The sequence below is a fragment of the Helicobacter cinaedi CCUG 18818 = ATCC BAA-847 genome, assembly GCF_000155475.1.
Lineage (GTDB): Bacteria > Campylobacterota > Campylobacteria > Campylobacterales > Helicobacteraceae > Helicobacter_C > Helicobacter_C cinaedi.
On record NZ_DS990392.1, the window covers coordinates 422,724 to 623,006 of the forward strand.

At 39.2% G+C, this 200,283-nt stretch carries 192 protein-coding genes, 4 tRNA genes, 1 other RNA gene and 2 pseudogenes (1 of these 199 cut by a window edge); 74 read left to right on the forward strand and 125 right to left on the reverse strand.

Going from position 1 to position 200,283, the window contains the following annotated elements:
* The 4 genes from HCCG_RS06485 to HCCG_RS06500 form a co-directional block, all read right to left on the reverse strand.
* Window positions 1-1,106: the 5' portion of a bifunctional ADP-dependent NAD(P)H-hydrate dehydratase/NAD(P)H-hydrate epimerase gene (locus HCCG_RS06485; protein WP_002956667.1), read on the reverse strand. 343 nt of this gene lie to the left of the window's left edge; 1,106 of the gene's 1,449 nt are visible here — the first part of the coding sequence; the start codon lies at window positions 1,104-1,106; its stop codon lies beyond the left edge, outside the window.
* 6 nt (window positions 1,107-1,112) lie between these two features.
* Window positions 1,113-2,537: an acetyl-CoA carboxylase subunit A gene (locus HCCG_RS06490; protein ID WP_002956668.1), complete on the reverse strand. Its 1,425-nt coding sequence runs from the start codon at window positions 2,535-2,537 to the stop codon at window positions 1,113-1,115.
* Window positions 2,538-2,567: 30 nt separating this feature from the next.
* Window positions 2,568-3,089: an inorganic diphosphatase gene (gene ppa / locus HCCG_RS06495; RefSeq protein WP_002956669.1), complete on the reverse strand. Its 522-nt coding sequence runs from the start codon at window positions 3,087-3,089 to the stop codon at window positions 2,568-2,570.
* A 70-nt stretch (window positions 3,090-3,159) separates the two neighbouring features.
* On the reverse strand, window positions 3,160-5,286 hold the full coding sequence (locus HCCG_RS06500) for a TonB-dependent receptor plug domain-containing protein (protein WP_002956670.1): 2,127 nt from the start codon (window positions 5,284-5,286) through the stop codon (window positions 3,160-3,162).
* 137 nt (window positions 5,287-5,423) lie between these two features.
* Between HCCG_RS06500 and HCCG_RS06505 the strand changes: the two genes are divergently transcribed.
* Window positions 5,424-5,615 (forward strand): hypothetical protein, encoded by a 192-nt coding sequence (locus HCCG_RS06505; RefSeq protein WP_014666727.1) that lies wholly within the window; start codon window positions 5,424-5,426, stop codon window positions 5,613-5,615.
* A 39-nt stretch (window positions 5,616-5,654) separates the two neighbouring features.
* On the opposite strand, the gene ssrA is transcribed toward HCCG_RS06505, so the two are convergent.
* From ssrA to HCCG_RS06570, 14 genes are all read right to left on the reverse strand, one after another.
* Window positions 5,655-6,020, reverse strand: a transfer-messenger RNA (tmRNA) gene (gene ssrA, locus HCCG_RS11695).
* Window positions 6,021-6,054: 34 nt separating this feature from the next.
* On the reverse strand, window positions 6,055-6,612 hold the full coding sequence (locus HCCG_RS06510; RefSeq protein WP_002956672.1) for a phosphatase PAP2 family protein: 558 nt from the start codon (window positions 6,610-6,612) through the stop codon (window positions 6,055-6,057).
* A complete protein-coding gene (locus HCCG_RS06515; protein ID WP_014666726.1) occupies window positions 6,609-7,790 on the reverse strand; it encodes a tyrosine-type recombinase/integrase in 1,182 nt (393 codons plus the stop codon). Before HCCG_RS06515 ends, HCCG_RS06510 begins: the two co-directional genes overlap by 4 nt.
* A gap of 287 nt (window positions 7,791-8,077) precedes the next feature.
* Window positions 8,078-8,353, reverse strand: a complete 276-nt coding sequence (locus HCCG_RS06520; RefSeq protein ID WP_002956674.1) for a hypothetical protein — start codon at window positions 8,351-8,353, stop codon at window positions 8,078-8,080.
* A gap of 62 nt (window positions 8,354-8,415) precedes the next feature.
* Complete coding sequence (locus HCCG_RS06525; protein WP_002956675.1) at window positions 8,416-8,850, reverse strand: hypothetical protein; 435 nt, start codon at window positions 8,848-8,850, stop codon at window positions 8,416-8,418.
* A gap of 321 nt (window positions 8,851-9,171) precedes the next feature.
* Window positions 9,172-9,393: a hypothetical protein gene (locus HCCG_RS06530; protein ID WP_002956677.1), complete on the reverse strand. Its 222-nt coding sequence runs from the start codon at window positions 9,391-9,393 to the stop codon at window positions 9,172-9,174.
* Window positions 9,390-11,204 carry a hypothetical protein gene (locus tag HCCG_RS06535; protein ID WP_002956678.1) on the reverse strand — a complete coding sequence of 605 codons (1,815 nt, stop codon included), beginning with the start codon at window positions 11,202-11,204 and terminating at the stop codon, window positions 9,390-9,392. Before HCCG_RS06535 ends, HCCG_RS06530 begins: the two co-directional genes overlap by 4 nt.
* A 1-nt stretch (window position 11,205) precedes the next feature.
* A complete protein-coding gene (locus HCCG_RS06540) occupies window positions 11,206-11,835 on the reverse strand; it encodes a hypothetical protein (protein WP_230197914.1) in 630 nt (209 codons plus the stop codon).
* A complete protein-coding gene (locus tag HCCG_RS06545; protein WP_002956680.1) occupies window positions 11,754-12,260 on the reverse strand; it encodes a hypothetical protein in 507 nt (168 codons plus the stop codon). The genes HCCG_RS06540 and HCCG_RS06545 overlap by 82 nt, the downstream gene beginning before the upstream one ends.
* Window positions 12,261-12,268: 8 nt before the next feature.
* Entirely contained in the window at window positions 12,269-13,252 is a 984-nt protein-coding gene (locus HCCG_RS06550; RefSeq protein WP_002956681.1) for a hypothetical protein, read from the reverse strand.
* A gap of 11 nt (window positions 13,253-13,263) precedes the next feature.
* A complete protein-coding gene (locus tag HCCG_RS06555; protein WP_015453481.1) occupies window positions 13,264-13,692 on the reverse strand; it encodes a hypothetical protein in 429 nt (142 codons plus the stop codon).
* Between the two features lie 333 nt (window positions 13,693-14,025).
* Window positions 14,026-14,319, reverse strand: a complete 294-nt coding sequence (locus HCCG_RS06560; protein WP_002956683.1) for a type II toxin-antitoxin system RelE/ParE family toxin — start codon at window positions 14,317-14,319, stop codon at window positions 14,026-14,028.
* Window positions 14,309-14,554, reverse strand: a complete 246-nt coding sequence (locus HCCG_RS06565; RefSeq protein ID WP_002956684.1) for a hypothetical protein — start codon at window positions 14,552-14,554, stop codon at window positions 14,309-14,311. Before HCCG_RS06565 ends, HCCG_RS06560 begins: the two co-directional genes overlap by 11 nt.
* A gap of 10 nt (window positions 14,555-14,564) precedes the next feature.
* Window positions 14,565-15,602, reverse strand: a complete 1,038-nt coding sequence (locus tag HCCG_RS06570) for a replication initiation protein (protein WP_002956685.1) — start codon at window positions 15,600-15,602, stop codon at window positions 14,565-14,567.
* Between the two features lie 213 nt (window positions 15,603-15,815).
* Here HCCG_RS06570 and HCCG_RS06575 point away from each other — a divergent pair, with 213 nt between their 5' ends.
* On the forward strand, window positions 15,816-16,397 hold the full coding sequence (locus HCCG_RS06575; RefSeq protein ID WP_002956686.1) for a DJ-1 family glyoxalase III: 582 nt from the start codon (window positions 15,816-15,818) through the stop codon (window positions 16,395-16,397).
* Window positions 16,398-16,420: 23 nt separating this feature from the next.
* Here the strand turns inward: HCCG_RS06575 and HCCG_RS06580 are convergent, their stop codons facing one another.
* Complete coding sequence (locus HCCG_RS06580; protein WP_015453482.1) at window positions 16,421-17,665, reverse strand: agmatine deiminase family protein; 1,245 nt, start codon at window positions 17,663-17,665, stop codon at window positions 16,421-16,423.
* A 65-nt stretch (window positions 17,666-17,730) separates the two neighbouring features.
* Between HCCG_RS06580 and tsaD the strand changes: the two genes are divergently transcribed.
* The gene (gene tsaD, locus HCCG_RS06585; protein ID WP_002956688.1) at window positions 17,731-18,873 is read left to right on the forward strand and encodes a tRNA (adenosine(37)-N6)-threonylcarbamoyltransferase complex transferase subunit TsaD; all 1,143 of its coding nucleotides are present in this window, start codon (window positions 17,731-17,733) and stop codon (window positions 18,871-18,873) included.
* Window positions 18,874-18,934: 61 nt separating this feature from the next.
* On the opposite strand, the gene nadA is transcribed toward tsaD, so the two are convergent.
* The 11 genes from nadA to HCCG_RS06635 all read right to left on the reverse strand — a co-directional run bounded on the left by nadA (window position 18,935) and on the right by HCCG_RS06635 (window position 28,403).
* The gene (gene nadA, locus HCCG_RS06590) at window positions 18,935-19,945 is read right to left on the reverse strand and encodes a quinolinate synthase NadA (protein WP_002956689.1); all 1,011 of its coding nucleotides are present in this window, start codon (window positions 19,943-19,945) and stop codon (window positions 18,935-18,937) included.
* A 29-nt stretch (window positions 19,946-19,974) separates the two neighbouring features.
* A complete protein-coding gene (locus HCCG_RS06595; RefSeq protein WP_002956690.1) occupies window positions 19,975-20,760 on the reverse strand; it encodes a phosphatidylserine decarboxylase in 786 nt (261 codons plus the stop codon).
* Between the two features lie 2 nt (window positions 20,761-20,762).
* Window positions 20,763-21,311: a queuosine precursor transporter gene (locus tag HCCG_RS06600; protein ID WP_002956691.1), complete on the reverse strand. Its 549-nt coding sequence runs from the start codon at window positions 21,309-21,311 to the stop codon at window positions 20,763-20,765.
* 27 nt (window positions 21,312-21,338) lie between these two features.
* The gene (locus HCCG_RS06605) at window positions 21,339-23,171 is read right to left on the reverse strand and encodes a hypothetical protein (RefSeq protein WP_015453484.1); all 1,833 of its coding nucleotides are present in this window, start codon (window positions 23,169-23,171) and stop codon (window positions 21,339-21,341) included.
* A gap of 9 nt (window positions 23,172-23,180) precedes the next feature.
* The gene (locus tag HCCG_RS06610) at window positions 23,181-23,624 is read right to left on the reverse strand and encodes an OmpA family protein (protein ID WP_230197915.1); all 444 of its coding nucleotides are present in this window, start codon (window positions 23,622-23,624) and stop codon (window positions 23,181-23,183) included.
* A 32-nt stretch (window positions 23,625-23,656) separates the two neighbouring features.
* A complete protein-coding gene (locus HCCG_RS11970; RefSeq protein WP_154645875.1) occupies window positions 23,657-23,809 on the reverse strand; it encodes a hypothetical protein in 153 nt (50 codons plus the stop codon).
* 101 nt (window positions 23,810-23,910) lie between these two features.
* Window positions 23,911-24,702, reverse strand: coding sequence for a non-canonical purine NTP pyrophosphatase (locus tag HCCG_RS06615; RefSeq protein ID WP_002956694.1), 792 nt, complete (start codon window positions 24,700-24,702; stop codon window positions 23,911-23,913).
* Between the two features lie 27 nt (window positions 24,703-24,729).
* Complete coding sequence (locus tag HCCG_RS06620) at window positions 24,730-25,788, reverse strand: thiamine-phosphate kinase (RefSeq protein WP_015453485.1); 1,059 nt, start codon at window positions 25,786-25,788, stop codon at window positions 24,730-24,732.
* 14 nt (window positions 25,789-25,802) lie between these two features.
* Window positions 25,803-26,636: a carboxylating nicotinate-nucleotide diphosphorylase gene (gene nadC / locus HCCG_RS06625; RefSeq protein WP_002956696.1), complete on the reverse strand. Its 834-nt coding sequence runs from the start codon at window positions 26,634-26,636 to the stop codon at window positions 25,803-25,805.
* Between the two features lie 84 nt (window positions 26,637-26,720).
* Window positions 26,721-27,359: a superoxide dismutase gene (locus HCCG_RS06630; protein ID WP_002956697.1), complete on the reverse strand. Its 639-nt coding sequence runs from the start codon at window positions 27,357-27,359 to the stop codon at window positions 26,721-26,723.
* A 108-nt stretch (window positions 27,360-27,467) separates the two neighbouring features.
* On the reverse strand, window positions 27,468-28,403 hold the full coding sequence (locus HCCG_RS06635; protein ID WP_002956698.1) for a radical SAM protein: 936 nt from the start codon (window positions 28,401-28,403) through the stop codon (window positions 27,468-27,470).
* 159 nt (window positions 28,404-28,562) lie between these two features.
* Between HCCG_RS06635 and HCCG_RS06640 the strand changes: the two genes are divergently transcribed.
* The 6 genes from HCCG_RS06640 to thiE are packed head-to-tail and all read left to right on the forward strand — an operon-like array spanning window position 28,563 to window position 34,499.
* Complete coding sequence (locus tag HCCG_RS06640) at window positions 28,563-29,747, forward strand: murein transglycosylase domain-containing protein (RefSeq protein WP_034548233.1); 1,185 nt, start codon at window positions 28,563-28,565, stop codon at window positions 29,745-29,747.
* 42 nt (window positions 29,748-29,789) lie between these two features.
* The gene (locus HCCG_RS06645) at window positions 29,790-30,518 is read left to right on the forward strand and encodes an arginyltransferase (protein ID WP_002956702.1); all 729 of its coding nucleotides are present in this window, start codon (window positions 29,790-29,792) and stop codon (window positions 30,516-30,518) included.
* A 12-nt stretch (window positions 30,519-30,530) separates the two neighbouring features.
* The gene (locus HCCG_RS06650) at window positions 30,531-33,329 is read left to right on the forward strand and encodes a type ISP restriction/modification enzyme (RefSeq protein WP_002956703.1); all 2,799 of its coding nucleotides are present in this window, start codon (window positions 30,531-30,533) and stop codon (window positions 33,327-33,329) included.
* A 10-nt stretch (window positions 33,330-33,339) separates the two neighbouring features.
* Window positions 33,340-33,483 carry a hypothetical protein gene (locus HCCG_RS06655; protein WP_015453487.1) on the forward strand — a complete coding sequence of 48 codons (144 nt, stop codon included), beginning with the start codon at window positions 33,340-33,342 and terminating at the stop codon, window positions 33,481-33,483.
* 1 nt (window position 33,484) lies between these two features.
* The gene (locus HCCG_RS06660) at window positions 33,485-33,787 is read left to right on the forward strand and encodes a type ISP restriction/modification enzyme (protein ID WP_014667553.1); all 303 of its coding nucleotides are present in this window, start codon (window positions 33,485-33,487) and stop codon (window positions 33,785-33,787) included.
* Window positions 33,788-33,803: 16 nt separating this feature from the next.
* Window positions 33,804-34,499 carry a thiamine phosphate synthase gene (gene thiE / locus HCCG_RS06665; RefSeq protein ID WP_002956704.1) on the forward strand — a complete coding sequence of 232 codons (696 nt, stop codon included), beginning with the start codon at window positions 33,804-33,806 and terminating at the stop codon, window positions 34,497-34,499.
* Between the two features lie 390 nt (window positions 34,500-34,889).
* Here the strand turns inward: thiE and HCCG_RS06670 are convergent, their stop codons facing one another.
* Together HCCG_RS06670 and purL are read right to left on the reverse strand one after the other, a co-directional pair.
* Window positions 34,890-35,417, reverse strand: coding sequence for a hypothetical protein (locus HCCG_RS06670; RefSeq protein WP_002956705.1), 528 nt, complete (start codon window positions 35,415-35,417; stop codon window positions 34,890-34,892).
* A gap of 15 nt (window positions 35,418-35,432) precedes the next feature.
* Complete coding sequence (purL, locus tag HCCG_RS06675) at window positions 35,433-37,670, reverse strand: phosphoribosylformylglycinamidine synthase subunit PurL (RefSeq protein ID WP_002956706.1); 2,238 nt, start codon at window positions 37,668-37,670, stop codon at window positions 35,433-35,435.
* A 209-nt stretch (window positions 37,671-37,879) separates the two neighbouring features.
* Here purL and ppsA point away from each other — a divergent pair, with 209 nt between their 5' ends.
* Window positions 37,880-40,309, forward strand: coding sequence for a pyruvate, water dikinase (gene ppsA / locus HCCG_RS06680; RefSeq protein ID WP_002956707.1), 2,430 nt, complete (start codon window positions 37,880-37,882; stop codon window positions 40,307-40,309).
* A 240-nt stretch (window positions 40,310-40,549) separates the two neighbouring features.
* Here the strand turns inward: ppsA and HCCG_RS06685 are convergent, their stop codons facing one another.
* From HCCG_RS06685 to HCCG_RS06700, 4 genes are all read right to left on the reverse strand, one after another.
* Window positions 40,550-40,735: a hypothetical protein gene (locus tag HCCG_RS06685; RefSeq protein WP_002956708.1), complete on the reverse strand. Its 186-nt coding sequence runs from the start codon at window positions 40,733-40,735 to the stop codon at window positions 40,550-40,552.
* A gap of 134 nt (window positions 40,736-40,869) precedes the next feature.
* Complete coding sequence (locus tag HCCG_RS06690) at window positions 40,870-41,598, reverse strand: NlpC/P60 family protein (RefSeq protein WP_002956709.1); 729 nt, start codon at window positions 41,596-41,598, stop codon at window positions 40,870-40,872.
* Between the two features lie 15 nt (window positions 41,599-41,613).
* Entirely contained in the window at window positions 41,614-42,345 is a 732-nt protein-coding gene (locus HCCG_RS06695; RefSeq protein ID WP_002956710.1) for a hypothetical protein, read from the reverse strand.
* The gene (locus HCCG_RS06700; protein WP_002956711.1) at window positions 42,346-43,764 is read right to left on the reverse strand and encodes a PhoH family protein; all 1,419 of its coding nucleotides are present in this window, start codon (window positions 43,762-43,764) and stop codon (window positions 42,346-42,348) included. It abuts the gene before it with no gap.
* 80 nt (window positions 43,765-43,844) lie between these two features.
* Here HCCG_RS06700 and tpx point away from each other — a divergent pair, with 80 nt between their 5' ends.
* Together tpx and HCCG_RS06710 are read left to right on the forward strand one after the other, a co-directional pair.
* A complete protein-coding gene (tpx, locus tag HCCG_RS06705) occupies window positions 43,845-44,342 on the forward strand; it encodes a thiol peroxidase (RefSeq protein ID WP_002956712.1) in 498 nt (165 codons plus the stop codon).
* Between the two features lie 3 nt (window positions 44,343-44,345).
* On the forward strand, window positions 44,346-44,765 hold the full coding sequence (locus HCCG_RS06710) for a hypothetical protein (RefSeq protein WP_014666711.1): 420 nt from the start codon (window positions 44,346-44,348) through the stop codon (window positions 44,763-44,765).
* A 78-nt stretch (window positions 44,766-44,843) separates the two neighbouring features.
* Here the strand turns inward: HCCG_RS06710 and HCCG_RS06715 are convergent, their stop codons facing one another.
* The 3 genes from HCCG_RS06715 to HCCG_RS06725 are packed head-to-tail and all read right to left on the reverse strand — an operon-like array spanning window position 44,844 to window position 47,099.
* Complete coding sequence (locus HCCG_RS06715) at window positions 44,844-46,211, reverse strand: UDP-N-acetylmuramoyl-L-alanyl-D-glutamate--2,6-diaminopimelate ligase (protein WP_015453492.1); 1,368 nt, start codon at window positions 46,209-46,211, stop codon at window positions 44,844-44,846.
* Entirely contained in the window at window positions 46,183-46,815 is a 633-nt protein-coding gene (locus tag HCCG_RS06720; protein ID WP_002956715.1) for a hypothetical protein, read from the reverse strand. The genes HCCG_RS06715 and HCCG_RS06720 overlap by 29 nt, the downstream gene beginning before the upstream one ends.
* Window positions 46,816-46,838: 23 nt before the next feature.
* On the reverse strand, window positions 46,839-47,099 hold the full coding sequence (locus HCCG_RS06725) for a NifU family protein (RefSeq protein WP_002956716.1): 261 nt from the start codon (window positions 47,097-47,099) through the stop codon (window positions 46,839-46,841).
* Between the two features lie 229 nt (window positions 47,100-47,328).
* Between HCCG_RS06725 and HCCG_RS06730 the strand changes: the two genes are divergently transcribed.
* The 5 genes from HCCG_RS06730 to HCCG_RS06750 all read left to right on the forward strand — a co-directional run bounded on the left by HCCG_RS06730 (window position 47,329) and on the right by HCCG_RS06750 (window position 53,266).
* Window positions 47,329-48,336 carry a DctP family TRAP transporter solute-binding subunit gene (locus tag HCCG_RS06730; RefSeq protein WP_015453494.1) on the forward strand — a complete coding sequence of 336 codons (1,008 nt, stop codon included), beginning with the start codon at window positions 47,329-47,331 and terminating at the stop codon, window positions 48,334-48,336.
* Window positions 48,337-48,356: 20 nt separating this feature from the next.
* The gene (locus tag HCCG_RS06735; protein ID WP_002956718.1) at window positions 48,357-48,974 is read left to right on the forward strand and encodes a TRAP transporter small permease; all 618 of its coding nucleotides are present in this window, start codon (window positions 48,357-48,359) and stop codon (window positions 48,972-48,974) included.
* A 20-nt stretch (window positions 48,975-48,994) separates the two neighbouring features.
* The gene (locus HCCG_RS06740) at window positions 48,995-50,269 is read left to right on the forward strand and encodes a TRAP transporter large permease (RefSeq protein WP_002956719.1); all 1,275 of its coding nucleotides are present in this window, start codon (window positions 48,995-48,997) and stop codon (window positions 50,267-50,269) included.
* Window positions 50,270-50,283: 14 nt separating this feature from the next.
* Window positions 50,284-51,873, forward strand: a complete 1,590-nt coding sequence (locus HCCG_RS06745; protein WP_002956720.1) for an inorganic phosphate transporter — start codon at window positions 50,284-50,286, stop codon at window positions 51,871-51,873.
* Window positions 51,874-51,943: 70 nt separating this feature from the next.
* Entirely contained in the window at window positions 51,944-53,266 is a 1,323-nt protein-coding gene (locus HCCG_RS06750; protein WP_002956721.1) for a hemolysin family protein, read from the forward strand.
* 131 nt (window positions 53,267-53,397) lie between these two features.
* On the opposite strand, the gene hemE is transcribed toward HCCG_RS06750, so the two are convergent.
* From hemE to HCCG_RS06770, 4 genes are all read right to left on the reverse strand, one after another.
* The gene (hemE, locus tag HCCG_RS06755) at window positions 53,398-54,417 is read right to left on the reverse strand and encodes a uroporphyrinogen decarboxylase (RefSeq protein WP_002956722.1); all 1,020 of its coding nucleotides are present in this window, start codon (window positions 54,415-54,417) and stop codon (window positions 53,398-53,400) included.
* A 91-nt stretch (window positions 54,418-54,508) separates the two neighbouring features.
* On the reverse strand, window positions 54,509-55,537 hold the full coding sequence (locus HCCG_RS06760) for an aspartate-semialdehyde dehydrogenase (protein ID WP_002956723.1): 1,029 nt from the start codon (window positions 55,535-55,537) through the stop codon (window positions 54,509-54,511).
* Window positions 55,538-55,614: 77 nt separating this feature from the next.
* Window positions 55,615-56,574, reverse strand: a complete 960-nt coding sequence (locus HCCG_RS06765) for a class I SAM-dependent methyltransferase (protein ID WP_034548237.1) — start codon at window positions 56,572-56,574, stop codon at window positions 55,615-55,617.
* A gap of 68 nt (window positions 56,575-56,642) precedes the next feature.
* Window positions 56,643-58,106, reverse strand: a complete 1,464-nt coding sequence (locus HCCG_RS06770) for a Na+/H+ antiporter family protein (RefSeq protein ID WP_002956725.1) — start codon at window positions 58,104-58,106, stop codon at window positions 56,643-56,645.
* A 192-nt stretch (window positions 58,107-58,298) separates the two neighbouring features.
* Here HCCG_RS06770 and HCCG_RS06775 point away from each other — a divergent pair.
* A tRNA-Val gene (locus HCCG_RS06775) sits at window positions 58,299-58,374 on the forward strand.
* Between the two features lie 28 nt (window positions 58,375-58,402).
* Here the strand turns inward: HCCG_RS06775 and HCCG_RS06780 are convergent.
* The 5 genes from HCCG_RS06780 to glmM all read right to left on the reverse strand — a co-directional run bounded on the left by HCCG_RS06780 (window position 58,403) and on the right by glmM (window position 66,015).
* Complete coding sequence (locus tag HCCG_RS06780; RefSeq protein ID WP_002956726.1) at window positions 58,403-60,952, reverse strand: type ISP restriction/modification enzyme; 2,550 nt, start codon at window positions 60,950-60,952, stop codon at window positions 58,403-58,405.
* Between the two features lie 68 nt (window positions 60,953-61,020).
* On the reverse strand, window positions 61,021-63,174 hold the full coding sequence (locus tag HCCG_RS06785; protein WP_326544424.1) for a helicase-related protein: 2,154 nt from the start codon (window positions 63,172-63,174) through the stop codon (window positions 61,021-61,023).
* Window positions 63,140-64,099: a restriction endonuclease gene (locus HCCG_RS06790; RefSeq protein ID WP_015453498.1), complete on the reverse strand. Its 960-nt coding sequence runs from the start codon at window positions 64,097-64,099 to the stop codon at window positions 63,140-63,142. Before HCCG_RS06790 ends, HCCG_RS06785 begins: the two co-directional genes overlap by 35 nt.
* Before the next feature lie 67 nt (window positions 64,100-64,166).
* The gene (lspA, locus tag HCCG_RS06795; RefSeq protein WP_014666701.1) at window positions 64,167-64,658 is read right to left on the reverse strand and encodes a signal peptidase II; all 492 of its coding nucleotides are present in this window, start codon (window positions 64,656-64,658) and stop codon (window positions 64,167-64,169) included.
* A 22-nt stretch (window positions 64,659-64,680) separates the two neighbouring features.
* Window positions 64,681-66,015, reverse strand: a complete 1,335-nt coding sequence (gene glmM / locus HCCG_RS06800; protein ID WP_034548359.1) for a phosphoglucosamine mutase — start codon at window positions 66,013-66,015, stop codon at window positions 64,681-64,683.
* Window positions 66,016-66,129: 114 nt separating this feature from the next.
* Here glmM and rpsT point away from each other — a divergent pair, with 114 nt between their 5' ends.
* The 3 genes from rpsT to HCCG_RS06815 are packed head-to-tail and all read left to right on the forward strand — an operon-like array spanning window position 66,130 to window position 68,503.
* Entirely contained in the window at window positions 66,130-66,402 is a 273-nt protein-coding gene (gene rpsT, locus HCCG_RS06805) for a 30S ribosomal protein S20 (RefSeq protein ID WP_002956730.1), read from the forward strand.
* Window positions 66,403-66,431: 29 nt separating this feature from the next.
* Window positions 66,432-67,496, forward strand: a complete 1,065-nt coding sequence (gene prfA / locus HCCG_RS06810) for a peptide chain release factor 1 (RefSeq protein WP_002956731.1) — start codon at window positions 66,432-66,434, stop codon at window positions 67,494-67,496.
* Between the two features lie 2 nt (window positions 67,497-67,498).
* The gene (locus HCCG_RS06815) at window positions 67,499-68,503 is read left to right on the forward strand and encodes a glycosyltransferase family 10 domain-containing protein (RefSeq protein ID WP_002956732.1); all 1,005 of its coding nucleotides are present in this window, start codon (window positions 67,499-67,501) and stop codon (window positions 68,501-68,503) included.
* Window positions 68,504-68,586: 83 nt separating this feature from the next.
* Here the strand turns inward: HCCG_RS06815 and HCCG_RS06820 are convergent, their stop codons facing one another.
* The 5 genes from HCCG_RS06820 to HCCG_RS06840 form a co-directional block, all read right to left on the reverse strand.
* On the reverse strand, window positions 68,587-69,351 hold the full coding sequence (locus HCCG_RS06820; RefSeq protein WP_002956733.1) for a methyltransferase family protein: 765 nt from the start codon (window positions 69,349-69,351) through the stop codon (window positions 68,587-68,589).
* A 20-nt stretch (window positions 69,352-69,371) separates the two neighbouring features.
* Window positions 69,372-71,750 carry a ribonucleoside-diphosphate reductase subunit alpha gene (locus HCCG_RS06825; RefSeq protein WP_002956734.1) on the reverse strand — a complete coding sequence of 793 codons (2,379 nt, stop codon included), beginning with the start codon at window positions 71,748-71,750 and terminating at the stop codon, window positions 69,372-69,374.
* A gap of 12 nt (window positions 71,751-71,762) precedes the next feature.
* Window positions 71,763-72,389, reverse strand: coding sequence for an NAD(P)H-dependent oxidoreductase (locus tag HCCG_RS06830; protein ID WP_014666699.1), 627 nt, complete (start codon window positions 72,387-72,389; stop codon window positions 71,763-71,765).
* A gap of 39 nt (window positions 72,390-72,428) precedes the next feature.
* Window positions 72,429-74,231 (reverse strand): translational GTPase TypA, encoded by a 1,803-nt coding sequence (typA, locus tag HCCG_RS06835; RefSeq protein WP_002956736.1) that lies wholly within the window; start codon window positions 74,229-74,231, stop codon window positions 72,429-72,431.
* A gap of 78 nt (window positions 74,232-74,309) precedes the next feature.
* The gene (locus tag HCCG_RS06840) at window positions 74,310-75,758 is read right to left on the reverse strand and encodes an aminotransferase class V-fold PLP-dependent enzyme (protein WP_002956737.1); all 1,449 of its coding nucleotides are present in this window, start codon (window positions 75,756-75,758) and stop codon (window positions 74,310-74,312) included.
* A 436-nt stretch (window positions 75,759-76,194) separates the two neighbouring features.
* Here HCCG_RS06840 and acnB point away from each other — a divergent pair, with 436 nt between their 5' ends.
* The 4 genes and pseudogenes from acnB to HCCG_RS06860 all read left to right on the forward strand — a co-directional run bounded on the left by acnB (window position 76,195) and on the right by HCCG_RS06860 (window position 81,484).
* Complete coding sequence (gene acnB, locus HCCG_RS06845; RefSeq protein WP_002956738.1) at window positions 76,195-78,774, forward strand: bifunctional aconitate hydratase 2/2-methylisocitrate dehydratase; 2,580 nt, start codon at window positions 76,195-76,197, stop codon at window positions 78,772-78,774.
* Between the two features lie 179 nt (window positions 78,775-78,953).
* Window positions 78,954-79,571 (forward strand): sulfurtransferase-like selenium metabolism protein YedF, encoded by a 618-nt coding sequence (gene yedF, locus HCCG_RS06850; protein ID WP_002956739.1) that lies wholly within the window; start codon window positions 78,954-78,956, stop codon window positions 79,569-79,571.
* A 76-nt stretch (window positions 79,572-79,647) separates the two neighbouring features.
* Window positions 79,648-80,679: pseudogene (gene selD, locus HCCG_RS06855) on the forward strand (selenide, water dikinase SelD); the annotation flags it as partial.
* A gap of 112 nt (window positions 80,680-80,791) precedes the next feature.
* Window positions 80,792-81,484 (forward strand): hypothetical protein, encoded by a 693-nt coding sequence (locus tag HCCG_RS06860; RefSeq protein WP_002956741.1) that lies wholly within the window; start codon window positions 80,792-80,794, stop codon window positions 81,482-81,484.
* 64 nt (window positions 81,485-81,548) lie between these two features.
* Here the strand turns inward: HCCG_RS06860 and xseA are convergent, their stop codons facing one another.
* Complete coding sequence (gene xseA, locus HCCG_RS06865) at window positions 81,549-82,802, reverse strand: exodeoxyribonuclease VII large subunit (protein WP_002956742.1); 1,254 nt, start codon at window positions 82,800-82,802, stop codon at window positions 81,549-81,551.
* A gap of 152 nt (window positions 82,803-82,954) precedes the next feature.
* Here xseA and HCCG_RS06870 point away from each other — a divergent pair, with 152 nt between their 5' ends.
* A complete protein-coding gene (locus HCCG_RS06870) occupies window positions 82,955-83,800 on the forward strand; it encodes a biotin synthase (RefSeq protein WP_002956743.1) in 846 nt (281 codons plus the stop codon).
* 10 nt (window positions 83,801-83,810) lie between these two features.
* Window positions 83,811-84,695, forward strand: a complete 885-nt coding sequence (locus HCCG_RS06875) for a YihY family inner membrane protein (RefSeq protein WP_002956744.1) — start codon at window positions 83,811-83,813, stop codon at window positions 84,693-84,695.
* 32 nt (window positions 84,696-84,727) lie between these two features.
* On the opposite strand, the gene hemC is transcribed toward HCCG_RS06875, so the two are convergent.
* From hemC to HCCG_RS06940, 13 genes are all read right to left on the reverse strand, one after another.
* The gene (gene hemC, locus HCCG_RS06880) at window positions 84,728-85,699 is read right to left on the reverse strand and encodes a hydroxymethylbilane synthase (protein WP_002956745.1); all 972 of its coding nucleotides are present in this window, start codon (window positions 85,697-85,699) and stop codon (window positions 84,728-84,730) included.
* A 10-nt stretch (window positions 85,700-85,709) separates the two neighbouring features.
* Window positions 85,710-87,491, reverse strand: a complete 1,782-nt coding sequence (locus HCCG_RS06885; RefSeq protein ID WP_002956746.1) for a proline--tRNA ligase — start codon at window positions 87,489-87,491, stop codon at window positions 85,710-85,712.
* Window positions 87,488-88,834 carry a glutamyl-tRNA reductase gene (gene hemA, locus HCCG_RS06890; RefSeq protein WP_015453504.1) on the reverse strand — a complete coding sequence of 449 codons (1,347 nt, stop codon included), beginning with the start codon at window positions 88,832-88,834 and terminating at the stop codon, window positions 87,488-87,490. Before hemA ends, HCCG_RS06885 begins: the two co-directional genes overlap by 4 nt.
* Window positions 88,835-88,850: 16 nt before the next feature.
* Window positions 88,851-89,762 (reverse strand): polyprenyl synthetase family protein, encoded by a 912-nt coding sequence (locus tag HCCG_RS06895; RefSeq protein WP_014666691.1) that lies wholly within the window; start codon window positions 89,760-89,762, stop codon window positions 88,851-88,853.
* Window positions 89,762-90,187: a hypothetical protein gene (locus HCCG_RS06900; protein WP_002956749.1), complete on the reverse strand. Its 426-nt coding sequence runs from the start codon at window positions 90,185-90,187 to the stop codon at window positions 89,762-89,764. Before HCCG_RS06900 ends, HCCG_RS06895 begins: the two co-directional genes overlap by 1 nt.
* Window positions 90,180-90,446 carry a DUF2018 family protein gene (locus HCCG_RS06905; RefSeq protein ID WP_002956750.1) on the reverse strand — a complete coding sequence of 89 codons (267 nt, stop codon included), beginning with the start codon at window positions 90,444-90,446 and terminating at the stop codon, window positions 90,180-90,182. Before HCCG_RS06905 ends, HCCG_RS06900 begins: the two co-directional genes overlap by 8 nt.
* 7 nt (window positions 90,447-90,453) lie before the next feature.
* A complete protein-coding gene (gene hisD / locus HCCG_RS06910) occupies window positions 90,454-91,755 on the reverse strand; it encodes a histidinol dehydrogenase (RefSeq protein WP_002956751.1) in 1,302 nt (433 codons plus the stop codon).
* Between the two features lie 236 nt (window positions 91,756-91,991).
* Window positions 91,992-93,479 carry a malate dehydrogenase (quinone) gene (gene mqo, locus HCCG_RS06915; RefSeq protein ID WP_002956752.1) on the reverse strand — a complete coding sequence of 496 codons (1,488 nt, stop codon included), beginning with the start codon at window positions 93,477-93,479 and terminating at the stop codon, window positions 91,992-91,994.
* A 282-nt stretch (window positions 93,480-93,761) separates the two neighbouring features.
* Window positions 93,762-94,523: a bifunctional demethylmenaquinone methyltransferase/2-methoxy-6-polyprenyl-1,4-benzoquinol methylase UbiE gene (gene ubiE, locus HCCG_RS06920; RefSeq protein WP_002956753.1), complete on the reverse strand. Its 762-nt coding sequence runs from the start codon at window positions 94,521-94,523 to the stop codon at window positions 93,762-93,764.
* The gene (gene argH / locus HCCG_RS06925) at window positions 94,516-95,916 is read right to left on the reverse strand and encodes an argininosuccinate lyase (protein ID WP_002956754.1); all 1,401 of its coding nucleotides are present in this window, start codon (window positions 95,914-95,916) and stop codon (window positions 94,516-94,518) included. The genes ubiE and argH overlap by 8 nt, the downstream gene beginning before the upstream one ends.
* Window positions 95,917-95,925: 9 nt before the next feature.
* A complete protein-coding gene (gene hemJ, locus HCCG_RS06930) occupies window positions 95,926-96,366 on the reverse strand; it encodes a protoporphyrinogen oxidase HemJ (RefSeq protein WP_002956755.1) in 441 nt (146 codons plus the stop codon).
* A 126-nt stretch (window positions 96,367-96,492) separates the two neighbouring features.
* Entirely contained in the window at window positions 96,493-97,080 is a 588-nt protein-coding gene (locus HCCG_RS06935; protein WP_002956756.1) for a YigZ family protein, read from the reverse strand.
* A 50-nt stretch (window positions 97,081-97,130) separates the two neighbouring features.
* On the reverse strand, window positions 97,131-97,580 hold the full coding sequence (locus HCCG_RS06940) for an META domain-containing protein (RefSeq protein ID WP_015453508.1): 450 nt from the start codon (window positions 97,578-97,580) through the stop codon (window positions 97,131-97,133).
* Between the two features lie 110 nt (window positions 97,581-97,690).
* Here HCCG_RS06940 and HCCG_RS06945 point away from each other — a divergent pair, with 110 nt between their 5' ends.
* Window positions 97,691-98,479, forward strand: coding sequence for a histidinol-phosphatase (locus tag HCCG_RS06945; protein ID WP_002956758.1), 789 nt, complete (start codon window positions 97,691-97,693; stop codon window positions 98,477-98,479).
* Between the two features lie 169 nt (window positions 98,480-98,648).
* On the opposite strand, the gene topA is transcribed toward HCCG_RS06945, so the two are convergent.
* A complete protein-coding gene (gene topA, locus HCCG_RS06950) occupies window positions 98,649-100,889 on the reverse strand; it encodes a type I DNA topoisomerase (RefSeq protein WP_002956759.1) in 2,241 nt (746 codons plus the stop codon).
* A 157-nt stretch (window positions 100,890-101,046) separates the two neighbouring features.
* On the opposite strand from topA, the gene HCCG_RS06955 reads away from it, so the two are divergent.
* Both HCCG_RS06955 and HCCG_RS06960 read left to right on the forward strand, forming a co-directional pair.
* Entirely contained in the window at window positions 101,047-102,591 is a 1,545-nt protein-coding gene (locus HCCG_RS06955) for a flagellin B (protein ID WP_002956760.1), read from the forward strand.
* 42 nt (window positions 102,592-102,633) lie between these two features.
* On the forward strand, window positions 102,634-104,535 hold the full coding sequence (locus tag HCCG_RS06960) for a motility associated factor glycosyltransferase family protein (protein WP_002956761.1): 1,902 nt from the start codon (window positions 102,634-102,636) through the stop codon (window positions 104,533-104,535).
* 443 nt (window positions 104,536-104,978) lie between these two features.
* On the opposite strand, the gene HCCG_RS06965 is transcribed toward HCCG_RS06960, so the two are convergent.
* Genes HCCG_RS06965 through mqnP form a run of 8 tightly spaced genes read right to left on the reverse strand, consistent with a single transcriptional unit; the run spans window position 104,979 to window position 113,049 of the window.
* Window positions 104,979-105,800 carry a tRNA (5-methylaminomethyl-2-thiouridine)(34)-methyltransferase MnmD gene (locus tag HCCG_RS06965; protein WP_002956763.1) on the reverse strand — a complete coding sequence of 274 codons (822 nt, stop codon included), beginning with the start codon at window positions 105,798-105,800 and terminating at the stop codon, window positions 104,979-104,981.
* Window positions 105,801-105,837: 37 nt separating this feature from the next.
* Complete coding sequence (locus HCCG_RS06970) at window positions 105,838-107,901, reverse strand: LTA synthase family protein (protein ID WP_230197916.1); 2,064 nt, start codon at window positions 107,899-107,901, stop codon at window positions 105,838-105,840.
* The gene (locus HCCG_RS06975) at window positions 107,882-108,541 is read right to left on the reverse strand and encodes a hypothetical protein (protein WP_002956765.1); all 660 of its coding nucleotides are present in this window, start codon (window positions 108,539-108,541) and stop codon (window positions 107,882-107,884) included. The genes HCCG_RS06970 and HCCG_RS06975 overlap by 20 nt, the downstream gene beginning before the upstream one ends.
* Window positions 108,538-109,815, reverse strand: a complete 1,278-nt coding sequence (locus tag HCCG_RS06980) for a sialidase family protein (protein WP_015453510.1) — start codon at window positions 109,813-109,815, stop codon at window positions 108,538-108,540. Before HCCG_RS06980 ends, HCCG_RS06975 begins: the two co-directional genes overlap by 4 nt.
* A gap of 27 nt (window positions 109,816-109,842) precedes the next feature.
* Window positions 109,843-111,030, reverse strand: coding sequence for a pyridoxal phosphate-dependent aminotransferase (locus HCCG_RS06985; RefSeq protein WP_002956767.1), 1,188 nt, complete (start codon window positions 111,028-111,030; stop codon window positions 109,843-109,845).
* A 23-nt stretch (window positions 111,031-111,053) separates the two neighbouring features.
* Window positions 111,054-111,581, reverse strand: coding sequence for a hypothetical protein (locus tag HCCG_RS06990; protein WP_014666680.1), 528 nt, complete (start codon window positions 111,579-111,581; stop codon window positions 111,054-111,056).
* The gene (locus HCCG_RS06995) at window positions 111,581-112,195 is read right to left on the reverse strand and encodes a hypothetical protein (protein WP_230197917.1); all 615 of its coding nucleotides are present in this window, start codon (window positions 112,193-112,195) and stop codon (window positions 111,581-111,583) included. The genes HCCG_RS06990 and HCCG_RS06995 overlap by 1 nt, the downstream gene beginning before the upstream one ends.
* Entirely contained in the window at window positions 112,165-113,049 is an 885-nt protein-coding gene (mqnP, locus tag HCCG_RS07000) for a menaquinone biosynthesis prenyltransferase MqnP (RefSeq protein WP_002956770.1), read from the reverse strand. The genes HCCG_RS06995 and mqnP overlap by 31 nt, the downstream gene beginning before the upstream one ends.
* Before the next feature lie 260 nt (window positions 113,050-113,309).
* On the opposite strand from mqnP, the gene HCCG_RS07005 reads away from it, so the two are divergent.
* Genes HCCG_RS07005 through HCCG_RS07040 form a run of 8 tightly spaced genes read left to right on the forward strand, consistent with a single transcriptional unit; the run spans window position 113,310 to window position 121,167 of the window.
* Window positions 113,310-113,993, forward strand: coding sequence for a CvpA family protein (locus tag HCCG_RS07005; RefSeq protein ID WP_002956771.1), 684 nt, complete (start codon window positions 113,310-113,312; stop codon window positions 113,991-113,993).
* Window positions 113,994-115,574 (forward strand): lysine--tRNA ligase, encoded by a 1,581-nt coding sequence (gene lysS / locus HCCG_RS07010; protein WP_002956772.1) that lies wholly within the window; start codon window positions 113,994-113,996, stop codon window positions 115,572-115,574. It abuts the gene before it with no gap.
* Window positions 115,574-116,824: a serine hydroxymethyltransferase gene (locus HCCG_RS07015; RefSeq protein ID WP_002956774.1), complete on the forward strand. Its 1,251-nt coding sequence runs from the start codon at window positions 115,574-115,576 to the stop codon at window positions 116,822-116,824. Before lysS ends, HCCG_RS07015 begins: the two co-directional genes overlap by 1 nt.
* A gap of 10 nt (window positions 116,825-116,834) precedes the next feature.
* The gene (locus tag HCCG_RS07020; RefSeq protein WP_014666675.1) at window positions 116,835-117,380 is read left to right on the forward strand and encodes a DUF1882 domain-containing protein; all 546 of its coding nucleotides are present in this window, start codon (window positions 116,835-116,837) and stop codon (window positions 117,378-117,380) included.
* A gap of 29 nt (window positions 117,381-117,409) precedes the next feature.
* Entirely contained in the window at window positions 117,410-118,360 is a 951-nt protein-coding gene (locus HCCG_RS07025; protein WP_034548247.1) for an SPOR domain-containing protein, read from the forward strand.
* 22 nt (window positions 118,361-118,382) lie between these two features.
* Window positions 118,383-119,339 (forward strand): Gfo/Idh/MocA family oxidoreductase, encoded by a 957-nt coding sequence (locus HCCG_RS07030; protein ID WP_002956778.1) that lies wholly within the window; start codon window positions 118,383-118,385, stop codon window positions 119,337-119,339.
* Complete coding sequence (locus tag HCCG_RS07035; RefSeq protein ID WP_002956780.1) at window positions 119,340-119,909, forward strand: acyltransferase; 570 nt, start codon at window positions 119,340-119,342, stop codon at window positions 119,907-119,909.
* 1 nt (window position 119,910) lies between these two features.
* A complete protein-coding gene (locus HCCG_RS07040; protein ID WP_002956782.1) occupies window positions 119,911-121,167 on the forward strand; it encodes a nucleotide sugar dehydrogenase in 1,257 nt (418 codons plus the stop codon).
* Here the strand turns inward: HCCG_RS07040 and HCCG_RS07045 are convergent.
* The 9 genes from HCCG_RS07045 to folE form a co-directional block, all read right to left on the reverse strand.
* Window positions 121,142-122,470, reverse strand: coding sequence for a ComEC/Rec2 family competence protein (locus HCCG_RS07045; protein ID WP_002956783.1), 1,329 nt, complete (start codon window positions 122,468-122,470; stop codon window positions 121,142-121,144). The two genes, HCCG_RS07040 and HCCG_RS07045, sit on opposite strands and share 26 nt — an antisense overlap.
* Window positions 122,471-122,473: 3 nt before the next feature.
* Window positions 122,474-123,955: a replicative DNA helicase gene (locus HCCG_RS07050; protein WP_002956784.1), complete on the reverse strand. Its 1,482-nt coding sequence runs from the start codon at window positions 123,953-123,955 to the stop codon at window positions 122,474-122,476.
* Between the two features lie 66 nt (window positions 123,956-124,021).
* On the reverse strand, window positions 124,022-125,236 hold the full coding sequence (locus tag HCCG_RS07055) for a sensor histidine kinase (RefSeq protein WP_002956785.1): 1,215 nt from the start codon (window positions 125,234-125,236) through the stop codon (window positions 124,022-124,024).
* 5 nt (window positions 125,237-125,241) lie between these two features.
* Entirely contained in the window at window positions 125,242-125,928 is a 687-nt protein-coding gene (locus HCCG_RS07060) for a response regulator transcription factor (protein WP_002956786.1), read from the reverse strand.
* Between the two features lie 22 nt (window positions 125,929-125,950).
* Window positions 125,951-126,151, reverse strand: a complete 201-nt coding sequence (locus tag HCCG_RS11980; protein WP_133246276.1) for a hypothetical protein — start codon at window positions 126,149-126,151, stop codon at window positions 125,951-125,953.
* 95 nt (window positions 126,152-126,246) lie between these two features.
* Entirely contained in the window at window positions 126,247-126,663 is a 417-nt protein-coding gene (locus HCCG_RS07065) for a DUF1104 domain-containing protein (protein WP_002956787.1), read from the reverse strand.
* Between the two features lie 65 nt (window positions 126,664-126,728).
* Window positions 126,729-127,511: a TSUP family transporter gene (locus tag HCCG_RS07070; protein WP_034548254.1), complete on the reverse strand. Its 783-nt coding sequence runs from the start codon at window positions 127,509-127,511 to the stop codon at window positions 126,729-126,731.
* Between the two features lie 182 nt (window positions 127,512-127,693).
* A complete protein-coding gene (locus HCCG_RS07075; RefSeq protein WP_002956789.1) occupies window positions 127,694-128,863 on the reverse strand; it encodes a porin family protein in 1,170 nt (389 codons plus the stop codon).
* Window positions 128,864-129,027: 164 nt separating this feature from the next.
* A complete protein-coding gene (folE, locus tag HCCG_RS07080) occupies window positions 129,028-129,606 on the reverse strand; it encodes a GTP cyclohydrolase I FolE (protein WP_015453517.1) in 579 nt (192 codons plus the stop codon).
* 236 nt (window positions 129,607-129,842) lie between these two features.
* Here folE and HCCG_RS12195 point away from each other — a divergent pair, with 236 nt between their 5' ends.
* On the forward strand, window positions 129,843-130,028 hold the full coding sequence (locus HCCG_RS12195) for a hypothetical protein (protein WP_165815911.1): 186 nt from the start codon (window positions 129,843-129,845) through the stop codon (window positions 130,026-130,028).
* 152 nt (window positions 130,029-130,180) lie between these two features.
* Here the strand turns inward: HCCG_RS12195 and htpX are convergent, their stop codons facing one another.
* Window positions 130,181-131,110 carry a zinc metalloprotease HtpX gene (htpX, locus tag HCCG_RS07085; protein ID WP_002956792.1) on the reverse strand — a complete coding sequence of 310 codons (930 nt, stop codon included), beginning with the start codon at window positions 131,108-131,110 and terminating at the stop codon, window positions 130,181-130,183.
* 108 nt (window positions 131,111-131,218) lie between these two features.
* Here htpX and ciaB point away from each other — a divergent pair, with 108 nt between their 5' ends.
* Both ciaB and HCCG_RS07095 read left to right on the forward strand, forming a co-directional pair.
* The gene (gene ciaB, locus HCCG_RS07090; protein ID WP_002956793.1) at window positions 131,219-133,276 is read left to right on the forward strand and encodes an invasion protein CiaB; all 2,058 of its coding nucleotides are present in this window, start codon (window positions 131,219-131,221) and stop codon (window positions 133,274-133,276) included.
* Window positions 133,277-133,818: 542 nt separating this feature from the next.
* Window positions 133,819-134,094: pseudogene (locus tag HCCG_RS07095) on the forward strand (tryptophan synthase subunit beta); the annotation flags it as partial.
* Window positions 134,095-134,179: 85 nt separating this feature from the next.
* On the opposite strand, the gene HCCG_RS07100 reads toward HCCG_RS07095, so the two are convergent.
* The 8 genes from HCCG_RS07100 to HCCG_RS07135 form a co-directional block, all read right to left on the reverse strand.
* The gene (locus tag HCCG_RS07100; RefSeq protein WP_015453518.1) at window positions 134,180-135,916 is read right to left on the reverse strand and encodes an alkaline phosphatase family protein; all 1,737 of its coding nucleotides are present in this window, start codon (window positions 135,914-135,916) and stop codon (window positions 134,180-134,182) included.
* 284 nt (window positions 135,917-136,200) lie between these two features.
* Complete coding sequence (locus HCCG_RS07105) at window positions 136,201-137,457, reverse strand: Opr family porin (RefSeq protein ID WP_014666662.1); 1,257 nt, start codon at window positions 137,455-137,457, stop codon at window positions 136,201-136,203.
* A gap of 7 nt (window positions 137,458-137,464) precedes the next feature.
* Window positions 137,465-138,292, reverse strand: a complete 828-nt coding sequence (gene panC, locus HCCG_RS07110) for a pantoate--beta-alanine ligase (RefSeq protein WP_002956797.1) — start codon at window positions 138,290-138,292, stop codon at window positions 137,465-137,467.
* Window positions 138,279-138,986, reverse strand: a complete 708-nt coding sequence (gene pyrF, locus HCCG_RS07115; RefSeq protein ID WP_002956798.1) for an orotidine-5'-phosphate decarboxylase — start codon at window positions 138,984-138,986, stop codon at window positions 138,279-138,281. The genes panC and pyrF overlap by 14 nt, the downstream gene beginning before the upstream one ends.
* Entirely contained in the window at window positions 138,983-139,480 is a 498-nt protein-coding gene (nusB, locus tag HCCG_RS07120; RefSeq protein ID WP_002956799.1) for a transcription antitermination factor NusB, read from the reverse strand. The genes pyrF and nusB overlap by 4 nt, the downstream gene beginning before the upstream one ends.
* 5 nt (window positions 139,481-139,485) lie before the next feature.
* Window positions 139,486-139,956, reverse strand: coding sequence for a 6,7-dimethyl-8-ribityllumazine synthase (ribH, locus tag HCCG_RS07125; protein ID WP_002956800.1), 471 nt, complete (start codon window positions 139,954-139,956; stop codon window positions 139,486-139,488).
* Window positions 139,953-140,771 (reverse strand): 3-deoxy-8-phosphooctulonate synthase, encoded by an 819-nt coding sequence (gene kdsA / locus HCCG_RS07130; RefSeq protein ID WP_014666659.1) that lies wholly within the window; start codon window positions 140,769-140,771, stop codon window positions 139,953-139,955. The genes ribH and kdsA overlap by 4 nt, the downstream gene beginning before the upstream one ends.
* On the reverse strand, window positions 140,771-141,427 hold the full coding sequence (locus HCCG_RS07135) for a carbonic anhydrase (RefSeq protein WP_002956802.1): 657 nt from the start codon (window positions 141,425-141,427) through the stop codon (window positions 140,771-140,773). The genes kdsA and HCCG_RS07135 overlap by 1 nt, the downstream gene beginning before the upstream one ends.
* A gap of 148 nt (window positions 141,428-141,575) precedes the next feature.
* On the opposite strand from HCCG_RS07135, the gene HCCG_RS07140 reads away from it, so the two are divergent.
* The 9 genes from HCCG_RS07140 to HCCG_RS07180 all read left to right on the forward strand — a co-directional run bounded on the left by HCCG_RS07140 (window position 141,576) and on the right by HCCG_RS07180 (window position 147,967).
* Window positions 141,576-142,262 (forward strand): DedA family protein, encoded by a 687-nt coding sequence (locus tag HCCG_RS07140; protein ID WP_015453520.1) that lies wholly within the window; start codon window positions 141,576-141,578, stop codon window positions 142,260-142,262.
* 70 nt (window positions 142,263-142,332) lie between these two features.
* Entirely contained in the window at window positions 142,333-142,920 is a 588-nt protein-coding gene (gene ribA, locus HCCG_RS07145; RefSeq protein ID WP_014666656.1) for a GTP cyclohydrolase II, read from the forward strand.
* Between the two features lie 12 nt (window positions 142,921-142,932).
* Window positions 142,933-144,186 carry a molybdopterin molybdotransferase MoeA gene (locus HCCG_RS07150; protein ID WP_002956805.1) on the forward strand — a complete coding sequence of 418 codons (1,254 nt, stop codon included), beginning with the start codon at window positions 142,933-142,935 and terminating at the stop codon, window positions 144,184-144,186.
* A 37-nt stretch (window positions 144,187-144,223) separates the two neighbouring features.
* Window positions 144,224-144,448, forward strand: a complete 225-nt coding sequence (locus HCCG_RS07155; protein WP_002956806.1) for a MoaD/ThiS family protein — start codon at window positions 144,224-144,226, stop codon at window positions 144,446-144,448.
* Window positions 144,448-145,056, forward strand: coding sequence for a molybdopterin synthase catalytic subunit (locus tag HCCG_RS13050; RefSeq protein WP_014667548.1), 609 nt, complete (start codon window positions 144,448-144,450; stop codon window positions 145,054-145,056). Before HCCG_RS07155 ends, HCCG_RS13050 begins: the two co-directional genes overlap by 1 nt.
* Complete coding sequence (gene mobB / locus HCCG_RS07165) at window positions 145,047-145,598, forward strand: molybdopterin-guanine dinucleotide biosynthesis protein B (RefSeq protein WP_002956808.1); 552 nt, start codon at window positions 145,047-145,049, stop codon at window positions 145,596-145,598. Before HCCG_RS13050 ends, mobB begins: the two co-directional genes overlap by 10 nt.
* Window positions 145,586-146,116 (forward strand): molybdopterin adenylyltransferase, encoded by a 531-nt coding sequence (gene mog, locus HCCG_RS07170; protein ID WP_014666653.1) that lies wholly within the window; start codon window positions 145,586-145,588, stop codon window positions 146,114-146,116. Before mobB ends, mog begins: the two co-directional genes overlap by 13 nt.
* Before the next feature lie 21 nt (window positions 146,117-146,137).
* On the forward strand, window positions 146,138-146,614 hold the full coding sequence (gene moaC / locus HCCG_RS07175; RefSeq protein WP_002956810.1) for a cyclic pyranopterin monophosphate synthase MoaC: 477 nt from the start codon (window positions 146,138-146,140) through the stop codon (window positions 146,612-146,614).
* Between the two features lie 9 nt (window positions 146,615-146,623).
* A complete protein-coding gene (locus HCCG_RS07180; RefSeq protein WP_002956812.1) occupies window positions 146,624-147,967 on the forward strand; it encodes a DNA recombination protein RmuC in 1,344 nt (447 codons plus the stop codon).
* A gap of 14 nt (window positions 147,968-147,981) precedes the next feature.
* On the opposite strand, the gene nadB is transcribed toward HCCG_RS07180, so the two are convergent.
* Both nadB and HCCG_RS07190 read right to left on the reverse strand, forming a co-directional pair.
* Window positions 147,982-149,427, reverse strand: a complete 1,446-nt coding sequence (gene nadB / locus HCCG_RS07185) for an L-aspartate oxidase (RefSeq protein WP_002956814.1) — start codon at window positions 149,425-149,427, stop codon at window positions 147,982-147,984.
* On the reverse strand, window positions 149,428-149,676 hold the full coding sequence (locus HCCG_RS07190; RefSeq protein WP_002956815.1) for a hypothetical protein: 249 nt from the start codon (window positions 149,674-149,676) through the stop codon (window positions 149,428-149,430). It abuts the gene before it with no gap.
* Here HCCG_RS07190 and HCCG_RS07195 point away from each other — a divergent pair.
* The 10 genes from HCCG_RS07195 (at window position 149,668) to HCCG_RS07235 (ending at window position 159,532) form a co-directional block, all read left to right on the forward strand.
* Window positions 149,668-150,126, forward strand: a complete 459-nt coding sequence (locus HCCG_RS07195) for a hypothetical protein (RefSeq protein WP_002956816.1) — start codon at window positions 149,668-149,670, stop codon at window positions 150,124-150,126. The genes HCCG_RS07190 and HCCG_RS07195 overlap by 9 nt on opposite strands.
* 28 nt (window positions 150,127-150,154) lie before the next feature.
* Window positions 150,155-151,996, forward strand: coding sequence for an excinuclease ABC subunit UvrC (gene uvrC, locus HCCG_RS07200; protein WP_172618405.1), 1,842 nt, complete (start codon window positions 150,155-150,157; stop codon window positions 151,994-151,996).
* The gene (locus tag HCCG_RS07205; RefSeq protein WP_014666647.1) at window positions 151,993-153,474 is read left to right on the forward strand and encodes a hypothetical protein; all 1,482 of its coding nucleotides are present in this window, start codon (window positions 151,993-151,995) and stop codon (window positions 153,472-153,474) included. The genes uvrC and HCCG_RS07205 overlap by 4 nt, the downstream gene beginning before the upstream one ends.
* Before the next feature lie 9 nt (window positions 153,475-153,483).
* Window positions 153,484-154,986, forward strand: coding sequence for a sensor histidine kinase (locus tag HCCG_RS07210; protein WP_002956819.1), 1,503 nt, complete (start codon window positions 153,484-153,486; stop codon window positions 154,984-154,986).
* Between the two features lie 2 nt (window positions 154,987-154,988).
* Complete coding sequence (locus HCCG_RS07215) at window positions 154,989-155,678, forward strand: response regulator (RefSeq protein WP_002956820.1); 690 nt, start codon at window positions 154,989-154,991, stop codon at window positions 155,676-155,678.
* A gap of 116 nt (window positions 155,679-155,794) precedes the next feature.
* On the forward strand, window positions 155,795-157,081 hold the full coding sequence (rho, locus tag HCCG_RS07220) for a transcription termination factor Rho (protein ID WP_002956821.1): 1,287 nt from the start codon (window positions 155,795-155,797) through the stop codon (window positions 157,079-157,081).
* Between the two features lie 14 nt (window positions 157,082-157,095).
* Window positions 157,096-157,836 (forward strand): glutamate racemase, encoded by a 741-nt coding sequence (gene murI / locus HCCG_RS07225; protein WP_002956822.1) that lies wholly within the window; start codon window positions 157,096-157,098, stop codon window positions 157,834-157,836.
* A 31-nt stretch (window positions 157,837-157,867) separates the two neighbouring features.
* On the forward strand, window positions 157,868-158,500 hold the full coding sequence (locus HCCG_RS07230) for a radical SAM protein (RefSeq protein WP_002956823.1): 633 nt from the start codon (window positions 157,868-157,870) through the stop codon (window positions 158,498-158,500).
* Window positions 158,415-158,801, forward strand: a complete 387-nt coding sequence (locus HCCG_RS12585; RefSeq protein WP_230197918.1) for an SPASM domain-containing protein — start codon at window positions 158,415-158,417, stop codon at window positions 158,799-158,801. Before HCCG_RS07230 ends, HCCG_RS12585 begins: the two co-directional genes overlap by 86 nt.
* A complete protein-coding gene (locus HCCG_RS07235) occupies window positions 158,798-159,532 on the forward strand; it encodes an SGNH/GDSL hydrolase family protein (RefSeq protein ID WP_002956825.1) in 735 nt (244 codons plus the stop codon). Before HCCG_RS12585 ends, HCCG_RS07235 begins: the two co-directional genes overlap by 4 nt.
* On the opposite strand, the gene HCCG_RS07240 is transcribed toward HCCG_RS07235, so the two are convergent.
* The 4 genes from HCCG_RS07240 to pheS form a co-directional block, all read right to left on the reverse strand.
* A complete protein-coding gene (locus tag HCCG_RS07240; RefSeq protein WP_230197919.1) occupies window positions 159,499-161,814 on the reverse strand; it encodes a PD-(D/E)XK nuclease family protein in 2,316 nt (771 codons plus the stop codon). The two genes, HCCG_RS07235 and HCCG_RS07240, sit on opposite strands and share 34 nt — an antisense overlap.
* A 33-nt stretch (window positions 161,815-161,847) precedes the next feature.
* A complete protein-coding gene (gene tkt / locus HCCG_RS07245; RefSeq protein WP_002956827.1) occupies window positions 161,848-163,803 on the reverse strand; it encodes a transketolase in 1,956 nt (651 codons plus the stop codon).
* Between the two features lie 75 nt (window positions 163,804-163,878).
* Window positions 163,879-166,266: a phenylalanine--tRNA ligase subunit beta gene (gene pheT, locus HCCG_RS07250; RefSeq protein ID WP_002956828.1), complete on the reverse strand. Its 2,388-nt coding sequence runs from the start codon at window positions 166,264-166,266 to the stop codon at window positions 163,879-163,881.
* Window positions 166,266-167,255 carry a phenylalanine--tRNA ligase subunit alpha gene (pheS, locus tag HCCG_RS07255; protein WP_002956829.1) on the reverse strand — a complete coding sequence of 330 codons (990 nt, stop codon included), beginning with the start codon at window positions 167,253-167,255 and terminating at the stop codon, window positions 166,266-166,268. The genes pheT and pheS overlap by 1 nt, the downstream gene beginning before the upstream one ends.
* A gap of 198 nt (window positions 167,256-167,453) precedes the next feature.
* Here pheS and HCCG_RS07260 point away from each other — a divergent pair, with 198 nt between their 5' ends.
* From HCCG_RS07260 to HCCG_RS07315, 12 genes are all read left to right on the forward strand, one after another.
* Window positions 167,454-167,795, forward strand: coding sequence for a histidine triad nucleotide-binding protein (locus HCCG_RS07260; RefSeq protein WP_002956830.1), 342 nt, complete (start codon window positions 167,454-167,456; stop codon window positions 167,793-167,795).
* 21 nt (window positions 167,796-167,816) lie between these two features.
* The gene (locus HCCG_RS07265) at window positions 167,817-168,470 is read left to right on the forward strand and encodes a class I SAM-dependent methyltransferase (RefSeq protein WP_014666639.1); all 654 of its coding nucleotides are present in this window, start codon (window positions 167,817-167,819) and stop codon (window positions 168,468-168,470) included.
* Window positions 168,460-169,815: an MATE family efflux transporter gene (locus HCCG_RS07270; protein ID WP_002956832.1), complete on the forward strand. Its 1,356-nt coding sequence runs from the start codon at window positions 168,460-168,462 to the stop codon at window positions 169,813-169,815. The genes HCCG_RS07265 and HCCG_RS07270 overlap by 11 nt, the downstream gene beginning before the upstream one ends.
* A 166-nt stretch (window positions 169,816-169,981) precedes the next feature.
* The gene (locus HCCG_RS07275; RefSeq protein ID WP_002956833.1) at window positions 169,982-170,773 is read left to right on the forward strand and encodes an oxidoreductase; all 792 of its coding nucleotides are present in this window, start codon (window positions 169,982-169,984) and stop codon (window positions 170,771-170,773) included.
* Window positions 170,773-171,660: a motility associated factor glycosyltransferase family protein gene (locus tag HCCG_RS07280; RefSeq protein WP_015453527.1), complete on the forward strand. Its 888-nt coding sequence runs from the start codon at window positions 170,773-170,775 to the stop codon at window positions 171,658-171,660. Before HCCG_RS07275 ends, HCCG_RS07280 begins: the two co-directional genes overlap by 1 nt.
* Window positions 171,661-171,722: 62 nt before the next feature.
* Entirely contained in the window at window positions 171,723-172,595 is an 873-nt protein-coding gene (locus tag HCCG_RS07285; protein ID WP_034548265.1) for a hypothetical protein, read from the forward strand.
* 69 nt (window positions 172,596-172,664) lie between these two features.
* Complete coding sequence (locus tag HCCG_RS07290) at window positions 172,665-173,381, forward strand: FkbM family methyltransferase (RefSeq protein ID WP_002956836.1); 717 nt, start codon at window positions 172,665-172,667, stop codon at window positions 173,379-173,381.
* Window positions 173,382-174,821: a capsular polysaccharide export protein, LipB/KpsS family gene (locus HCCG_RS07295; protein WP_002956837.1), complete on the forward strand. Its 1,440-nt coding sequence runs from the start codon at window positions 173,382-173,384 to the stop codon at window positions 174,819-174,821.
* Window positions 174,822-175,607 carry a glucose-1-phosphate cytidylyltransferase gene (rfbF, locus tag HCCG_RS07300; protein ID WP_002956838.1) on the forward strand — a complete coding sequence of 262 codons (786 nt, stop codon included), beginning with the start codon at window positions 174,822-174,824 and terminating at the stop codon, window positions 175,605-175,607. It begins immediately after the preceding gene.
* Entirely contained in the window at window positions 175,607-176,626 is a 1,020-nt protein-coding gene (locus HCCG_RS07305; RefSeq protein ID WP_002956839.1) for a radical SAM/SPASM domain-containing protein, read from the forward strand. The genes rfbF and HCCG_RS07305 overlap by 1 nt, the downstream gene beginning before the upstream one ends.
* Window positions 176,619-177,587 carry a hypothetical protein gene (locus HCCG_RS07310; protein ID WP_002956840.1) on the forward strand — a complete coding sequence of 323 codons (969 nt, stop codon included), beginning with the start codon at window positions 176,619-176,621 and terminating at the stop codon, window positions 177,585-177,587. Before HCCG_RS07305 ends, HCCG_RS07310 begins: the two co-directional genes overlap by 8 nt.
* Before the next feature lies 1 nt (window position 177,588).
* Window positions 177,589-178,866, forward strand: a complete 1,278-nt coding sequence (locus tag HCCG_RS07315) for a glycosyltransferase family 61 protein (RefSeq protein WP_002956841.1) — start codon at window positions 177,589-177,591, stop codon at window positions 178,864-178,866.
* A gap of 28 nt (window positions 178,867-178,894) precedes the next feature.
* Here the strand turns inward: HCCG_RS07315 and HCCG_RS07320 are convergent.
* From HCCG_RS07320 to flgB, 10 genes are all read right to left on the reverse strand, one after another.
* Window positions 178,895-178,971 (reverse strand) — tRNA-Arg (locus HCCG_RS07320).
* Window positions 178,972-178,987: 16 nt separating this feature from the next.
* Window positions 178,988-179,064, reverse strand: a tRNA-His gene (locus HCCG_RS07325).
* A gap of 24 nt (window positions 179,065-179,088) precedes the next feature.
* Window positions 179,089-179,166: transfer RNA gene (locus HCCG_RS07330), tRNA-Pro, on the reverse strand.
* 107 nt (window positions 179,167-179,273) lie between these two features.
* Window positions 179,274-181,556: a ferrous iron transport protein B gene (gene feoB, locus HCCG_RS07335; RefSeq protein ID WP_002956842.1), complete on the reverse strand. Its 2,283-nt coding sequence runs from the start codon at window positions 181,554-181,556 to the stop codon at window positions 179,274-179,276.
* Between the two features lie 123 nt (window positions 181,557-181,679).
* On the reverse strand, window positions 181,680-181,910 hold the full coding sequence (locus HCCG_RS07340; protein WP_002956843.1) for a YraN family protein: 231 nt from the start codon (window positions 181,908-181,910) through the stop codon (window positions 181,680-181,682).
* A gap of 31 nt (window positions 181,911-181,941) precedes the next feature.
* Entirely contained in the window at window positions 181,942-182,637 is a 696-nt protein-coding gene (locus HCCG_RS07345; protein ID WP_015453530.1) for a thioredoxin fold domain-containing protein, read from the reverse strand.
* Window positions 182,638-182,698: 61 nt separating this feature from the next.
* On the reverse strand, window positions 182,699-184,480 hold the full coding sequence (locus HCCG_RS07350; protein ID WP_002956845.1) for a peptidoglycan D,D-transpeptidase FtsI family protein: 1,782 nt from the start codon (window positions 184,478-184,480) through the stop codon (window positions 182,699-182,701).
* Between the two features lie 8 nt (window positions 184,481-184,488).
* On the reverse strand, window positions 184,489-184,794 hold the full coding sequence (fliE, locus tag HCCG_RS07355; protein WP_002956847.1) for a flagellar hook-basal body complex protein FliE: 306 nt from the start codon (window positions 184,792-184,794) through the stop codon (window positions 184,489-184,491).
* A 9-nt stretch (window positions 184,795-184,803) separates the two neighbouring features.
* The gene (gene flgC / locus HCCG_RS07360) at window positions 184,804-185,295 is read right to left on the reverse strand and encodes a flagellar basal body rod protein FlgC (protein WP_002956848.1); all 492 of its coding nucleotides are present in this window, start codon (window positions 185,293-185,295) and stop codon (window positions 184,804-184,806) included.
* Window positions 185,296-185,313: 18 nt separating this feature from the next.
* Window positions 185,314-185,748, reverse strand: coding sequence for a flagellar basal body rod protein FlgB (gene flgB, locus HCCG_RS07365; protein ID WP_002956849.1), 435 nt, complete (start codon window positions 185,746-185,748; stop codon window positions 185,314-185,316).
* Between the two features lie 199 nt (window positions 185,749-185,947).
* Between flgB and metK the strand changes: the two genes are divergently transcribed.
* Entirely contained in the window at window positions 185,948-187,108 is a 1,161-nt protein-coding gene (gene metK / locus HCCG_RS07370; protein WP_002956850.1) for a methionine adenosyltransferase, read from the forward strand.
* A gap of 335 nt (window positions 187,109-187,443) precedes the next feature.
* Here the strand turns inward: metK and HCCG_RS07375 are convergent, their stop codons facing one another.
* The 15 genes from HCCG_RS07375 to truB all read right to left on the reverse strand — a co-directional run bounded on the left by HCCG_RS07375 (window position 187,444) and on the right by truB (window position 199,458).
* A complete protein-coding gene (locus HCCG_RS07375) occupies window positions 187,444-188,334 on the reverse strand; it encodes a pyridoxal-phosphate dependent enzyme (RefSeq protein WP_015453531.1) in 891 nt (296 codons plus the stop codon).
* 9 nt (window positions 188,335-188,343) lie between these two features.
* Window positions 188,344-189,741 (reverse strand): tRNA uridine-5-carboxymethylaminomethyl(34) synthesis GTPase MnmE, encoded by a 1,398-nt coding sequence (gene mnmE / locus HCCG_RS07380; protein ID WP_002956853.1) that lies wholly within the window; start codon window positions 189,739-189,741, stop codon window positions 188,344-188,346.
* Window positions 189,704-190,618, reverse strand: coding sequence for a Jag N-terminal domain-containing protein (locus HCCG_RS07385; RefSeq protein WP_002956854.1), 915 nt, complete (start codon window positions 190,616-190,618; stop codon window positions 189,704-189,706). The genes mnmE and HCCG_RS07385 overlap by 38 nt, the downstream gene beginning before the upstream one ends.
* A complete protein-coding gene (gene yidC / locus HCCG_RS07390) occupies window positions 190,615-192,414 on the reverse strand; it encodes a membrane protein insertase YidC (protein ID WP_002956855.1) in 1,800 nt (599 codons plus the stop codon). The genes HCCG_RS07385 and yidC overlap by 4 nt, the downstream gene beginning before the upstream one ends.
* 13 nt (window positions 192,415-192,427) lie before the next feature.
* The gene (yidD, locus tag HCCG_RS11705) at window positions 192,428-192,826 is read right to left on the reverse strand and encodes a membrane protein insertion efficiency factor YidD (protein WP_070097405.1); all 399 of its coding nucleotides are present in this window, start codon (window positions 192,824-192,826) and stop codon (window positions 192,428-192,430) included.
* Window positions 192,827-193,270, reverse strand: a complete 444-nt coding sequence (gene rnpA / locus HCCG_RS07400; protein WP_002956857.1) for a ribonuclease P protein component — start codon at window positions 193,268-193,270, stop codon at window positions 192,827-192,829. It abuts the gene before it with no gap.
* Window positions 193,271-193,279: 9 nt separating this feature from the next.
* Window positions 193,280-193,414 carry a 50S ribosomal protein L34 gene (gene rpmH / locus HCCG_RS11710; protein ID WP_002956858.1) on the reverse strand — a complete coding sequence of 45 codons (135 nt, stop codon included), beginning with the start codon at window positions 193,412-193,414 and terminating at the stop codon, window positions 193,280-193,282.
* A 62-nt stretch (window positions 193,415-193,476) separates the two neighbouring features.
* Entirely contained in the window at window positions 193,477-194,193 is a 717-nt protein-coding gene (locus HCCG_RS07405) for an OmpA/MotB family protein (RefSeq protein ID WP_002956859.1), read from the reverse strand.
* A gap of 35 nt (window positions 194,194-194,228) precedes the next feature.
* Entirely contained in the window at window positions 194,229-196,163 is a 1,935-nt protein-coding gene (locus HCCG_RS07410; protein WP_002956860.1) for a hypothetical protein, read from the reverse strand.
* A gap of 15 nt (window positions 196,164-196,178) precedes the next feature.
* On the reverse strand, window positions 196,179-196,559 hold the full coding sequence (locus HCCG_RS07415; protein WP_002956861.1) for an ExbD/TolR family protein: 381 nt from the start codon (window positions 196,557-196,559) through the stop codon (window positions 196,179-196,181).
* 54 nt (window positions 196,560-196,613) lie between these two features.
* On the reverse strand, window positions 196,614-197,078 hold the full coding sequence (exbB, locus tag HCCG_RS07420; RefSeq protein WP_002956862.1) for a TonB-system energizer ExbB: 465 nt from the start codon (window positions 197,076-197,078) through the stop codon (window positions 196,614-196,616).
* A 41-nt stretch (window positions 197,079-197,119) separates the two neighbouring features.
* A complete protein-coding gene (gene smpB / locus HCCG_RS07425) occupies window positions 197,120-197,587 on the reverse strand; it encodes an SsrA-binding protein SmpB (protein ID WP_002956863.1) in 468 nt (155 codons plus the stop codon).
* The gene (locus HCCG_RS07430; protein ID WP_002956864.1) at window positions 197,587-198,378 is read right to left on the reverse strand and encodes a 4-(cytidine 5'-diphospho)-2-C-methyl-D-erythritol kinase; all 792 of its coding nucleotides are present in this window, start codon (window positions 198,376-198,378) and stop codon (window positions 197,587-197,589) included. The genes smpB and HCCG_RS07430 overlap by 1 nt, the downstream gene beginning before the upstream one ends.
* Window positions 198,379-198,388: 10 nt before the next feature.
* Window positions 198,389-198,634: a carbon storage regulator gene (locus HCCG_RS07435; protein ID WP_002956865.1), complete on the reverse strand. Its 246-nt coding sequence runs from the start codon at window positions 198,632-198,634 to the stop codon at window positions 198,389-198,391.
* Window positions 198,628-199,458, reverse strand: a complete 831-nt coding sequence (truB, locus tag HCCG_RS07440; RefSeq protein WP_002956866.1) for a tRNA pseudouridine(55) synthase TruB — start codon at window positions 199,456-199,458, stop codon at window positions 198,628-198,630. The genes HCCG_RS07435 and truB overlap by 7 nt, the downstream gene beginning before the upstream one ends.
* A 135-nt stretch (window positions 199,459-199,593) precedes the next feature.
* On the opposite strand from truB, the gene HCCG_RS07445 reads away from it, so the two are divergent.
* Window positions 199,594-200,103 (forward strand): PAS domain-containing protein, encoded by a 510-nt coding sequence (locus tag HCCG_RS07445; RefSeq protein WP_002956867.1) that lies wholly within the window; start codon window positions 199,594-199,596, stop codon window positions 200,101-200,103.
* Window positions 200,104-200,283: the final 180 nt, after the last annotated feature.

Sequence of the window (200,283 nt, forward strand, 5' to 3'; positions counted from 1 at the left end):
CCACAATGTTGTAAAAGGGCGTTAAACTCCTTTGGGTGGGGCGTTAGAACAATCTCGCGTGAAAAGTCTAAGGTCTGCTGACTTAGCGTTGTGTCTAAAAAATCTTTAATCTTTGGTGTATGAAACACATCAGCATCAAGCACACAGGGCAAAGTAAAGGCATTAGAAGTAGAATCTATAAGGGATTCTAAAACGAGTTTAGAGTTTTCCACGCCAAGCCCCATACCCAAGGCTAATGCCGTAGCATTTTGTGGCACATCGGGGCTTTGCATTAAAGTAAAGGGTATAGAATCGGTGTGTGGATTCTGCTTTTCTACTACACTCACTAGCCCAACCCCAAAATGCAGGGCAGCTTGTGCACTTAATATACAAGCACCAAGCTTTTCTCCAGCAAAAACGCCCAAATGTCCAAAATCGCCTTTATGTGTATTTTGAATCTTTCTATGTGGGAGTTTTAAATCGCTTGATTCTAGCATTTTGATATTTGAGCTGATTTGATAGAGATTTTGACTTATGCCAAGATTCCCAATGTGAATCTGCCCCACAAAATCTTTTGCTACATCACTAAGACAAGCAAGGTTTATCACTCCCATACAAAGTGTGTGATGTGCCTTAAAGGCTATGTTATGGGAAGCAAGGGTGCTAGATTCACTTAAACCACTTGGCACATCACAGGCTACGCATAAACAAGCATTTTTTTGAGCCACTTGTAAAATCTCTATAATCTCGCGTGTCAGTTCCCCCTTAAGCCCACTGCCTACGATACAATCCACCACTACATCGCAAGGCAGAATCTTTTTAATAAATTTTACTTCACACAACTTTGCGCGCTCATAGTTTTTCACACATAGCGGTGATTTTGGCTCTTTGACTTGATAGATTCTAATGCTGTATTCCCCGCTTAGACGCCTAGCTAATGCATAGCCATCGCCGCCATTATCACCCCCACCGCAAAGGATCGTAATCACACTGCCTTTATGTGTGATTTTAGCAATGAGTGATTCTAAGGCACTAGCGGCATTTTCCATAAGAAGTTCAGGTGTGAGAGAAAACTTCTCACAAGCCCTTTTATCTAAAAGTGAAGTGTTTTGATAGACATTTTTCATATTCTTTTAAGCCCCATATCTCGCGCTTAACGCTGCTGCGATGACGCTTACCACATCATCTTCTGGCTTAGATTCAGGCTTTGGCATAAGCTCTGCAATTTTGCTTTCAATATAGGAAGTATCAAAATGCCCCCGCCTAAAGTCCTTGTCATTACAAATATTCATCAAAAATGGAATGGTTGTTTTCACGCCCTTAATGGTAAATTCACTTAACGCCCTAGAGAGCTTATTCACCGCTAGGTTATAGCTTGAAGCCTTCACAATAAGCTTTGCTATCATAGAATCATAAAAAGGTGGAATCACATAGTCTTTGTAAATACAGCTATCCACACGCACAAAAGGTCCTAGGGCAGGGTAGTAGGTGGTAATCTTGCCCGGATTTGGCACAAAGTCATTTGCCACATCTTCGGCGTTGATTCTAGCCTCTATCGCAAAGCCTTGGGCGCGTATGTCGTGCTGGGTTAAGTCCAAAATCTCGCCTTGTGCTATGCGAATCTGCCGTCCTATCAAGTCATAGCCTGTAATCTCTTCTGTAACGCCGTGCTCTACTTGTATGCGTGTATTCATCTCCATAAAGTAAAAGGTGTTGTTTTCATCAAGCAAAAACTCAACCGTTCCGGCATTTGTGTATTGTGCGGCTTTGGCTGCGGCTTTGGCAGTAGCTCCCATTCTCCTGCGTAAGTCATCGCTAATGAGCGGGCTAGGTGCGATTTCTATAAGCTTTTGATGTCGGCGTTGGATAGAGCAATCCCGTTCTAAGAGATGAATGACATTCCCATAATTATCCGCTAGAATCTGAAATTCAATATGGCGGGGATTGACAATATATTTTTCCATAAATACATCATCATTTTTGAAAAATGCCATTGCCTCACGCTTACACGCATTAAAAGATTCTATCAAACCCTCTTGCCTTTCAACAACGCGTATGCCACGCCCACCACCACCGCTACTAGCCTTTAAAATCACAGGATAGCCGATTTTTTGTGCGATTTTAGCAATCTCTTGTGTTGAGTGTTTATTAAGCGGTTCAGTTCCGGGCACAATGGGGATTCCATTCTTTTGCATAATTTCACGCGCCGCATTCTTATCGCCCATTTTAGCAATCGTTTTAGAATCTGGACCTATCCAAGTAATCCCCGCTTCTTGCACCTTTTTAGCAAAATGTGCATTCTCACTTAAGAAACCATAGCCGGGGTGAATGGCATCAACCTCGGCTTTTAGTGCCACCTCAACAATTAAGTCCGCATCTAAGTATCCACGCAAAGGATCATCGCTTATTTCATAAGATTCATCTGCCATTTTCACATGGAGGCAGTCTCTATCCGCCCTTGCATATATCGCCACACTTTTAATGTGTAAATCCCTGCACGCACGGATAATACGCACGGCTATTTCGCCACGATTGGCAATGAGAATCTTTTGAAACATATAAAATCCTTTTAATTTTGGCGTATGGATTTAGCCCTTGTAGGCTTTGATTGACTTATCTAGTATGGCTTGAGCGACAGCTTTATCTTGGTATTCTTTAACTTTTACCCATTTGTTTGGTTCTAAAGTCTTATAAGTTTCAAAAAAGTTTTTGATTCTATCAAGTGTGATTTGGGGTAAATCATCTAAACACTGAATCTTATCAAAGCTTGGATCAATCTTTGAAACAGGCACAGCGATAAGTTTTTCGTCCATTCCGCTTTCATCTTCCATAACAAGCACACCTATAAGCCTTGAAGCAATCATACTTCCAGCTTGAAGCGGATAGGGATTTAGCACAAGCACATCAACAGGATCGCCATCATCTGCTAGAGTATTTGGGACAAAGCCATAATTTGCTGGATAAAACATCGCACTATACATCACTCTATCCACGACAACTAAGCCGCTATCTTTATCCACTTCGTATTTGATATTTGAACCATAGGGGATTTCAATGATGACATTGACTTTATCTGGGTTTTCGCCTACTGATACTTTTGAGAGATTCATTTAAACTCCTTGTTTGTAATCTAAAGTAGGCGATTATACCAAAAGAATGTATTTTTAGATTCTATTTTTCCTAAAAGGAGAGTGCGACTTGTAGTTTTGTATTAAAGCCGGGTTCATAAAGGGGGGTTCCACTTCCTTTGGCATATAGCTCTTTAGCTGGACTCATTTGGTTTGTGTAGGTTTGGTTGGTAATATTTAAAAACGCCAAACGCACACTTAAATACTTGCTCACATCATAGCTTACATAAATATTATGTGTGTTATAGCCCTTTTTATCCACAGAATCAATGTCGTTATAGTAGAGATTGTAGCCTTGATATTTAAGCCCCTCAACAAATCGTGTTAAATATAGAATTTGAAACTGCGGCAATGAGCTAAAAGGTCTTAATCCCACACTTGCATAGTAGCTTCTCCCACTCACAGCGGCAAATTCAAAAGTATCGGTAATGAGCTTATTATTATACTTTGGCATACTTTGAGCTAAGCCGATATGAAAATCTATAAATGAAAAATCAAGCCCAGCACTCGCCTCATAGCCTAGAATCTCAATATGCCCATCAGTATTTGCTCTATACACATCTTCGTGTGCGTGTGTGCCTCCACCACCTGTTCCGTGGTCGTGTTCCGCTCCGCTATTTGTATAGCTATTTATAAAGTTTTTCAAATATTGATAATACACACTTGCATGCAAACTCAACACACTATTGTCATAGTCCGTATTTAATTCCGTATTATACATACCCTCTGCTTTGAGCCTTGGGCGGACAAGGGAGTGGGGATTAGCAAGGAGTGAGACATCAAGGGGCATCGCACCGCGTGTGTTGTAATTATGTGTGAGCTTAAAGCTTAAATCATTTGTAGCGGCATAAAAAAGCGAGATATAAGGGCTAAAGCCTTGAGTATTGTGGGTTTGTGAGATTTTATCTTGGTAATTATACACATCATAGCGAGAGCCAAGATCAAAACTTAGAGAATCTAGCATATTAAAATTAAAGCCTATAAATCCCCCATATACCGCCCCCATTTCTTTCCCACGATTGCCGTGTTCCAAAGCGTGTCCTTCTAAATTATGTGCTTGAGAGGCGATAAGCTGATAGTTTAGCCCATATTTAAAGCTATGTTCCCCAAAGCTATGTCTTAGCACTAAATCGCTCCCAAGATTCTGTAAGCTTAAATCCATTTCACTCTCTTCTTCACTTTGTGCTGTGGCGGCAGCCTTTGATGAAAGTTTAAGGGATTTGTGCGAGTAGTAGTTATTCCATTCTAGTTTGAAACTATCCCCCAAAGCATAGGCATACTGAAGACTTGCACTATGCGAAAGCAAGGCGTTATCAAACAACGCAGGATTCTGCCCCGTGATGACATTTGCCGCAAAAGGTGCGGTAGAATCTACTTTATTGAAGTGATAGTTAAGATTAAGGCTGTGGCTTTCATTTGGCAAAAAGGTGAGTTTAAAAAGTGCATTATGGGCTCGAAATGGCGAAGAGGGGACTTTGGAGCCATTACCTACACGATAATAGGGCGTGTCATTAAAGTCATAGCCTACAAGCAACCCTAGATTATTTGTTATTTTGCCATAGGTTGCCACACTTGAATCTACGCCGCGATTACTTTGTCCGCCAATTGAAAAATACGCCCCATAATTGCGATTTGCCCCGAGTAAGTCAAAGGCATTTTTTGTGGTAATGGTGATTCCACCAGCAAGGGCATTTGCACCATATTCTGCACTTGCTAAGCCCTTTTCTATCTCTATACTTTTTAGTAGATAGGGGCTAAAGAGCAAATTGCCTTGATGGTGGAAGAGATTCCCCCCTTGTGTGATGCCATCTAGCTTTATGCGAAACATTCTATCTTCAAAACTCCTAATGTAGAGTTTTTGGGCGATTTTTGAGCTACCGCCGACTTGAATCTCCGCATCTTTAGCAAACACCTCACGCAAATCACTCGCCTGTGTATTGCGGACAAAGCTATCATCAACCACGCTAATGTTAGCATTATTTGTGGGGTGAGCGATAGAGACAAGGGGAGAGAGTTTGGTAGAGCGACTTTCAGCAGAGTAGCGTTCATCAGCAAGGACATAACTCGCACACAAAGAAATAAGTCCTATATAGATTCCCGTGGGGATTCCTACACGAGATAGAATCTTGTGCGGTTTGTGTTTTGATGTAAATGGGGTAAAAAGTGAAAAATGTGTCATAAAAATCCTTAATTTTGAGATTGAAAGCTGGGAGTGTATCACATTTTATAAAATGTTGCAATACACTTTGTAAAATGTGATATAATTCTGCAATTTTGTAGCACTATTTTGCTAGAATTCGCTCAAAAGGAGAAATCATGGAATGTCCTTATTGCAAACACTCACTCACCCATAGCGAAGTGGTTTCACTGCTTAAAAGCCTTGATAAAGCAAAGAAAGATTGTCAAGTCTGCCATAAGCCATTTATCGGTAGCAAAAGTGCCAAAACCTGCTCAAGTGCGTGTCGCTCAAAAGCATACAGAATCCGCAAATCCGCCCAGATTCACTGACATACTTAAAAACTCACATTGATTTTTTATTGTGGGAAATGGTGGAGCTGTGGGGAGTTGAACCCCAGTCCAAAAGTAAGATAATCTTAAGAATCTACATGTTTAGTAGGCATTGACATCTTTTTGTGGCTACCCAACACCCCAAGGCAGAATCCACAAGCAACCTAAATCTTTTCTCCTTACTCAAGGTGTGGAAAGGAGAGCATCTAGCAGGGAATGACAGCTTAAGATTCTAGCTAGAATAGAATGTCTTAAACCGGCTCCAAAAGCGATTAACTTACGCTACTTTTGCGTAAGCTGGAGCGTAATTTGTATTGTTTGCGTTTATGAATTGTGGTAGTTTTAGAGCTTACCAGCTCACATGCACCTAAGCCTCTTTGCTCCTGTCGAAAGCCAATCAGCCCCATTTAAGATTCTAAGCAGAACCTAAAGGGGCGGATTATATCCCTTTTCTTGAGTGCTTGTCAAGGTATTTATTCACAGCTTTTAGCACAAGCAGTGTCCCAAAAAAGCCTAAGATCGCTCCAGCACAAACTTGCAGGGGCGTGTGCCATAAATTTAAAATCCTTGAATACCCAACAAATCCTGCCAAAACAATAAGATATACACCCCATTGCACACCCAAATATTGCCAAGCCAACGCCGCAGCGATGAAAGCAGAAGCAGTATGTCCGCTAGGAAATCCCTTAAATTCGCCATTAATGGGACGCCTTGCAATCTCAACAACCTTCATTACCCACGCAGAATCCATAAAAGTATGTGCCGCATAGTTAAAGCTAAGTTTTAGCCCAAAGGCAATACCAAAGATGATAACACAACTCACAAGCAACGCTCTAAGCGGAATAAATCGCTTTTGAATGAGCCACATAGCCCCAAGCGGAATAAGCATAAAGCGAAACACATCGCCATACAGCTCATTATTATACAGCCATAGACTCAGTGCAAATGCACCGATAAGCCCAATATATAGAATCTGCCTTATTGCTTGATTTTTCATTCTCTCTCCTTTTGATTTGTAATGTTTTCGCCCAAGCCGTCTTTACCCAACGCCTTTTCACTCAAAGATTTCCCACTCAAGCCTCCTGTGTTACTCATCTCGCTCGTATCACTCAAAGTATCCATAACGCCTACCACTTCACGCAAACGCTTACTATCAAAATGTGTATAAATGCGACTTGTATTCAAATCAGCGTGTCCTAGGGCTTCTTGCACCATAACAAGATCGTGCTTTTGCTGATAGAGTAGGGTGGCAAAGGAGTGTCGCAACATATGTGCGCCATTTTTCTCCTTGCGGATTCCCGATTGGGCTAGAATCTTTTCTACATTTTGATAGATATAGCTTTGTGTAAGAGCCTTGCCCTTTGTATTACAAAAAAGCAAATCGTGCAAAGGAGCAAAAGATAGACGCTGTGTGAGCCACACATCAAGCAGATTTTGTATGTGGCTTTGGCGTATCATTGCCACACGCGGTTTATTGCCCTTACCCCGAATTTGAATAATATAGCAATCAAGGTGCGGATATATATCTTTCCTACGCAGATTCAAAGCCTCACTCACACGAATACCTGTATAGACGATAAGTTTGATAATAAGCTTATTTCTCGCAGCAACCTTTTCTCCAAGCTCTGCTTCATCAATGGCTTGTAAAAATCGCTCTAGCTCATCTTGGTTTAAATACGCAGGGAGCTTTTGCCCACTTTTGCCCTGCAGGGCGGTGATTTTTAGCGTAATGTCATAGACATAGGACTTCCCCTCAAACTCATTTTGCTTATCAATATAGCCAAAAAGCCCGATGAGTGCGATGCGGTAGTTTTTCTTACTCGCATTTGAAAGCGTGCTTGTCTCAACGCTCAAAAAATCGCTTAGCACCTCTTCATCAATAGATTCCATAGTGTGAAAATGCCCTTGCGTTAGGAAAGTGTAGAGCTTAAGCAGTGGGGTAGAGTAGGTGTTTATCCCTATCATACCGGCTTTTCTTACACTTTTACACAGAGATTCTAGCTGATGTATGGAGCTAATCTCATCATTACTTAGAGCGTTAATCGCCTGTAAAATCATCTCTTTATTTAACACTTGATGATTAGATAATGTCGTAAGCTTGTAGCGGATAAAACGCATAATCCAAAATAGCAATGTCTGCGAAAACTCGTCTTTATAATTTAAGGGATATTTCATTTTGGTTTAGCCTTGCCTTGATTTATTAGATTCTTGGTTTATTAAATCCTTGAAATCTTTGAATTTTTAAAGTTTTCTTTAAAAGATATTGAAAGACATTTTGGGATTATAACATAATTTAGTTATGAAAACTATACTTTTCAAACTTTTTTCCATTATTAGACACTATAAACCCCTTATTTACGATATTTTAGAAAAGTGTAGAGCTTTACTAGCAAAAACACTTTTCAAACAAAAATTAAAAAAGTAACTAATCATAAAAAAGCTTAAAAACAAATAAAAGTTTTTCATCTGTTTAAACCTTTTATTTTATCTTGTGCTTTTTTATTGAAACTTTCTAAAAGTTTGAGGCTTTTAGAATCTAATGTAATGCCTTTGTCTTTAGCTTCTTTTACTAGAGCATTACAACGCACAAGATATTTAGCTTCTTGGCTCTTGCTGTAATTTCTTAAATTTCTATCTAATCGTGTTTGCGTTGTAGATTCTGCTTGTATCCCCTGCTCTGTTGCTTGTATATCTCTATTTTGCTCGTTTATCTGTTTTATGCTTGTATCTTGTTGCATTTGCTTGTATGTATCGATTGCTTTCTGCCTTTCTAGCTCTGTAAGTTTTTGCTCGGCTTGTCTTAACTTTGTGAGCTCGTGGATTCTGATTCTAGGCGTGAGAGTATGGATTTTCCAACTCTATTACTTGTTGCTCCAATGCTTTGGCTTCCCTCGCCCATTGCTCTGCCCTCTCTGCTCTCACCTCTGCTTCGTCTGCTTCTCTCTTCAATCGTGCTTCTAATTTGTCTAATGACTCGGCTACTTTCTCTTTCCACTCTTTGGGTATAACTATCTCTTTCCCCGCTCTTTCTTGTAGAGGTATTGTCATTTTGTAGCTCCTTTATGTATTCTTCTAATGAAAATTTTTCTAAAAAGTTCTCATTAGAATCTAAAATAAAAAAATGATATGGGTTCTCTTTGTCTTGGATTATTTTATGCCCACTCTCCGATTCAATTTTTTTAAACTCTGCATAGAGTATTAAAAATAATTGAAACTCCCATTTTGTTTCACCCATAACATTTTAACCTTTTAAAAAAAAGTATAACGAAATGGAGGACAAAAAGTTTGTAAAAGTTTTGGCTCTTTGATTAAAAAACAAATCAAAGAGATTGCAAAAATTTTCAAGCAAACTTTTCTAAAAAATCTCAAAAAAGTTTTGCTCCTTTTTGAGATTTTAACAAACAGCACTTTAAAAAAATTTCAATTTTTTTAAAGTGCTGTTTGTTGTCCTCCATTTCGTTATACTTCATTTCGGACAAATTAAAGGCGGGACACCCGCACCCGATTTTTATTTTGTGTTTGCAAATCATATCAAATAATTCCTAGCACTTCGCACTTATTTTATTTTTCGCATATGATTAATACTTGTATTATTTTTCACAAACACTTCTTTTTGATAAAACTCCAAATCAAACACAATATTTTGCATTTCATCTTCAACATACAAATCATTATTAAGGCAATGATTAAAAAAAGTTTTTTGAATTTTTTTAATCAAATCTTTTCCCTGCTTACTATTAGCGTCAATTTTTATTTTTAAATGTGTGAGTTCTTTCATCTTTGCATTCCTTGATTTTGATGTTTCCCATTCTCTTTTCCCTTGCAAATGCTTTCTGCTTGTTTAATTATCTTAGGATAATCATTTTTAAGTTGAGGGCATTGCAAGAGTGCAGATTCTAATTTTTTATCAATTTTTCTTATGTATGCACTCTTAGAGCTCTCGCTTACCAAGTCGTGCATTTTTATATCTTTTGAGAGCTCTTTAGCTAAAGCTCTCTCTAATTTGATGTTTTTAGAGAAGTCTTGTATTTTTTCTTTGCCCTCTTTGAGTGCCTTAATGCTTTGAGTAAGAAACTTGGAATCTAAAGCATTATCTTTCATCTCATTGAATTTTTTAGTAAAATCTTCAATCTTTGGCTTTTCTCCTATACCTAACTCATACATTCCCTTTTCTATGCTATAAAGAGCACTTAAGATTTCAAATATATTTCGTGCTTGTGTGATTTCATTAATGGCTCTATCAAGTTCATTACTATTGCCCTCTTGCTCTTTATTTTCTGTCAATTCTTTATCCTGCTCTGCTTGTGGCTTCTCTTGTGGTAGTTTAGATTCTTGCCTTTGTGCCATTTTAATGACTTTATCAATATCTTTATAATGACTTTCAAAGTCTTTAAGAATCTTATCTGCGTGTTCATCTTTTTCCTGTGGGCTTTTGCACTCTATGAAGTTATCATCAAAAGGTAAGTTTGGTTGATTGACTTCCTCCTCTTGTCCTTGCTGTTCTTGTATTTGTGTATCCTGCTCTTGCATAACATCTTGTTTTTCCATTGTTTTACTCCTTGTTTTAGATTTAACTTTGCCCTTTTGCAAGGGCTTAAAAGGGGAAAGGTTAGCTTCCCTACCCTCTGCTAATTGCCATTTACTCCTTAACATTAAGAGCATTTTAGGCTCTTTATCTAAGGGTAAGTCTGCTTTATTAGCAGTGGCTAGAATCTTATTCATTGCGTGAGCTTGTGCGTCTGTGAGATTCTCTAATATTTTCTTTTGTTGATGCGGTGAAGATTCAAGGAATGTTTTTATATTCTCTAACTCTTTTTTAGCCTTATAATCTATTTGATAGCGATTAATGTGAGCTCTGCTATTTTTCTTTCCTCTTTGCATTCCTAAGATTTGAGCGTTTAAATCTTGCATACGCGATAAATCTTTTTTGGTAAATTTTCTAAATACACTTCTATGTGTTTTAAAATCATAGTTCGCAAACATTATGTGAGCGTGATAGTTATATTGTTTTTCACCTGTGAGTTTATTAAAATGTCCTTCGTCTCTGTGGATTGCTATATGCAAGGTTTTTAATCCAAATTCTTTGTAAAGAGCTTGAGTGAGTGCTTTTACATCTTGCATTGTGTGATTAGCATTAAGATTTACGATACTCTCTTTTATGATTTGAGCCTTTTTTTGCATTCTTTGAGAGTGAGCTTTGAAATAATCTTCTCTTGCTCTACTTTCAAATATCCTTAAATCTTGCATTGATACGCCATAATACTCGTTATTTTCTGGCGTATCAATGGCATAAGTTGGACTTTGAATTTTAGAGAGCTCTTGTGTGAGCTCTGCTATTTTGATTCTAGAGTCTGTGTCTAACTCTCTAGTATTGTGAGCATAAGAGAGATTTATCTTTGGTGGATTCTTTCTTGCTCCTTTGGTTTTAGTGCTATTAAAGTGAATTGAGCTCTGGGCGGGTTTGTTTTTAAAAAAGCTAAGAGATTTTGATAATGCCTTAGCTTTTTTGTGTAAATTTTCATCTTTAATACGCCCTACTCCTTTTAAAAGTTTCTCGTAAGTAGAAAATATTGATTCTGCTTTACTCATTTTATTTTCCTATATGTGGAGTAGATTTAGCTAAAAATCTTCCTACTTTTTTAGCAGCATCTCCTATTGTGCCACCAATAGCACCTCCCATACTGCCTCCCAATGTTGTGCCTACTCCTGTCCCTATTGAAGCACCTATACCTTTTCCGTCTTTGCGGGCTTCTTGATATGCTTTACCTCCCTCTGCTATTCGTTTCATAGTCATTCCTCCAGCACTTGCAAGTCCTGTAAGTCCGCTTCCTCCACCGCTAGAATCTGCACTGCCTATAATTGCACTTACCCACGCAGGAATTTTTGTGAGGAGGAATAATGCAAAAATTGCTACTACCATAGGCACTATGAGTAAATGTGCATTATCGTTTGTTGGGCTACTTAAAGCTTGTAATTGTGCTAATGCACTTTGAGGTAAAGCAGATGGTAATAAACAAAGCGGCGCCCATAAGCTCATACCTGTATAGAGCTTAAGCCAACCAAAGAATACACTTCTTGTTTCTTTCCAGCAAATTAATGGCAAAACTAATGCACAAAGGCTTAGAAGCATTGTTGCCATTAATTGAGATAATATGTCATCACTACAATAGCTATCATAAGAATAAGCATTGCGGCTAAAAACAATCCTAAAATAGCCCACGCTGCTAAGTTTTTCCAACTTATTGCCTCTGCATATTTTGAGGCTGTATCACTTACGATACTCCACATATTATTGACTAAAGCACTTGAATTTCCTGCTGTGCCATAAGCACTTACTCCCGTGCTTACCCACTTGTAAGGAAGTTGAAATATGCGTAAAAAGTCCATATAGTTTTGGTAGCTACTTAATGCGACTTTGATTACGATAAAAACACTTATCCATATCATAGCCTTAAACATATCATCTTTGCTAAATCCATCACCTTTTATGCGCATAAAAGCCCATAAAACAAGACTTAATCCTAAGAGTGTATAAGCGATATTGTTAGAATATAAGTCCCCAATAGCATTATAAATATTCGCAACGATAGTTTTTCCTGTTTGCTTCAGTAGATTAACTATGATTTCAAATATATTTGCTTCCATTTCTCCCCTTATTCAAACATTTTAGGCAAACCTGCATTATTGTATTGCACTTTTTCCCTGTATTGAGAGAATGCTTCATATTCTTCAAATATCTTTTTTTGATTCTCTTTGTCTTTGGCTCTGCTCCCTCTTGTAATGGTACGCTTAGATTCCATTTCTTGCTTGTCTAAAAATTCAATCATTACATTGTTTGAAGTCGCAAGCATTTCATATTGAATTGTGGCAAGTTCTAGAATCCGCCCTAAAAGTGCATTGGTTAAGTTTTGCACTTCTGTTTGGGTTTCTGCCTTTCCTGCCTTTTCAATGATTATTTTCATATTCTCGCGGATATTGTAGATATTATAAGGATTATTTTTATCCCCTTGCACTCCTTGATATTGTTGATAAAACTTAGCCCACTGCCTAAGTTTTTCATCTTTAACTTCTGCTCTTTGATAAGCTCTTTCTGTTTCTATATCTTTGATTTTGTCTAGCTCCTCTCTATATTTAACAAAATCACCTTTCTTTTTATATTCATCTGCCTTTGCTTGAATCTCATTTTTAATATCAATCATTAAAAGAGGATTATTAAAAGCATTAAGGCAAGATAGCACTTGTGCGCTATCTTTGTCTATATTTTCATATCCTTTAAGAAGATTCTCCTGTGCATTTTTGAACCTTTCAGTTTGAGCAAAGAACTCACAGCCCTTATTAAGCCGCTGGAACATTTGAGCAAACTCATTAGGTGTTTTATTGAGTGTGTCAATGCCTTGTATCATATCCCTACCGATATTATCTATATTTTGTAGTATTCCCCCTATTCGTCCTGTGTCAATACCTATTTTTCGCAATTCTTTTTCATATTTTATTGATTCTTGTATCATTTGTGTGTATTGCATTATACTTTGAGCGATTGAGCTTACATCAATTACAGGAAGATTTGCTTGAGCTATGCTAAAGCCTATGCTTAAACAAAAAGCAATGTGAAGTAGTTTGTGTTGAATAGATTTCATCTTCTCCCCTTTTAAAAATCATTTGGCGTGTATTTGTCAAATACCATTTGCCACCCGTATTTATTGCTATATTTGTAAATAAGCATTATTTGGCAAAACTCGTAATGCTGTTTCATAAATCTAAAAGCTTCGTCTTTTTTGGTAAAGTGCCTACTTTGTAGTTTTGGTTGTGGATTCTGCACTTTTGGTTTAGGATTTCCAAAAGTGCGGGTTTTCTTTTTTGATATTTCTTGTGGCTCTTGGCTTTGTTCTGCTTCTTGTATTTGTTTGTCTAGATTCTCTTGTAGCTCTTTTAGCATTTCCTCGCGTTCTGCTCGTCTTTTTTTATGTTTTGGCTCTTTAAAATTTCTTTGTATATTGTCAATATCTTTTTTGAGTTGTGCTTTGGCTTCATTTATTTTACCACCTATGCCTATTTTGTAATACACTCTGTAAAACATAGAATTGCCTTTAGAAGTAAAAATGTAGAGTGGGATTAAGAGATAATCCCACAAGCTCTTTAATGTCAAAAGATGAGCTTTGTAATTATCCTAAAATTGCAAAGCTTTTTAAAGCATTTTGAGCAAATTTCCTCTTTAATTTTGCAACAAAAAATTAAGAATGACTGAATCGCAACCTTAACAAAGTCTTAATTTTCTGCGTGGCTCTCTTTTTAACTAATATTGTTTTTAACTCTTTTTACGAGGCTTACAAAGCCCTATTTTACGAGCTTAATTTTTGCTATTCTACATTTTTCAATGTGTTACGAATAGCGACAATAGAATAATAAGGGGTTATTTTTTAGGGGTTGTAGGTTTCCAAAGATTGCTTTTATAAATTGCTAGAATAGTGATACAATCTTTACTTATGGCAAAAGGTATCACATAGCCTTTATATATAAGGTCTCTTATGTCCTCTTGATTGATTTGTGGATTCTTTCTGTAAGCTTTTGGTCTTGAGCGTAAAGCATGGATTTTTGCCATAAGTTCATTATGAAAAGATTCTGCATTGCTAGGGCTGTGCTGTGCGATATAGTCCAAAATAGCATTTAAAGAAGTGCTAAAATGCTTACTGAAACTAATTTGCATATTTTGCCCTTAGGCTCTTTAAATGTGCTTGAGCTTGTTTGTCAAGCTCTTCAAAGCTTATGATTTCTAGCTCTCCGTGCTTGTATTGCGTATGTATCTCTTTAAGATTCTGTGTATCGGCTTTGCTTAAATCCGCTTCGGTCCTTGTGGCTTTAACTTTGAGGTTTGCAATCTTAGCCATTTCTCGCACTGCCTTTAAGAATTCTTTGTTTGCATTTTCTATGGTAATAGTCATCTTTGCCCCTTTATTTCAAAAGTGATTTTAAGGCTTTGCTTTTTTCGTATAGCTCTAGCTTCTCCGCGCTCATCGCTTCTATATCTCCTATTGTGAGCCTAGTATATAGAGCCGCTTTGTAGGTATTACATAAATGCTCTATATGTTTTATTGCGTTCCAATCCCTGCAAGGGATTTTTACGCGTAAGGCTCTCCAATTCTCCACAAGGATAAAAACGCCATTTTCATTATGACTTGTGTCTATGATGCGCCATACATTCCTAAAATCTTTTGCCTTACCCATTGCAAAAGATTCTCTGATTAAGAATTTTGCCTTATCTGCGATATTCCTATATCGTGCCATTAGTCGCTTATTCTGCCCCTCTAATCGCTTATTTATTCCTTTATAATCAAAGGTAAAAATAAGCTCATCTACTTTCTTGCCTACTTTTTCGGTTTGTATGTCTAGCAACTCCACATTAAAAGCATTAAGTAGCATATCTTTTCTAAAGTTTGTGAGGATTTTTTGATTAAATACTCCAAAATCTTTTCGTTCAGCTCTATGTCGTGGCAAACCCAAAGTATCGCATAGTGTCTTATAATCAATAATTAAACATTGGCGATTCTGTCTTAGCTCTGTGAGAAGCATAATATAAAGTCGTATGCTATAAAAGCTTCGTAAGTCTTTGATTTCTGTGTAATTAAATTTTACAAAACCACGCCTAAGCTCTAAGAAAAAAGGCTTAAGCGTATCATTAAATTTAAATTTTAAAAATGCTTTATCATCTTGTTTTTTAATATATTTAAAAAATGGAACAGCAATAGCAGATTCCCCATTATCGCTAAAATAGGTTTTTTCAGCTAATTTCTGCATAATATCGTATAAATAGGATTCGTTATTTATGTTTTTCTCGTGTTGTAAAATTTCTGCTAATTCTCTTGTTGTAACTTCTTGCTCTATAAATTCGCTTTGATTGACCGAATCAAGCGTAGCTAACATTGCAAGGAGTATTTTAAACTCAGATACACTCATATTGAAACGGGCATAAGAAAAATCATTAAGTTGCACGATTACTGGCCTCTTTAAATCTATTTTCTTTCTATTATAGCATTTATTTATATTGTTTTTCTTATTTTTCTCTGTTTTTCTCAAAGTTTGATTACTATACTTTTCAAACTTTTTTATATATTGCCATTGCCATAGTGCGTCCCTTGTCTCACAATATTACCCTTTCAATGCTAGAATGTGTTTGCAAAATTCAAGGATTCAAGGAGAATTGTGATGAAAAATGTAATGGTGCCGATTGCTAGGGGTTTTGAGGAAATAGAGCTTGTGAGCGTGGTGGATATTTTACGCCGTGCTGGAGTGCGTGTTGTGTTGGTAAGTTTAGATTCTCATAAACGAGTGCTTGGAGCACACAATATCGTTATTGAAGCTGATAATGCCTTGCCAGAGTTTGATAGTGAAGATTTTGATGCGATTATCTTAGTCGGGGGTTATAATGGTATGCAGAATCTTGCCAACAACGAGCTCGTAACACTTTGGCTCAAGCAGTTTGAAAACTCACAAAAGCTTATTGCTGCTATTTGTGCCTCCCCTATCGTGCTTGATAAGGCAGGGGTGCTAAAGGGGGATTTTACCTGTTATCCGGGCTGTGAATCTCAAATCAATATGGAAAAGAAAAATAAAAAATCAAGTGCTGTTGTTAAAAATGGTAACATTATTACTTCCACAGGTCCTGCCACAGCGGTTGTATTTGCCCTTGAGCTGACAAAAGAACTTTGTGGCGAAACAAAAGCAAAAGAGCTGTATGACGAACTGCAAATGCCTACCTTAAGCGAGTTTCTCCATACTTCCGCTTAAATTTTACGCCCTAAGCTTTACGCTTAAAGCCCTGCCCCATACATCTGCATAGTTACACAATGCAAACTTCCGTGCCATAGAATAAGTGAGCGGCAGTCTATCCCCACTACCCTATGGTTAGGCAAAGCTTGAGCTAGAATTTTTAACGCCTTTTCATCATTTATATCATCATAAGTTGGCACAAGCAGGGCGTTATTCACAAACAAAAAATTCGCATAGCTTGCTGGTAGTCGTTTCCCATTTTCATCAAAAATCGCCCTTGTAAAAGGCAGGGCTACAAGCTTGTAGGGCTCTCTATTTGGCTGATTCAAGACTTGAAGCTCACTCTCCATAAGTGCTAAAGCTTGAAAATGCTCATCCTTTTCATCTTCGCATTTTATATACGCAATCGTATCTTTTGAAATAAATCTCGCTAGTGTATCAATATGACTATCAGTGTCATCTCCGGCAAGGTAGCCTTGTGTGAGCCATAGCATAGAATCTAGCCCAAAATATGCTTTCAGCTTAGATTCTATCTCCACTTGGGAAAGATGCGGATTGCGATTAGATTCTAACAAACATTGCGTATTTGTCAAAAGCACCCCTGCCCCATTGCTATCAATACTCCCACCTTCAAGCACCATATCCATTTGCCTTGTAAGCTCTGGTCTAAACACAGCCCTTGTGATGGCATTATCATAAAATGCGGGGTATTTAAGCCCCCAACCATTAAATGTAAAATCAAGCAGTTGAATCTGCCTATCCCCCTGCCCCGCTTTGTTTTGAGCCATATTTTGAGATGGATTCTGTGCTAGATTCTGCGGAGATTCTAATTCTACGCTTATCGCACCAAAATCCCTAGCCCAAGTGTCGTTTGTAGGCACTCGCGCAATATGCAGACTAAAAGCACTATTGCCCCCAAAGTTGGCAAGATATTTTGACTTAGGATTTTGTATCAGGGTATGAGGCACAGATTGATTAAAAAGATTCTTAATATACTCATCATCTTGCGTTTTCATAAAGTCAGCATTCGTAGAATCCCTAGAATCCGCAGAATCTAAAGCCTTGCTAAAATACTTTTTGACAATCTCAAAGCCTTCATCATCTTGCGTATCAACACATAAAATCACAGATTCAAAGCACACAATATGCTCTATGATGTCTAAAAAACACGCCCTTGCTTTGTGTATATGCTCCGCCCAATCGCTATTTTGATGTGGGAATGCCATAAAAATAGCAAGTTGCTTCTCCCACTCCGCCTTTAATCTCACACCCTTTTTCATCGCCATAAACTTCCTTTATCATTTTGTGGAATAATTCTAACATTTTATTTTAGGGTTTTTAAAGGGGTGTGATGATTTTAAGTATAGAATCTAGTTGTGATGATAGCTCTTTGGCTTTAACGCGTATTATTGATAAAAAGCTTATTTATCATATTAAAATCTCTCAAGATTCTGAGCATAGCACTTATGGTGGTATAGTGCCAGAAATCGCTTCAAGACTCCACGCTAAAAGGCTTCCAGAGATTCTAAAAAAGCTAAAAATGTTTTTAAATAATGATTTATCACTCATCAAAGCCGTGGCTGTTACCACGCGTCCGGGGCTTAGTGTAACGCTTATTGAAGGCTTAATGATGGCAAAGACTTTATGTCTTGGACTGCAGATTCCACTCATTTGTGTCAATCATCTTAAGGGGCATATTTACTCACTTTGTATTAGCAAAGATTTTGCGACAGATTCTGCTAAAGATTCTAGGAAAAACGCCCCGCCCCCGCTTTTAGAATCTCATTTAAAATCTCATACAGAATCCCTTTTAGAATCTCGGCAAAACAAGCAAGATTCTCTAGGCGTTTTGCTCGTCTCGGGCGGACATACGCAGATTCTGCAAGTTAATGATTTTCATCATATCAGCATTATCGCTCAAAGCCTTGATGATAGCTTTGGGGAAAGCTTTGATAAGGTTGCAAAGCATTTGAATCTAGGCTATCCGGGCGGTCCGCAAGTGGAGCGTTACGCTAAGAATTGTGAAATCAATCAATATAAACCCTATGAGTTTCCTATCCCACTTTTACATAATAAAAAGTTGGAATTTAGTTTTTCAGGGCTAAAAAATGCGGTGAGACTAGCCATACAGGAGATGGAGCAACCGCTTAGTTTGCAGGACATCGCAAGTATTTCTAAAGGGTTTCAAAACGCAGCGTGTGAGCATATTGTGAGAAAAACTCGGCTATTTTTTCAACATTTTGAAGGCAAATACTTCGCCATTGTCGGTGGGGCGAGTGCGAATACATATCTGCGTGAAAGAATGAGTGAGCTTTGTAATGAGTTTGATAAGGAGCTATACTTAGCGGATTTGGAGTTTTGCTCTGATAATGCTGCGATGATAGGACGCGTGGGCGTGGAGCATTATTTGAGAGATGAATTTACCCCATTGCTTGAAGCCCAAATCGCCCCAAAAAGCCTAAAAGGCGATTTTGTGGAATCTGCGACTTTTTAGTCTTAAAAATCTAGCATTAAAATTTAGCCCTACTCTAAACAGCCTTAAGATAAGCCCCATTTTAAGATAGCTCTAACATTCTATCAAGGGCAATTTTCGCCCACTTTTGAACTTCAGAATCTAAAAATACTTCATTTATAGGCTTATTATCTTCATAGGCTAAAAGCACATCATACACATCTTGCAGTGTTGTCTCGTTCATCGTGGGGCATTGAGGCTTACTAGAGCTTAGCACAAAGGTAGTTTGTTTGCTTTCAAACTTAGGACGCAAACGATTGACGAGATTAAATTCCGTGCCAACAGCAACCTTTTGCTCTAAAGGCAAGTCTTGCACATATTTGATGATTTGGCTTGTAGAGCCGACAAAATCCGCCAAATCCACCACGCTAGGATCGCATTCTGGATGCACGACAATCTTAATATCCTCAAACTTATTGCGATAAAACGCAACATCTTCAGGTGTGAAAAGCTGATGCACGGAGCAGAATCCATCATAGCAAATCACATCAGAATCTAGCACTTTTTGTTTAGAATCTACCCGCAGTAAGCTTGATTTTTTATTATCCGCCTTGGCTAGATTCTCCCCCAAACACCTATCTGGGAGAAAAAAGATTTTCTTATTTTGTGCCTTAGCAAAGTCAAAGATTTTTGAGGCATTAGCACTTGTGCAGACAAGCCCACCCATTTGAGCGACTTTCGCCTTGACATCGGCATTTGAGTTAATGTAAGTAATGGGGAAAATCTGATCTCTGCTCAAACCATAAGATTCTAAAAGTGCGATACTTTCATCAAAATATTCACTATCAATCATTCTTGCCATAGAGCAACAGGCTAAACGGGGCATAATCACGCGTTTATGCGGTGCTAAGACTTTCACACTCTGCCCCATAAACGCCACGCCACAAAACACGATAAGGTTTTTTTCACTCATTGAAGCCTTGCGTGAAAGCTCCAAACTATCGCCGCACAAATCCGCTAAGGCTACCACTTCATCTTTTTGATAATAATGTGCTACTAAAAGTCCATCAAGTTTTTGTAATAAATCTTTAATTTTATTTTGTAATTCCTGCATTGTTTTTACCTATCCTTTAATGCTTACCTTTATGCGTAAGTGCCTATGTCTTGAGCGAATTTGACTTGATCATTCATATTCACATCTGCAATCATCTGCTCCATAAATAGCACGATTGTAGAACCCATTTGAAACATTCCTAACTCCTGCCCCTTTTTCATAGAAATGGGCGTGAGATACACATAATTTGTATTATGGAGTCCGGCGTTAGTTTTGATTTTTGGCTCAAAGTGCATTACCATACTGCCGACATTTAACGCCCCCACCGCGACAAAATACACCCATTTATTATTTGGCGTTTTTGCCACAACCACAACGCGTTCATTCCTCACAAAAAGGCTTTGATTCTTGCGAAGTGATGGGAGATTCACAGGCAGTAGCTCCCCACCAAAATACCGCACTTCATAAATCTCCAAATCACAAGGTGCGTGATAGCGATGATAATCTTTTGGGGAAAGATAAAAATTAATATAATATAGCTCTCTATCAAGCTTTTGACCCAAAAGCTCTTCAATGGAATATTCCATTCCCTTAATCTGCAAAGCATTTTTATCACTGCTTTTGCCTAGCTGTGTGATAAGAGAATCGCAAGGGGAGATAAGCACAATAGGATTAGCATTCACAGGGCGTTTAGCGACTAAAGAGCGGGTAAAAAGGGCATTAAGTGAGGGGTAGCTTGAAGCAGGGGCAAACTCACTTAAATCAATCTTAAAAATCTTTACATAAGTGGTGTTAATGAACTTTTGAAAAGGAGAGAAAAACTCATAATTCGCAAAACGACCAAAAAGCCGAGAGAATGTATTAGACAGATTCATACTCACCTCATTTTTGTGATTTTAGGCTTATTTTTAATGGCAAAGACATAAAACAATGGCGTATCGCACAATGCCAAAAACACCTTAATAGAAAAATCAGCCAACAACATAGCAATAACTTGCTCCCACGGATACACAAACAAAAAAGCGATATGAAAAAATATCATCGTATCTATGAACTGTGAAGCCATCGTGCTTGCGTTATTGCGTAGCCACCACAGCTTAGGAAAGCGATTTTTAAGATAAAAGAAAATATGCACATCAAGATTCTGTGAGACAAAAAATGCACACACACTTGCAATAGCAATGCGTGGCTCACTTGCTAAAAGTGATGGGATAAAGGCGAGAAGTAGCCCTGCCCAAAGTGTTTTTAGCACTTCTGCCTTATTATATTTTTCGCTCAAAATATCCATAAGCAAAAAGCTAATGGGATAAGTCAATGCTCCATAAGTGAGCGGAGTATTGAGTATAGGATACTGCACGGTGTAATTTGCCAAAACCACAATACACGCAAAAAGTAGTGAACTTCCTGCAAACACCACACTACTCATAGATTTTTCTTGTTTAAGATTTGACAATTACTGCTCCTTTTGTTGATGTGATTGTGAATCTAGCCTAAGATTCTCATAAATTTGCTTTGAAAGTTGGGAATTATAGCTAACAAGGCTGTTTTTTAGCTGAATTTCCCACTGCGTAAAGCCTTCACGCATTTGATTTTTAAATGCTTCTTGATTGAGTGCTTCATCAACACTATTAATACCTACATCAGCGGCGACAAAAAATCCAATCGCACATAATGGGGCAAAAGGTCCGCACACAAGCGACCCCCCTGCCCCAGCCGCACCACTTAGTCCCTTTTTAGCTACACTTTTTCCCACAAGTTTTGCTCCCGTTTTTGCCATAGCTTTGCTAGAAGTTTTTATAATCATCGCTCCAACCACACTTGCCCCCAAAAGTGCGGCTACACCATCAGTTGCCCTAGGATTTAGCACATTAAGATTTTGCGTAAAATCATCAAAAGATAAGGAATGCGAGATAAAGGCATTGTTAGGCTTTTTGTTTATTGTAAAAAAGCTAAAGTCCTGCTCTAAACGCTTTTTAAGCTTATCAAACTCTGCATCATACACACGATTTAAACGCTCTTGTAAATCATTTGGCGTATAGGCTTTAAGCAGAAAAACAAACTGTTCTTGTGCGATGTCCTCCCCCCTGCCAATAGCCGCATAAAAAAGTCGCGTATATTCCCCATAGACGCTAAAATACCACTTAGAATACTCATCAATAATAATCTCCTTTTTAGCAAGATATTCTTCCAAACTTGCTTGTGTAGAGTGATTAAGATTTGTTTCAAAATCTTTAAGCGTAGATTTAATCTTGTGCTGTAAATCCGCTATATCTTTGGTATTGACAAAGCTCTGCACCCCTTGAATACTCACTTCAATATACTGCTGATTTTGAGCTAAAAATTGTGTGGCTAGAATCTCCGGTGCTAGAATCTCCGCTGCAAACTTACTTGACTTAGCAAGGGGCTGGAGCAAAGAACTCACATAAAAAGCAAGGCAAACAAAAATTAAGAAAAATATAACGGCAAAAAACTGCTTAAAAGCCCTGCTTTTGTAAAGGGGCTGAATCTTAGAATCTTGGTGAGATTCTGGGTTGTTTTTAGATTCTAATTTGGTGGAATAACCACTCAAAACAAGTAAAGAAAAACTCGCAAAAGAGCTGAAATAGCCAAAGGCAAAAAGCACATTCAAAATAATGCGTAAAGAATCATTGCTGAAATAGAGCATATCCACAATAGCCTTTTTTAGCACAATAAAACCAAAAAGCTCCTGCCACCATTGACAAGGCATTTGTGCGATATGAAAAGATTCTAAAAGCATTTCATAATGCCCTTGAAAGCTAGTGATATGTATCTGTTGCAAAGCAAAGCCCTCTAGTATAAATTCCCCCACACAAGCACACACAGCACAAAATAACGCAGTATATTTTTTCGCTAAAATAGAGGCAAAATCTAGGCTAATATTCGCCCTGCAAATGACTTTTGCTACCTTAAAGGTATATATGGAGCAAGGCACTAACACACAAAAGATAAAAATATCACTGCCACTAGGAAAAAGTAGCATAAAAAATAATGACACACTTCCCATACACGCAAAGATTCCACTTATAATCTTTATAAATAAAAAGCGTCCAAAATGCCTTGAAAGCCAAGAATCTTGCTTGTAATATGCCTTAATCGTGGCTTGTTTTTTTACCTTTAGCACTTCATAGGTTTGTATAAAAAGTGCGATAAAAAGCATACAAAACGCAGGATAGAGTAAAATACAATATTGCGGAGAATATCCAACAGACACAATACAAATAAGACTTAAGATAAAAAAAGAGAGAGAAAGAATACGCTTCATCATTGCAGAATCCTAACTTAGAAAGCTAGGAATACTTTTATTTTGAATCGCAGTAAGAGAGATTTCAACGCGGCGATTTTTCGCTCTGCCTTCAGCTGTTTTATTTGAAGCGATTGGCTCACTCTCACCTAGCCCATCAACCACAAAGCGTTCAGTCTTAACCTTTTGATTTTGAAGATAAGCCGCAACACTTTCTGCGCGTTTTTTAGAAAGGGCAAGGTTTGTTTTATCGGAACCTGTATTGTCTGTGAATCCAACAACGGTTACGATTGTTTTATCATATTTATTTAGCACTTTTTTATTTAGCACCTTATAAAAATCAGAACTCAAATCATCACTTCCACTTTTAAAGGTAATATCACCGGGCATATTAAGGATAATCCCATCGCCTTCCCTTGAAACACTCACGCCTGTGCCTTGAAGCTCTTTGCGAAGTTGTTTATCCTGATAATCCATATATCCACCTACAGCACCACCAGCCAATGCACCTACACCAGCACCAATAGCTGCACCTTTAGCCCTATTTTTTTATTCACTAATGCACCAATACCTGCACCAACTGCCACTGTGCCAAGCGCACCAATAGCAGTTTTGCTCACTTGAGATTCACCTGTGTATGGGTTTGTTGTGCAAGCTGCCAAGTCGTTGTTTTTAGCATACGAAGTCCTTTTTTATTTTGAGATTTTAAAGCTTGGGATTGTATCTGCAAAAGATTTGTTTTTACCTTAAAAATACACAAATTTTACAGAGAAAGAAGCTTTTTAATACATTGAGAAAAGGCTTTCTTGCGATGAGATATGGCATTTTTAGCACTTGGTGAAAACTCTGCTAATGTTTGCTTTTGCGGATTAGATTGAGCGGGAATAAAAATAGGATCATAGCCAAAGCCCTCTTTGCCCCTTGGCTTATCAATCACTTCTCCGTGCAAAACTCCTTCACTATACTCCACTACCAAACGCTCAAATGGTGGCAACATAGAATCTAGCTTAGAATCTAGCGTGGCAGATATTGGCACGATAAGCAAAGCAATATAAGCGGTAAAAAACGCAGGGATTTTTATCTGCTTCTTATTCGCTAACGCTGAAAGCCTTTCACATAAACACACAAGATTGACTTCATCAGCACTATTACTCAACTTCACCGCACTCTTTTGAATCTGCCCTTGTGCTTGTAAAAACTCATAATATCTCGCACTATAAATACCCGGCTCATTATCCAGCATAGGCACACATAGCCCACTATCTTCAGCGATAAAAACAAGGGGCGTTTGGAGTAGATGTCGCATAGAATCTTTAGTTTTATCATCTCGCATTTTATTACAAAACGCATTATAAACCGCCTTTAGCTTAATCGTGGCATTCTCTTTGAAACTCGTGCCATTTTCTTCAATCTCAAAGGGCATAATAAAATCGCTATACGCATAGACATTTATAGAATCTTGTGGAGTTTGAGACAAGCCCTCAATCTGCTCTTGCAAAATCGCCCTAAACTCACGGATTTTATTATGATTACCTGTGGCTAAAATAATAGTCATTTATTCTCCTTTGTCGTCATATCAAATTCAATGCCAAAGTGTGTTTTTAGGTAAAATCGTGCGTTTTTTTCTTAAACTTCCTAGCTTAAGAAGCTTAATCCTATGTCGTGCTGCCTGTCGCTTGAATCTTAAGCTATCCTTGGGGCTTATGGCTAAAAGCATTTCATACGCCTCCCCACTTTGTAGTAACGCCCTTGATTTAGGAGCAAAAAGCGGCACAGCACTTTTAAATCCGCATTGATTAAGCACACAAAGCCGCTTTGTCTCTTGCAAGATTCCATCAGATATGTCTAAGCCTCCTTTTAAGAATCTTTCACAGCTTTGCACAAACTCCGCTCTAATCTCCGGCTTTAAAAATCGTCCTTTTGCTTTGAGATTTATCTTTGTAAGCCTTTGCTTATCGTTTATTAAAAGATTTTTTAGCACTTTTAGTCCTTGAGTGATAGTTTTGCTAGGATACCTATCGCAAGTGGCGTATAACACAGAATCTAGCGGGATTCTATCGCGAAAGAGCGTGCGTTTGTTGGCAAAACCAAACAATGTAATATGAAACGCTAAAGTTTGAGAGCTAATCGTATCACCACCGATAAGAAAAATATTGAACTTTTTGCAAAAATCACTTATCCCCTGCACGCATTCTCTTATCTCGCTTTTTCCCCATTTTCGTGGCAAGGCAATACTTAACATAGCATAAGCAGCAGTGGCATTCATCGCCACAATGTCAGAGTAATTAACCAAAAATGCCTTATACGCAAGAGTATAGGGGGAAAACCACTCCTGCAAAAAATGCACTCCCTCACAAAAGCTATCCATACCAATGACCAAAGGAGCTTTGCCCTTTAGTAGAATATGCGGGGATTTTAAAGCATTGTGCGATTTATGCTGAATCTGCGGCTGTGGAGTTTGTGATTTACAAAATTGCGTTTTTTGAATCCCTGCCTGAATCTGTGCTTTGTGTGTGCGTGGGTAGGCATTTTTCACATTGCCCAAAATCACACAATCATCACCAATGCCCTTTGTAACGCCACTTTGCTCTAATAAGCGGATAAAAAATGCTTCTTTGTCAAACGCCACTTTACAAGCCATTTTGTGCCTAGAATCTAACAAGGGTGGATTTTAAGGCTCAAATCAAGCCATTTTGCTTGATGGATAAGTGAGCCTACACTGATAGCATCAACGCCACTTTGTGCGTATTCTACGATATTTTCAAGGTTTATATTCCCACTTGCTTCAAGCTTAGTATGCTTGGCATACTCGTTGCGATACGCCACAACTTTTTCAATCTCATCTATTGACATATTATCACACATCACAACATCAGCTCCAGCCCCCATTGCGTTAATCGCAGATTCTAAGCTTTCGCATTCCACTTCAATGGGACACATAAATGGCACTCTATCTCTAGTAGTGCTAATTATCCCCCGTAAATCAGTAATATGAGCTAAATGCGTATCCTTTAGCATCAGCATAGAATCTAGCCCAAAGCGATGGTTACTCCCTCCGCCATTCACAACAGAATATTTTTCCAACTCCCGCAATAATGGTCGAGTCTTGCGTGTATCTAGCAACTTTATGGGTAGATTGCTAATTTTTGAGCTATAAGCATAGGTGAGCGTGGCGATTCCACTGCTATGAGCTAGGATATTCAGTAGCACCCGCTCCATTTGCAAAAGTGCAATATGACTTCCACTTAATACACAAAGCTTTGTGCCTTTTTTGAAACACTCCCCATCTTTATGAGATTCTAAAATCTTTATATCAAAATGCTTTGCCAATGCCTCCAAATACACAAAGCCGGAAAACACACCCTCTTCTTTAGCTAAAACATAAGCCTTTGCTTCCCTATCTTGTGCGATTAAGGCGTAGAGATCGCCCCTACCTAAATCCTCTTGCAAAGCTTGAATGATAAATTGCTGAATATGATATTGTGTCATCTTATGCCCCTAGTTTTATGATGAGTTTTATAAAATGAGAAAATATCATAGCGACACTCACAAGCGTGAGTGTCATTCCTGTCCTTATTTAACAGGGTGAAGCTCATTTGCGTAAAATTTAAAAGATTCAATACCTCTTTCCAACGCCCATTTGTAAGACACAGAGACAAAAGCCCAATTAATATGCTTCCAAAACGCTTCCAAATACGCAGGTCGCGCATTTCTATGGTCAATGTAATAAGCGTGTTCCCACACATCAACAACCAAAAGTGGCACTTTAGAATCTGTCGCAGGAGTTGCAGCGTTGCTTGTTTGCACGATTTCAAGCTTTTTATTTTGTGTGTTATACACAAGCCAATTCCAGCCAGAGCCAAAAAGTGTTGTGCTTGAAGCAAGGAATTTTTCTTTCAATCCATCAAGTGAGCCAAACTCCGCATCAATCGCCGCACTCAGCGCCGCACTTAGCTCACTTGCCTTAGGGCTTATGCAGTCCCAATAAAAGTCGTGATTATACACTTGAGCCGCATTATTAAACACACCGCCACTTGATTTTAAGATAATATCGCCAAGCTCCGCATTTTCAAACTCTGTGCCTTTGATAAGGTTGTTGAGATTATTCACATAAGTTTGATGATGTTTGCCATAGTGATATTCAAAAGTCTGTTCGCTTAAAAAGCTACCAAATTCGTTTGTGCCATAAGGCAATTTGCGTAATTCAAACATAGTCTCTCCTTAGTTTTATTGTGTTGTTTGCCCTTGCCAAGCAAATTCCATAAAGATTACAGAATCCATAACAAAAAGCAAGGCATTATAATCAAAATCTTTTAACTTTTATTCCACAATTTTATAAAATATATTTTCTCCCACACTGCATTGCTTTACAATATTTTTTTGGCAAAGTTGATATAAGAGTGCTAAAGTTTTTGAATCTAGCATTTTTTGTGCGTCTAATGTGCTTAATGGACGCCTTTTGATAAGCCCTATTAGCCCATCTGTGTCATAAGTTTGCAAGGCTAGATTCCCACTCTCTTTAGTCTGTGTGCGTTTTGGAAGTGAAATAGTAAGATGTGGATAAGCATAAAAACACGAAGCGAGTTCTTCTAGCTTTTCATCACTCACTGCCTCCACTTTATAAGCCGGCGGGCGATCAATACTCCCTATATCCACGCGTTTTAAACCTTTAAGCGTTGATAAAAATTCAGCAATTTCCTTAGCCTGTTCCATTGTGTCATTTATGCCTTTCACAAACAGCACTTCGCTCACAATCTCCCCATTAAACCTTTGGCAGAACTCGCTTATGCCCTGCTTAATTTGGCTAAGATTCAAACTCCTATGTGGGCGATCCACTCTCTTAAAAGCCCTAGATTCCAAACTATCGCAGGAAAACTTCACAATATCCACAAGCATAAGTGAATCTTGCACTTCTTTCTTCCATAAAAGTGAGCCATTTGTAAGGATAAGCAACTTTATAGAATCTGGCACTATCTCTTCAAGTTTGCTAATTAATTCATACAAATGCGGATACAGCGTTGGTTCACCATTTGCTGTTAATGTCAAAACATCGCATTTCTGCGTTTTTAGGGCAGATTGAATGGCTTGTAAGATAGAATCCACGCTCACAATCTCTTCCATACGCTCCATAGTCTTTGCCCATTGCAACTCACAATACACGCAGTCAAAATTACATTGCTTCTTACTCGGGGATAAATCCACGCCAAGTGATCGCCCAAAACGCCGAGAGTTTATAGGACCAAATACAATTTCCACGCTTTTTCCTTTCACGCCTTTTTCTCTAAGATTTAAAATCTTGCGAGTATAGCATATTTCTATTTATTGAGATAAAGCTTGTAGGGCAAAGCTTAACTTTTTACGCTACAATGGGCGTTTTGATTTTGACACACTAAATCCAAATTGAGATATGACAATATGAAACAATACGCACAACTTAGCATAACCCTTGCTCTAACTTTAGGCTTTTTTGGCTGCTCTGCACTCACGCCAGAAAATGCCGTAAAAATCGCCATAGCCGATGATCCAAACTACGCAATGCGACAAATCGCAGGAAATCAGTTTAGAATCTACGCCACAGACAGCAAAGCCCTTATGCGAGATATTAAGGAAGCCAAGCGACAATACGCAAAAGTCGCAAATGACCTAAGCGGCAATGTTGCCAAGCAATGGAGCAAGGAAGATGTGAGTTTGCCAAGTGCAGAATCTTATGTCAAATACTCAAATAACTATAAATCCAAAGCAACTATCAACTTCCATAGCGGTGCAATACGCATTGAAACCATTGATACTTCAAACCCCACAAAGTCCCTAGAACAAGCCATTACAAATACACTTCTTTTGCCCCAAGATCCAAGCAAAGTGGATTTGTATTCTGCTGATGATTTTAAATTTGATGGCGAACCTTTTCTAGCAGGGCTGATTAAAGACCACGATGGGCAAGATATTTTGACACAATGGCGTGCAGAGCGATATGCTAAATATCTTGTGGAAAATGAGCTAAAAACCCGCAAGGATAGCAAGGGTAAGCTTGTGAGCTATGTGGATTTGCAAATGGTGGGAGATTATCAAAGTAAGAGCGAGCATAAATACGAAGATCTTGTATTGAAATATGCTCATAAATACAATATCTCTCCCGCCCTTGTGTTAGGCATTATCCAAACAGAATCTAACTTCAATCCCTATGCGGTAAGTAGTGCGCCTGCCTATGGGCTTATGCAGGTTGTGCCAAGCACAGCGGGGGCTGATGCGTATGAACTCATAAATGGCAAAAAAGGTATGCCAACAAAAGAAATGCTTTTTAACCCTGAAACAAATATTGAATATGGCGTAGCCTATCTTAGCATTCTTTTTAACCGCTATTTAGCGTCAATAAAAGATAAGCAAAGCCAAGAATACTGCGTGATTACTGCTTATAACGCTGGGGCTGGAAGTGTGCTAAGAACATTTGCAAATGATAAGAATGAAGCTTTCAATCGCATAAATGCTATGTCTCCAAAAAAAGTCTATGACACGATTCAATCAAAACTCCCCTCTAGCGAGGGTAGACGCTACCTTGTGAAAGTAACCACACATAAGAAAAATTACGAGCATATTAAATAAGAGCGGTTTAAAAAATGAGGTGGGTGCGTTAAAGGTATATGAATGAGATTAGTAGAATTTTACTCCGAAGAAAAAACTTGTAGCTACATAGATTCTAAAAAAAGCATTTTTAGATATTTTCATATTCAAAATGTAAAGCCTAGCTTCTACCACGGGCTTTTGGAGCGGGGCTTTAGACGCTTTGGGAATTACTTTTTTGTGCCAATGTGTCAGGGCTGTAATGATTGTATCTCAATCCGTACTTTGATTGATGATTTTAAATTTAGCAAGAATCATAAGCGAGTGCTAAAAAAAGCTCAAAACATAGATATACAGATACAAAAGCCCACTATCTCACAAGCCCACATAGAGCTTTACAACCGCTATCATCAAACTATGCGAGATAAAAAAGGTTGGGATTACACGCCCACAACGCCAGAATCTTATATGGATATGTTTGTAGATGGACATCAAGATTTTGGCTATGAGTTTTTATACTTTATAGATTCTCAGCTTATTGGCGTTGGGCTTGTTGATGCGTTGGGGCAAAGCATTACAGCAGTGTATTTTTACTATGATCATAATTTTTCACATTACAGCCTAGGCACACTTAATATTTTAAAGCAAATCAGCATAGGGCGGGAGTTTGGACTGAAATATTTTTACCCCGGATATTGGATTAAAAATCATTATTGTATGGGCTATAAGGAGCGTTTTACGCCCTTTGAAGTGCTTAAAAACGCCCCAGATATTTTTGAGCCACCCATTTGGGAGTTTTATACTAAGGAATGAAAAGGAGAGAAAATGGAAAATTTACACGCATATATACAAACCATACAGAATATGCAGGAGAGTGATAAGGAGCTTACCTACCGCACACCATTAGAAAATTTACTAAACGCATTAAAAGGAGAGTCTAAAACTATCCATATCAAGCACGAGCCAAATAATGATAAAGAAGGCAGGGGTGCACCAGACTTTTTAATCACAAAAGATTCTCTTACACTTGGTTATATTGAAAACAAGCGCATAAATGCCCCTTTAGATGAAATCACACAAGACAAGCAGATTCAAAAATACTTCCGCCTAAGCTCAAATATCATTTTGACAGATTATCTTAGATTCTGCCTTTTACACCAAGATGAAAAGGGCAAAATAAGTATAAAGCAAGAGTGCAGAATCTGTGAACTTTCACAGCTCCAAGCCCTAGCGAAAAATTCTAAACTTTATGATTTAGATTCTAAAGCAAAAGAGCTAAATGAGCTTTTTACACTCTTTTTCTCTCAAAGTCTAAACCCCATAAACACAGCTAAAGAGTTTGCCAACGCCTTAGCTCAAAGGACTAGAATCCTAAAAGATGAAATGATAGAAAATAAAGCTAATGATTCTATTCAAAGGCTTTTTAACGCCTTTAAAGAATCGTTATATAAAGATTTAGACTTCATCACTTTTGCCGATAGCTTCGCACAGACGCTGACTTATAGCCTGTTTCTCGCTAGGCTTAACAACAACGCAAATGAAACAATCACCCTAGATAATGCCTACAACTTTATCCCTAAATCTTTCTCACTTATCCAAGCGATGAGTAAATTTTTACGCGAGTTAAAAGAGCTAGATTCTATCAAATGGCTTTTAGAAGAAATCATCGCTATTATCAATCACATAGACATCGCCGCCATTATCCACGATCTCAACAAACTCTCGCAAAAAGACTTGCTAGGAGAGCATATCTACAAAGACCCATATTTACATTTATATGAAGACTTTCTCAAAGAATATGATGAGAGCTTAAGAGAAGTGCGAGGCGTGTATTACACCCCTGCTCCAGTGGTGAAATTCATCATAGATTCTATTGATTTAACCCTGCAAAAAGACTTTAATAAGCAAGGGCTACAATCCGCCATCACTGATGATAATATCACGCTTTTAGACTTTGCCACAGGCACAGGGACATTTTTACTAGAAGCTTTTAGAAAAGCCCTAGAATCTAGCAATAAAAACAGCGTGAAATACAACCCAAAAGCCTTGATACAAAGATTCTATGGATTTGAGTTTTTAATCGCACCCTACACCATAACACATCTTAAAATCTCTCAAGCTTTTAAAGAAGAGTTTGAAGCCGAGCTAAATGACAATGAAAGCCTAAATATCACGCTGACAAACACACTCTATGTGAGCAGCAAAGCAGATGAAATCAATAAGCAAAGCAATCTCTTTGTAGGTATGGCAGAGCTTACAAAGGAGTTTGAAAAAGCCCAAGAGATTAAAGGCAAAGATATTTTAATCATCACGGGCAATCCCCCATATAGCGGAGCTAGTGCAAACAAGGGCTTATATGAAGATGAAGTGCGTATCACCTATGGGCTAGAGCCAAAACTAGCCGAGCTTACAAAAGCCGAGATAGAGAGCCTATCACGCTACTTTTCAAACAAAAGCAAAGACAATGTAAAAACCTTTAAAAGCACACTTGATAGACACAAACTCCAAAATGAGAAAAATCCTAAAATGCTACTAGATGACTATGTAAAATTTATCCGCTTTGCTGAATCTAAAATTGAAAAGCAAGGGGGCGGAATCTTTGCCTTTATTTCCAACAATGCCTTTTTAGACAACCCCACATTTCGCGGTATGCGTTATCACCTGCTAAGGACATTTGATAAAATCTATATTTTAGACCTGCACGGCAATACGCGTAAGAAAGAGACCACACCAAGCGGCGATAAAGATGACAATGTGTTTGACATTATGCAAGGCGTTTCTATCAATATTTTTATAAAAACCACAAAAGATTCTAACAATCTAGCGACAATCTACCACTATGATCTCTATGGCAAACGCAAGGATAAATATGAATTTTTATATAGCAATACTTTAGATTCTATCCCTTGGCAGATTCTAACCCCACAAACCCCCTTTTATCTCTTTATCCCACAAAATGAGTCATTAAGAGTAGAATATGATAAAGGCTGGAGTGTAAAGGATATTTTTAAGGTTTCAAATACGGGCGTTGTAACTAAGAGAGATAAATTGTGTATCCAAAAAACCAAAGATAAAGTATGGGAAGCAATGCAAGATATTATCAATTTAGAAAAACAAGATTTTTATAAAAAATATGACTTACCTCCAGATGTGAGAGATTGGCGTTATGAGTGGGCTAAACAAGATGTACTTGACAATAATGACAAAAGCACGATTCGAAAAATCCATTATCGCCCTTTCGATATTAGATATATATTTTATAGTGGCAAATCTAGGGAGTTTGTAGGGTGGCCTGTTCCTATTGTATCAGAGCATTTTCTACACGATTTTGACAATGATATGTGGATAGAAAACTTTACACAAGAATTTAGGGATTTTATAGATTCTAAGTATAAAGAGCATTTTAGCCCCGAGCAGATTCTAGGCTATATTTATGCAGTGCTATTTCATAAGGATTATAGAGAGAAGTATTTAGACTTTTTGAAAATTGACTTCCCTAAAATCCCCTTTGTAGAATCTAAAGAGAAATTTCTAGCCTTAAGCGATTTAGGCTTAGAGCTACTTGATACGCATTTAATGAGAGAGAGAGAGAGAACAGAAAATGATGAGAATGACTTGCAATAAAGGAAGCTTGATGAAAAATATCGGTTTAGTCTGTGATAGGGGGAGTAAATTATCTCAAATTGATAATATTTTCATCACAGATTCTATTGTTGATTTGCATTTAGTAGGCAGTGGGAGCTATGTTTTCCCACTTTATTTGACACAAAGGATATAGAATGAATGAGTTAGAATCTATCGGCGAGCCACTCTATAATGACAAAAATGATAAAAATCTCATTATAGAAAAGCCCAGCTACAACTCAGAATCTAAAAGGCTTTTTATCAACAAAAGCTTATATTTTGACAAAGTAGAATCTAGCGTGTGGGAGTATAAAATCGGCGGTTATCAAGTCTTAGACAAACATCTTAAATCCCACAAAGGCGAAGAGATAGACTTCACACATTTTCAAAAGATAATCCAAACCTTGCATAAAAGCCTAGAGATAGAATCTCGCATTGCCACAATAGAATTAATGTGAGACAAGCAGGATTAAGATGAGTGTAAATACAAGGCTACAAGGCATTTATGCTATAAGTGATGAGATTCTAACTCCCTATGAGATTTTATCTCAATGTGTAGAATCTGCTCTCAAAGCTGGAGTAAGAATCTTCCAGCTCCGCGACAAAAGCCATAGCGATGAGTGGCTTTGCCCCATTGCAAAGGAGCTTTTAAAGCTGTGTGAGCGATATAACGCCCTTTTTGTCCTTAATGACAGGCTAGACCTTGCTCTTAGGCTTAATGCCCCAGCACTACATATCGGCAGAGATGATGGGGAATTTTCCCGTGTGAGAGAGCGATTTAGCGGGATTTTGGGTGCTTCAAGCTACGGGGATTTACAAAGGGCAAAGGTTTTAGAATCTTTAGGGGCGGATTATGTAGCTTTTGGTGCATTTTTTCCCTCTCCTACAAAGCCAAATGCCGCTGCCGCTCCGCTTGAACTTCTAATCCAAGCTAAACAAACACTCAAGATTCCCATCTGTGCCATCGGTGGCATTAGCACTCAAAATATTCATCTGCTAAAAAATGCCGATATGAACGCAGTAATAAGCTCTCTATGGGCTAATAACTCACAAGATTCTAGCACCTTAGAATCCACACGCACAAACTCCACTTATACAGAATCTACTCTGCAAAACCGCTTAGATTCTATTACCCACAACGCAAAAGCTTTGCAACAGTATTGTAAATGACAAAAAGCGATAAAACACAATCACAAAGACTACATTTGGGTTATACAATCTGCCAACGCAAAAATTCATAATATCAAAACGATCAGTCTAACTTACGCTTAAGGCACAACCTTAAAGCGTGTTGAAAATAAATCGCACGAAGTGCAGACCTTGTAAAGCGTTGTAGGGGGTGAGCGGCACGACTGCGAACGATTTTTAAGGGGGAGTAAGCGGTATATCTGCGAACCGACTTCGCGTGCAGTAGCGAAGCTACGAACCCACGCTTGCAAATTTAAGCCCCTCCCCTTAAAGATAAAAAAAGAAAGAAAATTTTGTTAGAGATATTTTAGGACTAAGTCCTTCAATATGACAAATGGATTTTAACACTTTGCTTATTACTCCACCTAACCTTTACCACTCTTCCCCAATGCCCAGCATTATGCACTTATCAAAGCGGGGCAAAACACAATACGCAAATATTTCCTGCCCTAGCCCAAAAGATTCTAAATCGCTTAAATACCGCCCATCAAAGCTAAGGTAGAAGCTTTCATCATTTGGCGTAAGCCTAGCGCCAATGCCCACACCGCCCAAATGGCTATACTTAATAAACTCCGCCATATACGCCCCTATCAGCACAATCCCACCACGCCATTGAAGCCTTTGAATATCTGTAAAGCCGCGATACACGCTATATTCAATCACAGGACGCCTATCATAATAAGGATAATCTTGCTCTAGCGATTGTTTTTTAACCTGCTCCACATAGGAGCGTAGCATAGGGGCATATTGCTTTAAATAATAACTGCCATCTTTGGGTAGACTAAAGGGGTTTGGAGGCTGATTGACCACTGCATTGCCTAACGCATATATGTCTAAGCACAACACACATAGACATATATACACACAAGCACAGGCTTTTTGCAAGGCTATAAGTAGCATTACAGAATCTTAGATTTACAAATCTTGATTGATAAGCTTTTCAAAACTTTCAAAATACACTTCCGCCATTTCAGTAAGATTCATATTAATCTCATCAACACAGAATATCTCCCCACCCACACAGCCGATTTCACACACAGGGACTTTATGCTTTTTAGCTAATTGCATAAAGCTTTGTAAATTTTCCGCTGTGATTTCCGCCACGACACAGCTTTGCGATTGCGAGAAAAGTAGCTGAGAGGGGAGATTTGTATGGATATTACAGCCTATGGGCTTATTGACACCATTACCTAACACCATTTTAGCTAGAGTGATTGCCAAGCCCCCCTCGCCTATGTCCTTAGCCGAGCTAATAAGGGAGCTTTCTGCAGATTCTAAAAGCAGATTCCACAAGTTTAATTCCTTTTGCAAATCAATAGCAGGTATCTGCCCATAAATGCGTTTTTCTAGAATCTTTTGAGCTAAACTCCCGCCAAATTCAGGCTTAATCTCGCCAAGCAGGACAATGCTATTGCCTTGCGTTTGGAATTGTGAAGGGATAGCCTTTTGTATATCGCCAAGCAAAGCCACACTAACAATGGAGGGTGTGGGGTAAATATCCACACCATCGCTTTGATTGTGTAAAGAGACATTGCCACTTACCACAGGTGTGTTTAGAATCTCACACGCTTGTTTAATGCCCTCGCACACTTCGCTAAATGCCCACATCACTTCAGGATTCTGCGGAGAGCCGAAGTTGAGACAATCACTTATAGCTAAAGGCTTTGCACCATTGACAACAGAGTTTCGCCCAGAAGTTGCCACGGCGATTTTTGCTCCATTTTGTGGATCAAGCTGACAATACCGCATATTGCAATCCACGCTCATACTAAGAGCCGTATTTGTGCCTTTTATGCGTATCATACTCGCATCGCCGCTTCCAGCAGGGGTTATGGTATTGCCCTGCACACTGCTATCATACTGCTCATACACCCATTTTTTATTAGCAATTTCAACGCTTCCTAGTAATGTCGTAAAAATCTCTTGTGTGCTTAAATCTGTCTCAAGGCGGTCTGCTTTATGGCTTTGTGGTGGAATTGCACGAGTAGGCATATCCAGCATAGGGGCATTTTCACTAAGCTCTAAGATAGGAATCTCCGCACATTTCTCCCCATACCAAAATAGCTCCATATTGCCACTTTTTGTAACCTCCCCAATAATTGCCGCATCAACTTCCCATTTGCTAAAAATCTCTAGCACCTGATCTTCACAGCCCTTTTTCGCACAAATCAGCATTCGCTCTTGCGATTCACTAAGCATTAGCTCATACGGATTCATACCGCCTTCACGCATAGGCACTTTATCTAGGTGCAGTATCATACCACTCCCGCTTCGCCCCGCCATCTCAAAGCTAGAGCTTGTAAGCCCCGCTGCTCCCATATCCTGAATCCCAATGATTAAATCCTGCTTAAAAAGCTCCAAACACGCCTCTAGTAAAAGCTTTTCAGCAAATGGATCACCCACTTGCACTGCTGAACGCATAGCCTTTGAATTTGAGCTAAAGCTATCACTGCTCATAACAGCTCCACCCAAGCCATCTCGCCCTGTTTTACTCCCCACATAAATCACAGGATTCCCCATACCTTGAGCCTTTCCATAAAAAATCTCGTTCTTTTTCACTAGCCCCAAGCAAAAGGCATTAACCAAGATATTGCCGTTATAGCAAGATTCAAAGCTCATCTCTCCGCCAATTGTCGGCACCCCCATACAATTTCCATAGCTCCCTATGCCCTCTACAACGCCACGCAAAAGATAGCGGTGCTTTTTGCCAAGGCTGCTAGAATCTGCCACATCGCCAAAACGGATAGAGTTGAGACTTGCCACCGGACGCGCACCCATTGTGAAAATATCTCGCATAATGCCGCCAACACCCGTTGCTGCCCCAGCGTGAGGTTCAATAAAGCTTGGGTGATTGTGAGATTCTATTTTAAACACTGCACAAAGATTATTACCAATATCAATTACCCCTGCATTCTCACCCGGTCCTTGCACGACCCAAGGGGCTTTGATAGGGAAACCTTTAAGATATTTTTTGCTTGATTTATAGCTACAATGCTCACTCCACATCGCTGAAAAAATCCCTAACTCTATAAGATTTGGAGGGCGTTTTAAAATCTTAAGAATCTCCTCATAGTCCTGCGATGAAAGCTTATGGGCTTTTAAACTCTCACTAAGATTGTCAATCTCGCCTAAAAGATGTGTAATATTTACCATTTTTACCTCATAAATGTAGAATCTAAGCTTGAAGTCAGCACTTGAAGCTAAACTTCAAAAATCTGGGATTTTAGCATAAATTAACTTTTTTTTCTTTTTAACGCAAGATTAAGCTAAAAGTTGGATTTTTTAAGTTTGCGATAAACTTTCATTCAATACAATGTGCGACTTGTAACACAAAGCATAAGAATAAGTAGGAGAAGCTGGAAATGAAGTATATTAAGTTTTTTAAGGAACTTAACAACAGAGATGTGCCTATCGTTGGCGGTAAAAATGCAAGCATTGGTGAGATGTTTCAAGAGCTTGTGAGTGAAGGCATAAAAGTGCCAAATGGCTTTGCCATTACAAGCGATGCGTATTGGTATTTGCTAGATTCTGGTGGCATACGCCAAAAGATCATTGACTTGCTTGATGGCGTTGATGTAACTGAAATTGATGTTTTAAAGACGCGTTCTAAGAAGATAAGAGAGTTGATTTTTGGCACACCTTTTCCTGCGGATTTGCGTGAAGAGATTTTTAAAGCCTATGAGATTTTAAGTGCTGAATACGGTATGAAAGAAGCCGATGTAGCGGTAAGAAGCTCGGCTACTGCGGAAGATTTGCCTGATGCGAGTTTTGCCGGACAGCAGGATACTTACCTGAATGTCAAAGGAAAAACCGAGCTTATTCACTATATCAAGTCTTGCCTTGCTTCGCTTTTTACTGACAGAGCAGTGAGCTATCGTGCATCTCGTGGGTTTGATCATTTTAAAGTGGCTTTGTCTGTGGGTGTGCAAAAAATGGTGCGTGCCGATAAAGGCAGTGCTGGGGTTATGTTTAGCATTGATACAGAGACAGGCTTTAAGGACGCGGTGTTTATCACTTCATCTTGGGGATTAGGCGAAAATGTCGTAGGCGGAACCGTGAATCCTGATGAATTTTATGTCTTTAAACCCACACTCAAAGAGGGCAAACGCCCTATTATCAAGCGACAGCTAGGACATAAACATCAAAAAATGGTCTATGCCCCACGCGGTAGCGAACATCCTACAAAAAATATTAAAACCACTCAACGCGAAATGAAAAACTTTTCTATCACAGATTCAGATATTTTAACCCTTGCGAGATATGCTATAAAAATTGAGGAGCATTACACAAAAGAGGCTGGAGAATATCGCCCTATGGATATGGAATGGGCTAAAGATGGCGAGAGCGGGGAGATTTTCATCGTTCAAGCACGACCAGAAACGGTGCAAAGTCAAAAGAGCAAAAAAAGCGATGGACAAAAGCTAGAAAAATTTAAATTTGTGAATCCTAGTGCTAAAAAAGAAGTGATTCTCACAGGAAAAGCTATCGGTGGGAAAATCGGCACGGGTAAGGTGCGGATTATCAACGACATAGAGCATATGGATAGTTTTAAAGAAGGTGAGATTCTAGTAACGGATAATACCGATCCCGATTGGGAACCAGCGATGAAAAAGGCAGCAGCGGTTATCACAAATCGCGGAGGTAGGACTTGCCACGCCGCGATTGTGGCACGGGAAATTGGTGTGCCTGCGATTGTTGGGGCGATTGGGGCGACAGATAGGCTATATAGCGGTATGGAGATAACGGTCTCTTGTGCCGAGGGCGAAGAGGGCTACATCTATGATGGCATTTGCGAATACGAGATTGAAAGTATTGAGCTAAATAATCTTGGCGACCCAAAGACAAAGATTTATATGAATGTAGGCAACCCAGAAAAAGCCTTTGGATTTTCACAGATTCCAAATCACGGCGTGGGCTTAGCGCGTATGGAGCTTATTGTACTAAATCAAATTAAAGCTCACCCCCTAGCCCTGCTTGATATACAAAATGGCAATACAAAGGGCTTAAAGGAAAAGGCAGAGATTGAAAAGATAATGAGTGGATATGAGAATCCAAAGGACTTTTTCACAAAGAAAATCGCTGAAGGCATTGGTATGATATGCTCCGCCTTTTATCCTAATCCTGTGATTGTCCGCACGAGTGATTTTAAATCAAATGAATATCGCGGTATGCTTGGTGGCACACCTTATGAGCCACACGAAGAAAACCCAATGCTTGGTTATCGCGGTGCTAGTCGGTATTATTCCGAGCAGTATCGTGCGGCGTTTGAATGGGAATGTCAAGCTTTGGCTATGGTGCGTGATGAAATGGGGCTAACCAATATGAAAGTGATGATTCCATTTTTACGCACACCAGAAGAGGGTAAAAAAGTGCTTGAGATTATGCGTCGCAATGGGCTAGAATCCGGTAAAAATGGGCTAGAGATTTATGTAATGTGCGAATTACCTGTGAATGTGATTTTGGCAGATGAGTTTTTAAGTATGTTTGATGGATTTTCTATTGGTTCAAATGACTTAACGCAACTTACACTTGGCGTGGATAGGGACGGACAGCTTGTAAGTCATATTTTTGATGAAAGAAATCCAGCTATGTTTGCGATGTTTAAAAAAGCCATTGAAGCCTGTAAGCGACATAATAAATATTGTGGAATCTGCGGACAAGCTCCAAGTGATTATCCAGAGGTTACAGAATTCCTTGTTAAAGAGGGTATAAGCTCTGTTTCACTCAATCCAGATTCAGTTATCGCCACTTGGCAAAAGGTTGTAGAAATAGAAAAAAGGCTCAAAGGCTAATTTTTACTCCATTCTCTGCTTTGTATAAAAAAGTAGAGAATTTCTCCTAATCAAACCTCTAATATCAACGAAATCAAGTTTCAAAAAATAGGTAAAACAAAATTAAGAAGAAAAAAGAGCAAGAATCTAAGAAGCTCACCACAACCACTTCTTGGTTGTAACGAGTATTAAAGTCCGCTCGGCTTATGCCGAGCAAAACTAAAGCTCAAGCTTATAAGGCACACAGAAAGTTAAAAGCCTTTAATTATTATTGTTAAAAAAATCATTCTCATAGTCCATCTGCCCCTTTGTCATATCAAGATCAACGCTCAAATCCTCAAATGAACTATAACTATCATTAATATTACTCATCAAATCTAATGGATCCATTCCCGTGGATACAGAGTAATCAACTACCGCACTCATAATCTCATCATCATTCATCATAACACACCTCCTAAAGATTAAGAAAGCTTAATTCTCCCACGAAGCCGTAAATAAAAAATAACAAGTTTCATTAGCTTACTCAAAAAAACTTTGAAAACAATTCTAACCACACAAAAAACAAATCTACAAAATATCTAGTTTTCCAAATAGCTTCTAGATCCCTTGTATGCCTTGCTCCAGTAGTTAGAATCTAGTCTTGCCTTGCTGACGACCTTGCCCTTACTTGGTGCGTGGATAAACTCATTATTACCGATATAGATTCCCACGTGATTAATTCTCCTACCTTTGTTTGTGATAAAAAACACCAAATCACCCTTTTGAAGCTTACTCTTATTAATCGCAGTGCCATCATCGTATTGATCAAATGAAGTGCGAGGCAAAGAGATTCCATTGAGACGATAGACTGCACGCGTCAAACCACTACAATCAAAGCCAGATTCCGAAGTGCCACCCCATTTATAAGGCACACCAAGATAATCGTGGGCAGATTCTACCAAATCATCGCGTATGTCTTTGGACTTTTTTTGTTTAGGAACATTCTGCTGATTAATAGCATATTTCTGCGGCGATAAGATAAAAAAAACGCCAATTAGCCCTTGTTTTTGATACCTTTGAGCTTTACTTTTAGCAATCTCAAGGCTTTCATAGTTTCCAAATCGCACCTTATACATACCTTTTTCTTTAAACAAAAATGCATCAAGCCCCTTTTTATTAAGCGAATCTACCAGCCTTCCTGCATTTTCAACATTGCTAAAACTCCCCACCTGCACACTATATGCAAGAGGCTTTTGTGCGTTTAAAGACGCACAACCTACAAATAAAAATACTGCACCTATCCATATATACACAATGATTTTTCGCATTTCACTCCTTAAAAACTAAAACATTACAGGTCCAAGGAATCGTAGCCCCACAGATACCCAGCCTTCCTTACCTCTAAAGGCATTCCCATAAGTGCCATCAAGCTGAATCTTATCCTGCACAAGCCAGATTCTAAGCCCTAGCTGAAATTTTGCATTATCAAACCGCTCATAAAAGCTCTCCCCCAAAATCCACACCCTTTGGGTGAGCTGCTGCTCTAAGCCCAAGCCGACATTATAAATATGACTATCGTGTGATTCTCGCTCTAGTTTATAGCCAAAGTTTGAATGCAAAAGTAAAGTATTATCAAAAAATGCTGCACTAACAGGCACATAGAGATAATGATCGTTACGATATTTAGAACGCTTAAAGTTATAGGCATTGCCTATAACAAGTCCATAACTATATCCATCTTTTTCCAAATCATTAAAAATCTTTTTTGCCCCTATAATAAACTGCCTTGCACCAAAAAGAGCGTTTGTATCATCTTGCTTATATGGAGTGTTACTAAACATACCGCCCATACTCATCTCAATATCAAAAAGCAAGTTACAGCCCGGTATCGCCCAATACTCACCTATTTCGCCATCATACACACCCCAAGTCTCAAGCTGACAGGAATGCCTATCCACCACGCGCGCATCATCGGTTATCATCGGTCTAGCGGCATATAATGGATAAAAAGATAGACACAAGGCAAATGCGATAAATGCGTATTGGGCTTGTTTGAATCTTACACCACACTTCATTTAGAAATTTTCCCCAAACCAGCTTGCCACATCACTGCGAATCGTCTGTCGTAGCTGAATCCCAGCAATAAAGTCATCTTTCAACGCCTTGCCTAAAAGACTCAACGCCCCGTTTCTAAACTTACTCAAATACGGATGGTCAATCTGTGCCCAATCGCCCAAAAACACAATCTTACTTCCCTGCCCTATGCGTGTGCCTATGAGCTTTATAGTCGCATTTGAAGCATTTTGCACTTCATCAAAAATCACAAATTTATTCCCTATGCTAATGCCCCTTGCGTGGGCAATATCCACAATCTCAATATTATGCTTTTGGATAAAATATTCTGTCGCAGCTTGTTTTTGTATGCCATTGACTTCGCCGCGATATTCAATGCGTTTAGCCAGAGAACTCTCTTGGAGCTTATCAATAGTAAAATTTATCGCACTATAAAGCGGATACATAAAATAGCCTAGCTTTTGGCTTTCATCGCCCTTACGGTAGCCTAGCTCGGCTTCTTTGTCATTAGCCGTAATCGTATTACGCATATACACAATGCCATCAACCACACCATTTTTCACAAGTGTAATTCCAGCCTGCAGGGCGATGAGCGTTTTGCCACTGCCTGTTGAGCCTGTGGCAATGGTGAGATTATTCTGTGGGTGGGTAAGCAGGGCATAGAGCATTTTTTGCTCTAAGTTAATGGGCGTGATATAGGGCTGATGAGCTTTTAGAATCTCATCAAGATTCAGCTCTACAAACTCCCTGCCAACCTTTAAGCCAAAGATTTTTTTGCCTGTTCTATACAACGCACTATCAGTATTATCCATTTCATCAATTTGGATTAAACTCCACTGCTTGAGTTTAGAAAAATTCTCATCTTTAGCTAAATCCGTCAAAGCCTTGTCTTTATGCACTTCAAAGGAATGCCAAAAATCAATATCGCTTGGATTTTCGACTCTATCTCTAAAAAGCGATTGTGCGGGAATCCCTTGGGCTTGAGTGCGGACTTTGAGTGAAATGTCATTAGTAAGCAAGGTAAGATTGTAATCCTTTGCGATTTCAATCAGTTTAGAATCATTATAGCTATGCTCTTGCGGTGGGAGCTTGTAGCGTGGGCGGTAGATAAGAAATAAAGGAATGCTGTAATTTTCAAATTTAAATAGAATCTCTTGGATAAAGTCATTATTTTCTTTTGCGATAGTAGCGATTTTATCCCCCTTACTGCCGCCCTTACTTAAATTATCGCTATTAATACAGCGGAAAAACTCGCGTGCAAAATACCCCGTCTCATTTTGTAAATCTTTTTTCTTATCAAGCTCTTCAATAACAACATCACAAATAAACAGCTGATTTTGGGCGTTTTGCCACAAAAAGATGATATTTTGCGTATCATCTAGGATAATAGAAGTATCAAGCAAATAACACTTTGTAATCATTTGTAATCAATTAACTCCCTTTGGCTAAAATCCCACTATTGTATCAAAAGATACATAATCTAATGTAAAAGGATAGAATGATGGAAGTAAAATTTAAAGACACTCCAGCAAAACTAAGTAGCAATACAATTAAAGTTGGCGATAACGCCCCAAAAGTAGCTCTTGTAGCTAAAGATTTATCACAAGTAGAAGTAGGTGGTGCAAGTGAAAGCTACCAAATCATCAATATCGTGCCAAGCCTTGATACAGGCGTATGTGCGACACAAACGCGTAAATTCAACGAAGAAGCAGCAAAACTGACAAACGCAAAAGTGTATGTGGTATCTTTGGATTTACCTTTTGCTCAAGGACGATTTTGCAGCACTGAAGGCATTGAGAATGTAATAGCGCTTAGCGATTTTAAGGCAAAAGACTTTGGCAGGGCGTATGGGTTGATTTTAGAATCTTCCCCACTTGCAGGGTTACTCACTCGTGCGGTGATTGTGGTGGATCCACAGGGTAAAGTCGTCTATGTAGAAGTATGCGAAGAAATCACAAATGAGCCAGACTATCAAAAAGCGCTTGAAAGTGTTAAGTAGGGTATGGTGGAACATCTCACATTAGCAGAGATTGGCAAGATTCTAGATTTAGGGGTGTTTTATCTTGGCACAAAAGGCACTTGTGGGAATCCACGAGTGCGTCCTATGCGTTCAAATATCGTGCATAATGGCAAGTTGTATTTTGGCACAACGCACAACAAGAATCTCCTTAAGCATATTATGCAATTTAGTGGTGTTGAAATCTGTATCAGCACGGCAGATATTTTGGCTTTGCGTGTGCGTGGGGAAGCAAGGGTGGCAAATCACCTTGATGTCAAAGAAGCTTTTATGGCAAAGTATGGGCGTATAGCCACCGCTTTTGAAAATAACCCAAATCACCCAGATTTTGCGGTTTTCTACCTTGAAAATATCAGTGCGAGACTACAAGACTTTAATGGCAATATTCTTACATACAAGGAATAGCTACAAAGTCGGTGTGGTTTTGCTAGATTCTATTATTGCAAGATTCTAGCTTTTTAAAATAAGGCTAGAATCTAAGCCCTAGCTCTTATAATACTCCCTTACCACTTCCCTATCATCAAAATAAATCTTATTGTTGCCTATGATTTGACAGTCCTCATCGCCCTTGCCCAAAATCAACAGCACTTCATTTTCTTGCAACTCATTTAAAGCCTGAATAATCGCCTTTTTTCTATCCACTTCCATAACGACAAGTTTTCGCCCACACTCTTTTGGCAGCCCACTTGCTATGTCCTGTAAAATTTCACTAGGATCTTCACTTCTTGGATTATCACTTGTGATGTAGAGTTTATCAGCGTATTCAAACGCACAAGCACCCATTTTAGGACGCTTACTCTTATCCCTATCGCCCCCAGCCCCAAACACAACAGCAATTTTTTGATGTCTAAAACTTTCAAAAATCTGCTTCATACCATCGTGCGTATGTGCAAAATCCACAATCACAAGCGGTTTATGATGCACCACTTCCATACGCCCACTCACTCCGCCAAAATTTTCCATTGCTTGTGCTATCTTGCAAAGGGGCTTGTTTGTAAGAATCTTAACCGCAGCAATACCAGCAAGGGCATTGTATAGATTATGTTTGCCATAGAGATAGGTTTGCAGCGCACAGGATTCTTGGCTACATTCTTTATTGTCTCGCCACGCAATATGTGCATCAATGCCAGATTCTAACGCGTAAGCTCCAACGCTCAAATGCCCCTTTTTCTCCACACCATAATAAAACACCCCTATGTCCCCATATTGATCTTGGCATTGTGCGTATTTCTCATCAGCATTGATAAGCTTTAGCCCCCTTTCTTCAAAAAAGCTATTTTTCACTCGCCGATACTCTTCCACACTCTTATGATAATCCAAATGATCGCTTGTAATGTTTGTTAGAATCTTTAGCTCAAAGTTTAATCCCGCTATCCGCTCTTGGATAATGGCGTGTGAGCTTACCTCCATTATGAAATAATCACAGCCCTTAGCCTTAGCAAAACTAAGATTCTCATACAGCTCAAGCACACTAGGTGTTGTAAGCCCTTTTGGCTTGATTGTGCTTTCATTAATAAAAAAGCCCCTTGTGCCAAGCAGGGCAACCTTATAGCCCAAATCAAGCAAAAGAGAGTAGATAATCGCTGCGGTGGTGGTTTTGCCATTTGTGCCGGTAATGCCTACAATGCGTGGATTTTCCCCGGGAATAGAATCTAAAAGCACCTTGCCTAAATCACAAGATTCTATAAGATTTTCTTGTGGAAAATCACTTGGGATAAATGCCATATTTTGCTTACTTCGCACAAGCAAAGCTTCTTCTTTTACCACCCCATTTTCTAAAGCCACACGCGTATCATCTGTAAGAATCTTAAAAGTCTTGCTCTTATAGTTTATGTTTTTTTTTATTATCATTTGCCACCTTTTGTAAAATTTTTTCAATCTCACCATCATAAATGATATTTTTCTTAAGCGAGTCAATATACTCCATTGATATATCTTGATAGTCATTGTCTATGAGTTCATTTAAAAATTCATAAAATTCATTCTTGCTTGTAAAAATAATCTTTGAGCTAAACATCAAATCTTCAAAGGCTTCTTTAAAATTTTTCTTTTCTTTGGCAATTTGCTTAAAATCTTCATATAAGATTCCATTCAAGCTATCTGCACGGAGACTTTCAAGGTGCTTTAGCATAGAAAAAATACTATTTGTGCTTTTATCAAAACTTTTAATCGTTTTTAGAATCTGCTCTCTTGCCTTTGCCTTGCTGATTTCTTGGGAGAGCAGAATCTGATAATATTCATATAAGCCAACCGCCTGCTCTTCGAAGTCTTCTGCCATATCAGCAAGCAAAATACCGATTGTAGATTCGGTATTGTTTGGCTCAAGTGTGAGATTATGCGTAAAAAGCTCAAATGCCTTTTTGTATTGCTTAGCAGTAAAAAGCTCAAATGCCTTTTTATTATTTCTATTGATAACTTGCCTTGTGCGTGTGTCTGTGAGTTTTATAACTTCCATAGTCTATCCATACTCAAAAAGTCTTAAAAAGATTCTCCGTGTGGGATATGCACGATGGCAATATCTGGGTGAATCTCTTCTTTTAAACGATTTTCAATAGCATATTTCAGCGTGTTTGCCGAGCTAGGACAACCCTTACAAGCCCCTTCTAAACGCACATACACCTTCGCATCTCTAATACCAAGCAAGGTAATATCCCCACCATCAAGCGTAAGCGTAGGACGCACCTTATCAATCACTAGCTCAACGGGAGTTTGCAACTCTTCATCACTAAAGGGAAACATATCTGCTCCTTTTTTATATCCATAAAATTTTTAATATACTTAAAAACCGCCGTATTCTAGCGTATTTTTTCAAATGTATATTGTTTCCACTCACAGCCCAACACAGAATCTAAAAATGTTTATAAACTACACAAAGAAGCTTTTTTTACCATAAAATATCCGCAATGGACTTCATTTTGTATTCAATCCTTATATAGAATAGAACACGGATTTTACAAAAGGAGTGAAAATGAAGTTAAAGAAAATCTCAATTATGGCTTTGGCTTGTGCTGTAAGCTTAGGATTTTTAGGTTGTGGTGAAGATAAGACACAAGAAGTGTATAAAGTGAAATTTGCTCACGTTGTTAGTGCTAATACGCCAAAAGGGCAGGCTGCTGATTTTTTTGCTAAACGCGTTGATGAGTTAAGTAATGGAAAAATCAAAGTGGAAGTTTTCCCAAGTGCACAGCTTGTTGATGATGATAAAGTTTTTCAAGAGCTAACACGCAATAATGTGCAAATGGCGGCACCGAGCTTTTCAAAATTCACACCTATTGCGAAAGAATTTAATGTATGGGATGTGCCGTTTCTATTCCGCGATACGGAGCATTTACACAAGGTAATGGATAGTGAAGTGGGACAGATTCTAAAAGATGTCGTATCTCGAAAAGGTATTGTTGCTCTTGATTATTGGGACGCAGGATTCAAACAATTCAGCACAAATAAAAAGCCTATTGTTCTCCCAGAAGATGCAAAAGGACAAAAAATGAGAATTATGAGCTCAAAAGTGCTTGAAGAGCAAACAAAAGCCATTGGAGCGATCCCTCAAGTATTGCCATTTGGAGAAGTGTATTCAGCCCTTTCTACAGGTGTTGTTGATGCGGCTGAAAATCCACTCTCTAATCTCTACAACTCTAAATTCTATGAAGTGCAAAGATCAATCACACTTTCAAATCACGGATATTTAGGCTATCTTGTTGTGGTAAGTGATGGCTTTTGGAAACAGCTTTCAGATAATTTAAAAGAGATTTTCAAACAAGCTCTCCACGAAGCCACAGAGTTTGAGCGTAAAGAAAGTGAAAAAGAAGAAAAAGTTCTGCTTGAAAAACTTAAAAAAGATGATACATCAAAAACAGAGGTTATCACACTTGCTCCAGAGCAAGTTTCAGTGTGGAAGGAAACTATGCAGGCAATTTACCCAAAATTCTACGATATTGTTAGTCAGGATTTGATTGAAAAAATCATTCAAGTGCAATAATCTAGAATCGAGGGGATTAAATGCTTTCTTGGATTGCTAAACCTTTTATTTGGGTTCACCGTAGCCCAAAAGTCAATAGAGTTTTTGCTCTTTTGGATATCTTTATCGCTTCTATCAACAAAAATGTAGCTGTGGTAGGACTCCTTGCGGGGGTTATTATCACCGCTATAAATGTATTTTGTCGCTACCTTAGCGGACTTTTCCCAGATTATTTTCATCTTTCACTCACTTGGGCAGAAGAAATGGCTAGATATTGCTTTTTATGGTCGGCTTTTTTTGGTGCGGCTTATGGCTTTAGAAAGGGTGTGCATATCAGCGTAACTATGCTTTTAGAGCGTTTTCCGCCTAAAATCGCCAAAGCTTGTGTTATAGGCATACATACGCTTAACTCATTTTTTCTCGCCTTTATGGCGTATGCTGGAGCAATGGTGTGTTATGATAACTACTTGCTTGGCTATATGAGTGAAGCATTGCACAATGTGCCTTTATGGATTTTTCTGCTCTGTTTGCCTTTGGCATTTTTTGGTGCAACATACCGCTCTGTTGAAAAAATCTATGAAGTATCTTGGACCGAAGCAAATAAGGTTGTGAAAAATGCGGAAGTTGAGATGATTCACGATTCTGTAATAAAAGATTAAAGACTAATAATGAGGCATTAATGAGCGTTGCATATTTATTACTTGTTTTGTTTGGATTACTTCTTTTAGGTGTGCCTATATCCATTGCTTTGGGTGTGAGTGCCATAAGCGCACTTTTCTTCTTTACTCCCTACAATGTCATAGGCTCGGCTGAAATTATGTTTAATGGCTTAAAACCTGCACTTATGGCAATTCCTATGTTTATCTTGGCGGGTTCTCTTATGAGTAAGGGTAGCTCGGCAACGCGCATTGTGGAGTTTGCCAAATCGCTTGTTGGACATTTGCCCGGTGGTTTGCCTATCAGTGCGATTTTGGCTTGTATTATTTTTGCTGCTGTAAGCGGTAGCTCTCCTGCAACGGTGGTGGCTGTTGGCTCTGTGATGTTTTTAGCTATTAAAAATGCTGGATACCCAAAAAGCTACGCCGTTGGGGCGATCACCTCTGCAGGAAGTCTTGGGATTCTTATCCCACCCTCTGTTGTGATGATTGTTTATGGAGTAACAGCTGAAGTATCCATTGAAAAGCTTTTTATGGCAGGAGTTGTGCCGGGCTTGATGATTGGACTTATGATGATGATTTATGCATATGTGGGGGCAAGGCGGCTAGGATTCAAAGCTACAAAGCCTGAAACTTTTAAAGTAAGATTTAAAAAATTTAAAGACGCATTTTGGGCACTGCTGATTATTTTTGTCATCATCGGTGGAATCTATGGCGGAATCTTTACTGCCACTGAAGCTGCGGGTATTAGTGCTGTATATGCCTTTATCATTTCTGTTTTTGTGTATAGAGATATTAAATTTAAAGACTTATATGCTGTATTTTTAGACGCGGCGATTACAACGGCAATGATATTTTTCATTATTGGTTTTGCTGTTGTTTTTGCACATTTTTTAACAAATGAGAGAATCCCACATTTAATCGCAGAATTTCTTGTAGCACAAGAGATGAGTTGGTGGATGTTCCTTATCCTTGTGAATGTCGTGCTATTTATTATGGGGCAGTTTATGGAGCCTAGCTCTGTTATTATGATTATGACACCTTTGCTTTTACCCATCGCCCTAGCCCTTGGCATTGATCCTATACATTTTGGTATTGTGATGGTGGTAAATATGGAGCTAGGTATGCTTACTCCACCTGTGGGGCTTAACCTCTTTGTGGCGAGTTCGCTTACCGGGCTAAGTCTTAAAGATGTAATGACTTCTGTGTTGCCTTGGCTTGGTGTAATGCTTGTTGGGCTATTACTCATAACCTATATTCCAGATATTTCACTATGGCTACCTAATCAAATCAAATAAAGGGAGGGGGATTTATGGAGTTTAAGGACATTAAACAAATTGAAAAAGCACAAAGCTTTAATCAAAAAGATGGTGTCAAGCTCTTTATTGTGCTTATCTTTTTTCTTGTCATTTCTCTAGTAGCGATTATGGCTCACACTGGGCATAACACACTACTGCTTGTTTTTGCAACTATTATTGGTGGCTATATGGCGATGAATATCGGTGCAAATGATGTAGCTAATAATGTTGGACCCGCTGTTGGCTCTCAAGCTATTACGCTTGTTGGAGCGATTCTCATCGCAGCTATTTGTGAAGCAATGGGTGCAATAATCGCCGGTGGTGAAGTGGTAGAGACAATCAAGTCTGGCATTATAGATTCTACCCATCTTGCAGAACCTCGTGTTTTCGTGGCTTTAATGCTTGCCGCCCTTGCTTCTGGTGCGGTTTGGTTACATTTGGCAACGGCTATTGGTGCACCTGTTTCTACGACACATTCACTTGTAGGTGGAATCTTGGGAGCAGGGATTGTTGCCGGTGGCTTTAGCGTGGTGAATTGGGCAGAACTTTTGCGTATTGCTTCAAGCTGGATCATCTCGCCTGTGCTTGGTGGAGTTATTGCGGTTATCTTTTTGCTTATTATCAAAAAAAGTATTACCTACAAGGAAGATAAGCGGCAAGCGGCGAAAAAGATAGTGCCAATCCTTATTTTTGTGATGACTTGGGCTTTTAGTCTATATTTAATTTTAAAAGGACTTAAAAAAGTTTTACCCAAGCTTGATTTTAGCGTATCTATTGGGATTAGCCTGTTTATTGCCATTGTCGTATATCTACTTGTGCGTCCAATAATTGCCAAAAAAGCGGAGACTCTGCTTAATACAAAAGAGGATATAAACTCCCTTTTTACTATTCCCCTTGTTTTTGCAGCAGCACTTTTGAGCTTTGCTCATGGGGCAAATGATGTGGCTAACGCCATTGGACCACTCGCAGCGATTAATGAGACATTAAACAACCTTGGAGAATCTTTGTCTGTTAGCAAGGCAGGTGTGCCTTTGTGGATTATGGTTATCGGTGGACTGGGCATTTCACTGGGACTTGCCTTGTATGGTCCTAGACTTATTCGCACCGTTGGCAGCGAGATAACAGAGCTTGATAAGATGAGGGCATTTTGCATTGCAATGAGTGCAGCTCTCACTGTGCTTTTAGCCTCACAGCTTGGTTTGCCAGTAAGCTCAACACATATTGCTTTAGGGGCTATTTTTGGTGTTGGATTCTTAAGGGAATATTTGAAAAAACGCTATTATGAAATGCAACAAACAATCATTGAAGCACATAAAGGCAAAGATGCGCAAGAAGTTGAAGCATTTCTAGATAGATTCAATAAAGCAAGTATAAAGAAAAAAGGGGTTATGCTTGAATCTCTTAAAAACAATAATAAACTTAAAGATACGCCAAAGCTTGATAGAAAAGAGCGAAAATCACTCAAAAAAGCCTATAAACAAGAGCTTGTTAAACGCAGTGCAATAAATAAAATCATTGCTTCTTGGCTTATCACTGTTCCTGTGTCAGCATTGCTTGGTGGGCTTACTTATTTTATCATTACCAGTGCTGGTTTTGATATTTAGCACTTTAAAAGTTTTAAAAGATTAGATTGACTACAATTCAAGTCTATCTTTTCTTATTTAAGGAGAATCTTTGGATCCGTATTCGTCGGTTTTGATGCTTTTGTTGGCATTGTTTTTAGTTTTTCTCAATGCCTTTTTTGTGGTTTCGGAGTTTGCGATTGTTAAAATACGAAAATCTAAGCTTGAAGAATTAGCCAAAAATGAAGTTAAAAATGCTTCTCTTGCTCTTAAAATTACCAATTCGCTTGATAGTTATCTTAGTGCTACACAGCTTGGGATAACCTTTGCCTCCCTTGCTTTGGGTTGGATTAGTGAAAATGCATTTGTTAAGCTTATTTCAATCCCATTTTACTTTTTTGTAGAATCTTCGCCCATTTTAGTGCATTCCATTGCTTCAGTTATTGCATTCATATTTGTTACGCTTTTGCATGTTGTGCTAGGGGAGCTTGTGCCTAAGTCCATAGCTATTGCTAAGACTGAATCTGTCGTGCTACTCATCGCTAAGCCCCTTTACACATTTTGGATTGTTTTTTCCCCACTTATTAGACTATTTGATATTTTGGCTGCGTTTTTCCTTAAGCTTATGGGGATTCAACCTGCTAGAGAAGGAGAGTTGGCACATTCTGATGAAGAGCTCAAAATCATTGTGGGCGAAAGTTTGAAAGAAGGCTATATAGATTCAATAGAGGGTGAGATTATCAAAAATGCTGTGGATTTTTCAGACACTTTGGCTAAAGAGATTATGACGCCCCGCAAAGATATGATATGCCTTGATGCACAAGAAAGCTATGAAAATAATATCGCTATTGTATTAAAGACTAATCACACACGCTACCCTTATTATCAGGATTCTAAAGATAATATTTTAGGTATGATTCATATCCGCGATTTATTTGAAAATACCATTAAAAATGGGGAGACTAATCTCTCAAAGCTTGTAAGAAATATGATTATCGTGCCTGAAACCGCTCATATTTCAGAGATTCTTACCACGATGAATCGTCAGCAGATTCACACCGCTCTTGTGGTTGATGAGTATGGTGGGACATCTGGGCTCTTGACAATGGAAGATATTATTGAAGAGATTATCGGAGATATTTCTGATGAGCACGATTTGAAAATAGAGGATATGCGGCAAATTGATGAAAAAACTTATGAGTTTGATGGCAAGTTGGACTTAGAAAGTATTGAAGAAATGCTTCATATCACTTTCAGCAACACAAATGACCATATTACAATCGGTGGCTATGTCTTTGGGCTACTTGGAAGACTACCGATAATAAAAGATAAGATTTGCGATGAACATTTTGAATTTGAAGTGCTTGAAATGGACGGAGCAAGAATCAAAAAGCTTAAAGCCACTGCCCTACCACAAACACAGCAGGAATCTTAAAAAAAGCCAAACAAGTTTCTAGTTTTTGTAGAATCTTGTTTATATAATCTTGCTTTTCACAGCACTTACAAACTACTCTTTCGCAACTTATCTTTTCACAAAACTAAACCCCGCAAAGATTCTAGCTTCCACTACCGCCTTGTAGCTTCACGCACCATTTTTACTAGCTCTATGGCGTTTTCCCGTGGTAAATCTGGTAGCATTCCGTGTCCTAGATTAAAAATGTGTCCGCCATCTTTTCCCATAATCTCCAAAATCTCTTTCACGCCCCTTCTCATAGAATCTACATCATACAAACGCGATGGCTCTAAGTTCCCCTGCAAAACATACTTTTTGCCTAGCTTTTCTTTTGCCATATTCATCGGCGTCCCCCAATCCACGCCAAAGACATCAAACTCTCCATCAATCTTATCCAAATACGCACCAATCCCCTTAGGGAAAAGCATAACCGGAATATGTGGATATTTGCCCTTAATATACTTTGCAATATCTTTCATATACCCCCAGCTAAACTCCAAATATGCCTCCTGCTCCAACGCACCAGCCCAGCTGTCAAAAATCTGCACCGCATTAGCCCCGGCTTGAATCTGCCCCTCCAAATATGCCTTGAGTTCATCACTCAAACGCTCCAGCAGGGCTTTCAAAACCTGCGGTTGCTTATACAACATTGCTTTGCTCTTAGCATAAGTTTTGCTCCCCTGCCCCTCTATCATATAAGTCGCCAATGTCCAAGGCGAACCACAAAAACCAATGAGTGCCTTATCCTTAGGGAGTTTAGAGCGGATAGAGCTTACCGCATCATACACATAGCCAAGCTTGTCTTTAGCACAGCCCAAAGCCTTTACATCTTCTAGTGTGGTAATTGTGCGGTTAAAATGCGGACCCTCACCACTCAAAAACTCTAATGGCAAACCCATTTCCAGCGGCACAACCAAAATATCACTAAAAAGTATCGCCGCATCAACATCTAGAATCTCCACAGGCTGCAAGGTTACCTCCGTGGCAAGATTCACATTCTTACATAAGTCCAAAAACCCACCAGCCTTAGCCCTAGTAGCTCTATACTCGCTAAGATACCGCCCCGCCTGTCTCATAAGCCAAATAGGCGTATAGGGCGTTTTTTTCCTAAAACACGCATCAATAAAAATCATTTTTTGTTCTCCATTCCTTTAGTTAGATTCTCTTTTGACATTTAGAATCTATTTCATAGATTCTAAAATTTACCCCAAAATGCTAAAAACTCTACGCTTCTTGCATTTCAATCCATTTTTGTGCGATTCTTACCGCATTTGTCGCTGCCCCTACGCGAATTTGATCTGCCACGCACCACAAGTGTAAAATATGCTTATCAAAATTATCTTCACGCACACGCCCCACATAAGTTTCATCTGTCTCTGTGGCAAGAATCGGCATAGGATATAGCTTCTCTTTTGGCTCATCACATAGCACAACACCAGATGCGCGAGATAGAATCTCCTTTGCCTCCTTAGCACTCACAGGATTTTCAAAATGAATACTAATAGATTCACTATGACTACGTAAAACAGGCACACGCACACAAGTCGCACTTATGGCAAAATTTGAGTGCATAATTTTATTTGTCTCATTGATCATTTTCATCTCTTCTTTTGTATAGTCATTTGGCATAAAATTATCAATATGTGGAATCACATTTAACGCTAAGCGGTGAGGGAATACAGCAGATTCTACTTCATCAAGTTTAAAGGCAAAAAATGCCTGCATTTGCATTACAAGCTCTTCCATTCCACGCTTACCAGCTCCACTTGCCGCTTGATAGGTGCTGACATCAACGCGTTTGATAGTAAATGCCTTATGCAAGGGGGATAGCACCTGCACCATTTGAATCGTAGAGCAGTTTGGATTGGCAATAATGCCTTTTTGCTTCCATTGTGCTATGTCTTGGGGATTGACTTCAGGGACAACAAGGGGAATATCCCTATCCATACGAAAATGACTTGTGTTATCAATCACCACCGCACCAGCTTTTGCCGCACTTGGTGCATACTCTGCACTCACAGAACCACCAGCGGAAAAAAAGGCTATCTCCACGCCCTCTTTAGCAAAAACATCGTGTGTAGTTTGCAAAATCTTGTGGCTTTGTGACATAAACTCCACTTCCTTACCCACACTTCTTTCACTTGCCAAAGGCACGATTTTACTCACTGGAAATTTTCTCTCTTCTAAAACGCGGAATATCTCCTCGCCAACCGCTCCACTCGCACCCACAACACCAACAACATACTTTTTCAAACACTACCCCCTTTAATTTAGATTTTTACGAACGAGTGCGGATTCTAGCAGGGTTTTTTGAATTAATAGCTAATTACTTACTTGTTGCTTGTGCCTACTACAAGCAGTGAGCCACCAAATGGGGCATTAAGATTCTGTGGGAGATAGTGCTGAATCTTATTTTCTAGCCGACAGATTCCTAGTAATGCTTTATTGATAAGTGCGGGCGGTGGCGTATCGTGTAGTTCTTCTTTGTGAGATTCTGCCACAGATTCTGTATGAGAATCTAATGTATTATTTTGTGTAGCTATGTGTGCTTTTGCAATATGAGAATCTTGCGTTGGATATGGTGCAGAATGCAGCAATGCCCTAACCCAAAGCAATGGCGTAATAGAAATGAAAAAATACTTCGCACATATAATGTCAAAGCCACTTTGCTGCATAAGATCGACAAGCTCCTTTTTAGTATATCGCCGCTTATGATGCACGCTCACATCGTGGGCATTCCACAGCCATTTATGTGCTGGGACACTTAAAGCTAAAAGGCTTTTTGTATTATTTTTTAGCATACTTTTCATATTTTTTAACGCTACTAAATCATCATCAATGTGTTCTAACACATCAAAGGCAAAAATGCAGTCAAACTCATTTGCAAAAGGCACATCAAGTAAATCCATACAATACAAGTCTTTTATACCATAGGTTTTAGCGTATTCTAAGCCTTGCGGGTGGATTTCACCTAATGCGATATTATTAAAACCTTGCGATAAAAAATGCCTTGTAACACTTCCTGTCCCAGCCCCTACATCTAGAACCTTTGTGCTTTTGCCATTATCTTGCGGATATAAAGAGACTAAAATACGGCTTATCTCTTGATAGATAAACTCTCGCCTTGCAATATGCCAAAAATGCTTATTTTCAGCTAGATATAGCATATCCATACCTTCACTTGGGAAGTGAAAGTTCGCATTAGATTCTAAAGTTTGCTCTGTAAATTGAGAAGTTTGGCTTTTTAGCGTAGATTTATAGGGGGGGGGGGGCAAAATATGTAATGCCATTTATAATGACAGATTCTTTTATTTGCATTTTTTACTCCTTTATTCTAAATTTGTTTAGGATTTAATCCCTAAAACATCATCGCTCCAAGAGTGCCGGCGACTAAAAGCGGGATATTATACACAAAAAATGTAGGGATACAAGTATCATAAATGTGATTATGCTGTCCGTCCATATTGAGTCCAGAAGTAGGACCCAAAGTGCTATCACTCGCAGGACTTCCTGCATCGCCCAACGCCCCAGCTATGCCAATAAGCAAAATTATCGCAGGGACACTAAAGCCAAGCGAGATTCCAAAAGGCACATAAATTGCCGCAATAATGGGTATCGTCCCAAAGCTCGTACCAATGCCTATGGTGATTAAAAGTCCCACAAGCAGCATTAAACTCGCCCCTATAAATTTCGCCCATAAAGACGCTCCATTAGAATCTAAAGTCGCAGGATTTGAAGCCATAGTCGCATTAGAATCTAGTCCATTTGAAGCGATAGTATTCATAGCACCATCGCCGACTTGATGTGTGAAGTTTGCCACCACTTGCACGAGATTCTGCACCTCTCCACTTGCACGCAGCACCTCCCCATATCCAGCCGCCACAAGCATAACAAAGGCAATAAACGCCATCATTTTTAGCCCACCCTCCATAACAGAATCTATCTCACTCCATCTAACCCCTCGTAGCACAATCATACACATAAGCCCAGCAAACGCCCCAATAGCGAGAGAATGCGTAACAAGCTGCACGACAAAAAGCATGATAATGCCAAAAAGTGTCGCATATTCACGCCAACCCATACTCGCATCGCCCATAGAGCATTCCTCTTTTTGTGCGTATTCACGCGGCTTTGCATACAGCACAAACACCGCAAAAAGCAGCCCAAGCAGCATAGCCGCCCCACCAATCCACATCACAGAGCTAATTTCACTCAAACTCACAGGCATACCATTTGCCTTCATCTGCTCACTAATAGTCGTGTGAAAAATCAGCCCAAAGCCCACACCAAGCGTTACATAAGGGGCTTGTAACCCAAAAGTAAGCGCACAAGCGACAGCGCGTCTATCAATTTTTAAGCGATTCATAAGGCTTAGAAGCGGAGGGATAAGAATGGGGATAAAAGCGATATGAATAGGCACAAGATTCTGCGAAAAACACGCAATAAGGGCAATGCTAAGGATAAAAATAAATTTTCTATTACTTATCACATTTGCAATGGCAGATAACAAAAAAGTCATTAAATGTGTGCGAGAAATCGCCACCGCAATGCCACCTAGCAAGATATAGCTTAATGCGATATTGAGATTACTTGCCATACCTTTAGTGAAAATCTCACCCGTTGCAGTAGTTTTAAGCAGGAAATATTGCCAAAGCGAAGTTTGTGAATCTGCCCCAGAAGATAAAGATTCTAAAGGCAAGGGAGATAGCCACCCAGCCACAAGTGCGGCTATAATAATAGATAGCAAAACATTTAATCGCAAAACGCACAACACCGCCATAACAAGCACAGATAACACCACTGCATTTGTGAGAAGAGACATTAGATTCCTTTCATCTTATTATTTTCATTTGATTCTATTGTGATAAAAAAACGCGGATTTTACGCTAAAATAGATGAAAAAAGCATTAAAATAAGTCAAATTTAAGCCACTTTGCAGAATCTTTAATAAATTTTAAATAATTTTGAGATACAATCCGTGCTTTTAACTTCGTTTGCTTACAGCATTTTCTAAGATCGCGTAGCTCAGTTGGTAGAGCACTACCTTGACATGGTAGTGGTCGCTGGTTCAAGTCCAGTCGTGATCACCATAATTTTTTTATATCTTTAGATTTTTCATTATTCATTGTGAAAGAGTAGCTTATACTCCGGCATAGATTCTACAACTTCTATTGTCTGCACACTCATTTGGATTACGCTTAGAAGTAGCTCTAGCACATATCGCCCGCCCTTTAGCCCCTTCAATGCTCCGCTTGTGCTTTCATATAAATTTGGGTCATTGACTATGCCACTTGCTTTATCAGTGCTGATTTTATACCTATCTAGTATCCACTCTATAGCACTTTTGCCATTGACTTTATACGCATAAGCCTTGTGCGGGATATCAACTATGGCGATTGTGTCATTAAGCAAAATACTATCTTTCACGCCTTTGGCGTGAAACTTTATCGTCTCTATCCTAAAGTCCCCTTCATTTAAATGCTCTATATCTTCTCTAGCCTTTTGCCTAAAGTCCTTTTCAAACAAGCCTTTAGCACTTGTCTTAAACTCGTGCAAGTCCTTTGCCAAACACGAAAAAGCCCCTGAATCTAGCTTATTATGGCTCTCATAGTTGATATGTAGCTCTGCTAATGCCCTGCCGCTTGCCACAAAACCCCAGAAATCCTGCATAAGCGGGATTCTAGGGAGCATTTTGGAGAGATTGTCTTTGTATTTAGCGATGTAATCTTTGTGATTTAAGATTGCATAAATATAATAAAACATCGCTTCTTTGGTAATACTGCTGTCGTTATAGGCATTTTGGAAAAATGCTAGGGCTTCATCTCTTATGGCGTCTTTTCTGCGATAGTAGGCGGTTTTATTGTCATTGCGAGTCTTGTCGCTGGATTGGGCGTGAGATTTTTCGCTTTGCTCAAAATGACAAAATGCACTAGATTCTGCCTTGTCATAGTCCATAGTCATCTGTCCATTTTCTGTGCTGGATTCTACTCGCTCATAGTAGTAGAGTGGGAAGCAATGCCCTTTTGAAATATGTTCCAAATCTACGATGCCATTGCTAGTAAGAGCAGAAAATTGATGTGTCGCACCTACGCCTAAAACCTGTATTGCCACATTTTCAAAATCCCCATTTATGCAGACTATCGCCTCGCCTTTATTACCAAATGGATAAATTTTATCCATTTGACAATGGCTATGGTTATAGCCATTGTCAAAATATAAAAACTCCTTTGTGAAAGGGCGATAAGAGCAGATTCTAATCCTGCTTTCATCAAAGACTAGCTCTCTATTTGCTCTCACTCTTTTATCTAAGCTCCCACTCCAAGTAACCTTGCTTAGGTCATTACAGAGCTTATAAGCTGGGTTTGCTACTAGGGCTTCTCGCTCGGTGTTATAGGTATCAATACAAAGGGCAATGTTTTTGGCTAAATTCTCTTTAGAGAAGTTAAAGCTCCAATTATCTTTGCCTGTTACCACGCCTTGAGAGAAAAGCTCAAAGATTTCTAGCTCTAATTCGTCTTTGGCGTTTATGGCTAGGGGCTTTAGCTTCTGCCCTGTGCTACCCATAGGAGTGAAAGCCATAAAGCTATAATCGCGTTGATTTATCCAATCGTAATCTTTGTTTGGCGTGATGAGAGTGAAAAGCCCTTGGGCTTCCATAGATTCTATGGATTTGAAGTTTTGGATAATGTTTAGCTTAGTTTGGCGGTCTAGGTAGTCGCCGATGTCGTAGTAGTAGATTTTGGCTTTGCTGGGCGTTGGCTTGTCGCTGGATTGGGCGTGAGATTTTTCGCTTCGCTCAAAATGACAAAATGCACTAGATTCTGCCTTGTCATATTGAGCCTTTGTAAAAGGCGAAATATCTGTGCTAGGCAAGGCACTAGAATCTAGCTTCACAAAAAAGCATATCGCCACAGGGGTGCGTGAGCCAGAGTCAAAGAATTTGCCGCCTTCTTTGCGTGAAGTCTCGCCGGAAGTGCGTTGATTGCCCCTAAGATTAAAGATATAGATATAGTCAAACTCTGCTTCTAAGCACGCGCGCAAGCCATCATCGCTATTGCTATCTAAGAAACTGCCATTGACTACAAGCCCTATAATCCCCCCGCTCTCTCCTATCCTATCGCTCATAAAACGCAAGGCGCGTTTGAAGGAGTCAAAGCTGGTGTTTTTGGTGCTAGTGGCTAAGGACTTGGCTCGGTAGGTTTCGCTTATGCGTTTGTCAATATGGGGGGATTTTTCATTGGCGTTATCATCATTAGCGGACTTTTGCCCAGCGGAGTAAGGAGGATTACTCATAAAGATTTTAAACTCGGTGTTTTTAAACTCTTGGATTTTGGCGTAGTTTTTCTCCAAATAAGGGAGAGAATCTACGGTCGTTTGTGTGCCATCTTTACTACCGATGAAGCCTTTGGAGTCTGGGGTGTAGGTGTTGAAGGTGTCGGTGAATAGTAGATTATCAAAGAGCTTGATTTCTGTGGGCGATTCAGCTTTTGGTGCAGTTTTGTTGGATTGGGCGTGAGATTTTTCGCTTTGCTCAAAATGACAAAATGCACTAGATTCTGCCTTGTCATATTGAGCCTTTGTAAAAGGCGAAATATCTGTGCTAGGCAAGGCACTAGAATCCACTTGCGTGGATTTGTGGGTTGCTTCGGCGATTTCATCGCCTCGCAATGACGGAGAAAGGGCGTTGTCAAAAGTGGATTCTGGGGCTTGTTGTTTTCCATCACCACCTTGGGATTCTAAGGGGGGGGGGGGGTGTTTTCACGCCCAGCCTGTTTTTCTTCTTCAAGGATTCTAAGATTTGCGGTGGGGCTGTGGGAGCTTTGTGGATTTTGGGGAAGGTTAGCGAACTTGGCGTTCGTGCCTTTCACAAAATCCACAACACTGCCGCATTGCTCGCCCAAATCCGAATCCCCCAAAGCAACGAGTCTTTCGTGGTAGGTCGTGGCGATATTGATTTGTGCGATGTAATATCCCAGCAGCGTAATCTCATTTGCCCATAGCTCTTTGGTAAATTTAGATTCTAAATTAGAATCTAAATAGCCACTTTGGATAAGGCGGGTGATGAAAGTGCCTGTGCCTACAAATGGGTCTGCTATGTGGATATGCCTATCGCCCAGCGATTTGCCAAAGTGCTTTTGCAAAAGGTATTGAGTTGAGTGAATGATGAAATCCACGCCCTCTATGGGAGTATAGACTATGCCTAGCTTTTCTTGTGTTTTTTTGAATGCTTCTTTGAATAAGGTGTCATATAGATTTTTGATTAAGTTTTGTTTGGATTTGTCGCTTCTGGCATAGTGTGCACTCTCCTGCACAGAGGTGTAGAATTTCTCTAGTGTCTGTGTCTCGGCACTTAGCCCTTGCTCTAGGAGCTTACTGTGGAGCTTCTCTAGCTCGGCAGAGACTTTGTCAAAGGTGGCAAAATCAAGGCTTGGGAATATACAGGTGAAAATAGGCTTTGTGATGATGTGCTGGGCTACTAGGGCTATGGCTTCACTCTCGTTGAAGCTGGCGTTTAGGTTGCTCTGCAGAGCTTTACAAAATGTAGCAAAGAGCTTTTGTATCGCGGAGCTAGAATCTAGTAAGGCTTGTATGCGGAGCATTAGTTTTTGCATAATATCGCCGACTTTGCTTGCGTAATTTTCCCAATACTGCAGGTCGCCTAAGTTTTTAGGCACGGCGTTTTTCATCTCATTAAAAAGCTCTTCAAGGGTAAAAAGTGTGGCTTCTGGGAGCTCTGTTATACCACTTGAATCTGTCAATAATGACACAACTTCAGCAATTCTCGCTTCATCAATGAGCCGCTCATCGTGGCTTCTAAGGGCTTTGAGTGTATGCCATACGATTTTGAATTTATCGCCTTTAAGGGTTTTGTCGTAGTTTTTTATCTCTTCATCACTTAGCACTAAGGGCAAAATAATATAGCCATACTTCTTGCCTTCACTCTTTCTTATCGCTCTCCCCACGGCTTGCACTATATCTACCATAGAATCTCGCTTGTCAAAGAAACATACCGCATCAAGACTAGGCACATCAATGCCCTCTGTTAAGCATTTAGCATTACTTAGCACTCTGCATTCATCTCCATTATCACTTAACCAAAATAACTGCTCTGCTTTTTTGTAAGCGTTATGTGTGCCATCTATATGCCGCAAGATAATATTTCTGCTGATTTTAGGAAACTTCTCTGTGACAAATTTTGAATTTCTAATACTAGAGTGATAAACTACTGCCTTTTTCATAGGCTTTGTGTCATCTTTATAAGCTTCGTGTATGCCATTTTCATCAACAAAGCTCATATTGATTTTATTTAAAGCATTTGCAAAGGAAATCATTTTTCCTGCATTTTCTATAGTTAATTTTGAATTTTCTTGAGCTTTGGTGAGTTTGCCTAAATACTCGGCTAAATATTCTTCGCGTATATAGCTAATCACCACTCTAAAATCGCTCAAAAGTTTTTCGCTTATTGCTTTACTGAACTTAAGCTCATAAATCTCTTTGCCAAACAAAGTCTCATCGTCCATTGAAAAAAGCAGTAAATCCTTGCCCTTGGACTTTTTGCCAAGCTCATCTTTTGCCTTAGAAGAGTAGATTCTAGGCGTAGCGGTAAGATAGAGACGGTATTTTGCTTTAAGGAGAGTATTATCGTGGGTTTTCTGCCATACACTTATATCTTTAGCATTCCATTGCTCATCAAGCTTCTGCACGCCGGCGGTGCGGTGGGCTTCATCATTTATTATGAGTTTAAACTCTTGGTTGAAAAGCTTTTGAGTTTCTATGATGACATCTATGCTTTGATATGTAGAGAATATAATAATTTTTGGATTTTTGTAGTCTTTTGAATCTTTTACTTTTAGATTATTGAGGGGGGGGGGGGGTGAAGTGAGAATTATCTACCTCTTTATGAAGTAGGTGAGCTATCTTTCTTGCTAAAACATTAGAATCTGTGGTGGGTGCGATATATAACTCATCACTATTCATATCTTCAGTATTTGTAGAGTTAGGTAAGCCGACTTTATTATCACTACACACGGCAAAGACTTTATAAGATTTACTTAAAGATTGTGCGAAAAATTCTTTTATCATTTGATTGGTAAGTGCAAGACTTGGGGTAAAAAACACAGCAATCTCTCCGTCTTTTACTATATCATCTATGGTGCGGATAGCTAATAGACTTTTGCCTGTGCCACACGCCATAATAACTTTGCCTCGTGCATTATCCTGCTCTACAAAATGTTTTCTAATTGCTTCAAAAGCCTCTTGTTGATGAGGGCGTAATTTCTTTTTATCTTTTGATTGTGTCGTTTGCTCAATGGCATCTAGATTAATTTTTTGCCAATCAATTTCCAAATCTTTGAGTTCATTGTAACCAAAGGCTATTGCCTTAGCCTTTTCCCCATTTGCATTTTGCTCTAATGCCTTTCCAACTTCACCGCTTACACTCTTGCAAGTGTGAAAAATAAGAGATTGAGAAATCTTAAATATCTTGTCATTATTATCAACAAAACTATTAATCCCTAAAAAATTTTTAAAATCATTAAGTCTTAAACTATATGTGGGACTGAAAGCTTTACATTGCACAGCAAGGATTTCTTCTTCTTTACTTAAAATAACTATGTCTATACCAAAATCGTGGCGATTTATTTGAAACTTATCACTAAATTCATTCCACAAATATACCTCTTTGATATTAAATTCTTCCCGCAAAAAAGAATCAACTTGCAGAATTTTTTTAATTAACTTTTCAAATCTCTTACCCTGCTCAACATTAGTCTGCGTATTTTCACACAATACCCCAACAATCTCTTCAAAATTCATAACACTCCCTCCAAAGCCTATTCTAGTTCCTAGGATTATAGTCGGCTTTAACAAATATTTCCCAAACTTATGTTATGGGCTTGACACTTCTCTCTCTTAGCATTTGCCAGATGATAATCACAACAGCCACATCAATCAGCACATCAGCAAGATTAAAAATCGCAAAATCAAACCAATAATGCCAATACACATAATCCACTACACCCCCATACATAAAGCGATCAAGGATATTTGATAACCCAGAACCGAGCAAGATTCCAAGTGGAATGTAATGTTTTACAAAAAAATCACTCATTAGAGCAAAAAGCAATAAAGCAAACAAAAATAGAATCTGAATATACTTTAAAGATTCGGCTAAAAAGCTAAACATAGAAAATGCCACGCCTGTGTTATACACTAACGCCTTGCCGCCAATGCTTAACGCCTGACTATCCCACGCAAAGCCATTTAGCATAATATTTTTTACCCACTGATCCAGCCCAAGACTCATACAAAAAAGCAAGATAAAAATAAGAATCTGTGCTTTTGAAATAGATTTAATATATCGCATTGAAAGCATATCAGCCCCTTACATAGCCTCTTTAAAGTTGCTTTTGAAAAAACTCTACAAGGCTTTTCATCTGCTCACTTACGATTTTAGAATCTCTGCCTTCTATCAAGATTCTAAGCTTATTTTCCGTGCCAGAATATCGCACGAGATGACGATTGCCACTTTTGGTAATAGAATCTAGCTTCTCTTGCAAACCAACAATGCTTTCAAGCGGCTTTTTTTGAGAGACTTGGAGATTGATAAGCTCACTAGGATAAAGCTCAAAGGGATTAAGCGTATCTTTAGCATTCTTACCACTTTGTAACAAAAGGGCTAAAACTTGCAATGCACTCACCAAGCCATCGCCCGTTTTAGCATAATCGCTAAAGATGATATGCCCACTGCTCTCGCCTCCAAAATTAAGATTAAACTCTTGCATTTTATCCCACACATATTTATCTCCTACATTGCAGCGATGCAAGGTAATATGATGATTTTTGAGTGTTTCTTCAAGGGCTAGATTACTCATTAGCGTGGCGACAATGGCGTTATTTTTTAACGCCTTGATACTTTGCTGATACAAGGCTAAAGCCCCAATGAGCTTGTCGCCATTAACGATATTGCCTTCATTATCCACCACCACAAGCCTATCGGCATCACCATCAAGGGCAAAACCCACATCGGCACGATAAGTTTTAACCTTTTCAGCCAAGCCATCTGGATGCATAGCCCCACATTGTTTATTGATATTAAAACCATTGGGCTCATCATTTATCGCAATGACATCTGCCCCAAGCTCACGCAATACAATGGGTGCGACACGATATGCCGCTCCATTAGCACAATCACACACGATACGCAAACCACGCAAGGCAAGATGCTTTGGAAATGAATTTTTAATATGCACGATATATCGCCCCACCACATCATCAATACGCTTTGAGCTGCCAATCTCTTCGCCACTTTTTAATGCCGCTTGCAAAGAAGTGGCATTATGATAGAGAGATTCTATACTTTCTTCTTCTTCTGGGGCGATTTTATAGCCAAAATGGTTGAAAAATTTGATTCCATTATCATCATAAGGATTATGACTTGCACTTATCATTACCCCTGCATCACAACGCATATCTTCTGTGAGAAATGCCACTGCGGGAGTTGGCATAGGACCGATTTGAATCACATCATAGCCCACAGAAGTAAGGCTAGACACAAGGGCATTTTCTATCATATAGCCACTGCGGCGAGTGTCTTTACCTACAAGAATCTTATTTGTCAAAGAATGTTTGCGGAAGTGAATCCCAGCACTAGAGCCCAATGCAATAACACTTGAAGGCGTAATCACTTCTCCTGCCTTACCTCGCACACCATCAGTGCCAAAAAGCTTTATCTCTTTTGCCTTTGCTTCCTTTTTCATCAAAACTCCTTTGTGCTTTTAAACTGCGTTTAATCAAACTTTTGGCAGAATTTTGCCTTAATTTTTTTTAAAAAGGACTAATGAAAAATGGCAAATCACAAATCTGCGGAAAAACGCATTCGTCAAACCAAGACAAGAACTGAACGCAATCGCTACTATAAAACGCGTATTAAAAACATCGTGCGAGACCTAAGAGAGGCTGTTGCAAGTAAAGATGTAGCCAAAGCCCAAGAAGCATTAAAAATCGCCAATAGGGAATTACACAAATATGTAAGTAAGGGGATTTTAAAGAAAAATACGGCTTCACGCAAAGTCTCTCGCCTTAACGCAAGTGTGAAAAAACTTGCTCAATCTGCCTAATTTTATTTAACTAACTTCAAAGAGGTTGAATGCTTGTTGATAAACTCAAGCCCATTGTGGCAAGGTATGATGAGATTTCAAGCCTCCTACTTTCCCAAGAGATTCTATCCAGTGTCAAGCAACTCACACAATTGAGCAAAGAACAAAGCGACATAGAGCCTATTGTCCAAAGTGCGAAAATGTATTTTTCCGTGCTTGAAGGCATTGCGGATAATAGAGCCTTGCTTGAAGATAAAGAGCTAGGAGAGCTTGCTAAGGAAGAGCTAAAAGAGCTAGAATCTAAAAAAGCAGAGCTTGAAGAAGAGATTAAACTTCTTTTGATCCCAAAAGATCCCAATGATAGTAAAAATATTTATCTTGAAATCCGTGCAGGGACAGGCGGAGATGAGGCGGGAATCTTTGTGGGCGATTTATTTAAGGCGTATTGTCGCTATGCAGATTTACAAAAGTGGAAAGTTGAGATTATCAGCTCAAGTGAAAATAATGTGGGTGGCTACAAGGAAGTTATCGCGCTTATAAAAGGGCAAGGATCGTATTCTAAGCTCAAGTATGAGGGTGGCACCCACCGCGTCCAACGCGTCCCAGAGACAGAATCTCAAGGGCGGATTCACACTTCAGCCATCACCGTAGCGATAATGCCTGAAGTTGATGATGTGGAGGTGAATATCAATCCAAGCGATTTAAAAATTGATGTCTTTCGCAGTGGCGGACACGGCGGACAGAGCGTAAATACGACAGATTCAGCGGTGAGAATCACGCATATCCCAACGGGCATAAGCGTATCTATGCAAGATGAAAAATCCCAGCATAAAAATAAAGATAAAGCCTTAAAGATTCTAAAAGCCAGACTTTATGAAGCCGAGCTTGAAGCACAAAATGCCCAAAACAAAGAAGCCCGTAAAACACAAGTGGGGAGTGGTGATAGAAGTGAGCGAATCCGCACTTATAACTACCCTCAAAATCGTCTCACAGACCACCGCATCGGCTTGACACTTTATAGCCTTGAAGAGATTATGCTTGGTGGTTTGCTTGATGAATGTATCAATCCACTCATCGCCCACGCTCAAAGTCAAGCTATGGGTGCAGTGGAATAGCAATGCAAAAGCCTATCAAAAAAGTGTATTTTTGCGATGGAGCGGTTGAAGGAAAGATAGTAAAGATTCTAAAAAAGCATTACAATCTTATCTTCACAGATAGAGATCCAGACTATATTTTTTATTCTGTTATGGGTGAAAAACATATTGAATATGATGGGATTAGAATCTTTAGCACGGGCGAGAATGTTCGGGCGGATTTTAATTTTTGCGATTATGCTATTGGGTTTGATTATATACAGTTTGATGATAGATATTTGCGTTATCCACTCTATCTTCACTATACAAAGGATATGCAAAAAGCAAAAAACAAACATCTCGCAATAAACACACAAACATTACAAAACAAGGATAGATTCTGCACTTTTGTTGTCAGTAATGGCAAGGCAGATGAGCTACGCACACAATTTTTTGACTTCCTAAGTCAATATAAACACATAGATAGTGGCGGAAAGTATAAAAACAATATTGGCAAACCCATAAAGGACAAATCAAGCTTCCTTGCAATTGGGAAATTCAACATTGCTTTTGAAAATTCAAACACCAATGGCTACACGACAGAAAAGCTTATTCAAGCCCTTAGTTCGCAAACTGTGCCTATTTATTGGGGAGATGAATGCGTTAGCAAACCTTTAGATTCAAGCGGGGGAGGGGGGGGGGTAAATCCAAAGGCTTTTATACATATTAAAAGTGTCAATGATTTTGACACAGCACTTGAAAAAATACAAAAACTTGATAATGATGATGAAGCCTATCTCTCTATGTTAAAAGAGCCAAGTTTTTTAGATTCCAATCACGAAGAGATTTTTGATGAAAGGCTTGAAAATTTTTTACTCCATATTTTTAGCCAACCTATCAAAAAGGCTTATCGTAGGGGTTTTGGACAATGGCGATATAATCTTGAAAAAAGATATAAAAAATTCCAAAGAGCAAGAAAAATAGCCAACGGCTTTGCAAATATTTTTAAAATACCCATTCAAAAACTTAGAACATATATTAAATATTAAATCTTTTTGATGCTATGAAACTTTCTCATTTATAAGGCTTTCTGGCTATATCACAAATACAATGATTGCAACCTATCTCCAACCTATCTCCCTTCCACTTCAAAAAATTTTGTTGTCTTTACCATAATACGAATAAGTAAATAAAACACAGCCGAGATAATAAACAAATATGTCAAAATAGAATCCGGTGCAATAAACTCTACACCCCCCCCCCTCTGCCAATTTACAATCACAGCAATTATATAGTGAAACACAAAAAGCGAAGATGTTAAGCCAAAAAATGAATTATATTCTCGCCTTATCATTGAGCGAAAGGAAAAGTCCATATCACTTGGAATATAACCACTTAACTTTGGAAAAAATGGCGGGGTTTTCAAAGTCCAATCAATATATTCTTGACCAAATTTTACACGCAAAAAACTCTCTTCAGCAAAGATAATTCTCTCATAATAGAGCCAAAAACTCAAAGCAAAAACTACAATAAAGAGCCAATTACCAAGCAAAATAATCGGTGCAAGCATCATTAGGAAATTCCCCAAGTAGAGTGGATTACGACACACAGAGTATAAGCCAGTATGATTAAGCACACTAGCTTTTTGCTCTCTTGTATTACGCCCTGAAGTATCACGAGGCACAAATCCAGCCACCCAGATTCTAACCCCCTGCCCAAGCAATCCCACAAAAATTGCAACAATAACCAAAGATGTGTTATACACCCCATCACAATACAAATAAGTCTCGGAAGTCAAAATTACCAAAATAAAAAGTGGTAAAATACAAAAAGGCAGATAGCTCCTATAACGAAACAAAATATCGCCTTGCGTTTTTAGCTCTTCTTGTAATGCCATATTCTTTCCTTTAAATTATCTTATTGACAATTCACACACTCTACACTTCTATCTATCATATCATCTTTTTCAATCTCAGGACTTTGTGAGCGGAGATAATAAGTGCTTTTTAGCCCCAACCTCCAAGCAAGCATATAGATGTCATTAAGCATTTTCCCACTTGCCTTATCAAGCCTTACAAAGACATTTGTGCTTTGTCCTTGATCTATCCATTTTTGACGAACTGCCGCAGCCTTAATCAATAATGTTTGATCAATATCATACGCAGATATGTAATAATTCCAAGTATCTGCACTTAAATGAGGCACAACAACAGGAATCATTCCGCTAAGATTCTCTTCTAGCCATTTTTTACGATACACAGGCTCAATAGTCTGCGTTGTCCCAACAAGAATACTAATAGAACTTGTAGGTGCAATCGCCATAAGATAGCCATTTCTTATACCTTGCGTTTTTACTTTTTTTCGCAAAGATTCCCAATCACATTGTTGCGAAAAAAGCCCACCTCTATCAACAAGCTTTAATGCCTCCTTACTCGCCAAATCAATAGGCATTATCCCCTTACTCCAGTTACTGCCATCAAATTGCGGATATTTACCCTTTTCTTGTGCTAAATCTGAGCTAGAACTAATCGCATAAAAACTAATAAGTTCCATTACTTCATCAATCTTTGCCAAATGCTCATCACTCCCCCACTCTATCTTAGCACACGCAAGCATTTCAGCCTCGCCCATCACACCAAGCCCAATGGCACGATTTTTTTTATTTGTAACCTTTACCTTGCGATTAGGATAAAAATTAAGATCAATCACATTATCAAGCATTCTAATCGCAATAGGCAAAACACGCTCAATATCCTCTTTTGTGTGAATCTTACTAAGATTCACACTCGCTAGATTACATACTGCCGTATCCCCACCTTGTGCAATACGCGTTGTAATAAAGACTTTTTTGCCCAGCAAAGAATCTACGCTTGTAATTTTATTTGCCGCCTTACGCACACCATTATCAAGCTCTACTTCTTGCTTTTCATCATATATCACCTTTGAACCATCATCAAATTCAACTTCCACAACATAATGATTTGGATTCGTGTTTTGAAAAATCTCTGTGCAAAGGTTTGAGCTGCGGATAATCCCAGCGTGTCCATTTGGATTAGCACGATTTGCATTATCTTTAAAGCACAAAAATGGCAAACCAGATTCAAAATAATTCGTTAGAATCTTTTTCCACAAATCTTTTGCCACAACACGATGTTTTAAGATATGTTCATTTTGTTCGTATTCAAGGTATTTTGCTTCAAACTCCTCTCCATACAATTCCGTAAGTTCAGGGCATTGATAAGGATCAAAAAGTGTCCAAAACTCATTTGCCTCAACTCGCTTCATAAACAAATCACAAATCCACAATGCGGGGAACAAATCGTGCGCTCTCCTACGCTCTTCACCACTATTTTTACGCAAGTCAATAAACTCAAACACATCATTATGCCAAACTTCTAAGTATGTCGCAATCGCTCCCTTGCGTGTACCTAGCTGATCCACAGCAATCGCCACATCATTAGCTATTTTCAAAAACGGCACAACGCCACCAGCTGCATTTTTATGTCCATCAATATAGCTTCCAAGCCCACGCACTTGGCTAAAATCCCAGCCTATACCGCCACCATACTTACTTAAAAGTGCCATTTCTTTATACGCATCAAAAATTCCCTCAATATTATCCGGTGTGCTACCAATAAAGCAAGAACTTAGTTGATGTCGCGTTGTGCGGGCATTTGCTAAAGTTGGTGTCGCACAAATCACCTCAAATTGAGAAATCATATCATAAAACTTCACCGCCCACGCATTACAATCATTTTCATTTTGAGCTAAAAACATAGCAATCGCCATAAACATATGCTGGGGCAACTCAATGGGCTGATTATTAGAATCTTTAAGCAAATACCTATCATATAGCGTTTTAATACCTAAATAATTAAACTGCAAATCGCGTTCAGGCTTAATATGAGAATCTAAAAATGCTAAGTCATATTTTTCTTTAATCCCACGAAGCAATCGCCCCTCATTTTCCCCTTGAATGAAGTAATCTTCAAGCTTTTTATAACCCGTCCAGCCCGTTACCTTATGATACAAATCATACAAAAACAAACGAGCCGCGACAAAGCTCCAATTTGGTGCATCAACATCTATCTTATCCACGGCTGTTTTTATTAAAGTCTGCTGAATCTCTTCTGTCGTAATCTTATCTTTAAATAAAATTTTCGCATCAACCTCAAGCTCACTTTGCGTTACACCCTCTAAACCCTCAACTGCTGCAGAAGTGTGTTTTTGTATTTTTGAAACATCAAGCGGTTCTATACGCCCATTTCTCTTAACAACTGTGATTGTATCTAGCATTCTTTCCCCTTCTTACTTATATTCCACCAAATCATCAAGTGAGATTCTATATCTTGGTTGCTGTTCCTTGCCGCGATAGCCAAAGCACACAATAAGGCTCACTTGCTCTTTAAATGGATCAAGCCCATACAGCTTTTCTACCGCTCTTTTCTCATAGCCCTCAATATAGCAAGTATCAATCTCTAAGAAACTCGCATAGGCTACCATATAAGTTGCCATAATATAAGCCTGTTTGCTACTCCAGTGTGCTAGAGATTCTCCAGAATCTAGTCCCCGCTCTTTCAAGTATCCACCCAAACGATCACAAAATGCCTGATACGCACCCAAATCCATTTTGCGTCTAAAGGTATTTTGCTTTGTGTATTCACTCGGTGGGACTAAGTCATTTTGCAAACTTTTAAATATTACAACTTCACTTGCTGTTGTGATTTGAGGCTGATTCCAGCATAATGGACGAAGTGCTGCCTTTGCCTCATCGCTACGCAACACAAGTAATCTTGTAGGCTCTAGCCCAAAGGAGCTTGGCGATAATCTGCCCACTTCTAAAATCTCATCAAACACTTCTTTTGGAATCTTTTTATTCTCATCAAAAAGTTTGCACGAATGGCGGAAATATATAGAATCTAAAAACTTATTCATCACTTACTCCTTATGTAAATTTAAACAACACACAAAACCCTACTTCGCCTTTGCTCTCTTACGCATATTTGGCTCTAGAATCTTCTTGCGGATTCTAATATTTTGCGGTGTTACCTCTAAAATCTCATCATCTTCTATCCACTCTAATGCTCTCTCTAGTGTCAGTTCTCGCGGTGGCACAAGCTTAATGGCATCATCACTCCCACTTGCACGCATATTTGTTAAATGCTTTGCCTTAATGGGATTAACATCTAAGTCATTATCGCGGCTATGTTCGCCGATTACCATACCGATATATACTTTCGTTTGTGGGGCTACAAATAGCACACCCCGCTCTTGTATATTAAAGAGTGAGAATCCTGTTGCTTCACCATTTTCCATAGAGATTAATGCACCATTTTTACGCGATTCTACCCCACCGCTAAATGCCCTAAACTCTAAAAAGCTATGATTCATTACCCCCTCACCTTTTGTATCTGTCAAAAACTCGCTACGATAGCCAATAAGCCCTCGTGCAGGGATTTCAAACTCTAGCCTTGTGTAGCCATCACTCATAGGATTCATAGCTTTCATTTCCGCCTTTCTCTTACCAAGCTTCTCAATAATCGCCCCGCTAAAATCCTGCGGTGTGTCAATGACTAAATGCTCAAAAGGCTCAGTTTTCACGCCATTTTCTTCTTTCACAATCACTTCGGGGCGTGAGATACTAAACTCAAAGCCCTCACGCCTTAGATTCTCCGCTAAAATAGTGATTTGTAGCTCACCCCTTCCGCTTACCTTAAATTTCCCCTCACCCATCTCTTCACATCGCATAGCAATGTTTGTTTGCATTTCTTTTAACAGTCTATCTTTGATTTTATTTGCCGTTACATGTTTGCCCTCTAATCCCGCCAAAGGACTATCATTTACCGCAAAATACACGCTCATTGTGGGTTCTTCTAAGTGCATAGGATCAAGTGGCATAGGATTATTAGGACATACAATAGAATCTCCCACATCAACGGCGTTAAATCCAGCAATGGCTACAATATCCCCCGCTTCAGCAGATTCTATCTCTGTCCTTGCTAGTCCCATAAAGCCGATGAGTTTGCTTATACGCCCTGTCTCTTTCTCGCCATCGCTTTTTGCAAGCATTACATTCTCACCCTTTTTCACGCGTCCATTAAACACCCGTGCAATGCCAATTTTACCTACATAGTTATCATAATCAAGTGTGAAAACCTGCATTTGCAGTGGATTATCAGCACTTCCGCTAGGCAGTGGCACATACTCTAAAATCGCTTCAAACAATGGCTCAAGATTCTTTTTAGCATCATTTAAATCTTTAATCGCATAGCCATCACGCGCAGCAGCATAAATCACGGGAAAGTCAAGCTGCTCATCTGTGGCGTCCATTGATACAAATAAATCAAACACTTCATCAACAACCCTATCTGGCTCTGCGGCAGGTTTATCAATCTTATTTACCACGACAATGGGGCGGATTCCAAAGCTAAGGGCTTTTTTGACGACAAATTTCGTTTGAGGCATAACGCCTTCTTGTGCATCTACAAGCAATAAGACGCCATCTACCATTTTTAGCACCCGCTCCACCTCCCCGCCAAAATCGGCGTGTCCGGGCGTGTCAATAATATTTATCTTTGTGCCTTTGTAGTTTATGGCTGTATTTTTTGAAAGGATTGTAATGCCCCTTTCTCGCTCCAAATCGTTAGAATCCATTACGCGTTCATCGACTTGCTCTCTCTCGCCAAATGTCCCAGACTGACTTAAAAGCCCATCTACTAGTGTAGTTTTGCCGTGATCTACGTGTGCTATCACAGCGATATTTCGTATATTTTGCATTGTGTTTTTCTGCTTTCATTTAAAAAATTAAAGGCGACATTCTATTATAGATTACCCTTAATAATCATTAAATATTTATCAAAATTGCCATTTTTCTCCTGTCTCACCACGAAGGATTTTTACACAAGATTTAATAGATTCTATAAGGTATTCAATATCCTCCAAAGTATGTGTGTAGTGGATACTTACTCGCAACCACATAGGCTTTTTATCCTTGCTCCCATTACCTAAAAGATAATGCCCATACGGACCGGCACAACTACAACCAGCACGCGTCTGTATGCCATATTTCTTGCTTAAAAGCATTGAAAGATTAAGAGGGGAGATTGAGCCAATATTAAAACTCACAATGCCGAGTCTCTCCACCTTTAAATCCCCATAAATACTGACCGCTGGAATCTTTTTTAGCTCGTGTAAGAATATCTCTGTAAGCACCTTTTCCCGCCTTTTTATCCACGCAAAGCCAATCTCATTTCGCAATGAATAAGCCAAAGCCGCACGCAGTAGCCCCAAAATGTTAGGTGTCCCAGCCTCCTCTCTTAAAGCCTCATCATCAATAAAAGAATGCGTCATATCACTAGCATACTCCATTGTCCCGCCTCCAGGAAAACTTGGTGGAATCTGCGTATCACACAAGTTTTTTCTTATTGCTAAAAGCCCACACGAACCAACCCCACCCAAAAGCTTATGCGGTGCGAAAAATCCAGCATCATACAAATGAGAATCTACTTGCATATAAGATGAAGAGCTTGCCATATCAAAGGCGATAGTGGCTTTATTTTCACGCAAAAGTTTGCTATAAGATTCTATGGGAGCAAGCAATCCTGTTACATTTGAAGCCACGCTTAAAGACGCAATGATTTTTTCATTTTTAAGATTCTGCAATATCTTTTTCAAATGCCCTACATCAGGTAGCCCTGCCTTGTCAAAGCCTATTTTGTGGATATAACATAGCCCTTCCCTAAAACTTATCTCATTTGAATGATGTTCAAACCCACTAAGCAACACATAAGGCAGATTTAAAGCCTTTGTTTGCTTATCATATACCCGCAGTTTTTCAAGCAATGGATTTTGTGAAACACAATTTTTTTTATCATCTAAGCCTTCACTTCCTTGAAAAAATGAATCAAAATGTGCCAAACTCTTTGGAGATATATATATCCCCATAAGCTCTTGGAATTTTTTAATCCCAAAGCTCGCTCCACTCCCTCCAGCAATCAATACAAACTCATCATCTAGCCCCAACATTCTTTTTAATCGCTCTTTTGCCCTTTCATAAATTATACTCATAAATGCTGAATGCGTGGCAAAACGCGAATGGGTATTAGCATAATAGGGCAAAATAGAATCTATGCGTTTTTCAATCTTTTTATACGCCAAACCCGAAGCGGTAAAATCAAAATAACGCTGTCCTTTAATAAGAATGGTATTTGCCCGTAGCTGTGTGAGCAAATCGCCATCATCAAGCAACGGGGCAAACAAACAATCTAAAAGCCTATCATAATGTCGCTTTTTATAAATCTGCATTATTCCTACTCCTATCATTTCTTATTGCGTACAGCATTACACAAACCCATACAAAATCGCAGATATTTTAGAATCTTTGCTTTCATCTGGATATGAAATCTAGCAATCATTAGAATCTACCAACAACTTACCAAAAGTCTGTAATGTTACTTTATGTATCGCTTTTAAACATATTTTCCAAGTGCCACATACAAAAAGCCTATATACACGAATATATCAGCCAAAAACTACTTTGAAAAATGACTTAAAATCCGCACAAACACAACACAAAAACAAATAACTTAAAAGAATTTTGGGAAGTTTTGAAGCTCACTTTTGGATAACTTTCACTTTACTTTCCTGCTTGTTTGGTATTTTTGTTATACAATTTGAGCCAAACCATTATACAGAGTTTTGGTTTCTACATAACAACACAAAAAAAGCAAGGAGAACGCAAATGAGAGAAGAATTTGAGCAATTCATCAAAGACTACGAGACACACAGCAAGGAACGCACTGCACAAGGCATTCCACCTTTGCCTTTGAGCCTAGCCCAAACACAAAATGCCATTGAAATGTGTAAAAATTCTAGTGTAAGTGCCGAGTATAAGGCATTTGCAAAGGAACTTATTATCCACAGAGTGAATCCGGGCGTTGATACTTCAGCACAGCTAAAAGCGGAGTTTTTAGGTGCAATCTTGCTTGAAAATAAGCAAGATTGGGGCTTTAGCCAAGCCGAAGCAATCACATATCTAGGCACAATGCTTGGGGGTTATAATGTCGCTCCTCTCATTAAAGGGCTTTCTCTTAGTGATAACAATCTAGCAAAAGCCTGTGCAGAAGCCTTAAAACATACACTTTTAATTTATGATAATTTTGAAAAGATTGCTGCTTTAAACACTCCGCTTTCACAGGGGATTATCCAGTCTTGGGCAGATGCAGAGTGGTTTAAATGCAAAGAGGGCTTACAAGAAAAGATTAAAGTATGCGTATTTAAGGTTGATGGCGAGACAAATACAGATGACCTAAGCCCAGCAGGAGATGCTTTTACACGAAGTGATATTCCACTTCACGCTAAGGCAATGCTAAAAAGTCGTATAGAAAATTTTGAATCTCGCATTGAAAATGCCAAGAAAAAAGCACAAGAAAATAACGCCATTGTAGCCTATGTGGGCGATGTAGTAGGAACAGGAAGCAGTAGAAAATCTGCGTGCAATTCCATTATGTGGCATTTTGGCAAAGAGATTCCATTTATCCCAAATAAAAAAAGTGGTGGCATTGTCATTGGTAGCGTAATTGCACCCATTTTCTTTAATACTTGTGAAGATAGCGGTGCGTTGCCAATCGTAGCTGATGTGAGCAAGCTACAAGATGGCGATATTATTGAGATTGACACACTTAAGGGCGAGATTAGCAAAAATGGTGAGGTTGTAGCAACTTTCACGCTCAATCCCGTAACACTCGCTGATGAAATCCGATCAGGCGGTAGAATCCCACTCATCATCGGCAGAGGCTTAACCGCAAAGGCAAGGGAATATCTCAAGCTACCCAAATCTAGCGTGTTTAAAGAAGCTAAACAACCAGCTCCAAGCACAAAAGGCTATACATTAGCACAAAAAATGGTAGGTCGTGCTTGTGGCGTTGAAGGTGTGCGTCCGGGCAGTTATTGTGAGCCAAAGACAACAACCGTTGGTAGCCAAGACACCACAGGTGCGATGACACGCGATGAGATTAAGGAACTTGCCGCATTAAATTTTGGAGCGGATTTTGTATTGCAAAGCTTCTGCCACACCGCAGCCTATCCAAAACCAGCTGATGTAAGCTTACACGCCACTTTACCAAACTTCATCTCCGAGCGTGGTGGTGTTGCTCTGCACCCAAAAGATGGCGTTATCCACTCGTGGCTTAATCGTATGTGTTTGCCAGATACGGTTGGGACAGGCGGAGATTCTCATACGCGTTTCCCTATTGGCATTAGTTTCCCAGCAGGAAGCGGACTAATCGCGTTTGCTGCGGTTACAGGCTCTATGCCACTTGATATGCCAGAATCTGTGCTTGTGCGGTTTAAAGGCAAGCTCAATCCGGGTATTACACTGCGTGATTTGGTTAATGCTATTCCCTATTATGCGATTAAGCAAGGGCTTTTGACCGTTGAAAAGAAAGGTAAAAAGAATATCTTTAGCGGACGGATTCTAGAGATTGAGGGCTTAGGTGATTTGAAAGTTGAACAAGCCTTTGAGCTAAGTGATGCGAGTGCGGAGCGAAGTGCAGCAGCGTGTAGTGTAAGGCTAAATAAAGAGCCGATTATTGAATATCTTAGCTCAAATATTAAACTTATAGAATCTATGATTAAAAATGGCTACCAAAATGCCGAAACATTGCAACGCAGGGCAGATAAAATGAAAGAGTGGATTAAAAATCCTGTGCTTTTAGAGCCAGATAGCGATGCGGAGTATGCAGCCATCATTGAGATTGATTTGGCTGATATTAAAGAGCCTATTCTTGCGTGTCCAAATGACCCAGATGATGTGGCGACTTTGAGTGAGATTCACGCTAATCCAAAACGACCTAAAAGTATTGATGAAGTCTTTATTGGAAGCTGTATGACAAATATCGGGCATTTTAGGGCGTTTGGTGAGATTGTCAAAAATGAAGGGCAAAGCAAAACGCAAATTTGGATTGCCCCACCGACAAAAATGGACGAAAAACAACTCACAAAAGAGGGATATTTCTCACTCTTTGGTGCAGCAGGAGCTAGGCTTGAAGCTCCGGGTTGTAGTCTATGTATGGGGAATCAAGCACGAGTGCGAGATAATGCTGTGGTATTCTCTACTTCAACGCGAAACTTTGATAACAGAATGGGCAAAGGTGCACAAGTCTATCTTGGTAGTGCGGAGCTTGGCGGAGTGTGTGCTATGCTTGGTAAGCTTCCAACAGCTGAAGAGTATCTACAAATCGCCCCACAAAAAATTGATGATAAGAAAGAAAATATCTATACTTATCTCAACTTCCACCTTATGCAAGATTTTGCTCTCTAAATACCTAGAATCTAGCCTTAAATCTACAAGGCTAGATTCTATATTTTCATTTAGCTCCACATTGAAGCCATATTTTCACGCAATACAAGCTCTTTCTCTCATAAAAACTTCTAATTTCTTTTAAAAATTAATGTATAATGCCACTTTACAAACGAGAATCTCCCCTTTTAAGGATTTTTATGAATAATACTATCCAAATTGATGTGCGTGATTTACCCTGCCCTGAGCCTGTTGTTAAGGCTAAAAAAGCACTCGTTGGTGTCAATGAGCATTCCTTAAAACTCCATAGTTATGAAATTATCGGCAATTCCCCTTCATCAAAGGAAAATCTTAGCCGTTTTCTTAAGACTGAAGGTTTTGAGTTTGAGATTGGGCTTGGGCGAGATGAGCAGTTCATCATCTTTCTTAAAGGTAAGGTGGGTAAGCTTAGCAAAGAATCTAAGGATAAGATCATTCCCAAAATGATGCTTATTAAAAATGATCGCGTAGGCGAAGGGGAGCTTGGCGGTATGCTGATAAATGGCTTTATCAAATCACTTTTGCAAACTGAAGTTTTGCCACATAAGATTCTCTTTATCAATCGCGGTGTTTTACTTACAACGGATAACAAAGAAGTAGATAATGCAGAAATTGTGGAAGTGTTAAAAGAGCTTGAAAAGCAGGGCGTTGAGATTTATTCCTGCGGCTCGTGCTTAAGCTATTTTGCTTTGACGGAACGCCTTAAAGTCGGTATGATAGGCAATGCCATAGATGGTGTGCAAAATATGCTAACAAGCGATAGTCTCATCTCTCTTTAATTTTATAATAGGATTGTATATGGCAGATTCAGATTTAACGCAACATATTCAATGTGCTGGGTGAGCGGCTAAAGTCGGTCTGGAAGATCTATCACAAATCTCTAGCCAACTCACCCAAAAGCCAAGTCCGTTGTTACTTGCAGGGTTTGAAAACAATGAAGATTGTGGCGTTATACTCTATAATGAAAATGATGAATACGCTATGCTTTCAAGTGTGGATTTTATCACGCCTGTGGTTGATGATCCTTATATTTATGGGCAAATTGCTGCGGCAAATGCGTTAAGCGATATTTTTGCTATGGGGGGCATTGCAAAAAGTGCTTTAAATCTGCTGATGTGGGATAGCACACATTTTGATGTCAAAGTAGCAAATGCTATTTTAAAAGGTGGGCTAGATAAGATTACCGAATCTGGAGCATTGCTTCTTGGCGGACATACGATTAAAGATACCGAGCAGAAATATGGACTTTCTGTCAATGGAGTGGTGCATAAGAATAGAATCTGGCGGAATAATACCGCACGAGAAGGTGATGTCTTAGTGCTGACGAAGCCGCTTGGGAGTGGGATTCTCACCACGGCAATTAAAGCAAGAATGCTTCACAATCAAGAAGAAGTTATAAAATCAATGGCAATGCTTAATCTCTATGCAATGCAAGTCGCTCAAAACTATGAGATTCACGCCTGCACTGACATTACAGGCTTTGGGCTTATAGGACACGCACTTGAGATGTGTCGTGCAAATATGATAAAAAAATCATCTTATCCTTTGCCAGATTCCACGCAAAATTCTCCTTATGATAAAAGCATACTTTTTTACACGACACAGATTCCACTTTTTGAAAACACAAAAGAGCTGTCAAAAATGGGAATTGTGCCGGGTGGCTCGTATGAAAATAAAAATGCCTTGTCCCATCAAGTGCAGATTCAATCACAAATAGATGATGATATTTTTTACTATGACGCACAAACTTCTGGCGGATTACTCTTTGCCCTGCCATTTGCTCAAGCTAAAGCATTTGCCTATGACTTACGCAAGGCTGGAATCGCTTATGCAAATATTGTTGGTGAGATTCTACCCAAGCGAGAAAAGGCTATTATTTTAGGCTAAAACAAAACTAGATTGACATCACACAAAAGAGAGTAAAAACAAGGATTTCATTAATTCTTCATAGATTCTGCCGATGTTCTCAACTAGAATCTTATTGGGCTTGGAGAATACTATGCAGTTTAATATGATAAACACTTTGGTGCGGAAGTTTTATGTTCTCAAAGAAGAGGGTTTTGTAGCAAATCAAAACTATAAAGATGATCTGCAAAATCTCCTTGCCAAAGAGGAATTTGCTATTTTTAACGCTATGTTTGAAGCTGATAATCTTGATAAAGCCATTGATAGTATCAAGCGTTCCTACACTAGTGGCAGGGCAAATAAGCAATATGTCATCAATATCTTATCAGAGCCAAAAATCACGCAAATCGCCTCTGTCTTACTCAAAGGCTCAAAGCCAGAAACCCTTGAAAAAGCTATCCGCATAAGAGAAAATGTAGATAAAAATAGCGTTGTATTCCTAGATCTCATTAAGGGCATTGAAGAAAAACTTATCACTTTTCTTGTTTCACGCGTAAGTAAATTCCCCCCTAGCACTTCTCCGGATGATTATCTTAAAACTCTCGCCCAAAAGGAAATCAATATCAGCAATGTTGCACGGTATTTTGGTGGCGATTTTGAAAAAGCCTATCTTGATGATAAGGGTGTGGGCAAGTCATATTTTGAGTTTCTTACCTGCAAGGTGCTAATTAAGTATAAGTTTATGAATATAGAAGACGCTCAACGCTTACTTCTTGTATTTATTTGGAACTCAATCCCTGTCTTTAGGACAAAAACCCACATTACATCTGTGGGCAGTACACGCTAGGATTCTACTTTAGAACACAGTGTTGAATCTAATCCTATTTGCCCTATCATCTATCTGTTTTGCTCTATTTCACGCGTTTAGCAAATATATGCAAATCTAAATCACTAAGTTCAAACACTTCATTTACAGCAATATCTTGTAAAACGCAGACTTTTTGCTCCTTGCTTATTTGTGCGTATCCGTTCTTACATAGTGAGCGTGGATTACTCGCTTTTAAGGCTTCAAAAAGCCGCTCACATTCCATTTGTGCGTGAGTGAGCTTTCTTTCAAATGCCACATCTATAAGCATTTTTACCCTTTCAATCTCTCCTTGCTTTTTTTCTAAAATATTTCTAAAATTTTCCACAAATATTTGCCCTAGAGCCTGAATCTGCTCTCTTTTGTTTATATATTGCGATTGAAAATTATAGAGTTTAAAATACTCCTTGAGTTGCCCTATCAATCTCTGCTTCTGCCCCAAATACCTTTCAAACACGCTAGAATACGCACTCATCATCTCATCAATAATCCGCAAAAATTCAAACTTATCGGGCAAAAGCATTTCCATCGCCGCTGAAGGTGTAGGCGCTCGTAAATCCGCTACAAAATCGCTAATAAATACATCTACTTCGTGTCCCACAGCCGATATAATGGGTGTTTTAGCCCTGTATATCGCCTCTGCCACACACTCTTCATTAAACGCCCACATATCTTCCATACTGCCTCCACCTCGCCCTAGCACAATCACATCAAAGCCCTCCTTTGTGCCAAAAAAGCTATCGGCTAAAGCTAAATTTGCTACAATACATTCCTTAGCATTCTCCCCTTGCACGAGCGTATCAAAAAGCGTGATATGCACGAGATTCCATCTTTTTTGAGCCACTTTTAGCATATCTTCTTTTGCCGCTCCGGTGGCTGAAGTCAGCAGGGCAATGCGTTTGGGAAACTTCGGCATAGGCTTTTTGTGAAAAGATTCAAAATAGCCCTTAGTTTGAAGCTTATTTTTAAGATTTTCAAATGCCAAGGCAAACTCGCCAACCCCCGCAAGAGTAATGCTTTTACATAGAATCTGATATTCCCCTTTTTGTGTATAGACACTCACGCTCCCCATAATGACGATACTCTGCCCCACTTCAAGCGTAATCTTTAACCCCCTTGCATTTCCCTTAAACATCACACATTTGATATTTGAATCCTCATCTTTAATGCTTAAATAAATATGTCCGCTCGTATGCACCTTAACACTGCTAATCTCGCCTTGCACACACACATCTAAAAAAGTCTGCTCCAAAATCGCTTTTATCTGTGTGTTTAGCTCACTGACCTTCAAAGCTTTCATTAAACTTCCTTGATGAATAGTTGTTGTTTTATATTGACTTATCACAGATTCTACCACAGGCTAACTTTTAAAGACTTTTGCCATAAATCTATGGCATTTTTGCTATAATGACATCACATTTCCTAAAACTATCTTAAAATCAAAGGTTTATTATGACAGATAATGAGATTTTCCTTTGCTCTATTTGCAATGTCGCATCCGGAGACTGCCCAGAAGACTGCAAATACTGCACACAAAGTGTGCATTATGGCACACAGATTCAGCGTTATAAAAATAAAAGTATTGATAAAATTTTACAAGAAGCAAAGGCATTGCGGGAGTTTGGGGCTTTGGGCTTTTGCTTGGTTACTGCTGGTCGCAGTCTAGATTCTCAAAAATGTGAATACATTGCTAAAGTCGCACACGCCATTAAACAAGCTGATTTGGGGCTACATATCATCGCGTGTTGTGGCAGTGCGGATTTGGAATCGCTCAAATATCTTAAATTACAAGGTGTAGATAGCTACAATCACAACCTTGAAACCTCCAAAGATTTTTTTCCGCATATCTGCACCACACACACTTGGCAGGAGCGATTTGAAACTTGTGAAAACACACTCAAAGCCGAGCTAGGCTTATGTTCTGGTGGAATCTTTGGCTTAGGGGAGAGCTGGAGCGATAGGATTGAGCTTTTAAAGTCTTTGCAGATTCTATCTCCACATAGCTCACCGATTAATTTTTATATCCCTAATGACGCTTTGCCCCTGCCCCCGCAGACATTGAGCCAAGATGAAGCCCTAGAGTGCGTTACCCTTGCTAGAGAGTATCTCCCAAATACGCGTCTTATGATAGCTGGTGGGCGTGAAGTCATCTTTGGTGATAATCAAAAGTCCCTGTATGAAGCGGGGATTAACGCCATTGTGCTAGGGGACTATCTCACCACAGATGGCAAAGCCCCACAAGAAGATATTGAGCTTTTAAAATCTTATGGCTATATTCCAGCCGCACACTGCCACTAAAGGAGAATAAATGGATATACAAAAAGACAAGCTTATCCGCACATTTCTAGGTAAGACTCAAGAGGTTTTTACTCTTGTCTGGGATAAACTCAAAAGCATTTGGAACTTCGTAGCCGATAAGGAGCTAAGCTTTTATGCGGCATCTCTAAGCTTTTATACCATTTTTGCCATTATCCCACTATTAATGATTTTCTTTTCTATCTTTGTGAATCTCCCAAACTTCCAATCCCAAATTGAGCAAATCCGCACCCTTATCCTTTCAAATATCCTACCAACGCACACTGAAGTCATTTCTAGCTATCTTGATACTTTTATGCAAAACAGCTCTGCTCTGGGTATGATGGGGCTTGGCTATACACTTATTGCGTCAATTATGTTTTTTCGTAACTACGAATACATCGCTGCAAAGATGTTTAACTCCACGCCTAGAAAGTTTTTTGACTCACTTGTTATGTATTGGACAATGATTACACTTTTTCCTGTGGTTTTAGCCTTTTCAATCTACTTTAGTGGCGAGGTGCAAAAGACACTCAAAGGCACTGCGGATTTAAGTGTGCTTTTTGATTTAATCCCTTATCTGCTGACTTGGATTATGTTTTTCTTGCTTTTTAAGCTTTCAGCCAACAAGCCTTTGAAGATTCTAGCCCTGCTTGTCTCTAGTGTGCTTACCACAGCGGTTTGGCTTATCACAAAATGGGGCTTTGTGTATTATGTCTTTTATAATGAGACTTACAAAAGCGTCTATGGACCTATCTCTATTTTTCTTTTTATGATGTTATGGATTTATATCTCGTGGTTTGTATTGCTCTATGGAATGCGATTTTGCGAGGGCTTTGGGACAAACTTTGGCAAAACACTTGAAGAAAAATACGGCTTCACATCAACAGAAGTGTGAAAGTTGACTTTGTTATCTAAAAATCAATTTTGTTACGCAAATGCCATATCTCTTGCACGAGATAGAATCTCCTTGGCCCCTTTAGCAATAAAGCTTTGAGCGAGATTTTTACCAAGAGATTCTGCCTTTGCCTTGTCTTCTTCCAATATAGAATCCTCCAAGCTCTCCTGCAAAATTTCCTGCCCATTTGGCAATCCCACCATAGCCCTAAGCCTTAAAATCCCATTTTCATACATTGCTTGCACACCTATTGGCACTTGACAGCCACCCTCAAGTTCCCGCACAAAAGAGCGTTCCGCACTCACACACAACGCACTTCTCTTATGTGTAAGCCTTGAGATAGTCTCAAAATATGGGCTATCCTTTCTCATCTCAATACCCAAAGCCCCCTGTCCCATAGCAGGTATCATAAAATCCAAAGGCACAATATGGCAAATCCCCATATCATTTTTTTTCACATCAATGCCTAGCCGCTTTACACCCGCTTGAGCTAAGATAATCGCATCAAATACGCCATTTTTGAGCTTTTCTAAACGCGTTTGTATATTCCCACGCAAACTTAGCGTATCCAAATCCGCACGAAAAGCTTTAATCTGCATAGAGCGGCGAAGTGAAGTTGTCCCCACCCTAGCACCTTGCGACAAAGATTCTAAACTCTCATATTTCATACTTAAAAAACAATCCCTGCAATCCTCTCGCTCTGTAATTGCCGCCAAATCAAGCAAGGGCAATATCTCCACGGGCACATCTTTTAAGCTATGCACAGCTAAATCAATCTCTTTATCCAAAAGCTTTTGTTCTAGCTCCTTTGTGAAAAGCCCCTTGCCACCGATTTTTGCCAATGGCACATCAAGTATTTTATCGCCTTGCGTTTTGATAATCTTAAATTCTGAATCTAGCCGACATTCATCTTTCAAGCGATTTTTCACATATTGAGCTTGCCACAATGCCAACGCACTTCCGCGTGTGCCGATGATAAGTTTTCTATCCGCAACATTTTGCATTTTTACCCCCTTAGCTATTCCGCCCTAGAATCCCAAGCAGATTTTCAAGTATGTTTTCATCGCATTGAAGCTCAAACTTTTTTAACCCTTCACGCTTAATAAGCTCTAATCGTCCCTCATTTAAGCCCTTGCCCACAATCAAAGCAAATGAAAATCCAAGTAATTCAAAGTCTTTCATCTTTACACCAAATCGCTCATCTCTATCATCAAGCAAGACATCTATGCCCCTAGCCTTGCACTCTTCATAGATTTTTGTAGCAAACTCACTTTGTGCTATGTCTTTGACATTTGAAATAATAATGGCTAAATCAAAAACCTTAACTTCTTTACCCCACACACAGCCTAGCTCATCGCTTTTTTGCTCCAAAATTGCCGGTAAGATTCTAGATACGCCAAAGCCATAGCACCCCATAATCAAATCCTGCGCCTTGCCGTCCTTATCCAAAAATTGTGCGTTCATCGCGTGAGAATACTTCGTGCCAAGCTTAAAGATATGTCCCACTTCAATGCCCTTTGTGTAATACAACTCCCCATTACATTTAGGACACAAATCCCCCTCTTGTGTTTGAGCTAAGTCTGCAAAGTTAAGATTTTCAAATGTGTCTAAATCCACACCCACAAAGTGATAATCCTTTTCATTCGCTCCACAAATAAGCCCCTTAGCTTCTCTTAAACTCTCATCAAAATAAATATGGCTACTTTGCGTAATATACCCCAAGCCATAAGGTCCTATAAACCCAACCTCTAGCACGCCATTTTTTCCAGCTTGTGCTATCTCGCTAGATTCTGCATCTTCTAGGCTTATAAAGGAGCTATCCACACGATTAATGGTGTTGAGTAATTTTGTCTCTTCAATCTCATCATCACCCCGCACAAAGCCATACACAAGCTCAAAGCTCCCATCAGCCCTTAACGCCTTTTTCACAACAGCTTTTAAAAGATAGAATCTATCCACTTTAAAAAACTCGCTTAAAGATTCTATGCTTTTCACATTTGGCGTGTAGAATCGCCCAAACTCCGCTTTTGGCGGATTTTCATCATATTTTAGCTCACTTGGACGAGGGGAGAGACGCAAAGCCCTTGAGCTTATCTCAATATTTGCCCCATACTCGCAGTTTTTACACACTACAATCGTATCTTCCCCACAAGGAGCTAGCACCATAAATTCCTTACTTCCACTCCCGCCAATCGCCCCAGAATCCGCCTCTACAATTTTAAAATCCACACCTATGCGTTCTAAGATTTTTTTATAAGTTTGCTCCATTACATCAAACTCTCTATCCAAATCTTCAAAGCTACTATGAAAGCTATATCCGTCCTTCATAATAAATTCACGCCCACGCATAAGCCCAAAACGCGGACGCACTTCATCGCGGAACTTCGTATGAATTTGATAAAGATGAACGGGAAGTTGCTTATAGCTTTTCACACCATTTTTAGCAATGAAAGTTACCACCTCTTCGTGCGTAGGTCCTAGCACAAACTCATTCTCTTTCCTATCCACAAGCCGCAAAAGCTCTCGCCCATACTTTTCATATCGCCCAGATTCACGCCATAAATCCGCAGGGGTAACAAAACCCATTAGAATCTCCTGTGCGTTTGTTATATCCATTTCTTCCTTAATGATAAAACGCACTTTATCAAGGAGCTTTTTTCCAAGTGGTAAAAAGTTATAAATCCCACTGCCCACCTGCTGGATAAACCCACCTCGCACAAGATATTGATGACTTTTTAGCAGGGCATCTTTTGGGGCTTCTTTTAAGGTATTAACAAAAAGCTGTGAAAATCTCATATATCTTCCTTTACAATTGTGGTGTCTTTTTCGCATTTGTAGTTACTTAATATAACAACTTCATCGCCAATATCAAACATACTTTTCATCGCTTCAATGATAGGATCGCCCTGATGACTTTCACTTGCCTGTTTTAGTCTCATCGTGGGATTATGCAAAAAGCTATTAAACGCCCCGTGCAGAATCTTTTCTACATTTTGACGATACTCACTTGGTAAAAATCCTTTCTTAATCGCCCTATCAAGCTCTTTGAGCGAAGATTGCTTAGCTAAATAGCGGATATGTTTGATTATAGGCTCAACACTCAAAGTCTGCAACCAAGTAAAAAAATCTCTCGTATAAGATTCTAGAATCTTATGTGCTTCTTTAGCACTCTTATCACGCACACCCTTATGCTCTTTGACAATCTCTTGCAAATCATCAACGCAAAAAATCTCCAAATCCGCCATTTTTACAGATTCTATATCACGCGGCAGGGCTAAGTCAAACCATAAACGCTTGACTTGAGATGCTTTTACCATATTTGCTTTAATAACACACTCTGTCGCACTTGTCGCACTAAAAAGCAAAGTAAAGCTATTGAGAATTTGAAAGAGATTTTCAAAAGATTCTATATTGACATTCTTAGAATCTAACTCTTTAGCAAGATTATAAGCGTTTTGCTTTGTGCGAGAGATCAGTGTGATTTTCGCTCCTGCATTTAATAAATGCTTACACGCAAGGCGTCCCATTTCCCCACTGCCAATGACTAGGGCGTGAGTAGAATCTAGATTCTGCCCCATTTGCTTAAGCTTATGCTCTGCCATACGCACCGCTGTGGAAGCCACCGACACACTATGGGCTGAAATATCCGTCTCCTGCCGCACATTTGCCGCACATTTAAAGGCAAAATGCATTAAACGCGTCATATCCTTACTACATAGTTTGTTGTCAAAAGAGAGTTTATAGGCATTTTTGAGCTGCCCTGTAATCTGCGTTTCACCCACCACGAGGCTATCAAGGCTTGAAGCCACACCAAAAATATGATAAATCGCATATTCATTTAAACGCACAATGGCATTTTGCTCTATGAGTGCAGAATCTAAGCCTGTGTATTTTGCTAAAGTAGCGTATATGTGGCTTCTAGCTATTTTCCTATCATACATACTCACATAAATTTCAATGCGATTACAAGTGCAAAGCAAAATGCTTTCACTTATGCTTTCACTTTCATTTATTTCTTGTAAAAAGGGTAGAATCTTAGCTTGAGTGATGTTGAGCTTTTCACGCATAGCAATATCTGTATTTTTATGTGAAAAACTTATAACCATATATTGCGTTTTTTGTTCTTCTTGTCTTTGCATATCCACCCCTACACCCTTAAAATGTCCGCTCAATCATCTGCGTGATAATCTCTTGTAGTTTGGCATTACTCTCATTTGCCACAGCCATAAGGGCTTTGTTGGCATATACTTTTGCTTCATCTATGCTTTGAGAGATAGCATTGTGTTTTTGCATTCGCACTTTTATCCAAATCTCTTGCTCTTCACTTAATTCTGTTGCCCATAAACCTTGCACGATCTCACGCTCATTTTCATCTAGCTTTTCATACATAAGCATAAGCGGTAGCGTTACCTTACCTTCCTTAAAATCGCTCATTGAAGGTTTGCCAAGCGTTTTAGAATCTTGTGTGAAGTCTAAAATATCATCAATAATTTGAAAGGCAATACCTAGATTTTCGCCATAGATTCTATATATATTTTTATTTAGCCCCTTGAGTATTGCTCCGCACTCCGCTGCTGCGACAATAAGAGCAGCGGTTTTATTCCCACACATTTTGATATAAGCTTGTTTATCAATATGGAATCTTGAAGCAAGTGAAACATCTTCAATCTCGCCAATGGATAGTCTCACCACCGCTGAAGACACACTTTGGGCTAATCGCACATCAAGGCAGCTTAGCTCATAAAACGCCTTAGAATACAGCACATCACCTAACATAATGGCATTTTTATTCCCAAAAAGAGCATTGATTGATGGCTTTTGTCGCCGTGTTTGTGCCTCATCAATCACATCATCGTGCAAAAGTGAAGCACTTTGAATCATCTCTATTAACGCACACGCCCTTAAAGAATCTTCACTCACACCGCTAATAGCGAGTAAAAGCTTACTTCGTAGCATTTTACCTTGGCTAAGATGAGAGCTAAGATTCAGCACTTCATCATTGCCACATTCCTTGATATACATATCAATATACGCCTTAATCCGCTCCAACGCAAATTCCAAGCCCATCAATCCACTCCTTGTAAGAGATTTTCATCAAGCACAGATACGCCAAGCCCCTCAATATACAGCTTCAAATGTGCCTTCTTATCAGCAAAATCTTTAAAATACAAAAGTAGCTGCGGATCGTCTTTAAGCGTATTGTCCCCCCTAGCAAGCGGGATTCTAAAAGCATTGCGTTGATAGTCTTTATACAACACAACTTGATGATTAAACTTATCATAGCGGATATGCAACACAAGCCCTTGATTTTTAAACAATGTCCAGCGGAACTCTAGCTTTTTTTGCACATTACCTAAGTCAAAATTCGCACTATACACCTGCTCTTTTTTAAGCTCAAGACTCTTCTCCCAGCTCCATTGTGGAATCGCCCCATAAGCTTGTGCCATAAAAAACACAGCCCACACAATAAAGACAAACTTTGTTTTATTCATAATTTCCCAATATAGTTGCCATAGAAGTTATTGCAAGATTCTGTTTGCCACTTTCTATCTCTTCTTTACGCGTCTCATCAAAATAATACGCCTTAAAGGCTTTATCTACATCTACACCCTTTTGCTCCAAAAGTGCCTCATACACCACCACGCGTTCTAATAACCGCTCTAATTCCAATCCAACTAAAGTGGGCGAAGCATTGCGGATAATTTCCTGCCACTTTTGTAATGGACTTCCCTCAAAAAACGCATCTTCCATATCTGCCCTACTCCTTTATAGAATCTAGTCTTTTTAAAACTGCTTGTGCGTGAGCGTGGAGAGATTCACATTCTGCTAAAATCGCACAAGATTCTCCCATTTGCTTTAACGCATTGCGTGAAAATGAGATAATAGAGCTTCTTTTCATAAAATGCTCCACGCTCAAAGGAGAAAAGAATCTCGCACTACCACCCGTTGGCAGCGTATGGTTGGGACCAGCAAGATAATCGCCAATAGGCTCACTTGAATACTCCCCTAAAAATATCGCTCCAGCGTGTTTGATATAAGGCAATACATCAAAAGGTGAATGCGTTAGAATCTCCAAATGTTCAGCCGCTAGAGCATTTGCTATTTCTATGCTTTCATTTATATCACGCGTATATATCAAAACGGAACGATTTTCAATGCTTTTTTTAGCAATCTCATAGCGAGGCATTGTAGGCAGAATCTCATCTATCTGTGCTTTTACCTTTTCAATCAAGCCTATATCATCGCTTATAAGAATGGAGCTTGCCATTTCATCGTGTTCAGCTTGAGAGAGTAAATCATAAGCCACATATTGCGGGTTTGCACTCTTATCGGCGATTATGGCTATTTCACTAGGACCTGCCACCATATCAATATTAACTTCACCAAACACAAGCTTCTTCGCACAAGCGACAAAAATATTGCCCGGACCTGTGATAACATCTGCCTTTTTCACCCCATCAATCCCATACGCCATAAGCCCTATGGCACTTGCCCCACCGACTTTATAAGATTCTGTAATATTACATAAATGCAGGGCTGCTAAAAGAAGTGGATTAAGCTCATTATGTGGAGCAGGAGAACAAAGCACAATCTCCTTAACACCAGCAACAATAGCAGGGATTGCATTCATAAGCACCGAGCTTGGGTAGGCAGCCTTGCCACCGGGGATATATAGCCCCGCACGCTCCATAGGTGTAAGCTTGGATCCAAGCATAGTGCCATTTAGCTCACAATCAATCCAAGTTTGCTGTTTTTGCTTTTGATGAAAGGCGTAGATTCTATCATAGGCTAAATGCAGAGCATTTTTTAAATCTTTTGGCAAATCATCATAGGCTTTGGCACACTGCGTTTGAGAGATTTGCAAATCCTGCAAACTTTTTGCTTCCCACTTATCAAAACGAGCAATATGCCTTTGCAAAGCTCCAAAACCTTCATTTTTTATCTCTTCAAGGATACTCTGCACGATAGATGAAACCTCTCCCATATCCATCTTGCCACGCTCTAGAATCTTTACAAATTCTTTATCAAACTCACAAGTATGCGTATCAAGGATTTTCATTCTTTTCCCCATAATCAAAAAGTAAATGAGAATTATATATGGCAACTCTAAACAAACGCCCACTTACTCAAGGGCTTATCAAACAAATTCTTAAATACTTATTTTGTTTCACTCAACGCAAGATTCAAGATTTTGGAGTGTTTTATCGTATCAACTAACTCAATGTGGGAATTTAATGAGCTAAGATTCTAAGCATATAACCTAGAATCTTAGCTGTGGGAAAAGCGGATTTGAGGCTAAATCGCACAAAAAGGCATTTTGAGAATCTGGGCTGTTTTGGAACGCCACTCGTTAAAATGCGTGATTTTCTCCTCCAATGGTCGTTTATATGATGGTATCATCTCGGCAAGTTTATCTTTCCATTCACTACTTTTCATCTCTTCACCAAAACATCGCTCAAGCACTTGTAGCATAATATCCGCAGCTGTTGAAGCTCCCGGCGATGCTCCAAGCAATGCTGCCAAGCTTCCATCACTTGAAGTGATAACTTCCGTACCAAATTGCAAACTTCCCCTGCCCTTGCTATCTTTTTTGATAATCTGCACCCTTTGTCCAGCAAATAACGCCTCCCAATCCTCCAGCTTCGCATCAGGGAAAAACACATGAAGCTTACGCATTCTCTGCTTGTTTGACATTAGAATCTGCTTAATCAAATAAATCGTCAAAGGCACATTATCAATACCTGCTTGAAACATAGGCAAAAAGTTACTCAAACGCACAGACATAGGGAAATCAAGCAAACTGCCGTGTTTTAAGAACTTCGTATTAAATCCCGCATATGGACCAAAAAGCAACTCTTTTTTACCTTGAATAATACGCGTATCCAAATGTGGCACTGACATCGGTGGATCGCCAATAGACGCCTTGCCATATATCTTTGCATTATGCTTATCAATAACATCGCGATTTTTACACACAAGCCACAGCCCACCCACAGGGAATCCACCATAGCCACGCCCTTCGGGTATGCCACTTTTTTGCAATAATGGAAACGATCCACCACCTGCACCTAAAAATACAAATTTCGCCTTAACTTGCTTTTTTTCTCCACTCTTTGTATCTAGCACATCTAAGAGCCAAGCATTGCCCTGCTTGATAAGATTTTGCACTTTGTGATTCACATAAACATTAAAGTTATCCTTTTGGCTAAGCTTTTCTTTAAACTGCCTTACAATCTCGCCAAAATCCACATCTGTGCCTTCCTGCATATATGTCGCAGCAATGGGCTGATTCGTATCTCGCCCTTCAAGCAAAAGCGGAGCCCATTGCTTAATCTGCTCTTTATCTTCGGAATAAATCATATTTTTAAAAAGCGGACAGCTTGATGTAAGTGTCTCGTAGCGTTGCTTTAAATACGGCACGATATGATCCACCACAAAGCTTAAATGTGGCACGGGATTTAAAAAAGTCTGTGGTTCTTTTAAGATTCCAGTTTCTACACAATATGCCCAAAACTCCTTGCTAAGCTCATATTGCTGATTAATTCTTACCGCTTTTGAAATATCAATGCTACCATCTTCTTTTTTTGGCGTGTAGTTTAACTCACAAAGTGCCTGATGTCCTGTCCCAGCGTTGTTCCATACCATACTGCTTTCCAACGCCACATCATCAAGCATTTCATATACACTAATATGTGCTGAAGGCTCAAGCTCTTTTAGCATTGCTGCTAATGTCAAGCTCATAATCCCTCCACCAACTAAAACTACTTCTGAATCCTCGCTCATTTCCTTGCTCCTTCCTTATATTCACGCTTTGGGCTAGGCTTATATAAGCTTAAATGCTTTGTGCGTTAGGGGATTATTATGTATTGAACCTGCATTTGAAGTTCTCTTTATGTTAGGACATTTTTGTAAATGAGTATAAAAAAAAGTAAAATAAAAGAATAACTTTGTTACCAAAATCACTTTTTTACATACTTGCTTTAGAAAAATGGGAGAATTTACCACATTTGCTGAACTCTCCCGTGAGACTTGAGAGAAGATTCTAAGGCTAAAATTAAAGCTTCACTAAATTTTTACGCCCACATACAATGTGGAAATATTCGCACTATATGACTTTACGAAGTAGCTTTTCACGCCTCTATCTAAAAGCTTCTGTGCGAGTTTTTCACTGCTTACAAAATGCTGTATAGAATCTGGCAAATATTTATATGCCGCATAGTTTTTTGACACAAGCCCACCCACTAAAGGCAGAATCTTAGAGGTATAAAATCGCATAAGAGAATCAAAAATGCCCCTTTTCTCGTTATTCATAAATTCCAAAATCACAATCACACCACCGGGCTTCAAAACACGCACAAACTCATCTAATGCTTCTTCAAGTGCCACAACATTCCGCAATCCATAAGCGATTGAGAGAATATCTACACTTTGAGATTCTATATTTAACGCCTTTGCCTCGCCCTTCTCAAGCCTAAGACTCCCCTGCTTCAGCAATGTCTCTAGCTTTTGATGAGCCACTTCAAGCATACCACTTGATGGATCTATCCCACGCAAATGTGCAATATGCTTTTGTGCCTTGTTGGCTTCATTTTGCCAATGCCAAAGCATATCGCCCGTGCCACAAGCTACATCAAGTACACATTCAATATTTTCCTTTCCCAACGCCTCAAACGCCTTTTTACACGCACTCACACGCCAACTCACATCAATGCCTAGGCTCATCACACGATTTGCCTTATCATAGCTTGGGGCAATCTCATCAAACATATTGACAATTTTTTCTTGCTTTTCTTGTGGAGCTGTGCTGTGAAGATTTTGCTTATCCATTACTTTCCTTTAATCTTTGTGCTACAAAGCCCATAAGCTCATTTATTTGAGTCTGTGTTTGTTTGCTTGAAGTCCCGCCTAGTGTGTCTCTTGCGTTCATAGAAGATTCTAAACTTAGCACTGCCTTTACCCCCGCCTTTATCCTAGAATCTATACTTAAAATTTCAGATTCAGCTAACTCACTTATATCCACGCCCTTATGCTCCGCATACGCTACAACCTGCCCTGTGATATGATGTGCGTCTCTAAATGCTACGCCACATTCACGCACCAAAAAATCCGCCAAATCAGTCGCACTCAAATGTCCGCATTTTGCCATTTTTGCCATATTTTCTGTATGGATTGTCATAGTTTGAATGCACTCCTTAGCAATTCGCAAAGAAATTTTTACATTTTTAATCGCATCAAACACGCCCTCTTTATCTTCTTGCGTGTCCTTATTGTAGGCAAAAGGTAAACCTTTCATCACGCTAAGCAGTCCTATGAGTGAGCCATACACTCGCCCACTTTTCCCACGCAGGAGTTCAGGCACATCGGGATTTTTCTTTTGGGGCATAATGGAGCTTCCTGTCGCATACGCATCGCTAAGGGATATAAACTTAAACTCCGCACTGCTCCATAGCACCAGCTCTTCAGCCACACGCGATAGGTGCATAGCAATCATTGATAGGCTATAAAGCATATCAAGGGCAAAGTCCCTATCACTTACTGAATCCATTGCATTAAGCGTAGGCTTTGCAAAGCCAAGCGTTTGAGCTAAAAACTCCCTGTCATTCCCATAAGGCGTCCCAGCTAACGCCCCACTGCCAAGCGGACAAAAATTATTCCGCTTAAAATCATCTTCCAAACGCTCCACATCTCGCTTAAAGTTACACGCCCACGCTACGAGATGAAAGCCAAAGTTAATGGGTTGGGCGTGTTGCAAATGTGTCATTCCGGGCATAATGCTTTGTGTATGCTCTTGTGCAATGTCTAAAAGTGTTTGCATAAGATCTAAAAGCAAAATCCTAATCTCTTTATTATTTCTTAGCACAAAGAGCCGAAAATCCACCGCCACTTGATCATTACGAGATCTTGCGGTGTGAAGTTTCTTGCCCACTTCACCGATATGCTTTGTTAAGGCAGATTCTATTGCCATATGTATGTCTTCATCGCTTATCTTAAAGCTAAAATCACCAGATTCTATTTCCTGTGCGATAGATTCAAGCCCTTGTAAAATCTGTGCTAGTTCATCTTTATTTAAAACACCGATTTTTTCAAGCATTTGAGCGTGGGCTTTTGAGCCTTGTATATCCTCACGCCACAAAATCTTATCAAATAAAATTGAAGCATTAAACTCTTCTAAAAGTGAGCTAGATTCTAGCTCAAATCGCCCTCCCCAAAGCTTTGCCATAATTCCCTCCTAAAAAGGCTTACACACTGCTAAAAACGCAATGACAATAAGGGCGATTGTAGGAATCTCATTATAGATTCTAAAAAATGTATGCGACTTCTTACACGAGCCATTCCCTAAAGTTTTAATAAAATATCCACAAGCAAAGTGATACACCACAAGCAACAGCACGATTGTAAGCTTGATATGAAGCCAGATTCCAGAATCTGCGGGTTTTAGCAAACTTGGACTCAAAGCTATCATCGCTACACCTGTGGCAAGTGTCAGCACCATTGCAGGCATACCGATAAATTTAAATAACCTTATCTCTTGAAGTTTGACAATCTCTACAAAATCCGCATTATCCCTATGTGTAGCGTGATACACAAATAATCGTGGCAGATAAAACAACATAGCCATCCACGATACAAGCACCACAATATGAAACGCCTTGATATACAAATACTCCATTTTTACTCCCTACTTAGAATCTTGCCTTTTAGAATCTTTACAAAATGTAGAATCTTAAAGTCGGCATTATACTTATTTTGAATGAATAGGCTTTTATCCGCCCCACTTAAAATTTCACATTAAATTTCATTTATCAAACTTACATCTATCAAATGTCGCACGCACACTCTCTATCTTATCCCCTTCCCCTTGCACTCGCACCTTAATGCCATTTTCCAAAAAAGTTTCTTTTCTTAGCTCAACGCCTAGCTTCCTTGCCATATACTCACATTGTGAAAGCAAAGCATACTCAATCTCAAAACACACGGATTCACATAAGACAAAATTCTCCAAAAGCCCTTGAGACTTTGCTCCATCTATGGCGTCTTTCACCGCATTTGTATAAGCTCTAACAAGCCCTCCCACACCTAGCAATGTTCCGCCAAAATACCGCACTATAATCACACCAACATTAATCAGCTCTTCCCCACGCAAAACTTTCAAGCTCGGCATTCCGCTACTCCCCTTTGGCTCTCCATCATCATCAAAAGATTCTAGAATCTGATTAAACTCATTCAAATGTCGCGTCGCACTCACAAAATGCACCGCCTTAAGATGTTCTTGCTTCAGCAAAGCAAGGGTAGATTCAAACTCACTATAAGGTAGTAGAAAAGCTAAAAATTTTGACCCCTTGCTTTCAAAACTCCCCTGTATATGAGAATGCAGAGTTTTCATCGTATTACTTTCAATAAATCACGCTTTATCATCACGCAAAAAAACAAATACTATTCTAAATAATAAGTCGCCCCTGCCCCTTTTAGCTCCATTTTGCCACCTCTTTTTTTGATAGCAAATTCCCCATCAAGTGCTTTAAAAAACCAAAATTCATAATTCATTCCCTCATTCTCTTCACACATACGCCGAGATGAGCCTATCCCGCTCACTTGTAGCTTTTTGCTTTTTAAAGCAAAGGTGGCAAAGTAGTTATTACACACACCCACGCCAAAAATACGATTTTCATCAGCATCAAAGCTCATCGTAGATTTTGCACCCTCCCATATAGGCTTTAGCTCGAGCCCGTCGCGTAAGATAATCTTGGACACATACCATTGCTTTTTAGATTCTAAAAGATTTTCTTTATTCTCTTGCCTTACCAAATCCACAAAACACCCCTGCACTGACATCAAAGCCACCACAAGCACAATAACTTTCAAGCATAAATGTAAAATTTTCATTCAACAACTCCCTGGTAATAATTTTAAGTAATATTTGGAATCTAAGCCATTTGTAAGTCTGCCATTATAGAATCCCATTGCAAACAAACCCCACACAACAAAGGCAAAATATGCGTATTGACCTACATAATCACACAACCCTTTGTCGCCACGCCACAGGAACTATGGAGGAATACATCGCCCTTGCGGTACAAAAAAAGATTGATGTCTTTGGCTTTTCCTGTCACGCACCTATGGCATTTGATGAAGCATATCGTATGTCTAAAGATGAGCTACCAAGCTATTGTGAAAAGATAGAAAGCTTTAAAACCAACTATCAAGGGCAGATTCACATTCTCTGTGGCTTAGAAGTGGATTATATTTCAAATAAAGAGTATCTTATAGAATCTCAAGTGCTAGAATACCCCTTTGATTATCTCATCGGCTCGGTGCATTTCTTGGATAATTGGGGCTTTGATAATCCCGAGTTTATCGGCAAATACGCTCAAATCAATATGGAGCAATGTTGGGAAAAGTATCTCCATTCTATCGCACAAATGGCACAAACAGGGCTTTTTCAAATCGTTGGACACATAGATTTATTGAAACTCTTTGGACACACACTTCCAGATTCTCAAATCCCTAATCTTAATCTTGCTTTAGAATCCATTGCTGACAATCATCTCGCCATAGAGCTAAACCCAGCCGGACTGCGAAAGCCTATCAAAGAAGCCTACCCATCAGCACAGATTTTGCAAAAAGCCTACAAAAAGGGCATTCCCATTACTTTTGGTTCAGACGCTCACGCTTTAGAGCATATAGGCTTTGGCTATGAAAAGCTATGTCATTTAGCCAAAAGTATCGGCTACACCCACGCCTTGTATTTTACAAACAAACAACCTGTGAGTGTGAGAATCTAGCGGATTTTATTTGTTTCAAACCCTAATGTAAAAAACAACAAACTACAAAGCTTCCGCACTAAAATTTTCAAGCTTTCAACACCACCAAGATTCTAGCTTTTAAGCCACCTATAAAAGCTAGAATCTCTCAAATCTCTTTTCGGCTAACTTTAATCGCTCTAAAGCTAGATTAAATCTCCACTCTGTCCTTACATTTCAGGCACTCATGCATTTGCTTTTTGCGATATTCCCTTTCGCACATTGCCCCACCGCATTTTTCACATCTATCGCCAATAGGCTGAAACTTTGAGATAAAACTACATTTTGGGTAATTCTTACAGCCAAAGAATGCTCCCCTGCGGCTAAATCTCTGCACGATCTCCCCTCCACATTCCGGACACGCCACACCCTCCACACTCTTTGGCTCTGCCTTGTTTTGAAGCGATTTTGTATTCTTACACTTTGGATAGCCACTGCACGCGATAAATTCTCCATTCCGCCCAAACTTCTTTACCATAGGCTTACCGCATTTCTCACATTCCCCATACGCCTTAGAATCCCCTTGCTCATTCTCTTGTGGCTTAGTCTCACTAGGCTTGATGTATTTGCATTTTGGGTAGCCACTACACGCGATAAATTCTCCATAGCGACTTTGCCGCTGCACTAGTTCCTTGCCACATTGCGGACACATTTCACCTGTGGGGATACTCACCTTTTGCGAAGTGATATTTTTCTTCCCAGATTCTATTTTTTTGATAAATGGATCATAAAAATCCCAAAGCACCACCTGCCAATCTATATGCTCCTGTGCGATTTCATCAAGCTTATCTTCAAGCCCTGCGCTAAAATGCGAATCTACAATCTCATTAAAATTTTCTTCAAGCATAGCTGTGGCTTTAAAGGCACTCTCTTGCGGCACAAGCTGCTTTTTTTCAACCCTCACATACTCCCTATTCACAAGCAGGGCAATTGTTGGTGCGTAGGTTGATGGACGCCCTATACCTAGGCTCTCCATACTTTTAATAATACTCGCTTCGGAATATCTAGGGGAAGGCTCAGTGGATTTTTGCTCACTTTTAACTTCTTTTAGCACTACACTTTGCCCCTGCTTACACTCGGGCAAAAGTTTATCCTTATCATCACTCCCCATAATTTTATAAAATCCATCAAACACAAGTTTTCGCCCACTTGCTTTGAAAACAATCTCATCATTTGCCCCATTTGAAGCAAAAAGAATATTTTGCGTCTCAAACACCGCATCTTGGCTTTGCGAAGCAAGGAAGCGATTGTAGATTAGGGTATAGATTTTTAGCTCATCTGGTTTTAAATAGTCTTTGGCAAGTTGCGGAGTAAAGGCTAGATTTGTGGGGCGGATAGCTTCGTGGGCTTCTTGGGCAGCTTTTGATTTTGTGCTGTAATTTTTAGTCTTTGTAGGGACATATTCCTTGCCATAAGTTTTTAAAAGTAGCTCTCTTGCTGAATCTTTGGCTTCCTTAGCGATATTAAGACTATCTGTTCTCATATAGGTGATAACCCCCATCGTCCCAAAGCTCGTATTCACCCCTTCATAAAGCCTTTGAGCGATACTCATCGTGCGTGTGGGCGAGTAGCCAAGCAGACTTGAAGCACTCTGCTGTAATGTAGAAGTCATAAAAGGCGGAGGGGTGGGCGTTTTCTTACTTTTTGTAGTGATTTCTTTAATGTAAAATTGCTCTCTTTTAATATTTTCACACATCTGCTCCACAACCTTAGAATCTTGGAGTGAGAGCTTTTCTAGCTTTTGATTATACACGATGAGTTCAGATTCTATATCGCTATTTTTTTCTCCGCCCTGTGTGGCAAAAATCGCCCCTATATTGAAATAAATTGTCGGCTTAAAAGCTTCTATCTCCCTTTCTCTATCCACAATAATTTTTAACGCCGCACTTTGCACACGCCCAGCTGATAGCCCTTTTTGAATCTTAGAGTTCATAAGTTGTGAGAGCTTAAAGCCTACGATTCTATCAAGCAGTCTTCTAGCCTGTTGTGCATTCACCCTTGCCATATCAATTTTCCTAGGATTCTGCAGGGAATGCGTAATGGCATTTTTAGTAATTTCGTGGAAAACAATACGCGGAAACTCATCATAAGGACGCTTCAAAGCCTGTGTAATATGGTAGCCTATCGCCTCACCCTCTCTATCTTCATCGGTTGCGATGTAGGTTGTTTTTGCTTTTTTGTGGGCTTGTTTTATCTTTTCAACAATTTCAGTGTGGTCTTTACTGATAGTGTACTGTGGCGTGAAATGCTGATTTTCAATCTCTATGCCAAAGCTATATTTTGGCAAATCTCTAATATGTCCTTTTGATGCAAGGACTTCATATTTATCCCCTAAAAAATGTTTGATTGTTTTTGCTTTAGCCGGTGATTCTACGATGATTAAGTCTTTCATAAGATAAGCCCCTAGTTCCATATAAAAAGTAAAAGCGGATTTTAGCACAGATTCTAAATAGAATTTCTACTAAAAAAGCAAAATAGAATCTGTAAAAATTGGAATGTCTTTTGCTTAATCGGCATAAACAAAAAGAACTTTAGCAAAGGATGCAAAAATGAGTTTTAGGATAAACACAAACATCTCCGCCCTAACTGCCCACACCATTGGTGTGCAAAATAATAGAAGTCTGCATAGCTCACTTGAAAAGCTAAGCTCTGGTTTGCGACTAAATAAAGCCGCAGATGACGCTTCAGGTATGGCGATTGCCGATAGTTTGCGAAGTCAAAGTGAGAGCTTGGGACAAGCTGTAAGAAATGCCAACGACGCTATTGGTATGATTCAAGTAGCTGATAAGGCAATGGACGAGCAGCTTAAAATCTTAGATACCATTAAGACTAAAGCCATTCAAGCCGCACAAGATGGGCAAAGCACAGAAACAAGAAAGGCATTGCAAAGTGATATTATCCGCCTTTTAGAGGAGCTAGACAATATCGCCAACACTACAAGCTACAACGGACAGCAAATGCTTTCCGGTGCATTTTCAAATAAAGAATTTCAAATCGGTGCTTACTCAAATACAACGGTCAAAGCCTCTATTGGTCCAACAAGCTCGGATAAAATAGGACATGTGAGAATGGAGAGTAGCTCCTTTGCAGGGGAGGGAATGCTTGCCTCTGGTGCTGCAAACAACCTAAGTGAAGTAATGCTAAAATTCCGCCAAGTTGATGGAAAGCACGATTTTGAACTTGAAACGGTAAAAATCTCTACTTCCGCTGGGACAGGCATTGGTGTTCTCACAGAAGTTATTAACAAACACGCCGATACACTAGGAGTGCGTGCTGCGTGGAATGTTATGGCAACAGGTGATGTGCCGGTTTTATCTGGAACGGTGCGTGGGCTTGTCATCAATGGTGTAACGATTGGGAATGTTAATGATGTGCGTAAAAACGACTCCGATGGGCGTTTGCTTAATGCGATAAATTCAATCAAAGAAAGAACAGGCTGTGAGGCTTACACAGATATTACAGGACGGATAAATGTGCGTAGCCTTGATGGACGAGCAATTTCCATTCAAACAGAGGGCGATAGCGGTAAAGTCTTTGGTGGAGGGAACTTTGCTGGAATCTCCGGGACAGATCACGCCATTGTGGGGCGTTTGACACTTATTAGAACAGATGCAAGAGATATTATTGTAAGCGGGATAAACTTTAGCCACATAGGATTTCACTCCGCACAAGGCATTTCAGAATACACGGCTAATCTCCGCTCTGTGCGTGGAGAAATGGACGCTAATATCGCTTCAGCCTGTGGGGCAAATGCCAATGTCGCTCAAGCAAACCTGCATTTTGATGGTATTGGTGCTGGGGTTACAAGCCTTAAGGGAGCGATGGTTGTTATGGATATGGCAGAATCTGCACGGATTCAGCTTGATAAGCTTAGGGCAGATATTGGTTCAGCACAGATTCAGCTTGTTTCAACAATCAACAATGTCTCTGTTACGCAAGTTAATGTCAAAGCTGCAGAATCTCAAATCCGCGATGTGGATTTTGCTTCAGAATCTGCGACATTCTCTAAGCATAATGTTTTGGCACAAAGTGGTAGCTTCGCTATGGCTCAAGCTAATGCCGTGCAACAAAATGTTCTTAGACTGCTTCAATAATCGCCCTAAAGTTCTAATAACCTAAAACTTTAAGAATACGCTATGCAGGATTTTTTCTCTCTTAATCTTTCAGCTTTTGCGGTGCGTTCCCCCGCTCTTGCCTTAAAGCTTAAAGATTTTACTCCAAATCAAAACTATGAAGTGTTTCAAGGCAGTGATGTTTTAAATATTAATATCATTGATAAACGCACAAATACGCCTTTATTTCAACACAATCCCCTTGACGAGACAAATGCCAAAATCGCCGAGTTTGGAGCATACTCACACTATCCATATTTATATTTTTTTGGTGTAGGCAATGGTGTGCTGTTTAAGGTTTTGTTACAAAATGAGCTACTTAAACGCATAGTCGTGCTTGAGCCGGAATTAGAGCTACTTTTTATTGTGCTGCATTTTATGGATTTTAGCAAAGATATTTTAGAGCAACGCATTATGTTTCTTGATGCGACAAGTGTGGATTTCACACGCATTGATATTTTATTCTCCACTAATCGTGATGCGAAAATTTACTCCAAAGTCTATGATTTGCATTTGTTTAATGCCTATTATAACGCTTATGCGGATTTATATATCAAAATCAATCAGCTTTTTATCCGTGCTATTGAGCATAGTGTCATCAGTGTGGGGAATGATAGCCGAGATTCTATTGTTGGTATTCAACAGCATATACAAAATCTCCCAAGCGTGATTCAAAGCCCGACTTTGCTTGATTTACTCGCACAGATTAAAGGCAGAGATACAGCTATTATCGTAGCCACCGGTCCAAGCCTTAGCAAACAACTTCCGCTTTTAAAGCAGATTCAAGACTATGCGACTATCTTTTGCATTGACGCTTCATTGCCTATTCTCATAAGGGAGGGTATTAAGCCTGATATTGTCTTTTCATTAGAACGCGTAGAGCCAACGGCAAGATTCTATGAAGAGACGCCAAAGGAGGCAAGGGAGGGCATAGTCTTTGCGATTACTTCTATCGTGCATAAAAGGCTAAAAGACGCACTGCAAGGGGATTTGGTGCAATACTCACTGCGTCCATTTGGCTATACGAATTATTTTGAGATTGCTGAATATGGGTATTTGGGTATTGGTATGAGTGCGGCAAATATGGCTTATGAGCTAGTCGCTCACGCTAGATTCAAACGCTGCATTATCATCGGGCAGGATTTAGCCTTTGGGGAAGATGGCACTTCTCACGCTAAAAATGCTGTGTATGGTGCAAATGAGATAAATCCCAAAGCCATAGAGCAAAAGGGGCAAAAGGTTATGGTGGAAAAATATGGCGGTGGAGGCGAGGTAGAATCTACAATCGTGTGGAAGCTATTTTTAACATTCTATGAACGCGATATTGCTAATACCCCCTACCCCATTGAAGTGATTAACGCAACTGAAGGCGGAGCTAGAATCGCTGGGACAAAGGAGATTCCATTTGCCGAATCTATTAAACTCATTGACACTTCGCATAAAAAGCAGCCTATAAAACTCACCTACCCCACGCAAGAAATGTATGAAGCAAATCTTAAAAAAGTGCGACAAAAGACACTGGATTGGATTGAACTTGGGCTAAAAGACAAGGCATTTGTTGAAGAAGTGTTTTTGGAAGTAGCCGCACTCACAGAGCGATTTGAGCTGCTCAATAAAGAGGGGCGATTAGATGAGCTAGATTTAGAAGAATTAGAAAAGTGCATTGATAGAATCCAAAAAGTTAAAGATTTGTTTGATAATAGGCAGTTTAGAGAATGCTTTATGGACGCGATACAATCTTATATCTTTCATCAAGAAATGGATATTGCTAAGATTCTTGTTATGCCTACAAATAATGAAGAATCTAAGCTTAAGAAACAAGCCGAGCTTATTTATGCACACAAATATTGGCTTTTCTCCCTTGCTGGTGGTATGGATAGTGTGATTGAGGTTGTGAAAAAAGCGTATGAAACTTGGGAAGTGTAAAGTTTTTTTTAAGATTCTCATATTCCTCATTGCAAGATACTATCGTAGATTCAAACAAATGATAAAGCATAAGCCATATAAGCACCAAAAGGCAATGCCAAAACAAAAAACCTTGCAATAGCATAAAATACAAAAGGCGACTGGTTAAGAGGTTGGATAAGACTGCCCTGCCCCCTAGTCAAAGGGCAGAGCGTGGATAATCTTAGCAACACTTGACTACTATAAGACATAGTAGTATAATGGTAGCTAAGATTTTGGAGTAAATCTTATCCATTCTAGCCTCCTTTACAATAAAGTAGGCTATCACTTAAGAGGCTGCCACCTCTTAAGGACAACCTCAAAAAGGCATTGTATCACTTTCTCTTTAACTTTCATTATTTTTTGATTTTATGTTTAATGGCTATGCTAGGGTAGCGAGGCACTCTCTATACTAAATTGCGATTTTATTTTATCTCCTTAAGTTTTTCTAAATTCAAAGATTCTTTGCTTATAAGGCTACTTCCACGAACATTATTTGCCTTATAGTCATATACTCTAAATCCCGCATTTATGGCGTTTTCCCGCACTGCCCTGCTTTGGGAATAAGTGGTGATAATGCCCTGTGGGTGTAAAAGATGATAAAGCAAGGCAAAATATTCCTTGCTCCATAGAGTTGGATTTTTCTTAGGGCTAAAGGCATCTTGAAAAATAATGTGAAACTCACCGCATAAATCCCGCTTAAGATTTTCCAAAAACACAAGTGTATCGCCTTTATAAAGATAAATCTCAAATTCCATATCGCCTATTTTCCCATCATATTGACTGACTTGCCTAGCAGATTCAAAATGCTTTAATATCTCTTCTAGCGGTAAAGTCTCACAAATAAAAGGCGGATAAGCAAGCTCCCTTAATGTGCGAAATACATTTTCATCAATTTCTGGCGAGTAGATTTTCACCTTACCCTTAAAGGGTGTTTTTAGAATCTGCCTGTTTGGAATCTGTTGTTGTGGAATCTGCCCTTTTGCGAGTGTGCTTAAAAGTGTCAAGGTGTTATAGCCTAAACCAAAGCATATATCAAGCACACATAAAGTATTTGAAGTATTTGGTAGATTCTCTAACGCATCGCCAAAGCACCCTACACTATGTGCTAAAGAGGGGTAAATATGTTTATAGAGCGTCTCATTCAACGCCCCATCTTTCAAGCTATGATAGCACTCATCAAACTTCGCATTATACGCACTCATAGAGCCATCGGCACTTTGACGAAAACTGATTGTATTATCCATTTTATACTTTATAAAGCTAAACTTTTAAAACCAAAGGCTATTTGGTTTTTTCCTCATTATTCACTTCATAGCCATTTTTGAGAATCCACCAGCTGAGTGCCGTAGCTTGCTCCAAGCGTCTGTAAAGCGATTTTGCTAATTCTTTATCATTATGTTGTGCTGTGCCTTCATTAAAATACTCTATCTCGCCATCTTTATTAGCGATAAATCTATCTGTGGCAATAGCAAAATACCCCAACGCGCTATTTTTCTCACTCAACGCCATATTATCATTACTCACAAGCGGTGTGCCAAAGCTATGGTATGTATAGCCATTTGGTGCGATGAGTTCTACAATACTTGGAGTTATATCAATGTGAGAACCGATATTTGTAAGCTTTTTTATCTCAAGGCTTGGGGAATAGATAATGAGCGGAATAGTATTACTTGCCTTAAGTGCCGCACCCACCTTTGGATACTCTCTATCATAATGATCGCCTGTTACCACAAATAAGGAGTTAGGCAAGACTTTTGAAACCTCTTCAATAAAACGCGTAATCATCTTATCTTGATACCAAATATGCCCTATAAGGCGAGGATTCTTCTCTTTATATTTTGATGAGTTAGCAAAAAACTTTTCAATCTTTTTTAGCGGGACATTAAACTGCTCTAAAGGCACATCATAGGGTGGGTGGTTAGAGGTTGTGAGAATCATATTAAAGCTTGGCTTGTTGCGTTCTTTAAAAGTATTATCCCGCACGAGTGCAAAAAGATGATGATCATACGCTCCCCATAAGCCTTCATAAGGTGCAGAGTAGCCATTAAGCTTTGCATTTTCAATAATTTGGGTATTGTAATAAATCTTTTCAAAGCCCTGTGTGGCGGTGTATTGATCCAGCTTTTGCCAGATTCCACTTCCGCCATAATAAAAATTATTCTTATAGCCCAAATCTTTCATAATAAAGCCCGGAGCCGTTACAAATGAATCTAACGCACCAAGCACAGAATTCACCGGTATTTCAGTTTGAAAAAGCCCTGTAAGATGCACATCCATACTTTTAATCGTGCTTCCACCATTTTCTAAAAACACGCCAATCTTTGCTCCGTGATTATCATTAAGAAGTGATTTTAGCCCAGAAGTCAGTCCAAGATCATCAAATTCTTCATCAAAATGCCATTCGCTCAAACTTTCAGCCACGATATAGAAAACATACTCTATTTTTTCTCCGCTACTATTGCCAACCTTCTTTTCTAGCAAATCTTTAAGATTATACTGACTTTGTTTTGAATCTAGCTCAAAATACTCTTCTACAACCTCAAGCGGACTTTGCGAAGTATAATCACTAAAGCGTGAATTTGAAATCTTGGCATATCCACGATACACAAGATACAAATCCCTAAATGCCCCGGGCGAAGCCTTACGCAAAAAGGTATTTTCCACAGGCTTTAAGGCTTGATCTAAACTTATGCCCTTAAAACTAAAAGCAGAATTAATACAAATCATCATCATAAACGCAAATAAAACAAAAAGGATAAGACTAGCAAGGGCAGATTCTTTGCGTGTTGAACGAGAGCGGATAGAGCTTAGCGGATCTCTGCCATACTCACGCGTGATTTTCCCAGATATTTTTGTATATATCCACATAAACACAAGGCTAAGAAAAAGCCAAAGCAACACCTTTGAAGTAATGCCATACTGCCCACTTATGCCTGTGTGAAAAATCGCTTTTTGATCATCAAAAATAAGTCCTAGTAAATTAGCATTAAATACATCATTATAAATTTGGTAAAAAACAATCTCCGAAATACCTATAAATAAAGTCAGCACAACGGCAATTAACGCATATATCCACAGCACAAACCAACGAAATTCCGTCCAAAAAAATAATAGCCCAAGCACAAAATATGCAAGGCTTAGCCCCGCAATATGTCTTGAATCATAACGCAATCCATTTAAAAAAGTATTCACATACTCCATATAGCTCTTAACTTCCCCAATTGCCCCGTGATACACCCCACTATACAGCACGAAACACAGCTTCATCACAAAAAACAAAACAAACAAAAATAACGCAAATACGATTGATTTGACAAGTAGTTTTTCAAGCCACTTTTTTTCCATTCTTCACCCCACCAAAGATTCTATACACAAAGCAAAAGCCACGCCACAAAGCCAACACTATGCACCCAACCCACAAAAACGGATCAATGCAATACTGCCAAATACTCATCTCACCTAGAATCTGCACTTGGTAAGCAATGATACAAAGGATTATTCCCCAGCCTGTTAGAGCGTTCAAGCTATAGGATATAATGGATATTACGCATAAAATAGAAAGCGTTATTCTAAACTCTAAATGGTAAATATCCACAAAACCATAGCCCAAGATTCCAAAAATTCCCAATGCTCCAAAATACAAGAAGATTCCAAGCACAATCCACACACATTGCACATTTGGTGGAAAAAATGGCTTATGCAAAAAGACTTGTAATTTCTGTTTTGAATCTTGCCTTACACAATCGCTTACCCAAAACCTTAGCAAATAATACAAGCATAGTAAAATTAACATCACGCTAGGCACATCAAATAGGGCATAGACATAATCACACAAGCTCCATTCCATAAAGGGTATATTAAAGAGAAAAATCCACGCTAGACTAAGCCCTGCTAGAAGTTTTTTTGAAGCAAAAACAAAAGAGAGACAGCACACAATTCCTGCAAGAGTAATGATATTTAGCCCAATGCTTATGGCGAGATTCACTTCTGCTCCCCTTGTGTGTGATAATATGTAGAATGTGTAGTATATTTTTTTAACATCGCCTTTGGCACAAAAGCCACACGAATATACAAACGCCCATAGGTATAAGCCACAGCGACATACTCGCTGCTCTCTGCCACACTTGGATAAGACACTTCATTACCTAAAAAAGAATCTAGCTTTAACACAGGCTCAAAGCTCATAGATTCTGAATCTAAGCTTTTTTCATTAAGATTCATAATCCACAGCTCCTCGCGTTTATTGCCATTCTCCCTTTGTGTTTGATTATGAAGCAAATATGTAGAATCTAAACTCCTAAAAAGCACGGAAGAAAAATCAAAACTCTGCAAATTACTCGACTTTGGGCTTTGGCAAAGCTCATCGCATAATGATGTAAAAAGCACATTATTATACGCCTTGTGATTGCGATACACACCAAAGGCAGTATGCAAATCTAATGGAATGAAGCTCGGCTGAAGCTGTGAGTGAAGCTCTAAAGGCTTTGTAATAGAATCTAGCTGTAATGTGGGGCTAAAATCAAGCAAAAGCGGATATTTATTTGCAAGCTCGTGGTAGATTGGCAAAATGAATCCGCCATCTTCTTTTAACATCGGCGGTGTGCGGACAAGATGAGAAAAATTAAAAAACGGGCCTAAATGTAGCTCCCTAACAAAGCTAAGATTTTGCAATGTTGAATCTAAACACAACCAATAGATTTTACTTGTAGCCCAGCCGCCTAGACTTACTCCCACAACAAACAAATGCACCCGATTTTGCCTATCCACAAAAGTGATAGGATTGCCTAGCTTTTTTATAAATTTTCCACTAAGTTGGGATAGTTTTTGTGCGTCTAAAAGGCGGTGTGGCTCACTCCAAGTGCCAAGATTCTTATTTTTTAGGGTGCTATTATCTAAAGTCTTATTTTGAGATTCAAAAGTAAAAAAACTTTGATAAATCCCCACATCTCTAGCCCCTTCCCTACTCCCTGCAAAATACAGCAGCATAAAGTCCTTATCACTCACGGAGCTAACATTTGTAATCGCACTTGCGTGAGCGGAGATTTGTGTATTTGGAATATCAAAATAGGTAATAGAATCTAAAGCGTGTGAGCTTGTAGCTAGAGATTCCCACTTTGAATCTTTTGGAAAAATGAGTGCAGAAACAAGGGTGTGTTTGCTTAAATCAAGCGTAGTTTTAGGGCTTTCATCGGTGGCAATACACCACCAAGCACACAAAAGCAAAACCCCAATAAAACTTACACTTCCCTTTCCCAGCATATTCTACAAAGGCTATCCACAAGAGATTCAAAGAAGTGTTTTAACAAACTTAGAAATACGCACTATCCCCATTTCAAGCTGCTCTAAAGAACACGCAAAAGAAAGCCGCACAAAGCCCTCCATACCAAAGGCACAGCCCGGCACTAACGCCACGCCTTGCTCTTTTAGCAATGCTTGGCAAAAGCCCATAGAATCTGTGCCATATTGAGGCAAGGCAGAGATATTGACAAAAAGATAAAACGCACCTTGTGGAGCTATAACGCTAAGATTTTGAATGTTATTAATCACATCACACGCAAAACGCATACGCTCTTCAAATGCCACTCGCATTTCTTCAATATCATTATCCGCCTCACCCTTTAGGGCTACCACAGCAGCCTTTTGTGTGATAGAGTTAATATTTGAAGTGCATTGACTTTGGAGATTGTCCATAAGCTTGACAAGATTCTTATCCTTACACGCCAAATAGCCCATACGCCACCCTGTCATCGCCACCGATTTGCTTAAACCATTAATGGTAATAGTGCGCTCACACATATCTTGGCTAATCACCGCAACAGAAGTGAATTTCACCCCATAAGTGAGCTTCTCATACATCTCATCACTCACAACCCATACATTTGTATCTTTTAGCACCTCTGCTAAGCCTTCTAGCTCCTCTTTAGTATAAACCATACCTGTTGGGTTAGAAGGGGTATTAAGCACAAAAATTTTTGTCTTTGGTGTAATGGCTTGTTGCAACTGCTTAGGCGTTATTTTAAAATTGCTTTGCTGTGAAGTCTCCACAAACACCGGCTTCCCACCGCTATAAGTTACAAGCTCTGGGTAAGTAACCCAATAAGGTGAAGGGATAATCACTTCATCACCAGAATCAATTAAAGCCTGAAAGACATTAAAAAGTGAATGTTTCGCACCATTACTCACAAGAATCTCGTTCTTTTCATACGCCAATCCATTCTCACGCAAAAGCTTATTTTGAATCGCCTCTCGCAGCTCGGGAATCCCAGCCACCGCAGTATATTTTGTAAAGCCACTTTTTAACGCCCTTATAGCTTCATCTTTTATCACTTCTGGCGTGTCAAAGTCCGGCTCTCCAGCTGAAAAACTTAAAACATCTTGCCCTTGAGCCTTTAGCTCTCTAGCTAGTGTGCTTATAGCAATTGTTGTAGATTCTTGAAGCAGTTCCACGCGTTTGGCGTATTTGTGATTTTTCATTGTTTTTCTCCTTTTGTGTGGATTTATTCCTTAATGTCCGCAAGTTTTAGGGTAAATTCTATCTCACCCTTGCTTAAACGCATCTCTTTTGCAATCGCATCTATACTCCACCCATCGCGAAACATTCCTAAAATGCGTTTTTGGTCTATATTTGTGCTTGAGCTTGGGAAGTAGCCAAACTCGCGGATTTTCTCTTCTAAGCTTACAAGCTTCTCTTCAATATATGAACGCTCTTTATTAAATTGTGCTTCTAAAATCTCAATCTGCCGATACACGCTCACTAGCGAGTTATTTACCGCATCAGCAGATTCTGTTTTAATCTTGGTATTAAGTGCGGTAGAACTTAGCTGACTTTCAAGCTCACTATCTTTAATCCACTTGTGAATCTTAAAAATCTCTCCGTTAATATCTTCCATACCCTTTTCAAATCGGCGTATGCGTTTATGTAGCTCCAAAGAACGACTATAACTCAAAAATGCCACCAAACACACAATTGCTATGGATACAAGCGAGACAATCATCGCCATAGAACTCATTGAAACCCCAAACATCACTCCACTCCTTTCAACGCACTTTTAGAATCTAAAATCATTAATCGCTCCATTTGTACCACAAAGCTATCAAAATCCACAACATCGCTTTGATGAATCTGCGTAAAAACAACAATCCTTTCATCAATAGCCTTTGCAAAAATACCGACATAACGCTTTGGAAAGGCATTTAAAAATATCCGCAAATAATATTCCTGTCCCTTTTCAAAGACATTCTCCGGCATACATAGCACACTATGTCCCACGAAGTTTGCTATGCCCTCCCCACTCAAAGACACATAGGCAAAGCTTTTATTTAATAGAATCTGCTCAATATTTTCTACCTTTTGATACAGCTCCACAAGTAATTCAAGCAAGACTTCATCGGTATCTTCTAGGCGATTTTTAGATTTATTTTTATTGAGCCATTGTGTGATAGAGCCATAGCGATGTTGAGAGAGTGCGATAAACTCTTTTCTATACGCTTCTAGATTCTCTTCTGCCTTTGCAAAGGCTACTTCAATCTCGCAAGGCACAATCCGCGTTTGTATCCCTTGGGCTTGTAATATTCCCTTAATATCCATTACATTTTCTCCATAAGAATCTAGCCCACCACAGAATCTAGCAAAATACATACAAAAAATATAATACCCAAATATCCATTTGTAACAAAAAATGCCTTGGGTATGTTTTTAAGATGCACACTTACAAGATATTGCTCATAGCTTAGCATTAACGCCCCTAGCCCTACGCCTATCCACGCAACTACCCCAAGATGAGCCTCATACACAAAGCAGCCCCAAAAAAGCACCGCTACAATATGACACAAACGCGAAATCCACAATGTCGCTCTAAGCCCAAAATACGCAGGTATAGAGTGGAGATTCTTAGCCTTATCAAAGTCCATATCCTGAATGGAATATAATAAATCAAACCCAGCCACCCAAAACAGCACACCAAGAGAGAGTAAAACACTCCACAAAGGCACTTCTCCCATAACGGCAATTACCCCAGCAATAGGTGCTAGTCCCAAGCACACGCCAAGCACCCAATGAGCCACGGCACTGAAACGCTTTGTATAGGAATAAAACGCCAAAATGGCTAAAAATGGCACACTCAAATAAAACGCAAGAGTATTAATCAAATACGACACCGCCACAAAAAGCAGTGCGTTTATAATATTAAAAGCAATAAGGGCAGATAGCTTAATGCGTCCATCAACACTTGGTCGGCTATTTGTGCGGAGATTCTGTGCGTCAATATCTCTGTCCTTAAATCGGTTAAAACCCATTGCAAAATTTCTAGCAGTGATTAAAGCTAAAACACAGAGCAGGAATGTTTCCCAGCCACACCACGCAACACCATATTGCTGCATACTCGCTACAACCATAGCAATAAGGATAAAACTGCTTGAAAAAATGGTATGTTCAAATGCGACAAGCTCACTGAAATTTTTAATCTGTTTGCTTAAATTCTGCAAAACACTCATTGTGCGGATTCCTTAGTTTTTGTTCTTATTTTTCAATAACTTTAAGGGTAGAAAAGCAGGATTCTAAAATACCTTACCAAAAAATAAGCTAAAACTCTTGCAAAATAACACAAAATCGTTTAATATATCGCCTTTAAAGCCCAAATGAAATATTTTCTAAGTTTGGAAATCTCAATGTATAGAATCTTTACAGATTTCATAGATTTATGGGCATAGGCAACCACCGCTTTATATTTTACACAGGGCAAGGATTTAACATTATGGATAAGTTCAGTTACATAGATATAGGCATTATTGTTTTGCTTATTTTGCTTTCACTCAAGGGTATTTGGCAGGGAATTATACGAGGATTGGCAAGTTTTTTAGGTATTTTGCTTGGGATATTTTTTGCTTCAAGATTCTATGATGGGCTTGGCGAGTGGTTTGCGATAAATATTTACAATCTCGGCTCCCCAGAGCTAAACGCCCTTGTAGGCTTTGTGATTATTATCACGCTCATTTGGGCGGGGTTTTTACTCCTTGGGGAGATTTTATTCCGTATGGTGCGATTTACGCCGCTTGTGAGCGTTGATGTGGCTTTGGGCTTGGCTTTTGGATTCTGCAAGGCGTTTTTGCTTTTATCCATTATTGTTTTTGGAATCTCACAAATCGCGTGGCTTAAGAACTTTTCACAAAATGTTGAACAAAATAGCTCTATTTTTCCTATGATGAAAAATCTCTCTATCAAAATTATGAATCTTGAGCAGATTCAGGAAGTGAAAGAGAATCTCAACCTTGACAAGAAGCTTAATAATGCTGAAGATGAAATTAAGGATTTGAGCGAGAATCTTGAAAAAGCTAGGCAAAAGGCTATTGAAGAAGCGGAGAATCTTTTACAAAATCAAACTAGAGAAACTCAAAGCCAAGATTCCAATGACAAATCTACACAGCTAGAAAGGCAATAAATGTTTTCTAATTTTTACATACAGCAACGCATTAAAAAAATGCAACTTATGCGTGAGGAGGGCTTGAATCCTTATGCGAATGACACAAAACGCACCATAAGCAATAATGACTTTTTACAAAAATATGCTTTTCTAAAATCCCAAGAGCAAGGGGCAGAGAGTGCAGATTCTAGCTCAACAAAATCTCAACCCATAGAATCTATTGTGGGGCGAGTGCGATTTATCCGTCTTATGGGCAAGGCGTGTTTTGTGAAGATTCAAGATGAAAGCGGGGTGCTTCAAGCTTATATCTCAAAGAACGATGTGGGCGAAGATTTTGCGTATATCAAAAAGATATTAGAAGTGGGGGATATAATCAATGTATCAGGTTATGCGTTTGTAACTAAAACCGGGGAGCTAAGTATCCACACGCTAAGCTTTAAGATTCTAAGCAAAAGTATCGTGCCACTGCCGGAGAAATTCCACGGGCTAAGCGATATAGAGTTGCGTTACCGCCAACGCTATGTGGATTTGATTGTAAATGAGAATGTCAAAGAAACCTTTAAATTACGCAGTAAAATCATCTCGTGTGTGCGGCAGTTTTTTGAAAAAAAAGGATTTTTAGAAGTAGAAACGCCTATGCTTCACCCAATCCCCGGCGGTGCAAATGCGCGTCCTTTTATCACACATCATAATGCCCTTGATGTGGAGCGGTATTTACGCATTGCCCCAGAGTTATATCTTAAAAGGCTTATTGTAGGCGGATTTGAAGCCATTTTTGAGCTGAATCGTAATTTTCGCAACGAGGGAATGGACCACTCGCATAATCCCGAATTTAGTATGATTGAATTTTACTGGGCGTATAAGACTTATGAAGATCTCATCACACTCACCCAAGAGCTTTTTACATATCTTTTAGAAGAGCTTAAACTCCCTAAGATTCTAAAGCACAACGACACAGAGATTGACTTTAGCAAATGGCAGATTCTAAGCTACAAAGAAGCCTTAGAATCCATAGGCGGATTAGATAAACATATCATTGAAAACAAGGAATTATTGCTTCAAACACTCCAAGAGAGACATCTCAAGATTGATAGTTCTTTCAGCTATGGAAAGCTTTTAGGAGAGGCATTTGATGAGTTTGTAGAATCTAAACTTATCAATCCCACTTTTATCACGCAATATCCCATTGACATTAGCCCACTTGCAAGACGCAATGATGAGAATCTAGAGATTGCCGATAGGTTTGAGCTTTTTATCGGTGGTAAGGAAATAGCCAATGGATTTAGTGAGCTAAATGATCCACTTGACCAGCTTGAGCGTTTTAAAGAACAAGTCAAGGCAAAGGACGCAGGAGATGAAGAGGCTCAATATATGGACGAAGATTATGTATGGGCTTTAGCACACGGAATGCCCCCAACTGCGGGTGAAGGCATAGGGATTGATAGGCTAGTTATGCTTTTAAGCGATGCAAAAAGCATTAAAGATGTGATTTTATTCCCTGCTTTAAAGCCAAGTAAAACAAATTTTGATATAATGCCAAGCGATGATACTGCTCAAGCCAATCAAGGAAGCCCAAATCACGCAAATAAGGAGAAATGATGAACTACGCAATAAAAGAGCAAGATCCTGAAATTTATGAACTCATAGAAAAAGAATTTGAAAGACAAAATGATCACTTGGAGATGATAGCAAGTGAAAATTTCACATTTCCTAGCGTTATGGAAGCTATGGGTAGTGTTTTGACAAACAAGTATGCTGAAGGCTATCCTTTTAAGCGTTATTATGGTGGCTGTGAATTTGTAGATAGGATTGAAGAGATTGCTATCAATAGGGCAAAACAACTTTTTGGAGCAAGTTTTGCCAATGTCCAGCCTCATTCAGGCTCACAAGCTAATGCAGCTGTGTATGCTGCGCTCCTTAAACCTTATGATAAGATTCTAGGAATGGATCTAAGCCACGGTGGACATCTCACACACGGAGCAAAAGTCAGCAGCTCTGGGCAACTCTATCAAAGCTTTTTTTATGGTGTGGAGCTTAATGGCTACATTGATTATGATAAACTCGCACTTCAAGCCCAAGTCGTTAAGCCAAATATCCTTGTGTGTGGATTTTCAGCTTATACGCGTGAGCTTGATTTTAAGCGATTGCGTGAAATTGCGGATTCTGTTGGGGCTTTGCTTATGGGTGATGTAGCCCATATAGCTGGGCTTGTAGTGGCTGGAGAGTATCCAAATCCTTTTCCACATTGCCATATCGTTACGACAACAACACACAAAACATTGCGGGGACCACGTGGTGGGGCTATTCTTACAAATGATGAAGAGCTAATGGCAAAGATTAACAAAGCTGTGTTTCCGGGGATTCAGGGCGGACCGCTTATGCACGTTATAGCTGGTAAGGCAGTAGGGTTTAAAGAGAATCTTAAGCCCGAATGGAAAGTGTATGCCAAGCAAGTTAAGGTTAATATCCAAGCTCTAGCAAAGGTGTTATTACAACGCAATTATAATCTTGTAAGTGGAGGGAGCGAAAATCACCTTGTGCTTATGAGCTTCCTTAATAACGACTTTAGCGGTAAAGATGCGGATTTAGCCCTTGGTAATGCAGGAATCACTGTGAATAAAAACACTGTTCCGGGAGAAACGCGATCTCCTTTTGTTACAAGCGGTATAAGAATCGGCTCTCCAGCTCTCACGGCAAGGGGTATGAAAGAGAAAGAATTTGAGCAAATCGCCAAGTGGATTGCTGATATTCTTGATGATATTTCAAATGTTGATTTACAGCAAAAAATCAAAAAAGAGATCAAAGATTTTTCAAAAGATTTTAGAATCTATGAACGACCAATTTTTTAGGGGGTAAATTGTGACAGAAATGGATCTGAAACTGATAAAAATGGATACTTCCCATTATTATCAGCGTGTCAGCGGACTAGGCAAAAAGGTAAGTCATATGGGGCGGATTCTCTATGATAAATATGAGCGAGTGGATTCTATGCTGACTTCTATGCTGATTAATAAGCATTTTCGCAAAGAGATTACAATTGCTCATTCACTTTTGCTTGGCAAAGGCACGAAGGTTGAAAATATCGTCTTTGACTATAATGGGCGGAATCCAGAGAGATTCTATCATCGCGCACAGCTACTTTTGCGTGAAGAGGGCTTTTTGAACTTTACTGCTTTTTCTACAAAGACTCCGGGACATTTACATCTTTATGTGCATAAAGGACATACGGAGATTAACGAGGGTAAGCGACTTATTAAAACGCTTTCAATGAAGTTAGCCCAGCATTGTCCAAAGGAATGGAGAGTATTTCCAAATGATGAAATGCCTTCATATTTTAATATTTTGTGCCTACCCTATGATGTCTATGCAAAAGAGCGTGGGGCATCTTGGGCAAGACATATGTAAGCAAAAAACCCTAAACTAAGGAGAAAAAAATGGAAACAAAACGAGAATTAAATGATATTTTAATCAATGATGATGATTTGCAACAACAAAATCGCACCAAAAAGCTTATGATGATGGTGGGAGTAGCTATCATCATTTTATGTATTTTAATTGCGGTGATTTTTGTTATCACCCGCGATGAAGAGGATCTTAGTGAAAAAAACATAGCAGACAACAACGGCTTGACCTCAATGGGATCTACCCCTATCCAAGAGCCACAAAATGGTGGTTTTGTAAATGTGCCTATTGACAATAATACAGGTAGTGATGATAGGTTTCAGCAGATTCTTGATGATATTCGCAACCGCAATGGCGATTCAAATAATCAAGTGGCGCAAAACACAACACAGCAGCCCACTGCTCCCAGCACTCCACCACTAACAACACCTATACAAAACCAACCCAAACCTACGCAACAAACCACCCAGCCTAAGCCTACGCAGCAAACAAGCCAAAATAAACCTGTATTGCCAAACAACACAACATCAACCAAAAAACCGGAGCCGTCTAAACCAGCTCAAACAACAAGTAACACAACTTCTACAAACACAACTAAAAAGCCAGAGTCAGCCAAATCCGCTCCAGCACCTACTCAAACTCAAACACCAAAGCCACAGCCTACCCAAACAGCTACGCCTACAAATAGCGTTGCCAATGCTTTTGAAGGTGTCGCCACCTCCCCTATGGATCGCTCAAAAAATGGGCAAGTCGCCACAAAAGGCTTTTATGTGCAAGTAGGCTCTTTTGCCAACAAACCAAGTGAAGAGTTTTTAAAGAAAATAGGCAATTACAGCTACCGCGTATATGCAGGGACATCAAGCAATGGACAACAAACGACAAAATATCTCATCGGTCCATATAATTCACGCACAGAAGCGGCTAGAGATTTGCCAAATTTCAAAAGCCTTGTAGCTGATCCGGTGCATTTTGAAGTTAAATAACACAAATAATACTAAATAATTTATGAGCCAAACGCCTAGTAAAACCTTTGGATTAGTCGGTGTGGGTGGCTTTGTCGCTCCTAGACATCTTCAAGCCATTAAGCAAAATAATGGCACGCTTCTTTGTGCGATTGACAAACACGATTCTGTGGGAATCTTAGATAGCTATTTCCCACAGACTGATTTTTTTACAGAATCCGAACGCTTTGAACGCCACCTTGACAAACTCAAACGCACTAGCACACCGCTTGATTATCTTAGTATCTGCTCTCCAAATCATCTGCACGATACGCATATCCGCCTTGCTTTGCGGAATGGTGCTTCAGCGATTTGTGAAAAGCCCCTTGTACTTAATCCTTGGAATCTAGACGCACTCTTATTGGCTCAAAACGAAGCAAACAAACACATTTACAGCATTTTGCAACTCCGTTTGCACCCAAGCATTCTCTCACTTAAAACACGCATAGAGCAATCAAGCAAAGATTCTGTGTTTGATATTGATTTAAGCTATATTACCGCTAGGGGCAAGTGGTATTTTCACTCGTGGAAGGGAGATGAAAGTAAGAGTGGTGGGGTTGCGACTAATATTGGGGTGCATTTTTTTGATATGCTGATTTGGATTTTTGGCGATATAGAGCAAAGCATTGTGCATTATCGCTCTGCTTCAAGCGTGAGTGGAATCTTAATATTAAAAAAGGCAAGGGTTAGGTGGTTTCTCTCCATTGATGAAAATCTCTTGCCCCAGCATATAAGAGAGCAAAATAAAAGAGTGTATCGCTCCTTGTCTTTACAAGGCGAAGAGTTTGCCTTTAGCGATGGGTTTAATGATTTACACACGCTAAGTTATACGAAGATTTTAAATAATGAAGGCTTTAGCTGCGAAGATTCAAGAAAGGCTATTGAGCTTACTTATCATATTAGAAATGCCACGCCCATTGGATTACAGGGCGATTATCACCCCTTAAACAAAAGGCTTTAAATGGCGGTTTTTATCCACGAAAGTAGCATTATTGATGAAAATGTCATCATCGGTGAGGGCAGTAAGATTTGGCATTTTTGCCATATTCTAAGTGGGAGCATTATAGGTAAAAACTGCTCTTTAGGGCAAAATTGTATGGTAGGCAAAAATGTCATCATTGGCGATAATCTCAAGGCACAAAATAATATCAGCATATATCAGGGGGTAAGAATCTGCGATGATGTGTTCTTGGGACCAAGTGTAGTTTTTACAAATGTCATTAACCCCAGAGCTTTTATCTCGCGTAAAGATAGCTTCCGCCCTACCCTTATCAAAAACGGAGCTTCCATTGGGGCAAATGCGACAATCATCTGCGGTGTGGAGATTGGCGAGTATGCACTCATTGGTGCAGGAAGTGTGGTAACAAAAAATGTGCCGGACTTTGCCTTGTGTGTGGGGAATCCTGCAAGGCAAATCGCTTGGGTAGATAAGGCAGGAAATAGGCTTACATTTAATGAAGAAAATCTAGCCTATGATAGTTATGATAACACCGCTTATCGCCTTGATGACAATAGAATCTTAAAGGTATGAAATGCCTATTCCCACGCTTCAAAATGCACATATCGCTATCATCGGATTAGGCTATGTTGGTTTGCCCTTGTCTGTGGCTTTTAGCAAAATCTATCCCACCATTGGCTTTGATATAAATCCACAGCGGATTGATGAGCTAAAATCTAGCTTTGATAGCACACAGCAAGTAAGCAAACAAGAGCTGCAAAACTCCCCAAATCTTAGCTTCACGCATAATCTCTCACACATCGCACACGCAAATATTTATATTATCTGTGTGCCTACACCCATCACAGAAAATAAAACACCAGATCTCTCCGCCCTAATTCACGCAAGTGAGCTTGTAGGTAAGATTTTACAAAAAGGTAATATCGTGATTTATGAATCTACCACTTACCCCACCTGCACGGAAAATGAATGCAAAAACGCCTTAGAAAAAAGCTCAAATCTCACTTTCAACACTGACTTTCACCTTGGCTACTCGCCTGAACGCATTAACCCAAGCGATAGCTCCCACACACTCACACAGATTCAAAAAATCACTTCCGGTAGCACAAAGCAAGTAGCACACTTCATTGATAGCCTATATAGCTCAATCATCACAGCCGGGACTTTTTGCGTCTCATCAATCAAAACTGCTGAAATGACAAAAATCATAGAAAACGCTCAACGCGATTTAAACATCGCCTTTATCAATGAAATGTATATGATTTGCGATGCCTTGCAGATTGACGCCCTAGAAGTGCTTGAAGCGGCAAAGACAAAGTGGAACTTCCTGCCTTTCACACCCGGGCTTGTTGGGGGGCATTGCATAAGTGTAGATCCTTATTATCTCACGCATAAGCTTCATAGTATCGGCTATCACCCGCAAGTGATTAGCTCTGGGCGGCTCATTAATGATACTATGCCACATTTTATCGCACAGAAAATCATCAAGCTACTTATTCAAAATGGCATTGAGATTCTAAACGCAAAAGTTTTAATCCTTGGCATTACCTTTAAGCAAAACTGCCCTGATATACGAAACTCCAAAGTCCCCATTGTGAAAAAGGAGCTAGAATCTTTTGGGCTAAAAGTAGATGTGTATGACCCTGTGGCAAATAAGCAAGAAGTGCAAAAAGAGTATCAAATCTCACTTTTAGATGAGTTGCCCTTAGCCTATTTTGACTGCATTTTTCTAGCCGTAGCTCATAATAAGCTCCTCTGCCTTAATCACAAAAAGCTAGGCAAAGCAAAATCTATCTATTACACGCTCACAGCCCATAAGCTAGATTCATAAACCGCATACATAAAAAGCCAAAAAAGCCTAGCCCCACGCAATGCAAGGCAATATGGGCTATTCTAAAACGCATAGCCAAAACACATAAAAGCAAAAATATACATAAAAGCCAAGTCGGTGTAAAAAACTCAATAGAATCTAACCTTAAACTCATAGCCCATTGCAAAAAGCTATCACATAACCAACCAAAGCCCAAAATATGAGCCACAAACATACAGGGAAAAAACACCACAAAAAGCAAACTTAAAGGAATACTAAGTATATTTAAAGGCGTAAAATAAGGAAAAAACCAATGCACCAAAACAAGCATATCTAAAAAAATCAGCGTATTAAACCATAAAGGCAGTAGCACAAACTTACCCACAACCCCACGCCATTTTTGAATCTTGCTAAACTTCGCAAAGAGATAGATAAAAAACACTCCGCCAACAGATAGCCCAAAGCCCACAGAAAAAATTAATCGCGGGAATAAAGCCAAACACAAAGCCACCACTACAAAAAGTAGCCTAAAGCTTAGCAAATTTATCCCGCTAAAAATAGCTACAAATCCGCACACACTCATCACATACGCTCTTAAAAATGAAGGCGTAAAATCAAGCACAAGCAAATATAAAAATAGCACCGCACACATCAAGATTCCAATATCAAAATATTTGTTGCGATAGCTTATAAATCTATGGAATCTCCCATACACAAAGCCTATAAGCCCTCCAAGCACAAGGCTTAAGATTCCCAAGTGAAAGCCACTAATGGCAATAAGATGAGCTATGCCTAATTTATTGCTTAAATCTCGCCAAGTATGGGGCAAAAAGTCCGCTAAAAATAGCGTTTTATACAGCGAAGCAATAAGCGGCTCATTATGTTGAGATTCTATATACGCCCTAAGATTGAGCCTATAATCCAAATCCGCTAAAAGCGAAATGCGATAAGAGATAAAAAAACAGCTTTTTAGATACTCCACAAAGCTACATTCTAGCCTTTTGCCATAGATTCTTACAAATCTATGCGTTAAGTCTTTTATATCTTCTTTGCTTGTTGTGTAGAAAATCTCGCCCTTATCACTCTTTAGCTTTAAAACTTGATAACTTGAATTATTTTTGTGCTTTGTGTATTGAGCGATGACTTGAGCGTAAATCTCTTGGGTATCTTGCGGAGTAATATACGCACGATATGCGTTATATTCTAAAAGCATATTACCCATAAAAAGAGCTAGACACAACCCCACAAATGCCAAAATCTCCCTTTTTGTATGTAAAATCTCCACTGCCAAGGGAGAATGTGTAGAGTGAGTTTTGCTATTCACTTGTTAAAAGACATTGGGCATATCAAAGTTAGAATCTGTCGGGCTTTGGGGCGGTGTGCCTCGCTCCATATTCTGCAAAAAATCTGCACCATCAATACGCGTTTGTGTCATCTCGTGGCTGTATTCTTCAGGCTTATCTTCAAAACGCGTAAATTTTTTATTAAACTGAATCTCCACATTACCTATCTCACCATTGCGATTTTTAGCGATGATAATCTCTGCCGGTTCAATCTCACGCTCGGTATGCTCGGGCTTAAAGTCCTTTTCCTTGCCCTCTTTTTTAAGCCTTGCATATCGCTCCTTATCCGCCCTTCTAGCATACACATCATCGCGGTAAAGAAATAAAATCACATCAGCATCTTGCTCTATCGCTCCAGAATCTCGCAAATCTGACAAAATAGGACGCTTATCATCGCGAGATTCCACAAGGCGATTAAGTTGAGATAGGGCGATGATTGGCATTGAAAGCTCCCTTGCCAACATCTTAAGTCCGCGTGAGATTTCAGAGACTTCCGCTTGTTTGCCTATCTCCCCCTTGCCACCATTCATAAGCTGTAAATAATCAATAATCGCCACACTTATTTGCGGATTCTGCTTTTTGAGCCTACGCAGTCGCCCTTTAAGTTGAGCGATACTAAGCGAAGAGGCATCTACAATCTGCAAAGGCTGATTTGCTAGTTTATCCACCACACTGCTTAGCTCACTTATCTCATTATCATTAAGATTTGCTGTGCGGAGATTCTGCAAAGGGATTGATGCCTTTGCACTTAGCATTCTCATACCCAGCTGCAAATAAGGCATTTCAAGGCTAAAAATCACTACACCCTTATTGTTATCTAAAAAATGTTGCGCGAGATTTAACACAAAAGTCGTCTTCCCCATAGACGGACGCGCACCTATGATGATTAAATCCCCTTCATTAAAACCTGTTGTAAAGCGATTTAGCTTTTTAAAGCCTGTGTCAAGTCCGGTTAGCTCAAGATTCTCACGATTTTTAAGCTCTATGATATGATCCATTACATCTCTCGCCACCTGCCCTGCATCATACACATCATCATTTGATTTTCCCAAGCTCATATCGCTAAGTTTCCTACTCACTTCATCAACAATCTCTTCCACACTTTGATTATTATCAAGTGATTTTTCACGCAAAAGATTAGCTAGAGAGTGCATTTCACGCTTGATACTTGCCTCTTTAATCTCATCAATATAGGCTTCAATATTTGCGATAGGATTAATCGCTAGAATCTCAAGTAACTCTTCTTGCGTGATTTTCTTATTTGCAGGTTTTTTGGCTAAAATAAACTCACTATCAATAGGCAGATTCTCTTTATTCAAAATCTCACACATTGCAAAAATATCCCTATGCACCGGATATAAAAAGTCCTTAGGGCTTAGCTCTGCGGCAATCTCTTCAAACTTTTCAGGCGAGAAAAAAATAGATGAAAGCACGATTTTTTCAATCATAATAATTGTTTCTTGCATACACAATCCTTACTAACTTGAATGCAAGAATCCTACACTTTTTTGCATTAAAAAGTGTTTTATTTCCTATCTTTGCCATTTAAGAGTAAAGCAACTTCCCCTGCCCTGCTGACTTTGCACCTCTATATCTATGTCATACTCATCGCAGATTCTTTTTACCAATGTTAGCCCTATGCCAAAGCCCCCTTGATACTCATTGCACCGCACATATCGTTCAAAAATTCTATCCTTTTGAGAATCTGTCATACCACAGCCACTATCGCTAATGCTTAAACTCCCCTGCCCTAAAACAATCTCAATCTCCCCGCCCTTTTTGTTATACTTAATCGCATTGCTTAGGAGATTATCAAGCACACAGCTCATCTTTTCCGCACTCGCAAAAATATAGCTAGATTCCGCCCGAACCCCCACGCACAAAGCCTTTTGCTCAAAAAATGGCGAGAAATACTCTAATCGCTCCTGTAATAAAGTATGTAAAGCAAGATTTTCACGCATATCATTAATACTATGGGGGAAGTTATACGCCACTAAGATTCTATAAATATGACTTAGACTTTTAGAGGCAAGTTTAATCCGCTCTATTTTTTGGGCTTGTGTGGGGGTAAGATTATCAAGTGAAAGCGTCTCAATACTCATTAGAATAATGCTTAAAGGTGTATTTATCTCGTGGGTAGAATCTTTAATAAAAGCATTCAAAGTATTAATCCTTTGCTGCATAGGTTTCAATGAAAGCTTAACCAAAAAATACGCCACCACGCCCACCACAAAAAGTGAGAGCAAAAAATACGCTATCATCTTAAGACGCAAAACAAACATTTGAGATTCTAAAGAAGCATCTTGTATAAAAATCTTATATCTCGCATTATCGCGGTATTTTGATACAAGATTCTTCTTACTCTTATGAGCTTTTGGAATCTTTTCGTGCATTGAAGGCTCAATAATCACATATTCCCCACGCATAGCAAAGCCCTCTTCTATCTCACTTTGACTAAGCTTTACTTTCAATGTATCATACAAAACCGCACCTTTTTTATTGTAGATTCTAAGCGGTGTGCTAATCTCACTTTGAATCTGCGTAAGCCCAGCTTGCAAGTCATCTTTATTATTATGTAAAATCTCATATACTTCAAGGCTTATCTCACGCAGATCACTGACTTGATTTGCTATCAAATGTCGCGCTTCTTTGGCATAAGAAAACCAAAAAAACACGCATAAAAAAATGCCTGTTGTCCCCAAATATAGACTTAGAATCTTAATGATACTCTTTGCATTCTCACTCAAAACACCTACTCCACATTGTTATTTTCATTATAGCAATACCCTCTGCCGCGTTGATTGACAATACTATCTTTACCCAGAATCTTACGCAGATTTTTCACATACGCACGCAAACTCATTTCACTTGGCTCTTGCTCGTATTCCCACAAAGTATCAAAAATCATCTCTTGGGATACATAGCTCCCCTTGTGTTGTAAAAGCAATAAAAGCAAAAGACTCTCCTTTTGTGTCAAAGGCACAATGGCGTTATGCTCATCATAGAGCAGTTGCGTTAAGATTCCAAACTTCATACCATTATGCAGCTTCACATATTCCGTATGCGTATGGGAAAAAGAGCGTTTCAGCAATGTGCGGATACGATATTGTAGCTCCAAAAGCTCAAAGGGTTTTTTAAGATAGTCATCGCACCCCGCCTTATAGCCACTTTGTAAATCATCAATCCTATCAAGCGAAGTGATAAAAATGCTCGGTGTGTTTTTCCCACACTCCCTAAGCTCTTTTAGTATATCAAATCCATTACCCAAAGGCACTTTCACATCAAAGATCCACAAATCAAAATGCTGCTCATAAGCGCAATTTAACGCATCTTTAGCATTATCACAAAGCTTCACATCATAGCCCTGCTCGTTTAAAAATTCAAGCAGAATCTCACTTAGCACAAAGTCATCTTCTAGCAATAAAATCTTTGCCGACATCTTTTACTTCCTTTTTGCGCTTTTACTTTTTCTTTGTTTTTTTCATACTGAGCGACAGCAAAGTATCTCTTTTCAAGATTCTAAGTTTTTTATTTTTTATAAGGGGGAGGGGCTTAAATTGCGAAGTCGGCTCGCAGATATACCGCTCATTCCCCCTTATAAATCGTTCGCAATCGTGTCGCTCACCCCCTACAACGCTTTTATAGGTTTGCACTTCGTGCAATTCAATTTTACACGCTTAAAGATATACTTTAAGCGTAGTTGGCCTTGTTGTCTCTCATTATCATTGCAAGGCAAGTTTTTTATTTCTTTTTTGGCTCACAATGCTTTTTTATCCTTGCATTCAGCTTTGCCTTTGCACTCTTTAAAATGTCTATGCGGTGGCAATCCACTCTCTTTTAGCTCCTTTTCACTCATATTTTCCACACGCTTTTTCATCGCTTCGTGTGTAGCCTTTTTATACTCTCTATATTCCTTGACACTCATATTTTCAGTAGCCTTTTCATATTGAGCTTTGAGCTTTTCTCTAAAGTCTTTTGCCTCTTTTTCACTTTTAGCCTTCATTCGCTTTGCTATCTCAAGCTCATAGTCAGCAAACTCTTCAACCTTAACTACGCCAGAGAGTGAAATAAGCTCCTTATCACTTTTCTTGCTAAAATCCGCTGCATTCGCACACACTAGACTTCCAAAAGCCACAGCCAACACACCTATTTTCAATGTCCTTGTAAGTTTCATAAAAACTCCTTTTATGTTAGTTTATCCTTAAATGGATAGGCGAAGTTTATACTTTTAAAATGAAGTCAAAGTGAAGTGAAAAATTCTTTATACAATAGATTCACACACGCGGCTAAAGACACGCACACCACAAGCGGTTTTATAATCTTTACCCCATAGCCAATAGCTATGCGTGAGCCTAGACTTGCCCCTGCAAACTGCCCTAACGCCATACATAAGCCCACAATCCACAAAATATGCCCCCCAAAGGCAAAGACAAGCATTGAAGCAAGATTTGTAGCGAAGTTAAAAAGTTTAGCATTTGCTAAGGCTTGAAGCAGTGAAAAGCCCCCAAGCGTAATGAGAGAAAGCATAAAAAATGAGCCAGTCCCCGGACCAAAAAATCCATCATAAAAGCCAATTATCCCTAGCACAAAGCCTAGCCCTGCACTTCCCAATATCGCCTTGCTAGAATCTTGCGTGATTTTTGGAGAAAAGAGAAAGTAAAACGCAAAGATAATCAGCAAAAATGGGATACATTTACGCAGAAAATCACTCTCAAAAAGCCCCACACACACACTCCCAAGTATAGAGCTAAGAAAAACCACACACACAAACCCCACACTTCCTTTTAAATCAATATGCCCCCTTTTGTAAAAATGCAAGCTCGCCCCAAAGCTCCCAAAACAGCTTTGAAACTTATTTGTCCCCAAAGCTTGAAGCGGTGGGATTCCAGCAAAGAGCAAGGCAGGGATAGTTATCATTCCCCCACCCCCAGCAATAGAATCTACAAATCCCGCTACAAAAGCACAAGCTATTAAAAATACAACCAACCCCGCACTTATCTCAATACCAAAATCAAATACCATATCTAAATCCTAATAAAAATATGAGAAACGCGATATTATAAGATTAAAGTGTTAAATGTGAAGTGATAAATTTGATATGAATGTTAAAGATGTAAAGCAAGTCAAAAGAAATATGATAAAAGCAAAAGGTGCCACAAACGACACATTGTGAAGCACCTTTCTTAAAGGAGACAAAACAAGGATTAGAAATCCCACTTGATTCTAGCAGCAGCGATAACGCCTGTTTCTTTACCGCTAAATGTATTGGTACCAGCAGTAGTATTACTCCTTGCACCACTTGTTCCCTCAATTGTTTGATAGAAGCTTACTTGTGGAGCAAAAGTAAAGTTTGAGCTAACTTTATAAGGAAGCTGAATAAATGCTGAATAACTATGAATCATTGAATCTTTCTTTGCTTCAGAAGCAGTTTTTAGAGCATTTTTTTGTCCTTTTCCGCCAAATGTCGCCTGATACCCAGCACCGATGATAAGTCCCATATCACTAGAAAGCTTTGTGCCAAACTCCACTCTTGCACCCGCTCTTTGTGCGTCTAATCCAGCTACATCAAGCGTAGAATGGTGATAACCACCTGTACTTATTCTTGTGAGTTGCTCACCATAAAGATGCCCATTTTTACCATAATTTGCCATTAATGAAAGGAATGAGCTACCAAATGTAGGTTTATAACCTATCCAAGCGTGATATGCACTTGTCCCAGCAGGCACATTTCCTTGAATTGTGTTAGAATTGTAGTATTTATAAGTCGCTGCTGCTTTAAAGATAGGTTTGCCTTTGTCATCATTGATTGTATAGCTTGTAGCGATACGAGGAGATTCTTGATTTGGTCGAGCTGCACCACCATTTCGTCCATCACCTGTTTCATCTTCTACAAGCGCTAGGCTTAGTCCAGCTACATTATATTGAATCTGAATCTTTCTGCTTCCAGTAGCAATACCACCAAAGCCACTTGAGCCATTGTCATTGTTGAAGAAGTCATTTGTAAAGCCATTATCAATTGTTGGGGTATTTGTCTTACCAAAGAGAATTGTCCCAGCCGAAGTTGTATAAGATCCCCAATATTGTCTCCAGCCTGTGCTGCCAACATTGCCATCGACGCCCGGCTCTACTGCACCCCACTCTACATTAGCTTTAAACTTATCTTTTTGGAATTTCACACCAAATTGTGAGTTATTTTGAATCCCAATAAGGTATCCCGCATCAGCTCCAGCCTTGCCACTTTCGCCATAGCCTACATAACCACGGATTGATCCATAGATATCAACCTTTGTATCATCGTTATTATGCACTTCAAAAGCCATTGCTGGCAACACAAGAAGAGCCGATAAAGCACTGCTTACAACTATCTTTTTCATAAAAACCTCCATTACGAGTTGTTTAAGATTATAGTTCAAGATTGAACTAGTGCCATTATCATTAGAAAATGTATAAATGTCAAGGCTAAATGTAAAATATGGGGAGATTCCCCACAAACTAAGCACTATTTCACAAAATATCAAATTAAAGATTGTCCTTGTTTTTAAGGATTATTCAGCAGTTGCATAAACTCTGCACGAGTTTTAGAGTCTTTCTTAAATAGCCCACGCAACGCAGAAGTGATGATATGCGACTGCCTTTGCTTCCCTCGCATTTCAAGGCATAGATGTCTTGCTTCACATACGACCATTACACCCTTAGGGCTTAGCTCACTCATCAGTGCATTGGCAATTTGCGCTGTAAGCTGCTCTTGAATCTGCAAACGATGTGTAAAAACTTCCGCTAATCGTGCCAAGCCACTAATCCCCACGAGTTTAGAATCTGGAATGTAGCCAATAGATATAAAGCCAAAAAAAGGTAAAAGATGATGTTCGCACATAGAATAAAAGGGCAGTTTTTTAAGCACTATCATTTCATCACACACGCCATCTTCAAAGACACTGCCTAAGGCAACTTTTGGGCTTTGAGCGTAGCCATCTAGCATTTCTGCAAAGCTTGTAGCAATACGCTTTGGTGTAGCTTCTAACCCCTCTCGTTTAGAATCTTCCCCCACAAACGCGCATAAAGATTCAAAAAATGCCTTTGAGCTTTGCTCTAGGGCTTTATCTTGTGGTGTTTTCATAGACACTCCTTTGTAAATTTTGATAATAAGATTTTACCCAAGATTCTAAGCTTTTATCATACTGAAGCGTAAGCTTTGTTTGAGATTTTGCGTTTTTGTCGTATTGAACCTTTAAAAAAAGCGAAGTATCTTTATGTTGTAAGAGAGTGTTTTTGCTTTTTTTCTTTTCACAAAAAGTGGTTTTGAACGCTAGTTTCTGTTTTTCTGTTTTTTTTTAAAAGGGGGAGGGGCTTAAATTGCGAAGTCGCTCCCTCCCCCTTAAAAATCCCCCACCCTACAACGCTTTTATAGGTTTGCGTTTCACGCGATTTAATTTTACACGCTTAAAGATATACTTTAAGCGTAAGTTAGCTTTGTTTTCGCACCACGAGAGGGGCGAGATTCTGCCATTGTGGAATCGACTTGAGATTCTAGGCTTTTAGAATCCACAATTCTAGTATTTGCGGTATTGCTAGTGGGGCTTTTTATGGATTTTAGGGGGGGGGGGAGCTAGACATAGAGTCTGCGGTTCCCCTAAAATCCATAAAATCGCTACTAGGATTACCCAAAGACGAATTGTAGGCTGAATGCCTACTCAAAATCTTTGTCCTAGTAAAGACTTTATACGATTTTGTATGCTAGGATGTGTGCTTAAAATCTCACTCGTATCAAAAAGATACGCACTTGCACGAGTAGGATTCGGCTCGGTGTAAGTGTTTTGAGAATAATCTTGGCTAATCTTTTGTAACGCCCTAATCATCGGCTCACTATCTCTCATCAAATACGCCGCACCAGAATCTGCCATATACTCGCGGTTGCGAGAGATAAAAAGACTTAGCACCATTGTAAGCAAAGGCAAAATAAACTGCAACACAAGCAGGATATTCCTAGCCACACGCGCCCCTTGAGAATTTGAACCACTAAAATAAAAGGCAAAGATATTCACACCCAAAAGCATAATATTGCTTAAAATCCCCACACACATTGTAAGCCTTACATCGCCGTGCCGTATATGGCTTAGCTCGTGGGCGATGACAGCTTTTAGCTCATCTTCTTTTAGTCGCTCTAAAAGTGTGGAAGTAATAGCAATCATAGAGTTTTTTTCATTCCACCCACTTGCAAAGGCATTCATATATGGGGCTTCTATGATATATAACGCTGGTTCAAAAGGGCAATTTGCACTTTTAAGCAAATCGCTAAAAACACCATAGAGTGTGGATTCTCTGCGGGAAAGCACGAGATTTGGATTTATGCGTTTATACTCATTGCCACTTAGCATAATGCGTGAAAACTGCCCCACACTATACATTATCACGCCAAATGCCACAACGCCCATTATAAAAGCGATAAGGGGGAATTCCTGTAATGTGAGTAAGAGATAGAATCCCTCCTGCAAACTCTCGCTATTTAGCCGAATAATATCCGCCAACAGCCCGATAAAAACAAAAATGGCAATATACACGCATAAAACAGCATAGGTTTTAAGCTGATTTTGTCTAATAATGCGTTCAAAACGAGAATCCATAAGCTCCCCTTAAATTCATAAGCCCTTGCTTAACATTTATTCAGCGATATTATGGCAAAGTTTTGCTAATTTATCTTAAGACACACAAGCAAAAACTAAGGAGATATTATGGAAAAATCAAAAGCAGTATTTGAAAATGAGCTTACACAGATTTATGAGCTAAGCCAGATTCAAAGCAGGGAGATTTATACATTTTTTGACGCTATAACACAGCAGGATTCACCCAAACACAAGATTTTATGTGATTTAAGTAAGCAATGCAACCTTGAACCTAGTCAATCAACCCTTATGGCGTTGTGTGAGCGTATAGTAAATCTGCGAGAAGATAAAGTCGTGCAGATTTTACAAACGCAATATGTGGAGAGTGAAAACAAAGAATATGAGATTGACAAAGCACGATATATGCTCCTTGATTTTGTGATGAGATTCTACCAAGGGCAGTTTGAAAGCCTTTTGCAAAGTATAGAGCAAAAGGGGCTTTTAAGTGCATTTTATAGGGAGATTCTAGCTAGTACACATCGCGTTGGACTTGCGATGAATGGCTTTTTTGTATCGTGGCAAAAACGACTGATTGATGGGATAAACCGAGACTTTGAGAAGACATATAGCTTCGTAGAATCTCTCACAAACCTAGATTCTACAGAAGTATCTTGTGATGATTTTTTGGGCTGTAGAGGTGGGGGTGAAGGGAGTTTGCTCAATGCAAATGACCAAGCCAACACCGCAGACTCCCACAAAAGCACACAAGAGACAAGGCAGATTCTAGAATCTAGCCTTGATAGAAATGAAAATGGCGTATATATCGGGCGGTGCTACTCTATCCCATTGCAAGTTGGCACAAAGTTTATCTCACAGCCTTATATCAAGGCATTCCCACAGGAAGTGGAGTGTATTATTAAATCTTTGAAGCAAAGTATTGAAAATCTTAGTTTGCTAGAAGATTCTATATATCACGCAAAAGATGCTTATATTGCCTATTTGAAGACACTTATCAAGGCGTGGGGAGAGAGTGAAAGCAAAAATCTCATCAAGCAATGGCAGGAAGTGGATTTAGCGTGGATGGCTATCAAAACGCCCTTGCAAATCGCCCACCCTTTTGAGTATTATGAAGATATTTATCGCCATAGTGTCGCACCAGAATGGGACTTACGCCTAGAAAATAAAAAGAATGAAACAAAAAGCTATGCTAAAAATCTTGTGGGAGCAATGTTTCAAACATTAAGTCAAGAATTAGAGCTAGATTCTACGCTTTATAATGCCATTACTTGTGCGTTTAAGCAAACAAGCTTGTATAACTCAATGCCGCTTTTGTATTATGGAGCGGAGAATAATGGACTATTTTCCGCACAAGTGGTGCCAAATGATGAGACAATCTCCAGTCAAAAGGGCAAAAAGATCTTTGCTTTCCCAGATAGAATCATCAATCAAGCTAAAGCCAAACCGCAGATGAAAATTAATGTAGAATTTTTCGGGGTGGAGCTTTTGGAGAAGTGGCGTGAGATTTTATTTCATAATGAAAGGCTTTGGCACTTTGTGTATGACATTAGCACGAATGGACACGAGTTTGGGCATATTCTGTGGGTGGATTGGCAGAGTGAGGGGCTTATGAATATTGATGGAGAGTTTAAAAATATAGAAGAATTTAAGGCTACTTGCGGTGGGCTTGTGGCGTGGTTTTTACACTATGAGAAAGCAAAAAATATGGGGCAAGATTCTGCGGATTGCAAAGATTTGAAAGAGATTCTTGCTTATGAAACAAGCTTGGGTGGAATGGATAAAATTTTAGAATCTTTGCTTGAAGATCACATTAAGCGTTGTGTTGGGCTTATGGCGTGGAGGGAGAGCTTGGAAGTTCGGGCGTATTATTGTGAGGGACTATTGCATTTAAGCGGATTATTTGAAAGCGGGGTGTTAAGCTTTGATAAAGCACAAACACCGCGTTTGCAGATTCACAAAGAGCATTATGCTAGGCTGATAAAGTGGTATCAGCACACCTACACATCTTTGGCTAAGCATTACATACAAAAGCTCCCAGCAAATGCGTGGCTTGAACGCTTTATCAATCGCAATGGCTATCACGCTACAAATCCGCAAGTTAGAGCTTTTGCTGACTTTTATTGGGAGCGGTATAAAAGCATTGGCAATGAGATTTACTCGCCTTTGTAAAGCTTATTTGCAAATCTTAAAAGTGCAAATAAGCAGCACCCTTAAACCCCAAATCAAACAGCCCCACAGTTATAATTAAATCTCCACATTCAAGCTCTACGCTTCATATATCCCCTCAATTCAATGCCATCAACCCAGAATCTTCATCTTAAATAAAATAATATTAATACCAAATTGTGCACCAAGATGCTTTGACACACAAAGCTAGGAATATTCCCATTCAGTCTTACTCAAAGGAAGTTATGCAACAACAGCATTATAATTACCAACTTACGCCTTGAGCAATGACAGAAGACACAGGCACAACAGCAACCTTAAAAAAATACAAATAAAACTATAAGGGTTGACACCATGTTAAAAAACACAACATTGAGCGTAATGCTAACTTACAATCTATTTCCAACAGAAAAATGTGTATTTTTACCTGTAGTGAGACTTAAAAATATGCATTTGAGTCTTCTTATTTTAAATTACAAATAATGGATTAATAAGTTTATTGATGGCAAATCCATTTTAGTAAGTCAAATTTAAGGATTTTATAATTTAAAGCCAATCGTTTGCATTTTACTTCCGCCACAGATGATGAAGCACTAGAAGCATTAGCATTTTTTGCTAAAAATGAGGGCATTATCCCAGCTTTAGAGTCTAGCCACGCCCTTGCTGCATTACTTAAAGTATGCAAAGAGAATAAAGGCAAAAAAATCATTGCAAATGTGTCAGGCAGGGGTGATAAAGATATTTTCATCACAGCAAAAGCCCTGACACCAACGCAATGGAAAAACTTTTTAAAAGATGAGATAAAGCGGATTGAGAGCTAGGCTCAAAGTTAGATTAAACTTAGATTCTCTAAACCTTGGCGTATTGCAAATTTTTCTTTGAAATCTCTAAAAATATAATCAAATGTCAAAGGTTTTGCTTTAAATCTTTAATCTCCTGACTTATATCCTCCCAATTATGTGATTCAAAAATATTTTCTCTCACACGATAGGCACGATCTATTTCTAAGTGTTCGGTAAACGGGGAATTTGTATGATATAAAATGCGGTTTGTTGCGTGTATATCTGCCATATTATCACAATTAAGAGCTGCAAATTTACACACCATTGTATAAACATCGGCATTGCTTTTTAAACCACTATCAATTCTTAATTTGCCCTTTGCACCAAAGGGCTTTACAAGCAAAAGTGCATCTGATTGGGTGCCAAGCTGTTCAAAATTATTGTTTTGAATCTGTGAAAAACTATCATAATGACCATGATCGCTCACAATCACAATAGCACTTTTATCATAAATATCATTCTCTCTAAACCAATCTAACCAATCAAGGACAAACTTTATCGCACAATATTCATTGTTGTAATGCTTATCATTGTATCCATTACGATATTCTTTGGGCATAAATGCCTGATATAATTCTGGCAAGGAGCTTTGTGCAAAAACATTAGGAGCACATTGATTTTCTAAATCTAATTGCCAAGGATAATGCGTAATCATTGACTTGATATATTTAAAAGTTTTTCTTTGTGAATTTGTATTGGAAACAAATGGAAACATTGCTACATCCGAGACATATCTAAGCTGTGTCGCCAACTCATCAGATAAATTTTTCTTCGCAAAAAGCCACTGGCCATCACCATAAATCCTAACTCTCATCGTATAAGGTGCAGCCTTAAAAAGACCAATGGCAAAGAGTATGGCAACAGAATCTTGTTTTTTTCTAATCTCATCAAATTGTGTTTGAATAAAATCACCCAAATTATAATGATGGATAAAACTTCCTATGTAACTCTGTTTATCTTGATTTGCTACCAATACCGTATCACCAAAATAAGATTCAAATGTTGTAGGCAAAACCGGCACTGTATCATACACCGCAACCTTATATCCCTTTTGCAATAGTTTTTCTGGCAAAATAAAAAATGCTTCATCATATGAATCTTGTGCGTTTCTCACACCTTGATTATAAAGCGATAGGCTCGTATATTTTTCCCCTCCCATTAATGCTGGAGTATTAAATTGTGTATTGTTGGAAGTTGCAAGTGTATTGTTATAGTATGTAAAACCACTTAATTTTTCACGCAAATCCTCCTGCTGCAGGATTATATCTAAATGCGAACCGGTAAAAGCATCAAGCACTAAAACCAAAATATTAGAATCTTGTGAAAAAGATAAAAGCTTATCATTATAAGGTGGCAAGACATTATCATATACTTTTTGTGAAATATCAACAGATAAAATTTTTATAGCATCACGCAAGGCAAAGCTAACAAAAACTACACCGCATACAAACGCAAAGTGAATAAAAAAACGCTTATAAATAAGCACAAATACAACAACCATAGAGCATAAGCCAAAAATGATATCAAAATATTTATTTTTAGGATTATAAACGGATACACCACCTTGAAAAACAAAATTATCAAGTAAGCCATAAGTGTTAAACTCACAATCACGCACAAAGATCGCACTATAACATGTAGCCATAAACATAAGCACACATAGTGCCCATACACAAACTTTAAATAGCCTCGTTTTATAAACAAAACTTATAAAATAAATAAACACAAATGAAAACAACAAAAACCAGCCAAAAAGCTTTGCTAAAGTTGAACGAATCTGCGTAATATCAAATTGCGACACATCACTGCTATAAACACTATAAGGATTGAAAACAAAAACAACAAAGCAAATGTTACATATCGCTATAATTGACATAAGGCGATATTGCTTAAAATCGTGTCGGGCAATGTCGGCATACGGGGTAAAAACCCTACGCCACACTACCCTAACAGAATAGAGTATGATATGTAAAAGACTTATGCTTTTAGTTTTGCGCCCCCCCCCCCCGCAGACTATTGAATCTAGCCTTTGTTATATGCCAAATTTTATATATTTTATCCATACTGCTCCCTTCAATCAATTTCTCAAAATGCCAATTTCATACCTAGATTCACATTTGTCATATGTGGATAGTATAACTGTGAGCCACCGTGTGTGTTAAGGACATTCACAATACCACTAAAATGCTCTGTAAATCCAAAATCAAGTAGAAAATTTACTTCATTCACCCTATCATAAGGCTTTAGTGGATCATTTATCATAGACATTCCCCTAAACTTCGTGCTACCATACACCACCGCAAAACTCACTCTATCAATGGCAAACATCACCTTGCCATACCATACATTCGAATCTACGCCTTCAAGCAGGGCTCTCCCGCCCCACATAAAAAATGGACTGACACTATTACCAAGCGTATTGAGAGACCCCCAGCCGACATTACTTCCACTGCCGATATAGCCTCCGCTCACTTCTGCCATATCTTTCACGCCTACATAAACCTTCACATCTGTGTTGTAGCCATTGCCCTCTTTGCCTTTTTGCACACCATAGGTTTGCTCAAAGCTCGTGGCAAAATGTCCGCTCAAACCGATATAAGACTTTGAAGCCTCATATCGTGCAGAGGCTTTCACACCTGTGGCATAAAACATACTTGGATTAGCAATACCATAAAATTTCACACTCATCACTTCGCCAATATGATATTTGAAGCTCATTTGTGTCAGCCCAAGGCTATTGTGCGGATTCACATCATAAAAGCCTGTCATTTTATTATACTGCACATAGCCACTATTTTTTACCCACAAGCCCTCAATCAGTGCATTTGGCAAGGAGCGATTCCGCAGCCACACACCATCTACAAGCCTATCTGCCCATTCAGAATCTGCAAAAATACGCCCAGCCTTAATACTCGTATTTCCATCAAAATATTCTACATAGCTTTGCCCTAGCATCGTGCGATCATTCATATAAAAATCCCTAGAAGCATCGCCCTTGCCATAGCGATTTGGATTATTCGTTAAATTCTCAGCTCCCCAGATAGAATCTGTATCATTTTCATACGCCACACCCACTGCCCTAAAGCTCACCGCCACACGCAAATACTTATAAAACGCCGAGTGGTAGGCTAAGCCCACACTGCCTACCATATAGCCAGATTCACTAAAATCATTTTTGCCTTTATTGTTGCCTTGATTTTTTGTGCCATTTGTGTAATTGCCATATAGGGTAATATCACCGCTTGAGATTCCATTTTCTAAGGCTTCATCAATACTATCATATCCCCACGCATACCCCCATACACTTCCGCAAAGCATTACGCTTAAAACTATTTTTTTCATATTTTTCCTATATCCACAGATTATCTAACAAACGCGTTTTGCCAACTTTGAGTGCGATTAAAAAAATACTTTTTTGCTTTTCTATCATTGCAATGGGTTTAAGCTCTCTATTAAAAAAATCCGCATAAAAAAGTGTAGTTTCACTCTGTGTTAAAGATTCTAATGCAAGGGTTTTAAGCTTATCCACTTTTACTTCGCCATTGTCAATTTCCTTTTTCACTAAAGCAATCGTGCGTGGGATACATAGAGCAGTCTCTCGCTCCTTTTGGCTCAAATAAATATTGCGTGAGCTTAGAGCCAAGCCATCATCATCGCGCATAATCTCACAAGGCACAATCTCAAGATTCAAAAACAAATCTCGCACCATTTTTTGTAAAATCAGCACCTGTTGTGCGTCCTTTTGCCCAAAATACGCCCTATAAGGCTGAACCAACATAAAAAGCTTTAGCACCACAGCAATAACCCCAGCAAAATGTGTCGGTCTATCAAAGCCCTCTAAAATATAGCCCATATTTTTTGGGGGATTAAAAGTAATTTCATCTGTGCTATACATATCTTCCACACTTGGGGTAAATACCGCACTCACCCCTGCTTTTTTACATAATGCCAAGTCAGCTTCCAAAGTGCGAGGGTAGCTCCCAAAGTCTTCATTCTCCCCAAATTGCGTAGGATTCACAAAGATAGATATGATTGTATGCTTATTTTCCTGTAATGACTTTTCAATCAAGCTTAAATGCCCTTTATGCAATGCCCCCATAGTCGCCACAAAGCCTACACTACCCTCTAGCCTACTGCGAAACTCCCGCAAAGACCGCCTATCTCTACATACTTCCATTCATCGCCTTTAAAATATCTTGCACCACTTCTATGGGCTTATCTGCCTTATAAATAGGGCGTCCAATCACGGCAAGATCACTTTTGCAATCTAACGCATCACGCAAGGTCGCCACACGCTTTTGATCCCCCACATTTTCCCCGAATGGACGGATTGCTGGTGTGATAGTAAGAAAGCTAGAATCTGTGCGTTGCTTAATAGCTAAACTTTCATAAGTAGAACACACCACACCATCAATCCCCGCCTTGTAGGCTAAACTCGCAAGTTTAAGTGTATGAGAAAATACAGGGGCATTATACACTTCCATAAATTCATCATCATCAAAGCTTGTCAAAGCACTCACACCAATAATAAGGGGCATTTGATACTTTTCTTTTAATCTAGCGATTTCTTTCATAGCTCTTAACCCACAGCTTGTATGGATTGTCAGCATATCAACGCCAAGCTTTTGGACTTCAATAATCGCATCAAGCATTGTATTTGGAATATCATAGAGTTTCAAATCTAAAAAGATTTTATACGCACCATATTTTTTAATAGATTCTAATCCGCTCACACCATCACGAATAAAGCTCCTTAGCCCAATTTTGAGCCAAATATCTTGCTTTTGCGATGATGAAAGGGTGCGTAAAGATTCTAATAAGCAAAGGTTTTCTTGCAAATTTTCATTATCAAGGGCAATACAGAGCTTCATTTATCTCTGCCTTTATCTTTATTTGCATTTTGTGAGAGAGAATCTAAACTTGTAAATTCTATTTTAGAATCTTGTGCTTCCTTGCTCATTTGCCTATGAGCCTTACTCAACGCATCAAGCACACCATTTAAAAAACGTGGCGTATTATCCTCCCCACCATACATCTTGCCAAGCTCAATAGCTTCATTAATCACCACAGGAGAATCTGTATCCGTATAGAGAATCTCATACGCCCCAAGTCGCAGCACTGCCTTTTCCATTCCCCCAAGCCTAGAGAAATCCCACTCCTTAAGATAAGGGATAATCGCTTCATCAATGCTTTGTAGATTTGTAATCGCACCTTGCAAAAGCAAAAATGCAAAATCTTGTTGTTTATTTTTAATCTTTTTCTCTTCAAACATAGAACGCGCAATGTCTAAAATATCCTTATTCCCCAAGTCATAGGCATACAGCATTCCAATAACCGCCTCTCGTGCCTGCGTGCGAGTAGCCATAAGTCTTAAGCCCCGATTTTTCTATACAGATTCACAAGCTCAATAAGCCCTGCCATAGATTCAAAGCCTTTATTTCCTGCCTTTGTCCCCGCTCGTTCAATAGCTTGCTCAATGCTATCTGTGGTCAAAACACCAAAGGTTACAGGTGCGCCATATTTAAGCGTAACATTAGCAATGCCCTTTGTCGCTTCAGCAGAGACATAATCAAAATGTGGTGTTGATCCGCGAATCACCGCACCAAGACAGCAGATTCCATCATATTCACCTTGAGAAAGCACTTTTTGTAACGCAAATGGAATCTCATACGCTCCGGGCACAAGGATTAAATCAAGTAAATCATCTCTGCCTCCGTGTCGTAAAAAGCAGTCCTTTGCCCCCTCAACAAGCCTATCGGTAATAAGATGATTGAATCTAGAGCTGATAATGGCGATTTTTTCACTCCCCATAAGTTGTAGTTTGCCCTCTATCACATTCATTTGCACTCCTTTTGTGTGAGATTAGTAATCTTTTGTAGCTCATCTATGAGCGGAAGCAAGGCATTTGTCTGCACCATATTTGGTCCATCACTTAATGCTTCTTTGGGATTGAGATGTGTCTCCATAAAAAAGCCATCAACGCCAACTGCCGCAGCCGCCCTAGCAAGATAAGGCACAAATGAGCTATCGCCACCACTTTTGCCACCAGCTGCCCCGGGCATTTGCACACTATGTGTCGCATCAAAAATCACCGGTGCAAAAGAACGCATAATCACTAATGAACGCATATCTACCACAAGATTCCCATAGCCAAAGCTGCTGCCCCGCTCTGTGAGCCAAATTCTATATTCCTTTGCTTGTTCATAAGTCGCCTGTGAGCCTCCACGCGTTTTGATGGCTTTTAGCACACTATGTTGCATATCCGCAGGATTCATAAACTGCCCTTTTTTGATATTCACAATACAATCCGTCTTTGCAACCGCTACAATCAAATCCGTCTGCCGACACAAAAACGCTGGAATCTGTATAATATCCGCCACTTCAGCAATCGCACCTGCTTGATAACTCTCGTGTATATCTGTAAGAATCTTATAACCAAATTTAGTTTTAATCTCTTGCAACATCGCCAATCCCTTTTCTAAGCCCGGTCCGCGATAAGATTCTAAACTCGTGCGGTTTGCCTTATCAAAACTCGCTTTGAAATAAAAGTCAATCTGTGGATTCTCCGCTAAAGGCTTTAAGGCTTCAGCTACGGCATTTAGCCCCTCAATGCTTTCAATCACGCAAGGTCCGCTCATTATTATCATACGCTCCATTATACGCTCTCCTTTTTAATTTGATTTATTGTCTTAAACTCTCGCTTTATCATATTGTAGTTTAGAATCTCACCTGTTTCTATGATGTAATACCACCCATACACATTTAAATCCCCCCTATCAAACCGCTCCTCCACAAAAGGATAAGTCATTAGATTCTCAAGCTGATGTTCTATATTCATCTGCTCCATAAGCCAAGTGCGTTTTGCTTTGGAATTTGGCTTTAGGGCATCTACCTTTTGTTTTACCGGCTCTAAAAGCTCTATCCATTTTTGGACATAGGGTGCATTCTCAAGCTTTTCTAGTGGCTCATAAATCGCCGAACAAGCCCCACAATCACTATGTCCGCAAATAATGACATTCTTAATACCCAAAATCACCAAAGCATATTCTATGGCGGAAGTCGTTGCTAAATACCCATCGCGTATGCCTTTGTTTTTCCCCAAATATGGTGGCACAAGATTCCCCATATTGCGTATGACGAATAAATCCCCGGGTAAAGAGTTTGTTATCAAATTTGGCACAACGCGTGAATCTGTGCAGGTGATAAGAAGCGTATGTGGCTCTTGGTGTTTTTTAAGGCTCTCATACAGCTCTTTATGCTCGTTGAAATCCTCCTCTCTAAACTTCACCGCCCCTTGAAACAGCTCCTTCATTCCACTCCTTTAGCATTACACTCTTCACGCCTAGCCTTAATAAACACTTAGCGTTGGCTAGATTCTGTAAAAAAAATTATGGCATTATATCAAACTAAAATAATCACAATGCAATTTGATTTGATAACTTTAATTTAAGGGAGCAAAAATGGGCGAGATACTTGGTAGCATTATAGGCGGTATTGTTGAGATTGTAGGCACACTTGGATATGTTGGGATTTTCCTTATGATGTTTTTAGAATCTAGCTTCTTTCCCTTCCCCTCCGAAGTGGTGATGATACCTGCTGGATATTTAGTCTATACAGGCGAGATGAATGCTATTATCGTTGTGCTATGCGGGATTTTAGGCTCTTTAGCTGGGGCATTATTTAACTACTACTTGGCATTAAAATTTGGGAGAGATTTTCTTATCCGCTATGGCAAATACTTCTTTTTCACTGAATCTACTATGCAGAAAATGGAAGATTTTTTCACAAAGCACGGACCTATCAGCACATTTATAGGGCGATTGATCACGGTTGTTAGGCAATATATCTCTTTGCCCGCTGGACTAGCCAAAATGAATCTAGCAAAATTTTGCCTTTATACTTCGCTTGGTGCGGGTATTTGGGTGATTATCCTAACCATCATCGGCTATTATGCTGGGGTGCTTTTTGACACAGGCATAAGTGTAGATTCTATTATCCACGCCTTTACTTCACGCACACCAAGCCCACAAGAGCTAGAGCTTAAAGGGCTTGTCAAACAAGCAGGACTTTACACGCTAGGCTTTGTAATTATCTGTGGAGGCGGATATTTGCTTTATTGGCGTTTGAAAAAGAAAAATCACTTATGATTAATCAAAACATTTTAGAATCGCTCTTTCAAATTCACCTATCTTACACAAGATCAAAAAAGGATAATAAATGATGAAATATGATATTTCCAATCAAGCTAAGCTCCCAACGCGTTTTGGGGATTTTCTCACAATCAGTTTTCGCGAGTATCTTGCAGATTCTACAACAAAAGAACATCTTATCGTTTTTACACAGAATCTTAGCAAAACTCCCCTAGTGAGAATCCACTCCGAATGCCTAACTGGCGATGTCTTTGGCTCACAAAAATGCGATTGTGGTAATGAATTAGCTTTAGCAATGGAGAAAATCGCTCAAAGTGAAGAGGGCGGTGTGCTGATTTACTTGCGACAGGAAGGGCGAGGGATAGGGCTATTCAATAAGATTAATGCTTACGCTTTGCAAGATATGGGCTATGACACAGTGGAGGCAAATCAAAAGCTTGGCTTTGAAGGCGATATGCGAAGCTATGAGATTGTAGGCGAGATTTTTAAGCATTTTAACATTACAGAGATTAATCTTCTTACCAACAATCCACGCAAGATTCACGCCTTAGAGCCTTATGCAAAGGTTGTGCGGCATAGCATTATCACCCCTTGCAATCCCCACAACAAAGCCTACCTTGAAGTTAAAAAGCAAAAGCTTGGACATCTACTCTAAGGATTATAGAAAATGGCAAACTATCCTAAACTTATTAGCTACAAAGAAGCCTTGCATATCCTAGATTCAATCCCCATAGAGCCGCTTGGCACACAGCAAGTGCATTTTAAAAATGCCCTAAATAGAATCTTAGCCCAAGATGTACAAGCCCCTTGCAATGTCCCAGCCTACCCTACCGCTGCGATGGACGGCTATGCGATGATGTTTGAGGATTTAGAGCTACTCTCCAAGCAAGGACTTACTATCCTGCCACCAAATAAAGCTGGGAATCCCACCCGCCCAACGCTCCAAAAAGCCCACGCGATAAAGACTTTCACCGGATCTGTAATGCCACTTAATGCTGATACGCTTATCATTGTGGAGTATATCACGCTTGAAAATAATAAGATATTTTTAAATGCCCCGCTAGATTCTATCCGCAAATCCCAATGGATACGCCAAGTTGGCGATAATTATAAAGAGGGCGAGATTCTGCTCCGTCAGGGCGATAAAATCGGTGCATTTGAAGTAGGCTTGTTAGCAGAGCTTAATCAAAGCTTTGTGCAAGTGTATCAAAAGGCAAAGGTTGGAATCTTATGCGTGGGCGATGAAATCATTGAAGTGGGGCAAGATAGCCCACATCACAATGTTGTGCGAAGTGTCAATACACATCTTTTAGAATCTCTGCTTTTACAAATGGGGCAAGAGCCTATCATTTATCCCATCATCAAAGATGATAAAGAGATGATAAAAACTGCTTACATTCAAGCGTTAAAGGAATGCGATATGCTCCTTACCACCGGCGGTATGAGTGCTGGGGATTATGACTACACACAAGAGATAATGCAGGAATTGAGCCAGATTCACTTTAAAGGCGTGAGATTGAAGCCGGGCAAACCTGTTGCCTTTGGTGTGGCTAATAAAACGCTGATTCTAGGACTACCGGGCTTTCCAAATTCCTCTGCGGTAACTTTTTTGCTTTTTGGCACCACCTTACTTGCTCGTTTGCAAAATAGAATCCACAAGCCCCCACATATTGAAGCAACATTTGAAGCGACTTTGCTTGAAGAGTGCAAACGCAGTGATTCCAGATTAGAATTTCGTGCGTGTGAAGTGTTCTCACATAATGGCAAACTCAGTGTGAGTTTTGCAAAGAAAAAATCCCTGCAAAGCTCAATGGTGAATAATCTTACCCACAACACTGCCCTTGCGATTTTAGAAGAAAATGGCAGTGATTTACCCAAAGGTGCAGTGGTGCAAGTGATGTTTCTTCATCATCTTATATAGAATCTTGTGTAAAATCCCAAGCAAAAGGAGTGTTTATATGGTAAAAGTTGAATTTTTGGGACCGATGAGCCATATCCCCCCTGTTGAGCTAGAAGCAAACACATTACAAGAGTTAAAAGAGATTTTAAGTAAAGATTCTGCTCTGCAACAATGGCTTGCAATAAGTGCAGTGGCGGTTAATGATGAGATTATTGAATCTCTATCCCACCCATTGTGTGATGGCGATAGAATAGCTTTGCTCCCTCCAGTGTGTGGTGGATAATGCTAAGTTTATATCACGGAGCATTGCCAACAGGTGAGCTTTACACACAATGGGAAGCTCTAGCTCAAAGCAAAAATTGCGGAGCAGTAAGCATTTTTAGTGGTATCGTGCGAAAAGAGCAACATCTAAAATCTCAAAACCCCAAAACGCCGACTGCGGAAATATTTTTAGATAATTTCAAGGGTTGTGCCGATTCTTGTGCGAGAAGCTACCTAAGCGGTAGTGCCGATGCGCAAGAAGCAAACTCCCTTGAAATTGCTGAAAAGATGACGCAGTTTCTAGATTCTAGTGATATAGAAGCCCTTAGCTTTGATATTTATAAACCCTTACTAGAGAAATGGTTTCACTCGTGGCAGGAAAAAGCCCATAATATGGGGGCTTATGTGTGTATGGCTCACAGCATAGGCGATGTGCCTTGTGGGAAAAGCTCTTTTATGTGTGGCATTATCTCATCTCATCGCAAGGTAGCTCTTAGTCTGTATGCGGAGCTGATAGAGGATTTTAAGGCTAATGCACCCATTTGGAAATATGATGTTATCAATCACAAAAGAATCTATGCCAAAGAGAGAAGCAAAGCCCTCAAAGGAAGTGGAATCTTATGCAGGTAGATTCTAAGCCCATTATTTTTGCCTTTAGCGGGAAAAGCAATAGTGGCAAGACGACGCTTATTTGTAAATTAAGTGAGTATTTTAAGGCAAGGGGAGCAAAGGTAGCTATTTTCAAGCACGACCCAAAGGATAAGGCAATTTTTGACACACAGGGTAAGGATTCATATAAATTCTTTCAAACTGCCGATGCGGTGGCTCTTATCTCGCCTACACGCACTATTTTGCAGACAAAAAATGAAAGCGTAGATTCACAAGATTCTACCGACATTCAAGCCTTTTATAAAACTATGGAGCTTTTTAAGGATTATGATTTTATTTTTATTGAAGGGCTTAAAACTCTGCCTTTTAAACGCATTGTTGTTGCAAGGGAGGGTGTAGAATCTACTTATATTCCCTATGCGGACGCTTTTGCCATAGATGAGAGTGTGAGTAATGCTAACATCGTGCCAAGTCATATCCCCACACTCAATCTTAATGATGTGGCACAAATTGCAAACTTTATTTTACAATCTACAACAAAGGATACACAATGCAAACAATAAAAATCGGTGTGCTTGTCTCAAGCGATAGAGCCTATCAAGGAATTTACGAAGATGAATCGGGCAAAGCAATACAAGAAGTGCTAAAAAGCTTTATCCTTAATCCTTGCGAGTTTTGCTACCATATCATCGCTGATGAGCAAAGGCTCATAGAATCTTATCTCAAAGATTTGAGTGATAAGCAGGGTTGTGATTTGATTGTAACCACAGGTGGCACAGGACCCGCAAAACGAGATGTAACGCCCGAAGCCACAGAATCGGTATGTCAAAAAATGCTTCCCGGATTTGGTGAGCTTATGCGAAGTGTGAGTTTGCAATATGTCCCCACAGCGATTTTATCGCGTCAAAGTGCTGGGATACGCGGAAAGTCTTTAATTATCAATCTCCCGGGCAAACCAAAAAGTATAAAAGAATGCCTTGAAGCAGTCTTTCCTGCTGTGCCTTACTGCCTTGATTTGATTGAGGCAGGATACATTCACGCAAATGCGGAGAATATCACTATATTCCGCCCAAAAGCCTAAAGAGAATACAAAAGGAATCTTATGCAGCTCACACATTTAAACGAACATAACAACCCCACAATGGTAGATGTCAGTCCAAAGGAAATAAGCCAAAGAGAGGCTTATGCAAGTGGCATTATCAGTATGAGTAAGGAAGCCTTTGAAGCAGCTATCAACGACAGGGGCAAAAAGGGATCTATCACGCAGACTGCCATAATTGCCGCTATTATGGGGAGTAAAAAAACAAGTGAGCTAATCCCTATGTGCCACCCGCTAATGTTAAGCAAGGTGAATGTTGATATTAACCCAGATTCTAGCTCTTACTCCATTAAGCTTGGGGTGCTTGTGAAATGTGAAGGCAAAACGGGCGTGGAAATGGAAGCGATCACAGGTGTGAGTATCGGGCTTTTAACCATCTATGATATGCTAAAGGCTATTGACAAATCTATGAGTATAAGTGAAATTAAGCTTGAATCTAAGCGTGGAGGCAAAAGTGGTGATTTTCACAGACAGAACTAAGGGAAAAATATGAATATTGCCTTAAGCTTTGGGATTATGAGTCTATGTGTGTGCTTTGGGCTTTATGTATGGCACACACGCCGCATTAAAAAGCTAGAATCTTCATATAATCTTACACTTGAGCAATACAAAGAGCAGTTATTACAAGCAAATCTAGCTCTCCAAAACGCACACAACGAGCAAGAGATTTTACAATCCCAAATGAGCCAACGCCTACAAGATATGCAGCAAATGTATCAAAACGCCCTATTTGAAGAAAAAGCCCATTCCCAAGCAATGCTAGAGCATCTTAAAGAGCAGTTTATTTACACACAAAATGAGCAAGAGCGACTAAAAGAACAAAATAAGCAAGAATTGCAAAATGCCTTTAAGGCTTTGAGTGCGGATATTCTAGCTCAAAATACACAAAGCTTTAATCAAAGCCAAATGCTCTCTCTCCAGCCCTTGCGTGAAGAGATACAGCGTTTCACAAAACAGCTTTCACTCAATTATGAGACAAATCTCAAGCAACACACAAGCCTAGAGACGCAGATTCACCAACTTCATAAGCTCAATCTTCAGCTCTCAACTGACGCACATAATCTTACAAATGCTTTAAAGGGTGAGAATAAAACGCAGGGAAATTGGGGAGAGGTGATACTCCAAAGAGTGTTAGAAAATAGCGGATTGCAACAAGGGCGAGAATATGAGATTCAACAAACTTTGTATGATGATAGCTCCAATTTGCTCCGCCCAGATGCGATTATCAAGCTCCCTAAGCATAATGAAGTGGAGCGGTGCGTTGTGGTAGATTCAAAAACTTCGCTTATAGCCTATGAACGATTATGTAATGCAGAAAATGAAGAGGGCAGGATTCAAGCCAGAAAGGAACTTGCCCTTTCTATCCAAAGCCATATCAATGCGTTGAGCGGAAAAAATTATCAGCAACATTTGCAGGGGCAAAAGCTTGATTTTGTGCTGATGTTTGTGCCAATTGAAGGGGCATTTTTAGAAGCTATGCAGTATGATATGAGCTTGTATGATAAGGCATATCAAAAAGGTGTGGTGCTTGTTTCACCCACAACCATTATGGCAGTGCTTCGCATTATCCACAATCTATGGCAATTTGAACATCGCAATAAGAATATTGATAAGATTTTTAATGAGATTCAAAAGCTTTTTGTTTATATTGAGCGATTTGAAAACGCACTTGAGAAACTTGGCAAAAATATTAACACCTTGCAAAAAACTTTCAGCGATGAAGTGATGACAAAATACAACGGCACACAAGGCATAGCAAGTAAAAGTGAGAGTATCCAAAAGCTCCTTAAAGGTGCAGGGGTTGAGATGATAGAAGTAGAGCCAAACTCATAGAATCTGGCATAACTTTAATCAAGCCTATAATGTGCGCCTTTGCTTTCCTTGCGTGCTTTGGCAGATTCTATGATTTTTTTAGCTACAAGCAATCGTAGTCGTAGCATACGCCCAATATTAGATTCTAGCATTACCTCAACGCCACCTAGAGCTGAATCTAGCCCACTTTGTGAGCGGATAATCCCAACCTTATCCCACATAATCTCCCGTAGCACATTCTTAAGCCGGACATCGCCCTCTTTTTGTAAGACTTCTTCACATAGCGGAAAATGCCGAATGGGATTTTGGATAGAATGCCCTGCGATATATTCCGCAACTCTTTTGCCAAAAACAAGCCCTTCTAAAAGTGAATTAGACGCAAGGCGGTTTGCTCCGTGCAGCCCATTACACGCACATTCCCCCACCGCATAGAGATTACTCATACCTTTGACTAACCCTTGTGAATCTACTAAGATTCCACCCATAGAATAGTGAAACGCTGGAGATATGGGAATCTTTTGCTTAGGTAGAGAGAGTTTATTTGTGCTTAAATCGCGGTAAATATTTGGGAAACGCGTTTTAAAATCTACTTCACTAAAAGCACTCGCATCTAAAAAAGCTGATTTTTTTTGTGTGGAGCAATAATCCATTATCCCCCTTGCCACAATATCTCGCGGAGCAAGCTCGCCTCGCTCATCATAGGCAAACAAAAATCTCTTATTATCTTTATCTACAATCACACCGCCTTCACCTCTCACCGCTTCGGATATAAGGTATTTTCTCGCTTGTGGGTTGCTGACATAGGCTGTGGGATGGAATTGCAACATTTCCATATCTTGCAGAGCTAAATTATGCTCTAAAATAATGCCATGCAAATCACTGCTAATGGTATAAGCATTGGTATGGTATTTAAAAAGCCCCCCAACGCCACCACTTGCGATAACCACCTGATGTGCGTAAAGATTTTGCAAACCAAACTTACTTTGCACACATACCCCATAGCATTTATCTTCTTCAATGAGTAAATCCACCACTTCAGCATTTTTCCACAATGTCGCTTGAAGTTTGCCTATAAGGTGCGTGTGGAGATTTCTCCCTGTGGCGTCCCCACCTGAATGCACGATTCTAGAGCAGGAATGCCCCCCTTCTTTAGCATAAAGTAACTGCCCCTTATCATCTCTATCAAGTATAAAGCCACTTTGGATAAGCTCCTGTAAAATCACATTGCTATGTTGGCTTAGAATCTCAACGCACTCCCTATTATTCACCCAGCCACCGGCTGAAAGCGTATCTTGTATATGTAGGGCTTCATCTTGCTTATCTTTTGGAATAGTAATGCCACCTTGTGCGTAAAAGGTATTACACTCCCAAGGTTGAGCTTTACACAGAATCAGCACCTTTAAATGCGGGGGTAAATGCCTAGCACAATATAGCCCAGCCACACCAGCACCGATGATAATCACATCATATTGTTGGCTCATTTATTCCTCATCTTCTTCATAACTTGCTGAAGGCTTAGAGCCTATCTCTTGGAATAGCACTTTCTTTTTAGATTCAGATTCAAGCTCTTGTGGAATAGAATCTTGCTCTATTTTAGAATCTGCTTTAAAATCTTTATAAAAAGGATCTGCCTTGTATCCACAGCCCACAAACCCACAAGCAAAAATAAATATCAAATATGCTACAATCAGCCTATGAAAGCTGAAATAAGAACTAAAACGATGTATCATTTACTCTCCCATATAAAACGAGAATTTCCACTTTTGCACCAAAAGCTTGAAGCCCAAAGTGAAATTACGCGTTTTAAAAATGCCTTTCTTACTCCGCTAGAGCGAGAGCAGATTCTATTCATTGTGCCTAAAAACAATCAATTGCTTTTTGCTTTTAAGCATAAGGCGTTGTGCCTAGAATTTAATCATTATAAGCATAAATTTATAATAGAGAGTTTAAAGCAATATAAAGAGCGTTTCCCCAGCCTTGCTTCTATCCAAAAAATACACGCCTATGTGCCTTCTCATATCCTTAGCCCAAAGCCCCCACAAAAAAGCGTGCAAATCTACCGCGAACACGCAAAAGGCGAGTTTATAAACCACGCCAAAAATCCGCAGATTTATGAGAAGTTTGAAGCACTTCGGGTTGGGATAAAACGCCAATGGGAAGCACAAAATGCCAAAGCATAAAAACATTCACAAAATATCCAAAACATCAATATATAGTCTGCTTTTTACCCTGCAAAATCTCCCTACACAGCCCGGAATCTACCAATATTTTGATAAAGATGATAACTTGCTCTATGTCGGCAAGGCTAAAAATCTAAAAAATCGCATAAAAAGCTATTTTTCTATCCATAATGACATCATCACGCCAAAGGCTAACCTTAGCCAAAGAATAGCCCTTATGGTATCCCAAGTGGCTAAGATTCACACTTTACTTACACAAAGCCAAGAAGATGCCCTTATCCTTGAAAACTCCCTTATCAAAAGCCTAAAGCCAAAGTATAATATTCTTTTGCGTGATGATAAAACTTATCCTTATATTTATATTGATACTTCTGCTACTTTTCCACGATTTGAAATCACTCGCAAGGCGCTACAAAGTAAGCATATTGAGTATTTTGGTCCTTTTGTGAGTGGAGCTAGAGAGCTGCTTGATAGTCTCTATGATGCCCTGCCCCTTGTGCAGAAAAAATCCTGCCTTAAAGGCAAAAAGGCGTGTATATTTCATCAGATTCATAAATGCCCTGCCCCTTGTGAAAATAAAATCTCTCAAAGTCAATATGCAGAGTATATTACACAAGCAAAGGCGTTTATAGATGATAGAAAAGGACTTATAGAGATTTTAGAATCTAAAATGCAGATACTCTCACACAATCTACAATTTGAAGAGGCAGCAAAGATACGAGATAGAATCCAAAAGCTAAAAACACTAAAAACCCAATCTATTATTGATATTATGAGCGGAGATTATGATATTTTCTTGCTTGATTCAGCAGGGCAAAATCATATCCTTATGATGCTTTTTATCCGCAATGGACGCATTGTCTCAAGTGATTTTTCATTTATCCACCAAGAGATTCACAGCCAAAACCTAGCCCAACTCTACACCCAAGCCTTACTTAATCACTATAAAACCCCTCTTCCCTTGCCACCAAAGGAGATTCTTATCCCGCATTTTGACTTCCAAGACAAAGATGAAAAAGATGATTTACAAAAGATTTTGCAAGCCCAAACACAAAGTCATCTCAAAATCACCCAACCACAAAAAGGCACAAAATATAACCTTTTGCAACTTGCTAAAAAGAACGCCCAAGAAATCCTAACTTTGCATACCAAAGAGCAAAAGAACGCCCAAAATGAAAACACCACTTTATACGCTCTAAAAGATTTATGCAATCTCTCTCAAGTGCCTTATAGGATAGAGATCTTTGACACCTCTCATCATAGCGGAAGCCACAATGTAGGCGGAATGGTAGTGTATGAAAATGGCGAGTTTATCCGCAGTGCTTACAGACGCTTTGAGCTTCATAGCAGTGATGAATACTCTCAAATGAGTGAAATGCTAACACGCAGGGCAAAAAAATTTGAATCCAATCCGCCACCAGATTTATGGCTACTTGATGGGGGCAAGGCTCAAATCAACCTAGCACTTGACATTCTAAAAAGTGTGGGGGCAAATGTAGATATTATCGCCATTGCCAAAATGAAATATAATGCCAAAGCCTATCGCGCTAAAGGCAATGCCCTTGATATTTTACGCACACAAAATGCGGAGTTTAAACTTAGCACAAACGATAAAAGACTACAATTCTGCCAAAAGCTCCGCGATGAAGTGCATAGATATGCTATCACTTATCATCGCAACAAAAAGCAAAAAGACATACACAAGATTCAGATTCAAAAAGGAAGTGATATGGATAGCTCTTATAGCAAGGCTCAAATTAAACAACTTTTAGATTATTTTGGCTCATTCCACGCCTTTCAAAACGCTCCAAAAGAACAGATAGAAAATGCTCTTTCACGCTCTTTTAAAAGTAATAAAGATTCAAAATGATTACTTCTTTATACAATCAAACCCTAGATATTCTGCACCAAAGTTTTAAAACTTTAGACATTAAACTTGCCAAAGACAATGCCCAAAAAAGCCTAGAATCCCTTTGGCAAAAGCAAAGCGGCGAAAATCCACAGCTTACAGAAAATGAAATAAGAATGGCGATTTTGCATTTTTATCATCAATGTGGCTTGGGGGCGTTTGTGCATTATGATAAAAACACACTCCATATCATCACGCATATTAAAAACAAAAAGTATAATATCTATGTAGATTCTATCTGCGAGTTTTTAAAAACCCACAAAGCCCTTTATACACAGGAGAAAATCAAGCAAGGCGAACTGACAAAACAGGATTTTAAAGAGTTGTTTGACTTTGTGGAATCTAGCTTTGATGTGCAGAGAAACACACAAAGAGAGCTAATCAAAATCGCTCTAAGAAATGTCTTTGGCATACAGGCTAGGGACGCACTTTTTTTTAAAGATGGAGAGATTAAGCTTTTTACCTTTGATTATGAAAAGGTAAAAATCAACAATGAAATCCGCAAGATTAATAGCAACGCCCACATTAATGTCTTAAGCAATGAAGATAAAAAGATTTTAGATAATGCCTTGCTTTCAAGCGATATGCACACTATCATCGTGCAAAATACCTTGATGATTTTACAAAATGACATACATCTCTCACGCATAGATAATCTTGAGTTCAATAAACGCTTTAGCTTTTTTGCGATTCAAAAATTGCGACTTTATATAGAAAATCTTGCTATAAACCATATAGATTCACTAGCAAAAAGCATTTATTGTATGAATCTAGCACATAAATATACTAATGTGATGTTTGAAGTGGTGGCAAAAGAGCTTTTAGAGCTTTGTAGCAAAAATAACGCTAATGCTATTAAATTTATTGAGTTTTATAATGGCGGCTCACTTGAGCTTAAAGGGCAGATTCTAAAAAAGCCACTTATCATTGATAGTAATGGAAATCCTTGGACTATAAATCTCATACAACAAGCCCTAAAAAGTAAGCTTAATATAGAGTTTGACATACAAAAAATGCAACAACAAAGTGATAATATTGATAAACAGATTGAGAATATCACCCGCACAAGCAACCAGCACGAGCTAAGTTTAAAAGAATCTCACACCAAAGCTGAATATTGCAAAAATGACTTAGAATCTAAAAATCAAGCCCTGCGTTTGCTTGTTAATCAAAAAGCACCAAAAGAGCAGATTGATACGCTAAGTGAAGAAATAAATGCCCTTATTCTTAAAAAATCACAGATTCTAAACACCACTGAAGAGCTGCAAAAAGAGTTTGTGGGCTTAAATAATGAGTATATCAAGCTTTTAGAATCTAAAGAAGAACTCAAACAACGCATTAATTACACTTTTAAGAAAAATAGAGAAATTTTTTTGCAATATGACTTGCTTTGCCACGCTTTAGGCGATGCAATTGCAAATGGTAAAGAACTGGTATAAGGATTCACAATGAGAAATATATTCACACATTTTATTAACAAAACCTCCTTTCACACGCAAACGACAATCCTTGTGTGGATTATTATAGTTGGTTTTGCTTTAGTGGCAAGTGTGGGGCTGCTTACACTCATTGGGTTAAAAAGCGAGTTTGATACAAACTCACCACAAAATCGCAATATCCACTCACTCATACTGCTTAATAAAAATTACGACCCATACAAGCCAAATGACAAGATTCCACAACTCCTTGAAATGTGGGAACAATACAAAATGTATAATCTTACAAAAAATCAAAATTTAGCTACTACACATTTGCGAGAATGGTATGCTAAAACCTTTAAGCCCAGCCACTACACACAGATTCAAACACTTCTTGCTAAAGAAAATACCATTTTAGAATCTATTGACAAAGCCTTTATTACAAATGATAGTCATAGCATTCCTTCCCTGCTAGAAGAGCAGATTCTACTCGCATTTGACATTGCCCTATACAACAAATATATCACAGATTCACTCTATCAAAACACCTTTATCATTTTGGCAATCTTTATGTTTATTGTCATCACAACAATCATCATTCTTGCCCTATCTATCCGCCAATCCATTAATATCAATCATCTCACATTAGAGCAACTCGTGCAGGAAAAAACCCAAGAGCTACAAAACCTTAATGAGAATCTCCAAAAGTCCATAGATTACGAAGTAGAGCAAAATCGCAAAAAAGATTTGATTATGTATCAACAAGCTAGACTTGCTTCTATGGGGGAGATGATTCAAAATATCGCTCATCAGTGGCGGCAACCGCTTAACTCCCTGATGGTGCTGATACAAAGCTTTAAAAGCAAGGCTATGCAAAAAAAGCTAGATGATGAGTTTGTCCTAACACAAACGCAATATGGTATGAAAATCGCCACAGAGATGTCAAATACTATTGAAAACTTCCGCAATTTTTTCCGCCCAGAGAATAAGACAGAGCCTTTTACGCTCTCTTCAAGTATTTGGGATTCTGTGGAATTGCTTAAAGCTCAACTGATTGAAAGCTCCATTGAAGTGAAAGTGTGTATTGAAGAGAGTGAAAAGGACTTAAGCATTGATGGTTTTCAAAACTCATTCACACAAGTGATTTTAATCCTTATTAACAACGCCATTGACGCACTCAAACTGACTATGGAAAATAAAGAGGGCGAAAAAGACTTTAGCCCACTCATAGCGATTTCATTAGATAAGGTAGGGTATAATGTCGCACTTTGTGTGAAAGACAATGCAGGGGGGATTCACCTAGAGGATAAATCAAAAGTCTTTGAGCCTTATTTTACCACCAAGCATAAGTCCGTTGGCACGGGCGTTGGACTGTATATGGCAAAGCAAATCATAGAGCGTCAATTTAATGGCACAATCAATGTAGCTAACACCCATTGGTCTAATGGGGATTTTGAACGCAATAAAGATTCTAGGAATAAGGAATATTTTGGGGCTGAATTTAGCATAAACATACCATTACAAAAGGATTAGTTATGAATCTAAACGCACTTAGCAAACTCACTATTTTATACGCAGAAGATGATAATGACACGGCTAATCTCACAAGCTTGGTGCTTGAAGATTATGTCGGGCGTTTGCTTGTGGCAAAAAATGGACAAGAAGCACTCAATCTTTTTAAACTCCACAAGGTTGATTTAGTCATCACTGATATTCTTATGCCAAAGATGAATGGTATTGAACTTATTGATGCTATACGCACTTCAAGCACTCACCCCGATGTCCCTGTTGTCATTACCACCGCACATACTGAAACAAAATATCTCCTTGATGCCATAAGACTACGCGTTGATGGTTATATTCTTAAGCCCATTAATGTAGAAGAGTTACTCCACGCACTTGATAAGGCGATTTTGCCATTTTTACAAGCTGATGAGATTGCCTCTAAGAATCTGCTGATTAATGCTATCTCTACATTTGTGGGCGGAAAGAAAATCGCCATTATTCAATTTTTGCTCTCCCATTGCGATAAAGATAATATCTTTTATGGCTCGTATGAAGATATTATCGCTCATCTTAATGTCAGCAAACCCACCATTGTTAAGACTTTTAAGCAGCTCATTGACACGGGCATTCTTATCAAAATCAAAAATAAAGTCTATAAGATTCACCCCGATTTAGACCAAAATGCCAAAAATAACGCCCTAAAAGATTCTAACCCTTGACTCCAAGCAAAGTTTTTAATACAATCAGCGTTTCATTTCATCTATGCAATCTCTTAAGATTTAGAATCTAATTTTGCAACTTCTCAATTTCTTAACAAAATTCTTTAAGGACATTTATGGCAGAACACAAACGAACTCACACACCTGTGGAAGGCTATCAGCTAGAAGAGCTCCGCACAAAAAGCATTAAACAACTTATTAGCATCGCTGAAGAAGTCAAGGTTGAAAATCCTAGTGATTATCGCCGACAAGATCTCATCTTTGAGATTCTAAAAAATCAAGTCAATCAAGGCGGATATATCCTTTTTTCAGGGATTTTAGAAATTACAAATGAAGGCTATGGCTTTTTGCGTGCTTTGACAGAAAGTCTTGCAGATTCTCAAAATGACACTTATGTTTCACAATCTCAAATCCGCCGCTTCGCCTTGCGTAATGGCGATATTGTAACCGGACAGGTGCGCGCCCCAAAAGATCAGGAGCGATATTATGCACTTTTAAAGATTGAAGCCATTAATTATATGTCGCTTGAAGAGAATAAAAACCGCCCTCTTTTTGATAATCTCACCCCCCTATTCCCACAAGAGCAGCTCAAGCTTGAATATGAATCTAGCAAAGTTACAGGTAGAATGCTAGATCTCTTTAGCCCCATAGGCAAGGGGCAGAGAGCGCTTATTGTAGCCCCTCCTCGCACAGGAAAAACGGAGCTTATGAAAGAGTTAGCCCACGGCATTGCGAAAAATCACCCCGAAGTTGAACTTATGGTTTTGCTCGTTGATGAGCGACCCGAAGAAGTAACTGATATGGAGCGGAGCGTCAAAGGGCAGGTGTTTAGCTCTACTTTTGATATGCCAGCGACAAATCATATCCGCGTAGCTGATTTAGTTATTGAATCTGCCAAGCGAAAGGTTGAAATGGGTAAAGATGTGGTGATTTTACTAGATTCTATCACGCGTCTTGCTCGTGCGTATAATGCCGCTACACCTTCAAGTGGTAAGGTGCTAAGCGGTGGGGTTGATGCCAATGCTTTGCATAAGCCTAAGCGATTTTTTGGTGCAGCTAGAAATATAGAGCAAGGCGGAAGCCTTACCATCATCGCTACAGCCCTTATTGAGACAGGCTCTAGAATGGACGAAGTGATTTTTGAAGAGTTTAAAGGCACAGGTAATAGCGAAATCGTCTTAGCACGAAATATTGCTGATCGCAGAATCTACCCAGCCTTTGATGTGCTTAAAAGCGGAACGCGAAAAGATGACTTGCTACTTGGCAAAGATAATCTCACAAAAGTGTGGATGCTACGCAATGTAATGCACACAATGGACGATGTAGAAGCACTTAGCTTTATTTATTCAAAAATGAAGCAAACAAAGGACAATGAAGAGTTTTTAAATATGATGCAAGAGTAGTTTAAGGAAAATAGATGCGAACAGGGGTTTTTGACAGCGGTATTGGGGGCTTAAGCGTTTTAAAAAGTCTTATTAATGCAAAACTTTTTGATGAGATTATTTACTATGGTGATACAGCTCGTGTGCCTTATGGTGTGAAAGATAAGCAAACTATTATCCGCTTTTCCCTAGAAGCATTAGATTTTTTTAAGCCCCATAATATTGATATTCTCATCGTTGCGTGCAATACCGTGAGTGCCTATGCATTGGAAGAAATGCAAAAACACAGCAAGATTCCAATCGTTGGCGTGATTGAGCCCGGAGTCTTAGCCGTGCAAAATAAGCTCAAAGACACAGATTCAGAAATCCTTATTTTAGCCACTCGTGCCACGATTAATTCTGGGGAATATGAGACACGCCTAAGAAAAATAGGTTTTTGGAATCTTAAAAGCCTTGCTACTGGACTTTTCGTGCCACTTGTTGAAGAGGGTTTGCTTGAAGGAGCGGTGCTTGAAAGCGTGTTTGATTACTATTTTAGTAATTTCACCAATCCACCAAAAGGCATTATCCTAGGCTGCACACATTTTCCGCTTATCGCAGATGCTTTGAGTGCGTATTTTAACAATCAAAGTGTGCTTATCCATTCAGGCGAGGCGATTGTGGAGTATTTAGAAACGCATTTGCAGCTTCGCACACAATATCCACTCAAATCACTTCAATTTTTCGCAAGTGATAACACCGCCTCTTTAACAAAAATCGCACAAAAGTGGTTATAATAGCACCCCCAAACACAATAGAGGAGAGAAAATGAAACTCAAAAGAAAAATAAACTTTGATGTCTGCACATTTTGCAATCACGCCTGTGATTTTTGCTCAAACCCAGATAAACGCACCAAGAAAGCAAAAACAAGTTATGCTGATTTTGTAAAAGCTATGGATAATGTTTTGCAATATGTTGAAACTGATGAGTTAGGGCTATCAGCAAAAGGTGAAGTGCTTTTAAACAATGATTTAGAATCTATCATCAGCCATTGTAAAAATATTTACAATATTCCATATATTTATATCAGCTCAAATGGAGCCTTAATGAATGAATCTCGCACTGTATCTCTTATAGAATCTGGACTAGATTCTATAAAATTTTCCATTAATGCAGTGGATTCTAAAAATTATAAAAAAGTGCATAATCGTGATGATTTTGATAGGGTTATTCAAAATTTCTCTACACTTCTTAAACTTAAAAAAGAAAAATATCCATATCTCAAACTGCTTATTAGCTCCGTTTTAACACCTTGCAATACGCAAAATCCACAAGATGCTTTTAAGAAAATTTTTGGGGAAGATTCCATTTTTATTGACAATATTCTCCCATACCAGTGCACTCTTACACAAAAAGAGTATATTTCTACGGGGGGGGGGGATAGAAGAAACTCCGCATAAACGGCATTTTTCTCCCACACAATATTTTTCTCCCTTACAATTTTCCACAGCTCAACCACTCCAAAAACCCCTTTGTTTTATCCCTTTTAATGAAATATGGATAAACTCTGATTGCTCTCTCATTTTATGTTGCAAGGATTATTTTGATTCTATTAATTTTGGATCATTGCTTACACACGATTTTTTAGACCTCTATCATTCTCAAGCCTTTGAAGAAATTAGACAAATGCAACAATATGGAATCTTCCCGCAACATCATCTCTGCAAACAATGCTTGGGATATAATAGGAGTGAAAAATGAAACGATTAACGATTATTACAGATTCTTTAGGTATGGCTAGAGACTGCACACCTAGGGAGCAAACTTGGATAGATCTTTTTTTATGCCACTTAATGCAAGATTCTAATAATATTAAGCAAATAGCTGGGGGGGGGGTGATAACATACTTCTTTGCTAAACGCGGTTTGCATACACAAGATATGCTTAATGATAAAATAGATTTGCTTCTTTATCAAAAATCAGATTTTGTCATCATTCAATCTGGTGTCGTAGATGCAAGCAGACGCATTATGAAAAGGGGCTTAGAATGGCGTATTGAATCTTTGCCTATTCTCGGTAAGCTCTATAAAAACTTTACCTCTACTTTTAGGCTTAAACTCACGCGTTTATACCATTACCATTATGTATCTCCCGCAAACTTTTATCGCAATGTCATAAGTATTTGCGATGATATTTACAAAGCCAATCCTAATGCAAAAATTCTATGGATTGCAATTGCCCCACCCGGAGAATTTCTTATATCAAAAGTCTATGCCATTCAACAAGACATTGAGCTTTACAATAACATTTTGGCTCAATGTGCCACCCAAAAGCATTTTGAAATCCTTAATCCCTATACAGGATATAACACAGGGCAAATCACTATAAGAGATGGGCATCATCTATCAGCCTTTGGACATAAGCTCGTCTATCAAGCACTCAAAGAAAAGCTAGAATCCTACCTATCACATAAATCCACAAACTCACAATAACGGCAGGGCTTCCTGCTTTCAGCCTTGCTAAATTCAATCTCGCCTTGTAGCTCTGTAAGTTTTTCAAGCAATTTTTCGCCCTTTTCTTGTAGCTCACTTTTCTGCACACCACCGCGTATATCCCAATAATACAAGCAAATAGGCAGATTCTTATACACACTATTGCTTTGCTTAAAAGCAAAATCATACAAATTCATCGCAAAGTCATTTGCCATATCGTGTTTTGTATCAAAATTCCTGCGATACTTATAGTCTATAATCTCTACAATTTCCCCCACCCTTTGAATCCTATCAGGACGCATATAAAAGCTAAAACCTTTAAGCTCTAAGTTCATATTTTGCCCCTCTAGCTGCAAAATCTCAATTTCACTTTGCTTTTCGCTTAAATTTGCTTGAGTGAAAAATTTCCTTAGCTCACATTTAAGCAGCTCAATTTCCGCACGACTTAACGCACTTTCAGCCTTTAGACTAAAATCATCAAGCCAAGATTCAGTATTGCTTACAATCTCGCTCATATCTAAACGCAAATTTTTGCCAACATAAGGCTGATAGACAGATTCTAAACATTGATGCAGGGCATTTCCCAAACTCGCATTATCGCTTCCTGCCCCACTCATTTGCTCTATATAAATGTAATAATACTTCCGCGGGCAGTCTAAAAAGACTTTTAACCTGCTTGGCGTTAAAACCTCTGGCATTTTCCCAAAAAATTTATCCTCACAATATGCTAATTTCCTGCCCTGTGGCAAAAGAGAGAAAAGCAAATCGCCATTATAGTAGGATACTTTTGTCTTTTGGGCTAGTTCATCTAGCAAAGGACTAGCCTGTTTATCCTCATTTTCCACAAAGGCTACCGCCACTTCATTCGCTGTGCTAAAAACCCCATAATAATAATGCTTCTGCAACTGCTCCTTATCCCTAAGCGTTGGCATTTTTAACGCACTTCTAAGCCTTGAGTTTAAAAATAAATCATTCTCACTCACATTTGGAATCACATCTTTATTACAATCCACAATCACTGCCTTTTTATACGCAAAGCCACGAGATTCAAGCACACCCATAACGCGTATTTTCCCGCCGTGAATATCATCAATACTTTTTTGTGCTAACTCTTCTAGCAAAAAAGAGAGAATATCGCCTAGCTCACAAGCACTAAGATTTAAGCCACCCCATATAAAGAGTAACTCCCCAACATATTCTCGCACCTTTTTACTCTGCCTATCATCACAAGGGGCAATAGCATTTTGAATCATCTCACATATTTGGACATAGCTTTTAGCCCCCATAGACTTAAGACTAGATTCAGAATCTAAACCCATATCCAAAGCATTTTCCGCACACTCTTGCAATAGCTCTTCTAAACGCTTATAAGCCGCACTTAGCCTTATATCTTTCCCCATAGCAAAATTAAAGTTATGCCCCTTATCAAGCAAAGAAAGGTATTTTGAAAAGCTCTCATTTGGCACAATGATGACAATATCCTCTTCACTCACACCTGCTTTTATCCACTCCCCAATCTTAGCAAACACCAACGCCACTTGAGAAATACCAAGCCCAAAGCTATATGTATCAATCTTTTCACATATCTTTAAAGGAGCAGATTCTAGAATCTCCCCGCTTTTATAATCCACCACATACCGATGATATGTTTGACAATGTCGCAATATATCTAAAGGCAAAAAGTTTAAAGCTTTATTATAATCATCAAGCCAAAAATGCACCTTGATAGGCACAGAATCCGCCACTTGAGATAAAATCTCTTGATGTCTTGGATTTATCACACCCTCAATAAAAAGCTCAATCCCGCTAAAATGCTTGATAAAAGCTTCATTAAGAGTAATCTTCGCACCACTTGGCAAAATAAATCCATCATAAAACTTTAGCTCTTCTAAACGCTGCTTATAGCGAGATTCAATCTTTTCAAGCAATGCTAAATGATCCGCATAATCCCCATAAATATCCACAGATGGAATCTGCTTTACCGACACTCTAGCTTGGGCTAACTCATCAAAAAAAGCAAATAAAAAATTTGAAGTTTCTAAAAATCCTAAAAAACTCTCTTCAAAAATGAGTTTTGCCCCCACAAGCTCCCTAGCACATTCTTTTAAAATCGCCATACCCAAAGGCAAACGCATAGCCTTAGGCAATGCCCTATACCCTTCAACAATAATGAGCTGTGAGAAAAACTCCCCTATCATCATATATGGAGAAAGTAGCTCATTTGGGCTAAGATTTTGCATTAAAGCACGATTTGAGCTATAAACCTTAAGTGTATTTTCCACCTTACATTCCCTTTGCAAAGTTCCTTTATGGGCTTATTTTTTACACAGCGTTTCAGCAACTTTAAGAATATTTTCTACACTGAATCCAAAATGATTCAAAAGCATTTCCCCCTTGCCTGAAGCCCCAAAGCCTTTCATACTTATCACTTCATCTGCTACATAATACCACTCTAGCCCCCTTGAAGCTTCAATGGCTAGAATCTTACTCTCCCCACATAGCTCTTTCACATAGCTTTTTGACTGCTCTAGCAATAAATCAAAGCAAGGCACACTCACTACCCTTGCTTTGATTCCTGCTTGTTCTAACGCTTTACCTGCATTGATGGCCAAACTCACTTCACTCCCACTTGCCATAAGCGTAATATCCGCATTTTCACACTCTTGTAAAATATATGCCCCCTTTTTCACTTTTTCTTTCAAATCCGCATTATAAGGCATAAGCACAGGGAGATTCTGCCGACTTAGCACAAAGGCACAAGGCAGATTAGAATCTAATGCCACTTGCCAACACGCCACATTTTCATTCGCGTCAGCTGGGCGGAATACAAGCAGATTTGGCATTGCTCTAAAATGACTTAACTGCTCTATGGGTTGATGTGTCGCTCCATCTTCGCCCACACCGATAGAATCGTGTGTCCAAATGTAATACACCCTTGCTTTCATAAGGCTTGCCACACGCACACTTGGGCTCATATAGTCGCTAAATACAAAAAAAGTAGCACAAAATGGCAAAAATAAGCCATAGTTTGCTACACCATTGCAAATCGCCCCCATAGCGTGTTCTCTAATACCAAAATGCCAATTTTTACCCTGTGGAAAATCGCCTTCATTTTCAAGCGTTGTGTTATTTGATGGGGCTAAATCAGCACTCCCCCCAATAAAGCCCTCCACCCCAGCAGAAATAGCATTAAGAATCTTGCCATTACTCACGCGAGTAGCCACACTCTGCCCCACTTCAAATTGCGGATAAGAAATATTTGATATATCCATTTTTACCATAGCTTCAAATCGCTCTCTAGCAATTTGCGGGAGATTATCCACCTGCTTTTGCCATTGTAATTCTAAAAGCTCCCCACGCTCTTTCATCATTCCAAAAGCAAAAGCCACATCGCAAGGAATATGAAAAGATTCTAAAGGGAATCCTAGCTTTTGCTTTGCTTTTGCTATGATCTCTTCGCCCAAAGGTGCACCGTGAGCTTTATGGCTACCCTCTAAACTTAGAGCATTTTTGGCAATAATCGTTTTAGCGATAATTAAGCTTGGTTTTGAAGAGCTTTTTGCAGATTCTAAAGTGTTATGAATCTGCAAAAAATTATGCCCATCGCACTCTAACACTTCCCAGCCCTGTGCTTCAAACCGCCCTCTTATATTCTCACTCATCGCAATATGCGTGTCTCCTTCAATCGTAATATTGTTACTATCATAAATCACAATGAGATTTGAAAGCTTATGATGTCCGGCTAGTGAAGCAGATTCATAGCTAATACCCTCCTGCAAATCCCCATCACCGCATAAACAATACACAAAATGTGAGAAAATCTCGCGTCCAAAAAGATTAGTCGCATATTTACTCGCCATTGCCTTACCCACAGCGTTTGCTATGCCCTGCCCTAATGGACCTGTGGTTATCTCTACACCTTGCGTGTGCTTAAACTCTGGGTGTCCGGGCGTTTTTGACCCAAACTGACGGAAAGATTGTAAATCCTGCATACTCACATCAAAGCCCCATAAATGCAGCAACGAATATACTAATGTACTTGCGTGTCCGCCACTAAAAATAAGCCTATCGCGATTAAGCCACGCGGGATTTTTAGGCGAAAGATTAAGATGGAAGCTAAGCACACTTGCTATATCAGCTAGTCCCATAGGTGCGCCCGGATGCCCACTATTTGCCTTTTGCACCATATCCGCACATAAAAAACCTAGCGTGTGGGACATCTTTTGCAGCAATGGGACATCTTCTTGTGTGATGACAACTTGTCTTTGCATATATTCTCCTTAAAACTTAGATTCTAAATAAAAAGCCCAAATGCTATTTTATGAATGCCACTCCATAAACACCATTTATGAGCGAAGTGTTGCTTGAAATCTATCTTGCAAAAGTGCCAAAATATTATCCACCACTTCATTTAACTGCGTGTCTTTGAGTGTCCCATCATTTGATTGCAGCACCATTCTTATACTTAAAGCCATTTTATTTTCCAAACTCTCATCAAAATACACATCAATGGGATACACATTTTGTAAAAATTCAAGCTCCGCTCTAATAATGCTCTCCCTTACACGATAGAAAGGAATCTCCCTGTCTATAAGAATAGTCAAATCACGCACAGATTTTTGGTATTTTGAAAATTCTTGTGCTTGAGTGATGGCAAAATCACTAGATTGAAGCTCCACTTCACATATAAAAATATCAGAATCTATCTGCGGATGAATCTTTGCGATGATACCAATGGGCTTACCTTTAACATACACAAACGCACTTTGATAAGGATGTAAAATCTTTTCGCTCATAAAGCCAAAGCGTGATAATAGCTCATCTTTGTTAGATTCATCACGGATATTTTTTAAGCCAACCTCCCCCAAACATCGCTGACACACTTCAGCAAAAGAGAAAAAATCCCATTTGTTAGGCTTAGTGTGTGGATAGCACTCATCTTCCTTATAGCCACTTGCGACAAAGGCGAGTTTGCCAGATTCATTGCGTTTGCAATCATATACACTACCAATCTCAAATAAAGCAATATTTTTAAATCCAAAATTTTCATTGCGTTTTATAGAATCTAAGAGTGAAGGCAAAAGGCTTGTGCGGAGTGTGTCAAGGTCGTTTGTAATAGGATTTAACAGCTCTAAATTTTCTTCCAATCGCACAAACCCCAGCTCTTGCAATCTCTGTGATGAAGCAAACACATAATGGATACATTCCACAAAGCCATTAGCAATGAGCCTATGTGCCAAATCCCGCGTATATTTATACGCAAAATAAGTGCTATTAGCATTATGCGTTTGCAAGCAATACAAGGGCGTTGAAGGGATATTATCAATACCGTAGATTCTCATTACTTCCTCTGCCACATCTTGAATCCTATGTATATCGTGGCGATAAGGTGGCACAGAAATCATAAAAAAGTTTTCATCACAAGTCGCATCAAGCTTAAAATCAAGCCGCTTTAAAATCATCGCAATTTCTTCTTTTTCAAGCTCTGTGCCGATAAGCTGATTAATCGCACCAAAGGTTGTTTTAATACTAACTTCATCTGTGCTTTGAGCGATATTGTGTGAGCCAGAATACACCAACACATCTGAAGTGCTAACCATCTTTTTACATAAAAATTCAATCCCCTGCTCTAAATCTGGATTACTCCCACGCGTTGTGCGATAGGTAAGCTGTGTGTCGCCTTTTATAGCATTATCATACAAGGCTTTTGCAAGTGAGTTTGGATTCACATAACTTGCTTCAATGATAAGAATTTCTGAACGAATCCCAAAATGTCGCTCCCCATAAGACACACCAATGACTGATAGCTTTTCATTAGCAAATACCGCCTCCAAGCCATTTTCATCTTTTTTAATCCTAAGCTGTGCTGCTAAGCCATTATCAAGCACAATATCCTTACTTTCACACTCTCTAAGCTTATAGGCATTTAAAATCACGCCTGTCATATAAGTGCCAAATTCTAAAAAATTACACACAATATCTTCACTCAAAGTCTCATTCCTTGCTAGAGCTAAAGCAATATCTAGCGGTAAATAAGCCTGTTTAATCTCCACCACGCGATAAAGCAAATGTGCGTTAATCTTTTCATCAGTAAGAATCTGCAGCACCCGCCCAAGCCCAAGTGTGATGACATTATCCATATCAATTTCACGCTTTAAACGCAACTCATAGCAAGTGGCAAGCTCCCTTGCAATGCCTAGCACACTGAGACAATCCCCACGATTAGGCGTGATACCCACTTCAATCACATAGTCATCAAATATCGGAAGCTCACTTAGCTCCTTGCCTAAATCTAATCTCCCCGCACTCTCATCTAAAATCATTATGCCTTCATTAATTTTTGGCAGTCCCAGCTCCGTGCTAGAGCATAGCATTCCACAAGATTCAACACCACGCAAAATCGTTTTTTGAATAAGCATTTCGCCATTCTTACCATTTGGGATAACCGCACCTTGCAATGCCACAGCAACATAAGATTCAGCCTTAACATTACTTGCCCCACATACGATTTGAAGCTCCTGTGTGCCAATGCTAACCTTACATACATTAAGCTTACTCGCATCTGGGTGTGGCTCATAAGAGAGAATCTTGCCTACAACAACCTTTTTTGGCACACTCAACGCATACGCAGATTCTACTTCTAAGCCAATGCTACTTAGCCTTACACAAACTTCATTTATATCAAGATGAGAAATATCCACAAATTGCGATAACAAATATTTTGTAAAAATCATTAAAACTGCTCCAATACTCGTAAATCTGTCTCAAAAAAACTACGCAAATCATTCACACAATGAATAAGCATAGCAAACCGCTCCACTCCAAGCCCAAAGGCATATCCACTCACATCTTTATAGCCCACAGATTCAAAGACTTTATTATTTACAATCCCGCAGCCTAGCACTTCAAGCCACCCTGTGTGAGAGCAAACCCTACAACCCTCGCCTTTACAAAACACACAGCTTATATCTACCTCCGCACTCGGCTCTGTAAAAGGGAAAAAGCTAGATCGAAAGCGGATTTTTACATCACCAAACATAAAGTGTAAAAAATCCTCCAAAATATACTTCAAATGCGAAAAGCTAATGCTATCTTTTTTATCCACCACTAAGCCTTCCACTTGATGAAACATCGGCGAATGCGTCAAGTCATAATCCCGCCTAAACACACTGCCCGGTGCTATCATACGGATAGGCAATGAGCCTTTTTCCATCGTGCGAATCTGCACAGGCGAAGTATGTGTGCGAAGCAACATAGAATCTTTAAAATAAAAGGTATCTTGCATATCTCGTGCAGGGTGGAATTTAGGGAGATTAAGTGCTTCAAAGTTATGAAAATCATCTTCCACAAGCGGACCACTTTCAATAGAAAAATTCATATTTACAAAAAAATCAATAATCCTATCCATTGTTTGATAAATAGGGTGTCCGCTACTCTTAGGACGTAAGGCACTAAAAAGACTTGCATCAATGGCTTCTTTGGCGAGATTTTCATTCATTTGAGCTACAAATAAGCTTTCCTTTTTTTCTGTAAGCTTAGATTCAAACTCCTGCTTAAAGGTGTTTAGAATCTTGGCTTGAATCTTTTTCTGCTCATCAGGGAGATTTTTGAGTTCAGCAAATTGCTGTGTTAAAATGCCCTTTTTACCCATAATCTCAACGCGGAGATTCTCCACCTCCTGCAAGGTTTGTAATGTTGAAATTTTTGCGATGATTTGCTCCATTTGTGCTTCCAATGCCTATCCTTTGTATGCGTTTATGTCAAAATAAAAAACCGACATTGTAGCACATTAATAGATTATTATTGAGATTTAAAAGCTATAATTCTGCGGATTTTTGAGATTTGCTACAAAATTTTATCTTGTGGGGCATTGTGAATCTTAAGGGAGTAAATCCCTACTTTTTAGCAAAAAGGAGAAAAAATGGCGGAAAAAACGATTTTTGAAAAGATTGTAAGTGGGGAGCTTCCAAGCAAAAAAGTGCTTGAAAATGAGAAGTTTTTAGCCTTTTATGATATTGCTCCAAAAGCCCCGGTGCATATTTTAGCTATTCCAAAAGTTTGCATAAAGGACTTTGATTGTGCGGATTCTAAGCTATTAGGGGAGCTTTGTGGCTTTGCACAAGAGGTTGTGAAAAAAGTGGGGCTTGATAAGAGTGGATATAGAATCATTACAAATATCGGCATTGATGGCGGACAGGAAGTGCCTCATTTGCATTTACATATACTTGGCGGGGCAAAGCTCAAATTCCCTCCGCTTGTGTAAATTGAAGATTCTATTGCGACAATGCTTGAAGATGCGATAAAGTGGAATGAACGCTACAAGCAAGGCTTTATGCCAAGTGAGTCTAGTGCGTTTGTGATAGAAGCTTGTGGTGTGCTAAAAGATGTTTTTTCTATCAAGGCAGATTCAAAGAATCTAGTTTCAAAAAAACACCCCCACAATACAAGATTAAAAGCCCTCGATATTGCGTGTGGGAATGGACGCCACAGCAAGATTCTAGCATCTCTTGGATTTTGCGTAGAGAGTGTAGATATATCTCAAATCGCCCTAGAAAACCTCTCACATATTCCACATATCACGCCTATCTGTGCTGATTTAGATACCTTTAGCATAACGCAAAAATATGATGTGATTTTAAATAGTTTCTTCCTTGATAGAAGGCAATTTATGCCTATAATAAACGCACTTAATCCAAATGGCATTGTGCTTTTTGAAACTTTTATTGACATAGATTCTAGCTCTATAAAGCACGATAAAGCCTTGTATATGGGGGAGTTGGAGCAGGTTTTTAGCCCACATAATCACTTTGAGATTTTACATTCTCACATTTATGAAAACACAAGGGCAGAATCCGCATATAGACATATCATTCAGCTTATCGCACAATACAAGCCCAAAGTAGAATCTAACCCCATAAGAAATACCTATGACTTATAGCTTTAAACAACGCACTTGTAAGATTCTAAAAATCGCTCTGCCCTCTGGTGGGAACTCTTTGCTTGATATTGCCAATATCAGTATAGCGATGTATTTTATCGCTCATATCTCAAATAACGCAGAGATTACAAAGCACAATATCGTGGCTTTGGGGCTAAGTATGAGCTGCTGGATGTTTTTATTCGCACTCACAACCATTTTTTATGTCGGCACAAACGCACAAATCTCTCGTGCCTTTGGAGAAAGAAACTACACAAAACTCAGCAAGATTCTAAGCACAATGAGTTTTGGGGCGATTCTCTTTTCTATCCCTATTTACTTTCTTGCCGATTTGAGTAATGAATTTTATTTTGACTGGATGAATGTGGGTGGGGAGACAAAAACGCTAGGAATGCTCTATCTTAGCTTTATTTTTTATGGTATCCCTGCTTTTTTACTTAAGACAATCTTTATCTCCGCCCTAGCTGGAGTTGGCGATACAAAAAGTGTGTTTTATATTAAAATCATCGCCACAAGCTTAAATATCGCTCTTAATTATATATTAATTTTTGGTCTAGAATCTTTACATATACCATCGCTTGGCATTATGGGAGCGGGTATTGCAAATATGACAATCACCTATCTCGAATGTTTTGTGTTGCTTTGGATTCTCTGTGGAGTGCATAAACATCTACGCTTGAATCTTAGCTTTGAAGTCAAAATGTTATTTTTTGGCTTAAAGCTTGGAGTGCCTTCAGGGATTGAACGCACTTTGACCATCTTTTCACTCGTGCTTATCACAAAGTTTATGACAGATTATGGGCTAGAAGTGATTGCGGGATTCCAAATTGGCTCAAGGGTGGAGAGCTTTATCCTTATGCCCGGCTTTGGCTTTCAAGTGGCGACAATGGCGTTAGTGGGGCAAATGCTAGGGGCAAAGCGACTGGATATAGCACAGGATTTTATCCGCACAATTTTGCTTATCTCTAGCGTTACTATGGGGATTTTGGGGCTTTTGCTTTGTGTGTTTGGGGTGGAGCTTTCATCGCTCTTTAGCACAGAATCTGCTGTGGTGGATTATTCTTATGCCTATCTTGTGGCGGTTGGATTTTCTCAAGTGCCGCTTATTTGTATCTTTGTGCTTGATGGGGCGTTGCGTGGGAGCGGGGCTACGAAGCTTTCGCTTTGGGTGAATACGGGGAGCATTTGGATTCTTAGAATCTTGCCGATGTGGCTATGCGTGTATTTTCAAATCAATGTGGTGTGGATTTTTGCCATTATTTGTTGCGAGACATACCTGCGTGCGGGACTTTTTGGCTTACTTTTCTACAAGGGCATTTGGAAAAAACATATTGTGAGAATATGAGAATTTGCAAGTCATTTTTAGAATCTTATAGCTTGAAGATTCTAATTAAACTGCTTGGGAATGGAGTTTGGGCATACTTTAAGATTTTTATTAGATATTCTTACTTATAATTCCACTCTTTTTATAATATTTTCATCTTACAATTAAACTATTCTTAAGGACCAATATGATTTTAAAAGATAAAGTGGTGGTTGTAACAGGCGGAGCTGGGCTTATCGGTAGGGGCTTTATAGAAGCAATTATCCGCCACGGAGGCATTGGCATTATCGCAGATATTGATCTTGCTGCTGCTGAAGCTGCTAAAAATACTATTTACCAAAACCTTAAAGATGAGTATTTGAATGTAGATTCTATTTTCTGCATTGAGCTTGATATTACTTCAAAGGCAAGTTTAGAATCTGCTATAACGACACTGCATTCCCACTTTGGTAAAATTGATGCGTTAGTCAATAATGCCTATCCACGCACAGCAATGTGGGGGAAAAAGAATTTTTTTGAAGTGGAGTATGATGATTTTTGTGCGAATATGAATATGCAGATGGGTGGGTATCTGCTGACTTCACAGCAATTTGCGAAGTATTTTAAACAGCAAGGTTATGGGAATATTATCTCAATGAGTAGTATTCAAGGTGTGTATGCTCCAAAGTTTGATACCTACATTGGCACACAAATGGATAGCCCTGTGGAATATAGCATTATCAAGGCGGGAGTATGCCATATGACACGCTATATGGCAAAATACCTTGCCAACACCGGAATCCGCGCTAATGCCATTGCCCCAGGTGGAATCTTGGATAATCAGCCGCAAAGCTTTTTAGAGCGTTACAAAGGGCATTGCACAAGCAAAGGTATGCTTGACCCACAGGATTTAAGTGGGACACTTGTGTTCCTACTCAGTGATGCAAGTGAATATATCAATGGGCAGATTCTAGTTGTTGATGATGGCTGGGGGCTGTGATGAGCTTTAAACGCAACTTGAAGTTACGCACCATTAAAAGCACATCTTTTTTATGGTATATTCAAGCATTTCTTAGAAATGGCACACTTATCCCATCTATTAGAAAGCTTCATTCCACACGCAAGAGAGTTTTTGTGCTTGGCAATGGTCCAAGTCTCAAGGATGATGTTATACCGCATATAAAACAACTAAAAAATGAAGATGTAATGATGGTTAATCAAGCCATCACACATTCTCTCGCTTTGGAAATTAAGCCACGCTATTATGTGCTGATGGATCCTGCATATTGGGGATTTTATACCGATGAAGAAGACACCGAAGATAAATTAATTACTGCTTGTGTGCAAGAGTTAGATAGAAGTTTAAAAGAAGTTGATTGGGATATGACGATTCTCGCTCCTTACAATTTCTACAAAAAACGCACAAGCAAGGGAATTGCACTTTCAAATCCACATATTCATATCGCAACATTTAATGCAGTGGAGCTTTACACTTTTTTCCGCCTTCAAAATTGGCTTTATAAACGCAACTTTGCCATTCCAAGTGGGATCAATGTGCTTATTGCTTCACTATCCTGTGCGGTAACAATGGGATATGAGCACATTTATCTCTTAGGTGCAGATAGTAATTGGCACACACAGCTTGGCGTAGATTCAGATAATCGCACATATTCTCTTGATACACACTACTATCACGATGATGTGCAAAAATGTTACTCCCCATACCCATTGTCATTTCATATGGAGTGTATTACAGCAGCATTCAAAGCCTATGATATGTTGGGCAAAAATTTTCCACAAATTTCCAATCTTTCATCTATATCAATGATCGATGCATTTCCTAGAGACACATTATTCTCTATTTTTAACGGGGGGGGGGGCAGTTGATAAGGAGAATATTCTCCCTACTCGTTTTGTTCTAGTCCCTTATCCCTCTCAGAGGGGTGTTTATGCGGCTTAAACCCCTTTGTTTAGATATTTTATATAGCGTTTATTTTTTACAAGCGTTTTTTAGAAACAAAGCTTTTAGCTCCTCTGTTACATCATTAGCTTCTCCGCAAAATAATGCCATATTTATTCTTGCCAATGGTCCAAGCCTCAAAGATGATATTGCACCATATACCACAGAACTTTCACAATGTCATACACTTATGATGAATCATTCTGTTACTCAAAATATTCATAGAGATATTCGTCCAAAATATCATATTCTCTTAGATTCTGTATATTTTGTCGGCGATACTTACAACATAATGGCACAAAGCGACTATGAGCGTGTTAGCAAAGAGGTGCAAGAGCTATATTACTCATTTGAGCAATTATCCTATCCTATTGAGCTACTTGTGCCAAACATTTGGAAGGATAAAATCCATATTAAAAATCCTCTTATCACGCTACAAACCTTTGGTATAGCAAAGTTTAGAGGCTTTGATTTTATCTCTCGCCTCTTATTTTCAAAAGCCATTGCCCTGCCTTCATACTGCAATGTCCTTATTCCATCTATTATTTGCTGTATTGCAATGGGTTATAAAAAGATTTATTTGCTTGGTTGCGACCACGACTGGTTCAAAGGCTACTTTGTAGACTCGTGCAATAGGCTATACATAGATTATAAGCATTTTTATGAAGAGCAGCAAACTGAATCCAACTTTGCAAAAATTAGTCTTCCAAATATTTTAAGTGTGGATGCTGAAATCTTACACTCATATCACACTATTCAGCATATATTTAAAAATATCTCAATTTATAATCTTTCTTCCAACTCAGCTATTCAAGTATTTCCACGAAGCACTTTAACGGAAATATTTATGGGGGGGGGGTAAAAGTAAGGATTCTATCCTTTTATTTTTTGCTTTTTTGCTTCATTCTCATCACAGTCAAGAGGGGACAATATGGTAAAGTCCTTTCTTAAAAAAATCCTACCAAATAAACTTCAAGCTTGGCTCATCCATATAAGAAATCTCCACATCACACGCTTTCACACCAAATCTTACGCCATACAAGGTGAAGATTTAATCTTGCGTGAGCTTTTTGAATATGCTAAAAGTGGCTTCTATGTAGATGTAGGTGCTCATCACCCATTTAGATTCTCAAATACTTATTTATTTTATAAAGTCGGTTGGCGTGGGCTTAACATTGATGCTATGCCCAATTCAATGAAACTTTTTAATCGTTTCCGCCCTAGGGACATTAATATTGAATGTGGCGTAGCTTTTAACGGGGGGGGGGGCAGTATGATTTATTATAGTTTTAATGAACCCGCCCTTAATGGCTTTAGTCCAATTTTAAAAACAAAATATGATAATCACCCACTCTACCATTTGATTGATGAAATCTCTGTGCCTGTGCGGAGTTTAGAATCTATCCTTGATGAATATTTGCCGCAAGAGACCCATATTGATTTTTTAAGCGTTGATGTTGAGGGGCTTGATTTAGAGGTGCTGAAATCAAACAACTGGGATAAATACCGCCCAAAAGTTGTAGTTATAGAATGTTGGGATAGTGATTTAAAAAATATAAAGTACACAGATATTTATACCTTTCTTACCGCTCACAATTACAAGCTTTTTGCAAAGACAATTTATACATTATTTTTTAGGAGTGAATAAGTGAAAAATATTATACTTGTAGATAGGGGGCATACATTAAATTTTTTAGCCGAAGCATTGTCTCGTGATTATCATATTGTTGTGCTTATCGTAGATTCTGATACAATCGCTAGAGATTTACAAAAAACATACAAAAACCATCCGCAAATCACACATATTCTCTCTATGCAGGATTTAGAATATGTTGATGGCACACCTTACCTAGACTATACACTACTCGCAATTTACAAAGAGATTCAATATAAAATAGAATTTGTCAATCATAGATGGCTCAATGATGGAATGCTCTCAAGTAATAAATTTATCAATGCTCTCTGTTGGTGGAATCATATTTTTGATACATTTGATATTTCTCTTGTTGTATGCCCAGATATAGAACACGGGGTAACTTATGATATTCCAGTCCATATTGCAAAGTATAGAGATATTCCCTGCTTCATCGCCCCACCCACATTAATCTACGCCTCTTCCATACTGCATTACAACGCACAAGCCTACATCCCCTTTGTAAGTGGCAATCTCACAAATCAATCATTCAAAGAAAATCTTTTTTACTCTTTTGATCCAGATAACATTGCTATACCAAACAACCACACAACATTATGGAAAAAACAAAAACGCCTCATCTATACATTTCTCTTAAAAATTGGAGGGCAGATTTTGGTGGATTTTGTTGTCTGTCTTTGTAAAATGAATTTTCATATCAAGCAACATTCGGGAAATTTTCCTGTTTCATTTTGGCATAGACTTTCAAATCTTTTTTACGCAAAGAAAATGAAAAGATTCTACAAATCTCATTCAGTTAGAATCAATGAAAATGAAAACTTTATTTTCTATGCAATGCACTTTGAGCCAGAGGGAGGAACTTCTGTTTGTGTGCCATTGCAAAATCAACTCACAGCTATCCAAATGCTTCATAACGCCTTGCCAAAAGGCTGGAAACTCTATATCAAGGAACACCCACATCAATTCATACTCAATAATCCAGAAATGGTATATTTTCTCTATAATCTCAAATGGTGGAAATCCATTGAATTTTATAAAGAATTATTAAAGCTCCCCAATGTTGTTTTGATTGATTTTAATACCCCTTCAAAAACACTCCTTGACAAAGCTCAAGCAGTAGCAACCATTAATGGCACAATCCATTTAGAATCTACATTCCACAACAAGCCTTGTATTGTATTTGGTGGAAATAATCTCCTTTTACAAAAAGCTAAAAATATCATTTATGTTGATAGTTTTCAAACACTCAAAAATGGTATTGAGAGGCTTAGAGAGAATCCAACTAATTTTGATAATTCGCTTGAGATTCAAGACTACATCTCTTTTATTTGCCGTTACGCTACAAACTACGCCTCTCCAACAATAGCAAAAGATATATTTTCTAGCATAGAAATATATCTTAACCAATTACCACAAAACAATCAAGGAGCATAAATGAAAGTGATTATCTTAGCAGGGGGCTTAGGCACGAGACTTGCCGAGGAGACCTCTATCCGCCCAAAGCCAATGGTAGAAATTGGAGGTTATCCTATTTTATGGCATATTATGAATATATACAGCCATTATGGACTTAATGACTTTATCATTCTGCTGGGCTACAAAGGCTATGTCATAAAAGAATATTTTACAAACTTTTTTATCCACAACAGCGATATATCTATCAATCTCTCAAACAATTCTATTGAAATCCTTAACTCTCAATCGCAAAATTGGAAAGTTACCCTTCTTGACACAGGAAAAGACACAATGACAGGTGGTAGGATTCTTCAAGCCAAGCCATATACTCAAGACCAAACCTTTATGCTGACATACGGCGATGGACTATGCAATATCAATCTCAAAGAACTGCTCTCATTTCATCATTCACACAAAAAATCTCTCACAATGAGTGCCATACAACCTGAAGGAAGATATGGTGCAATATGCTTTGGGGAAAATAATAGCGTAACAAGCTTTTTAGAAAAACCAAAGGGCGATAGTCAAGAATCAGAAAATAAAGGCTGGGTCAATGGCGGCTTTTTCGTATGTGAGCCAAAAATTTTTGACTACATTGAAGGGGATTCTACAATTTTTGAGCAAGAACCCCTTATGAATCTTGCCCAAAACAACGATCTTGTAGCCTTTAAACATTCTGGATTCTGGAAATGTATGGATACGCTAAGAGATAAACAAGCCCTAGAAGAAATGTGGCAAAACAATCCCAAATGGAAGGTATGGTAATGAAACTCGAACGCAACAAAACTGAACTTACAGGCATACTTGGTATAGAAAAAATAAATCTGCTTGAAAAACTTAAAGATGTCAATCAGTGGCGGGAGTATCGCCATATTTACAGCCAAGCCTCACAGTTAGAGCTCATTACTCCTTTTCCAACACAAATAGACTTTGAGCTTAACGCTACTTGTAACCTAAGATGCCCTATGTGTCCATTATCCGTGGAGGTTAATAGCGAGAAAAAGCATCTATTATTCCCCTTTGACTTATTTTGTAAAATCATAGATGAAAGTGTAGCAAAGGGACTGAAAGCAATAAAGCTCAACTACCTTAACGAGCCACTTTTAAGAAATGATTTAGAAGACTTTATTATATATGCTAAAAAAGCCGGTGTGCTAGATATTTATTTTTCAAGCAATGGGCTTATTCTCACAAAAGAACGCGCAAAATCGCTTATCAACGCAGGACTTGATAGAATCCAAATATCCATTGACGCCTACTCTGAAGATATTTACAACACCATTCGCCCCGGAAGTAACTACCACAAGGTAGTCAATAATGTTTTACAACTCATAAAGTTAAAAAAGGAGCTAAAAAGTCTTACACCACTTATCCGTGTCAATTTTGTTCGCACAGAGATTAATGAGCATCAGCTTGATGATTTTATTGACTTTTGGGAGGATAAGGTTGATATGATTGGCTCTCAAGAAATGGTAAAACCACCAAAAAGTTCGCAAGATATTAACTCGAAAACCACAGAGCAAAAACCAGCTTTTCAATGCTCTTTTCCATACAAACAGCTTGTTATCACAGCAGAGGGTAATGTTCTACCGTGCTGCACCTTTTATGGTGAAGAAATGGTCCTAGGCAATATCCTTACAGCATATCAAAACAATCAAGCCATATCACTGCAATCATTTTGGGAATCTAGAAAAATGCAGCATTTACGGGAGATTCACAAAAACAAGCAATACGCTTCAAATCCCATTTGTAAAAAATGTATTGATGGTGCGATAAATGCTTGAATACCAATGTCAAAATGCGATTTTGCTCATTGTCTATAAACGCGCCGACACTCTTAAGCCCATTCTCAATCGGCTTAAGAGTGTCAAACCAAGCAAAATATATATCGCCGCAAACTCTTATAAAAACGAGCAGGAGAAGCATCTCACAACACAAGTAAGGCAATTCTTAGAAAACAACATCAACTGGGATTGTCAAGTCAATAAGCTTTATAGAGACACACACCTTAGCGCAAAGCTTTCAATCAGCTCGGCTATATCGTGGTTTTTCCAACAAGAGAAACAAGGGATTATTTTAGAAGATGACTGCCTGCCAACGCTAAGCTTTTTTAGATTCTGTGATGAGCTTTTGGAGCGTTATGCCGATGAAGAAAAGGTTTTTATGATAAGTGGCTGGAGTGCGCTTGATTTTGCTAAAAACACTTCAGTAGAAACATTACACCCAAAAGCACAACTCCAAGAAGACTACTTTTTTTCCAAATATCCACATATTTGGGGCTGGGCAAGCTGGGCTAGGGCGTGGCAAAAGTATCAACTAGAATTTAGCGACTTTGAATCTGAATTCAACACACTTGATAATTTCTACTCTGTGAAAGAAAAACACTACTGGCATAAACTATTCAAAATCTACGCACAAGGGAAAGTGGATACTTGGGACTATCCATTTGTGTATAGTATGTGGAAGCATAATGGGCTTTCCATATATCCAAAAAACAATATGATTGCCAATATCGGCTTCAATAGAGACGATGCTACCAACACCACAGGGGAATCAAAATTTGCCATAATGCCAAGCTATGAGATTGCCTTTCCACTCAAACACCCAAATGACATACAGATAAACACAAAGCTTGATACCACAAGTTTTGAAGTGGCTTTTGCCCCACTTCCATTACATACAAGAATCTTACGCAAAGTCAAAAAATGCTTGTATAAACTCTTCAAACCCAAACAAAGGAGATGATATGTTCAAAACCACCACCTACCAACAGTCCAAAGAATGCGGTGAAATAAGCCAAGAGATTCTAGCTTATCCTGCTCAAAAAGTTTTTATAGATAAATCAGGCATAACACTTTTAGAATCTAGCGGGGGGGGGGATATATCAAATGATTTCAGCTCGATACAATGCCCCTCCACTACTATTCAACCTAATTTAGATAAATCTGCCTCCACGCAACCCACAAAAAAAATCTCCCATTTTACAGACATTTTTGGTAATTTTCATTATTTTTTTCGCCCATATACCCACACTACCCTTGAATGCAAAGTGAGAATCTTACCTAATGCATATTGCTACACAAATGATGAAATAATTTGGACAAGGAGTAAAAAATCACTTATCTCACACACACCGCTTCGCTCACATCCATTAGATTCTATACATATCAAAGGGAGCAAACTTACAAAACTTTTTTCCCTTTACAAAATCACAAAAAAATGGCTCAAATTCTATTTTGACGCACTTAAACCCCAAAAGAAACAAGCCTCCATTGCCCTACTTTCAAGACAAGTCGGGGATAACTACGGGCATTTTTTACACGAAGTCATAGCCGGATTTTATCAACTTAAACTTATAAATCTTACTCCGGATTTTTATATCCTTCCGCTCAATACCCCATTTCAAAAGCAAATGTATGACTTGCTTGGCATTCCACCAAAAAGCATTATTCCATCTTGTCCAAATATGTTCATTCAAGCAAAGCAGCTCATTATCCCAACGCTAATGGCTGATTATGAATTTGTAGAATATAGAAAGCACACTCACACTTGCACTTTTGCACAGCCACTTTTCTCTTATTTTATGTATGACCATCTTTTGCCCCAAGTGCCTCAAAAAAACAAAAAAATCTTTCTCACACGCCCCAAAGATTCTAATCGCAACATTGACAATCTCGCTGAAATAGAATCCATTCTTCAGCAATATGGCTACACAATAGTTTTGCCGGACAACTTAAGCTTAACAGAAAAACTTGAACTCTTTTCTTCTACCACACATATTATCAGTATGCACGGTGCAGGATTATGCAATGTATTTTTTAGCACAAAAGATACAAAAGTATTTGAAATTTTTCCACAATACTATCACAACACATCAACACAATACATAGCCCTAGCAAGGGGTTGCAAATATTCTTATATGGTGGGAGAAACACACGATATATCAATGCACCCTCAACAAGAAAATGTCTATGTAAATCCAGAAAAACTCAAACTCGCTTTGCAAATATTTGAACAAGAATAATCCAGTAGAATCTAGCATTTTAAGAAAGTGGTACGCCCGAAGGGAGTCGAACCCCTAACCCCCAGATCCGAAGTCTGGTGCTCTATCCAATTGAGCTACGAACGCAAAAAACTAAGAAAAATGGGGTGGGTGATGGGGATCGAACCCACGACCCTCAGAGCCACAACCTGATGCTCTAACCAACTGAGCTACACCCACCATAATAAAAAAAGACTTAAGAAGTGGTCGGGGCGAAAGGATTCGAACCTTCGACCCCTTGGTCCCAAACCAAGTGCGCTAACCAGACTGCGCTACGCCCCGACACGAAGTTAAAAAGGCGTGATTATAATATAACCTCGCTTTTTTGTCAAGAAAATACGCCTTTTCCGCACGGATTTTAGAGTAGATTCAAACTTGAAATCTACACCTTACCCAACAATCAACTGCGTAATCTTATACCCCACAAAAGCAAAAATATACGATACCACGCTTGTAAAAATAAACAAATACGCAATAAACCGCTTTCCACCCGCCTCCTTGCCAAACACAATACTTGCCGCAAAACAAGGATTATAAAACATAATAAACAAGATAAAAGCAATAGCACTTGGCAAGCTAATATTCTCTTGTAAAATCTCACGCAAAGGCATATCATTATTTTCATCAATATCTTCACCTAACACATACAGTACACCCATACTTGAGATAATCGTCTCCTTTGCCAACAGCCCATTCACAAGTGAGACAGAGATTTTCCAGTCAAAGTCCATAGGTGTGAAAATCGGCTCTATAAACTTCCCTATCCGTCCTAAATAACTCTGTTCCACCTTGTTTGATTGATAAGTATGTTGAATATTTTCTATCTCATCTTGTATAGACTCTATGCTTCTATCTATATACCCATCTTCACACATCACAACAGAAGCACCCCATTCCGCACTACCATCAGCATTCCTATGCTCCCACTCCTGCACACACCCTTCTTTACCCCTTTGCTGCTCCAATTCCACAATCTTAGATTCTAGTGCGCTCACTGTCTCATCTGTCTGCTGCTCTAAGGTCTCATTATGGGGAAACTGCGTCCCCACCCAAATAATCACAGAAGCAAGAAGTATAAAGCTCCCCGCCTTTTTGACATAGCTTACCGCCTTTTGCCACACACTAAAGGCAATCAGTCGCAGACTTGGCAAACGATATTTTGGCATCTCCATTACAAATGGCTCATCATCTCCCCTAAAAGCTGTCAATTTTAGAATCTTAGCCATACATAATCCTACTAATGCCCCAAAAATATAGATTCCATACAGCACATTCCCCGCCACGCTTGGAGTGAAAAACGCCCCGATAAATAATGTATAAACAGGCAGCCTTGCCCCACAACTCATAAAATTAATAATAAAAAGTGTCAGCATTCTATCATTGCGATTTTTGAGCATTCTTGTGCTCATATATGCTGGGACAGAGCAGCCAAATCCCGTAACGAGTGGGATAAAACTCTTGCCGTGTAGCCCAAACTTGTGAAAAAAGCCATCAAGCAAGAACGCCACTCTCGCCATATATCCCGTACCCTCAAGTAGCACAATCCCACAAAAAAGTATCAAAATATGAGGTAGAAAGCTAAGCACTGCCCCAACCCCAGCAATAATCCCTCCAGATAGCAAAGACGCTACAAACTCATTAGCAATATACCCTTGAATCAAATCGCCAAAAGACGCCATACTCTCTTCAATCCACACCTTTGGAAACTCGCCTAAATAAAAAGTAACCTGAAACAAAAGCCACATCAAAAACAAAAAAATAGGAATCCCAAGATAAGTATTCAGCAAAATCGCATCAAGTCTTTGTGTGATAGAGAGCTGTTTTTTAGCGTTCGTGCGGCTAGATTCCATACTTGCACCCTTTGCAAAGCTAATGCTATCATCATTAAAAATATCCTGCACATTTTGACTTTGAAACTGCTTGTAAAGCTGCTGCGTGCATTTATTAACAAATTCACTAAGCTCCACCCAGCAACCCTTATCGTGCAAACTTTTAGCAATAAAATTATCCTGCATAAGCAGCTTAATAGCAATATCCCTTAGACTTCTCACTCCCCTATGATTAAGTGCCAAAAGTCGCTCTATATCCTCATAATGCTTTTGCTCCAAAAAATCTTCAATCTTGCCTATTTCATTTTCTAAAAAGTCAGCATACACTCGCTTATTTGGCTCTAAAGGCTCATTAGCAATGTGAATGAGCCTATCAAGCAAAGTCTCTAGATTCTCCCCATAAAACGCCGATACACTCACACATTCCACACCTAGAATCTCGCCAAGCAACGCACTATTAATCTCAATGCCCTCCTTTTTTGCCTCATCGCTCATATTGAGAGCTAGGCACATTTTGCTTTGTAATTCCATAAGTTGCGTAGTTAGCAACAAGCAACGCTCCAAATTTGTAGAATCTAGCACATTTAAAATCACATCATATTCTTGCGTTTCCAAAAACTGCTTTGTTATCTGCTCCTCAAAAGAATATTCATTTAAAGCATAAGTCCCGGGCAAGTCAATAATCCGCAAAATATAGCCCTTATACTCAATTCTTGCTTCTGCTTTTTCAATCGTAACACCTGTGAAATTCCCCACCTTTAAATGCACACCGCAAATCTTATTCACAAGTGAGCTTTTGCCAACATTTGGTTGCCCAACGCATACTATGGTAATTTGTTTCATTATAATTCCTTGATGATTTTGCGTGATTGTAACTAGATTCAAATATACTGTCAATAAAATTAATATTTATTCTTACTTATACTGAAATATCGTGTGCCAAGAAAACAACCTATACATCAGCCCTTAGCACAAAGTGATATTTTCTATAAACTCAATATACCCACCTTTGATGATGAGTACATCAAGGCAATATTCTTGCGTGAGATTCTGCGTTGAAAGATAGAATCCTATTGTGGATATAAGCTTTTCAATCTTGCTTGGCGTGATGTTATAAATAGGCTCAAAGCCACTTTTAGCCCCAACACTCGCACTTTTGACTTCAATAAAATGTAAGATTCCATTTTTTTGATACAAAAAGAAATGGTGGGTCTAGGCTTCAATTAGCCTAATCTTCGATAATATAAGGCACGGAACGCACACCCGTATCAGCCACAGCTTGTGTGAGCTCTTGGGCTAGTTTCGTATCCATACTTGTAGCTTTTCTTTTTGGCTCATAGAGTTTGGCTAACATCGCAATATCTTTAGCTTGATTGCCACTTTTGTTTTTCAACGCATTAGCAGCCTTCAGCATAGAATCTTCGCCCAAAAAGCCAACGACTAAAAGCTCTACATTGGCATCTTCTAGCCGTTTATTCAAATTTGCAAACTCCTTTTGGCAGTAAGGGCAATTCGCATCAGAGACGACATAAATCGTCTTTGCCCCATTTTTTTGAGATTTAAAGTGGAAAACATTGGCACTTTGCTTTTTAAACACCTCTTGCAACTTAATATTAATCTTTGCCTTTTCTTTCTCATAAAAATCTTTATAAAATCCCTGAATCTTAGTCTGCACCGCCTTATCCTGTATAAGCAACGCATTAGGCTCAAAGATAAACTTCCCATCATTTGTCGCTAGAAATGGCACTTGCTGATTATTCACATCAATGATTATCATACTTAGCCCACTTGCCAAATCACTGCTTGAGATAATGCTCCCCTGCACGGAATTAGCCTGTAAAGTCTTTTGCAGCTCCGCCTTATCCGCCGCACTATACGCCACACTCAAAGCACACAGCATACTTATAGCAATTTTTGTTTTCATACTGCTCCTTTTATTTTTTTAAGACACATTATAACGATGATATTGTAATGATTTAGAATCTTTAAGTCTCTGGCGTCTCTTGTGGAGATTCAATGGGCTTAAGATAGCCATTTTCAAGCAAAAGCTCCACGATATGCTTAAAGATTGGAGCGGCTGTTTTACCGCCATAATAATCATCTTTTATATCAGATTCAAATGCCACAACGCCGATTGTGTAAGAGTTTGTCTCATCTTGAGCAAATCCAAAAAACGAGCCATTATATTTTGTATCATACTTGCCACCACTTGCAATTCTTGCCGTGCCTGTTTTACCCCCGGTAATCACCCCATCAACTCGGGCTACTTTAATCACCTTTTGCACAACGCGGATAAGCGTATCATACACTTGCTGCACAACATCTGGCGATAAAATCGCTATTGGCTCAAGCTGCTTTGGAATATATTTTTCCCCGCTTGGAGAGGTTACATACTCACTCACTCTAGGCGTTACAAGGTAGCCTCCATTGTTAAAAATCGCATAAGAACGCAAAAGCTGCATAAAAGTCGCTCTCATACCATAGCCATAGCTCACACTCGCACGATACACTTCATTATTAAAAGTCCTTGGGCTTGGCACTAAGCCTGTTTTTTCATAGGGCAAATCAATGCCGCTTAGCTCACCAAAACCAAAGGCGTGCAGGGCAGTGTGGTATTCCTTTGGATTGAGATTTTGAGAAATTTTCACCATTCCTATATTGCTTGAACGCACGATAATATCTTCCACACTTGCACTCTTTAGCGGGTGTGTATCGCGGATAGTGTAGCTTTTAAGCTTATAGTAACCATCATTAAGATCAATGACATCACTTGGCTTTACCATACCCTTTTGCAACAAAATCGCATAGATAATTGGCTTAATCGTGCTGCCGGGCTCATAGGAATACTCAATAGCATTGAGATTCAAATTTGGATAGTCTTTTTGCTGAATGCTTTTGGGATCAAAGCGATTAGAAGTCGCAAGGGCTAGAATCTTACCCGTTTTAGAATCCATAACTCCAGCGATAATCTCACGCACTTTATAACGCTTTTTTGCCTCATCAAGTGTCAGCTCAATCTTTCTTTGCAAACTTAAGGGTATGCTTAGTGTAATATCAAAACCATCTTGACGACTTTGGATACTCGCTCCCTTGTTGGCAATAACATTAAAGCCCACATCTCGTTTGCCTATAATCCTGCCATCTTGCTTAGCGGAGAGAATATCATTATAATATTTCTCCACTCCCTTCACGCCATCAACACGCGTGATATTTTGACTTTCAACCTTGCGTGTATAGCCAATAAGTGGCTCTAAGATATTTTTATAAGTGTAGATTCTATTATTACCACTCACTTCAATGCTTAAGCCCATTTTTTGAATCACTCTGCCCTTTTTGTCTTCATACTCTCTAAACACATCGTAGCGGATAAGAATGAGATTAAGATTCTTAAGGTGAGTAGCGATTGTGGAATTAAGCGTATAGGATAAAACCACATAGCCTTTTTGATTTATCTTTTTGGCTACTTCATCTTTTGGAATCCCGCTATATATGGAAAAAAGCGTAATAAAAAACTCTTTTTTATCCGGATCAATACTTTGGGTATTCACACTTGCTTTGTAGAGCTTATCGCTATATGCGATTTCAAATCCATCGCTTGTATAGAGACTGCCACGGACTGAAGTATCACTCTTTGTAGCACTAAGATTTGGAAGTTTTCTAGGGGTTACTATCTTAACATACGCAATGCTTAAAAACACAACGATGCACAAGATGAGTAAGAAAAAAACAGATATAACAACACCTGTTTTTTTGGGATAATACGCCACAAATGCCCTTAGATTTGAGTTCTTAGGATTTCTTTATAGGCATTAATGGCTTTGTTTCTCACTTCAAGCATTACTTTCATACTATTTTCCGCACGATTAATCGCAATAGCCGCCTGATGCAAGTCTTTTACCTGCCCACTTGCCATATCTGCTAACGCCTTTTCTGAAATTTGTTGCTCAGTATTCACCTCTTGGATAGAGCTTTTAAGCGTATTAATAAAATCAAGCCCATCTTGCCTATTTTGTGTGTTTTCTACTTTTTGATTACCAATAGGCTGAATGTTGTTTGTAATCACACCAAATTGATTAGCCATTTACTTCTCCTATGCTTGAAACATCGTAATGGCATTGCTTGCCATATTTTTCGCACTTTGAAATGCTGCGACATTCGCTTGATACGCACGAGTTGCCTCTATTAAATCGGCCATTTCCACAACAGGATTAACATTAGGATACGCAACATAACCTTCAGAGTTCGCATCTGGGTGGCTTGGATCGTATTTCATAAGTGGCTCCCTATCATCACGCACAATCTTTTGAATATAGACGCTCATTATAGCAGGTTTTGGCTCTTTTCCCAAATCGCCCTCATTTAATGGATCTTCATATTTAAGTTGTTGATTATTTTTTCCCAATTTTTCATTTAAGATTTTATTAAAATCAAACGCACGAAACACCACTTCTCTCCTACGATAAGGTCCGCCCTCATCAGTGCGTGTAGTGTTAGCATTTGCAATATTTGATGAGATTGTATTGACACGCACCCTTTGAGCTGAAAGCCCATATCCGCTTATATCAAAACTTGATAAAAACATCTTCACTCCTTAGCTTCATTAAATATTTCTTCCAGAATCCATAGCATAGGAAAAAATCCCCTTATGCCGTCGCAACGCACTTGTAAGTGCTTGATACATTGTGCTATTTTTACCCATTTCACTTGTTTCTACATCTAAATCCACGCTATTGCCATCATTTTTTGCCAAATGTCCATCACGCCAAAACATAGTCGCACTATCTTTCACATTGCGTCTGCTATCAAGATGTCCTTTGGCAGTTTTAGCAATATCAAGCTTGTAGCTTCGCTCCCCCGTGCCAAAAATCCGCTTATTTTCACGCGCTAAATACTGCTCAAAATTCACATCTTTTGGACGATAGAAAGGCGTATCCACATTAGCAATATTTGAAGCAATCATATCTTGCCTGATTGAGCGGTAATCAAGTGCCTTATACACGACAGAATAAGCTTTAGAAATATCTGCAATAGCCATTTTAGCCCCTTTTCATCTAGATTCTAGCTTTATAACTCCAAGAAACAAAGCAAAATATATTCCATTTTTACCTTATTTTGAATAACTTAACAAATCTAAGATGAAAGAATTTAACTAAAAAATCAAAATTACAATATGTAGTTTAACTTTTTGTGTTAGCATTCTGCTTTACAAAAATTTCAAATTACAAGGTGAGTTTATGAAAAAATCATTTCTTTTCACTTCAGAATCTGTAACCGAAGGACATCCAGACAAAATGGCAGACCAAATCAGTGATGCGGTGCTTGACTACATCATTGAGCGGGATAAAAATGCGCGTGTAGCGTGTGAGACGCTTGTAAGCAATGGCTTTTGTGTCATCGCAGGTGAGCTAAAGACAAGCGTATATGCCCCTATGCAAGAAATCGCTAGAAAAGTCGTGAAAGAAATCGGTTACACAGACGCACTCTATGGCTTTGACTATCGCAGCGCAGCGGTGCTAAATGGTATCGGTGAGCAAAGCCCAGATATTAATCAAGGTGTAGATAGAGCCGATGGCGAGATAGGTGCAGGCGATCAAGGGCTTATGTTTGGCTATGCTTGTCGTGAGACGCCCTCTCTTATGCCACTACCTATTTGGCTCTCTCACCGTATTACAGAGGGCTTAGCAGCAAAACGCAAAGATGGCACACTGCCCTTTTTACGCCCAGATGGCAAGTCCCAAGTTACCGTGCGTTATGAAGATGGCAAACCTGTAAGCATTGATACAATCGTTATCTCAACGCAGCACAGCCCAGAAACACAGCAAAGCCATTTGAAAGATTCAGTTATTGAAGAAATCGTGCAAAAGGTAATCCCGCGAGAATATCTCAACGATAATATCCGCTATTTTGTCAATCCTACGGGCAATTTTGTCATTGGCGGACCACAAGGCGATGCTGGGCTAACTGGGCGTAAAATCATCGTGGATACTTATGGTGGGAGCTGTCCGCACGGAGGCGGGGCATTTAGCGGGAAAGACCCTAGCAAAGTGGATAGAAGTGCGGCGTATGCGGCACGATATGTTGCTAAAAATCTTGTAGCAAGTGGTGTGTGTGATAAAGCGGTGGTGCAGGTAGCCTATGCGATTGGCGTGGTAGAGCCTGTGTCAATCCTTGTAGATGCGCAAGGCACGGGCAAGGTGGAAGATTCTGTGCTGACAGAATGCGTGAAAAAAGTCTTTAGACTAACCCCAAAGGGCATTATAGAATCACTTGATTTGCTTCGTCCCATTTATCGCAAAACGGCAGTGTATGGACACTTTGGACGAGAATTGCCGGAATTTTCTTGGGAGAAAACAGATAAGGTTGAGGCGATTAGAGATTTTTGCGGAGTGAAGTAGTATGTAGGGTGCTAAGCCTTACTCTACCTTACAACAAGACATTAAAAAGGATTTAATAAAAATAAATTTCAAATCTATTGAGCATAAATTCAAAGCAATCATTTGCGATGTTAAGCATTTATACAAATACAATACGCCTAATCATAAGCTAAAAGATATATTTATTTGTCAAGAGCATGAAGATATAGCTGATATGGTATTGCAAGCAGAAAAAGATATTATCCTTACTTCTCGACAAAGTCATTTTAAAAATATGAGTAAATATCTCAAACTTTTGCAACCAGCAATACTTGATAATCTTACAAGAATGAGGGGGGGGGGTTGTGAAAAAGATTTTAAATTCTATGGCGGGGTTTATAGCGTTGCTCTTGTGAAATATCCCCTAGCAATCCGCCAGAGTGGATAAATACAAGCTCCCGCCCCTGAAACCTCTCCAAATGCTTCTCTATCACGCAAAAGCCCACGCTATCATAGATTAAATCGCACACTAGCCCCCTGCTTTTAAGGTATTCCCTCATCTGCCAAATCTCTTTTTTTGGCTTGGCAAAGGCAAATGGGGCTTGTAAAATAAGCGGGGGCGTAAGACTATGAGCTAAAAATTTTTGCTCCAAATCCCCCTTAGCACAAGCTAATACCACCAAAGACGCATTAGGAAAATAAGAATCTAATGCCTTTTTTAACGCCACTACGCCAACACCACTCCCGCTTGTATAAAAAATAATAGGGCTACCATTAATATTTTCAATATTTTTAATGCTTGTAATACTATGAGATAGCTCTTTAGCTAAGGCATTCATACCTTTTTGTGCCAGATTCACACTTCCACCTTGTGAAATAAAAAGGGCATTGTCGTAGCTTAGAGTTTTAGCATAAGATTCTAGCTTAGCCACACTTGAGCCAAAAGGCAGTGTATGAGGCGTCATACCAAAGCTTAAAGCCATTTGAAGATTCCCGATAGGCTCACCATAAAAAGAGGGCATCACATAGTGAAATGCCACACCCTTGATTGAAGCAAGGTAGGCAAGAGCAAACATCGCATTAGACTGATTGCCCCCATAGCTTATCCAAACCTTATGTGTAGAATCTAGCAGTGAAAAGAATTTCCGTGCCTTGTTGCCATTGCAATATGTGTGGATACAATCATCGCGTTTAATCCAAAATCTACGATTAAAAATCTCTCTTTGCTCCACAAAAGAGCGTGAAAAATCAAGATTCACTTTTTTCATTCTTTAAGCTTATTTGCCTAGGCAGAATGTCCCAAAAAGCTTATCAAGGAGTTGCGAATCTTCATAGGGGTGAGTGATATTTGAAAGGGCGGTAATGCAGTCGCGTATATGATATGAGAAGAGCTCTAGCTCACCAAGATTTAGCACATCATAAGCTTTAGTGATAGAATCTAGCACATCTTTCAAGCTTTTCAGCTGATAATGTGAAGTGAGGATAAGGCCATCACCCCCACTATGCGTGTTTATGACACTTTTTAACGCTTCTATGACTGCCTTTGCCCCGCCAGATTCTATACTGATATATAAAGGGCTTTCCTGCAAAACATTAGGATTTTGTGCCACAAACTCGCTTAAATACTTGGTATCAAAGGCTAAGGGCAAATCGCTCTTTGTCAAAACAAGCAAAATATGCTTATCTGTATGTGTGGCAAGTAAATCTAAAATCTCTCTATCCTTTTCATCAAACGCCCTTGAGCTATCAAAAAGTGCGATAATCACATCGCTTCTATCTAAAGCCTCTTTTGTTTTGGCAATACCGATTTGTTCTATTGCATCAGGGCTTTGGCGTATCCCAGCGGTATCCACAATTCGCACGATTACACCTTCTATCTGCAAACTCTCTTCAATCGTATCACGCGTAGTCCCCTCCACATCACTCACAATGGCTCGTTCATACATAAGCAGGGCATTAAGCAATGAGCTTTTACCGACATTTGGTTTGCCTACAATGCTAAGCGTATAGCCTTCAATCACACCAAGTCGCATAATGGAGGCTTCATATATGTGCTTAAAGCAAGATTCTAGCTCCTGCAAAGAATCTTGCATTTGTGTAATATAATCCTGCTCCACTTCCTCGCTATAATCAATATTCACTTCACTAAAGGCTAGAAGGGTTAAGAGCTTTTCGCGATTTGTCTTCACAAATCCACTTAGCTCCCCCTTAAGCTGTCGCATTAGAATCTTGTTTGCTTCAAGGCTTTGGGATTGTATGATTCCAGCAATGGCGTGAGTTTGAGCTAAATCTAGGCGTCCGCCCAAAAAGGCGCGTTTGGTAAATTCACCCGCATTTGCAAGTCTCGCTCCAAGCCTTAAGCAAAGCTCTACTATACCTTTGGCACTGCTTATTCCGCCGTGGCACTGCACCTCGCAAACATCTTGTGTCGTGTAGCTATGTGGCTTTGGGAAAAATAGCACAATGGCTTCATCAATAGCAGTATTTTCATCATAGATTTGGCATAAATGGGCATAGCGTGGCTTAAGGGAATCTCTATGTGTGAGTTTTAAGGCGATATTATAGGCAAACTCCCCACTTAATCGCACAATGCTAATCGCCCCAACCCCTACAGGTGTGGCAATAGCAACAATGGTGCTATCGTCTAAAATCGTTGATGATGATGTATTTTTCATCTGCCTCATTTTGTCGCACAGAGACATACTTATCGGGGAATAAATCCCGCAATTTACTTAAAGCAATATACACCAAGATTCCATCAAGTGTTTTTGTTTGTGCCCTACCATTAAGCTCTACAAGTCGCACAATATCTTTGAGATACACATCAATCATCTCTTCTTGATTTTTCAAAAACTCCGCAATTTCAAGGCGAAGTGCGTAGCCATACTTTGGGTTAATCCAATTAAAAAGCAAGTATGAAAGGGCTTTGTAGCGATAACCTCTCTCCCCTATCAGCAAGGCACAATCACGCCCATCAATGTAGATATAAAGTGTGTTGTCATCATACATTTTCACTTCAAACTGATGAATCTCAAAGGGCAGGAACGCAAATAACGCTTCAAGCTCCTTGCGGATTTCAGCTATATTTGCTGCATTATCCTGCTTAGAATACATAGGCTTTGGTGCTTCGTAGAACTTTTGCGTTTCATACTCTCTTGATATTTCATAGCTTTGTGTACCCCAAACTGATTGTGAATCTAAGCTATAATCATCTCCACGAGATTGAGATTTTTCCTTTGGAGCAGTATTTTCATCTAAATCACTTGCAGATTCTATAAAACTATCTTGTGGGTATGAATTTTTATTTGACTGCTTTGTAGCTCTAGGATTATCTGTATTGCTTGTTTGAGCAAAATGTGTTTGTGCTGATTTAGAATGAGAGTTGTTACCCTTTGTCTCAACAACAATAATAGCTTCCTTTTTGCCTAAGCCCAAAAAACCACTGCTTGGATTTTGGATAATCTCATATTCTAAATCTGCCACAGAGCAATTTAACTCCGTTGATGCTTTGATAAGGGCAGCTTCTAATGTTTTTTCTACAATCTTTTTCATTTTCTCCCCTTTTGTTTTTTGTGTGTCTCTTTATGAGATTCTTTGTTATGCTCGTGTTTCTCGTGGTGCAGGGCGATCTCTTTAGCCTTTTTAGATTCCATAACCTTATTAATCAACATTTGTTGAATGATTGAGAATATATTATTCACCGTCCAATACAGCACAAGCCCCGCAGGGAATGGGAATATAATAAAGAAAATCGTAAAAACCCACGGCAACATCTTAAAGATTTTCTCTTGCATTGGATCCGTGAAGTTTGATGGAGTAAGTCTTTGAGAGACATACATACTTAGCCCCATAAGCACAGGTAGCACAAAATATGGATCAATAGCCGATAAATCATCAATCCACAAAATCCAAGCCGAGCTTTTCAGCTCCACAGCATTATGCAACACCCGATAAATAGCAAAAAATACAGGAATCTGCAATATAAGCGGCAGACAGCCACCTATGGGATTTGCCCCGTGTTTTTTATATAAATCCATCATATGTATTTGTAGTTTTTGTGGATCATCTTTGTAACGCGCTTGCAACTCTTTCATCTTTGGGGCTAAATCTTTAAGCTTTTGCATAGACACCATACCACGATATGTCAAAGGATACAGCACCACACGCACAATCAGTGTCAAAAGCACAATCGCCCAGCCCCAATTTCCGCATAAATCATACAAATACTCTAAAAGCAAGAAAAGCGGTTTAGCAAAGAATGTAATACGCCCATACTCCACCACACCAGTGAGATTTTCATCAATACCCTGCAAAACTTTATAGAATTTCGCCCCTATGTAGCCGGAAAACTCCGCATTCCCCACAAATCGCACATAGGGCATAGGATTATGTGCATTATCACCACTCACTACGACATACAAGCCTTTTTGTGCTTGTGTGAAAAATAAGCTTGTATAATACCTATCCACACTCGCTACAAAGCTAGATTCTCGCATATCCATAGCTTGTTTTGCCAAGTAGTCAGCTGTAGCATCACTATCTTCTATCTTTGTTAAAACGCCATCATTGACATTGCGTGTAACCACACCCCTAAACGCATAAGTATCAGGATCGGCCGTGGGACGCATACCATTGCTTACAAAATATTCTATATCCGGTTTATTGAGTTCTACTCGCACATCATAACGCAAATTTGGGTGAATGGTGAGAATCTTTTTTAGCACCACATCGCCGAGATTCTGCGTTAAAGTCAGCTCATAAGGAGTATTGCCTAGCTTAAAGTGTGAAACACTCGCTACATAAGGCGTTTCAAATGCCTTTTTATTAAGCTCTGTATCGGTAAAACGCACCTCCATTGTATGAAGCTGTGAATCCCCAAAAAGTGAGAGCTTATCTCGCTCTGCTTTAGCTTGAGACTTAAAGCCTAAAACCTCGCCTATCATACCAAAAAGGCTTTGCTGCTCGTGGCGTGTGAATTTCTCATCTTTAAGATACACTTGCTTAATCCGCCCTAATGCGTCAATCTCAATCTCAAATTCATCAGATTCTATATGGGCAATAATGCGTTGTTTAAGGGATTGTGGTGTAGTAGTAGGAGAGATAGAATCTGCAGATTCTATTGCGGGGCTAGAATCTTGTAAATTTTCTAGTGTGGGTTGGGAGGTTTGCGGAGCGGTTTGTGCTTGAGATTCTGTTGTCTTTTGTGTATTTTGGGCTTGTGAAGTGTGTGTCTTTGGCTTTTGCGGGACAAAATACGCATACACAGCAAAAAATGCTATGGATAAGCCAACGGCTATAAGCACACGCGTAAGCGACATACCGCTATCTTGTTCATTTGGACGATACATTATATTACCTTTATTAGAGTGATTTAATGATATAAACTCGCATAGTGTAAGTTTTTTTGAAAACGCCCATTATACCTAAAAAAGCTTTATTTGTGCTAGGGACAAACCAATATTTCACATTTTTTGGCGTGAAGATGATGTTTTGAAAAGATAAAGTAGCTTGTGGATAGGCTATGCCTCCGCTAAAAAGCTGATTGCAGGTTAGGATTCTAGCAAGGGATTTGAATGCGGCTAGAAAGGGATTATCAAACTTTAAAAGCCACATTGCATATTCCGAACAGCTTGGATAATAGCGACAAGCCCCAACGCTCAAAGGTGAGACAAACCTTTTATACACCCTCACTAAAAAAATCAAAATCCATCGTGGAATCTCAACAAACGCACAAATATAAATCCTATGTATCACGCACATTTAGATTCTCTTTGTGTTATTTGGGGGAAATTTTTGCGATTTTGCCCCACTTTGAATAATTTTAGAATGAATGACTTTAGAACAAGCAAATAGTATATCCCTTTGTAATGTGGCAAAATCCGCTAGGATAATGCTCTCTCTTGCCACGATGACAAAAATATAATCCTGCAATTTGGTGCGATTTTCATACATAATCGCCTTAAGCCGCCGCTTCAGTAAGTTTCTCACACACGCCTTGCCAACCTTGCGTGAAATGCTTAAGCCCACATAGACTTCTGCATTATGCGAAGAGAGTGAATCTACAAACTTTTGAGTGCGGAAATTATTAGGCTTGATGCTTGAGATTTGAAGTGCGTAAAGCACGAAGTTTTTATGAAAGAAACGCTGTGCATTTTTATAGATAAAGTCAAATTCTGTCTTATTTTTAAGAGAATCTAACCTCATCTACAAAGCTTATACTGAAAGTCTTTTGCGACCTTTTGCCCTTCTTGCGTTAATAACGCGTCTTCCATTTTTTGTTTTCATTCTTGCACGAAAGCCGTGAGTTCTCTTTCTTGGCGTAGTGTGTGGTTGATAAGTTCTTTTCATATTGTTGCCTTAAAGTTAAAATCAAAGTCGGCGATTATGCCGAGTTTTTACTTAAAAAAAGGTTATTTTGGCTCAAAATCTTTGCTGATCTCAAGGATTCTTAGCAAGTCCTTATTTGCCTTTGTGATGACGCGAAACTCCACCCGTCTTGATTTGTCATCATCTTCTAAGGGCTTGGCAAAAGACAGCCCATTGGCACGAAACACCTTAATCAGCCACTCTTTGTGCGAATCTATCTTTTTAAGATTAAAACAATACTTTAGCACTTCTAATGCCCTAGCTTGTGAGAGTTCAGCATTACCCAAATATCGCTCTTCTAGCGTTTGAGCTGAAAACCAACTCTGCGAAGTATGCCCCTCTATGCGAATTTCTTCAATACTATCTTGGAATTTTGGCAGGGAAAGAATCTTCACATATCGCGGGAAAAAATCATCTAAAATGTCCTGAAACCGCTTCTTAACCTGCTTTGCCCCTGTATCAAACAACACTTCTGGCTCATTAAAGCGAATGGTATTATCCTCATCAATGTGTGCGTCCCACTTTTTTAAATCTTTTTCAAACTCTTTAAGCAACGCCTCATACAGCTCTTGTTGTAGATTAGAATAATTTTGTGCGATTTCACTCATTGCTTCATTCAACTCTAAAAGTTTTTGATTTTGGATTTTCAAATCCTCTTGCGTTTTTTGCGTAATCAGCATAAAAGAGACCATAATCAGCAAAAATATCATCATAATCCCCGCCATCATATCTGAAATGCTTATCCACTGATTATGCTTCATTATTTATCCTTTGCCTATTTGCCCTTGCTACTCCCCTACTGCCTTGAGCCGATAAGCTCACGCACACGCCGCAAAAACCACTCATAATTCTCCTTGAAATTCTCCATACTGCCCTGCATTGAATCATCAAGGCTAGTAAAAGTCTCTCTAATCTCATTTTGCAAGGACTTATTCCCTTCCACATTTTCTTTCAAAAGATTCTCCACATTGCGGTAAAGCTCAACAAGCTGCATACTATTATGCTGAATCTGGGCGTTAAGATTGCCTAGATGTGAAAGAAGATTATGCTGCAAGTCGCCAAAGTCTTTTACCACTTGCACACCCATATCTTTGGGAATTGCCACAGAATCTTTTGTCAGCTTTTGCAGAATCTTCAAATACTCTGTCGCAAGTTTTTTTAAGAAATTATTCACCTGCTCATATTGCGTATTAAGATTAGAATCTGTCCTTTGTGCGAGTTCGCTTAAGGCTTCTACCCTTGCTTTGATAATCTCCTGCTCTTTTGTCATTACAGAATCCATACTCGCACTCAAAGTTGAAAGATACATCTCCTGCATATTTTTCATACCCTTTGACATATCTTGCATAATGCTTTCATTATGGCTATTTAAACGCGACAGGCTAGATTCCAAACTCTCTACAATGGCACTATGATTTGTGGCAATATGCTCTCGCAGTCTAGCAAACTCCGCGACATTATGTGTGCTAGATTCTCTATTTTGTTCTATATTTTTCTCTAGCTCTTTGCTCAGTGTTTGTAGCTGTGTATTTGCTGAATCTAAAAGCCCTTTGAGTAGTTCTCCACTCTCATTAGCAAAGCTACTGCATTGTGTGCGGAAAAGCAAGGTGTGATTATCCAAAATCTCTGTAAGAGAGGTGGTTGCTTCTTTTGAGCTAGATTCCATAAATCGTCTAAGATTTTCCATACTCTCACTTGCGTGTTCATCAAACTTGCTAAAATACTCTTTAATGCCCTCTTCAAGTTTAATACACTGCTCTTTGGCTTGGGTTTCAAGTGTAGCAAAGCCCTGTGTCGCACCCGCAAAAAACTTCTCCATATCAGCAAGGCACACTTTGGCATTTTCCCCCAATGTGGAGATTTGCTGAAGTTGAGATTCTAAAATCTCGCCCTTATTTTTCATCTCTTCAATCACACTAAGCGTTTTGGCATAAAATTCCATTGCACTTTTATTCTGTGCTGTGATAGATTCTAAAGTCGCTTGAGTTTGCCCCATAGCCTTTGTGCTATCTTGTAGGGCATTTTGTGTTTGAGACAATAACGCTTGGCTTTGCTCTACATTATCCCTGTAATTATTCTGCCATTCAAGCAGTTTGCCAACAGCGCTATTAAGCTCTTTAAAATTCTCTCCAAACTGATTTTGTAAGTTTTGATTAAAGTCTCTAATCACAAGCTCCAATGCGGCAATAAGCTCTTTTGAAGCCCCTGAAGCAAGTTGCTTAATCGCCTCTTGCAAGGAGGTGTCAATCTTTTTTAAGCTAGATTCTAAAAGGGCGTTTGTTGTGGTGTTGATTTGAAGCATATCACTTTTTGTAGGAAGCTCTATTGTTTTGCTATTTAGCCCCTCCATACCCTTTTCTATGCCTTTAAGGTAGCTTAGATTCTGTGCTTGATTAAGGATATAATCAATATTCATATCTTGTGTGCTTTTAATGCCCTTTGCTCTTTGAATGATTGAAAGCGTAATGGCAAGTCCCATACCCGCAATAGAGGTGTAAAACGCCGTCTTTAATCCATCAAGTAATAAAGGCACAGAATCTTGCAATGCCAAAGTATCAAAGCCCATAAGCCCCACAAAAATCCCCACAAAAGTCCCAAGCACCCCAGCACTCATAATAATTGCCTTAAAATCCTTATGTGTAGGCTCACCAAAAGTCCTAAAATCCCACACAAAAAGCCCCACCATAATGATAGTAAAACAAATATTAATCAGCCAATTTATCTCTTGCATACACGCTCCTTGCCTTTATTTTTGCTCTGTGATGACATAGACATCATTTATCCCCATATCACGCAGCATTGTTGTAATTTTAAGAAAAAACTCCAAATCACTCTGTCTATCCCCACGAATAATAATCTGCGTATTTTTATCAAATTCACTTAAATGTGTCCTTAACTCCTCTAAATCCAACGCCCTATCATCAAGGTAAAACTGGCCTTCTTTATTGATTGTGATACTATGCGTATCCTTTTTATCAGCATTATTTCCCTGTGTATCTTCAATCTGCGGGACATCTACTTGAATCCTGCTCTGCACGACAAAAGAAGCACTTGTCAGCACAATCACTAGCAACACAAGCATAATATCAATAAAGGGAATAAGGTTAAGTGAATCTATCTTTTTCATTTTCTCCCCCAAAATAACACTACAAATACCATACACGCCATAGAATCTAGTCTGTTACACATCATATTTGCTTACCACCTTTGGTGCGTTGTGTGATGAGTTTAAAGGATTATGCGTAATATCCCAAAGTGAAAGCAACACCTCAGCTTTGCGCAACAAAAGATTATAAAATACAATGCTCGGTATTGCAACGACTAACCCCGCAGCCGTGGCTTTTAACGCAAGGGCAAGTCCTGCCATAATGCTTTGTGTATCCACAAGCGAGTTTGAGCCAATCTCAACAAAAGTTACCATAATGCCAATAACCGTTCCCAAAAGCCCCACATATGGTGCGTTTGAGCCAATCGTAGCAATCAATGTCAAACGCTTATGTAAGAGTAATTCCAATACTCGCTTGTCCTTAAACTCCGCAAGGTTAATCTTGCGATACAGCCACCACCGCTCTAATGCCACGCCAAGCACCACAATACTTAAAAACAGCAAGATTCCAAGCACCCCATAATCAACAATTTCTTTCACATTAACTCCTTTGTGTGATGTTGTGGAGATTCTCACACATACTAAATCTTTTTCCCATAGTCTTTCATATTTGCCCTAGCCTCTCTTTCAAGCGTTTTTTTCTTTATACTCTCACGCTTATCATAGAGCTTTTTCCCACGCACAAGGGCGATTGACAGCTTGATTCTATTTCTTTTGTTTAAATACATACTTAAAGGCACGATGGATAGCCCTTCCTTACTCACACTGCCAAAAAGCTTATCAATCTCACTTCTATGAAGCAAGAGCTTCCTTTCTCGCCGCTCATTTGGCTTAAAATGCGTAAAAGTCGTTTCCAAAAATGAAATATGTGCGTTAAACAAAAACACCTCCCCACGCACGATTCTCACAAAGCTATCTTTGAGATTAACCCGCCCAGCACGGATACTTTTCACCTCGCTACCAAGCAAAGCAATGCCAGATTCTAAAGTCTGCAAAATCTCATAATCAAAAAACGCCTTTTTATTCTTGGCAATGATTTTTTCCTGCATTACCCCTCTCCCTTAAGCTTAAAAAAGCTGCTGCCACTGCCGCTAAAATACCACCCTTGCCCTAGCTCATCTGCCACTTCTTTTAAATATGGATAGCACACACACGCACTTTCAAATAAATCATTCAGCTCCGCTACATCAGGTTGAGATTCTAAAATCTCTTTGCTTTCCATACAAAACCACCGCGTAGTTGGCAAAGAATACTGCCTAGACTTATCGCGGATAGAATCTGCAAATGCCTTATACACGCTCTTTGTATTGCAAAACAAGCTCGGCGTGTAAATCTCGCACTCTAGCACAGATTCCTGCATAGATTCTATTCTGTCCCCCTTACCGCTGACATTTGCACTCATTAATCCACTTGCAAAAAAGCTCACATCAGCCCCGATATGTTTAGCAATGCCTACTAGTTCATCTTCTCTAAGTCCCAAAGATAGAAACTCATTTGCCCCCCTAAGAAATGTCCCCGCATTTGCACTGCCCCCACCTAGTCCCGCACCTTGTGGAATCCTTTTTTGCACCTCTATATGTAAAGATTCTAAGCCTAATGTCTCCCTGCCTTGTTGGCTTAGATACTCACTCAAAACGCATTTTGCTTTGAAAATAAGATTTTCCTGTATCTCGCAGCCAAAATCACCCTTTATGCAAAAGCTATCTTTTTGCGTGATACACATCTCATCATACAAGCTACCTTGGGCTAAGACAAAGCGTGAGTTTAACATATGGAATCCCGCCTCAAAGCCCACGATTTTTAAAAAAATATTCACTTTTGGATATACACGGAAAGTCATTTAAAGCCCATTATTGCATTTTGTGTTTTGTTTTAAGAAGGGATTTGATTTGCGTTATGGCGTTTTTATCCATAACTTGAGAGGCTTGTTTATTTTGCGTTGTAATCGCCTCTTTGAGCTCCCCGCGTAAAATCACACAAGATTCAGGAGCGGAAAAGCCCAGTCGCACACTGCCTTTATCAATAGAAATCACCTTTATTTCAATCTCATCGCCTATCATCACACTATCATCTTGCTTTCTTGAAAGTATTAACATAACTCAATCCTATTCACAATATATTCTACGCTACCATCACTCAAAACTTGAATTATAGAGAAAAAATCATCAAAACACACTATATATTTGCCTTTTTCTGTATTTTTTAGCAAAATCTTTTTACCACAACACATATCATCATAAAATTTTTGCATATTTTCTAGTCTCTTATAGGGCAAAAACTCAATGGGATTTAGAATCTTTAATCCTTGAGTTTGGCTCACACTCATTTCCCCCTCACTCGTACGCTCTAGATGTGATAATACCCCATTCACCCCAAGATTTTCTGTTATCATCGCTCCAATACTCCGCACATACGCCCCCTCACTCACACTCACTTCAAAATGCAAAAATGGGTGATTATAATGCAGTAGCTTTATATCATAAATTGTCATTTGTGTTTGTGAGAGTTCAAACTCTTCGCCCCTCCTTGCAAGCTCATAAGCCCTTTTACCATTAATATGCCTTGCGCTAAATTTTGGCGGAGTGTAGCTCAAAGTGCCCCGCAGTGATTCTAGAATCTCGCTGATATGAGCCTTGCTCTGCTCTTTTACACATTCAACCAAAGTGATATGTTCAATATCTAGGCTTAATGATTTTGCCCCAAGCCACAAAGTCGCCCTATACACTTTAGGCGTTTTTCGCAAATGTGGAAAAAGCCGCGTATAGCTCCCAAAACCCACCACAAGTACACCTTGAGCAAATGGATCAAGTGTGCCTAAATAGCCACCTTTTTTTATACCAAAATGCCTTTTTAATCGCCCAAGATACACATTTGAGCTGATAAAAGGTGGTTTATATGCCGCCACAAGCAAAGATTCCAAATCTTATTCTCCATTTTTAAGCTAAATTTAATAAAAACATTATTATAACTTAACTTTAATATTTTTTAAGAATGCTTATGTGGCTATGGCAGAATCTTAAATATTCCATTTGATACTATTTGACAAAGGGCAGCTGTGGAAATTTACCTTGAAAACAACACACTTATCACCTCAAAGACAGATTTAAAAGGGCATATCACTTATGGCAATGCTGATTTTGTGCGATTTAGCGGTTATAAAGAAGTGGAGTTTTTAAACAAGCCTCACAACATCATTCGCCACAAGGATATGCCTAGAATCGCCTTTAAACTCTTATGGGATAATGTGCAAAATGGCAAGGAATTTTTCGGCTTTGTCAAAAATCTTTCGCGTGAAAAAAATATATATTGGGTATTTGCCAATATCACACCCTCATTTGATGAAAATCACAACATCATCGGCTATTACTCTGTCCGCCGCCGCCCAAGCAAAGAGGGCGTGAAATTTATGAGCGATTTATATGCCAAACTCTGTGAGATAGAATCTAAAGGCGGTATGAATGCTTCCCTAGAGCAGCTTAGCTCAACGCTTAAAAATGCAAATGTCAGCTATGATGAGCTTGTTATCAATCTCCAAAACACCGCTAAAACACAAGGCTACCACTAGAATCTTTAGTGTGCTAGAATCTTTAGCGTGAAAGACATCGCTAAATCTTAGATTCTGCTCCATAGATTCTACCTTTGAGCTTTTACCCCCCCCCCCCATATATATCTTACTTCCCCACTACCTTTACTCTCCCACCCAGCAAATCTCTAAATATTCTAAGCTTTTAAGATTCTTACAAAT

Coding starts and splice junctions, on each gene's coding strand:
- HCCG_RS06490 (WP_002956668.1), bottom strand. CDS start 2,537: ATGTTTCAAAAGATTCTCATTGCCAATCGTGGCGAAATAGCCGTGCGT.
- ppa (WP_002956669.1), bottom strand. CDS start 3,089: ATGAATCTCTCAAAAGTATCAGTAGGCGAAAACCCAGATAAAGTCAAT.
- HCCG_RS06500 (WP_002956670.1), bottom strand. CDS start 5,286: ATGACACATTTTTCACTTTTTACCCCATTTACATCAAAACACAAACCG.
- HCCG_RS06505 (WP_014666727.1), top strand. CDS start 5,424: ATGGAATGTCCTTATTGCAAACACTCACTCACCCATAGCGAAGTGGTT.
- HCCG_RS06510 (WP_002956672.1), bottom strand. CDS start 6,612: ATGAAAAATCAAGCAATAAGGCAGATTCTATATATTGGGCTTATCGGT.
- HCCG_RS06515 (WP_014666726.1), bottom strand. CDS start 7,790: ATGAAATATCCCTTAAATTATAAAGACGAGTTTTCGCAGACATTGCTA.
- HCCG_RS06520 (WP_002956674.1), bottom strand. CDS start 8,353: ATGCAACAAGATACAAGCATAAAACAGATAAACGAGCAAAATAGAGAT.
- HCCG_RS06525 (WP_002956675.1), bottom strand. CDS start 8,850: ATGGGTGAAACAAAATGGGAGTTTCAATTATTTTTAATACTCTATGCA.
- HCCG_RS06530 (WP_002956677.1), bottom strand. CDS start 9,393: ATGAAAGAACTCACACATTTAAAAATAAAAATTGACGCTAATAGTAAG.
- HCCG_RS06535 (WP_002956678.1), bottom strand. CDS start 11,204: ATGAGTAAAGCAGAATCAATATTTTCTACTTACGAGAAACTTTTAAAA.
- HCCG_RS06545 (WP_002956680.1), bottom strand. CDS start 12,260: ATGGAAGCAAATATATTTGAAATCATAGTTAATCTACTGAAGCAAACA.
- HCCG_RS06550 (WP_002956681.1), bottom strand. CDS start 13,252: ATGAAATCTATTCAACACAAACTACTTCACATTGCTTTTTGTTTAAGC.
- HCCG_RS06555 (WP_015453481.1), bottom strand. CDS start 13,692: ATGTTTTACAGAGTGTATTACAAAATAGGCATAGGTGGTAAAATAAAT.
- HCCG_RS06560 (WP_002956683.1), bottom strand. CDS start 14,319: ATGCAAATTAGTTTCAGTAAGCATTTTAGCACTTCTTTAAATGCTATT.
- HCCG_RS06565 (WP_002956684.1), bottom strand. CDS start 14,554: ATGACTATTACCATAGAAAATGCAAACAAAGAATTCTTAAAGGCAGTG.
- HCCG_RS06575 (WP_002956686.1), top strand. CDS start 15,816: ATGAAAAATGTAATGGTGCCGATTGCTAGGGGTTTTGAGGAAATAGAG.
- HCCG_RS06580 (WP_015453482.1), bottom strand. CDS start 17,665: ATGGCGATGAAAAAGGGTGTGAGATTAAAGGCGGAGTGGGAGAAGCAA.
- tsaD (WP_002956688.1), top strand. CDS start 17,731: ATGATTTTAAGTATAGAATCTAGTTGTGATGATAGCTCTTTGGCTTTA.
- nadA (WP_002956689.1), bottom strand. CDS start 19,945: ATGCAGGAATTACAAAATAAAATTAAAGATTTATTACAAAAACTTGAT.
- HCCG_RS06595 (WP_002956690.1), bottom strand. CDS start 20,760: ATGAATCTGTCTAATACATTCTCTCGGCTTTTTGGTCGTTTTGCGAAT.
- HCCG_RS06600 (WP_002956691.1), bottom strand. CDS start 21,311: ATGAGTAGTGTGGTGTTTGCAGGAAGTTCACTACTTTTTGCGTGTATT.
- HCCG_RS06605 (WP_015453484.1), bottom strand. CDS start 23,171: ATGATGAAGCGTATTCTTTCTCTCTCTTTTTTTATCTTAAGTCTTATT.
- HCCG_RS06610 (WP_230197915.1), bottom strand. CDS start 23,624: ATGGATTATCAGGATAAACAACTTCGCAAAGAGCTTCAAGGCACAGGC.
- HCCG_RS06615 (WP_002956694.1), bottom strand. CDS start 24,702: ATGACTATTATTTTAGCCACAGGTAATCATAATAAAATCCGTGAGTTT.
- HCCG_RS06620 (WP_015453485.1), bottom strand. CDS start 25,788: ATGGCTTGTAAAGTGGCGTTTGACAAAGAAGCATTTTTTATCCGCTTA.
- nadC (WP_002956696.1), bottom strand. CDS start 26,636: ATGACACAATATCATATTCAGCAATTTATCATTCAAGCTTTGCAAGAG.
- HCCG_RS06630 (WP_002956697.1), bottom strand. CDS start 27,359: ATGTTTGAATTACGCAAATTGCCTTATGGCACAAACGAATTTGGTAGC.
- HCCG_RS06640 (WP_034548233.1), top strand. CDS start 28,563: ATGAAACAATACGCACAACTTAGCATAACCCTTGCTCTAACTTTAGGC.
- HCCG_RS06645 (WP_002956702.1), top strand. CDS start 29,790: ATGAGATTAGTAGAATTTTACTCCGAAGAAAAAACTTGTAGCTACATA.
- HCCG_RS06650 (WP_002956703.1), top strand. CDS start 30,531: ATGGAAAATTTACACGCATATATACAAACCATACAGAATATGCAGGAG.
- HCCG_RS06655 (WP_015453487.1), top strand. CDS start 33,340: ATGAAAAATATCGGTTTAGTCTGTGATAGGGGGAGTAAATTATCTCAA.
- HCCG_RS06660 (WP_014667553.1), top strand. CDS start 33,485: ATGAATGAGTTAGAATCTATCGGCGAGCCACTCTATAATGACAAAAAT.
- thiE (WP_002956704.1), top strand. CDS start 33,804: ATGAGTGTAAATACAAGGCTACAAGGCATTTATGCTATAAGTGATGAG.
- HCCG_RS06670 (WP_002956705.1), bottom strand. CDS start 35,417: ATGCTACTTATAGCCTTGCAAAAAGCCTGTGCTTGTGTGTATATATGT.
- purL (WP_002956706.1), bottom strand. CDS start 37,670: ATGGTAAATATTACACATCTTTTAGGCGAGATTGACAATCTTAGTGAG.
- ppsA (WP_002956707.1), top strand. CDS start 37,880: ATGAAGTATATTAAGTTTTTTAAGGAACTTAACAACAGAGATGTGCCT.
- HCCG_RS06685 (WP_002956708.1), bottom strand. CDS start 40,735: ATGATGAATGATGATGAGATTATGAGTGCGGTAGTTGATTACTCTGTA.
- HCCG_RS06690 (WP_002956709.1), bottom strand. CDS start 41,598: ATGCGAAAAATCATTGTGTATATATGGATAGGTGCAGTATTTTTATTT.
- HCCG_RS06695 (WP_002956710.1), bottom strand. CDS start 42,345: ATGAAGTGTGGTGTAAGATTCAAACAAGCCCAATACGCATTTATCGCA.
- HCCG_RS06700 (WP_002956711.1), bottom strand. CDS start 43,764: ATGATTACAAAGTGTTATTTGCTTGATACTTCTATTATCCTAGATGAT.
- tpx (WP_002956712.1), top strand. CDS start 43,845: ATGGAAGTAAAATTTAAAGACACTCCAGCAAAACTAAGTAGCAATACA.
- HCCG_RS06710 (WP_014666711.1), top strand. CDS start 44,346: ATGGTGGAACATCTCACATTAGCAGAGATTGGCAAGATTCTAGATTTA.
- HCCG_RS06715 (WP_015453492.1), bottom strand. CDS start 46,211: ATGATAATAAAAAAAAACATAAACTATAAGAGCAAGACTTTTAAGATT.
- HCCG_RS06720 (WP_002956715.1), bottom strand. CDS start 46,815: ATGGAAGTTATAAAACTCACAGACACACGCACAAGGCAAGTTATCAAT.
- HCCG_RS06725 (WP_002956716.1), bottom strand. CDS start 47,099: ATGTTTCCCTTTAGTGATGAAGAGTTGCAAACTCCCGTTGAGCTAGTG.
- HCCG_RS06730 (WP_015453494.1), top strand. CDS start 47,329: ATGAAGTTAAAGAAAATCTCAATTATGGCTTTGGCTTGTGCTGTAAGC.
- HCCG_RS06735 (WP_002956718.1), top strand. CDS start 48,357: ATGCTTTCTTGGATTGCTAAACCTTTTATTTGGGTTCACCGTAGCCCA.
- HCCG_RS06740 (WP_002956719.1), top strand. CDS start 48,995: ATGAGCGTTGCATATTTATTACTTGTTTTGTTTGGATTACTTCTTTTA.
- HCCG_RS06745 (WP_002956720.1), top strand. CDS start 50,284: ATGGAGTTTAAGGACATTAAACAAATTGAAAAAGCACAAAGCTTTAAT.
- hemE (WP_002956722.1), bottom strand. CDS start 54,417: ATGATTTTTATTGATGCGTGTTTTAGGAAAAAAACGCCCTATACGCCT.
- HCCG_RS06765 (WP_034548237.1), bottom strand. CDS start 56,574: ATGGCATTACATATTTTGCCCCCCCCCCCCTATAAATCTACGCTAAAA.
- HCCG_RS06770 (WP_002956725.1), bottom strand. CDS start 58,106: ATGTCTCTTCTCACAAATGCAGTGGTGTTATCTGTGCTTGTTATGGCG.
- HCCG_RS06790 (WP_015453498.1), bottom strand. CDS start 64,099: ATGAATTTTGAAGAGATTGTTGGGGTATTGTGTGAAAATACGCAGACT.
- lspA (WP_014666701.1), bottom strand. CDS start 64,658: ATGCTTTCAATGCGATATATTAAATCTATTTCAAAAGCACAGATTCTT.
- rpsT (WP_002956730.1), top strand. CDS start 66,130: ATGGCAAATCACAAATCTGCGGAAAAACGCATTCGTCAAACCAAGACA.
- prfA (WP_002956731.1), top strand. CDS start 66,432: ATGCTTGTTGATAAACTCAAGCCCATTGTGGCAAGGTATGATGAGATT.
- HCCG_RS06815 (WP_002956732.1), top strand. CDS start 67,499: ATGCAAAAGCCTATCAAAAAAGTGTATTTTTGCGATGGAGCGGTTGAA.
- HCCG_RS06820 (WP_002956733.1), bottom strand. CDS start 69,351: ATGGCATTACAAGAAGAGCTAAAAACGCAAGGCGATATTTTGTTTCGT.
- HCCG_RS06825 (WP_002956734.1), bottom strand. CDS start 71,750: ATGCTAGATACAATCACAGTTGTTAAGAGAAATGGGCGTATAGAACCG.
- HCCG_RS06830 (WP_014666699.1), bottom strand. CDS start 72,389: ATGAATAAGTTTTTAGATTCTATATATTTCCGCCATTCGTGCAAACTT.
- typA (WP_002956736.1), bottom strand. CDS start 74,231: ATGCAAAATATACGAAATATCGCTGTGATAGCACACGTAGATCACGGC.
- HCCG_RS06840 (WP_002956737.1), bottom strand. CDS start 75,758: ATGCAGATTTATAAAAAGCGACATTATGATAGGCTTTTAGATTGTTTG.
- acnB (WP_002956738.1), top strand. CDS start 76,195: ATGAGAGAAGAATTTGAGCAATTCATCAAAGACTACGAGACACACAGC.
- yedF (WP_002956739.1), top strand. CDS start 78,954: ATGAATAATACTATCCAAATTGATGTGCGTGATTTACCCTGCCCTGAG.
- HCCG_RS06860 (WP_002956741.1), top strand. CDS start 80,792: ATGCAGTTTAATATGATAAACACTTTGGTGCGGAAGTTTTATGTTCTC.
- xseA (WP_002956742.1), bottom strand. CDS start 82,802: ATGAAAGCTTTGAAGGTCAGTGAGCTAAACACACAGATAAAAGCGATT.
- HCCG_RS06870 (WP_002956743.1), top strand. CDS start 82,955: ATGACAGATAATGAGATTTTCCTTTGCTCTATTTGCAATGTCGCATCC.
- HCCG_RS06875 (WP_002956744.1), top strand. CDS start 83,811: ATGGATATACAAAAAGACAAGCTTATCCGCACATTTCTAGGTAAGACT.
- hemC (WP_002956745.1), bottom strand. CDS start 85,699: ATGCAAAATGTTGCGGATAGAAAACTTATCATCGGCACACGCGGAAGT.
- HCCG_RS06885 (WP_002956746.1), bottom strand. CDS start 87,491: ATGAGATTTTCACAGCTTTTTGTTAATACCTTAAAAGAAGCCCCAAAA.
- hemA (WP_015453504.1), bottom strand. CDS start 88,834: ATGCAAAGACAAGAAGAACAAAAAACGCAATATATGGTTATAAGTTTT.
- HCCG_RS06895 (WP_014666691.1), bottom strand. CDS start 89,762: ATGGGCTTGGAATTTGCGTTGGAGCGGATTAAGGCGTATATTGATATG.
- HCCG_RS06900 (WP_002956749.1), bottom strand. CDS start 90,187: ATGAATAAAACAAAGTTTGTCTTTATTGTGTGGGCTGTGTTTTTTATG.
- HCCG_RS06905 (WP_002956750.1), bottom strand. CDS start 90,446: ATGGAAGATGCGTTTTTTGAGGGAAGTCCATTACAAAAGTGGCAGGAA.
- hisD (WP_002956751.1), bottom strand. CDS start 91,755: ATGAAAATCCTTGATACGCATACTTGTGAGTTTGATAAAGAATTTGTA.
- mqo (WP_002956752.1), bottom strand. CDS start 93,479: ATGAGCGAGGATTCAGAAGTAGTTTTAGTTGGTGGAGGGATTATGAGC.
- ubiE (WP_002956753.1), bottom strand. CDS start 94,523: ATGGATAAGCAAAATCTTCACAGCACAGCTCCACAAGAAAAGCAAGAA.
- argH (WP_002956754.1), bottom strand. CDS start 95,916: ATGGCAAAGCTTTGGGGAGGGCGATTTGAGCTAGAATCTAGCTCACTT.
- hemJ (WP_002956755.1), bottom strand. CDS start 96,366: ATGGAGTATTTGTATATCAAGGCGTTTCATATTGTGGTGCTTGTATCG.
- HCCG_RS06935 (WP_002956756.1), bottom strand. CDS start 97,080: ATGAAAACTCTGCATTCTCATATACAGGGGAGTTTTGAAAGCAAGGGG.
- HCCG_RS06940 (WP_015453508.1), bottom strand. CDS start 97,580: ATGAAAATTTTACATTTATGCTTGAAAGTTATTGTGCTTGTGGTGGCT.
- HCCG_RS06945 (WP_002956758.1), top strand. CDS start 97,691: ATGCGTATTGACCTACATAATCACACAACCCTTTGTCGCCACGCCACA.
- topA (WP_002956759.1), bottom strand. CDS start 100,889: ATGAAAGACTTAATCATCGTAGAATCACCGGCTAAAGCAAAAACAATC.
- HCCG_RS06955 (WP_002956760.1), top strand. CDS start 101,047: ATGAGTTTTAGGATAAACACAAACATCTCCGCCCTAACTGCCCACACC.
- HCCG_RS06960 (WP_002956761.1), top strand. CDS start 102,634: ATGCAGGATTTTTTCTCTCTTAATCTTTCAGCTTTTGCGGTGCGTTCC.
- HCCG_RS06965 (WP_002956763.1), bottom strand. CDS start 105,800: ATGGATAATACAATCAGTTTTCGTCAAAGTGCCGATGGCTCTATGAGT.
- HCCG_RS06970 (WP_230197916.1), bottom strand. CDS start 107,901: ATGGAAAAAAAGTGGCTTGAAAAACTACTTGTCAAATCAATCGTATTT.
- HCCG_RS06980 (WP_015453510.1), bottom strand. CDS start 109,815: ATGCTGGGAAAGGGAAGTGTAAGTTTTATTGGGGTTTTGCTTTTGTGT.
- HCCG_RS06985 (WP_002956767.1), bottom strand. CDS start 111,030: ATGAAAAATCACAAATACGCCAAACGCGTGGAACTGCTTCAAGAATCT.
- HCCG_RS06990 (WP_014666680.1), bottom strand. CDS start 111,581: ATGTTTGGGGTTTCAATGAGTTCTATGGCGATGATTGTCTCGCTTGTA.
- HCCG_RS06995 (WP_230197917.1), bottom strand. CDS start 112,195: ATGTATTTTGCTAGATTCTGTGGTGGGCTAGATTCTTATGGAGAAAAT.
- mqnP (WP_002956770.1), bottom strand. CDS start 113,049: ATGAGTGTTTTGCAGAATTTAAGCAAACAGATTAAAAATTTCAGTGAG.
- HCCG_RS07005 (WP_002956771.1), top strand. CDS start 113,310: ATGGATAAGTTCAGTTACATAGATATAGGCATTATTGTTTTGCTTATT.
- lysS (WP_002956772.1), top strand. CDS start 113,994: ATGTTTTCTAATTTTTACATACAGCAACGCATTAAAAAAATGCAACTT.
- HCCG_RS07015 (WP_002956774.1), top strand. CDS start 115,574: ATGAACTACGCAATAAAAGAGCAAGATCCTGAAATTTATGAACTCATA.
- HCCG_RS07025 (WP_034548247.1), top strand. CDS start 117,410: ATGGAAACAAAACGAGAATTAAATGATATTTTAATCAATGATGATGAT.
- HCCG_RS07030 (WP_002956778.1), top strand. CDS start 118,383: ATGAGCCAAACGCCTAGTAAAACCTTTGGATTAGTCGGTGTGGGTGGC.
- HCCG_RS07035 (WP_002956780.1), top strand. CDS start 119,340: ATGGCGGTTTTTATCCACGAAAGTAGCATTATTGATGAAAATGTCATC.
- HCCG_RS07040 (WP_002956782.1), top strand. CDS start 119,911: ATGCCTATTCCCACGCTTCAAAATGCACATATCGCTATCATCGGATTA.
- HCCG_RS07050 (WP_002956784.1), bottom strand. CDS start 123,955: ATGCAAGAAACAATTATTATGATTGAAAAAATCGTGCTTTCATCTATT.
- HCCG_RS07060 (WP_002956786.1), bottom strand. CDS start 125,928: ATGTCGGCAAAGATTTTATTGCTAGAAGATGACTTTGTGCTAAGTGAG.
- HCCG_RS07065 (WP_002956787.1), bottom strand. CDS start 126,663: ATGAAACTTACAAGGACATTGAAAATAGGTGTGTTGGCTGTGGCTTTT.
- HCCG_RS07070 (WP_034548254.1), bottom strand. CDS start 127,511: ATGGTATTTGATTTTGGTATTGAGATAAGTGCGGGGTTGGTTGTATTT.
- HCCG_RS07075 (WP_002956789.1), bottom strand. CDS start 128,863: ATGAAAAAGATAGTTGTAAGCAGTGCTTTATCGGCTCTTCTTGTGTTG.
- folE (WP_015453517.1), bottom strand. CDS start 129,606: ATGAAAACACCACAAGATAAAGCCCTAGAGCAAAGCTCAAAGGCATTT.
- htpX (WP_002956792.1), bottom strand. CDS start 131,110: ATGGATTCTCGTTTTGAACGCATTATTAGACAAAATCAGCTTAAAACC.
- ciaB (WP_002956793.1), top strand. CDS start 131,219: ATGGAAAAATCAAAAGCAGTATTTGAAAATGAGCTTACACAGATTTAT.
- HCCG_RS07105 (WP_014666662.1), bottom strand. CDS start 137,457: ATGAAAAAAATAGTTTTAAGCGTAATGCTTTGCGGAAGTGTATGGGGG.
- panC (WP_002956797.1), bottom strand. CDS start 138,292: ATGGAAGTATGTAGAGATAGGCGGTCTTTGCGGGAGTTTCGCAGTAGG.
- pyrF (WP_002956798.1), bottom strand. CDS start 138,986: ATGAAGCTCTGTATTGCCCTTGATAATGAAAATTTGCAAGAAAACCTT.
- nusB (WP_002956799.1), bottom strand. CDS start 139,480: ATGGCTACTCGCACGCAGGCACGAGAGGCGGTTATTGGAATGCTGTAT.
- ribH (WP_002956800.1), bottom strand. CDS start 139,956: ATGAATGTGATAGAGGGCAAACTACAACTTATGGGGAGTGAAAAAATC.
- kdsA (WP_014666659.1), bottom strand. CDS start 140,771: ATGGAGCGTATGATAATAATGAGCGGACCTTGCGTGATTGAAAGCATT.
- HCCG_RS07135 (WP_002956802.1), bottom strand. CDS start 141,427: ATGAAGGAGCTGTTTCAAGGGGCGGTGAAGTTTAGAGAGGAGGATTTC.
- HCCG_RS07140 (WP_015453520.1), top strand. CDS start 141,576: ATGGGCGAGATACTTGGTAGCATTATAGGCGGTATTGTTGAGATTGTA.
- ribA (WP_014666656.1), top strand. CDS start 142,333: ATGATGAAATATGATATTTCCAATCAAGCTAAGCTCCCAACGCGTTTT.
- HCCG_RS07150 (WP_002956805.1), top strand. CDS start 142,933: ATGGCAAACTATCCTAAACTTATTAGCTACAAAGAAGCCTTGCATATC.
- HCCG_RS07155 (WP_002956806.1), top strand. CDS start 144,224: ATGGTAAAAGTTGAATTTTTGGGACCGATGAGCCATATCCCCCCTGTT.
- HCCG_RS13050 (WP_014667548.1), top strand. CDS start 144,448: ATGCTAAGTTTATATCACGGAGCATTGCCAACAGGTGAGCTTTACACA.
- mobB (WP_002956808.1), top strand. CDS start 145,047: ATGCAGGTAGATTCTAAGCCCATTATTTTTGCCTTTAGCGGGAAAAGC.
- mog (WP_014666653.1), top strand. CDS start 145,586: ATGCAAACAATAAAAATCGGTGTGCTTGTCTCAAGCGATAGAGCCTAT.
- moaC (WP_002956810.1), top strand. CDS start 146,138: ATGCAGCTCACACATTTAAACGAACATAACAACCCCACAATGGTAGAT.
- HCCG_RS07180 (WP_002956812.1), top strand. CDS start 146,624: ATGAATATTGCCTTAAGCTTTGGGATTATGAGTCTATGTGTGTGCTTT.
- nadB (WP_002956814.1), bottom strand. CDS start 149,427: ATGAGCCAACAATATGATGTGATTATCATCGGTGCTGGTGTGGCTGGG.
- HCCG_RS07195 (WP_002956816.1), top strand. CDS start 149,668: ATGTATCATTTACTCTCCCATATAAAACGAGAATTTCCACTTTTGCAC.
- HCCG_RS07190 (WP_002956815.1), bottom strand. CDS start 149,676: ATGATACATCGTTTTAGTTCTTATTTCAGCTTTCATAGGCTGATTGTA.
- HCCG_RS07205 (WP_014666647.1), top strand. CDS start 151,993: ATGATTACTTCTTTATACAATCAAACCCTAGATATTCTGCACCAAAGT.
- HCCG_RS07210 (WP_002956819.1), top strand. CDS start 153,484: ATGAGAAATATATTCACACATTTTATTAACAAAACCTCCTTTCACACG.
- HCCG_RS07215 (WP_002956820.1), top strand. CDS start 154,989: ATGAATCTAAACGCACTTAGCAAACTCACTATTTTATACGCAGAAGAT.
- rho (WP_002956821.1), top strand. CDS start 155,795: ATGGCAGAACACAAACGAACTCACACACCTGTGGAAGGCTATCAGCTA.
- murI (WP_002956822.1), top strand. CDS start 157,096: ATGCGAACAGGGGTTTTTGACAGCGGTATTGGGGGCTTAAGCGTTTTA.
- HCCG_RS07230 (WP_002956823.1), top strand. CDS start 157,868: ATGAAACTCAAAAGAAAAATAAACTTTGATGTCTGCACATTTTGCAAT.
- HCCG_RS07235 (WP_002956825.1), top strand. CDS start 158,798: ATGAAACGATTAACGATTATTACAGATTCTTTAGGTATGGCTAGAGAC.
- tkt (WP_002956827.1), bottom strand. CDS start 163,803: ATGCAAAGACAAGTTGTCATCACACAAGAAGATGTCCCATTGCTGCAA.
- pheT (WP_002956828.1), bottom strand. CDS start 166,266: ATGATTTTTACAAAATATTTGTTATCGCAATTTGTGGATATTTCTCAT.
- pheS (WP_002956829.1), bottom strand. CDS start 167,255: ATGGAGCAAATCATCGCAAAAATTTCAACATTACAAACCTTGCAGGAG.
- HCCG_RS07260 (WP_002956830.1), top strand. CDS start 167,454: ATGGCGGAAAAAACGATTTTTGAAAAGATTGTAAGTGGGGAGCTTCCA.
- HCCG_RS07265 (WP_014666639.1), top strand. CDS start 167,817: ATGCTTGAAGATGCGATAAAGTGGAATGAACGCTACAAGCAAGGCTTT.
- HCCG_RS07270 (WP_002956832.1), top strand. CDS start 168,460: ATGACTTATAGCTTTAAACAACGCACTTGTAAGATTCTAAAAATCGCT.
- HCCG_RS07275 (WP_002956833.1), top strand. CDS start 169,982: ATGATTTTAAAAGATAAAGTGGTGGTTGTAACAGGCGGAGCTGGGCTT.
- HCCG_RS07280 (WP_015453527.1), top strand. CDS start 170,773: ATGAGCTTTAAACGCAACTTGAAGTTACGCACCATTAAAAGCACATCT.
- HCCG_RS07285 (WP_034548265.1), top strand. CDS start 171,723: ATGCGGCTTAAACCCCTTTGTTTAGATATTTTATATAGCGTTTATTTT.
- HCCG_RS07290 (WP_002956836.1), top strand. CDS start 172,665: ATGGTAAAGTCCTTTCTTAAAAAAATCCTACCAAATAAACTTCAAGCT.
- rfbF (WP_002956838.1), top strand. CDS start 174,822: ATGAAAGTGATTATCTTAGCAGGGGGCTTAGGCACGAGACTTGCCGAG.
- HCCG_RS07305 (WP_002956839.1), top strand. CDS start 175,607: ATGAAACTCGAACGCAACAAAACTGAACTTACAGGCATACTTGGTATA.
- HCCG_RS07310 (WP_002956840.1), top strand. CDS start 176,619: ATGCTTGAATACCAATGTCAAAATGCGATTTTGCTCATTGTCTATAAA.
- HCCG_RS07315 (WP_002956841.1), top strand. CDS start 177,589: ATGTTCAAAACCACCACCTACCAACAGTCCAAAGAATGCGGTGAAATA.
- feoB (WP_002956842.1), bottom strand. CDS start 181,556: ATGAAACAAATTACCATAGTATGCGTTGGGCAACCAAATGTTGGCAAA.
- HCCG_RS07345 (WP_015453530.1), bottom strand. CDS start 182,637: ATGAAAACAAAAATTGCTATAAGTATGCTGTGTGCTTTGAGTGTGGCG.
- fliE (WP_002956847.1), bottom strand. CDS start 184,794: ATGGCTAATCAATTTGGTGTGATTACAAACAACATTCAGCCTATTGGT.
- flgC (WP_002956848.1), bottom strand. CDS start 185,295: ATGTTTTTATCAAGTTTTGATATAAGCGGATATGGGCTTTCAGCTCAA.
- flgB (WP_002956849.1), bottom strand. CDS start 185,748: ATGGCTATTGCAGATATTTCTAAAGCTTATTCTGTCGTGTATAAGGCA.
- metK (WP_002956850.1), top strand. CDS start 185,948: ATGAAAAAATCATTTCTTTTCACTTCAGAATCTGTAACCGAAGGACAT.
- HCCG_RS07375 (WP_015453531.1), bottom strand. CDS start 188,334: ATGAAAAAAGTGAATCTTGATTTTTCACGCTCTTTTGTGGAGCAAAGA.
- mnmE (WP_002956853.1), bottom strand. CDS start 189,741: ATGAAAAATACATCATCATCAACGATTTTAGACGATAGCACCATTGTT.
- HCCG_RS07385 (WP_002956854.1), bottom strand. CDS start 190,618: ATGAAAAAGATTGTAGAAAAAACATTAGAAGCTGCCCTTATCAAAGCA.
- yidC (WP_002956855.1), bottom strand. CDS start 192,414: ATGTATCGTCCAAATGAACAAGATAGCGGTATGTCGCTTACGCGTGTG.
- yidD (WP_070097405.1), bottom strand. CDS start 192,826: ATGTGCGTGATACATAGGATTTATATTTGTGCGTTTGTTGAGATTCCA.
- rnpA (WP_002956857.1), bottom strand. CDS start 193,270: ATGAGGTTAGATTCTCTTAAAAATAAGACAGAATTTGACTTTATCTAT.
- rpmH (WP_002956858.1), bottom strand. CDS start 193,414: ATGAAAAGAACTTATCAACCACACACTACGCCAAGAAAGAGAACTCAC.
- HCCG_RS07405 (WP_002956859.1), bottom strand. CDS start 194,193: ATGAAGCATAATCAGTGGATAAGCATTTCAGATATGATGGCGGGGATT.
- HCCG_RS07410 (WP_002956860.1), bottom strand. CDS start 196,163: ATGCAAGAGATAAATTGGCTGATTAATATTTGTTTTACTATCATTATG.
- HCCG_RS07415 (WP_002956861.1), bottom strand. CDS start 196,559: ATGAAAAAGATAGATTCACTTAACCTTATTCCCTTTATTGATATTATG.
- smpB (WP_002956863.1), bottom strand. CDS start 197,587: ATGCAGGAAAAAATCATTGCCAAGAATAAAAAGGCGTTTTTTGATTAT.
- HCCG_RS07430 (WP_002956864.1), bottom strand. CDS start 198,378: ATGACTTTCCGTGTATATCCAAAAGTGAATATTTTTTTAAAAATCGTG.
- HCCG_RS07435 (WP_002956865.1), bottom strand. CDS start 198,634: ATGTTAATACTTTCAAGAAAGCAAGATGATAGTGTGATGATAGGCGAT.